Annotated in this window: 177 protein-coding genes and 1 pseudogene (2 of these 178 only partly in view); 78 read left to right on the top strand and 100 right to left on the bottom strand. The window is 42.6% G+C overall.

What is annotated here, in order from left to right; genetic code table 11:
* The 16 genes from NBH14_RS01580 to NBH14_RS01655 form a co-directional block, all read left to right on the top strand.
* On the top strand, positions 1–2,181 hold the 3' portion of the coding sequence (locus NBH14_RS01580) for a trypsin-like peptidase domain-containing protein (protein WP_186958127.1). 60 nt of this gene lie to the left of the window's left edge; only the last 2,181 of its 2,241 coding nucleotides appear in the window; its start codon lies off the left edge, out of view; its stop codon occupies positions 2,179–2,181.
* A 304-nt stretch (positions 2,182–2,485) separates the two neighbouring features.
* The gene (locus NBH14_RS01585; RefSeq protein WP_122326782.1) at positions 2,486–4,177 is read left to right on the top strand and encodes a tetratricopeptide repeat protein; all 1,692 of its coding nucleotides are present in this window, start codon (positions 2,486–2,488) and stop codon (positions 4,175–4,177) included.
* A gap of 186 nt (positions 4,178–4,363) precedes the next feature.
* Positions 4,364–4,765: a hypothetical protein gene (locus tag NBH14_RS01590; RefSeq protein WP_186958126.1), complete on the top strand. Its 402-nt coding sequence runs from the start codon at positions 4,364–4,366 to the stop codon at positions 4,763–4,765.
* A gap of 125 nt (positions 4,766–4,890) precedes the next feature.
* Complete coding sequence (locus NBH14_RS01595) at positions 4,891–5,241, top strand: NADH-quinone oxidoreductase subunit A (protein ID WP_186958125.1); 351 nt, start codon at positions 4,891–4,893, stop codon at positions 5,239–5,241.
* Positions 5,232–5,777, top strand: a complete 546-nt coding sequence (locus tag NBH14_RS01600; protein WP_186958124.1) for an NADH-quinone oxidoreductase subunit B — start codon at positions 5,232–5,234, stop codon at positions 5,775–5,777. Before NBH14_RS01595 ends, NBH14_RS01600 begins: the two co-directional genes overlap by 10 nt.
* Positions 5,774–6,223, top strand: coding sequence for an NADH-quinone oxidoreductase subunit C (locus NBH14_RS01605; protein WP_186958123.1), 450 nt, complete (start codon positions 5,774–5,776; stop codon positions 6,221–6,223). Before NBH14_RS01600 ends, NBH14_RS01605 begins: the two co-directional genes overlap by 4 nt.
* Positions 6,224–6,249: 26 nt before the next feature.
* Complete coding sequence (locus NBH14_RS01610) at positions 6,250–7,371, top strand: NADH-quinone oxidoreductase subunit D (protein ID WP_186958122.1); 1,122 nt, start codon at positions 6,250–6,252, stop codon at positions 7,369–7,371.
* Positions 7,372–7,384: 13 nt separating this feature from the next.
* Complete coding sequence (gene nuoH, locus NBH14_RS01615) at positions 7,385–8,473, top strand: NADH-quinone oxidoreductase subunit NuoH (RefSeq protein ID WP_186958121.1); 1,089 nt, start codon at positions 7,385–7,387, stop codon at positions 8,471–8,473.
* A 20-nt stretch (positions 8,474–8,493) separates the two neighbouring features.
* A complete protein-coding gene (locus NBH14_RS01620; protein ID WP_250817079.1) occupies positions 8,494–8,982 on the top strand; it encodes a 4Fe-4S dicluster domain-containing protein in 489 nt (162 codons plus the stop codon).
* Positions 8,979–9,494, top strand: a complete 516-nt coding sequence (locus NBH14_RS01625; RefSeq protein ID WP_186958120.1) for an NADH-quinone oxidoreductase subunit J family protein — start codon at positions 8,979–8,981, stop codon at positions 9,492–9,494. The genes NBH14_RS01620 and NBH14_RS01625 overlap by 4 nt, the downstream gene beginning before the upstream one ends.
* 15 nt (positions 9,495–9,509) lie before the next feature.
* Positions 9,510–9,824, top strand: a complete 315-nt coding sequence (nuoK, locus tag NBH14_RS01630; protein ID WP_186958119.1) for an NADH-quinone oxidoreductase subunit NuoK — start codon at positions 9,510–9,512, stop codon at positions 9,822–9,824.
* Between the two features lie 5 nt (positions 9,825–9,829).
* Positions 9,830–11,758 carry an NADH-quinone oxidoreductase subunit L gene (nuoL, locus tag NBH14_RS01635; RefSeq protein ID WP_186958118.1) on the top strand — a complete coding sequence of 643 codons (1,929 nt, stop codon included), beginning with the start codon at positions 9,830–9,832 and terminating at the stop codon, positions 11,756–11,758.
* Between the two features lie 4 nt (positions 11,759–11,762).
* Positions 11,763–13,274: a complex I subunit 4 family protein gene (locus NBH14_RS01640; RefSeq protein ID WP_186958117.1), complete on the top strand. Its 1,512-nt coding sequence runs from the start codon at positions 11,763–11,765 to the stop codon at positions 13,272–13,274.
* A gap of 18 nt (positions 13,275–13,292) precedes the next feature.
* Complete coding sequence (locus NBH14_RS01645) at positions 13,293–14,708, top strand: NADH-quinone oxidoreductase subunit N (RefSeq protein ID WP_186958116.1); 1,416 nt, start codon at positions 13,293–13,295, stop codon at positions 14,706–14,708.
* Between the two features lie 103 nt (positions 14,709–14,811).
* Positions 14,812–15,960, top strand: coding sequence for a DUF4934 domain-containing protein (locus NBH14_RS01650; protein WP_186958115.1), 1,149 nt, complete (start codon positions 14,812–14,814; stop codon positions 15,958–15,960).
* Positions 15,961–16,042: 82 nt separating this feature from the next.
* Positions 16,043–16,693, top strand: a complete 651-nt coding sequence (locus NBH14_RS01655; RefSeq protein WP_186958114.1) for a hypothetical protein — start codon at positions 16,043–16,045, stop codon at positions 16,691–16,693.
* A gap of 4 nt (positions 16,694–16,697) precedes the next feature.
* On the opposite strand, the gene NBH14_RS01660 is transcribed toward NBH14_RS01655, so the two are convergent.
* From NBH14_RS01660 to typA, 3 genes are all read right to left on the bottom strand, one after another.
* Positions 16,698–18,812 carry a tetratricopeptide repeat-containing sensor histidine kinase gene (locus NBH14_RS01660; protein ID WP_186958113.1) on the bottom strand — a complete coding sequence of 705 codons (2,115 nt, stop codon included), beginning with the start codon at positions 18,810–18,812 and terminating at the stop codon, positions 16,698–16,700.
* 11 nt (positions 18,813–18,823) lie between these two features.
* Entirely contained in the window at positions 18,824–20,698 is a 1,875-nt protein-coding gene (locus tag NBH14_RS01665; RefSeq protein WP_186958112.1) for an ATP-binding protein, read from the bottom strand.
* A 151-nt stretch (positions 20,699–20,849) separates the two neighbouring features.
* Positions 20,850–22,646: a translational GTPase TypA gene (typA, locus tag NBH14_RS01670; protein WP_186958111.1), complete on the bottom strand. Its 1,797-nt coding sequence runs from the start codon at positions 22,644–22,646 to the stop codon at positions 20,850–20,852.
* A gap of 171 nt (positions 22,647–22,817) precedes the next feature.
* Between typA and rpsO the strand changes: the two genes are divergently transcribed.
* The 8 genes from rpsO (at position 22,818) to NBH14_RS01710 (ending at position 30,213) form a co-directional block, all read left to right on the top strand.
* Entirely contained in the window at positions 22,818–23,087 is a 270-nt protein-coding gene (rpsO, locus tag NBH14_RS01675) for a 30S ribosomal protein S15 (protein WP_186958110.1), read from the top strand.
* Between the two features lie 151 nt (positions 23,088–23,238).
* Complete coding sequence (locus NBH14_RS01680; RefSeq protein WP_186958109.1) at positions 23,239–23,823, top strand: helix-turn-helix domain-containing protein; 585 nt, start codon at positions 23,239–23,241, stop codon at positions 23,821–23,823.
* Between the two features lie 15 nt (positions 23,824–23,838).
* Positions 23,839–25,494 carry an AMP-binding protein gene (locus tag NBH14_RS01685; protein ID WP_186958108.1) on the top strand — a complete coding sequence of 552 codons (1,656 nt, stop codon included), beginning with the start codon at positions 23,839–23,841 and terminating at the stop codon, positions 25,492–25,494.
* A gap of 318 nt (positions 25,495–25,812) precedes the next feature.
* Positions 25,813–27,231, top strand: coding sequence for an adenosylhomocysteinase (ahcY, locus tag NBH14_RS01690; RefSeq protein ID WP_122326780.1), 1,419 nt, complete (start codon positions 25,813–25,815; stop codon positions 27,229–27,231).
* A gap of 147 nt (positions 27,232–27,378) precedes the next feature.
* A complete protein-coding gene (locus NBH14_RS01695) occupies positions 27,379–28,413 on the top strand; it encodes a GHMP family kinase ATP-binding protein (protein WP_009860735.1) in 1,035 nt (344 codons plus the stop codon).
* Positions 28,395–28,982: a D-sedoheptulose-7-phosphate isomerase gene (locus NBH14_RS01700; protein ID WP_128132768.1), complete on the top strand. Its 588-nt coding sequence runs from the start codon at positions 28,395–28,397 to the stop codon at positions 28,980–28,982. The genes NBH14_RS01695 and NBH14_RS01700 overlap by 19 nt, the downstream gene beginning before the upstream one ends.
* Positions 28,983–28,985: 3 nt before the next feature.
* Positions 28,986–29,690 carry a nucleotidyltransferase family protein gene (locus NBH14_RS01705; protein WP_186958107.1) on the top strand — a complete coding sequence of 235 codons (705 nt, stop codon included), beginning with the start codon at positions 28,986–28,988 and terminating at the stop codon, positions 29,688–29,690.
* Positions 29,668–30,213: a D-glycero-alpha-D-manno-heptose-1,7-bisphosphate 7-phosphatase gene (locus NBH14_RS01710; protein WP_128132766.1), complete on the top strand. Its 546-nt coding sequence runs from the start codon at positions 29,668–29,670 to the stop codon at positions 30,211–30,213. Before NBH14_RS01705 ends, NBH14_RS01710 begins: the two co-directional genes overlap by 23 nt.
* On the opposite strand, the gene NBH14_RS01715 is transcribed toward NBH14_RS01710, so the two are convergent.
* The 25 genes from NBH14_RS01715 to NBH14_RS01835 all read right to left on the bottom strand — a co-directional run bounded on the left by NBH14_RS01715 (position 30,195) and on the right by NBH14_RS01835 (position 61,438).
* On the bottom strand, positions 30,195–31,196 hold the full coding sequence (locus tag NBH14_RS01715; RefSeq protein WP_128132765.1) for a glycosyltransferase: 1,002 nt from the start codon (positions 31,194–31,196) through the stop codon (positions 30,195–30,197). The genes NBH14_RS01710 and NBH14_RS01715 overlap by 19 nt on opposite strands.
* 5 nt (positions 31,197–31,201) lie before the next feature.
* Positions 31,202–32,548 carry a DUF8451 domain-containing protein gene (locus tag NBH14_RS01720; RefSeq protein WP_250817081.1) on the bottom strand — a complete coding sequence of 449 codons (1,347 nt, stop codon included), beginning with the start codon at positions 32,546–32,548 and terminating at the stop codon, positions 31,202–31,204.
* Positions 32,526–32,780 carry an AlbA family DNA-binding domain-containing protein gene (locus NBH14_RS01725; RefSeq protein ID WP_250817083.1) on the bottom strand — a complete coding sequence of 85 codons (255 nt, stop codon included), beginning with the start codon at positions 32,778–32,780 and terminating at the stop codon, positions 32,526–32,528. Before NBH14_RS01725 ends, NBH14_RS01720 begins: the two co-directional genes overlap by 23 nt.
* Complete coding sequence (locus tag NBH14_RS01730) at positions 32,777–35,293, bottom strand: YfhO family protein (protein ID WP_186958106.1); 2,517 nt, start codon at positions 35,291–35,293, stop codon at positions 32,777–32,779. The genes NBH14_RS01725 and NBH14_RS01730 overlap by 4 nt, the downstream gene beginning before the upstream one ends.
* Positions 35,294–35,319: 26 nt before the next feature.
* The gene (locus tag NBH14_RS01735; protein ID WP_128132762.1) at positions 35,320–36,078 is read right to left on the bottom strand and encodes a glycosyltransferase family 2 protein; all 759 of its coding nucleotides are present in this window, start codon (positions 36,076–36,078) and stop codon (positions 35,320–35,322) included.
* Between the two features lie 43 nt (positions 36,079–36,121).
* Positions 36,122–37,060: a hypothetical protein gene (locus tag NBH14_RS01740; RefSeq protein ID WP_186958105.1), complete on the bottom strand. Its 939-nt coding sequence runs from the start codon at positions 37,058–37,060 to the stop codon at positions 36,122–36,124.
* A gap of 27 nt (positions 37,061–37,087) precedes the next feature.
* On the bottom strand, positions 37,088–38,167 hold the full coding sequence (locus NBH14_RS01745; protein ID WP_186958104.1) for a glycosyltransferase family 4 protein: 1,080 nt from the start codon (positions 38,165–38,167) through the stop codon (positions 37,088–37,090).
* 20 nt (positions 38,168–38,187) lie between these two features.
* On the bottom strand, positions 38,188–38,943 hold the full coding sequence (locus NBH14_RS01750; protein ID WP_128132758.1) for a hypothetical protein: 756 nt from the start codon (positions 38,941–38,943) through the stop codon (positions 38,188–38,190).
* Positions 38,944–39,098: 155 nt separating this feature from the next.
* Positions 39,099–40,004, bottom strand: coding sequence for a hypothetical protein (locus NBH14_RS01755; protein WP_186958103.1), 906 nt, complete (start codon positions 40,002–40,004; stop codon positions 39,099–39,101).
* 2 nt (positions 40,005–40,006) lie between these two features.
* Positions 40,007–41,092 (bottom strand): glycosyltransferase WbsX family protein, encoded by a 1,086-nt coding sequence (locus NBH14_RS01760; protein WP_186958102.1) that lies wholly within the window; start codon positions 41,090–41,092, stop codon positions 40,007–40,009.
* Entirely contained in the window at positions 41,092–41,937 is an 846-nt protein-coding gene (locus tag NBH14_RS01765; protein ID WP_186958101.1) for a glycosyltransferase family protein, read from the bottom strand. The genes NBH14_RS01760 and NBH14_RS01765 overlap by 1 nt, the downstream gene beginning before the upstream one ends.
* A 1-nt stretch (position 41,938) precedes the next feature.
* Positions 41,939–42,766: a class I SAM-dependent methyltransferase gene (locus NBH14_RS01770; protein ID WP_186958100.1), complete on the bottom strand. Its 828-nt coding sequence runs from the start codon at positions 42,764–42,766 to the stop codon at positions 41,939–41,941.
* 18 nt (positions 42,767–42,784) lie between these two features.
* Positions 42,785–44,221 (bottom strand): lipopolysaccharide biosynthesis protein, encoded by a 1,437-nt coding sequence (locus NBH14_RS01775; protein WP_186958099.1) that lies wholly within the window; start codon positions 44,219–44,221, stop codon positions 42,785–42,787.
* 541 nt (positions 44,222–44,762) lie between these two features.
* A complete protein-coding gene (locus NBH14_RS01780; RefSeq protein ID WP_186958098.1) occupies positions 44,763–45,305 on the bottom strand; it encodes an ORF6N domain-containing protein in 543 nt (180 codons plus the stop codon).
* 31 nt (positions 45,306–45,336) lie between these two features.
* The gene (locus NBH14_RS01785; protein ID WP_186958097.1) at positions 45,337–46,650 is read right to left on the bottom strand and encodes a UDP-glucose dehydrogenase family protein; all 1,314 of its coding nucleotides are present in this window, start codon (positions 46,648–46,650) and stop codon (positions 45,337–45,339) included.
* Between the two features lie 22 nt (positions 46,651–46,672).
* Complete coding sequence (locus NBH14_RS01790) at positions 46,673–47,602, bottom strand: UDP-glucuronic acid decarboxylase family protein (RefSeq protein WP_186958096.1); 930 nt, start codon at positions 47,600–47,602, stop codon at positions 46,673–46,675.
* A gap of 196 nt (positions 47,603–47,798) precedes the next feature.
* Positions 47,799–48,818: a Gfo/Idh/MocA family protein gene (locus tag NBH14_RS01795; protein WP_186958095.1), complete on the bottom strand. Its 1,020-nt coding sequence runs from the start codon at positions 48,816–48,818 to the stop codon at positions 47,799–47,801.
* A complete protein-coding gene (locus tag NBH14_RS01800; RefSeq protein ID WP_186958094.1) occupies positions 48,805–49,998 on the bottom strand; it encodes a DegT/DnrJ/EryC1/StrS family aminotransferase in 1,194 nt (397 codons plus the stop codon). Before NBH14_RS01800 ends, NBH14_RS01795 begins: the two co-directional genes overlap by 14 nt.
* A gap of 214 nt (positions 49,999–50,212) precedes the next feature.
* Positions 50,213–52,252, bottom strand: coding sequence for a methionine--tRNA ligase (gene metG, locus NBH14_RS01805; protein ID WP_186958093.1), 2,040 nt, complete (start codon positions 52,250–52,252; stop codon positions 50,213–50,215).
* An 87-nt stretch (positions 52,253–52,339) separates the two neighbouring features.
* Complete coding sequence (locus NBH14_RS01810) at positions 52,340–54,001, bottom strand: PCMD domain-containing protein (protein WP_250817085.1); 1,662 nt, start codon at positions 53,999–54,001, stop codon at positions 52,340–52,342.
* Between the two features lie 5 nt (positions 54,002–54,006).
* Positions 54,007–54,750 (bottom strand): outer membrane beta-barrel protein, encoded by a 744-nt coding sequence (locus tag NBH14_RS01815; RefSeq protein WP_186958092.1) that lies wholly within the window; start codon positions 54,748–54,750, stop codon positions 54,007–54,009.
* 152 nt (positions 54,751–54,902) lie between these two features.
* Positions 54,903–57,155, bottom strand: a complete 2,253-nt coding sequence (locus tag NBH14_RS01820) for a PCMD domain-containing protein (protein ID WP_186958091.1) — start codon at positions 57,153–57,155, stop codon at positions 54,903–54,905.
* 12 nt (positions 57,156–57,167) lie between these two features.
* Positions 57,168–58,547: a DUF4493 domain-containing protein gene (locus tag NBH14_RS01825; protein WP_186958090.1), complete on the bottom strand. Its 1,380-nt coding sequence runs from the start codon at positions 58,545–58,547 to the stop codon at positions 57,168–57,170.
* Complete coding sequence (locus NBH14_RS01830) at positions 58,544–59,320, bottom strand: DUF4493 domain-containing protein (protein ID WP_186958089.1); 777 nt, start codon at positions 59,318–59,320, stop codon at positions 58,544–58,546. The genes NBH14_RS01825 and NBH14_RS01830 overlap by 4 nt, the downstream gene beginning before the upstream one ends.
* 3 nt (positions 59,321–59,323) lie before the next feature.
* Entirely contained in the window at positions 59,324–61,438 is a 2,115-nt protein-coding gene (locus NBH14_RS01835; protein ID WP_186958088.1) for a DUF4493 domain-containing protein, read from the bottom strand.
* Between the two features lie 218 nt (positions 61,439–61,656).
* Here NBH14_RS01835 and NBH14_RS01840 point away from each other — a divergent pair, with 218 nt between their 5' ends.
* Positions 61,657–62,511: a helix-turn-helix domain-containing protein gene (locus NBH14_RS01840; protein ID WP_186958087.1), complete on the top strand. Its 855-nt coding sequence runs from the start codon at positions 61,657–61,659 to the stop codon at positions 62,509–62,511.
* A 199-nt stretch (positions 62,512–62,710) separates the two neighbouring features.
* On the opposite strand, the gene NBH14_RS01845 is transcribed toward NBH14_RS01840, so the two are convergent.
* The 3 genes from NBH14_RS01845 to pckA form a co-directional block, all read right to left on the bottom strand.
* Positions 62,711–64,249 carry a YifB family Mg chelatase-like AAA ATPase gene (locus tag NBH14_RS01845; RefSeq protein ID WP_186958086.1) on the bottom strand — a complete coding sequence of 513 codons (1,539 nt, stop codon included), beginning with the start codon at positions 64,247–64,249 and terminating at the stop codon, positions 62,711–62,713.
* 38 nt (positions 64,250–64,287) lie between these two features.
* Positions 64,288–65,391: a redoxin domain-containing protein gene (locus NBH14_RS01850; RefSeq protein ID WP_250817087.1), complete on the bottom strand. Its 1,104-nt coding sequence runs from the start codon at positions 65,389–65,391 to the stop codon at positions 64,288–64,290.
* Between the two features lie 181 nt (positions 65,392–65,572).
* Complete coding sequence (pckA, locus tag NBH14_RS01855) at positions 65,573–67,180, bottom strand: phosphoenolpyruvate carboxykinase (ATP) (protein WP_186958084.1); 1,608 nt, start codon at positions 67,178–67,180, stop codon at positions 65,573–65,575.
* A gap of 421 nt (positions 67,181–67,601) precedes the next feature.
* Here pckA and NBH14_RS01860 point away from each other — a divergent pair, with 421 nt between their 5' ends.
* Entirely contained in the window at positions 67,602–68,165 is a 564-nt protein-coding gene (locus NBH14_RS01860) for an RNA polymerase sigma factor (RefSeq protein ID WP_250817089.1), read from the top strand.
* Positions 68,166–68,233: 68 nt separating this feature from the next.
* On the opposite strand, the gene NBH14_RS01865 is transcribed toward NBH14_RS01860, so the two are convergent.
* The 14 genes from NBH14_RS01865 to NBH14_RS01930 all read right to left on the bottom strand — a co-directional run bounded on the left by NBH14_RS01865 (position 68,234) and on the right by NBH14_RS01930 (position 91,982).
* Complete coding sequence (locus NBH14_RS01865) at positions 68,234–68,926, bottom strand: 3-keto-disaccharide hydrolase (RefSeq protein ID WP_250817091.1); 693 nt, start codon at positions 68,924–68,926, stop codon at positions 68,234–68,236.
* A 19-nt stretch (positions 68,927–68,945) separates the two neighbouring features.
* Positions 68,946–70,286, bottom strand: coding sequence for a Gfo/Idh/MocA family protein (locus tag NBH14_RS01870; protein ID WP_186958081.1), 1,341 nt, complete (start codon positions 70,284–70,286; stop codon positions 68,946–68,948).
* A gap of 11 nt (positions 70,287–70,297) precedes the next feature.
* Positions 70,298–71,707, bottom strand: a complete 1,410-nt coding sequence (locus tag NBH14_RS01875; RefSeq protein WP_186958080.1) for a BT_3987 domain-containing protein — start codon at positions 71,705–71,707, stop codon at positions 70,298–70,300.
* A gap of 13 nt (positions 71,708–71,720) precedes the next feature.
* Positions 71,721–73,577 carry a RagB/SusD family nutrient uptake outer membrane protein gene (locus NBH14_RS01880; RefSeq protein WP_186958079.1) on the bottom strand — a complete coding sequence of 619 codons (1,857 nt, stop codon included), beginning with the start codon at positions 73,575–73,577 and terminating at the stop codon, positions 71,721–71,723.
* Between the two features lie 11 nt (positions 73,578–73,588).
* Entirely contained in the window at positions 73,589–76,897 is a 3,309-nt protein-coding gene (locus tag NBH14_RS01885; protein ID WP_250817093.1) for a TonB-dependent receptor, read from the bottom strand.
* A 243-nt stretch (positions 76,898–77,140) separates the two neighbouring features.
* Positions 77,141–78,343, bottom strand: a complete 1,203-nt coding sequence (locus NBH14_RS01890) for a FecR family protein (RefSeq protein ID WP_186958077.1) — start codon at positions 78,341–78,343, stop codon at positions 77,141–77,143.
* Between the two features lie 197 nt (positions 78,344–78,540).
* The gene (locus NBH14_RS01895) at positions 78,541–80,208 is read right to left on the bottom strand and encodes an exo-alpha-sialidase (RefSeq protein WP_186958076.1); all 1,668 of its coding nucleotides are present in this window, start codon (positions 80,206–80,208) and stop codon (positions 78,541–78,543) included.
* A 5-nt stretch (positions 80,209–80,213) separates the two neighbouring features.
* Positions 80,214–81,476, bottom strand: a complete 1,263-nt coding sequence (locus tag NBH14_RS01900) for an alpha/beta hydrolase family protein (RefSeq protein WP_186958075.1) — start codon at positions 81,474–81,476, stop codon at positions 80,214–80,216.
* 90 nt (positions 81,477–81,566) lie between these two features.
* Positions 81,567–83,129, bottom strand: coding sequence for a RagB/SusD family nutrient uptake outer membrane protein (locus NBH14_RS01905; RefSeq protein WP_186958074.1), 1,563 nt, complete (start codon positions 83,127–83,129; stop codon positions 81,567–81,569).
* 20 nt (positions 83,130–83,149) lie between these two features.
* A complete protein-coding gene (locus NBH14_RS01910) occupies positions 83,150–86,521 on the bottom strand; it encodes a SusC/RagA family TonB-linked outer membrane protein (RefSeq protein ID WP_186958073.1) in 3,372 nt (1,123 codons plus the stop codon).
* Positions 86,522–87,247: 726 nt separating this feature from the next.
* The gene (locus NBH14_RS01915; RefSeq protein ID WP_186958072.1) at positions 87,248–88,258 is read right to left on the bottom strand and encodes a 2-oxoacid:ferredoxin oxidoreductase subunit beta; all 1,011 of its coding nucleotides are present in this window, start codon (positions 88,256–88,258) and stop codon (positions 87,248–87,250) included.
* Between the two features lie 3 nt (positions 88,259–88,261).
* Positions 88,262–90,115, bottom strand: coding sequence for a 2-oxoacid:acceptor oxidoreductase subunit alpha (locus NBH14_RS01920; RefSeq protein ID WP_122326754.1), 1,854 nt, complete (start codon positions 90,113–90,115; stop codon positions 88,262–88,264).
* Positions 90,116–90,202: 87 nt separating this feature from the next.
* Positions 90,203–91,414, bottom strand: a complete 1,212-nt coding sequence (locus NBH14_RS01925; protein WP_046145730.1) for an alanine dehydrogenase — start codon at positions 91,412–91,414, stop codon at positions 90,203–90,205.
* Positions 91,415–91,460: 46 nt separating this feature from the next.
* On the bottom strand, positions 91,461–91,982 hold the full coding sequence (locus NBH14_RS01930) for a shikimate kinase (protein ID WP_186958071.1): 522 nt from the start codon (positions 91,980–91,982) through the stop codon (positions 91,461–91,463).
* A 113-nt stretch (positions 91,983–92,095) separates the two neighbouring features.
* On the opposite strand from NBH14_RS01930, the gene NBH14_RS01935 reads away from it, so the two are divergent.
* Complete coding sequence (locus NBH14_RS01935; protein ID WP_186958070.1) at positions 92,096–92,731, top strand: ribonuclease H1 domain-containing protein; 636 nt, start codon at positions 92,096–92,098, stop codon at positions 92,729–92,731.
* Between the two features lie 27 nt (positions 92,732–92,758).
* On the opposite strand, the gene NBH14_RS01940 is transcribed toward NBH14_RS01935, so the two are convergent.
* Together NBH14_RS01940 and NBH14_RS01945 are read right to left on the bottom strand one after the other, a co-directional pair.
* Positions 92,759–93,619: a hypothetical protein gene (locus NBH14_RS01940; RefSeq protein ID WP_186958069.1), complete on the bottom strand. Its 861-nt coding sequence runs from the start codon at positions 93,617–93,619 to the stop codon at positions 92,759–92,761.
* 21 nt (positions 93,620–93,640) lie between these two features.
* Positions 93,641–94,933: a nucleotide sugar dehydrogenase gene (locus NBH14_RS01945; RefSeq protein ID WP_186958068.1), complete on the bottom strand. Its 1,293-nt coding sequence runs from the start codon at positions 94,931–94,933 to the stop codon at positions 93,641–93,643.
* Positions 94,934–95,142: 209 nt separating this feature from the next.
* Here NBH14_RS01945 and NBH14_RS01950 point away from each other — a divergent pair, with 209 nt between their 5' ends.
* Genes NBH14_RS01950 through NBH14_RS01965 form a run of 4 tightly spaced genes read left to right on the top strand, consistent with a single transcriptional unit; the run spans position 95,143 to position 98,661 of the window.
* A complete protein-coding gene (locus tag NBH14_RS01950; protein WP_186958067.1) occupies positions 95,143–95,868 on the top strand; it encodes a glycosyltransferase in 726 nt (241 codons plus the stop codon).
* The gene (locus NBH14_RS01955) at positions 95,849–96,634 is read left to right on the top strand and encodes a polysaccharide deacetylase family protein (protein WP_186958066.1); all 786 of its coding nucleotides are present in this window, start codon (positions 95,849–95,851) and stop codon (positions 96,632–96,634) included. Before NBH14_RS01950 ends, NBH14_RS01955 begins: the two co-directional genes overlap by 20 nt.
* Positions 96,618–97,835, top strand: coding sequence for a glycosyltransferase family 87 protein (locus tag NBH14_RS01960; protein WP_222622069.1), 1,218 nt, complete (start codon positions 96,618–96,620; stop codon positions 97,833–97,835). Before NBH14_RS01955 ends, NBH14_RS01960 begins: the two co-directional genes overlap by 17 nt.
* Before the next feature lie 58 nt (positions 97,836–97,893).
* On the top strand, positions 97,894–98,661 hold the full coding sequence (locus tag NBH14_RS01965) for a DUF5672 family protein (RefSeq protein ID WP_186958065.1): 768 nt from the start codon (positions 97,894–97,896) through the stop codon (positions 98,659–98,661).
* A gap of 51 nt (positions 98,662–98,712) precedes the next feature.
* Here NBH14_RS01965 and NBH14_RS01970 read toward each other — a convergent pair whose 3' ends face one another.
* Complete coding sequence (locus tag NBH14_RS01970; protein WP_186958064.1) at positions 98,713–99,411, bottom strand: glycosyltransferase family 32 protein; 699 nt, start codon at positions 99,409–99,411, stop codon at positions 98,713–98,715.
* Between the two features lie 222 nt (positions 99,412–99,633).
* Here NBH14_RS01970 and NBH14_RS01975 point away from each other — a divergent pair, with 222 nt between their 5' ends.
* Together NBH14_RS01975 and NBH14_RS01980 are read left to right on the top strand one after the other, a co-directional pair.
* A complete protein-coding gene (locus NBH14_RS01975) occupies positions 99,634–100,506 on the top strand; it encodes an FkbM family methyltransferase (RefSeq protein WP_186958063.1) in 873 nt (290 codons plus the stop codon).
* A gap of 13 nt (positions 100,507–100,519) precedes the next feature.
* Positions 100,520–101,281 (top strand): glycosyltransferase family protein, encoded by a 762-nt coding sequence (locus NBH14_RS01980; protein WP_186958062.1) that lies wholly within the window; start codon positions 100,520–100,522, stop codon positions 101,279–101,281.
* On the opposite strand, the gene NBH14_RS01985 is transcribed toward NBH14_RS01980, so the two are convergent.
* The 3 genes from NBH14_RS01985 to NBH14_RS01995 form a co-directional block, all read right to left on the bottom strand.
* Positions 101,269–102,186 (bottom strand): lipopolysaccharide kinase InaA family protein, encoded by a 918-nt coding sequence (locus NBH14_RS01985; RefSeq protein ID WP_186958061.1) that lies wholly within the window; start codon positions 102,184–102,186, stop codon positions 101,269–101,271. The two genes, NBH14_RS01980 and NBH14_RS01985, sit on opposite strands and share 13 nt — an antisense overlap.
* Entirely contained in the window at positions 102,183–103,214 is a 1,032-nt protein-coding gene (locus NBH14_RS01990; protein ID WP_046145738.1) for a glycosyltransferase family 9 protein, read from the bottom strand. Before NBH14_RS01990 ends, NBH14_RS01985 begins: the two co-directional genes overlap by 4 nt.
* Before the next feature lie 805 nt (positions 103,215–104,019).
* Positions 104,020–104,625, bottom strand: a complete 606-nt coding sequence (locus tag NBH14_RS01995; RefSeq protein WP_186958060.1) for a DUF4254 domain-containing protein — start codon at positions 104,623–104,625, stop codon at positions 104,020–104,022.
* Positions 104,626–104,926: 301 nt separating this feature from the next.
* Between NBH14_RS01995 and NBH14_RS02000 the strand changes: the two genes are divergently transcribed.
* The 8 genes from NBH14_RS02000 (at position 104,927) to NBH14_RS02035 (ending at position 117,285) form a co-directional block, all read left to right on the top strand.
* On the top strand, positions 104,927–105,499 hold the full coding sequence (locus NBH14_RS02000; RefSeq protein ID WP_250817095.1) for an RNA polymerase sigma factor: 573 nt from the start codon (positions 104,927–104,929) through the stop codon (positions 105,497–105,499).
* 100 nt (positions 105,500–105,599) lie between these two features.
* On the top strand, positions 105,600–106,805 hold the full coding sequence (locus NBH14_RS02005) for a FecR family protein (protein WP_186958058.1): 1,206 nt from the start codon (positions 105,600–105,602) through the stop codon (positions 106,803–106,805).
* 205 nt (positions 106,806–107,010) lie between these two features.
* On the top strand, positions 107,011–110,421 hold the full coding sequence (locus NBH14_RS02010) for a TonB-dependent receptor (protein ID WP_186958057.1): 3,411 nt from the start codon (positions 107,011–107,013) through the stop codon (positions 110,419–110,421).
* Positions 110,422–110,436: 15 nt separating this feature from the next.
* Complete coding sequence (locus NBH14_RS02015; protein ID WP_186958056.1) at positions 110,437–112,341, top strand: RagB/SusD family nutrient uptake outer membrane protein; 1,905 nt, start codon at positions 110,437–110,439, stop codon at positions 112,339–112,341.
* Between the two features lie 45 nt (positions 112,342–112,386).
* On the top strand, positions 112,387–113,583 hold the full coding sequence (locus NBH14_RS02020; protein ID WP_186958055.1) for a DUF5000 domain-containing lipoprotein: 1,197 nt from the start codon (positions 112,387–112,389) through the stop codon (positions 113,581–113,583).
* A 25-nt stretch (positions 113,584–113,608) separates the two neighbouring features.
* Positions 113,609–114,715: a DUF4998 domain-containing protein gene (locus NBH14_RS02025; RefSeq protein ID WP_186958054.1), complete on the top strand. Its 1,107-nt coding sequence runs from the start codon at positions 113,609–113,611 to the stop codon at positions 114,713–114,715.
* A 244-nt stretch (positions 114,716–114,959) separates the two neighbouring features.
* Entirely contained in the window at positions 114,960–116,063 is a 1,104-nt protein-coding gene (gene pdxB / locus NBH14_RS02030; protein WP_186958053.1) for a 4-phosphoerythronate dehydrogenase PdxB, read from the top strand.
* Positions 116,064–116,085: 22 nt separating this feature from the next.
* Complete coding sequence (locus tag NBH14_RS02035) at positions 116,086–117,285, top strand: MFS transporter (protein ID WP_186958052.1); 1,200 nt, start codon at positions 116,086–116,088, stop codon at positions 117,283–117,285.
* Positions 117,286–117,293: 8 nt separating this feature from the next.
* Here the strand turns inward: NBH14_RS02035 and NBH14_RS02040 are convergent, their stop codons facing one another.
* Positions 117,294–118,535, bottom strand: a complete 1,242-nt coding sequence (locus NBH14_RS02040) for a glycosyltransferase (protein WP_186958051.1) — start codon at positions 118,533–118,535, stop codon at positions 117,294–117,296.
* Between the two features lie 413 nt (positions 118,536–118,948).
* Here NBH14_RS02040 and NBH14_RS02045 point away from each other — a divergent pair, with 413 nt between their 5' ends.
* A complete protein-coding gene (locus NBH14_RS02045) occupies positions 118,949–120,127 on the top strand; it encodes a DUF4925 domain-containing protein (RefSeq protein ID WP_186958050.1) in 1,179 nt (392 codons plus the stop codon).
* 18 nt (positions 120,128–120,145) lie between these two features.
* The gene (locus NBH14_RS02050; protein WP_186958049.1) at positions 120,146–122,959 is read left to right on the top strand and encodes a TonB-dependent receptor; all 2,814 of its coding nucleotides are present in this window, start codon (positions 120,146–120,148) and stop codon (positions 122,957–122,959) included.
* A 78-nt stretch (positions 122,960–123,037) separates the two neighbouring features.
* Here NBH14_RS02050 and purN read toward each other — a convergent pair whose 3' ends face one another.
* On the bottom strand, positions 123,038–123,601 hold the full coding sequence (gene purN / locus NBH14_RS02055; RefSeq protein WP_009860669.1) for a phosphoribosylglycinamide formyltransferase: 564 nt from the start codon (positions 123,599–123,601) through the stop codon (positions 123,038–123,040).
* 154 nt (positions 123,602–123,755) lie between these two features.
* Between purN and NBH14_RS02060 the strand changes: the two genes are divergently transcribed.
* From NBH14_RS02060 to rnc, 3 genes are read left to right on the top strand one after another with little or no spacing between them, the layout of a single operon-like run.
* A complete protein-coding gene (locus NBH14_RS02060) occupies positions 123,756–123,992 on the top strand; it encodes an acyl carrier protein (protein WP_009860668.1) in 237 nt (78 codons plus the stop codon).
* Positions 123,993–124,013: 21 nt separating this feature from the next.
* Positions 124,014–125,279: a beta-ketoacyl-ACP synthase II gene (gene fabF, locus NBH14_RS02065; RefSeq protein WP_128132739.1), complete on the top strand. Its 1,266-nt coding sequence runs from the start codon at positions 124,014–124,016 to the stop codon at positions 125,277–125,279.
* Position 125,280: 1 nt separating this feature from the next.
* Positions 125,281–126,195 (top strand): ribonuclease III, encoded by a 915-nt coding sequence (gene rnc / locus NBH14_RS02070; protein WP_128132738.1) that lies wholly within the window; start codon positions 125,281–125,283, stop codon positions 126,193–126,195.
* 4 nt (positions 126,196–126,199) lie between these two features.
* Here the strand turns inward: rnc and NBH14_RS02075 are convergent, their stop codons facing one another.
* On the bottom strand, positions 126,200–127,213 hold the full coding sequence (locus NBH14_RS02075; RefSeq protein WP_009860665.1) for an ATP-dependent 6-phosphofructokinase: 1,014 nt from the start codon (positions 127,211–127,213) through the stop codon (positions 126,200–126,202).
* Between the two features lie 81 nt (positions 127,214–127,294).
* On the opposite strand from NBH14_RS02075, the gene NBH14_RS02080 reads away from it, so the two are divergent.
* Positions 127,295–128,815: a GH3 auxin-responsive promoter family protein gene (locus NBH14_RS02080; protein ID WP_128132736.1), complete on the top strand. Its 1,521-nt coding sequence runs from the start codon at positions 127,295–127,297 to the stop codon at positions 128,813–128,815.
* Between the two features lie 3 nt (positions 128,816–128,818).
* Here NBH14_RS02080 and NBH14_RS02085 read toward each other — a convergent pair whose 3' ends face one another.
* The gene (locus tag NBH14_RS02085) at positions 128,819–129,580 is read right to left on the bottom strand and encodes a phosphatase PAP2 family protein (RefSeq protein ID WP_186958048.1); all 762 of its coding nucleotides are present in this window, start codon (positions 129,578–129,580) and stop codon (positions 128,819–128,821) included.
* A gap of 112 nt (positions 129,581–129,692) precedes the next feature.
* Between NBH14_RS02085 and NBH14_RS02090 the strand changes: the two genes are divergently transcribed.
* On the top strand, positions 129,693–130,529 hold the full coding sequence (locus NBH14_RS02090) for a copper resistance protein NlpE N-terminal domain-containing protein (protein WP_186958047.1): 837 nt from the start codon (positions 129,693–129,695) through the stop codon (positions 130,527–130,529).
* 126 nt (positions 130,530–130,655) lie between these two features.
* Positions 130,656–132,842 carry a PAS domain-containing sensor histidine kinase gene (locus NBH14_RS02095; RefSeq protein WP_186958046.1) on the top strand — a complete coding sequence of 729 codons (2,187 nt, stop codon included), beginning with the start codon at positions 130,656–130,658 and terminating at the stop codon, positions 132,840–132,842.
* 38 nt (positions 132,843–132,880) lie between these two features.
* On the opposite strand, the gene NBH14_RS02100 is transcribed toward NBH14_RS02095, so the two are convergent.
* On the bottom strand, positions 132,881–134,662 hold the full coding sequence (locus tag NBH14_RS02100) for a right-handed parallel beta-helix repeat-containing protein (RefSeq protein WP_250817112.1): 1,782 nt from the start codon (positions 134,660–134,662) through the stop codon (positions 132,881–132,883).
* 156 nt (positions 134,663–134,818) lie between these two features.
* Between NBH14_RS02100 and NBH14_RS02105 the strand changes: the two genes are divergently transcribed.
* The 5 genes from NBH14_RS02105 (at position 134,819) to NBH14_RS02125 (ending at position 140,844) form a co-directional block, all read left to right on the top strand.
* Positions 134,819–136,789, top strand: a complete 1,971-nt coding sequence (locus NBH14_RS02105) for a heavy metal translocating P-type ATPase (RefSeq protein ID WP_128132791.1) — start codon at positions 134,819–134,821, stop codon at positions 136,787–136,789.
* Between the two features lies 1 nt (position 136,790).
* The gene (locus NBH14_RS02110; protein WP_128132735.1) at positions 136,791–137,201 is read left to right on the top strand and encodes a Fur family transcriptional regulator; all 411 of its coding nucleotides are present in this window, start codon (positions 136,791–136,793) and stop codon (positions 137,199–137,201) included.
* A gap of 86 nt (positions 137,202–137,287) precedes the next feature.
* Positions 137,288–138,763 carry a cysteine--tRNA ligase gene (gene cysS, locus NBH14_RS02115; RefSeq protein ID WP_128132734.1) on the top strand — a complete coding sequence of 492 codons (1,476 nt, stop codon included), beginning with the start codon at positions 137,288–137,290 and terminating at the stop codon, positions 138,761–138,763.
* An 83-nt stretch (positions 138,764–138,846) separates the two neighbouring features.
* A complete protein-coding gene (locus NBH14_RS02120; RefSeq protein ID WP_128132733.1) occupies positions 138,847–139,254 on the top strand; it encodes a PaaI family thioesterase in 408 nt (135 codons plus the stop codon).
* A gap of 159 nt (positions 139,255–139,413) precedes the next feature.
* On the top strand, positions 139,414–140,844 hold the full coding sequence (locus tag NBH14_RS02125) for a DUF4933 domain-containing protein (RefSeq protein ID WP_186958043.1): 1,431 nt from the start codon (positions 139,414–139,416) through the stop codon (positions 140,842–140,844).
* 47 nt (positions 140,845–140,891) lie between these two features.
* Here NBH14_RS02125 and NBH14_RS02130 read toward each other — a convergent pair whose 3' ends face one another.
* The 7 genes from NBH14_RS02130 to NBH14_RS02160 form a co-directional block, all read right to left on the bottom strand.
* Complete coding sequence (locus NBH14_RS02130; protein ID WP_128132730.1) at positions 140,892–141,206, bottom strand: type II toxin-antitoxin system RelE/ParE family toxin; 315 nt, start codon at positions 141,204–141,206, stop codon at positions 140,892–140,894.
* A complete protein-coding gene (locus tag NBH14_RS02135; RefSeq protein ID WP_128132729.1) occupies positions 141,191–141,457 on the bottom strand; it encodes a hypothetical protein in 267 nt (88 codons plus the stop codon). Before NBH14_RS02135 ends, NBH14_RS02130 begins: the two co-directional genes overlap by 16 nt.
* 78 nt (positions 141,458–141,535) lie before the next feature.
* Positions 141,536–143,959 (bottom strand): ABC transporter permease, encoded by a 2,424-nt coding sequence (locus tag NBH14_RS02140; protein WP_128132728.1) that lies wholly within the window; start codon positions 143,957–143,959, stop codon positions 141,536–141,538.
* Between the two features lie 58 nt (positions 143,960–144,017).
* Positions 144,018–144,695 carry an ABC transporter ATP-binding protein gene (locus tag NBH14_RS02145; protein ID WP_186958041.1) on the bottom strand — a complete coding sequence of 226 codons (678 nt, stop codon included), beginning with the start codon at positions 144,693–144,695 and terminating at the stop codon, positions 144,018–144,020.
* A 17-nt stretch (positions 144,696–144,712) separates the two neighbouring features.
* Entirely contained in the window at positions 144,713–147,118 is a 2,406-nt protein-coding gene (locus NBH14_RS02150) for an ABC transporter permease (protein WP_128132727.1), read from the bottom strand.
* A 14-nt stretch (positions 147,119–147,132) separates the two neighbouring features.
* Positions 147,133–148,380: an efflux RND transporter periplasmic adaptor subunit gene (locus NBH14_RS02155; protein ID WP_186958148.1), complete on the bottom strand. Its 1,248-nt coding sequence runs from the start codon at positions 148,378–148,380 to the stop codon at positions 147,133–147,135.
* Between the two features lie 27 nt (positions 148,381–148,407).
* Positions 148,408–149,763 carry a TolC family protein gene (locus tag NBH14_RS02160; RefSeq protein WP_233566572.1) on the bottom strand — a complete coding sequence of 452 codons (1,356 nt, stop codon included), beginning with the start codon at positions 149,761–149,763 and terminating at the stop codon, positions 148,408–148,410.
* A 352-nt stretch (positions 149,764–150,115) separates the two neighbouring features.
* Here NBH14_RS02160 and NBH14_RS02165 point away from each other — a divergent pair, with 352 nt between their 5' ends.
* Entirely contained in the window at positions 150,116–151,465 is a 1,350-nt protein-coding gene (locus tag NBH14_RS02165) for a sigma-54-dependent transcriptional regulator (protein WP_128132725.1), read from the top strand.
* Between the two features lie 5 nt (positions 151,466–151,470).
* On the top strand, positions 151,471–152,541 hold the full coding sequence (locus NBH14_RS02170) for a sensor histidine kinase (protein WP_186958146.1): 1,071 nt from the start codon (positions 151,471–151,473) through the stop codon (positions 152,539–152,541).
* On the opposite strand, the gene NBH14_RS02175 is transcribed toward NBH14_RS02170, so the two are convergent.
* The 3 genes from NBH14_RS02175 to NBH14_RS02185 all read right to left on the bottom strand — a co-directional run bounded on the left by NBH14_RS02175 (position 152,510) and on the right by NBH14_RS02185 (position 156,617).
* Positions 152,510–153,400 carry a DUF3108 domain-containing protein gene (locus tag NBH14_RS02175; RefSeq protein WP_128132723.1) on the bottom strand — a complete coding sequence of 297 codons (891 nt, stop codon included), beginning with the start codon at positions 153,398–153,400 and terminating at the stop codon, positions 152,510–152,512. The two genes, NBH14_RS02170 and NBH14_RS02175, sit on opposite strands and share 32 nt — an antisense overlap.
* Positions 153,333–155,252 carry an Ig-like domain-containing protein gene (locus NBH14_RS02180; RefSeq protein WP_128132722.1) on the bottom strand — a complete coding sequence of 640 codons (1,920 nt, stop codon included), beginning with the start codon at positions 155,250–155,252 and terminating at the stop codon, positions 153,333–153,335. Before NBH14_RS02180 ends, NBH14_RS02175 begins: the two co-directional genes overlap by 68 nt.
* 87 nt (positions 155,253–155,339) lie before the next feature.
* Positions 155,340–156,617 (bottom strand): DUF2851 family protein, encoded by a 1,278-nt coding sequence (locus tag NBH14_RS02185; protein ID WP_128132721.1) that lies wholly within the window; start codon positions 156,615–156,617, stop codon positions 155,340–155,342.
* Positions 156,618–156,727: 110 nt separating this feature from the next.
* Here NBH14_RS02185 and dapB point away from each other — a divergent pair, with 110 nt between their 5' ends.
* The 4 genes from dapB to NBH14_RS02205 are packed head-to-tail and all read left to right on the top strand — an operon-like array spanning position 156,728 to position 160,356.
* Positions 156,728–157,444, top strand: a complete 717-nt coding sequence (gene dapB / locus NBH14_RS02190; protein ID WP_128132720.1) for a 4-hydroxy-tetrahydrodipicolinate reductase — start codon at positions 156,728–156,730, stop codon at positions 157,442–157,444.
* An 18-nt stretch (positions 157,445–157,462) separates the two neighbouring features.
* Complete coding sequence (lepB, locus tag NBH14_RS02195) at positions 157,463–158,863, top strand: signal peptidase I (protein ID WP_128132719.1); 1,401 nt, start codon at positions 157,463–157,465, stop codon at positions 158,861–158,863.
* Positions 158,864–158,869: 6 nt separating this feature from the next.
* Positions 158,870–159,727, top strand: coding sequence for a signal peptidase I (lepB, locus tag NBH14_RS02200; RefSeq protein WP_128132718.1), 858 nt, complete (start codon positions 158,870–158,872; stop codon positions 159,725–159,727).
* 2 nt (positions 159,728–159,729) lie between these two features.
* On the top strand, positions 159,730–160,356 hold the full coding sequence (locus NBH14_RS02205; RefSeq protein ID WP_128132717.1) for a WbqC family protein: 627 nt from the start codon (positions 159,730–159,732) through the stop codon (positions 160,354–160,356).
* A gap of 3 nt (positions 160,357–160,359) precedes the next feature.
* Here the strand turns inward: NBH14_RS02205 and NBH14_RS02210 are convergent, their stop codons facing one another.
* The 4 genes from NBH14_RS02210 to NBH14_RS02225 form a co-directional block, all read right to left on the bottom strand.
* Positions 160,360–160,635: an HU family DNA-binding protein gene (locus tag NBH14_RS02210; protein ID WP_122361879.1), complete on the bottom strand. Its 276-nt coding sequence runs from the start codon at positions 160,633–160,635 to the stop codon at positions 160,360–160,362.
* Between the two features lie 249 nt (positions 160,636–160,884).
* On the bottom strand, positions 160,885–161,976 hold the full coding sequence (phnW, locus tag NBH14_RS02215; RefSeq protein ID WP_122326735.1) for a 2-aminoethylphosphonate--pyruvate transaminase: 1,092 nt from the start codon (positions 161,974–161,976) through the stop codon (positions 160,885–160,887).
* A gap of 28 nt (positions 161,977–162,004) precedes the next feature.
* Complete coding sequence (phnX, locus tag NBH14_RS02220; protein ID WP_128132716.1) at positions 162,005–162,787, bottom strand: phosphonoacetaldehyde hydrolase; 783 nt, start codon at positions 162,785–162,787, stop codon at positions 162,005–162,007.
* Positions 162,788–162,817: 30 nt separating this feature from the next.
* Positions 162,818–164,158, bottom strand: coding sequence for a DUF5690 family protein (locus NBH14_RS02225; RefSeq protein ID WP_129697915.1), 1,341 nt, complete (start codon positions 164,156–164,158; stop codon positions 162,818–162,820).
* A 195-nt stretch (positions 164,159–164,353) separates the two neighbouring features.
* On the opposite strand from NBH14_RS02225, the gene NBH14_RS02230 reads away from it, so the two are divergent.
* Positions 164,354–165,232 (top strand): hypothetical protein, encoded by an 879-nt coding sequence (locus NBH14_RS02230; RefSeq protein WP_186958040.1) that lies wholly within the window; start codon positions 164,354–164,356, stop codon positions 165,230–165,232.
* A 231-nt stretch (positions 165,233–165,463) separates the two neighbouring features.
* On the opposite strand, the gene NBH14_RS02235 is transcribed toward NBH14_RS02230, so the two are convergent.
* Positions 165,464–167,719, bottom strand: a complete 2,256-nt coding sequence (locus NBH14_RS02235; protein ID WP_128132714.1) for an inorganic phosphate transporter — start codon at positions 167,717–167,719, stop codon at positions 165,464–165,466.
* Positions 167,720–168,363: 644 nt separating this feature from the next.
* Here NBH14_RS02235 and NBH14_RS02240 point away from each other — a divergent pair.
* A complete protein-coding gene (locus tag NBH14_RS02240; protein ID WP_128132713.1) occupies positions 168,364–169,494 on the top strand; it encodes an OprO/OprP family phosphate-selective porin in 1,131 nt (376 codons plus the stop codon).
* Positions 169,495–169,570: 76 nt separating this feature from the next.
* Here NBH14_RS02240 and NBH14_RS02245 read toward each other — a convergent pair whose 3' ends face one another.
* The gene (locus tag NBH14_RS02245; RefSeq protein WP_128132712.1) at positions 169,571–171,535 is read right to left on the bottom strand and encodes a beta-N-acetylhexosaminidase; all 1,965 of its coding nucleotides are present in this window, start codon (positions 171,533–171,535) and stop codon (positions 169,571–169,573) included.
* Positions 171,536–171,673: 138 nt separating this feature from the next.
* Here NBH14_RS02245 and NBH14_RS02250 point away from each other — a divergent pair, with 138 nt between their 5' ends.
* The 7 genes from NBH14_RS02250 (at position 171,674) to NBH14_RS02280 (ending at position 176,543) form a co-directional block, all read left to right on the top strand.
* Positions 171,674–172,387, top strand: a complete 714-nt coding sequence (locus NBH14_RS02250) for a tRNA threonylcarbamoyladenosine dehydratase (protein ID WP_009860627.1) — start codon at positions 171,674–171,676, stop codon at positions 172,385–172,387.
* Positions 172,388–172,392: 5 nt separating this feature from the next.
* Positions 172,393–173,046, top strand: coding sequence for an ABC transporter ATP-binding protein (locus NBH14_RS02255; protein WP_128132711.1), 654 nt, complete (start codon positions 172,393–172,395; stop codon positions 173,044–173,046).
* A gap of 22 nt (positions 173,047–173,068) precedes the next feature.
* Positions 173,069–174,439, top strand: a complete 1,371-nt coding sequence (locus NBH14_RS02260) for a sodium-dependent transporter (RefSeq protein ID WP_128132710.1) — start codon at positions 173,069–173,071, stop codon at positions 174,437–174,439.
* An 84-nt stretch (positions 174,440–174,523) separates the two neighbouring features.
* Positions 174,524–174,691 carry a hypothetical protein gene (locus NBH14_RS02265; protein WP_158579621.1) on the top strand — a complete coding sequence of 56 codons (168 nt, stop codon included), beginning with the start codon at positions 174,524–174,526 and terminating at the stop codon, positions 174,689–174,691.
* On the top strand, positions 174,664–174,999 hold the full coding sequence (locus tag NBH14_RS02270; protein WP_128132709.1) for a type II toxin-antitoxin system RelE/ParE family toxin: 336 nt from the start codon (positions 174,664–174,666) through the stop codon (positions 174,997–174,999). The genes NBH14_RS02265 and NBH14_RS02270 overlap by 28 nt, the downstream gene beginning before the upstream one ends.
* 13 nt (positions 175,000–175,012) lie before the next feature.
* Positions 175,013–175,738, top strand: coding sequence for a ComEA family DNA-binding protein (locus NBH14_RS02275; RefSeq protein ID WP_128132708.1), 726 nt, complete (start codon positions 175,013–175,015; stop codon positions 175,736–175,738).
* A gap of 37 nt (positions 175,739–175,775) precedes the next feature.
* Positions 175,776–176,543: an AAA family ATPase gene (locus NBH14_RS02280; protein ID WP_010801307.1), complete on the top strand. Its 768-nt coding sequence runs from the start codon at positions 175,776–175,778 to the stop codon at positions 176,541–176,543.
* Between the two features lie 2 nt (positions 176,544–176,545).
* Here NBH14_RS02280 and NBH14_RS02285 read toward each other — a convergent pair whose 3' ends face one another.
* Both NBH14_RS02285 and NBH14_RS02290 read right to left on the bottom strand, forming a co-directional pair.
* On the bottom strand, positions 176,546–177,052 hold the full coding sequence (locus NBH14_RS02285; protein ID WP_128132707.1) for a flavin reductase family protein: 507 nt from the start codon (positions 177,050–177,052) through the stop codon (positions 176,546–176,548).
* A 40-nt stretch (positions 177,053–177,092) separates the two neighbouring features.
* Complete coding sequence (locus tag NBH14_RS02290) at positions 177,093–179,420, bottom strand: TonB-dependent receptor (protein WP_186958039.1); 2,328 nt, start codon at positions 179,418–179,420, stop codon at positions 177,093–177,095.
* Positions 179,421–179,613: 193 nt separating this feature from the next.
* Here NBH14_RS02290 and NBH14_RS02295 point away from each other — a divergent pair, with 193 nt between their 5' ends.
* Positions 179,614–181,014 (top strand): alanine/glycine:cation symporter family protein, encoded by a 1,401-nt coding sequence (locus NBH14_RS02295; RefSeq protein ID WP_186958038.1) that lies wholly within the window; start codon positions 179,614–179,616, stop codon positions 181,012–181,014.
* 89 nt (positions 181,015–181,103) lie between these two features.
* Here the strand turns inward: NBH14_RS02295 and NBH14_RS02300 are convergent, their stop codons facing one another.
* From NBH14_RS02300 to NBH14_RS02355, 11 genes are all read right to left on the bottom strand, one after another.
* Positions 181,104–182,324: a M16 family metallopeptidase gene (locus tag NBH14_RS02300; RefSeq protein ID WP_010801302.1), complete on the bottom strand. Its 1,221-nt coding sequence runs from the start codon at positions 182,322–182,324 to the stop codon at positions 181,104–181,106.
* Positions 182,325–182,428: 104 nt separating this feature from the next.
* A complete protein-coding gene (locus NBH14_RS02305) occupies positions 182,429–183,976 on the bottom strand; it encodes a PD-(D/E)XK nuclease domain-containing ATP-binding protein (RefSeq protein WP_186958037.1) in 1,548 nt (515 codons plus the stop codon).
* A gap of 137 nt (positions 183,977–184,113) precedes the next feature.
* Positions 184,114–186,933 (bottom strand): M16 family metallopeptidase, encoded by a 2,820-nt coding sequence (locus NBH14_RS02310; RefSeq protein WP_186958036.1) that lies wholly within the window; start codon positions 186,931–186,933, stop codon positions 184,114–184,116.
* A 249-nt stretch (positions 186,934–187,182) separates the two neighbouring features.
* A complete protein-coding gene (locus NBH14_RS02315; RefSeq protein ID WP_186958035.1) occupies positions 187,183–187,641 on the bottom strand; it encodes a hypothetical protein in 459 nt (152 codons plus the stop codon).
* Between the two features lie 29 nt (positions 187,642–187,670).
* The gene (locus tag NBH14_RS02320) at positions 187,671–188,150 is read right to left on the bottom strand and encodes a hypothetical protein (protein ID WP_186958034.1); all 480 of its coding nucleotides are present in this window, start codon (positions 188,148–188,150) and stop codon (positions 187,671–187,673) included.
* Positions 188,151–188,416: 266 nt separating this feature from the next.
* Positions 188,417–190,333, bottom strand: coding sequence for a hypothetical protein (locus tag NBH14_RS02325; RefSeq protein WP_186958033.1), 1,917 nt, complete (start codon positions 190,331–190,333; stop codon positions 188,417–188,419).
* A gap of 22 nt (positions 190,334–190,355) precedes the next feature.
* A complete protein-coding gene (locus tag NBH14_RS02330; protein ID WP_186958032.1) occupies positions 190,356–190,730 on the bottom strand; it encodes a DUF3244 domain-containing protein in 375 nt (124 codons plus the stop codon).
* Between the two features lie 201 nt (positions 190,731–190,931).
* Positions 190,932–192,650 carry a LuxR C-terminal-related transcriptional regulator gene (locus NBH14_RS02335; RefSeq protein WP_186958031.1) on the bottom strand — a complete coding sequence of 573 codons (1,719 nt, stop codon included), beginning with the start codon at positions 192,648–192,650 and terminating at the stop codon, positions 190,932–190,934.
* A 475-nt stretch (positions 192,651–193,125) separates the two neighbouring features.
* A complete protein-coding gene (locus NBH14_RS02345; RefSeq protein WP_186958030.1) occupies positions 193,126–193,983 on the bottom strand; it encodes a DUF1573 domain-containing protein in 858 nt (285 codons plus the stop codon).
* A 5-nt stretch (positions 193,984–193,988) separates the two neighbouring features.
* On the bottom strand, positions 193,989–195,020 hold the full coding sequence (locus tag NBH14_RS02350) for a DUF4221 family protein (RefSeq protein ID WP_250817098.1): 1,032 nt from the start codon (positions 195,018–195,020) through the stop codon (positions 193,989–193,991).
* A 189-nt stretch (positions 195,021–195,209) separates the two neighbouring features.
* Positions 195,210–195,488, bottom strand: coding sequence for a hypothetical protein (locus tag NBH14_RS02355; protein WP_186958028.1), 279 nt, complete (start codon positions 195,486–195,488; stop codon positions 195,210–195,212).
* A 608-nt stretch (positions 195,489–196,096) separates the two neighbouring features.
* Between NBH14_RS02355 and NBH14_RS02360 the strand changes: the two genes are divergently transcribed.
* The 5 genes from NBH14_RS02360 to NBH14_RS02380 all read left to right on the top strand — a co-directional run bounded on the left by NBH14_RS02360 (position 196,097) and on the right by NBH14_RS02380 (position 201,547).
* Positions 196,097–196,891, top strand: a complete 795-nt coding sequence (locus NBH14_RS02360) for a DnaJ domain-containing protein (protein WP_122326713.1) — start codon at positions 196,097–196,099, stop codon at positions 196,889–196,891.
* A 58-nt stretch (positions 196,892–196,949) separates the two neighbouring features.
* Positions 196,950–197,561 carry an SIS domain-containing protein gene (locus NBH14_RS02365; RefSeq protein WP_009860606.1) on the top strand — a complete coding sequence of 204 codons (612 nt, stop codon included), beginning with the start codon at positions 196,950–196,952 and terminating at the stop codon, positions 197,559–197,561.
* Positions 197,562–197,580: 19 nt separating this feature from the next.
* On the top strand, positions 197,581–198,504 hold the full coding sequence (locus NBH14_RS02370; protein ID WP_250817100.1) for a carbohydrate kinase family protein: 924 nt from the start codon (positions 197,581–197,583) through the stop codon (positions 198,502–198,504).
* Between the two features lie 76 nt (positions 198,505–198,580).
* Positions 198,581–199,639: a tyrosine-protein phosphatase gene (locus NBH14_RS02375; RefSeq protein WP_186958145.1), complete on the top strand. Its 1,059-nt coding sequence runs from the start codon at positions 198,581–198,583 to the stop codon at positions 199,637–199,639.
* A 123-nt stretch (positions 199,640–199,762) separates the two neighbouring features.
* Positions 199,763–201,547 carry a DEAD/DEAH box helicase gene (locus tag NBH14_RS02380; protein WP_186958144.1) on the top strand — a complete coding sequence of 595 codons (1,785 nt, stop codon included), beginning with the start codon at positions 199,763–199,765 and terminating at the stop codon, positions 201,545–201,547.
* A gap of 66 nt (positions 201,548–201,613) precedes the next feature.
* Here NBH14_RS02380 and NBH14_RS02385 read toward each other — a convergent pair whose 3' ends face one another.
* Positions 201,614–203,188 (bottom strand): beta-N-acetylhexosaminidase, encoded by a 1,575-nt coding sequence (locus NBH14_RS02385; RefSeq protein WP_186958026.1) that lies wholly within the window; start codon positions 203,186–203,188, stop codon positions 201,614–201,616.
* A 106-nt stretch (positions 203,189–203,294) separates the two neighbouring features.
* Here NBH14_RS02385 and NBH14_RS02390 point away from each other — a divergent pair, with 106 nt between their 5' ends.
* Together NBH14_RS02390 and NBH14_RS02395 are read left to right on the top strand one after the other, a co-directional pair.
* Complete coding sequence (locus NBH14_RS02390; RefSeq protein WP_186958025.1) at positions 203,295–204,905, top strand: dipeptidase; 1,611 nt, start codon at positions 203,295–203,297, stop codon at positions 204,903–204,905.
* A gap of 31 nt (positions 204,906–204,936) precedes the next feature.
* Positions 204,937–206,109, top strand: coding sequence for a C1 family peptidase (locus tag NBH14_RS02395; RefSeq protein ID WP_186958024.1), 1,173 nt, complete (start codon positions 204,937–204,939; stop codon positions 206,107–206,109).
* An 88-nt stretch (positions 206,110–206,197) separates the two neighbouring features.
* Here the strand turns inward: NBH14_RS02395 and NBH14_RS02400 are convergent, their stop codons facing one another.
* The 6 genes from NBH14_RS02400 to NBH14_RS02425 form a co-directional block, all read right to left on the bottom strand.
* Complete coding sequence (locus NBH14_RS02400; RefSeq protein WP_250817102.1) at positions 206,198–207,295, bottom strand: aldose epimerase family protein; 1,098 nt, start codon at positions 207,293–207,295, stop codon at positions 206,198–206,200.
* 15 nt (positions 207,296–207,310) lie between these two features.
* On the bottom strand, positions 207,311–209,455 hold the full coding sequence (locus tag NBH14_RS02405) for an alpha-galactosidase (protein ID WP_186958022.1): 2,145 nt from the start codon (positions 209,453–209,455) through the stop codon (positions 207,311–207,313).
* A 20-nt stretch (positions 209,456–209,475) separates the two neighbouring features.
* Positions 209,476–212,259 carry a glycoside hydrolase family 2 protein gene (locus tag NBH14_RS02410; RefSeq protein WP_186958021.1) on the bottom strand — a complete coding sequence of 928 codons (2,784 nt, stop codon included), beginning with the start codon at positions 212,257–212,259 and terminating at the stop codon, positions 209,476–209,478.
* A 168-nt stretch (positions 212,260–212,427) separates the two neighbouring features.
* A complete protein-coding gene (locus NBH14_RS02415; protein ID WP_186958020.1) occupies positions 212,428–215,715 on the bottom strand; it encodes a tetratricopeptide repeat protein in 3,288 nt (1,095 codons plus the stop codon).
* A 10-nt stretch (positions 215,716–215,725) separates the two neighbouring features.
* On the bottom strand, positions 215,726–217,099 hold the full coding sequence (locus tag NBH14_RS02420) for a sugar porter family MFS transporter (protein WP_048316868.1): 1,374 nt from the start codon (positions 217,097–217,099) through the stop codon (positions 215,726–215,728).
* 138 nt (positions 217,100–217,237) lie between these two features.
* Positions 217,238–217,597 (bottom strand): hypothetical protein, encoded by a 360-nt coding sequence (locus tag NBH14_RS02425; protein ID WP_186958019.1) that lies wholly within the window; start codon positions 217,595–217,597, stop codon positions 217,238–217,240.
* Between the two features lie 264 nt (positions 217,598–217,861).
* Between NBH14_RS02425 and NBH14_RS02430 the strand changes: the two genes are divergently transcribed.
* Positions 217,862–218,749, top strand: coding sequence for an AraC family transcriptional regulator (locus NBH14_RS02430; RefSeq protein ID WP_048316865.1), 888 nt, complete (start codon positions 217,862–217,864; stop codon positions 218,747–218,749).
* A gap of 123 nt (positions 218,750–218,872) precedes the next feature.
* Here the strand turns inward: NBH14_RS02430 and NBH14_RS02435 are convergent, their stop codons facing one another.
* The 8 genes and pseudogenes from NBH14_RS02435 to NBH14_RS02475 all read right to left on the bottom strand — a co-directional run.
* Positions 218,873–220,213 (bottom strand): BT_3987 domain-containing protein, encoded by a 1,341-nt coding sequence (locus NBH14_RS02435; RefSeq protein ID WP_186958018.1) that lies wholly within the window; start codon positions 220,211–220,213, stop codon positions 218,873–218,875.
* A gap of 27 nt (positions 220,214–220,240) precedes the next feature.
* Positions 220,241–222,127, bottom strand: coding sequence for a RagB/SusD family nutrient uptake outer membrane protein (locus tag NBH14_RS02440; RefSeq protein ID WP_186958017.1), 1,887 nt, complete (start codon positions 222,125–222,127; stop codon positions 220,241–220,243).
* A 20-nt stretch (positions 222,128–222,147) separates the two neighbouring features.
* Positions 222,148–225,540, bottom strand: coding sequence for a SusC/RagA family TonB-linked outer membrane protein (locus NBH14_RS02445; RefSeq protein WP_186958016.1), 3,393 nt, complete (start codon positions 225,538–225,540; stop codon positions 222,148–222,150).
* A gap of 143 nt (positions 225,541–225,683) precedes the next feature.
* Positions 225,684–226,877 carry a FecR family protein gene (locus NBH14_RS02450; protein WP_186958015.1) on the bottom strand — a complete coding sequence of 398 codons (1,194 nt, stop codon included), beginning with the start codon at positions 226,875–226,877 and terminating at the stop codon, positions 225,684–225,686.
* A gap of 59 nt (positions 226,878–226,936) precedes the next feature.
* Positions 226,937–227,491, bottom strand: coding sequence for an RNA polymerase sigma factor (locus NBH14_RS02455; RefSeq protein ID WP_186958014.1), 555 nt, complete (start codon positions 227,489–227,491; stop codon positions 226,937–226,939).
* 304 nt (positions 227,492–227,795) lie between these two features.
* Positions 227,796–228,470, bottom strand: a pseudogene (lepB, locus tag NBH14_RS28970) (signal peptidase I).
* Between the two features lie 26 nt (positions 228,471–228,496).
* On the bottom strand, positions 228,497–229,120 hold the full coding sequence (locus NBH14_RS02470; protein ID WP_009860586.1) for a hypothetical protein: 624 nt from the start codon (positions 229,118–229,120) through the stop codon (positions 228,497–228,499).
* Between the two features lie 21 nt (positions 229,121–229,141).
* Positions 229,142–230,686, bottom strand: partial view of a DUF4934 domain-containing protein gene (locus NBH14_RS02475; RefSeq protein WP_186958013.1) — the 3' portion only. The gene runs 12 nt beyond the window's last position; the window shows 1,545 of its 1,557 coding nt (coding positions 13–1,557); its start codon lies off the right edge, out of view; it ends in the stop codon at positions 229,142–229,144.

The following is a 230,686-nucleotide window of genomic DNA, read 5'->3' on the forward strand; positions in this document are numbered from 1 at the left end:
ACAGGACAGATCAGTCACGGAGGCAGACCACTTCCGATGACGATACTCAGCACCCGCTCAGGAAGCCTGTTTCAAGAAATGCCTGCTTTTGACATCGCTGAACAATTACGAATCGACTCACTCAACGAAAGCGATTTGCGCAGTAGTTTTCATTTTGCCTATAAATTCATGACCGATTTTACTCCGGATAACTCAGGCAGCTGGTTTACACAAGCCGACGGCACCCGCGTATGGCGACTGGGCATTCGATCGGCCGGAGCCTATTCGATCAATGTATTATTTTCTGAATTCGAAATTCCGGAAGGCGCCCAGCTCTTCCTGTACAATCCGGACCAGACACATATATTAGGAGCATTCAACCATTTGAACAACTCCGAACTGGGCATACTTCCCGTCTCTCCGGTACAAGGTGAGGAATTAATTATCGAATATCAGGAACCGGCTAATGTTCCGTTTCATGGCAGGCTAAAAGTGGGTGAGGTAAACCATGACTATCGTAATATCAGAGGATACGAGCCGCAAGAATATGGCAGGACGTATCTCGGATGCATAAAAACACTGGCCTGCCTGCAAGAAAGTACGGATAAATATAATGAGATAGGCCGAAGCGTCGTCCTGCTCATTATCAATGGGACTGATTTTTGTACCGGTACATTAATTAATAATACATCAAACGACGGTACACCTTACCTGTTAACAGCATCCCATTGTTTGAACAAGCAGTTCAACATCGAGAATCCGGATTATGAAATGATTGCAGGCAATATCGTCACCTATTTCAATTACGAAAGTCCTCTATGCGACCCGGTTATGAGAGGTACCGAAGAAATGTCGATGGCTTCCACCCGCTTCAAGGCGACCAACGAACAGACCGACATGGCTTTACTGCAACTGATGGAAACACCACCGGCTTACTATCAGCCTTATTATGCCGGCTGGAATGCCAAGGACCAGGGCACTGCCCCATACGTGGGAATCCACCATCCGGAGGGCACCGTAAAGCGACTTAGCACGACAGAAGAAGTCGAATTAACGACATTCAACTCTTCGATAGGAAACTTTATAAAAAACGGGCACTGGCACATAAAGGAATGGTCGGACGGAAGCACGGCAGGAGGCTCTTCCGGTTCCGGATTATTTGACAGCAACGGCTTAGTTATCGGAGGCCTGTCCGGAGGATATTCTGACTGCCCCCGCCCTTATGATGATTTCTATTTCGCCTTAAGCCAAAACTGGGAAATATCTCCGGATGCCGACAAACAATTAAAAATATGGCTCGACCCGGCAGGAACAAACTCCGGACGGACCTGCAAGGGACTTGATCCTTACAGTGCAACCCCATGCCTCCGCCTGAGCAATATAAAGGAAAGCGGAAAAGTCAACACGATAGAATCAACACCTCTCCCCTCACCCGGTACAGGCCCAGCTTTCGGCAACAACTCACTGGGGATGAACGAATTTGCCGAAGCCTATAAAATAACGGGCAACGCTAAAATATACGGCACATACATCGTAAATCCGGCTATAAGCAAGATGAGTGACCTTGAAGTAGAAATCACCGTCTACAATGGCTCGGATAAACCGGAAACACTATTACACAACGAATCATTCAGCCCTTCATTCGTAACGCTCAATGACAAAAGTGCTTTTATCGATTCTACCAAGCCGATGAACCGCGACCAGGAATCATTTATAACCTTCAAAGAGCCAATCGATGTGTCCGGCAATTTCTTCATCGGATACAAGATCAAATCGGCTGCCGGCAATACCTCTTTTTCGGCATTCAATCTCCCAAAAGGAGAAACAAGTAAAAATACCGTATGGATCAATTATAAAGGCCAATGGATAGAAGCTACCAGCCATCCGGCTTCCCCGATGAGTACTTCCTTATTCATCGACCCGGTCATCCAATACAATACGGCATCAGCTAACACTTCCATTAACGAAAGTAATCCAATCCGCATATTTGTGGAAACAGCTTCCAAAGCAATTCATGTCCTGCTACCGGAAACAATCCGTCAGGCACGGTATTCAGTGCTGTCGATGGAGGGAAAAACTTTACAGAACGGCACTGTTCATTCGGGACAAAACATCATCACCGCTACAACGGCCACGTCAGGTATCTATCTGATACAAATCAGCTACGGAAACGAATGTTTTACTCAAAAGATTTTATTTTAATCAAAAATACACAATAAGAAAACAGCCGGCAGAAGCCGGTAAGATAAAGAGATGAAAGCGAAACACTATAAATTAACTAAATTAGTACCGGATGGAAGCTATTAAAGCGTTCATAAATCCTGTCATTTATACTCTTTTTAGCAAAAAAAGGAGCCTGGATTCATTAATAAGTATTAATTAGAAAGATTTTATCGTATCTTTGCTATTCATAACAAAAAAATGCTTTAGTTTTGCACTTTGATGGCTAAGGGACAATTGAAAGTGAATATATAAACATAGTAACATTTTAAACTTACATCAAATTATGAACAAAAAGTTTTTATTGTCATTCTTTGTAATGGCAGCAATCTTAACCCTTTCTTCTTGTTCAAACAAGTTGAAACCGCTAGCTGAAGAGTACATCAAAGCTGAGCCGCAGCCGCTTGAGGCTATCGGAGGCAAAGTACCCGTGACTATCAACGCGACTTTCCCTGCAAAATGGTTCAACAAGAAAGCCGTTGTAACTGTAACTCCGGTTCTCCGCTATGCCGGTGGTGAAGCATGGGGAACATCTTACACTTATCAAGGTGAAAAAGTAAAAGGTAACAATCAGGTTATCGCTCAAAAAGAAGGTGGTAACGTAACAATGAAATCTTCTTTCACTTACAAACCTGAAATGAAGAAATCTGAACTGTACCTGACTTTCGATGCAAAGATCAAGAACAAGACAGTTAAATTACCGGATGTAAAGATCGGTGAAGGTGTAATCGCAACTTCTGAACTGGCTGACGCTGCTACTGCAACTGCTGCTATCGCTGCTGACAAATTCCAGCGCATCATCAAAGAAGCTCACGATGCTAACATCATGTTCCTTATCCAGCAGGCTGAACTTCGTGCTAAAGAGTTGAACTCTGATGCAATCAAAGAATGGAAAGACCTGGTTAAAAACGCTGACGAAGCTCCTAACCAGAATGTAGCAATCGAAATCTCTGCTTACGCTTCTCCTGATGGTGGTGTTAAACTGAACACTGGTCTGGCTGAAAGACGTGAAGGTAACACTTCTAAATATCTGGACAAAGAATTGAAGAAAATGAAAGTTGATGCTCCGGTTGACGCTCGTTACACTGCTCAGGACTGGGAAGGCTTCAAAGAATTGGTATCTGCTTCCAACTTACAGGATAAAGACCTTGTATTAAGAGTTATCTCTATGTATCAGGATCCTGAAACAAGAGAAAAAGAAATCAAAAACATCTCTGCTGTTTATTCTGATCTGGCTGAAACCATCCTTCCGCAATTGCGTCGTTCTCGTTTGACTGCTAACATCGAAATCATCGGTAAGTCTGACGACGAAATCAGCGCATTGGCTAAGAGCAATCCTTCTGAACTGAATATCGAAGAAATTCTTTACGCTGCTACATTAACTAACAACGACAGCGAAAAGATGGCTATCTATACAAAAGCATCTGAACTGTATCCTAACTGCTACCGCACTTGGAACAACATCGGTATGATGGCATTCAAGGCTGGTGACCTGGCTAAGGCTGAACAAATGTTCAACAAGTCTAACTCTGTTAAGGCTAACAACGAAGCTAACATGAACTTAGGTTTGATCGCTCTGACTAAGGGTGACCAGGCAAAAGCTCAGCAATTGTTCGGTAACGCTGCAGGTGTTGCTGAATTAGGCGAAGCTCTGGGTGTTCTTTATCTGGAACAAGGCGAATATGCTAAAGCTGTTAACTCTTTCGGTTCTGTTAAGACTAACAACGCTGCTTTGGCTCAGCTTTTAGTAAAAGACTACAGCAAAGCTTCTCAGACTTTGAACGCTGTTGCTAAACCTGATGCAACTACTTCTTACCTGAAAGCTGTTGTTGCAGCACGCACAAACGATGTAAACGCAGTTATCAGCAACCTGAAAGCTGCTATCGCTGCTGACAAAGCTATGGCTAAAGAAGCTGCTATCGACCTGGAATTTGCAAAATATGCAACTAACAGCGATTTCGCTAGCTTGGTTAAGTAATTAAAATTACAACCTACATATCAAAGGCTGCCTCCACAAAAGGCAGCCTTTATTTTTTTAGAACAAGCTAAAACAAAGAAGATACAAATATGGTTCTTATTATATAATTTAAGACAAAATGTTTTGTTATCTTGTTTAGCTTTTACACCTTTGCGTGCTCATTTTAATTAAATAGATTTTTACCCGATGAAAGGATTGTTGTCCATACTTGTTTTTCTATGCCTGATACTGATGAGTACTCAGGACGTTGCAAGCATAGACATCTGCCGCCGGGATACCAATGTAAAGCTAAGTTCTGTTGAAAAAACAATAAAAGACAGGGCATTACAACAACATCATGAGTCAGTATTCGACCTGGCAGAAAATTGTGATTATATACACATTCTCTCCAAGCTGTCACGCGAAAGAAACAACTCCAACAATTCACTGCGATCAGAAAATAAATATCATTCGGACCAGCTGCTGAAAGACTTCAACATACGGCAGCGTACCTGTGAATTAATTTCAACCTTACATATCATCGATACATCATCCCTTCATTACCGCTTCGCACATTTTATCTACGAATTGCGAAGAATCATCATTTAAACATACTTTACTGGAACTTTATAAGCTATTCCTGTTGACAGGAACGGCCCCAATCCCTATTGCCGGAAACGATCACCCTCGTCCGGTAAAAGGGTATCTACCTTTTTATTAATTTATCAACAGTTATGGGAGCTATAACAATTTTACTAATGCTATTTGCCGGCATTGGCTTTGCCGGTTTGGCTATTGGCGTAGGCAAACTGGTGTCTACAAAACGCATGAACCCGGTCAAAGGGGAAGCATACGAGTGCGGACTTCCAACGGAAGGAACATCATGGGGACAGTTTAACGTAGGTTATTACCTTTTCTCTTTATCATTCCTCATCTTCGATGTGGAAATGGTATTCCTCTACCCCTGGGCCGTCACACTGAAAGAAGTGGGTGCACCGGCATTGGTCGAGATCGTCTTTTTTATGCTGTTCCTCTTTATGGGATTGCTTTACGCATTTAAAAAGAAAGCATTACAATGGAAATGAAAAAAGATTTTTTACCAGAGATACCGGAGGAGTTCCGGGAGAACCTGGGGCGCAATGTCCTGGTAACGACCATTGACAAGATAGCCGGATGGGCACGTAGCAATTCACTTTGGCCGCTGACTTTCGGAACCAGTTGTTGTGCTATCGAAATGATGAGTGCCGCGTCTGCCAAATACGATTGGTCACGCTTTGGATTCGAAGTGGCACGCGCTACTCCTCGACAGGCCGACCTGATCATCGTAGCCGGAACAATCACCAGCAAAATGGCGCCTGTACTGCGCCGCCTGTACGATCAGATACCGGAACCTAAATACGTAATCGCCATGGGAGCTTGTACGATCACCGGCGGCCCGTTCGCTAAAGACAGCTACACGGTAATACGAGGTGTGGATAAGATTATCCCGGTAGACGTCTACATCCCGGGATGCCCGCCCAGGCCGGAAGCGTTATTACAGGGAATGATGGCTTTGCAACAAAAAATCAAGTTGCAGAAAGCCTATGTAATTGAAAAACCTAAAGAAGAACCGGAGTTATGAACAAAGAAGAATTGACAACATTACTCGCCAATCGTTTCCAGAGGAAAGAAACCGGGGAGAGTTTCGGATTACCGGCTCTCATGGTCAGAAAAGAAGAACTATTAGCTACTGCCCGCAAACTGAAGAAAGATCCTTCTTTCAACTTCAACCAACTGGTCTGCGAAACAGTGACAGACCGTACCGGATATTTCGAACTGGTTTGCCATCTGCGCTCCGTAGGTGAAGGGCACGAAATGATCCTCAAAACACAAGTGGAAAGAGAAGGTACTCCTCTCCTGCCCTCACTTTACGAATTATGGCAGGCGGCAGAACTGTTTGAAGACGAAATATATGATCTGTTCGGTATTCGTTTCGGGAACCATCCACACTTGCGCAGACTGTTCCTCGATGAGGAATTTGAAGGATATCCGCTACGGAAGGATTTTACGAATACGCTGGATTTATAGACTACACCACTTAATAGGTATTAATCATGGAAAAATATATGGAAATAACACCTGACGAATCGGATGGTTTCATCATAAACATTGGACCGCAACACCCGTCGACACACGGCGTACTCCGCTTGCGTACCCAGCTGGACGGTGAAACGATCCTGAATATGGACCCGTACCCGGGTTATATTCACCGGGGCATCGAAAAGATGTGCGAATCGTTGGGATACAAACAATTTATCTATCTGACGAGTCGGATGGACTATCTCTCAGCCCACATGAACAACCAGGCGTGCGCTCTCTGCATCGAAAAAGGAGCCGGCCTTGAAGTTCCGGAGCGTGCGCAGGTGATCAGGGTTATCATGGCGGAATTACAACGTCTCGCCTCGCACTTGCTCTGGTGGGGTTGTATGGGATTGGATATGGGAGCCGTTTCTCCTTTCTTCTACGCTTTCCGCGAACGGGAAATGATACTCGAAATCTTTGAAGAAACAGGTGGAAACCGGTTAACGATGAACTATATCACTCCGGGTGGAGTCATGCAGGACCTGCATCCTGATTTTGTACGCAAAGTAAAGGAGGTCATGGCCTCTTTGAAGAAGCATGAACATGAATACGGCGAACTGCTGACCGGCAATATCATCTTTCGCAAACGTCTGGAAGGTGTCGGTATACTGACTCCCGAACAGGCCATATCGCTGGGTTGCACAGGTCCTGTGGCAAGAGGTTCCGGCATTTCGTGCGATGTTCGTAAACATGCGCCCTATGATGTTTATGACCGGGTAGAGTTCAAAGAGATCCTTTTCACCGGAGGGGATTGCATGAACCGCTATATGGTGCGGATGGAGGAGATGAAAGAATCAATCTCCATCATCGAACAACTGATCGACCGCATACCGGAAGGTTCCTGCCGCAACAAACCCAAAGGGATGCTGAAACTTCCCGAAGGGGAATACTACCAACGGGTGGAAACGGCACGGGGCGAACTGGGAGTCTATATCGTTGCCGACGGTTCTGCAAAGCCTTGGCGTGTGAAATTCCGCACTCCGAACTTCAGCAACCTGACAGCGCTCAAACCATTATCGATCGGTTCGAAGGTTGGAGACCTGGTAGCCATCATGTCGACACTCGATCTGATAATCCCTGATATTGACAGATAAACACGAAAAAGAAATGACAAGTTTACAAATAGATTTTACAGGTCTCACCCAATGGATCGGACAGACATTGTCCGAATATCTGTCACCAGGCTGGGCGCTTGTTGCCGAATTGATTCTGGTAGCTCTTGCCCTTATCGTCATGATCGTCGTCCTGGTTATTCTAATGATCTACGCCGAACGAAAGATAGCCGGATTCATGCAACTTCGCCTCGGTCCGATGCGGGTGGGTTGGTGTGGTTCGATACAGGCCATTGCCGATGTATTAAAGCTGTTGCTGAAAGAATGTGTCACACCGTTTAAGGCGGACAAGTTCCTATTCGCACTCGCTCCATTTATTGTTTTGACCACCAGTTTTCTGGCATTAGTCCCATTTTCCTACGCACCGGGATTACAACTATGGGATATCAATATCGGTGTCCTTTACGTTACGGCTGTTTCTTCGATCAGCGTTATCGGAGTGATGATGGCAGGATGGGCGAGCAACAACAAATATTCTTTGCTGGGTGCTATGCGTAGCGGTGCACAAATCGTAAGTTACGAACTCTCGGTCGGCATGTCGCTGATAGCCGTGATTGCCATGAGCGGTTCACTTTCCATCCTGGAGATTATCAATTCGCAAGCCGACGGATGGTGGATCTACAAAGGACACATTCCCGCGATTATCTCCTTTATAATCTTCATCGTCGCCTCAACAGCCGAACTGAACCGCGCTCCTTTCGACCTGGCGGAAGCCGAACAGGAACTGACTGCCGGATTCCATACTGAATATTCAGGAATGCAATTCGCTATGTTCTTCCTTTCGGAATACACCAATATGCTGATTGCGTCCATGATGGCCGCAACCGTATTCTTCGGAGGCTGGCAACCACTTTACATTCCCGGACTCGACGGTTTTAATGCCGTAATGGACTATATCCCGGGATTTATCTGGTTTTTCGGTAAAGTATTCTTTGTTGTGTTCCTGATTATATGGTTCCGCTGGACATTCCCCCGTATCCGCATCGACCAGTTGCTTCGCCTGGAATGGAAATACCTGTTGCCGATCAGTATTGTCAATGTGCTTCTTGCAGCAACAGTTGCAGTATTTGAATGGTATATATAATAAAAGAAGGAGAATTGAATATGAATAAATGTATAAACTATCTATATTCCATCGGTGCTGCTATCGGTTCGCTCGGTAAGGGCATGTTCCGCACGTTCAGCAGCCTGGTACATCCCAACCGGATACTGACACAGCAATATCCGGAGAACAGGGAAACAACGCTCTATATTCCGGAACGTTTCCAGGGAGAACTTCATTTGATTGAGGACGAAAACGGCGAACTGAAATGTACCGCCTGCACCCTCTGCCAAACAGCCTGCCCCAATGGTACGATCCGGATCGAAGTTGAGAAGATTACGACTCCGGAAGGAAAAAGCAAACGCGTACTCAGCCGCTACATCTACGATCTGGGACGTTGCACATTCTGTGCCCAGTGCGTGGATTCCTGTAATTTCGGTGCACTGGAAATGATCAATCAGTTTGAAAACAGTGAATATGACAAACGGAAACTGGTGAAGCTCCTCAACGAACGTCACCTGCCCGACAACAGAAAGGAGGAACAAGCATGAATGCCGAATCGATTTTATTTTATGTGTTATCAGCCGGGATACTCACACTGGGCGCTCTTTGCGTGTTCAGCCGGAGTATCTTCCGGTCAGCCGTTTTCCTGCTTCTCTGCCTGATAGGGATTGCAGGATTATATATCATGATGGAGATGAACTTCGTTGCCGCCTTACAGATCATGATCTATGTAGGAGGAATCGTAGTACTGATCATCTTCTCGATCTTCCTGACACATAACACGGGCTCCAAACTGCCGTTGCCTATCCCACGACGGTTATTCTGGGCATTGTTCCTACCCTTTACCGGTTTTATGCTGGTATTGTGGGTACTGTTGCAGCATCCGTTCCGGTCGGAAGTAATTTCTTCCAAGGCATTGGACATTCATGAGATCGGACATCAATTGTTCAACCTGAATGAATATGGATATATCTATCCGTTCGAGATCGTCAGCGTATTGCTGCTGGCAGCCTTGATCGGCAGTATCGTAATTGCACAGAATGATAAAAAGAAAAAATAAAAACAGGAAAAGATTATGGAACAAATACCTCTTTCACATATACTGATACTGAGTTCGGCACTCTTCTTTTTGGGAACTTACGGCTTTTTTGCCCGCCGGAACCTGATCACAGTCCTGATGTCGACCGAATTGATCCTGAACAGCGTGAATATAAACTTCGTGGCATTCAACAAATACCTTTATCCCGAACAACTCGAAGGCGTCTTCTTCACGCTCTTTATCATTATTGTGGCAGCCGCAGAGGTTTCGCTTTCTATCGCGATCATTATCAACCTCTACCGGAAATTCAAGACAATAGATATTGATGACACAACGACAATGAAATACTGAGCAGCATGAATAATTACGAACTATATACAGGATTAATCCTTTTGCTACCACTGGCCGGGTTTATCACCCTGGCACTGACAGGGAAGCGGTTCGCCCCACACGGAGCCGGCATCCTGGCGACCGTGTTACTGGCATTGACCACCCTGCTGTCGTGGACAGTGGCTTACGGCTATTTCTTTGAATTTGGCAAACAAGGGGGAATTTATCGACCTTGCCGGCTAATGGACTTCGAATGGCTACCTTTCACCGACTCACTATCCATCCATATAGGAACGACTCTGACGCCGATCATCGCAATGATGCTGGTCGTTATCCCGACCGTATCGTTACTCGTCCATCTTTATAGCATCGCCTATATGAAAGGAGAAGAGAGGCTAGGCAGTTATTTTGCCTACCTGCAACTATTTACTTTCTCCATGTTGGGGTTGGTAATGGCTTTCAACATCTTCCAGGTTTATTTCTTCTGGGAGCTGGTGGGTGTATCTTCCTTCCTGCTGATTGGATTCTACTTCAAGCTGCCGGCTGCTATCGCAGCAGCAAAAAAGGCATTTATTGTCACTCGCTTTGCCGACCTGGGGTTCTTGATCGGTATCCTGATGCTGGGTGCGGGAGCCGGCTCTTTCGATATCGAACAAATCATCAGCAGGCTGACCGATCCCGGTTCGCTTTACCTGGCCTCTTTTACAAACGGTTCATTTCTGGGATTCTCCACACTGACATGGGCGTTACTGCTTGTCTTTGCCGGAGGAGCAGGTAAGTCAGCCATCTTCCCGCTACATGTTTGGTTACCGGATGCGATGGAGGGACCTACACCGGTCAGCGCCTTGATCCATGCGGCTACGATGGTTGTTGCCGGAGTCTTTCTGGTGGCACGCCTGTTTCCGGTTTATGCGATTTCTGCTCCGGCAGCCCTGGAAATGATTGCGATACTAAGTGCCTTCACCGCCCTGTTCGCAGCAGTGATAGCCTGTACACAAACAGACCTGAAGAAAGTGCTGGCCTATTCTACCATTTCACAAATCGCTTATATGTTGCTGGCACTGGGAGTAGCCGGATGGGGTAAAGAAACAGCCGAAGGCTATACGGCTTCTATGTTCCATCTCTTCACACATGCATTCTTCAAAGCGGCCCTTTTCCTTTGCGCCGGGGTTATCATCCATCTGGTTCATTCCGGGAGACTGGAGGATATGGGAGGTCTGCGAAAGAGTCTGCCTGTCACACACATTGCCTTTCTGCTGGCGGCTTTATCCATTTCCGGATTTCCGTTCCTGTCGGGGTTCTTTAGTAAAGAGGCTATTCTGGCTGCTGCCTGGGTGCACCATCCGGTGTTATATACCGTAGCGCTGGTGACGAGCGGGCTGACAGCATTCTATATGTTCCGCATCTATTTCCTGGTCTTCTTCAATAAGAAGGCGAAAGAAGTAAAAGCACACGAGCCGTGGCAAATGGCATTGCCGCTGATCGTATTGACCATCGGTTCCGTATTGGCCGGATATATCCCTTTCGGCGAACTGGTGAGTGCCGACGGTATTCCGTTCAAACTGCATGTTAGCATACTTTCCAGCATTCTGCCTGTATCGGCAGCACTAATCGGTATGCTGACTGCCGCTTTATTCTATGCTACGCATAACAACAGACCGGCAGTCGTTGCCAAAAGCCTGGGGAGTTTCTATCAATGGGCTTATCATAAGTTCTATATCGATACGGTCTATCTGTTCTTCGCCAAACAGGTGATGGACAAAGGATTCGGCGGAATGTTCTCATTTATCGATACACATATTATACAAGCCAGCCTCAACGGACTGTCGGACGGGACCTATTCTTTCAGCCTGCTGATTAAACGGATGCAGTCCGGACGTATCCAGACATACGGCTTCTTCTTCCTGGGAGGAATTTTATTAATGGCCATATTACTAATTATTCAATACATTTGATAAGATGGACTTACTAACGATACTTTTACTCATACCCGGCATTACGCTCCTCTTCCTGTTCCTGGCCAGAGGACAAGCGGCAATCCGGTGGGTGGCTGTAACAGGCGGAGCTATCCAGTTATTTTATACGGTCTTTCTCGCCTATTGCTTTATACAAGAGAAAATGATGGCTGGCAATACCGGTGCCTTGCTCTTTACAAACTCGTTCAACTGGTTTGAACCGTTGAATATAAACTTCAGCTACGGAATAGACGGCATCTCGCTTCTGATGATACTGCTTACGGCGCTGGTCGTATTCAGCGGCATATTGGTATCCGGCAATATCCGGGAGCAGTCCAAAGAATTTTACGTCTTACTCACATTGCTGGGATTCGGGGCTTATGGCTTCTTTATAGCCACAGACCTGTTCATGCTTTTCTTCTTCCTTGAAATAGCCGTCATCCCGAAATACCTGTTGATAGGCATCTGGGGATCGGGAGCACACGAGAAGAACGCCATGAAACTGGCACTGATGCTGATGGGAGGTTCGGCGCTGGTCTTTATCGGCATTGTCATGCTTTACTATTTCAACGGGGAAGCTACCGGACATTTTACCTGGAATTTACAGGAATTGGCACAAACCCATCTGTACATTGGGTATCAGCGGCCGTTATATCTGCTGACCTTCATCGGTTTCGGTGTTTTTACAGCTCTTTTCCCCTTTCATTCCTGGGCTCCCGACGGACACTCTTCGGCACCTACTGCCGCCTCCATGTTCCTGGCAGGGGTATCCATGAAATTGGGAGGATACGGTTGTCTGCGGGTGGCCACTTACCTGTTCCCTGAAGCAGCCGGTGAGTTGTCGTGGATATTTATCATTCTTGCCTCAACCGCCATTCTTTATGGGGCAATCGTTACCCTGAGACAAAAAGACCTGAAGTATATGAATGCCTTCTCGTCTGTCAGCCATTGCGGATTCGTGATACTGGGTATTGCCATGCTTACCCGCACGGCCATTACAGGAGCTGTGATGCAAATGGTTTCACACGGAGTTATGACCGCCCTTTTCTTCGGTGTAATCGGGATGATCTACCAGCGTACGCATACCCGGCAAATCAGCGAACTGGGAGGCGTGCTTTACCAGGCACCGTTTATCGGTTCCGCTTTTCTGATTGCCGGACTTTGTTCGCTGGGATTACCGGGCATGAGCGGCTTCGTTTCGGAGATGACGATCTTTGTCGGTTCCTGGGAACGTACCGGAACATTTTACCGGGTCGCGACTTTAATCGCTTGTTCATCTATTGTAATTACAGCTGTTTATATCCTTCGGGCAGTAGGTTCGGTAATATGGGGAGAAGTACGCAATAAGGCGGTCAAAACCATGACGGATGCGACACCGGCTGAAAAGCTGGCATCAGTCTTACTGGTGGCTGCCATCTTCCTGATCGGGACTTGTCCGTTTTGGGTGATTCGTTTAATCGACAGCGACAGCCTGGCCATTGCCCAACGACTGTTGACACAGGCCTTTCAATATTAACTTATAAAACAACTGATTATGAGTACCGAACTCTTCACCATATTACGATTTGAATTGATTGTATGTGTCCTGATTTTCCTTCTGTTGGTTATGAAGCTAATGGATGCGGACAAATCACGCAAGCCGTTGCTTTGGACGGTCAACATTCTTTTATTCATCAATTTTGCAGCCAGCTTTCTGCATATTCCGGATGCGACACTGTTCGATGGTTTCTTCCGCACCAACGATCTGATTGAGTTGGAAAAGACAATCCTGAATCTGGGTGTCCTGCTAATCCCGTTGTTGGCTTCACGCTGGCTTTATAAGCATGCGGATATCAGTATCGAGTTTTATATACTGATGCTTAGCAGTTTGCTGGGCGGTTTCATTACACTGTCGAGCGGGCATGTGTTGATGTTGTATCTGGGTATTGAAATATCGACTATTCCTATCGCAGCCCTAGCTAACTTCAATAAACACGAACGACGTTCATCTGAAGCGGGTATTAAGTTTATCTTGTCTTCTGCGTTCTCTACCGGAATGCTTTTATTCGGTATTTCCCTGTTGTACGGAGCTTATGGAAATCTGAGTTTCGATTACTTGCAGACAAATCTGACTCCAAACTTGCTGACATTACTGGCTTTTGCCTTTATGATGGGCGGCTTCTTCTTCAAAATGTCCGCCGTTCCTTTCCATCTATGGGCAGCAGATGTGTACGAAGGGGCTCCGATGGCTGTCACCAGTTATCTGTCTGTCGTCTCCAAATGCTCCATTGTTTTTGTATTCGTATCTATCCTGATGACGGTGTTCCAACATTTATCAGGCGAATGGCTCGAAATCATTACAGTTGTTGCCATCCTCAGTATGACGGTGGGCAACCTGTTTGCAATGCGTCAGCAAAATCTGAAACGTCTGTTGGGTTTCTCGTCTATCTCGCAGATTGGATTTGTGCTGGTCGGCATCACGGGGAACAGTATTCTGGGACTCGACTCAACTCTTTATTTCATGTTCATCTATGTTCTGAGTAATATTTGTTTCTTCGGTGTGCTTGGAGCCGTTGCAGATGCAACCGGCAAAGAAGATTTGAACTCATTCAAAGGGTTTTACCGGACGAATCCGTTCCTGGCGCTAATGATGGGCATTAGTTTACTTTCATTGGCAGGCGTCCCTCCCACTTCGGGATTCTTCGGGAAATTGTTCCTGCTGGCTTCCGCGATGGGCGACCGGATGTATATACTGATTGCCTTTGCCGGTATCAACCTTGTTCTTTCGCTCTACAATTATCTGCGTGTCATCAAATATCTCTTTATCGATACGCCCGAAGAACGGTTATGCGTCGGCAGAACAAAGATTATGACAGCGACACTAATGTTTTGCTGCATCGCCATCCTTTGCATAGGATTCATATCTTCGGTCTACCAGTATATCGACTGGGCGGGGCGACAGACGTTCTAAAAGTATAAAAAGGACTATCCCCAATGTATCGGATAGTCCTTTTTTGTTTTTATTAAAAAATCTACGTATCTTTCGTAACTATTTATTACTAAAGAGATACACCATGAAAAAGAGCACTCTATTCATTACCCTGGGCCTTCTCGCAGCCTGTTCCGGCAAACCTAAAGAAACAAAGGTTTCTCTTGAAAACAAGGAAATAGAAACTGAGATTCCGGTAGTAGACCTGGCAAGTGTAATTAACCAACAAGTCCCGGACACATTCACCTGGAACAGTATTGCCAAAAACATTCAACTGATCCCTATATCTACCAGCAACAAAACACTGATGGGAGTTTCCAGAGGAGTAATTTATATGGGTGAAGATTATTATATCATAGCAGAATACCAAACCCAAACTCTTTACCGTGTGGATATGAACGGCAAAATTCAAAAAGCATTCAGGCATGTAGGAAATGGTCCGGGCGAATACGTCTACCTTACCCGCATCAGCTTCAATCCGGAAGATTCAACGATTCAGGTATTCGATAACGGGAACCAAAAACGAATCTTTTATGATGTCAATGGAAATCTCCGAAAAGAAATATCGCTAAAAGATAAAGAGATAAATTCCCCTCTCCTTATCAAGGATAACTATATGGTCTGCCGAGGAAATCCGGAATCTCCCTATCAATTATATATCACGGATAATGACCTGAATATCCGGCAAAGCCTGTGCCCGTTCGACTCGACACTCACTATCTGGGAGAAAGCGGCAACCCATCTTCAAACAAATCGTTGCAACAATATGGATATGCTATTATTCAACCATGCCCCGTCGGATAGCGTATTCACCGTTACAGATAAAGGGCTTACCCCTCTTTTCATTCTAAAAAAAGGAAAATATGCCATTCCTTCGACAGAAGTAAAGAATTTCATAAATCTAGTAAAACAGGGCGATCCACATATCTTGTCACTGCAAATTCATTCTATACCCGGATATTACCTGATCTGTTATCTCCAAAATCAACAATACCGGGAAGAAATATGGAGAAAATCCGATAATCAGATTATTTCCAGATTTATCAGTACCAACAACGAATACGGCTATCCCGTTACATTACCTTCCGGTAAGACAATCCGGGTAAGCTCTAGTAATATGTATAACAACGGAAATAAAATAGCACTATTTATACCTGCGGAGGATGTGACCGGTGAAATTGAAGGAGTAAAAGAGGATGACAACCCCGTGTTATTGATTATGGATATTGAATAGTTTATTCATTTTTAGCTGTTTAGTATTGCATTTTCAGTATTATTTTCCTATTCTTGCATATGCTAAGCTTAATCATAATATTATGAGTAGATTCATTATTATACTATTATTGGCTATTATCTCCGGAAGTAATAAGTTGGCTGCACAAATCGACAGTGCACAATTCTTGTTGCGCAGCTTCGAAAACGGATATGTATATTACAAAGATGGCAGGACATTCAATGTGCCGCTAAACTATAGCCTGCTTATCAAAAAATTCCTTTTTCAGGACCAACACGACAATAACAATATCAAAGAGTTCTCTGAACCGGATATGGTGGCTACCATCAAGATAGGAGAAAGGATCTTTCTTCCAACGAAAGACGGGGCCACCGAAGTGCTGCAAAAAGATCCTCCTATTTTCGTCCAGTACAGAGGTGCATTAAAATGGGAAGGCAAACAGGTCGGTTACGGAGGGCGTTCGGAAACATCGGCGGTCGACTCCTATTCCTCTTTCCAGTCAGGAAACACGACCCATAAGCTGGAAACGGAAAAGCTGATTCTCAGTCGTATCGACAAAATATTCCGGATAGAACGTAACGGGAAACAATTCAGGTTCCTCAATGAGAAGCAATTCCTCAAAGCGTTCCCCGACCATAAAGAGGAACTAAAGAAATATGTCGATGACAATAAAACGGATTTCAACGAGATTGAAGACGTATTGCAGATTTATAATCATGCAGTAACCTTATAATGTATCACACCTTGTCCTCTCCGACCGGCAAAACAAAAACAAAACGGGCTCCCTGGGTATAAGACGAATCTACATATAGTTTTCCTCCCAGGTGTTCAGAGATAGCCATACAGATAGACAACCCTAACCCGGCCCCTTGTTTGAAATTATCTACTTTTTCAAAACGGTTAAAGATAACTTGTTGTTTATCCAGAGGAATACCACAACCCGTATCTGTAACCGAAATAATTACTTGCCCGGGGTTCGGAGCAACCTTATAGTCAAGATTGATCTCTCCTTCCTCCGTGAATTTAACCGCATTACTGAGGATATTCAATAATAGCTGTTGTAATCTAAGAGGGTCTGTCTGAACCATTAGCGGTTCCTCCGAATGAGTAAATGTCAGATTTACCTTTGCCGCAACTCTGTTTCGAACTGTGTCGAGTACCTGTTGACAACATTCCCTGATATTGGTCGTTTGAATATTTAAAGAGAGCTTATCCGTATCCAGACGGGACAAATCCAAAACATCACTGACCAGATTTAAAAGTAAGTCCGAGTTATTGCTAATCACTTTTATATATTCAGCACGTTCTTCTTCCTCTGAGCCTTTCAATAAACCGGAAAAACCGACTATTGCATTCAAAGGCGTTCGTATTTCATGACTGATATTAGCCACAAAATCAGTTTTCATTTGTTCCGCCCTCTCCGCATTTTCCTTTGCTAAACGAAGACCCTCATGTGTATCCTTCAATACTTGCTTTTCCTCAAACAATGTATTCTTTAATTTCCTGGTATGAAAAGAATAACGGATCAGCAGTATAAGCGCGACCAACAATATTACAGCAAACAAACTTAATAACCCTGTCTGTAGTTTTTGATTTTTCAATTGTTGCTGTTGGCGGTGCATGTCCTGATTCTTCTTTTCCTGTTCATTCAAAATCTGGATTGTCCGCAATTGGTCTATCTGGCGTATGTAAGCTGTTTTCTTTCTTTCCTTTGTGGCCTCCAATGCCTGTTGACGAACTTTCAATGCCTCTTTCTTCCTCCCCAACTTCTGCAAAATATCAACTTTGAATTCCTGTACAATATTTTCTGTTTCCGTTGACTGGTCGATATAATAAAATGCCTGTTCATAATCCTTCAACATATAATAATAGGAAGCCATCGAATAAAAATAAAGAGGAGAGACATAAGAATTAAGTATATAATTCATATAAGGCTTTAGACTTCCTACTATTTTTCTTGCATTCTCAGACTCATTCAATTTTGAATAATATTGTATACTATAAAGATAGAATAAAGCATATGCGTCATCAATAGGAAAAACTTTATGTCTGACTGTAGTACCCGTTTCCACTTCATTTATCCATTTCCTATAATCATCCAACAAGACCTTTGCTTTCTCATACTCTCCCAAAAACAGATAAGTACGCAATAAATTCTCCGCAACTTGCAACTCATAAAAAACAGGGGTTTCCGTTTTTTCCAATATAGCCATACAATTTTCTAATGCAGAAGCAGCCTCTTCATAACGTTCGGTAAGCATATATACCAAACCCAGATTCTCATCACTATAAACAAGCCCTAAATCATAATTGATTTTCTCTGCCATTATCTGCTGTTTTACAGCCTCATTCATTGCCAGTTCATATTCCCCATTCACCAAATAACTACGACACAGCGCATTATGAGCAGATAAAAGTTCACCCGGGATTTCATTACGGACATTTGTCAAAGAATCTATATAATTTACCCAGTACATCAAACTATCCAAATGGTTTTCATTTGAATAACAACGTGTCAAACCGTAAACAACCCAATAAGTACAAGCAATAGAATCTGCCTGGTCAGCCACCTCAAACAGTTGATTTAGATAAAGCTTTTCCTCCGGCTTATTCCTATTGACAGAAACCAAAGTTCGCAATATCGGGATTTTTTTATCCACCTCTTTCGTTTCAGATAAAACGTTTAATAAACTATCTGATTTATGAATCAGTACCGAATCTACCTCTGCCTTCAAAACAAAAGATCCACAGAATAGAAGCAACAATAAAGAAGTCCGGAAACCATCGTTTATTAAAAAACGCCCGGTAACCGATTTACAGATATTTAGTATGCCCATCATCAATTTTCCCATAAATATCCCTTTTATCCGGCCATAGAAAGTCTGAATATGAAACGTGTTCCTGAAGTATATGAAGAGTCTATAGAAATAGAAGCATCAAGACGTTTGGCTATTTCACGACAAATCGCCAGTCCCAGACCGACTCCCTGCTTAAACTCATCGACTTTCTCAAAACGATCAAATATCGTTTTATGCTTATCCAGAGGAATACCACAACCCGTATCGGTAACAGTAAACAAAATATATTGAGACGATGCATCCATTCTATAATCCAGATTTATTTCTCCCTTTTCTGTATACTTAGCAGCATTCAACAACAAGTTAACCAGCAATTGCCGAACTCGTGAACAATCGGTTTTCAAGATCAAAGGCATATCCGGATTAGTAAACGTCAATTTCACATTTTCATTTACTTTTGGCCTGATTCTGTCCAAGGCCCCCTGACAACATTTTGCTATATCAACTTCAGTTATATTCAAAATGAAATTGTCAGCCTCCAATTGGGATAAATCCAGGACATCATTGATCAATTTAAGAAGTAACTCTGTATTTTTATTGATGATATCGATAAATTCTTCCTGCTCATCTTCAGACACTTCATCCAATAAAGCAGAAAAACCTACGATTGCATTCAAAGGAGTTCGTATTTCATGACTGACATTTGCTACAAAATGGGTTTTCATTTGATTCGCCCTCTCAGCCCGTTCTGTGGCAAGGCAAAGTTCTTCCGTAGATCTTTTCAGTATGTTTTTCTCATTCTCCAAAGCATTTTTCAATTTGCGGATTCTGAGCGAATAACGAATCATACCGAATACAAACACAATCAGGATACACACGAATATCAAAAATGCAACCAAAAGTTTTTGTTTTTCGAGAATTTCCGACTTTTGATCCTGCAACAATTCATTTTGTCGTGCCTGATCATTCAACTCATGCAAGATATGAAGCCGGTCCATCTGACGGGAATAAGTTGCAGTACGCTGGCCAGTAATCAACTGAAGTGCCTGACCGGACGTATTGAAAGCATTGTCTATTTTCCCGGCATCTTCATAGATACTCATCTTCTCTTCAAGTACTTCAAGACAAGGATCCACTTTAAATGATTGATTTATGAAATATAAAGCTTTATCATTATTAGAAATAGAATGGTAATAACGGGCCATAGCCAAATAATAAACAGAAGTATAGCTCGGTCCATATTCTGCATTCATATAATGAGTTGCCAGCGTGACTGCCTCTTTTGCTTTATCAAACTTTTTCATTGCAACATAATAGTTAACGGAATAGGCGTATAATATGCAGAGATTCTCTTTTGGGGGAATAGCCTCCTTATCTAATATGGATTTATAAAGATCCAAAGTCTGCTTCATTTTACCCAGATCGCCCGCATTCAATGATACATACATTAAATATGACATAGCGGATAATTCAAAGGTGGTACTAACTTCCTCCGTTTCGGGAATTAATGACAAGCTTTTTTCAAAGAAAGGAATGGCCTCCTGATAACGACCGATAAAGAGGTAGATCAACCCGATATTCACATTAGCATAGACTATATTCTTTTTATTTCCGGATATCTCAGCTTTCATATTCAAACTGACAGCTTCATTCATCGCGATCTCATATTCACCATTAACTATATGATAATGACAAATTTGATTTTGTATATCAAACAATACCCCGGGATCTTTATCTTCAGCTTCAGCCACAGAGTCAGCCAATATATGGAGTCTGTCTATCTTTTCACTCAGTTCTTTTGTTTGCGAAAGGATATAATCTATACTCTCTATATTTTGTTGAGTTTTAGCATTTATCTCCATCGAGAGCATTTCAACCAAAATAAAGACAATATAAAACAAGCGCATTATACGAAACACAAGATCGTATTTTGTGTTCATCCGCACACTACTTTTTAGTTGTATATATTATATGCACATAAAAGTGCAATATTCGCAAAAAAGCCTGAGATTACAAACTTTTTTTGAATAAAAAACGGGCCATATTCATTGAAGAATAAAGCCCGTTCTTTTATCTTTATTAAAATAGAAATTATCTACCCTGACGTTTGCGTTCTGTTTCGTCCAGAATAATTTTACGCATACGCATATAATTCGGAGTGATTTCTACATATTCGTCTGCCTTGATGTATTCCAAAGCATCTTCCAGACTGAATACGATAGGGGGAGCCAATGAAACTTTATCGTCAGAACCCGAAGCACGCATGTTCGTCAATTTCTTTGATTTCGTTACGTTTACAACCAGGTCACCTTCTTTTGTGTGTTCACCAACTACCTGACCGGCATAAACATCTTCCTGTGGAGAGATGAAGAAACGACCGCGAGACTGAAGGTTATTCAATGCATAGGCAAATGCCGTACCTGCTTCCATGGCAATGATGGAACCGTTGTTACGACGTTCGATATCTCCCTTCCACGGCTGATATTCCAGGAAGCGGTGAGCCATAATCGCTTCACCGGCAGATGCTGTCAGAACTGCATTGTTCAGACCGATGATACCACGTGAAGGTATATTGAATTCAAGATGCATACGGTCGTTCTTGCTTTCCATCATTGTCATCTCACCTTTGCGCTTTGTCACCATATCGATGATACGGCTGGAAGATTCTTCCGGGAGATTGATAGTAAGCTGTTCAACCGGTTCGCATTTTACACCGTCAATTTCTTTAATGATTACCTGCGGCTGGCCGACCTGCAATTCGTATCCTTCACGACGCATCGTTTCAATCAACACAGACAAGTGGAGCACGCCACGGCCATATACCAACCATGAATCGGCTGAATCGGTAGGAACAACACGCAAAGCCAGGTTCTTGTCCAACTCTTTCTGAAGACGTTCAAAGATATGGCGTGATGTAACGAACTTACCATCTTTACCGAAGAACGGAGAGTTGTTGATGGTAAAGAGCATAGACATCGTCGGTTCATCGATTGCAATCGTAGGCAGCGGTTCCGGCTCATTGATATCAGCAATAGTCTCGCCAATCTCGAAACCATCGATACCAATCACGGCACAGATATCGCCGGACTTAACTGAGTCTACTTTCGTACGGCCCAAGCCTTCAAAGATATCCAATTCCTTGATTTTCGATTTCACCATCGAACCGTCTCGTTTGCACAACATGACATCCTGCCCTTCGCGCAACTCACCACGGTGAACGCGGCCTACAGCGATACGACCTACATATTTGGAGAAGTCCAGCGATGTAATCAACATCTGGGGAGTTCCTTCCAACACCTTCGGCTCCGGAATATATTTGATGATAGCATCCAGCAATGCATAGATATCTTCGGTCGGCTTCTGCCAGTCTTCAGACATCCATCCCTGTTTAGCGGAACCATAGATTGTCGGGAAATCCAACTGTTCTTCGGTTGCATCCAGGCTGAACATCAGGTCGAACACCATTTCCTGCACTTCCGACGGACGGCAGTTCGGCTTGTCTACCTTATTAATAACTACGATAGGTTTTAATCCTAATTGAATTGCTTTTTGCAGCACGAAACGTGTCTGAGGCATCGGGCCTTCAAAAGCATCTACCAACAGCAGGCAACCGTCGGCCATGTTCAATACACGTTCTACTTCACCACCGAAGTCGGCGTGACCCGGGGTATCAATAATATTGATTTTGCAATCCTTATAATTAATAGATACATTCTTAGCTAGAATAGTGATACCTCGTTCTCGTTCCAGGTCATTGTTATCCAGGAACTGGTCCGGCTCTGCCTGTCCTTCACGGAAAAGCTTACCGGCTAATAACATCTTATCCACGAGCGTCGTTTTGCCGTGGTCTACGTGCGCGATAATCGCGATGTTTCTGATTTTTTGCATCGAAGACTAATTTATTGGCTGCAAAAGTACGACATTTTTACGATATGTATGTGATATTCATGTTGCAAAATATAAAAAAGATACTGAAAAGAGTTGTCAGACCAAAAAGTTATGCATATCTTTGTCGCCGCTTAGATAATATAGTATCAATTTATTAAAGTAAAAAGAATCATGTATTTAGATTCAACAAAGAAAAAAGAATTATTCGAAAAGTATGGCAAATCAGCTGCCGACACAGGTTCTGCTGAAAGCCAAATTGCACTGTTCACAGTTCGCATTGCACATTTAACAGAACACTTGAAAGCTAATCACAAAGATTACAGCACTGAAAGAGCTCTGAAAATGTTGGTAGGTAAACGTCGTCGTTTACTGGATTATCTGATAAAAACGGATATTACAAGATACCGTGCTATCATCAAAGAACTTGGTATCAGAAAATAAGAAACTACTTCGCAGGAAGTTACAAAAGGGCAACTCTAACAAGGGTTGTCCTTTTTTTCTTTCAGTAAATTACATGGTAAAATAAAATATTAATGTAAATTTGCGGCGTTTAGTTACAAATTAAAAGATAATCTAAAAAATAAACATACTTATGGGAAACAACAAAATCATCGGAGCCAAAATTAAAAGTATCCGTGAATCAAAACAACTCACTGTTGAGGAAGTTGCCGAACGTTCCGGCCTGAGTACAGAACAAATCGAACGTATAGAAGGTAATGTAGATTTTCCTTCACTGGCACCTCTTATCAAAATAGCACGGGTACTCGGTGTCCGCCTGGGTACATTCCTTGACGACCAATCCGAACTCGGCCCGGTTATCTGCCGCAAAAAGGATAGTAATGACTCCAACAGCATCGGTTTTACCAACAATTCGATGGAAAACCGCAAACATATGGAATACCATTCACTGTCGCAGGATAAATCCGGCCGCCATATGGAACCGTTCCTGATCGATGTTTCCCCTTCGGAAGACGGCGTTGATTTTGTTCTTTCCACACATGAAGGCGAAGAGTTCATTTATGTACTGGAAGGCGTACTTGAAATAAACTACGGAAAGAATACCTATATATTGGAAGAAGGCGACAGCATCTATTATGATTCGATTGTTGCCCACCACGTTCATGCCGCTGCCGAAAGCACGGCTAAAATCCTTGGAGTTGTTTATACCCCCTATTAATGTTAAAGAAAGGATATGGAAATACAACTGCAAGATAAGACATTAGGCCAATGGCTGGAACATTGGGCCGAAACGACGCCGGACAAGGAATATCTGGTTTATTCCGACCGCGACCTGCGTTTTACATGGAAAGAATTCAACGAACGTGTCGACCGGATGGCAAAAGGCATGCTCTCTATCGGTATCGAACACGGCACCCATGTCGGTATCTGGGCAACGAATGTACCCGACTGGCTGACATTCCTTTATGCTGCCGCCAAAATCGGAGCCGTAGCCGTTACCGTCAACACGAACTATAAACAGAACGAGTTGGAGTTTCTGGTAGAGAATGCCGATATCCACACCATGTGTATCACCGAAGGCGTATTTGACGGCAGTTACATCGATATGATGTACACCATGCTTCCCGAACTAAAGGAATCGCAACGCGGCTATCTGAAAAGCAAACGCTTCCCGAGACTGAAAAATGTCGTTTATATCGGCCAGGAGAAATATCGCGGTATGTATAACACGCCGGAGCTGTTATTGCTGGGCGAAAATATAGAAGACGACAAACTGGAAGCTGCTAAAAAGCTGGTTGACTGCCACGATGTAGTCAATATGCAATATACCTCCGGCACGACAGGCTTCCCGAAAGGGGTTATGTTGACGCACCATAATATTGCGAACAACGGTTTGCTGACCGGCGAGCATATGAAATTCACCGCAGACGACAAACTCTGCTGTTGTGTTCCTCTTTTCCATTGCTTCGGTGTGGTGCTGGCTTCCATGAACGTGCTGACACACGGTTGTACACAGGTTATGGTCGAGAAGTTCGACCCGCTGGTGGTACTGGCCTCTATCCATAAGGAACGGTGTACGGCACTTTACGGTGTACCGACCATGTTCATTGCCGAACTGAACCATCCGATGTTCCCGATGTTCGACCTGACTTCGCTCCGTACCGGTATCATGGCAGGTTCGCTCTGCCCGGTGGAACTGATGCGCCAGGTGGAAGAGAAGATGTTTATGCGTGTAACCAGCGTTTACGGTCTGACGGAGACATCACCCGGTATGACCCATTCACGTATCGACGACCCGGCAGAAGAACGTTATAATACTGTCGGACGCGACTTTGAATTTACGGAGGTGCGTGTCATCGACCCCGAAACCGGCGAAGAATGTCCGGTTGGCGTACAGGGAGAAATGTGCAACCGCGGTTACAACAACATGAAAGGTTATTATAACAATCCTGCCGCCACAGCCGAAGTCATCGACAAAGACGGCTTCCTGCATAGCGGCGACCTCGGCATAAAAGACGAAAACGGCTTCTATCGCATTACCGGACGTATCAAGGATATGATTATCCGTGGCGGAGAAAACGTTTACCCGCGTGAAATAGAGGAATACCTTTATCACCTGGAAGGAGTGAAAGACGTTCAGGTGGCAGCCGTCCCGTCCAAGAAATACGGCGAAGAAGTCGGTGCTTTCATCATCCTGCACGAAGGTGTTACGATGACGGACGACGTAGTGAAAGACTTCTGCCGCGGCAAGATAGCCCGCCACAAGATTCCGAAATATATCTTCTTTGTCGATACCTTCCCGATGACCGGTAGCGGCAAGATTCAGAAGTTCAAGCTGAAAGACCTCAGCCTGAAACTGCTGGCCGAACAAGGGATTACTCCGGTATAAAACGAAAACATATTAAAAGCACAGGGCTTTTGCCCGGCAAAATAGCCGTTGATTAGTCTCAGCGGCTATTTTCATTATAATGCTACGGCTCAATTGATTACAGTTTCCTCGTAGTTTCCCGTTTAGGAAACTGTAATTCCCTGCGCAGGGAACTGGAGTTTCCTCCCATGGAAACGCGCGTTTCCTGCTGAAGAAACTAGCGTTTCCTTAGCAGGAAATTATGAAGAGATAAGCAGACGGATATGTTTGTCCTTGCAAATCATCCGTACAACTCAATAATTTGTTATCTTTGCCACACATTCAAAATAATTATTATTTATGTCACAATTATTTCCAACTAATCTGCCTTATAAAGTGGCAGATATGAGTTTGGCTGAATTCGGTCGCAAAGAGATTGAAATCGCCGAACACGAAATGCCGGGACTGATGGCTCTTCGCCAGAAATATGCCGCTCAGAAACCTCTGAAAGGTGCCCGTATCACCGGCTCACTGCACATGACAATCCAGACAGCAGTGTTAATCGAAACATTAGTTGCGTTGGGAGCAGATGTACGCTGGGCAAGCTGTAACATCTTCTCTACCCAGGACCATGCCGCTGCGGCTATTGCTGCAACAGGTGTTCCCGTTTTTGCCTGGAAAGGTGAAACTCTGGAAGAGTACTGGTGGTGTACCGACATGGCACTCCGCTTCCCTGACGGAAAAGGTCCGCAGATGATTGTAGACGACGGAGGTGACGCTTCTCTTCTTGTTCACATGGGGTATCGTGCTGAAAACGATGCAGAAACCATCAATCGCAAAGGTGGTAACCACGAAGAACAGGTTATTCTGGATACATTAAACAGTATCCTGAAAGAAGATAACCAGCGTTGGCATCGTACGATTGCAGAGATGAAAGGCGTTTCCGAAGAGACAACGACCGGCGTACACCGTCTGTACCAGATGATGGAAAAAGGCGAACTGCTGGTTCCGGCCATCAATGTGAACGATTCGGTAACGAAATCCAAATTCGACAACCTGTATGGCTGCCGCGAATCGCTGGCCGACGGTATCAAACGTGCTACCGACGTGATGATTGCCGGTAAAGTCGTGGTAGTTGCCGGATACGGTGACGTGGGTAAAGGTTGTGCACACTCCATGCGTTCTTACGGAGCACGTGTGCTGGTTACTGAAATCGACCCGATTTGTGCTTTGCAGGCTGCTATGGAAGGATTCGAAGTTACAACAATGGAAGAAGCGGTTAAAGAAGGTAATATTTTCGTTACTACCACCGGAAACTGCGATATCATCACCATCGGCCACATGAGCCAGATGAAAGACCAGGCAATCGTTTGCAACATCGGTCACTTCGATAATGAAATACAGGTAGACAACCTGGTGAACTATCCGAACATCAAACATACCAATATTAAACCGCAGGTTGACAAATATACGTTCCCGACAGGAAACTCTATCTTCCTGCTGGCAGAAGGACGTCTGGTGAACCTGGGTTGTGCAACCGGTCACCCTTCCTTTGTAATGAGCAACTCATTTACAAACCAGGTACTCGCACAGATGGATTTGTGGCAGATGGCTTACGAAGTGGGTGTTTACCGTCTTCCGAAACGTCTGGACGAAGAAGTTGCCCGCCTGCACCTTGAACGTATCGGCGTAAAACTGTCTACATTAAGCCCCAAACAGGCCGACTATATCGGAGTTCCGGTAGAAGGTCCGTATAAGGCTGACCATTACAGATATTAAAAATAATTAGCCAATAAAAGAATGTGCCAATATGCCAATTTAGGAAATAATTAAATGAATTACTATTTCCATTGGCTTTTTGGCACATTCTTACATTAGCTAATTATTAATTGGCATATTGGCACATTAACTAATTGGCAAATTATTATGTTATACCGAAGCAAAGCACCTTTCAGACTGGGAATTGCCGGAGGAGGAACAGATGTTTCCCCCTACTCCAACCTCTATGGCGGTGCAATCCTCAACGTTACCGTCAATTTATATGCCCACGCCACCATCCGCCCGCTCGACAACGGGAAAATCAGGTTTGTCCATATCAATGAAAACATTACAGAAGAATTCGACGCGGTAAGCGAACTGCCTCTCGACGGCCCGTTAGTACTGCAACATGGCATATATAATTCAATCGTTTCGCGTTATAACAACGGAGAACCTCTTTCCTTTGAACTGATCACCCAGATGGACGTCCCATCCGGTTCCGGCCTTGGCACCTCTTCCACTTTGGTTGTCGCCATCCTCGGAGCCTTCACCGAATGGCTGCGGTTACCACTGGGGAAATATGATATTGCCCATTACGCTTACGAAATCGAACGCATCGACCTGAATATGGCAGGAGGCAAACAGGACCAATATGCCGCTACCTTCGGAGGCGTTAACTTCATGGAGTTTCTGGAAGACGACAAAGTCATTGTCAATCCTCTCCGCATCGGCGATGATATCTTGCAGGAATGGGCCATGAACACCGTCCTTTTCTACACCGAACAACAGCGTTGCTCCGGAAAGATTATCGAAGAACAGGCCGAAAACGTCAAAAACAATAAAAACGACTCGCTGGAAGCCATGCACAATGTCAAGCATGAAGCATTCCGCATGAAGAATTGCCTGCTGCGGGAAGAATTGCAGGAACTGGGAAAAGCGCTCAACACCAGCTGGACCAGTAAGAAGAAAATGGCCCGCAACATCTCCAACGAATTTATCGACCATATATACGAAACTGCCATGGCCAACGGTGCCCTGGGCGGTAAAATCTCCGGTGCCGGAGGAGGAGGATTCATGTTCTTCTACTGTCCCGGCAATAGCTGCTACAAAGTGTCCGAAGCATTGGACAAGATGCATATCGGACATATACAACAATTTGAATTTTGTAAGAAAGGATTGATTACATGGACAGTAAAGGAATAATCAGAAAACGGCTAGCGCAACACCGCGACATTATCGAACAGATACTGGCGGACGAGAAGTTGCAGGACACAATTGCACAGATTACCGACACGATTGTCACCTGTTTTAAATACGGAGGAAGGGTTTACTTCTGCGGAAACGGTGGAAGCGCCGCCGATGCACAACACCTGGCAGCCGAGTTCTCCGGCAAGTTTTATCTGGAACGTGACATACTGCCGTCTGAAGCATTACACTGCAACTCTTCTTACATCACAGCCGTATCCAACGACCTGAGTTTCGAGATCATCTACTCCCGGCTGATTTCGGGTATCGGAAAGGCAGGCGATGTCCTGGTCGGCTTATCCACTTCGGGCAACTCCGCCAACATCGTAAAGGCGTTCGAGACATGCCATGAAAAAGCAATTACAACGGTAGCTTTTACCGGTGCCGACGGTGGCCGCATGCGTGAACTGACGAAGCTACTCATCAATGTGCCGTCTACCGATACTCCACGTATCCAGGAGGCACACATCACCATCGGGCATATCATCTGTGAATTGGTAGAAGCAGAAATATTCGGAAAGGAATAAGGGATGGAATGTATCATACTGGCGGGAGGAATGGGTACCCGGCTGCAAAGTGTAGTGTCTGATGTTCCCAAATGCATGGCTCCGGTAGCCGGGCATCCTTTCCTGCATTACCTGATTACAACGCTGATTGAAGCCGGATTCAAACATATCATCCTTTCCTTAGGGTACAAACATGAGATTATCGGGGAATGGCTCGGGGCAAACCGCTTCTCCGCTGACATATCGACCGTAGTCGAAGAAGTCCCGCTCGGAACAGGAGGAGCAGTAAAGCTGGCACTTTCGAAAGCCCGCACAGAGAATGTGTTCGTCCTGAACGGCGATACATTTTTCGGTGTGAATTATCCGGAGTTATTAAACCTCCACAGGCAAACCAGCGCATCAGCAACCCTCGCATTGAAAAGAATGGAGAAGTTCAGCAGATACGGGGTTGTCGACATCGAACAGGAATCCCGCCGTATCCTGCGTTTCAACGAAAAGCAATATTGCGAATCGGGCCTTATCAACGGAGGCATCTATCTGATTAACCGCAACGAACTGGACGGCTATCCGGCAAAGTTTTCACTCGAAAAGGATTTCTTTGAGGCAAAAGTCACCACCTCCATCCTTTCCGGATATATATCGGAAGGATATTTCATAGACATTGGTATCCCTGACGATTACGCACAAGCTCAAACAGACTTCAAAGATGGAAGATATAAAGCCTTATAACACATTATTCCTGGACCGCGACGGGGTTATCAACCAGCAACGTCCGCACGACTATGTCAAAACAACCGGGGAATTCATCTTTATCGACGGAGCATTGGAAGCCCTGAGGCTACTCTCCCCCCTGTTCAAACATATCATAATTGTCACTAACCAGCGCGGAGTCGGAAAAGGCATAATGACCCGGAAAGACCTGGAAGAGATACATGCTTATATGATGAATGAAGTCTCCGGACAGGGAGGAAGGATAGATAAGATATATGTTTGTACCGATACCAGCGATTACAGTAAGAACCGTAAACCCAACACAGGCATGGCACTTCAGGCCAAAGATGATTTCCCGGACATTGATTTCCTGAAAAGTATAATGGCAGGAGATAGCATCAGTGACATGCTGTTTGCCAAAAATGCCGGGATGAGAGGAGTATTTATAGGAAACAAATATGGCCCGGGAGAAGTATCAAAAACACTCTACCAGGCCCATTATGCGGATTTGCTGAGTTTTGCTCAGGCTTTCTTCTTATAATGCTTCTTCAGCTCTGCCTCAACGTCTACTTTCTGCTTTAAAATCACCTTGCGGACAAATGCACCGATAAATCCCATACCATAACCGCCTAATTGAATAAAGCTGGTCACGATGGAAAGTAAAGCGATCGGCAGGCTTTTATTGACAAACAGAGATTCCAAGAACAGCGCCAGTATATAAACACCCAACGGCAGTAAAGCCCAGGGACAGATTAACGACGATAACAATAAAAACAACACTCCCAGTACAAAACAGGCAGGCAACAGATGAACCAGCTTCAACGAATCCGGATGCATCTGATATAAATCCACACGCGCCATTCCAAAAACATACACTTGTCTGTAGAATGATTTCAGACTCACGCGGCGCTTATGATACACATAGGCTTCCGGAAACAACTCTACACTAAAACCGGCTTTACGGATACGGGTACTTAAATCAATATCCTCTCCGAACATATCCTTAAAGCCGCCTACCTTCTGATAAACTTCCCGCGAGAATCCCATATTGAATGTACGGGGCACGAACTTCTCCAGCCCTTTCTTACTTCCACGGATACCGCCAGTTGTCAAAAAAGAGGTCATCGAATAGCTAATAGCTTTCTGCATCAGGGAAAAAGAGGCATGTGCCCTGTCCGGTCCGCCGAAGCAATCCGCATTCGTCTCTTTCAGATAGTTCGTAACCTTCTCGAAATAGTCTTCCGGAATAATACAATCCGAGTCGAAAAAGACCTGATATTTACCTTCGGCACGTTCCATACCATAATTACGGGTCAGGCTTCTGCCCGAATTCGGTTTGAAAAAGTAACGTACATTCAGCTGGTCTTCATATTCTTTGACTACCTCGTCGCAACGAACCGCTGAACCATCTTCAATAATCAGCACTTCAAAATCCTTGCAAGTCTGATGCAATAAACTTTCAAGCAACTCCCGAACTTCAACCGGACGGTTATATACGGGGATTATGATTGAGTAAGATATCATAAATTTTACTTTTGTTTTTTTCTATAAGCTTGGTTTGGATGATTCGGGATGGTCGGATAAAGACGCTCTAAACGCTCCTGAGCCAAAAGGAGAGGCAATATCTTATTCTTCAAATAAGTTGGTGTACGAAGAATCACTGCTGCAATCTCATCAACGCTTTTAAATGTATCGCAACAAATCTCAACAACCAACGTCATTAGTTCTTCATTCCTCATCCATTTCTTTCCCCGAGGTGTCATCGTTTCTCCCGAGGTGTCATCATTTCTCCCCGGAGGTGTCATCATTTCTCCCGAGGTGTCATCATTTCTCCCCGGAGGTGTCATCGTTTCTTCAAAAAGATTCTTTTGAACAGATTTTTTCTCTTCGCGTAAATTCAAATGGTAGACAGTCCATCGTCCTTTATTTTCTGCGACCAAGTATCCCTCATTGCATAAATCTTTCAATAACTGAGATATTTCCGTTGAATGTTTATTTATCAGTTGCTGTAATCTGACATTAGACACACATCCTTCCATTTCGGCAGTCGTGAGTGCAATTAATCCGTCACCATATAAATGGGTAATTTCTTCCCCAAAAACAGAGATAAGTTTATTTATACTTTTTTGAGGCAATAACTGCTCCATACTCAGGCACAACTCAACTCTATCCGGACGAGGCAACACATTTATCAGAGGCTTTCTCCAATGTGCTCCTTCCCAGGCATTCATAATCCGAGTGCTTCCGGAACCAGCCTTTTCTCCATACCCTAAAAGCAGAAACATTGTTTGGATACTATTATTACGCGGAACGCTAATGCCTCCTTTATAATATTGAGCTTGACTTATCAGTAGACATCCCGGATTAGAGAATAAGAAACAATCCGTATACTTCTTTATTACAACTCCCCCTATCCCGAAATAATCCGCATGAATCAAAGTATTAGCCAATGCTTCCCGTAAGGCTTCATGAACAGCCCCTTCATCATGCCTTTGGCCATTCTTTAGCTTAAATGTTTTCGGAAGAGAACGACTCACCTTAGGCCACACCAAATGAAAAAATTGAAATAGATTAGCCTCCCAGGTCCCATCCGGATAAACTCTGTCTATCCAACGTTCTCCGCTTTCCGGTATCTCTTGATAATCTACATGATAATCAGGAAAAGCCTCTACTATACTTTCTGTTTTACCAAACATCAATAAACCAGCAACCGTTAAGCCTTCTTTTCCTGTATACCTATCCTTTTTCCAACCGCCTAATTTCAGTAATAACCCTTTATCATCCCATTTTAAAAAAGGATGGCCCGGTCTTACACTACCTAGCAACTGACGATATTGAGCGACAGATACTTCATCAAGATCTTCCAATGAAATCATCTTGAAACTTACGCATCACCATCTGTGGCAGACCATCATAGAAGCATTGGTCATCCTTTTCTGAAATGCCTAGGATGATGATGCCGCCTTCGGTATTTGCAAAAGAAGAATAAGATTCCCAAAAGCTCTTAGGAAATCCACCTTTCGCACTTTTAAACTCCAGATCAAAAGATTCCGTCAGCAATCCTTTATTCTCCAGAAATTCCACTATGGAACTATAATTGTCTTTCATTCACGACTCTTCTGCCAATATTTCCAGCCGGACCATCCAACCGCAGCAATCAGCAATAACAAGATTAGGAAAGAACTATAAGCTGAAACATTAGCGGCAAGCACATAAGTATCCGGATGGAAATCAAAAACGATTGTATGTTCTCCCGCGGGTACCAGCATTCCACGTAAAATCCAGTCGGTACGGAAATGAGTCGCATCTTTTCCGTCTATTGTAACTTTCCAACCCGGATAATAGATTTCGGAGAAAACGGCCAGTTGTTCCGAAGATGCTTTCGTTTTATATATCAACCGGTTAGGACGGTACTTTTCCAACACAATCGTTGCCGTGGAATCTACCTGCGGAGTAAAGCCTTCCAGGTCTTTCGCAAAGCGCTTATCCACCACTGCTGTCTCCAACGGATCAATCGTATTCAAGGCTTCAATCTCAGCATCCGCATTTTCTACAATATCCACCTTATCTACAAACCATGCATTTCCATAAGCATACGGATTTCGAATCGGCGCCTGGTCCGGATTATAAATAATATACCGTGTATTCAACATGTTTAAAGAAGGAGAGGCTGCCAGGACAGGCATTATATCCTGTATGCTCTGTGCCTTTTGCAAAGCACCGATAATATTACGGTATTCACCATCCAGACGATAATCAATCAATTCCTGGTAACGACGTAATTTAACGGCATGATATCCTCCAATCGAATGATGGAAATAAGAAACGTTTGTATCCTGCCACGGATTATTCAGTCCAAACACGCGGTAAGATTCATCCGTATCCTTAAATATCTCTTTATCGGCAACACTTTCCTTATAAGATTCTTCCGCTTTTTCCTTTACATAATTACTATCGTCCAGATAACGACGGTCGACAGACCATAAATCAACCAATATCAACACGGCCATACCTGCACTCACAATCATAGAAGCAGTCGTCTTATTTTTCGCCTTCCAGTACCAAAGCAATAAACCGGCTCCCAACAAAATAAAAATCAAAGAACGCAAAGCATCCGACGAAGCCAGCGAAGCACGGTCCATCAACAAAGCAGTGTAATACCATTCCGGAACCTGGTTCTGGAACTGTGCATCATAAGCAGAATGGAAATTCAATAATAATGAAGGTATCAGGAAAACAATCAGACAAATACCACCAGTTATGCCTAAAGACCATAAAAAGCCTTTTTTCATCGTTTTATCATCCACATTTCCCCTGAATATTTCCCGTAATCCCCAAATGGCAACAAGAGGAAATACCAATCCTGGAATCACCAGAGCCATTTCTACTGTTCTGAACTTATTATACAACGGCAAATAATGGAACATTATATCATTGAATGCATCAAAATTACGCCCCAAGGCCAGGAATGTAAGGAAAACAGCCCCGCCAAACAACCACCATTTCATCGGGTTACGCACCACGAACATTCCCAATACAAACAAGAAACATACCAATGCTCCAAAATAAACAGGTCCTGATGTAAATGGTTTATCTCCCCAATAAGTATAAGTCTGAACCTCTTTTCCCACCTGGGCACCGTTTTTCTTCAATTCCTTATACAACTCGGAAGAACTGCCTAATGTACCTCCCGAACTACCTCCATATACATCCGGGATCATGACAGTCAATAATTCCTTCCAGCCATAACTCCATTGGAAAGCATAATCTTTATCCAAACCGGAAGAAGCTTTCTCCACTTTTCCCGTTTCGTCTGGTTTAGGCGTCAGTTCAGAGGCTCCACGGATAGAATGTTGTCCCAAATCCCAGTTGGAATACATATGTTTTGCATTGGGAAGGACTGCTAAAACTACACATGCCAGCATAATCAAAGACGTTTTAAGCCAGTCGGCAGTCTGCTTTTCCTTAAGCATCTTGATAGAATATCCCAAATAGATGAAGAAGCATAACAAAACCAGATAATAAGTTATCTGAACATGCCCGTTTAACAAAGAGAAAGCTACTCCTAAAAGGAACAGGACTGCTCCCCAAAGCCATTTTCGTTTAAACAGCAAGAACATACCCGCCAACGTTACAGGCATATACCCTATCACATAAGCCTTTACAATATGTCCCGCTTCAATAATGATTATATTATAAGAAGCAAAAGCAAAGGCAATCGCTCCCGCTATCGCCAGCCACCAGTTCACTCCCATGATGCACATCAACAGATAAAAACAGACCAATCCGGTAAAAACCATGGCAGCATGAGTATATCCCGGAGCCTTCAACCATCCATCAACAATGCCATAAGAAGGCAATTCCGGAGCCGGACTTCCATATCCCGGCCCATAAGGCATCCCCGAAAACATAGCATCCGACCATACACTAAACTCACCCGGTTCAGCAGTCTTTGCATATTTATCGACCTGACTTCCTCCCATACCGGCAGCTTTCACATTATCACCTTGTCTGATAACCTTTCCATCAAACACTGCGGGAGAGAAATAAGCCATCACCAACCCTAAAAACAAGACAAGGGCAGCCACATGCTTACCCACATTTTTCATCATACTATGCATAATATGTATCTTCTATATATTTTCGTTTACACTCTACCTTTGAACCACTTAGCAAAATAAAAGCGAATAGCAAACCAGACATGGAGCAAAGATGTTGATATTACTCCATAATACCGGCACATAATATCATATCTTTCTTTCAAAGAGGCTTTGCGCTGGGTCGTGCTAACCCCACCATCCAGGAAGTTAGATAATGTCATTCGCGTATTATATATTTTACCTGCTTGTTTCATACATTTGATACACCAGTCGAAATCAGCAGAATAGCGATATGTTAAATCATATAACGGAGCAATACTACGTTTTGTTATAAATGACTGATGACAAACTAACATGCCCATCCGGAAGCTTTTCCATGTAAGTTTGTTTGGGGCCTTCAATCTCCGTTGTCCTAACGATTTACCTTCTTCATCAACAATAACTGTTTCTCCATAAATAATATCAGGCAGAACTTTCTTCTTCTGAACTAAAGAGGCAACCCTTTGTACGATATCGGAAGTAAATAAAGAATCCCCGGCATTAATAAACCACACATAGTCGCCCGTAGCCTTCTGAAGACCTTTATTCATTGCATCATAAATACCTTTATCCGGCTCACTTACCCAATAGGAAATACCGGAAGCATATTGCTTTATAATATCCACCGTCCCATCCGTCGAGCCTCCGTCAATAACGATATATTCAATGTTCGGATACGATTGGCTCAGCACCCCAAGAATAGTCTGCTCTAACCAACGGGAAGCATTATAGGTGATTGTTATGATTGAGAAAACTGGTTGTTGCATTAATTAGACTTTCCTATTTGTATTTACATTAAAAATTTACGGCTTACTTTAGTTTCGCCTTAACAAAATTAACCACCATCTTCGGATTATTGATTGCCTTTTTTATGCCTTTTAAACGGGCATTCAGAATATCCTTCGATAATAACCATTTTAAATCATACCAGAAACCTGAATGGTGAACTTTGTTCTTATCTAATATATATTTAAAGATAGAGTATTTTGAACGCCCTTGAAAATGAAGACAGTAAAAACGGATTAACGAGTTATCACTTTCCAGTTTTCCGTAAGGAAGATTTTCTTTCCAGTAGACTTTCTTTTTACCATTTTTCATTTCAAAACCAGCAGACCATGTAATACAACCATCAAAGCAAGAGCCTTCTATTGGAGTTGCAATATCTATAACATTACATTTAACATTCTCCTGGTACCAAACAAATGCGGTCATATCACAAATCCCACCTAATTTTTTTTCAGACTTCAAGTTTTCATAAATCCCATCCATTTTATTTATATAAGAAGGAGATGTGTACATCAACATCATATAATCGCAGAAACTTTTAATTGAATGAGCATTAAACAAAGAACAGCCTGGCCCCAATTTATTGCAAATAGTAAAATCACAGCCTAAATAATGATTAAAGACATCATCAACATTACAATAGAACAACACATCAGAATCCATACACAAAAAATCCTGCAAGCCATTTTCTTTAACAAAGTCGTTAATGACAAACCACCTTTGAAAACAAAAGAGCTCATAATCATATGGATTAGATGATCTATGCTTATAAATTTCTCCAAAATGTATAAGGCCCTCTGAATAGTTCTTTATATCATAATGCTCTACAAAATCATAGCACTTTGTACTTTCATCACTAATCAGACAAATCCGGCTATTAGGATTAAACAATCGTAACTGCCTCAGTACTATAGGTAAATAGAAAGTATTACCCTTGTGAACTATTAAAATCGGTATATTCATAAGTTACTATAACTCCCCCCAATAATATCAAAATGCATATTTATTATAAACTTCACAAGTATTTTTCACCATCAAATCTATTGAAAAGTCTTTCAGCCTTATCCTTCCTGCATCCCTTAAATCATCAGCAAGATACTTATTTTCAATAACTTTACGTACAGCCTCTGTTATCGAATCCAAATCAGATGGGTCAAAATAAACAGCCGCATTTTCGGCTATCTCAGGGAAACAACTTGCCTTGCTCAAACAAACCGGACAATCATTTTGAAATGCTTCCAATATAGGAATGCCAAATCCCTCATAAATAGATGGGTAAACAAAAGCTAACGCATATCTGTAGAGAGAAGCCAGCTCACTATCTGAAACTGATTTTTGAATAACCCGGTCTATTAATTTGATTTGATTTAATTGTTCCAATTCTTCTCGGCTAAAGGGATTCCCTGTACATACGATTTTTAAATCCTTATATTTGTTCAATAGAGGAACCATTGCCTTTATAAAGTTCCAGAAATTTTTATAGCCTTTACGTTCCCCCACAAACAAAAGATAATTCTCAAAAAGAGCCCCCGCTGATTTACAATGCTGCTTATAGCCATGATATACGACTGTAATTTTATCAGGGCTAATGCCAAACAGTTCAACCAAATCCTTTTTAGTATTCTGGCTAACAGCTATGATATGTGCAGCTTCTTTTGCCAATAAACGTTTATTTTCAGATGTATTATCATACGTCAAGAATAAATCAGGAAACTTCTCATGATTCATATCATGGACAGTAATGACAAAAGGCTTCTTGATTTTTTTTATAAAATATGGATCATAATAAGTAGGATGAAACAAATTAAATTCATTCTTCTTTATTGCCTGATTAGACAATGTTGTATTTCTATGATAGTAATATAATCTTTTTAATCTAAAAGGAAGTATATCTAAAAACTTCCTCGTTACGACATCCTCTTTTTCTCTTAAATAATGGTTTTCACTGTATAAGATAGGTAATTCGCCCTCATATCCAAGAGGCAAATCGAATATCAAGTCAGAAAAATATCGGGTAATTCCTCCATATTTTTGCATTGAAAACATTTGATGATCATACAAAACCTTCATAGAGTACCTATTATTTGTTCTTAATATTTATATTTCGCATATATTACACCTTTTCTAAAAATAGAGGAAATATCTATTGAATCATAATCTACATCCGAATAAACATCCAACATATATCCTTTAGAAATAGATAACAAGTAATTATCTCCCAACATTTCGGAAATCATTTTCTCATCATTTGGACGATGGTAGGAACATACTATTATTTTTTTCAGCACTCCATTTTGAATCATTTTCTCTGCTCCTTTTAACATAACTTCTTCTGCCCCCTCAATATCAGCTTTTATAGTAGAAAGGTTTATGCCCTTTTCATAAAAATAATCATCCAGCCGAATCATACACCCTTCCGAGTTATCCGATACATATTTATTTATAATACGAACCTTCTCTTTCCAAGGAGAAAAAGTTAAATTAAGAGCTTCTATCCATCCTTCATCGCATTCAAACAAATATAGGGTCTTTACACTTTCAATAAGACTTAATCCCCATATACCTTCAGCTGCACCTATATCCGCTACAATTTCATTTTGAAAAGACATCTCCCCAAATGAATAACTGTGAGGAGAATCTTTATCTTGTTCTATACATAAACACCGATACAAATCCTTTATTGCACTTTTTGATAATTCTCGCTTAAAATAAAGCCTTTTCCCTTTATGATTTACATAGAAGAGTCCATTACTTTTATCTTTTGTCAATTTGATTTTTTGTGTCAAATATTTGTTTCTAAAAGAATAGTTTATTTGTGAAATCAAAGAATATCTTAAATATTCCATAATCTCTTTTTTATCTTGTAAGGGCAATTTACAACTTGCCGACTCCAAATACAATTTAGTTTTTCTAGTTAATCGATACCTTTTGGTGTTGAGAAAAGATTCAATCACATATTTGAAGAACAGTAAAAATCGAATATACATAAAACTCATGATATTTAATACATGCCTAAAAAATAACGCACCAGCCTTTTATAAGAAAAAAATTGGTGGGCAACAGTAAAATCATCAATTTCCACATTTGCCTTTATATAAACCGGATGTTTTAAAGGGAATTTCATTTCCTCAGAAGGAACGAATAAATCATCATTCCGGGCAGTAGTATGTGTAGCCTCAATTGAATGCAGACCAATATTTGTAACTAAGTTAACCATAGGATAAATCGATAATCTATTCTGGAGTCTATGCATAAAAAAATATTGAGTATCCCAGGTATTAATACCCTTATTACCTCCTAACACATCTGAAAGAAAAGTTGAAAAATACATTTCTTCCTTCAAATTTCGGAATAAACCTTTCCGCTTGTACTTGTCGTCTCGAACCTCATTCCAATAAGGAAAATTCACATCATAATCTTTCCAGACCCTCCGCCAGGAAGCCCATCCCCAAATATGGGATACAGAGCAAAAATCATAACTATACTCACTCTTTACATCATTTCGCAAAAAGTTATTTCCCCCAATGTGTCCAATACGCTCATCATCCTTATATTTCAACAATAATTCTTCGCAGAAAGGAAAAAATGACAAATCCGGCAAACAATCATCTTCTAAGATTACACCATATTCTTCACATTCAAAAAACCATGAAATAGCAGTCGAAACAGCCATTTTACAACCTAAGTTAGTATCACGAAATAGAGTATGAACTTCACAAGGCCAATCAATTAAATCAATAATATGACGGGTTTCCTGACTTCGTTTGATTTCATCCGAGCGATTCTCACGTGGAGCATCTGCTGCTATATACAGCTTTGTTGGCTGAATTTGCTTAATGCGTTCAAATACTCTTCGTGTAGTATCCGGACGTGCAAATATTAAAAATAAAATAGGGGTCCGATACATATTTACTTTTTTAGTCCGTTAGCCAAAGCCTCTAAATAACCTCTACCGTTCTTCAAATCTGGTTCCATATAATTACCTTCGGCCCATTCATTCCATGATTTCAATATGACAATTTTGTGTTCATCCGATTTATCAGATATTGACTTAACCACAGTCTCCACATGCTTCTGAAACAAAGCTGGGGTTGAATTTTTCAGTATAGAACCATATTTACCAGTTCTTGGAGAATGATCCCAATTAGGAACTAAAGTAGGATACACATTCTCTCTTTTATCTTCCAGACCAGAGAAATATTTCATTGCATCTTTATATTCATACCAAAATCCATGTTTAAATATCTCTCTATTAATTTTATTAATTGCCATTCTTAACAAAGACAACCCTACTCTTTGATATTCAAACAATCGGACAACATTAACAGCATTATATCCTAGCGCCAACAAAGTATCTATATAATCAGGTCGGTAAGTATGAGCTACAAAATGGATTCCAAGAAGTCCATTTTGTTTGGCAAGTTCTTGCCAACAATCTATAAACTCTTTGGAATCAGGAATTTCCTGCGGTGAAAAAACTAAAAAGAACGGTTTACCATCAACCGTCACATAACGTTTATCCTTAAAAGCAGGCAACACATCATAAAAATGTTTTTTGTAATCTTCTATTCCATTATAAGTTTGTCTCATTACTGGCTCTTTAGTTTTCAAGCCACAATAAATACCATGCCAACTATGATTAGCCCATGCAAGACAAAAAGGGAAATCAGGCTTTCCCGAAGATAATACTTCATTAAATGGGCGTTCTAACAATCTGCGTCCATTACCAAACCAATAATGCCAATAGCAAAAACCTTCAACACCATATTCTCTAGCCATCTCTGCCTGAGCTTCTCTTGTTTCAGAAACTCTAAGATCATAATAACCTAAATCTGCAGGAATTTGCGGTTGATAATGTCCTCGAAATAGAGGTTTAGCTTTACCTACATTTGTCCATTCTGTAAAACCTTTACCATACCACTTGTCATTTTCCGGTATAGGATGATATTGAGGTAGATAGAAAGCTAATACTCTTGCTTTATTATTTTGTTTCATTAAAAAATCGTTTGTTCTCCTGTTTTTCCAATCATACCATGATAAAAACCATACAATAGGCCTTTTATCTTAGCGAACTTATTATCTTCGTAACATATAACAAAAAATAATCTTTTATAGAACCAATAGTACAGAAATCCTTTCCAATTAGCCCATGGATATAAGCGTTTTGTTATTATACCATTTCTTACAATATAATAAGATCTTACTGGCGAATATTCATTGGGAAAGAATGTTTTCCACAAAAATTTATGTTTTGTCTTTTGGTATCCGGCACCATGAACTAAGTATACTTGTGGCATCACACGGGTAGTGATGCCACTTTTCTTTGCACGCAAAGAAAACTCAGTGTCTATCGCATCAATGAAAAAGTCATCCCGAAACAAGCCGATTTTAGAAAAAACTTCTACAGGATATACACTTCCAGATGTCATCGTTGTTTCTACTTCAATAAAGCCGTCATCTATAGATGTATACAATGCTTTGTCATGAAGCAAATAGTTCGGGGAGAAAATAGACCTGATATTTGATTCCTTGATCGCTTTCAAATACAACTTAAAATCTTTTTTCACAAAATGACTATCCTGATCCATCGTCAATAAATAGTCATATTGATTTTCTTTCGCATACAAGATAGCTTTATTTAAAGCTTTTCCTATTCCTAGATTTTTACCTACTCCCATCAAAACGATTTTCTCTTCCCAAGTTGGAAAATGCAAATCCAATTGATTTCCAGGGGTATTATTCCAAATAATCAACTTATCAAGTAAATCTATATATGATGCGATATTTTTCCAAACTTCATCAGTTGGGTAATAAAATATCACGATTCCAAGCGTTTTCATATTATTTCAACTTACGCCCTAGTATATAAATATTATCCCAGCCTTCCTGAGAATATATAATCTCCAAATTAAAGTATGAGAAAATCTTTTCCAATAGCTTAACAGTAAAAATATGATGATGAAAACAACGATTTTCATCATTTTTCATAGAACGTCCTATGAAAACATCTTTGTTATTACCCACAACATCCTTATCCAGATCATGCAATTCTATTATTTCATCGAAATGCGTCATATCGTTTTCATTCACATCATTTGTATAGTCCTCCAACAAATGAGAAAAGGAAGTATCGGGTCTTCTATGATCAAAATTAGAAATTTTATTAGGTAAAATAAGAAGGATATATCCACCTGTATTCAATACGTTCAACCAACTTTTAACGGCTTTGAGTGGATTAGCGACATGCTCTAAGCAATTCGATGAAATGATAAAATCATACATTTTACCGACAATCATTTCTATTTCTGTTGCTTCTCCTATGAATTGAGTTCCTAAATTTACACCTTTGTATTTGTATGTACCTTGACTCAAATTACCCTCCCAAACCGTTTGATAAGAGTAGTTACATCCATCTACCCTATTAGCCACAGAATAGATCGGCAAATTACCTTCTTTACTAAAAATATAAGATCCCCCGCCTACTTCCAAGCCGTTCTTATTCTTAAACAACGGTAAAAATTCTATCAGCTTCCGTTTAATCTGAGGTTCCTTGAAACAATATTTAAGAGCCTGTGGATTACGGATATAATTTAATATGGTCCCTAAAAAACAATTATAAATTATCACCCTGAATCCTACAGGAAGTTTTCTATACAATTTTACAATCATACAATATGCTGTTTCTATTTATTTTTTAAAAATAAAAGAAATACTCTCTCTCAATACAACAGACCTCGTTAGCCACAATATCAAAATATACAGTACCGCTACAATAACAATTTTGGCAGTAAGCAAATAATACAAATTATTAATACCTATTGTTGCAAACCAAGATATAGAAAAACAGAAAAAAACGAGTAATAAATAAGGAGAAATATCCCGCAATAACTCAATTGTTTGAATACCAATATATTTTTTACCACAAAAATGCCATCCAAAATTTAATAAAAGAGTAAGAGCGGAACATCCTATTATCATTGGAAAAATCCCATAAGATGCTAAAAATAAAGCCAATAATAAATTAAGACCATAAAAAGTAGAACTTACATAAAGTATAATGTTCGACTTGCCATGAGAAAATAGTATTGCCCAATATAAATTAGTAATAAAACTAAATGAATACGCAATAGTCAGAATTTGAAGATAAGGAACACTATTGAGCCACTTTTCTCCAACTGTTAGTAATATAAACTCTTTGGCGACAAAAGCCAGTCCCAATAATACAGGAAAAGAAATAAAAGCACCAAATCGTAACATTTTTCTAAAAACTTTCTTCTGTCGTTCTTTATCATCCGCGACCTCAACCAAAACAGGTTGTGCCACCCCCTGTATCATATTGCTTATTGTCATATTCCCTAAGACCATCCATTTATTCCCTTGTGAATAGTAACCCGTATCTGTATCTGTATAAAATTTACCCAACAGTACAGAAAAAATATTCATATTCACTTGCCCTAAAATATTATTAAATAATATTTTAGAACTAAATCCAAACATTTCTTTGATTGGAGAAAGATCAAAGGAAAGGGTTGGTCTCCACCCAGAAAAACACCAACGCAATAAGGTTGCCACTAAACATTGAGAAACTAATTGTATAGCTAATCCCCAATAGGCAAAACCCAGCAATGCAAATATTAAGCCAACTCCTCCTGAAATAGATACAGCAGCGACATCAATAATTCCTCGTTGCTTCACCTTTAACTTCTTAAATAAAATAGCATTATGTGCTATCCCAAAACTTGAAATCAAGAAACTTAAGAATAATACACGGGAAAGATTAAGAAGAACCGGTTTATTATAAAATTGGGCAATCAGAGGAGCAGCAAGAAATAAAATCATATAAATAACTATTCCACAAAACGCACTAAACCAAAAGACAGCATTATAGTCCTCATGCCGAATAGTCTTTTTATTAATCAACGCCGTAGTAAAGCCACTATCCATAATCGTATTGGCAATAGCACTAAAAATAGCAAGCATAGCCACCAATCCATAGTCATCCGGACTAAGTATACGGGCTATCACAATCCCAAATACCATTCCTATTATTTGTTGGAAGAACGTACTAATCCCTCCCCAAAAAAGGCCTTTAGCCGTTTTATCTTTCAAAGTTTCCTCAGCCATAATCACTAACAGGAATAAGGTATTTCTAATTTTAGTTTTGACTTTTCTTTCAAAACAACTGTCATACTCTCATTTAAACACTTATACAGTTTCAATTTCATTACACACAGGCTATGACAGTATACATGATAGATACAAACTACCCTATCATACTATCATAAAAACAGCTATCTTTTTTCAAACAGTATATTGCTTATTTTCAAAGATATAACTATATAAATTCATTGAGACCCGGGTCTTAACCATCTCCACACCCGGGTGTTAGCATCGCTTAGACCGGGGTATAAAAACTGTCGAAATAGGGGTCCCGGGAAAATTTTCTCCCTGTTTTAGCTAAAAAAGATAACTACTTTGACAAATTAAATGCCATACTTAACACAAAACAGACGGAGAGTAGGACGGTAATGACAGTTTATGATAGTTCTATGATAGATAAATTCATCAACCATCATAGTTATATATCCTGTAAATCAAAGAGTACAAACAAAATATGATAGTATGATAGTTATTTTTCAAAAAACTTCTTTATGACCAACCACTCTTATCCTCTTTTCACCATATGCTTAAACTTTAAAACAGCCAGATTCAATTCTATTGTCGTTTCCGAATCTGTTACTTTCGGTTCATCATCTAATAAGTCAGCCATTAACTCACTCGTGCGCTGCATAAGTGTTTTCTGCTGTGCTTCATCGGCGGTAGGTAACTGTAAAACAGTTCTGGACAATTCCTTGATTCTTGCAAAAGCTTCAACGATTGCGATTGTTGTCTGCGTTGCCTTGTTACTTTTCAGGATTGTTGCCAACATGTAAAGTCCTTTTTCAGTAAAAGCTGTCGGAAGAGCTGTTGAATGTTTTAAAGGATTGAACCGGTCAAAATTTTTGACCAGTTCGGCTTTCTCAACTTTATTACATTCGATTAAATATCCGGCAGGAAATTTATCCGGATTATTTTTGACTGCCTGATTTATTTCTTTTGTTTCTACATCATAAAGCATAGCGACATCCCTGTCAAGCAGAACTCTTTGATCCCGTAATTCAATTATGCAACTTTCTACATCACTGAATCTAATCACATTTTCTTTCATAGTTAATTGATTTTAGTTTACAATATGTATTCTACCTCCCTATGCAATGATAAATAAACCCGTTCTCCTCCATCTCCTTGATATCATAAATATTACGGCCATCAAGAACCAGCGGGGTAGCCATCAGTTTCTTTATTGCAGACCAGGAAGGCATACGGAACTCTTTCCATTCCGTTACAAGCATCAGGGCATCGGCATCCACTACTGCATCATAAATATCTTTTGCATAATGGATAACATCTCCGATACGGCGTTTTGATTCTTCTACTGCTACAGGATCATAAGCATATACTTCACAACCGGCCGCCAACAGTTTTTCTATCAAAACCAAAGAAGGAGCTTCGCGCATATCGTCTGTTTCAGGCTTAAAAGCCAATCCCCAGATAGCGATACGTTTACCTTTCAGGTCTCCATTAAAATGCTTTTCGAGTTTATGGAACAAAAGAGATTTCTGTTCGTCATTTACTTCCTCGACTGCCTGAAGGATACGCATCGGATAATTATTTTGCTTGGCTGTATTGATCAATGCTTTCACGTCTTTAGGAAAACATGAACCGCCATAACCGATACCGGCATACAGGAAACGGTTACCGATACGATTGTCAGAACCGATACCTTTACGTACCATATTTACATCCGCACCGATAATCTCACACAAGTTGGCAATATCGTTCATAAAACTGATACGGGTAGCCAACATGGCGTTCGCTGCATATTTGGTCATCTCGGCAGATGGCACATCCATAAAAATCACACGGAAATTATTTAAAAGGAAAGGACGGTACAGACGAGTCATCAGCTCTTCTGCACGCTCAGATTCTACACCAACAACAACACGGTCCGGACTCATAAAGTCGCTGATCGCTGCTCCTTCCTTCAGAAATTCAGGATTAGAAGCGACATCGAACTCGATCTCTACTCCACGTTTATCCAGTTCTTCCTGGATAGCCCGGCGTACTTTCTTTGCCGTGCCGACGGGAACCGTACTCTTTGTTACGACCAGAATATGTTTCTTCATATTCCGACCGACAGTACGGGCTACCTCAAGCACGTATTTCAAATCGGCACTACCATCCTCATCGGGAGGCGTACCTACGGCACTGAACAAAACTTCCACTTCGTCCAGGCATTCAGTAAGATCGGTTGTAAATTGTAATCTTCCGGCCTGCTGGTTACGATGGACCATATCTTCCAGACCGGGTTCATAGATAGGGATTATCCCCTTTTTAAGGTTTTCAATTTTTTCGGTGTTAACATCTACACAAAAAACTTCGGTCCCCATTTCTGCAAAACAGGTTCCGGTAACCAGGCCGACATAGCCTGTTCCTACTATCGCTATTTTCATAATTTATAATCAAAATGCAAAATTAAAGGCTCTTGAAATATTTAATTGTATCTACCAAACCTTCTTCCAAACGGATTTTAGGTTCCCAGCCATTCAGTTTTTCTTTAGCTAAAGTAATATCCGGTTTACGCTGTTTGGGATCATCAGAAGGAAGAGGGGTAAATATTATTTTTGATTTCGAATTAGTCATCTTCAATATGATCTCTGCCAACTCCAGCATGGTGAACTCTCCCGGATTGCCTAAATTGACAGGTCCGGTAAAGTTTTCGGAAGCCATCATACGAACCATACCTTCCACCAGGTCGTCGACATACTGGAAACTACGGGTTTGCTTTCCATCACCGTAAATAGTAATATCTTCACCTTTCAACGCCTGCATGATGAAGTTGGAAACAACCCGGCCGTCATCCGGACGCATACGGGGACCATAGGTATTGAAAATACGGATAATCTTGACATCTACCTTATTCTGACGATGATAATCCATGAATAAAGTTTCCGCACAACGTTTGCCCTCATCATAACAGCTGCGCAAACCGATCGGATTCACATTTCCCCAATAACTTTCTTCCTGGGGATGGACGATCGGATCACCGTAAACTTCACTGGTAGAAGCCTGAAGAATACGTGCTTTGGTACGTTTAGCCAACCCAAGCATATTGATAGCACCAATAACAGATGTTTTAGTCGTACTCACCGGATCGAACTGGTAATGTATCGGAGATGCTGGACAAGCCAGATTGTAAATTTCATCAACCTCCACATAATACGGGAATGTCACATCATGACGAACCAGCTCAAAATAGGGATTGTCCAGTAAATGAACAATGTTTTGTTTCAGACCTGTAAAATAATTATCCATACAAATCACATTGTTCCCGTCTTTCAGCAGGCGTTCGCAAAGATGAGAGCCGATAAAACCGGCTCCTCCGGTAACTAAAATCTGTTTCATGCTATCTGTTCAATTTGAGTTTTTCTATATATCTCAGTCCTTTTCATAAGAATGAGAGCACAACAATGTTGGTCAGTCCCATGCCGGGAATGACAAAACTTCCACAAAGATAGGAATTTGAAGGGATTCTTTCCCTTCTAAAATCGTTATTTATACGAAAGGGGAATTACCGATCATCATTTCTTATTCAGAATCGTTACTTTTGAGCATAGATGCGCTGTATAATGTCCACTACTTTCATACCTTCCAGTACGTTGGTCGTGATACATTCAGATCCTGAACCGGAAAGGACACGGACCACATTGCGGATCACGAAATTATGATTCTGAGCCGATCCCTTGTAAGGGCCGTAATCATTACCCGGGTTGGTTGGAGCCAGTTCGGGCATTTCATACTCCTTCACATGGCAATATTCCACTTCGTTCATATATTGTCCGCCGATCTTTACGCTGCCATTCTCTGCCACGATCAGCATGCTGCTTTCCATATTCTTGTCCCAGACAGAAGTCGAATAACTCAGACTTCCCATTCCTCCGTTCACGAAATTGAAATTCACAAAGCCGGAGTCTTCAAAAGCGGTCAGTTTTTCATGATTGAAATCGGCAAAACGAGCCTGGATATTACAGATATCCCCGAACAACCAATACATGATATCGATAAAATGGGAGAACTGGGTGAAAAGTGTTCCGCCATCTAGTGCAGCATCCCCATGCCAGCCACCGGGTTTATAATAACGTTCGTCACGGTTCCAATAGCAGTTCAACTGAACCATGTATATTTTACCCAATTTCCCGGAGTCGATCATATCCTTAATCCACACGGAAGGAGGGGAATAGCGGTTCTGCATGACGCAAAATACCTGTTTACGGTATTTCAAAGAAGCATATACCACCTTCTCCGCATCAGCCAGTGTCAACGCCATCGGTTTTTCTATCACCACATTACAACCGGCTTCGATGGCTTGTACCGCCATAGGCGCATGCAAACCGTTCGGAGTACAGATATTAATGACATCCATCTGAATGCCACTCTGCAATAATTCCTGCAAACCGGCAAAAAAAGGGACTTCATACGCCTCTATTCCCAATTCTTCGCGAGGACGGATATCGCATAAAGCGACTAATTCGGCATCCTGATCACGGGTTACCATCTCGGCATGGCGCTTTCCGATATGACCACAACCGACTACAGCGAATTTTATCTTATTTTCTTTCATCTATATTGTTACTTTCCACTAAATTCGAATAGAAATCAAGTATAGCATCAATTATATACTCCTGCTCTTCTTTTGTCATCTCCGTATGGATAGGTAATGATAAAACACACTGGCTCAGACGGGCTGCCTCATTCATATTTCCCGGCGTACGTGCCATCCATTTATAGGCATCCTGGGCCTGTAAAGGCAACGGATAATACACCATGGAAGGAATACCTTTCTCTTTAAGAAAAGACTGTAAAGATTCCCGGAGTTTTGCCGTATCGGTATAATCACCGACGGGTTTCAACTGAACCGTATATTGATGATAGACATGTGTAGAGAAATCACTCTTCTTTGGAAGAATCAACTGCTCGCATGAAGCCAAACCTTCGTCATATCTTCGGGCAACGACCTGCCGGGCTTTTGTAAACTCGTCGATATACTTCAGCTTCACATCCAAAACAGCGGCATGCAGGGTATCCAGACGAGAGTTACATCCTATGAGCTTATGATGATATTTAACTTCCTGACCATGATTTGCGATCATACGGATACGCTTTGCCAGACTCTCATCAGAAGTCATTAAAGCGCCTCCGTCACCAAAACAGGCCAGCGGCTTGGAAGGGAAAAACGAAGTCGTACCGATAACGCCCATTGTCCCCGTTTTCTTCACCTGCCCATCCGGGAAAGTATATTCCGCACCAACGGACTGCGCATTATCTTCTATCACATGGAGATGATACATGCCGGCTATTCTCAGGATCGGAGCCATATCGCAGGACTGGCCGAACAGTTGAACTACAATGATTGCCTTGGTATTACGGGAAATAGATTCTTCTATTTTACGGGGATCGATATTATAGGTTCGCGGATCTACATCCACCAGCACAGGAGTCAATCCCAGCAAAGCGATCACTTCGGCAGCTGCCACATAGGTAAATGCCGGAACAATCACCTCATCCCCCGGCTGCAACTGCAACGCCATCAAAGCGATCTGAAGAGCATCCGTACCGTTCCCGCAAGGAATCACATAGGGAATATCGAGATATTCAGCCAAGTGATCGCCAAAAGCCTTCACCTGAGGACCATTGATAAAGGCACTGCTTTCAATAACAGTTTGCATGGCGGCATCTATCTCCTCTTTCAGGCGATGATACTGTCCTTGCAAGTCAACCATTTGTATATGTTTTTCAAGCATCTTTCCTATTGTATTCCACTGTTTATCTTATGAAGATTAAAACGTTTCAAATAACCTTTTATTGCATAAAAGACCTTTAACATTCTTTTCTATGATAAGTGAGAGCTTAGGGACTCTTACCTATGAGAGAGCCGGGACTCTTACAGATAAGAATACCGGCTCTATTATCATTCATACCTCCGGCATTACGTTCCATAGCACCGGAGATCTTATGTTATTTTACTTCGCTACCCGGTTTCACTTCTTTTTCCGGAGTGATGACAGACAGCTTGCCATCGAAGTTTTCAGCAGAGAGGATCATACCTTCCGATACGATGCCTTTCAACTTACGCGGAGCAAGGTTGGCAATAAAACAAACCTGTTTTCCGACCAACTCTTCGGGGGCATAATGCTGGGCGATACCGGAAACGATTGTACGTTTCTCCAAACCGTCATCGATACGGAACTGCAACAATTTGTCGGCCTTAGGCACCTTTGTACATTCCAGGATCGTTCCCACACGGATATCCAGTTTTGTGAAATCATCGAACGCGATGTTTTCGCGTATCGGTTTCGCTTTATAGTTGGCTTCTTCGTTCGCTTTCTTTGTATCCAGCAACTTCTGAACCTGCGCTTCGATCACACTGTCTTCGATCTTTTCAAACAACAGTTCGGATTTGCCTAGCTGATGTCCGGCTTCCAGCAAGTCGGTTGCGCCCAGACGGCTCCAGCCTAACGGTTCTACATTCAACATCTTGTTGAGTTTCTCCATGCTGAACGGCAGGAAGGGTTCGAAAGCAATAGCCAGGTTGGCTGTGATCTGCAAAGCGATGTTCATGATCGTTGCCACACGAGTCATATCTGTCTTTGCCAGCTTCCAGGGTTCCGTATCTGCCAGATATTTGTTACCGATACGGGCCAGGTTCATGGCTTCCTTTTGGGCATCACGGAAATGATAGGTGTCGAGCAGACGCTCCACATTTGCTTTTACATCTTCGAAGTCTTTCAAAGTCTGACGGTCATAGTCAGTCAGTTCGCTTACTGCCGGCACTTTTCCTTCGAAATATTTCTCAGTCAGCACCAGGGCACGGTTTACGAAGTTACCCAGGATGGCAACCAACTCGTTATTATTGCGTGCCTGGAAGTCTTTCCAGGTAAAGTCGTTATCTTTTGTTTCCGGCGCATTGGCAGTCAGGACATAACGTAATACATCCTGTTTTCCCGGCATATCCACCAGATATTCGTTCAACCATACCGCCCAGTTGCGGGAAGTAGAGATCTTGTCGCCTTCCAGGTTCAGAAATTCATTGGCTGGTACATTCTCCGGCAGGTTGAAAGTACCTTCGGCCTTCAACATGGCTGGGAATACGATACAATGGAACACGATATTATCCTTACCGATGAAATGTACCATCTTGGTTTCAGGATCTTTCCACCAGGTCTCCCAACTGTCGGGAAGTAATTCTTTTGTATTGGAAATATAACCGATCGGCGCATCGAACCATACGTAAAGCACTTTGCCTTCCGCTCCTTCCACCGGAACAGGGATACCCCAGTCCAGGTCGCGGCTTACGGCACGCGGTTGCAATCCCATGTCCAGCCAACTCTTGCACTGTCCGTACACGTTCGGTTTCCATTCTTTATGATCTTCCAGAATCCATTTGCGCAGGAACGGTTCATGCTTATCCAAGGGCAGATACCAGTGTTTGGTCTCCTTCATCACCGGTTCGCTACCACTAATGGCAGACTTCGGGTTGATCAGGTCTGTTGCATTCAACGATGTACCGCAGGCTTCGCACTGGTCACCATAAGCCTTTTCGTTGCCGCAATGCGGACATGTACCGGTTATATAACGGTCGGCAAGGAATTGTTTAGCTTCCTCGTCGTAATATTGTTCGCTGGTCTTTTCGACAAACTCTCCTTTTTCATACAGGGTACGGAAAAAGTCCGACGCCACCTGACGATGAGTAGGTGAAGTTGTGCGTGAATAGATATCGAACGAGATGCCGAACTCCTCGAAAGACTTCTTGATAATGCCATGAAAACGGTCCACCACATCCTGCGGTGTAACACCTTCTTTCTTAGCACGGAGGGTAATAGGCACACCATGTTCGTCCGATCCCCCGATCATCAATACCTCTTCCCCCTTCAGACGAAGGTAGCGGGCATAAATATCGGCCGGTACATACACCCCGGCCAGATGTCCGATATGTACCGGTCCGTTCGCATACGGCAACGCCGTAGTTATCAGCGTTCTCTTAAAATGTTTTTCCATACCTTGTGTTCTCTTTTTGAGGGGCAAAGGTACGGAATTATTCGTTTGGTTGAAACAGATTCTTTCCCTTTATACCGGATCACACCTTTATTCGTACACCAATTCGAAATCATCAATCCACAGCGTGCTCCCTTCTCCGCCGGTAAAATAATCACCATATTTGCTGGAGGTGGCAACCAATACCAGATATTTTGGCGTACGGTTGGCATACCGGTAAGTCAATGGAAGCTCGACTTCCTGATAGGAGGTTGACTCCGTTCCGCTTATCAGTTCCGTATAGGCAATCACATTCTTGTCGTTCTTATCGAACAACTGACGGTTGGCCGGACGCGTCCGTATTTCCAGCGGCGCATCCCAATCGGTCAGAGCCAGATAAATGAAACAAGAATCCGAACGTCCCAGCAGATAAGAGAAATCACCGTAAGAGGCATTCGTTTTATCGATCTTTTTCGGACTGTACTTATAATGTAGCTTCAACTTTGTAGGGAATGAAGTAAACGGCCGGCCAAAACTCAGCACACCGTCGGTCACATCCGTCCTCACATAACTCCCGCTGAAAATATTCCCGGCAGCAAATTTCACCAATACATATTTAGATTCCAACTTAGCGGCATATCCCTTTCCGTTGCTGGTTTCTTCAGAGGGTATCGAGTTGCTGTCGCCTCCTACCAGTGTCGCCCCTTTGTTTCCGGTATCCCAGAAAGAAGAACCGCCATTGGCCCACGGATACCATAATTTGGGTTTGGAAGCATCCTGGCTCCATTCATCAAAACTGCCGTTGGTCAACATCTCTGCCGATGCTGTTGTAAAGTCGAGCACAGACCCGGCTGATCCGTCGATATTCACACGGCACTCGTAAACGGTTGCCGGAGTCAGTCCGGGCAGTTCCGCCGTAAAGCTGGTTCCGTCAACTGTGATATTGGAGGAAGAAAGTTCATTCCACTGAGTCGCACTCTTCTCTTTATATTCTACGGCAACAGATGCCCCGCTCCGGATACCTCCACTTAGAACAGCCTGTTTGGTACGTGGGAATACAGTGATATCCGATGATGTATTATCCGTATAAAGCACGTTGACCGTCCATTGTTCGGTGCGGCCGAAAGCGGCAATATTGAAGGTGACCGGACGGGAAAAGTCCTTCACTGTTACCGGATCAGGCGTAGTCGTTGCAATAGAGCTTCCCAACTGCATTGACTTCACGGTAATATTCTTCAGTGACTGATCTTCGGTAACATAAACAACAGCCTGCTGGTTCTTCACATCAAAAATGGCATTTCCAACCTGACCGGAAAGTTCTATGCTACGGTTAAACACCTGCGTGACCGAGACTGTCCAGAGATAATCCTGATAAGTTGTCAGCATAAAATGTACCGGCCCGGCAAAATTGATCCGGGTATCGGCTGTAGAAGGCAGACTATCCAGAGAAGCAAAACCTTTCTCAGGAAAAGCCTGTGCTGTGATACATTTGGCACTATCCGGATAGACCGATGCTTCATTCGTCACCTGAAGCCGGGTAATACGCAAAGTCTGTATATCCACCTGGTCGTTTACTTCAATACTGACCGTCCGGTTATTATTTTGTATCTCCGGATTTCCGGTCATGCCTTCTACCGTAATACCGGATATTTGTCCGACCAGATAAGGGTAAGGGACATCATTTTCGATACAACTGTTCAACAAGTAACAAGCGGACATTATCAGAGCCATACGGCAATAACCTGTCATTCTCAAAAGTATATTTCTCTTCATAGCAGTTAAAAATAATAGGTCATACCCAGGTTTATAGAAAACAGATCGATTTTGAACTTAGCGGAAGTTTCCCGGCGCGAACCCTGGATCACCTTGTTATGATCCTGTTCGATCCATTTGGAGTCGAATCCCATCACACCCACAGACACTTCAACTGCGGCATTGTTCGTAATAAAAGCGGTCATACCTGGGGCAATACCTACCTGTAGATGTTTGATTTTTTCGTAAACGCCATCCAGTGTTTCTGCCTCGCCGGAATAGGTCTTGCCTTGTCCGGCGCCGAATGTTACACGGGCCTCGTTGAACAGACCGAAACGTTTGCTGTTTCCCAGATTAATATATGTACGCACGAAACCGGTTCCATAGATCATGTGTTGCAACAAAGATGCGTTATTGATCTTAAAAGAAAGATCTTCATTCAGGTCGATATCGAGATTTCCTATATCGATATAATCGCGGGTATAGGAAAAGCGACCGCCCACAGCCACATTGTCACGGATGAAATATCCGAAGTTAGGACTGACGCTGAACGAATACCTCTTTCCTTCCACATTCTTCAGGATTAAAAACTTATAATCATCCGAATTGCTCTCGGAATAGGAAAAACTACCTCCGACCATCCATTGTCCTTTCGGAATAAAGGTAGAGGAATGGATACCCCGGTCGATCTGTTCCCGGTCCTTCTTGGCTTGGAGGAAGGAGGGGAAGAGGAGGCTGAATACTAATAAGATTGTTATTTGATGTTTCATATTTGAGTTGATAATAGAGGTGTTGCAAAAGTCTATTTTGTCATGGCGGACTTGATCCGCCAACTCATACTTAAAGTATATATCTTCGTAGTATGCGAGTCCAGGACGAGCCCGGGATGACAAGATAGTGACTTTCGACACACCTCGTTTTTTTAGTTTATATAAGGAGATTTGGTGTAATCGTAGACTAATTCGAAATCGTCTACATATAAAATGCTATTCAATGCTCCGATAAAATCTCCTCCATATATACTGGATGTTGCAACTATTGCTATCCTAGTCGGGATATTCTCAGAATCATGATATGTTAAATCAAGTTCAAAAGGTGTCCATTCTGTAACATCTTCATCTGAGCTATATTCACCTTCGGCAATATAAGTAGTAGAATTAATCGTGGAAGCATCATATTGATCTCCTGTAAACAACTTCACATATATCTGACATTTGTCTTTCATTCCATATCGAGAATCTGACTTATCAAGACCTTGATCAATATTGGTAGAGGTATATTTATACCAACCATTCAATCCTGTTGGTCTTGTAGAAAAACTTTGACCGAATTTAGGGAATTTTTTAGCTTTATCTGCATTCATTGCATCAGATAAACTCGTAAAATTAAAGCTTCCTGTATACAAATTTCCTGCAGCAAAGAAGCCAAACATTAGAATCTTGGCATTTATTGATGTTAATTTAGCAGCATGCTCTTTCACACCATCTCTGCCCTCAATTGGTTCTGTATTTGAGTCCTTACTAGCTTTTCTCACTCCTTCATTTCCTGTAGCCCAAAAATCATAAGAATCTTTTTCATTTGCATACCAAGCTTTATTACTACCCTTAAACCATGTATCAAAGCTTGCATTCTTTAATGTTGTAAATGTTTTATTTTCATCATCAATACAATAAGTTCCATTCTGTTCCAGTCCTGTTATAATATTCTTATTTCCATTCTCTTGCATTTCAATAACCAAACTCTGAACCTCCCCCCAGGAATCTCCTTGTTTTTTATACTTATAACTAACTATGACCTCATCTGTATCTAATAAATTTTTAGAAGATTGGATATTCCATTTCACTTTGGCATAATCAGCACCAGCTGTTACAGATTGGATAGAAATAGAAGAACAAGTTGTTAAAGTTTGAATTACTTTAGATTCCATAAAACGATATTGATAAGACTGATTTGCTGACAAACCTGTTAATTCAGCTTTATAGTTACCCTCTGTATCCAAAACAGCCAATACTTTTGTTGCATGACTCCAGTCAGTCTCTGAAGCTAGTATATATTCAAAATATGCATCTACAGCATTGGTATTCAACTCTCCATAGACATAAGCGACAGTAACACCAATCGCTTTTTTCTCTAAGGTTTTATCCCCTACCTTTGTTTTAAAATCAACAGAGTTTCCTTTCTCCATGAATTTATATTCATATTCTGTATCATCATCTAATCCTATAAGAGATGCCAAATATTGAGTATTCACATCAGAAGAACTTGCAGATATACTATTCTGCCATTCAGTAACTCCCTTTTTCCGATAAAAAAATTTAGGATTCGAAGGCGTTACTTTTCCAGAAGGAGAAACATATTTGCCTTTTAATGTTGCTGAGTTAGTAAGCACATTCTCCGCATCAAGAGTCGTAACCACAACTTTCGGTAATACAATCCCAACCTCTATATCCCGCGGATTCTCCTCACCCACCTGAATGGAAATATTGGCAGCACCCTCGGAAGAACCATCTCCTTCCCCTTCCGTCGACTTCATGGATATTTTTATCTTATAATACTCCTGAGCCTTTGCTTCTGCTATTTTATCCAACGAAATAGTTTGCCAGCTTCCGGCATTATCTTTGAACATAAAATCTACAGAAAGATTGCCCGGAGCAATATATCCGGCACGCTTTTCCTCACCAGAGAAAGCAACTCCTCCTACGACAGTCTTATATTCAGTTTGATAAGTACCTACCACACTGCTTGCATATTCAACTAATACCTTTACAGTAGTCAGTTTACACTCTATCCAAGCCGTACTTGTATTACCGGCAGTTACTTCAACCATAGCTTCTCCCATATAAGCAGGCGTAAAACCATCTGCGACTTCGCTTCCATTGCTGGCTATCGCCACCAGTTTATAATTGCCGGGAGCTAACTCTATATCTTCTGAAGGTGCATCCGGAGCAAAATTATACTCTTTCGACCAATCCTTATCTGAAGAATTTTCCGTTACATTGGAGATAACCAAACGAATATTCTTAATCTCCACATCACCTTCAGCCTTCGTTATAACAGAAGTGTTGGTGATAATACCTATGCGTACAAAGCCATTTCCATTTACTTTTTCATCTGAATTACAGGACAATAGAATAGACAACAGCGTTATTAGTAAATATATATTGTTTCTTTTCATCACTTGCTATAATTATATAGTAAACTGAATAGACAGAGTTTTCGACTCCTGCCTGTTTTTCTTATCGACAACCTTCAAATGAAATTTGTGTGGACCCGGATCTCCTAATTGCGAAAGAATACTCATAAATCCACTCACATCAAACACCTGAGAGGTTCTCCCTGAAACAGGATCATTACCTAACAAGCCTAACTCCTTCAAGGCTGTCTCATTTTTACCCGGATTAGCCAGATCAAACGATTTATCTAATCCCACAGCACCTAACAATTCATCTGAAAGAATCGGAGAGTCAATCGTCACAACCAAACTCTGAATCCCTGCCTCCGCTGTTATATTCACCCGGACCGTTGTCGGGTCGGTCAATATCTGGCTGAGGCTGAATCCATCTCCAACGATAGTCGGAGCCGCATAAGAAGGATCCGGCTCAGGTGTCGGGTCGGGATCGGGCGTTGGGTCAGGATCGGGCGTCGGTTGATCCGGAGCAGGGATCGTGATATCCACATCCTTGCCATTCAACGTCACGTCGATCGTTATATCGAAATGGCCATTACCTCCTAAACCTGGGTTATCAGGATCATCGGGACTTCCCGGGTTATTGGGGGTATCAGGACCGTTTGGATCATCCGGATTGTCCGGATCATTGGGATTGTTAGGATTATCCGGAATCCCGGGGTTGGCAGGGATTGTGTCCTTGATCCCCAGGTTGATCTCAAATTTATCCTCCGGCTTCAACGAAGTTCCGTCCTTGCTTGACATGATCTGCGCTTTATAAACTTCCGTTCCGTTCTTTGTCGTAGCTCGGACAGCAATCAGCATTGTAGGTGATGTACGGAAATAAGCGATTCCATTCACATCCCTGTTCATTGTCAATACCCCTGTACCATTTGTAAAGGTAACGGCATAATCATCCTCCACCTCATCCAGGAAACTGTCATCGTAATTCACATTGACAACAACACTATTCAACTTACAAGTGTCTTTCAGGCTTGTCACCTCTCCGGCATTTACCGAAAATTCCTTTTCACTGAAATAATAAGGTTTATTTATCGAAGCCTCCTCTTCGCCTCCGGCATAAGAAGCGGAACGGACTTTATAAGTTCCCACCGGTAGCTCTATAACATTTTCCCCTCCCTGCAACTCGGCATAAGAATCATATTCGCGAACAACCTCGTCATTCGCATTCACGATCTGGATAACATAGCTGTCGACTACATTTCCGGCACGGGAGCCGATCTCTTTCGATAACAAATCAAGAGAAAAGCCGCCTATCGCTTCTTTATCCGTATTGCCTGGCATGCGATGTCGTAATTCATCCCGCATTTCACAGGAGGCCGTACCCAAAAGACAAATACTTAAAAACAATTTACTTATAAATAATATATTCTTTCTCATCGAACAGTCACTTTAAGATTTAACGGTCTATTTGCAGAACGGTCTGTTAATGTTTTTGTCTCCCCCGTTGCCAATCCGATAGTTACAGTCAGATAATCATTGGCAACCGGAGATTTTTCATCCTTATATTTCAGCAGTTCATTATAAATGACAGGTTCCTGATATTCCTTCTCCGTCGCAGAAAAAGATAACCGAAGGTTTTCAGTCGGTCTGATATAGATCTCTTCACTCTCACCGGTTTCCTCATCAATTTTAAATTTGTGAAGCCCTTTTGTATTCCCATTGGAAATAGAAAGATCATCAGGAACTGAAGTCAAAGCCTCTATCAACGCTTTGTCCAGTTCCACCTTCACGCGAACTTGCTGCATTTTGCAGGTAATCGTTGGCTTTGCAAAAGCATTCGCTTCGATCTCCACATCTCCCTGCCCGCTATAAAAGGGTTGACCGGATACTTCCGCCATTTCTCCCTGTTGAGAGGCAACAATTGTATATATTCCTTTTTCCAGGCGTAACGTGCCGCTTTCCTTCAGTTTTTGAAAAGTGCCAAACGACTTCACAGGCTTATCCTCCTGTTTTATAACTACAGAAAATGTATTTACATCTATAGTTGCTGCCTTTGTGATAACCAAACGGTTCGGCTGGACAGTTTCCAAATCCAGGGACAGAGAGCCATATTCATTTTCCGGTTGCATCGTATCTCCCACTTCCGAACAGGCAGAGAACAGATAAGCCATTCCTGCCAATGCTATAATAATATATAATGTACGTCCCATAATTTATTCTGTTATTTGGATTTTCAATTGAGTTGCTGAAGAATAAGAGACTCCATTCTCTTCAACACCTGTTACAGTTATTTTATATTCATGATAACCGACTGACAGTTTCTTCACGAAATTCTCCAGGTAAATAGTTGCCAAAGATTTACCCTCTAAGTCATCATCCCAAACCAATCCTTCAAACTTCTGCGTATCTGCTCGCTTTGTCTGAACAAGATCAATTGTCTCTTCTGAAAAACCGGACACTGCCGCCCATTCGCATTTCTGTATCTTTGCCCCATTCTGACCTAAAATATTCAGATAGAAGTTTTCCGGGGCCGTGCCCGTCTTCATCTCCTGAAATATTCCGCTCTTCGTCGAAAAAGACAGATCAAACATCTTATCGGTTGAGTATTTATTCTCTATCACATATTCTATCGGCTTTTCAGTCAATTCACGATTGATAGTTATTACCACTTTCAACGGCGGCACATCCAACGGCTTCGCATCCTGTGTTACGGTAATCTTTACCGCCATATTACGAACACCCTGGCTGGCCGTTAAAATCAGTTCTGCGCTACGAACTTCGTTCTTCTCATTCGGATCTAATGTCAACAACATCTGCCCTTCACCTTTTTCCACTTTCAGCCAGTCTGCCGAAGAAGAGACGCTCCAGTCTTTCTGGTTCGTTTCTACTTTATAGGCCTGACCGGAAACACCTGTATAAGGTAACTTCAAATTCGAAAAATCCAGATGAATATAGGGATCATCTTCTTTCGCTTTCTGTTCTATCTGAATCGTTACAGTCGATTTCTTTCCTTCTTCATCCCCCGCAGTTAATGTAACCGTTGCTTTACGGGATACATTCGTTGTATTAGCATCCGCCGATAAAGTCAAAGTGGCTTGGGTATCTTCGGTCGCTTCCGTACGGGAAACTTTCAGCCAATCTTCCGCATCAGTGGTATAGTTCCAGTCTTTTGTACTTCTAACAGCGATCATTTGCCGGAAAGCGTCACTTGAAACAACCAGGTCAACAATATCTACGGCAAGATCCGGTGTATTATTTTCTGTTGCTTTAGCCTGTTGGAAGACTTCTATATTGGCAGACAATGACTTATTTCCATTGGTAGCTACGAGCGTAACAGTCGCCTTACGAACTTCTTCCGTAGTATTTTCTTTAGCCGTAAAAACAGCTTTTCCAGTCTGTTTCTCTACAGTGAGCCAGTCTGCTGAGTTAACGATCGTCCATGTCGAGTTGGAAGTAACGGTAACAGATTGTGTCAGGTTAGCACCCGCCTCAAAGAAAAGACCGGCGACATTAACTGTTAATGTCGGATCAGGAGCAGCGGGCACATCCGGAGTGTCGGGTGTATCAGGCGTATTTGGAGTGTCGGGAGTATCTGGTGTATCCGGTGTATTCCCCCCATTATTACTTCCACCCAGCTTGAAATGGAGACGAACCAGGTCACGGGGCATAAGACTTACAGCATTTGTAAATGTATAATCTTTTCCTGAAGCGGAAAGCATCATCTTCAGATTCAGCTTTTCACCTTCCGTATCTACCTGGAAATATCCGGCACGGGCTTCATCCTTCACATATACTAAAGGAGCATTTCCGGTGTGACTGGTACTCATCGACACGCTGTAATCGCTATACGCTTTTTTGAGATCATCCGCATAATCGACAATTACTTTAGCATTTGCCGGACGGCATTCCAATTTAACCGAAGTAACCTCACCCTCCTTCACTGAAAAGTTCGTTACACCTTCCACATATAAAGAATCGAAAGCAGCCGGAGACAAAGTTCCCCAGGAAGCCTTCGCCACATAATCGCCCACTTCCAGAGGCTGCAATTCGGGCCTGTCCCCAAAGCGAAAAGAAGTCACTTCTTCTTCACCGTTATAAATACGGATTTTATAATCATCCGCATTCTCCGGACCGGAAGATGCTTTAGTTACAACATAAGCGGTGTCCGCTTTCAAATTCAACGAGACAAAACCTTGTCCCCCTTTCCCCTCTTTCTTCCCATCCAAATCGTCAGCACTACATGCTATCAGATTGAACAAAATTAAAAGACACGATAATACAACAATTCCCCTCAACGGGTCGATTCGATAGACTAATCTGTTTAGCATCATTTTTTATAGGTCATGAAAATAAATTCCTCTATATGCATATATACTTCCCAAAAATGCTGCAAAATAACTCTGATTCAGAAAACCTCACAAGGTCTATTTATTTGATTATGTGTCCTCTTTGTTAGACATCGACTTTTTCGGTGTTCTATTTATAAGAAAACCTGATATCCTTTGAAAAATAATCTATACATTTGCTCCCCATTAACAGCAGGCAAATGAAAGCAGACAAACCCAAAGAACTCCCCAAACTCGACATCCCCGAGGATTGGATCATAGGAACGGACATCAGCCGGGAAATACTCAATATGTACACCAATTTCCCCTGCCGCCTGAAAGCCGGGATCTTTGTGCTTTGTTTACAGGGAGAAATCGAAGCATCGATCGATGCGACAAATTATACGGTGAAGGCAAACGACTTTGTGACGATCGTGCCGGGAAGCATCCTTCAGATCCATAAAGTGGAAGGCGATTTACATATCTATTTCCTGGGGTATTCTTCACAATTCATCACGGAAACCAACATCATCAAATCCACTCTTGATATATTTTACACCATCAAGGCAACCCCCGTCATTTCGCTGAAAGAAGAAGTCACCCAGCTCTTTCACGGACACCTGGCATTGCTTGCCCGTACCTATCTGACATTTTACGGAAAAATCAACAGGGAGATTACCAAACATATGCTTTTTACCTTAGTCTATGGATTGGGAGAATTGTACAAAGACCTCCGGACACAAAAAACAAATCCGGGGAAAAGCGAAAAGATTGCGAACAACTTCACCCGACTGGTCATGCAACATTACAGCCAGGAACGGAACGTTGCCTTCTATGCTGGAAAACTCGGTATTACACAGGCTCATCTGAGCACGACTATCCGGCAAGTCACAGGAAAAACCTGTTTAGAAATTATTGCATCCATGGTCATAATGGATGCAAAGGCTCAGTTGAAGTCAACTGACGTTTCTGTACAAAACATTGCCTATTCACTGAACTTCAGCAACATGTCTTTCTTTGGAAAATATTTTAAACGCCATGTCGGCATCGGGCCGTTGGAATACAGAAATGGCTAAATCTTTCAGAGAGTAATGATAGTTCGCCCTATGTGAAACACCCAAGATTCGTATTGCAGTTTCTATTAAATCTACTTATCGAGTAAGCCGACATCTACTCGATAAGTAACTCGTGACTTACTTAGTAAGTAGCCTGACACCTACTTAGTAAGTAATTTTTGTCTGCTTAATAACGAGATTTAAGACACAGCATACTTTTTTACAATCCCCAGCTCTCCCTGTCCAGATTCCGGTAATTAATGGCTTCGGCAAGATGGCGTGTTTCTATCTTTTCAGAGGCATCAAGGTCGGCAATGGTACGGGCTACTTTCAGGATACGGTCGTAAGCACGGGCGGAAAGGCTTAGACGTTGCATAGCCGTTTTAAGAAGAGACAGGCAAGCGACGTCGGGTACGGCATATTTATGCAGAAGTTGCGTGGTCATCTGTGCATTGCAATATACACCTTCGCAGTCGGCAAAACGTTTTTCCTGAATTGTACGGGCATTAACAACCCGCTCACGGACAGCAACACTCGGCTCGGACGGACGTTGTTCGGATATCTTTTCAAAAGGGACTGGTACAATCTCCACCTGTATGTCGATACGGTCGAGCAACGGGCCGGATACACGGTTCATATATTTCTGCACTGCCCCCGGAGGGCAAAGGCAAGCCCTGTCCGGATGGTTATAATAACCGCAGGGACAAGGATTCATCGAGGCAACCAGCATAAAACTAGCCGGATAATCGACCGAGAAACGTGCACGCGAAACTGTAATCTTCCGGTCTTCCAACGGCTGTCGCATCACCTCCAAAACACTCCGGTTGAATTCCGGTAATTCATCGAGGAACAGCACGCCGTTATGAGCCAGACTCACTTCACCCGGCTGAGGATAAGCACCGCCTCCCACCATTGCCACATTTGAAATGGTATGATGCGGCGAACGGAACGGGCGTTGCACCATCAGGGAAGTTTCCACCCCTATCTTTCCGGCCACAGAATGTATCTTAGTTGTCTCCAACGATTCGTGTAAGGTGAATGGCGGAAGGATCGTGGACAGTCGTTTTGCCAACATTGATTTCCCGCTTCCCGGCGGCCCGATCATAATCAGATTATGGCCTCCTGCCGCAGCGACTTCCAAAGCTCGTTTTACATTTTCCTGGCCGCGTACATCTGAAAAATCAAACTCGAACTGCTCCTGACGGGCATAAAACTCTTTCCTTGTATCAACAACAGTCTGTTCCAGTTCGCGTTTTCTGCCCATAAATTCGATCACCTCTTTGATATTATCGGCTCCATAGACCTCCAGATTATTGACAACAGCGGCCTCACGGGCATTCTGCCTAGGCAGTATGAAGCCCTTAAAGCCTTCCTCCCTCGCTTTAATAGCAATAGGGAGCACGCCTTTTACCGGTTGCAGGCTTCCGTCCAGTGATAGTTCGCCCATCAGGATAAACTTATCCAGCCGCGAAGCGTCCAACTCCTCGGCGGCTGCCAGTATCCCGACTGCCAGTGGCAGATCATAAGCAGAACCTTCCTTCCGAATATCGGCTGGTGCCATATTAATCACAATTCGATTACGGGGAAATTTATATCCACTCACCTGAAGCGCAGAAATGATACGTTCGTGGCTTTCACGTACAGCTACATCAGGAAGACCTACCAGAAAGAATTGGATTCCCTTTGTACAATTTACTTCAATGGTGACAATGGTTGCAGAGATGCCCTGCACCGCGGCTGCATAAGATTTTACTAACATAATTAATGATTTTGGTTGGAAGTTTATAATTCGTTATCTCATTTTTCTACCAGTTTTTCAAGTGTTTGTTCTATTTCTACACCGTTGTCCGTTTTCATGATGATCTTGCCTTCCTCATCAATCAAAAAACAGCGAGGAAGTGCATTTACATTATACAGATCAACCAGCATTGTTGCTTGTCCGGCAGAATCGGTTACCAAATTCCAGTTGATACTATCCTTTGCCAACAACTTGCGTACTTCCTGCGGGTCGTCATCAAGACTAATCAGCAACATATCGACTTTCTCTTTCGGATACTTCATCGCTACCTTATCCAAAAACAGATCTTCTGTCTGGCACATATCGCACCAAGGAGCCGTAAAGGCAAGTAACAAATATCGCTGCGGGAACGAATCCAGACTCACAGTATGTCCATATACATTCTTTACATTAAAACCCGGAGCTTCCGCGCCCAAAGAAGTTCGCTGTGCTTTCATGCTGTAATCCTGCAATTTACGAACCAGATAAAAGTCTTTCAATTTCGGACTTAACACGGCCAGCAATTCGTCCATTTTACGGGTATCATCCGGATTCATAAAATAATATTGCAGTAAAACACCCGAAGCTTCTTCATCCGGATGTTCTTGTATATATTCCATCGCCCGTTCACTCAGGGTATGGTTTACATTCGTCAGACGGGAAGGGATATCAGTTTCTTCCGTTGTATTTGTATGACTGCTTTTATTCGTTAATATCTTGATCAGGTCTGCCTGTTCCTTCAGCAGGGGAGCAACACTTTTACGGAAAGAATTCAACTGGTCGTTGACACGTCCGCCTTTCACCTGAAGCAAAGCCGGGTAAAGAGCATCGCCGGTTATGGTGACTTTCTCTCCTTTCATCAGGTAAGCCGTGGTCCAGCATTTTTTATTATCGAAGAAAATTGTTACGGTATTGAAGTCTCCTTCGTTCCGTTTCAGGGAGAATTGTCCGGGTTTCTCGCAGGTTATGGTATCAACAACTTTGTAATTGTCATTCTCAAAAACAGCATATAGCGTCTCATCTTCCAAATTAGACAACTTGCCTTCTATTCGGTAAGAGACGTCCTTGCCGCACGACGACAAAAACAATGCGACTCCTAAAATCAGTAATAAACGTTTTATCATTATACCTTAAACCCACACATTAACGGATAATACGCGGTAAAGATAACAATAGATTTTAAAACAAACTAACATTTATGATAAAATTAATGTAGATATACAAAAAAAAGCGCAGAACGGTATGTCCCACGCTTTTTGATATATTATTCTTAACCTTTGGTAAGATTTACCTCCAGCGTTTGAATTACAATTTCGGACCAGCAGCAACCAAAGCTTTACCAGCTTCGTTACCTGTGAACTTAGCGAAGTTCTTCTGGAAGCGAGCAGCCAAATCTTTAGCTTTTTCATCCCACTGAGCAGCATCAGCGTAAGTGTCGCGAGGATCAAGGATCTTCGGATCAACACCCGGAAGAGCTGTAGGAACAGTGAAATCGAAATAAGGAATAACCTTAGTCGGAGCTTTGTCGATAGAACCGTCCAGGATAGCGTCGATGATACCTCTTGTATCTTTGATAGAGATACGTTTGCCGCTACCGTTCCAACCTGTGTTAACCAGATAAGCCTTAGCACCAGTCATTTCCATTTTCTTAACCAGTTCCTGACCGTATTTAGTCGGGTGCAATGACAAGAATGCTGCACCAAAACAAGCTGAGAATGTAGGAGTCGGTTCAGTGATACCGCGTTCTGTACCAGCCAATTTAGCTGTGAAACCAGAAAGGAAGTAGTACTGAGTCTGTTCCGGAGTCAGGATAGATACCGGAGGCAATACACCGAATGCGTCAGCAGACAGGAAGATAACCTGTTTTGCGTGCGGGCCTTTAGAAACCGGCTTAACGATGTTTTCGATATGATAGATAGGATAAGAAACGCGAGTGTTTTCTGTAACTGACTTGTCAGAGAAGTCGATAGCACCGTTAGCGTCTACTGTACAGTTTTCCAACAGAGCGTCACGTTTGATAGCGTTCCAGATATCCGGTTCGTTTTCTTTGCTCAAGTTGATAGTCTTAGCGTAGCAACCACCTTCGAAGTTGAATACACCGTCGTTATCCCATCCGTGTTCGTCATCACCGATCAACAGACGTTTCGGGTCTGTAGACAATGTAGTCTTACCTGTACCTGACAAACCGAAGAAGATAGCTGAGCTCTTGCCTTCTTTGTCTGTATTAGCAGAACAGTGCATAGAAGCCATACCCTGCAGCGGCAACAGATAGTTCATGTAAGAGAACATACCTTTCTTCATTTCGCCACCGTACCAAGTGTTCAGGATAACCTGGATCTTTTCAGTCAGGTTGAATACTACAGCAGTTTCTGAGTTCAAGCCCAGTTCTTTGTAGTTTTCAACTTTAGCCTTAGAAGCATTCATGATAACGAAATCAGGTTCACCGAAGTTAGCCAGTTCTTCAGCTGAAGGACGAATGAACATGTTTGTTACGAAATGAGCCTGCCATGCTACTTCCATGATGAAACGCAGTTTCAGACGGCTGTTTTCGTTAGCACCACAAAATGCGTCAACAACGAACAATCTTTTGTTAGAAAGTTCTTTTGTTGCTAATTCTTTACAAGCCTTCCAGCATTTTTCGTCTACTGGTTTGTTATCATTTTTATATTCTTCAGATGTCCACCATACAGTATTTTCGCTGGTAGCATCTTTTACAAAGAATTTATCTTTAGGAGAACGTCCTGTATAAACGCCAGTCATAACGTTTACAGCACCCATATCAGTTACCTGACCTTTTTCGAAACCTTCCAAACCTGGTTTTGTTTCTTCTGCGAACAGAACTTCATAAGACGGATTGTGTACAATTTCTGTTACACCGGTAATTCCGTACTTGCTTAAATCTAAATTAGCCATTCTTGATAATAATTTAAATGATTGACTTTATATAACTTTTCTCTCTCTCGAAATTAAAATAACAGGGCTCTAATACCTACTTCTAACTTGCTATTACCCCGCCTTGTTAAGACCGGTACAAAAGTAATATTTTTTTTTATAGCCGGTACACTATTAAGGAAATTTTTCAGTAATAATTGCTCTTTTCCATGCAATTAACAATCAGGGTAGTCTATTTGTCAACTGCACTTTGCAATCTGCAACAGAAGTGTCAACTAAAGTAGTCATTCAGAAAAAAGTGAGCAGATTTGCAAAAAATAATGAGTAGTTTTTTTCAATATTTGTGTTCTGATACTAAATGAAGGTCTAACCATGCAGCATTCTTATGAGAAAAAACACTGAGTCACCCCTCATGACTGCAAAAGAAAAAAACTCAGATCAAATGATCTGGGAAAGCTTTCTTTGTGGAGATGATGAAGCTTATACATATATTTACAGACAGTATTCACAGGCACTCTATGCATATGGGATGCATTTCACGTCAGATAAAGGACTGGTGGAAGACTGCATACAGGATGTATTTATAAAAATATTTCAGAATCGTAAACACCTTCAGTCTACGGACAATATTAAGTTATATCTTTTTATAGCGCTGAAAAACAAGCTATTCAATGTATTCAGAAAAGACATAAAATACTATCAGATCGATTCGCTGGAACCTGTTTTTACAGCAGAGTATACCATTGAAGACGAAATCATCGAAAATGAAAAAGAACAATTCCTGAATGATAAAATGATCCGGATGCTTGATGTGTTATCACCCCGCCAGAAAGAAATCATTTTTTATCGCTTTGTTGAGGGTTTATCTTATGAAGAGATTTGCCAGATAATGGATATGAATTACCAGTCTACCCAAAATCTGATACAAAGGTCTTTAAAAAAGTTACGAACTACTTTTTCACGGGCAGAAATACAATTTGTCCTGTTCCTTTTCACCTGCATCTAACTTACAATTGCTTATAAAACAAACGCTACATTATTGTCTCATCTATTTTATAAGCAATCGTTCTTTGTTCAATCAAGTACTTTTATACGGATATACCTGAACCGCACCACCGAATCGTGTCCCAAGAAAGCGATATGTCCGCATGAGTTCCGTAATCCGGACTGTACCTTATCATACGGAATATCTTTGATCACTTTCTTAATATTCGTATCAAGAATAACCTCCCCATTCAAAATAATCTTAATATTAGCACCTTGAGCTATCACTTCCTGCTGATTCCATTCTCCTACCGGCTTCAAATACCCGCGTTTCGCCGGAGCATAATTATACAACCCTCCATGATACTGATAAGGTTTCAGGTCTTTATATTGAGGATCATCATTATCCAAAATCTGAAGTTCCATACCCAAATAACCCTCCGGAACGATGATGTGCCGAAGCCCTAATCCGTTATTTGCCCCAGGTGTTAACTGAAACTCAAACTTCAATATAAAGTTACAGAAACGATCTTCCGAATAAAGATTTCCAAATCCGGATGCTTTCTTAGCAATACAACCATCTTCCAATATATACTCATCGGAGTTGTTGATCCAACCATCCAGGGAAGTTCCGTCGAACAGCAACCGATAACCATCTTTCTTTTCTAACTCCGATAACCGGTATGGGACTATAGTCTCCGTTGCCGACGGAAAAACCGGATTCGATGCAAACAAAGCACCTTTCATTAACAATAACAAGATTACATATCCTAAAATTTTCATAACCAATATCCTTTACTATTTACTTTTTTCTTTCTTTCAGATTTTCTGCATCCCAGTAAACCGCTTCTCCCCGTTCAAAACTTTCATAACTCAATAAGGCCGGAGCAGCAGACCTAACGGAAAACATAACATCACAAACAAGAGGGGTTTTATTACGGATACCCGTAAAAAAGTTTTCAAAATGATCATAATGTCCTCCTTTATAATCTGATGATGCAACGAATTCTATTTCCTGTTCCGATTTAACAACCGGCGTATCTATTCCCTGCCCTATCGGTTCCAATGCCTGCAAAAAGGCTATATCTGCTTTGCGCATTGTTTTTAAAGTTACTTTGTCCCATGCCACATCGAGAGTTCCTTCCGAGCCGACAATACGAAAGTCCATGCTTCCCCATTTACGGGAAACACCGTCCACATAGTTTGCTCCCAACTGTACAGTAAATGCACCCAGATCCTCCCGGTCCGGATAATCCAGATAGGCCAGCATTATATCGGGGGTATCACGGTATCCGTCAGTATAATGTCGGATACCACCTGTCGTATAAACTTTCTCCGGTCCGATAGCATCAGTTATATAATGAAGGCTGGCCAACACATGCACGAACAAATCTCCGGCAATACCTGTTCCATAATCCTTCCAGTTTCGCCAATAAAAGAAACGCTGAGGATCAAATTTATGTTTAGGGGCATTACCTAAAAACCGTTTCCACCAGATAGTTTTCTCAGAAGCATCATCAGCTACCGGATAATGTCCTAGTGCTCCCGGAGCTCCCGTAAACTGCCCGTCTATAAAATTGACTTTGCCAATAATACCGGACTGCAACAACTGTCGGGCTTTCCTGTTCCCTAAAGAAGCCATTCCCTGACTTCCGGCCTGGAAATACATGCCACTGACCCGTTGTGCATTGATCAGGTTTTCAGCTTCGCTTATTTTATGAATAACCGGTTTTTCACAATATACATGCTTGCCGGCTTTCATAGCTGCGATGGCGATAGGCTGGTGCCAATGATCGGGAGTCCCGATCAATACAGCATCGACATCACTGCGCTTCAGAATATCATTATAATCTTTTGTCGTGAAAAGATGATCGCCCCATTGTTTCTTTGCTACCTCCAAACGGGTTTCATAGACATCACAAACAGCCGTAATCTTTACACCAGGTACCCGTAAAGCGCAATTTGCATCAGCAGTCCCCATTCCTCCTTTACCTATTAGAGCAATGCGTATCTCATCAGAACCGGCAGGTTCCCCATTTACAACCATTTCTGAAGAGTTTTTCCCCGACAAAAGCCGGGGAGCTGAAGGTAATAATATACCTCCAGCCATCATTTGTTTAATAAACATCCTTCTATTTGACATAACATCTGTTATTAAATACCCCAACCATTAATTTCTGCAATCTGGCAAACCGCACCGCTAGCTTTACCTAAAGCCGGATCCGCATATTCGAATGCATCTGTAATGACAAAACGAATATAGTTGGCATGATGCATTGAAAAATCGAGTTCCATCGAACGATCATCCAAATTACTTCGGCGGCTCCAGTCTACGACCTTCGTCCAATTCTCCCCATCTTCGCTAACCTCAAAATATCCGGATTTGATATTTCCCAACTCCTCATTTTCCGGCAACTGGAATCCCAAACGATACAGACTACAATTTTCCTGCAAATTTATAGTTACGAAATAAGGGAATTCTATGGGCTCTATAGCTCTTGTACACCAATAAGTGTTACTATTATTATCGAGCAGATTGTCCGGTATATCCATCGACGAAGCATTCTCAACTTCATCGGTAATAATGGAATTACATTCCTCTATCGTCCACTCTGTTTTATCCATAACCGGAGGTTGGATGGATACCGGATAAATCGTTACATCGGCATCCGGATCGACCCCATATTTTGAAACAGAAGTAATTTTAAGAGGGAGAGCGTAATATCCGAATGCATAATTATTTTCATCTATTTTAAAGGCTTTTTCCTCCAATGTGATCTTCAGATATTCATAATCCCGATTCTGTTTCAGGATACATGTCGAACGGTCTATCGTATATGCTCCTTCCGGAAGTAATCGATAGTTTCTGGCACCTGCGCTCAAAGATTGGTTATATTCATCCAATACGGCAGAGTTAACCTCGACATCATAAGAGATCTCCCAGTCATTATAGAAATTAACCTGTACTTTAGGATAAATAACCAAAACATCGTCATCATCTGTTTTTATACTGAATTCGGAGCCGGTTCGGTATATATCCGGAGTCTCAAAGCCAATATAAGGCTGATAAACAGACGGCTTAATCAAAATCTTCGCTTTATCTTCTCCTGTTATCCGAATATCCGTGTTATCGGTCACCAGCGAAAAGGGCAGTACATATTCCAAGCCATCAGTGCCAAGAGCAGTCAGGGATTCGGGATCAAAGTCGATCAGAAAAGACTTCCTGTAATCTTCTTCCGCAAAAGACAACAGCCCTTCTTTCAGTGAATAACAATTTTCAGGCATCAATTTATAATCACTACCGTTTGCTTCATTATAAGCAGCCAATACAGATTCATCTACCGAGAGACGAACAGTCGCAGAATGATTTCCTTTGCCACTCTTTATCACAGGTAATTCATAAGTAAAAGTACCCCAATTAAATACCTTTGCTTCCATCAAACCCGATTTTTGCAGGTAAAGCTGATCATCCAGTTCATCGGCATCCCTGTATTCGTCACATGAAACAAACCACACCGAAAATACCGACAGTGCTATTAGATATATATTATATTTAAATTTCATACTCTTCATTTTATTACCAACCATAATTTTGTGTCAAATTTTGCATTTCATTCAATTGTTCCTGAGGAATAGGAAACAGATAATTTTTGTCTGCAAAAACTCTGTCCCCTGAAGCCCAGATAGAGGTTGTCCTGTGCCATGAGTCTTCGTAATTCTTTGCAGCAACATTTCTCGTCCATACTTTCCCATTCAGAACATCTTTAGCGGTCATCCACCGGCAAAGATCCGGTAACCGAAGTGTCTCGAATGCCAATTCAACCATACGCTCTTTCTGTATTAATTCACGAAGCAAGTTTTTATTTCCCTTGACTTCCGGATAAGCCTCTTCCAGTTTGTTCAAACCAGAACGTTCACGGACCAGATTAATATATTTCAATGCTTCAGCCTCATCCCGATTCGGCTTTTCATTGCAGGCCTCCGCATAGTTCAGGTAAATCTCACCCAAACGGAAGATCGGAGCAACCAATTGCCCCCAGTTTCCCTGGTCTGTATTCAAAGTCGGGTCAGTCATTCTACGCCAAGAATATCCAACTTTTACACAATCGCCACTTCCGGAATAGGAAGAAGTACCTCCATCAAAGAATGTAACGGCATCTTTTCTCATTGCCGGATTCAACCAGGGGAATCCATTCGCTAAAACGGATGCATAAAAACGAGCATCACGCCCGACGCAACTATTATGTGCCTTTACAAGCAGGAAAGTATCCAACGGATGCTTATAACTATCCCTGAAACCATCTTCCACATAACCGGATTTCGGATCTATGACCGGAGAACCATCCGCATTGTATCCCGTGACAGGAAAGCGTCCGGATGCTGCCATTGGATAGGTATCGACCAAACGGATAGAAGGACAATACCCGCCATATCCGGTCTTACAGAATTTAGGAGGATTACAACGGACTACAACGAACATTCCGTCCGTCTGCCATTGCCCCCAGATAACCTCTTTATTCCATTTTTCCAGTGTTACCCCCATATATGATCGGATTGCCCGCTTGAATGGATCAGTCTCCGTTGTATTCCGTACCAGATCATAAATACCTAAATCAATTACTGCTTTGGCTGCATCGGCCGCCTTTTGCCATTTTTCAGGGTCCGGCGACTGCGGGAATAATAATTCTCCATCTTTATTCTGCATCCCCTGATATAAAGAGCAGCCATTAAACAGTGGACTCGCCATATACAACAGGAAACGGGTTTTAGCAGCTAACACTGCTCCTTTCGTTACACGTCCGTACCAACTGACATCTGTAATCTGTAAAGGTAAAACTTCTGCAGCCTTATCATATTCCTCTATCACGAACTGTACATTTGTTTCTAGCGGATGGCGATCAACATCTTCCGCATGAATACTAGAATCAGAATCCTGATCTCCCCAAACATAAACCGGCCCGTACCGGTTTATTAAAAGCGTATAGAAATAAGCTCTCAAAAAACGGGCCTCCGCCTTCATTATATCTTTTTCTTTTTGGGTCAACTCCACACACTCATCTACATGGTTCATAAATACAGTAGCCTGATTGATGGCCTGATACATATTTTTCCAGATCGCATAAGAGGTAGTTGTTACGCTCCATGTTCCGTTCAGAAAACTATGATACCCCAATCCGGACATCCAGGAAAACAAAGCTTCATCACTCATGGGGATATTGGCACCAACAGCATTTTCGTGCCAATTATATGTCTGGGGTACAAAACCATACACTTGTGCCAGATATTGTTCGGTTGTAGAACGTTTATTGAATACTTCTTCCAGTTTAATCTGATTATCCAACTCTACATCCAGAAAACCGTCACAACCGGTAACCAACATACCGATCAAGAATAACAGACTGATTGCTGTATATCTATGCTTACATTTTTTCATATGCTTAATAATTAAAAGTTAACATTCATTCCTATAGCAGCCGTACGCATTTGAGGATACAATCCTCCGGTTCCGGTATTCAGTTCAGGATCCCATAATTTGAATCCGCTAAATGTCAGAAGATTGACTCCTTGTATATAAAAGCGTATCGTTGAAAGACCTATCCTATGCATCAGTTCTTTAGGCAGTGAATATCCTATCTCTGCATTTTTCAAACGAATATAGCTCATATCACGCCACCAATAAGAAGACTGCTGTTTATTATTGTCGAACGCCGACATCCACATACGGGGATATTTCGCATTCGGATCCGGATTCCATTCAGTCCAACGGTTCTCAGCAACTTCTTCATAGAAGTTTCCAAGAGACAAAATACTACCGTCACTACCATACACCTGGCTTCCTCCGATCATACGTCCCACATGAGTAGCACCCTGAAAGAATACAGATAAATCAAAGCTTCTCCATCTCAGGCTCACACCAAAACCATAATTAATTTCGGGGATCGTCGTGTATCCCATTGGTACACGGTCGTTTGAATCGATAATCCCATTACCATCGATGTCCCGGTATTTAATATCTCCCGGTCGTACCGGACCAAAGGTTTGCGTTGGACTGTTCGCTATATCTTTCTCCGATTCAAACAATCCAATAGCAACCAGTCCTCTATGCTGATCCATCGGAAAACCGACATCATTCAAATAAGGCCATTGCTGGTTTGGTTTATCATCATACAATACTTTATTACGGTTAAAGGTAAAATTTCCACGTCCGGATATATATAACTCATCGTTTACCTGCTGTTCATATTCCAACGTCATGTCGATTCCCTGATTCTGCATCTTACCTAAATTTACATACTGTGTTACGTTTATACCGACTATCGAAGGAATACTCTGTTGCTGGATATAAATACCTTCGCGTTTCTCTTTAAAATAGTCAGCACTCAGTTTAACACGATCAAACAGGCCCAATTCAAAACCGACATCCGTCTTCTTGGCAGTTTCCCAGGAAACATTCGGGTTACCAGGATGCCCGGTCGCAATACCTCCGATCCACTTCGCCTGGTCACGCCCGAAATTCCAACCTCCCGTATACTGCATCTCTGTATTATAAGCAAAACGACGATCACCACCAATCTTATCATTTCCGATCTCTCCGTAAGAACCCTTAATCTTCAACAAGGAGATCACAGATGACAAAGGTTTCCAAAAATCCTCATTACTGATCATGTAGCCCAAAGCACCGGAAGGGAAAAAACCGAAACGTTTTCCCGGAGCAAAGTTTTCTGAGCCATTATAACCAAAATTGAATTCAGCAAAATACTTATCCCTGAAGGAATAAGCTGTACGACCTGCAATACCAATATTTCTATTGGCAAAAGCCGCGATATAATCGGTCGGAAAATTATTTGTATATTCCCGGATATTAAATAAAAACAGGCCATTCACCCGATGGTCATCGTTAAATAACTGATCATATGTAAGCGATGTTTCAAAATTCCAGGTTTGCGCACCTCTGTTAGAGCGGGCCAGAGAAAGAAAATCATTCCCATCGCGGTTCTGATGCAATATCAGGTTACCTTCCTTATCCCTTCCCAAGGCATCGTATGTAACCGGAGATTTACGTTTATCCAAAGTCGATTCATTACGGGCATCCCATGAAAATTTTGCATTTCCTTTCAAGCCGGGAGTAATGAATGAAAAATCCTGTGTCAAGCTGATCAAAGATTGAGCATTGTTCCAGAAGTCAGCGGAATAACCCGTATAGTTCAAGTCCAGATAAGGATTAGTACCTACAATAGGACGGGATAAACTACCATCTGAAAATACGGGCACAACAGCAACAGAAGGGACAGCCAGCGTGTTATTATAGACACTTTCCATTGCAACTCCCAAACGGTTCTTTATCTCATATTGGTTCGACAACGAAAGGCTCAGTTCAGTCAGCCGTGTCACATTGATATCAACATTGGCCCGAAAATTGATTTTCTTATATCCGACCTGAGGATCATACTGAGGATTCTTTACCGGTTTAAAAATGCCATTCTCACTATAAAACGAGCCGGCAACATAATAGCGGACACTTTTACCACCTCCTGAAACATTTACATTTGCACGGATATTGTTTGATATATTACGGAAAGTAGTATCCCACCAGTCTACATTCGGATATAAATCCGGATCCGTATGATTGACGTGTTTATTATATTCAACCGGCTGATAAGCCAGCTGTCCGTTCCCCTGCAATGTTATGTCATTATAATAATCCATCCATTGGGAAGCATTCGCCATTTTAGGAGTTACGGTCGGATTGGAAATTCCGTATTCCACCCGGGCATTGATAGCAGGTTTAGCTTCCCTTCCTCGCTTTGTTGTAATCAGAACAATCCCGTTTGCACCACGAACTCCGTACAAAGCCGTAGCTGTCGCATCCTTCAATATTGAAAAAGTAGCAATATCTTCCGGATCAACCAAATCCATCGAACGTTCTATTCCATCCACCAGTATAAGCGGTGTATTGTTTGCCCCGAAAGAACTAATACCCCGTATCCAGAAATCTGCTCCGGCACCAGGCTCACCGGTACGTTGTATGGCAACGATACCGGCCATCTGTCCGGCCAGACTTGTACTCAGTTTCGCAACCGGTACCTGAAGTTGTTCGGAAGTGATAGTTGATATAGCACCTATCACACTGGCTTTCTTTTGCTTACCATAAGCTACAACGGTCACTTCTTCCAGTTCATCGGCCTTTGGCTTCATTCTGATCACAACATCGTTTTGATTACCGATAACGATTTCCTGATCTTCCATCCCCAGATAAGAAATGACCAGTTTATCCGATTTATTTACTTCCAGTTCAAAAGAACCGTCCAGGTCAGTCGTCACCCCGCGGGTACTTCCTGCAACCAGGATAGCCGCCCCCGGCAAAGGTTCGCCCAAATCATCCAGTACCTTTCCCCGAAAAGAACTTCTGTCCTGGGCTTTCAACGGCAATGGGCCGATCAAACCGGTATTCTTTTTCTTTGATATAAATATCTGACGGTCTTTAATTACATAGGTATTATCCGTTCCTGTAAACAATTGATTTAATATAACATCCACAGTCTGATCAGTGATATCTAATTTCACTTTCCGGTTTACATCCAATATACCGTCATAATAGAAAAAAACATATTCGCTTTGTTTTTCTATTTCAGAGAAGATCTCCTGCACTGTCTTATTATTCGCTTTCAAAGACAATGTTGCCGATTGCGAATAAGTACTGCTGGCCAAACTTGCATTTATTCCTAAGATCAGGAATAGGGCAGCGATTTTCATAATTCGATATTTAACACTCCAGGAATTGGAGAATCGTTTATTTACCATATCTTTGTATTGATTTTTAAATGGTTATTTTCAACTAGTTAATTTAGAGATCCAACCGGATAACATGGCAGTGTTATCCGGTTTTGTTAGTATTTACAGATCTGTCATTTTTCCATCCGAGCTTTTTCCATAGGCTTTCCAATTTAAGTTGTTAACATATATGATTCAAAAATTAATAATCTAATATACAATCTTTTATTTACCTTCTTTGACTACTATATACTCTTCATCTATTTTCTTATAGAGAATCGGGGCTGTTTGGCTCAGCCCATCCAGGACAACCTCCAGATCCTCCTGCATATCAAGTTTTCCCGAGCATTTTAAATCTGCCACATCAGATTTATAGCTGATCTTTTTTCCATAGTAACGGGATAAACGATCCAGGATTACTGACAAATGTTCACTTCTGTATGTATATAACCCATCTTTCCATAAAATATAATCATTCACATTAACCTCTTTTATGTCACATTCTCCCTGGTTATAAGAGAACATCCTGTTAGGCTCCAGACGGAAATCTTCATCATCCTTGGTATCCACCTGTACAGCCCCTGTAACCAGGACAACTGAAGCAGATTCGTCCGTTTCGTATGCCATTACATTAAAAGAAGTACCCAAAACCTGTACATCCATCTCTTTCGTTTTTACGATAAAAGGCCTTTTTTTATCCGGTGTCACTTCCAGAAAAACTTCGCCGTTTACATAGATCTCCCTTTTTTTATCAGCGAATGTAACCGGGTACACAATCCGACTGCCGGCATTCACCCAGAGTTTAGTCCCATCTTCTAAAATCAAGGTAGAACGTTTTCCATTCGGGACAATCAACTGATTAAACTCTGGCAACCGTTTAGAAGAATTGGCAGAATTCAGAGATACATCAGCAATCTTTTCCGAATTAACGGCCACTGTCCCTTTCGCATCATATTCGATTTGAGATTCCTGTCCGCTAATCGGAATCTGCTTGTCGGATAAAACCAATTGTATCTCTCCCTCATCCGGAGTAACAGCCATTTCCCGGGCAACAGCTTCTACATCCGGAGTCTTGTTTACATTGGTATATATATATGAAATAGAGAATAAAATCAAAACAGCGACACTAGCGGCAGCCATCCACATAAAAGAACGAAAGCGACGGCTACGCTGCAGTTGCAGGATCTTATTCGAATCCTTGATCTTTGTCCATAATAAATCCTGCCGTTCATTAGTCATTTGTTCTTTTTTCACCTTTATGGAACGCAAAAAGAATATAGCCAACTGATATTCCTGTTCATCCAACCCGTCTACAACCTGTCTTTTCCAGAAATTGATTGTATCCAACGTCGGAGTAGTATTGGACTCGATAAAAAAATCATCTTCCAACAATTTTTCCGCAGTATATTCTGTATAATCTTTATTCATTGTTCCAATAACGTTTTTCTTTCAGAACACAGGTTTCTATCATTTATACTCACTTTTTCTTATAAAAATCAACTTTTTCATTTCTCAATGAATAAAAGTATAATAAATCCAAAAAGGTCCACTTCTAAACGAAATGAACCTTTTTATAATTGTCTATCTGATTTCTCGCTCATTATGAGCAGACTATCAATAGCAAGTTATTTATCAATCAATTCTTCCAACCGTATCCTTTGAAATACCATTTGGGCTGTACTCCCTTCATATAAAATACCTATTGTCCTGTCATCAATCTGAGTCAAACAAGAATATCCCCAACCTTGTTCTTCATCAAGATTGATTCGATACTTGTCCGGCCAATTCAGACCTTCATCCAGACTAACCTTGATTGTCAAGTTTCTCCGGGATGACATCGAAGGTCGTTCAGTTTCAAAATCAGGATTTGAGAAGAGCAGAAGTTCCTTTTCCAATATATTCAGCATCTTCCCTATATGTAACATGCTCCCCATACAACCCGGCTCAACCAAGACTTTTCCTGATGACTCATGCGTTTTCCAGTTTACACCCAAATCGCATGTGATAGCAACAAAGCGATAGGGAGCAGAAGTACGTGTATTAATCATCAAAACACCAGGAGTAATTTCTGCGATCTGAGGTTCAGATACCTCCTCGTCTGTCGGTACGGAATTTGCCCGACACCAAGTAGTACCATGATCTTTACTATATATAATGGATATCTCCCCCTTTTGTTTATTCTTTACACTTTTGTATTGAACCGGAAAAACTAATGTACCATCTTCCATCGTTATACCTCTACCTGGCCCTTGAAGTAACATTGTCATATCTTCACTTTTCACCATTGGAGTTATATTGATTGGTTCAGACCATGTCAAACCGTTATCTGTACTGTTAACCAACATTATTTGTCCGGTACCATCTTCAGGATTTACGCCTGGCCGGACACTTCTCCATGCACGGTCGTTAGCCAAACCATGTACCCAAACAGCAGAAACCCAAACTGTATTAGTTTGTTTATCAACCAAAATAGCCGGGTCACCTATACCGTTCTGACTTTGAGGCAATCCGTTATATTCCCCCATATCCATAATAATCTTCATCGGTTCCCAACTCTTCCCTCCATCGAGACTACGGCTCATTCCTATATCGATATCTTCCTGTAAATCAATATTGGTTTGATGACGAACATCATATACGGCTAATAATACGCCTTGGTTTGTTGTAACCAAACCAGGAATACGATAAGAATACACTCCATTATCACCTGATTGCCGTAAACCATAGCCGGTACGATGAACAACCTCTTTCTCCTTCACCTTTTGTATCGGAAATTCTCTTCCATCTATTATTACCCCCTTCAAACCCAATGTAAAACGAGTATCCAAAGAAACAGAGACTCTCAGCTCAAAACTGACCCAAAAATAATTTTTACCTTTCACTAACTGAGCTTGCATAGGAAAAACCATTTTAGAATTGATAGCCGCTATTTCACTTTTCTTTATGGAATAAGAGGGATGACAATAGAAGGATTGACTACCTCCAACATTCCGAACCCCTTCATGTATTGCCTGAGAGGGTGTATGGGAAGAAAGAACAGAAGAGGTTCCGCTATAAAATATACGACTACCTGTTCCTTCCCCAGGAAGAATGCCATCTTGGGTCAAAATGATTTCATTCACTATTTCGCCACCGGATTTGCTATCTATAACTATTTCACAGACAATATTCTCCGGTTTGTTCACTAACAATGGTAATTCCGCATCATAAAATCGAACAGTTATATCTGTTGCATATCCTTCTCCTATAACAACAAATAACAAAGCAAGTACACCTAGTAGAACTCTCTTCATAAACTTTATTTAGAATCACGTTGTAAAAGAGTCTTTAGCCAGGGAATTACTGTAATAGCTTTAAAATAATGGCTGGTACGGTCTACATTCACTAAATCATAATATTGGTCCCGATTAATTCCTTCAGGAAGTGTTTCCAGGTCAATACGCGATTTAGGATCAGAGAATTTAGGATAATGATGTATTTCCAGATTCTCCGGATGCCCTGTTATCTCATAAGCCTTAAGAACTAAATTCAAATCACGGTCAAGACCACCTTCGGTTAAGATCAAAGGACGAGGTGCTATAGCAGCAACAATATCAGGAAAATTAAAATTATTCCAGAAGTTAGGAATCAGATGACGGATCGTATTCGGAAAAGGACGGATACCATTTTTATCCGGTTCAGTCATCACGATTGCACGTTCTAAGGTATTACACAAAAAATCATTATACACAAAAGCAAAAATGGATGGATCTATGGTCGCCAGAACCATTAAAGGTTCGGTTCCCAAAGAAAATCCACTAACCACCAGACGGTCTTTATCAATACGTTTATCCTGCTTCATCCAATTTATAACTTGCATATCCAGAAAAGAGGTATATCCCAGATAACTCCATCCAAGCTCAAGTAAATAACGGGCGGCTCCATCATAATGGAAACTCGTTCCAATCGTATATTTCTCCAAATCAGAAGCCTCACCAGCAGCCGCATTATCTACAACAACGGCAATAATGCCCATCTCCACATAGCGAAGGGCCATAGCAGCTTTATCATTGTGATAGTTTTCGTCGAATTTAGGTTCTAAAGGCAGTTCTCCGGCTAAACGTTCTTTGGTTCCACCCGATCCCGGAATACACATTACCGCCGGTGTAATCTTTTTGAGATTATCAGGAATCAAGACAAGAAAGGTTGAAACGCATTCCGGAAGAGGATAAAATTCCCATTTCTCAATTGTATATCCATCTCTAGGTTCACTTTTCAATAACTTAGGAGTTGGCTGTCCTTTTACATCCGGATGACACATAATCTCTTTCATTGCCTGTCTCAAACCTGCCTGCCACTTTTTAAACTCGGACAGATTCACATCCGGATTAAACGCGTACTTAGGATGAGTATTTTTAAGCATGGCATGAACAATCTTTCTTGAACTGATAAAGCGCCCGTCCTCCCTTTCCGATTTAATAAGACCATGTTCAGAAGGTACAAAGGTTGTTTCTTGCGCTACAATACAACACGAAGAAAAAACAAAAAGGGTAAAAAGCAATACATTTTTAAGAATTTTCATGATATAGTTATTTAATGGTTCTACAAATTTATAAAGAAAGAGGTTACCTTCATTTCATAAATAACCTCTTCTTTGGAAAATCAAGCTATGCTATTTCGTATAACCTGGATTATTCTTCAACTTCGGATCTTTGTTCAATGTTTCTACATCTATCGGCCATAAAAGTTTATAAGATTCACTTTCTTTTATAACCGGTTCCGACGTATCATAGTTAGCTTCAGAAGAAAATACCAGAGGTTTATAACCAGCATCCCACATACGGCGAATATCATACCAACGCTTACCTTCCCAAACAAATTCCTTATCCCGCTCATGCAAAATAGCCAATTCATTTTTTTCAAAGGTTCCATTTGTATATCCGTGTACACTTTCATCATAATTATCACCATAAGCACGTTTACGTACCTGATTCAGAAAAGAAGCGACATCACCACCTTCCATATTGGCTATTTCGGCCATCATCAATAAAACATCCGCATACCGGTATACAACATAATCATCACTAAAAACACGTTTGCTTGTAGCCGCATTAATTGTGCCAAGACATTTGCGTAGAACGGTCCCAGAATAGTTCCCGTTTTCATCATAATAATCAAGGAATATTTCTCGTTTTCTCATATCCATATCATCATATGATCTGAAGAATCCTTCTTTCCATTCATGACGTTGTTTCCCTTGATTGTTCAATTTTAAAGTATCCGCAGTTATCAACTGTCCATTTACACCATAAAATTTATTCAGAAAATCAGCATCAGTATAAGTAAAATTGTAAATCCAGTTTGACGCTTCTCCATCCATAAATCTCAAAGCCATAATCACTTCATCATTCCCTTTATTTTCATAAGCGAACACATCCTTATAATCATCCAATAATCTGTATTTACCAACCAAACGGGAAAGAGCATTCCTTGCAGTTGTAATATCACCGCTTGCAGGAGACTGGTCATCTGTTGTAACCTTTGCAGACCATAAATATACTTCCCCTTTCAATACGATGGTTGCAGCTTTGGACCACATGCCTTTATTCAAATTTACAGTTTCATTATCCCCGAAAGCTGTTTCTGACTTGGAGATATCCTCTTTAATGAAATCAAGTGTTTGTTTAGCTGTTGCCTGACCTTCATACAAATCTTCCGCATTAGTAACACCGTTCATGACTTTCGGCGCCTTTATCAGCGGAACACCACCAAATGTACGATATAAATGGAAATAAAGATAAGCACGGACACCATAAGCTTGTCCCAGATAATAATTTCTTGTTCCGGTATCCAAAAATTCACAGTTATTTTCCACCTCATATATAAACTCATTTACATTTAGAATTTTGGGATAGAACTTCGCCCAGTTACTTACTCCTGTATTATAGTATGTGAAGTTATTGTCTTTTATCGGAGAACTATAATCATAACTTACTCCTTGTGTACCGGAACCGGTCCTCAAAGTTCCTCCACGTGCTTCACCTAATAAATATATATACTCGTTAATATCACGCAAATTCTTATGAATTCCAATCATGAATCCATCTACCTGTGCTTCATTATCCCAGAAATTTGAACTTCCGAAATAATCTTCCGGTTCATAATCCAACACATCACAGGATAGTAACAAACCCGTCATCAGGTATGAGACAAAAATATATTTCAAGTATTTCATAATGTTATAAATTTAAATGTTTAGAATGTAAGATTGATACCGAATATCACTGAACGCGGCAACGGATAACCACCCAAATGCAAATCATCCTCATTCAGGATCTCGGTCGGTTCCGGAGAAAACAAATCTTTTGCAGCAGTCAGATATCCCAAATTCTGCCCGGTTACAGTAAATGCAAGTCTTTCAATGTTCCATTTGGAGATCAACTTCTTAGGCATTGTATATGTAAAAGCAACTTCACGGAATGCCAGATAACTACCTTCATGCGTAAACATGGTAGAACGACGCTGATAATTACCTTTTCCCAATTGGTCTGCCCAAACATAGATCGGATATTTTGCATTCGGATTCTCCGGAGTCCAAGAATCTTTTGTCTTTTCCAACGTATTAAATGTGCCCTGCAAGTTACCCATTATCCAGGAAGATGAGAAGTCATGTAATTTATAATCCAATGCATAGTCCATACGAACATACAAAGAAAAATCTTTCCAAGTAAAGTCTGTATTAATACCTCCGGTCCAATGTGGAATGGTGTTTCCGACTTTCACCATATCATAGTCATCAATCACACCATCACCATTAACATCTTTAAACTTAGCATCTCCCGGTTGAATTGGTAATGCCAATGGTTTTCCGTTACTTCCAACTTTTTGCGATTCAGGAAGTGCTGCCCATGCATCAGGACCATACAATGTCAAACCACTGCTCTTGTAAGCGATATCTTTCAGATTTCCAGGTATTTCATCATAGCTTTTATATACACCTTCATATTGGAAAGCATACAAAGCACCGGGTTCCTGTCCTTCCTGATAGCCACCTACCCATATAAGTTCTTTTGTTTTAGGATCATACACCTGGAAAGCATTCTGCCTATTACGTTCAAGTCCGTTATCCGGTAATTTAAGAATTTTATTTTTGTTATAGGCAGCATTGACACCAATGTTCCATTTTATATCATTATTATTTATCACTTTGAATGATAATTCTATTTCAAGCCCACGGTTTTGTATTTCACCATTATTAGTTTTGAATGAATCAAAACCAGAAGAACCTGGAAGAGGAATATTTGCATATTTATCCTGTGTACGACGGTTATAGAATGTAAAGTTTGCATTGATTTTATTTTCTAGGAATCCAAAATCAAGACCAGCTTCCAATGTATGCGATTTTTCCCACCTCAAAGAAGGATTAGGCAAATTCCCGATCTGGAAACCAGATAAACCTCCGTATGACACGGTTGAATAATCACCTTGTAACTCATAAGCTCCAATCTTCGAAACATTACCGTTCAAACCATAACTGGCACGTAATTTGGCAAAAGATATTATAGTCTGAAGGTTTTCCATAAATTTCTCCCTACCAAAAATCCAACCGACAGACACTCCCGGGAAAGTTCCCCAGCGGTTATCCCCTAATAATACGGAATACCCATCATGCCGTAACGTTGCAGATAAAAGATATTTACCTAAATAGTCATAGTTCACACGCCCAAAATAAGAAAGTATGGCTTTCTTTTCATGCCAGGAATCAATACTTCGTTGATTAGCCCCGGAAGCAGTCAGACCCAGATCCTTCAAACCATCTGTCGGGGCCCCCGAGCCTTCCGCACTAAATCCTTTCTTGGCTTCATTATAATATTCGAAACCTACCAAAGCATTCAGACTATGTGTCTGTCCAATATTCAGATTATAATTAGCCACCGCATTGTAAGTTTGTTTAAACACGCGGTTAAAATATCCTGACGCCTTTCTCGTTTTATTGATATTCCCCGGAGATTGCAAAAAGTCTTGATCATACTTTTCTTTTAGTTTCTCATCATACATCCACATTGCTCCAACTTTTAGAGAAAGGTCTTTCAATATCTGGAAATTTAAAGTCTCACCGAAATTAAACTTATTTGCCGTATAATCCCGGCCAAACTTACTGGAATTTATGCCCTGATTACCATCTTTATAATCGCGTCCAAGAAGTAAATCTCCATTCGCATTGTATCCTCGTAATGTTGGAGGAGCACTCAACATACGAACAAAAAAGTTATGTTCAGTTTCATCATATTCCGTTAAGTCCTCTTTTCGTTCAAGGCCATTTGGTAAGCCATTCCATTTAGAGTCCGAAAATGAAACGCTGGTAGAAGATGTAAGCCAATCACGAATTTTATAATCAGCATTTAACGTTGCATTCACACGCTGATAAAAATTATCCAGTGGAATACCTTCCGTGCGATTATAACCGACACTTGCATAATAATTCCCTTTATCATTTCCTCCTGAAATATTTACATTATAATCTTGAGAAATAGCCGGATGATTCAAATTGTTTGCAGCCATATCCCAGTCTCTATAAATAAGTTCATCGCCATATACTGGATCAGTCATTGTTTTCCAGCCTTGTTTTAACAGAAAAGCAAGATCATCCGAATATTTCATTGTACTCCATACTGCGCTTGAGTTAGAATTTCCATCTGCCGGAATTGTCTTGGCAGCATCAGCCCAATAGACATTACCGGTTCCGTAAGGTTGATTACCGGTCAGGGTACTCATATCATTCCAACCGACCCATTTACCAGACACAGATTTAAACACCTGACCTGCATTCTGGTATGATTTTCTCATCCAATAAAGATAATCTCCTCCGTCCATGAAGTCATAAGGGTTTCTCATATAGTTCAAACCAACCTGAGCTTTTACATTAATAGATGTATGTCCGACTTTTCCTCGTTTTGTCGTTACAAGAATAACCCCATTATTAGCACGGGCCCCGTACAATGCTGTTGCTCCAGCGTCTTTTAAAACTTCCATTGATTCAATGTCAGCTGGATTGATATCGCTAAGATCATCACGCTGCTGTCCGTCAACAAGAATCAGAGGAGAACCCGTTCCATCAAGATTTGTTCCTCCGCGAAGTACAATCACAGGAGAAGCTGCCGGATTTCCGGTTGATTGTGTAACTTTCAACCCAGCTACAGATCCGGAAAGAGCTTGTGCTGGATTTGAAAAAAGACCAACAGCCAAATGATCTTCTTTTACTTTTGAAATTGAGTTTGTTAATTTTGAGCGGAGCTGAGTTCCTCCATAACCTGTAATCACAACTTCACTCAACATTTCTGAATCTTCTTCCAGTTTAATCTGTAAAACAGTCTGATTTTTAATTGTCAGTGTTTCCGACTTATACCCGACATAAGTAATTTGGATTTTTCCATTGGAAGCTACAGAAAGAGAGAACTTTCCATCAATGTCGGTAACAGTACCATTCGTTGTGCCCATTTCTACTATACTGGCACCAATAATCGGTTCGCCCGTCATATCAACAACTATACCTGTGATTGACCTTTTCTGGGCCATTGCTCCCACTGTACACAGTAAAAGCAAAAACAATAAACAGATTCTTTTCATAAAGTGCTACTTTTAAAAGGTAAAAAGTGTTTTTTAGGTTTGAACAAAGTTCTATGAGAACTCTGCTAATACCTAAATTCATACTTTAACGGCATATACAAGGCTAAATTTGTCTGAAATGAAGAAAATCAAACATCTACTTTCTACCAGTGACCCATAAAGGAAAGAAAGACTAACAAGATACAATTTTCATTTATTAAAACACAATACAAAACTAATATTTTACAATTAAAAGAATCATTACATCAATTATTGACACAAAACCATCTTTGTAATGAAAATATTTTAATAATTATGGTTGTATTATGAAAAATAATAATATATTTGCAGGGAGAATCTTATTAAATAGTAACAGAGTTCTCATAGGACTATGGTTATATTCTAGGCAAATTACACAGGTATTAATATTCAATGCTTTAATGACAAAAATAAAAATAATAAAACCCGATAAAAATTTAAGTATCTCCAAAAGTATTCTATTCAATTCATTCTCACATCTAATGAAAACACAGAGTAGTTAAGTAAAAAAGAGATGATTATTAATGGCTTATCTCAAAAAATCATATTAGATTCTTCTTTCTATAAATTAAAACATAAAGACAGTTTCGACCATAACTATAAAAAAAGGCTGCTATAAAAGCCCTTTCATAGCATATCAAATTTTCTATATGCTACTCAGACTTTTATAACAGCCGTAATCAAAAAGAGTCTACCTCCTTATTTTGTTTATTTCACCTCCCAAACTTCACCCTTCATTAAGAAGTCTTTCAGTTTACGGGTAGGATTCTTTGCCTGTACCTCTTCAATCTGTTGATGAACGGCTTCATCGTATACCGGAGCATCCACATCGCGGATAACACCCAGGGCAATAGGCATATCATCTTTCATCATAGCCAGCATCATGTGAAGTGTCGTATCTTTTTCATGGGCATCATGAACCAGCACATCATCCATTGTGTAGCCATCTTCACCGATCGTAACGGCTTTCAGTTTAAGGCCATCCAACACAAGACCTTTGTTACCTTCTTTTCCGAAGATCATCTTTTCGCCGTGGCGAAGGAAGATGGTACGGTCTGCACGATATTCCTTATCAACGATACTCTTATGAATGCCGTCATTGAAAATTACACAGTTTACCAGCACTTCCGTGACAGAAGCACCTTTATGACGTGCAGAAGCAGTTAATACTTCAGTTGTATTCTTCAGGTCCACATCGATCACCCGGGCAAAGAAGTTTCCACGTGCCCCCAAAGCCAGTTCAGCCGGGATAAACGGATCTTCCACTGTTCCGTAAGGAGAACTCTTGGAAACGAAGCCACGTTCGGAAGTCGGGGAGTATTGTCCTTTGGTCAGACCATAAATTTTATTGTTGAAAAGAACTATGTTCAGGTCGACATTACGACGTACGGCGTGGATAAAATGGTTACCACCGATAGCCAGACAGTCGCCGTCACCAGTGATCAGCCAGACACTCAGGTCGGGACGGGCAGTCTTCACACCTGTTGCTATTGCAGCACCACGTCCGTGGATGGTATGGAAACCGTATGTATTCATATAATAAGGTAAGCGGGAAGAACACCCGATACCCGAGATAACGGCCATATTATGAGGAGCCACTCCTACTTCCGCCATCGCTTTATGTAAGCAGTTCAATACGGCATGGTCTCCACAACCCGGACACCAACGTACATACTGGTCGCTTTTATAATCTTTCGGTTCGAATTTTATATCTGTCATTTTTTAAGCCTCCAATATTTTAGTGAATTCCTCAACTAATCTCGCAACAACGAAAGGCTGTCCTTTCACCCGGTTGAATCTGTACGGATTGAATCCGGGAACTTTACCACGCAGGTAGTTGGCAAACTGTCCGTTATTCTGTTCGGCAACAACCACTTTCTTATATTTGGAAAGTACCTCTGCCGTATTTTTCGGAAGCGGACTGATAAATTTGAAGTGGGCCAAAGCTACTTTCTTGCCTTGTTCATGCATTGTTTCCATTGCTTCATACAGATGACCGTATGTACCGCCCCAGCCTACCAGCAGCAGGTCGGCATCGGGATCTCCGAGCACTTCCAGTTCCGGGATAAAATCTGCAATTTTGTCGATTTTTGCCTGACGGGTGGTTACCATCTTCTGATGGTTGATAGGATCGGTCGAGATAGCACTTGTATCGTAATCTTTCTCCAGACCTCCCAAACGGTGTGCAAATCCTTCCATACCCGGGATAGCCCAGTAACGAACCTGTGTATCTTTATCACGACGATATGCCTTCCAGGGCTTTTCTCCCTGATAGTTGGACACGTAGTTCGGTTTGATTTCCGGATAGTTGTCCAGGTCAGGTAATTTCCAAGCAGACGAACCGTTTGCAATGAAAGCATCCGTCATCAGGATAACCGGAGTCATATGTTCTACAGCCAGCTTACCAGCCCAGTAAGCAGCATCGAAACAGTCTGTCGGAGTAGAAGCGGCAATCACTACTAACGGACTTTCACCGTTACGTCCGTAAAGCGCCTGCATCAAGTCGGTCTGCTCACTCTTTGTCGGCATACCTGTTGATGGACCTCCACGCTGTACGTCGATGATAACCAGCGGCAATTCTGCTATTACAGCCAGACCGATCGCTTCACTCTTCAACGCCAAACCCGGACCGGAAGTCGATGTAGCAGCCAGACAACCGGCAAAACTACCACCGATAGCCGTACAAATACCGGCAATTTCATCTTCGGCCTGAACGGTAATTACGCCCAAATCTTTCCGTTTAGATAATTCATGCAAAATATCAGTCGCCGGAGTAATAGGATAACTACCCAAGAAAAGTTGCAGGCCGGCTTTTTCGGCAGCAGCAATCAGACCGTAGGAAGTAGCCTTATTCCCATTCACATCCGTATAGAATCCCGGTTCAGCTTTCTTACTTTCAATACGATAAGTAGAAACTGACGCATGGATATTGTGACCATAGTTATAACCGTCTGTCAACGCCTTGATATTAGCCTGTGCGATCACCGGCTTCTTGGCGAATTTATTCTGGAGCATGTTCATGGCTTCTTCCAGAGGACGGTCAAACAACCAGCAAACAAGGCCCAGGGCAAACATATTCTTTGAACGGAGCGCAGACTTGTTATCCAGGCCAAACTCTGCCAAACCGTCTTTCACCATCGTAGAGATCGGGGCAGCGACAACCTGCACACTGTTCAGCCCCAGTTCTTTGAACGGATCGTCCGTTGTGTACAAAGCCTTATCCAGATCACTCTTCTTGAATGAATCGGTATCGATAATAACAATTGCATTTGGCTTGATATTCTTCACATTCACTTTCAGAGCGGCGGGATTCATAGCGACTAAAACGTCCGCCTTATCACCAGGAGTAAAAATTTTACGTGACCCCAGATGCACCTGGAATCCTGATACACCACTCAGTGTTCCCTGAGGAGCACGTACTTCCGCCGGATAGTCGGGAAATGTAGAAATCTCATTTCCAAAAATAGCCGACAGATTAGAAAAGATCGTTCCGGTTAACTGCATACCGTCTCCGGAGTCACCCGAAAAACGGATCACAACCTTCTCCAACGTTGTTACTTTTGTTTGTTCTGCCATAATTATTTATATTAGCTTAATCGCTTGTTTGTAGTTAGATTTCCGCAAAGTAAAGAATAAACTTGGCTAGTTCAAAACTTTTGAGGCTTAAAAAGCAGAAAGATATAGATCCAGGTTATTTGATGATAAATTAAAATGATTAGACACGTAATTGTTTACAGGTTTCCCACAATACATGTAAACACCTGAACGAAAGCCATCATCCGACTTTATCATATTCTGGACTGTCCCGGCATCTCCCAAAGCAAGAAAGATGGGTACAAATATATTACTGAAAGCCATCGAAGTGGTACGTGCCACCCGATTACTTATATTAGGTATACAATAATGTAATACACCGTATTGCTCAAAAACGGTCGGATCGGATTTAGCCAGGCAGCAGGTTGTCTCGAAACAACCACCCTGACTGATACGCAAATCAATCACCAGAGAACCCCGTTTCATAGTCCTGACCAGTTCTTCCGCAATCACATAACGGTAACGTGTATTGATATACCGCATAGCTCCAATCACTACATCCGCCGTACGGAAAGCATTATGCAACACATTCGGATGAAAAGTCGAAGTAAACAAACCTTGCCCCAATACTTGCTGAATCGTGCGCAGCTTGTTGATATCATCATCGAAAACCTTAACGGATGCACCTAGCGCCAAAGCAGCACGGGCAGCCACGGTTCCTGCATTTCCGGCACCGACGATCACAATCTCAGTCGGCGACACTCCAGGGATTCCTCCCAGCAAAATACCTTTTCCTCCCTGGGTATTACTCAGCAATTCGGAAGCAATGGTAATAGAAGCTGTCCCTTCTATCTCTGAAATAACATTCAGGATAGGACACCTTTTCTGATCGTCCGACATCAGTTCATAAGCGATTGCCGTAATGCGTTTGGCCATCATCAGTTCAAAAGCGTCCTGAGCAAACAGATTGAGTTGCACCATGGAAAAGACAGTAGAACGAGGTTTCATCAACAGGATTTCCTGGGGTAAAGGAGGAAGTATCTTCAGAATGATATCAGCCTGGAAAACTTCGGCCGGAGTAGCAACAATCTCGGCACCAGCCTCGGAATAGTGATTATCGGAGTAATTGATCCCCAACCCGGCACCCGACTCTACCAATACGCGATGTCCGCGATCGGTCAGCATGTCAACAGCTTCAGGAGTAAGCGCAAGCCGCTTTTCCCCCTCTTTCCGTTCACAAGGGATACCAATCAGTAAACGATTACCTACCTTATTCAATTCCTTCAACAGTTCCTGGGTAATATATGAACCTTGAAGCTGTTTGTCTCCTGTTGCTTCCATAATACGATTCCACGGCCGGCAATTCCTAACTGCCTTACATTATATATTATACTATTTTTTCCAATGCTTCCGAAATCTCATGCACATCCGTTTCCGTCAACATCACTTCGGCATCAAACACGATTGAAGCTTTCATATAATGGGGAGTTCTTTTCTCCAGGCTTTCGGCAATAAATGCAACCAACTCATCACCGGAGCGTCCTTTCAGTACGGGGCGAGTCGATTTACAGATTTCAAGACGTTTAGCCAACTCTTCCACCGACACCTTCAGATAAACGGTTAAGCCTGTTTCGTTCATAAACTCCATATTGTCAAAAAAGCAGGGAGCACCGCCACCAGTGGAGATCAGTACATCTTCAAACATGGCCACTTCGTGAAGCATCCGCCGTTCAATATCGCGAAAAGCCTCCTCCCCTTTTTCAGCAAATATCTGCCCGACCGTTCTATGGTAGCGGGCTTCTATGTAACAGTCCAGGTCAATAAAAGAAAGCCCCATTCGTTTGGCCAGGTCTTTGCCGACCGTCGTCTTTCCGGCTCCCATATAACCTATCAAAAAAATACGCTTCATCTCGTATATGATTGTTTACCGCAAATGTAAAGTTTTTTTTCTTCATTACTTTTCTTTCAATAGAAAAGTAACAAAATATTACCTTTGCAAATCATATCCGAAGAATACAGAAGATGGCGAAGAACAAATATTATGTCGTGTGGAAAGGACTTAACCCAGGTGTTTACGACAACTGGGCAGAGTGTAAAATGCAGGTGGAAGGACAAGAAGGAGCGAAATACAAATCGTTCGAAACCCGCGAAGAGGCCGTTGAAGCCTTTGAGAAAGGATATACGCATTACCTGAAAACTGCTTCGTCAGCCAAAGCTGCCGCCAATCTGGCACCGAAAGTACCTGTCGGAAAACCGATCAACGAAAGCCTGGCAGTAGACGCCGCCTGTAGCGGTAATCCGGGGGATATGGAATACCGGGGTGTTTACACAGCCACCGGACAAGAGATTTTCCATATCGGGCCTTTGAAAAAAGGGACAAACAACGTCGGCGAGTTTCTGGCACTCGTTCATGGCCTGGCACTGTTAAAGCAGAAAGGAAGCAACCTGCCTATTTATTCGGATAGCCGTAACGCTATCAGCTGGGTCAAAAAGAAGAAATGCAAGACTCTGCTGGAACGTGAACCTGTCAATGAACAGATCTTCGATCTGATCGAACGTGCCGAGAAATGGCTGAACACAAACACCTATTCTACAACGATCCTGAAATGGGAGACTTCGGTATGGGGGGAAATTCCGGCTGATTTCGGACGGAAATAACAGAAAAATCCTCCTTCAAGATCGTTTTCAGAAACAGCGGATATAGGCCAACGAAAAACTATCGTAAAGATAATCTTGTATACCGTGTTTATAACCGAAAGAGATAATGTTCTTTTTTATCTCATAATTGAGTTTTGAGCGGACAATCATCGGTTTGTCCCCGTCTCCTCTGTACCCCTTTATGCCTGTATAGTCACAATTCAATGTAAAACCACGATAAGTAGCCTGTGCCCCTATCGCATATGTCAAAGCATCATTCTGCCGATGTATCAGATCGTTCGTCATCCAACAGTAAAAACCGGCCATTCCCTGTAAACGGACAGACGCATTTTTTTCCGGATTCTGCCACAACGTCCGTCCGATATTACAATCGAACCAATAAGCTGCCGCATCTGTATAACGGGCATCACACAAACGTCCCCCACTGGCTGTTCTCAGAGTTGCATTTACCACGATATCCACCCATTTCTCACTTTTCAGCACCTGATAATGGCAACTCAATATAAAATCCCCATGACAAGGGATCGGAGATTTCACTTCAACAGCATTACGCTCGTCACGCACTTCCGGTGATGTTTCGTACCATTCCTGAATCACCCCGTAAAGTGATACACCGGCACGTCCCTTAGCTATAGGGATATACAAACGGGCAAAAACATCTTTCGTCTTATCCCCCGTCATTTTATGATATTCACCTCTTAATTCGACCTCCCAGCGCGGAGATAACTTCCCGCCCATCAATTCCGGAAAAGGGAAGGCATTCGCTCCAAAATAACGGGGAGAATACTTTAACAAGGGTATTTTATCCCTCCAATCTGCATTGGCAGGAAAGATTGTAAAAAAGCTACAGCAAAAAACAAGGAAGGAAAAAAGTATGTTTGTTTTCATTCTATATGTTGTGGATTTAATTTACAGCCGATCGTCCACCCATTCCGGATTCAGACAACCTTTTACATCATATACTACGTGATTTTCACTGACAAGCGACGGGATGTCTAGTTCCAGAAATTCTTTATGAGCCACAGCCAGTACAATCACATCATACTTCCTGCCTTTGGATAAAGAGCCGGTCAACTCTATTCCGTATTCATCCCGGACTTCTTCCGCACGAGCCCAAGGATCATACACGGAGACATTGATGCCGTAATCTTTCAATACACGGACAACATCCCCTACTTTTGTATTCCTCACATCCGGACAATTTTCCTTGAATGTAAAACCCAACACCAGCACTTCCGCATTCTTAACCGGTACATCCTTTTTAATCATACATTTTACCACACGGTTAGCTATGTATTCGCCCATCGTATCATTGATACGACGCCCATACAGGATCAGACCGGGATGATATCCGTAATCCTGCGCTTTCCGGATCAGGTAATAAGGGTCGACACCAATGCAGTGACCTCCAACCAGCCCCGGTCTGAACGGCAGAAAGTTCCATTTCGTTCCGGCAGCAGCCAACACTTCGTTTGTATCTATATCCAACAGATGAAAAATTTTAGATAACTCGTTTACAAAAGCAATATTAATATCCCGCTGCGTATTTTCAATCACTTTAGATGCTTCCGCCACGCGGATACTGGATACCGGAAATGTTCCGGCAGTAATTACAGAACGGTATAGTGCATCTACCTTCTCCGCCGCATCCGGTGTGGAGCCGGAGGTTACTTTCATAATTTTCTCTACCGTATGTTCCTTATCCCCCGGATTGATACGCTCAGGAGAATAGCCGGCAAAAAAGTCTTCATTATATACCAATCCTGAAGTCTTTGCAAGAATCGGAACACATTCCTCTTCTGTAATACCCGGACAAACAGTTGATTCATAGATAACAATATCACCTTTTGATAATACACGCCCAACTGTTTCACTGGCCTTATATAAAGGTGTCAAATCCGGACTATGATGACTATCTACAGGAGTAGGCACAGCTACTATAAAATAATTACATGACTGAAGATCAGAAGGAGCAGATGTAAAATAGAGTCCTGTTTCATCAAATTCCGGCAAGTGAGACAATAAAACAGATTTCAGTTTTCTGTCAGAGACTTCCATCGTTATATCCTGCCCTTTCTTTAAGGCCTCAACCCGGTCCTGCTTAATGTCGAAACCAACAACCGGATATCTGGTTGCGAACAAATGCGCTAACGGTAACCCGACATATCCCAGGCCAATAATTGCAACCTTTATATTTTCCATTTATTTTATTCTTCTTTTCCGTTCTGAAATGATAGGCAAAGATACAACTTATTTCTGTATATTTATTTATACACCAACACTGTAAACGTCTGTCAATATCCGTACAAATTAGTTTAAACATCAATACAAGTAATTTAATATCATATCTTTGCATCAGATATTTACGTAGAGCATCTGTTTACCTATAGAGTTGATTAAAGAAATAGAAGATGAATTGCAGAGCAGATATTGATCTTATTTTACCTTGCTATAACCCACCTTCCGGCTGGGAGCAAAAGGTTATCAGGAAATTCAAAGAGATACAATCCTTGTTTAATCCTGTAAATTTTCACTTGCTTATTGTCAGTGACGGTTCTAAACGCGGATACGAACCGGAAGTAGTTGCCGCATTAAAAAACGGAATCCCCGGAGTCCAAGTAATTGACTATCGTCCCAACAGAGGAAAAGGATATGCTCTGCGTGAAGCCGTGCGGCAATGTCAATCGGAATATATCATATATACCGACTATGACTTCCCCTACACAGATAGTTCTTTCAGACAGGTAATCAACACATTACTCAACGGAGCAGATATCGTTGTTGCCATAAGGGACAGGAATTACCAAAAAAATTTACCGCCTTTCCGGAGATTTCTTTCCGAATCGTCCCATTTATGCAACGCTGTTTTCCTTCGTTTAAAAATACGTGATACTCAAGGCGGACTCAAAGGATTCAACCGCTCAGGCAAAACGATTTTTTTATCAACAAAAGTTAATAGCTTCTTGTTTGATACTGAGTTCATATACAAGGCTCAACGGAAAAAAATGAACATACAAGCCGTACAGTCACGTATCAGGGATGGCCTGACAGTCTCCGACATGGGATTCAAAGTGCTAAAACGTGAAATGGTAAACTTTTTTTCAATTTTACTCAGCAATGATCTTACTCAGTTTTGATATTGAAGAATTCGATGTTCCCCTGGAACATGGGATAGAAGTGCCATTTGAACAACAAATGGCTGTGTCCATCGAAGGGACCAAAAAGATATTGGCTTGCCTTAAAAGACACCAGGTACATGCCACTTTCTTCTGCACGGCCAATTTCGCTGCTCACGCTCCCGAAATCATCGAGAACATCCTACAAGACGGTCATGAGATCGCCTCACACGGATACTATCATTCTTCATTTGAGATGGAAGATTTGAAACGCTCCCGCGAATTTCTCGAGCAACAAACCGGGCAATCCGTAAAAGGATTCCGTATGGCACGTATGATGCCGATCGATGAAAAAGAAATAAAAAAAGCAGGATATACATATAATTCTTCATTAAACCCGACATGTATTCCGGGAAGATACAACCACCTGGATAAACCCCGCACGTGGTTTTACAAAGATGATGTCCTACAACTTCCTGCATCTGTTTCTCCTGTTTTCCGTTTTCCTCTATTCTGGCTGGCCTACCATAACCTCCCGGCTAAAGTCTATCGGTGGTTATTTCAGAGAACGTTGAAACACGATGGCTACATTGTTACTTATTTTCACCCCTGGGAATTTACCAATCTGAAAAAATGGAATTTACCATTTATCATAACCAATCATTCGGGAGAAGGTATGATAAAACGATTGGACGATTTGATATCCTTCTCTATAAAAAAGGACTATACTTTTATGACCTTTTCTTCATTTCAACAAAACATAATACAAAATGGGAATAGTAAGTAGCAGACCTCAAATAAACAGTAAACTCAAATTTGTAACCTCCTTTCTACATAATCCTAAATTTAAAGAAAACAAAACTATTCTTGCAATATGGCTGGTTACAGCAGCAATTACAGTCATAGCCAAGTTGATTATCGGAAAGTTCAACAATTACAAGATATTTGAAGGTGTTTACAATCACGCGATACACGGACTCACATTATACGGTCCTTATCCTGAAGAATATGGCGACGTCAATCTTTACGGAATCATATTCAGTTTTATCATTTCACCTTTTGCCATTCTCCCCCAGTGGTTGGGAATGGTATTATGGGTAATGGCCAATACAGCCCTGCTATTTTACGCCATACAGCAACTACCCCTGTCAAAAAATCAAAAAGCGATAATATGCTGGACTGCTTATATCGAATTGATAACAGCCCAGTTAGTCCAGCAATTCAATATATCTGTCGCTGCCTTTATCCTGTTGGCCTTTGCTTTTATCGAAAAGAAAAAAGACTTTTGGGCAGCATTTGTCATATTGCTCGGTACATTTGTAAAAATATATTCAATTGTCGGACTGGCTTTCTTCTTTTTCTCAAAACACAAGATAAAATTCTTACTATCTTGTTTATTCTGGACGATCCTTTTATTCATATTCCCGATTCCTTTCTTTGGATTGGAATATACGATGAGCCAGTATCAGGATTGGTTTATAGCCATCACTGAGAAAAACTCACATAATATGTTCGCCATTTCACAGAATGTATCTTTACTGGGATTAGTCAGAAGAGTATCCGGAAATCCTGATTACAGCGACTTATGGCTGATAGTTCCCGGACTCATTCTATTTTTTATTCCATATCTGCGTATCAGGCAATACAAAAGTCTCTCTTTCCGCTTCCTGCTACTAGCCAATGTACTGCTTTTCACAGTCTTGTTCAGCTCCGGAAGCGAGGCTAGTTCTTATGTAACGGCCATGCTCGGAGTAGGTATCTGGTATGTCAACTCACCTGCTTCAAATAAAAAACTGAACTATTGGTTGCTTATACTAACCATTATCGTCGTCGCTATTTCTACAACGGAATTAACACCTCCCTTTTTCCGAAGGGCTATAGTTCATCCATATGTAGTAAAGTCATGGTTCTGTATTCTAGTCTGGTTAAAGATTTGTTATGAAATGATTTTTCTTACATTCGATCAGAAATCACTCAACCATGATTAGATCAAATTATTTAGTTTTAGTTATCTTTGGACGCAATAACAAGTTATAGTAGTAAATTGTGGAGTTAGTAAAAGTAATCATACCCATCTATAAAAATACGTTCACTGCGACGGAAAAACGTTCGTTGATGCAGGCATACGATATTTTAAAGGCTTATCCGCTGGTTGTAATAAAGCCCGAGTCTTTGGACCTTTCAGAACTACAGGCTGAATTTCCCAGATTGACATTTACGTCATTCGATGATGCTTATTTTAAAGGGATCGGTGGTTACAACCGGTTAATGCTTGCTTCCGTTTTTTACGAACGGTTCCTTGACAGCACTTATATACTGATCTACCAACTGGATGCCTTTGTTTTCCGGGATGAGTTAAAGGAATGGTGCAGCAAAGGCTATGATTACATCGGCGCTCCCTGGCTGCAAAAACCGGTATATCGCTTTCCCATTATCTCCACCATTATGCATCTGGCACATATGTATCACCGGCAAAAAGGAGAGCCATCCAAACAAGACCTCTACAACAAAATCGGGAACGGAGGATTATCATTACGCAAAACCGACAGCCACTACCGGGTAACCCGCGAACAGGCAGACCATATCAATTTCTACCTGGCGCAAGACCGGCATCACCTCTATAATGAAGACGTGTTCTGGGCAACAGAAGCAACGGGGTTCATTTATCCGGAAGCTATGGAAGCAATCCGATTCGCCTTCGATAAATATCCGGCTTACTGTTATAAGCTGACCGGCGGACAGTTACCTTTCGGATGCCATTCATGGTATAAACGGAAAATGAAAAAGTTCTGGCAACCGATTATTCATTTTTAGATATCCCAAGCCGATAAGAGTCTTTTCAAACTCTCCGTATCCAATTTTTTTCTACCGTTTGAATAATGCAAAACGAACCACAAGGCATATATGCTTTAAAAATCGCTCAATTTTTCTACCGAAGCGACGTTTTCGCCAACTGCCATACACCTGATGGCAGGCAAAAGCCTCAGGATATCTGATTGTCTTGCAGGGAGAAACGTAGCAACTTGGATAGATAATTATATCATCTCCCAAACGCTGCTCGACATCTTCCCGCTTATATCCTTTTTTCTCAGCAATCATCGTCATAATCTTGGGTGAGATCAACATATCGAAAGATCCGTCAGGCAATAGAAAATGACGTTGGTTGTAATATTCAAAAACCTCCTTACAATAAGCATTTCCCTGTTCTCCAATCAGGAAAGCAGCCTGTAAAAAAAGCGTTCCCCACAGCTCATTAAACGTTGCAAAACCATGCTGAGGTATAAAAGAGTCGAAGCGTTTCTCTACAAGCATATCGCTATCCATGTATATTCCTCCCTCTTTATAAATCGCATAAAAACGTACAGCATCTGCCGCAAAAGCCCATTTCTTAGCATGCAATGCCTCCGCTATAAAATCGCAGCCAATAGCCATCGCATCAGCATACGTCCAGCGCCTTACCGTATAATCCGGCAATATTCGTTTCCAACTTGCTAAACAGATTTTTATTTCAACAGGAAAAGGATCATCACTAAACCAGCACAAATGAATTACTTTCGGAATCATACATATATAGTTTATAATATGAAAAGAATGCCTATCTCTTCTCTCTTTTACCCCACAAAGGTAGAGAATGGATTCTTAGTTGCAAAATATTCAGTAAGAATATGCACGCCTTCCAACCTACCATACAAAAGAAAATCATTATCTTTGTCCGGATATTATGTGCAGACAGAATTCATCTCATTCCAATAATAAATATAATAAACCTATCAAAACAGATCAATCATGTTCGCTTTATCTTCTTTTTACAAATATCGGATTTTACCTCATGGCCTCCGCAGAAAATTATTCAGAAAAGTCATCCTGTCTTATTTCGATTCTCTTCCGCAAAATTCATTATCCAATGAGCAGAAAGAAGCAATCGGATACTTAAGATCACATCCTATAACAACATTTCTTTCATCATTTACGGAACAGTACAAAGCGAAAGACATTCAGGTTTTCACAGATGACGACTCTCAGCTAAAATACGTCCTGCATGAAGAGAAAAGACTTTATTTCAAACGTAAATGGTCCGTAAAGCGGATACAGCGTGCCTACAACGCCCTGCAAGCAGAACAAGACATAGCTTCTCCTCACCGTTATACCGATGGAAATTTCAATGTTAAAGACAATGATATTCTATCAGATATCGGAGCTGCGGAAGGGAACTTTTCGCTCAGTGTAATAGATAAAGTACAACATGTTTATCTTTTTGAAACAGATAACGACTGGATAGAGGCTCTGGAAAAAACATTTGAACCCTGGAAAGAGAAAGTATCCATTATTCACAAATTTGTCGGAAATAAAGATACCGATACCTGCATAACTCTCGATTCGTTTTTCTCTGACGACTCCTCTGTGAATTTTATAAAAGCCGATGTTGAAGGAGCAGAACGAGATCTATTGTACGGAGCAAAACGTCTGATAAATGAAAATAAATCCATGCAAATTGCGTTATGTACTTATCACCGGCATGATGATGAAGTTGTATTAACGGACATATTGCAGGGTAACGGATTCAAAACAAGTTTTTCAAAAGGCTACATGATCTACACACATAATCATGACATGCAGCCCCCTTATTTACGCAGAGGATTAATCAGAGCATCTAAATAAATTATTACTCTATATGCTAAAGAAACTGACTACAGCCATCGCGAATTATTATTATTTCCTTAAAGGAAAGATAATACCATCCCACATATCAAGTGGAAAGGACATCCCTATTATCATCAATAACTTCAACCGGTTGACAACACTCATCCAATTGACGGACAGTCTGACTTCAAGAGGATATACGCGTATTTATATATTGGATAACGCTTCAACCTACCCGCCTCTGCTGGAATATTACCAGACATGCCCCTTTACCGTATTCCGGCTAAAAGAGAACCTCGGATTCAAGGCTTTGTGGAAATCAGAGTTGAAGAAAAAATTTTGTAATGATTTTTATATCTATACGGATTCGGATGTCATCCCCATAGCTGATTGCCCGGACGATTTCATCGATTATTTCCTGAAAGAACTGAAAGCGCATCCTTTTGCCCGCAAAATCGGTTTTTCATTACGGATCGATAATCTGCCGGATCAGTACGAGCATAAGCAAAAAGTAATTGACTGGGAAAAACAATACTATGCCCGTCCGGCCCAAAACGGTTTATTCCGGGCTCCCATCGATACGACTTTCGCCCTTTACCGACCGCATGTCGGACTGAGCAGAAGCCGGTCGGTTGAGGCATACCGCACGGCATACCCCTATCAGGCTGAACATAAGCCATGGTATAACGATTCTAAAAATCTGTCGGAAGAAGAATCATATTATATCAGCCACTGCTCACAGATAACAGGCTGGACCTCCCAATCACAAAAAAAAGAGGATCAATCCTCCTGAGAGCTTTCAGGAAAAACTTTACGGAAATCAAACGGCAATATGCAAGAGGTATAAATCCGGATACGTTTTTTATGGAAACGATCTCGCACAGCCTTCGTGAAAAGAGGACAATGACTGAACAGATTCGCCATTACATACTGGAAATAAGGTTGGGTAAACCAATTTCCACCCTCTTTCCTCCAGGCCTTACATGCCAGATGGGAAGCGTACTTTTTATAAACACGATCACTGTATTGATTGGTCTGCCGTACAAAAGACTCCTCATCCAACCCGCGAATCCGTGCATATTCACGGGTGACACATGACAATGCCTCACGGGAAATGGCTAACCGTGAAAAGTTCCTGATCGCATCCTGTACTGTTATTTTCTTAAATTGCATCCGGTTGATATCCACCAGAGTGAAACGAAAAGTTTCCTGTTCCTTATAATACAGGATATTTCCCGGTGATAAATCTATATGAAAAATTCCAGCCTGATGCAGGCTGGCTATAAAAACACCTAATGCAGTCAACAAGGTTTTATCCTTCAGCTGTCCGTTCATGTATTCCCGGATATCGGAAGCTCCGCTATACGCAGAAACACTATAGCTATGGCTCAACAGGCCATGTTTATATTCTTCTATGTATCCAAGAGGTTCCGGCGTGTTGCTCCCTCGCTTCAATATCTCGAAAGCATATTCATACGAACGCCTGGCCTTTGATTTCCGGAATAACGTATAAATAACCCGATTGACAAAAAACGGGACCTTGAAACTCTTCACCACCAGTTCACATCCTTCGATATTAAACCGCTTCAACACGTTTCGTCCCTCATATATCGTGGTCCCTTCCGTTTCAAAACAGTCGGATAAATGACAAAAAAAATCTGCCAGGAAAGGATATGCCGGATTCGTTACTACTTTCATTTCTGCAAGGTGGAATTTATCTTATCCACAATCATCTCCGGCGTAATCTGTGTCATACAGGCCCAATCCCCCCGGAAACAAGGCTTCTGGCCGAAGACTGAACAGGGACGACAAGGAAGATCGAGTTGAACGGCATTTTTCGGGTCCTGATGATAACCGTAAAATCCGGCATAGGGATGCGTTGCTCCCCAGACCGAAATCACTTTTGTATCGACCAGAGAAGCGAAATGCATATTGGCTGAGTCCATGCAAAGCAATACGTCCAACCGGCTGATCAAGGCAAGTTCGTTATCCAGCGAATAACGGCCGACAACACTTTTTACACGCGGATACTGGAATGCCCATTGCTCCAAAACAGCTTCTTCATAACCACGACCTCCCAACAGAAAGATCGTATAATCTTCATTTTCCGACAAGCGGGCGACAACCTGTTCCATATCGTCCACCGGATAGATTTTTCCGCGATGCTTGGCAAACGGGGCAATTCCGATCCATTTACCGGTCTTTGTTCCGGCCACGGCTTCCATAGCCGACAGATCGGCCGGCTTCGATTCATAAAGGGATGTGAAAGTTTCCGTATAGTTCAGACCAGCAGCACGGAATACATCGGCATAGCGTTCTATCACCGGACGCAAGGGTTTCAGTTCCTTATGATTACGCTCGGTCAGCCGTTTCCGTTCCTTCCTTGCTTTATCAACAACATAAACCTTTTTCCCTTTTATCCGGAACATACCTCGGATAATCATGGTACGGATCACATTATGCAAATCCAATACGACATCATACTCATACTTGACCAACGCAGAAGCAAACCGGAGCAATCCGCCCAATGTCTTTTCTGCCGCCTTCGTATTGATACCGATCACGTCCACATTTGCCGGACGGTTCATAAAAACAGGTATCAGGAAAGCCTGCGTAAGTACAGTAAACGTATGTTGGGGGTTTGCTTTGGCGGCAGAGTAGATCACTGGAACCGTCATAGCAACATCGCCAATAGCAGAAAGTCTTATAACAAGTATTTTTGCCATGTAATGAATTAATACATTTTCATGATTCGTAACTTCTATCAATACTGTTCACAAAGATATAAATTATTTCCGGAATAAGTTATCTGAATTCATTACATGCCGTTGTCATATTGTCACGGCAATCATTGTTACGACAGGATATTATCGTATTTATCAAAATGTCAAATTATCCCTATCACCAATAAGCTGTATGTAGTCCTGACCAGACACAGCACCTTTTATCTCACCCAGGAGAAGATAGCAAATATCCTTATTCAGACTTTCACTGCACAAATACAACTTTTTGATCTATCAATAGTCAATATTCATAAATGATGATATAAAAGACTAAATGAATATATGAATTAGATATTTAAACCCAATACAACTTTTCGCTTCATCTGGAATCTAAATCTGCTGTACAGCATAGTTTTTAAAGGGGAAAAGGCTCATCAAAAAAGTTTCACCGACTGAATTTAACAAATATTTCGTCTTAAATAAACCCTCATCTCATTTAAAATGAAAAAAAATTCGTTTTAAACGAGATGACAATTTATTTAAAACGGTGATTGGAAATTCATATAAACAGGCGCGATGTTAAATATTGTATACTAGACTCTCCTATTTCAATTATCCTGACAAACATCACAGTCACAGCAACTGCCTAAAATAAGACAATAAGATATATTATTCCTAAAAACAACATCAATTTGCCATCAAGACCATTCAGTATAATTCGCTTTAGCGACAGAGAAAATCATCGAAACCAGGCAAAATACCCCATGCAGAGAGTCGCATAATAAGTATTTTGCCATTTCATTCCGTTTTATTTTTTCCCGTACAACACAGGGTTTAATGCCGGGTCATTGTACATTTTCATTTGTTTATACACTTTCATATACTTACGTCCGGCTTTAATATCAGAAAGTAGCTGGTCCAAAGCCGTTGACAAGTCGACCTTCTGTTCCAGCAACACGTTCAGCTTTTCTTCACATTTCGCTTTATGCTCGGGAGTGGCATCGGGACGATTGGCCTCCTCAGTCATGTGATAGATTTTGAGTGTCAGAATAGATAACCGGTCGACCGCCCATGCCGGACTTTCCGTATTGATCGTCGCATCCGGCAAGACTTTCACATCTTTGTATTTATCCAGAAAGAAACTGTCGATCAATTCCACCAAGTCGGTACGGTCCTGATTAGACTTGTCTATACGGCGTTTGATAGCCACTGCCTCCACCGGATCGATTGCCGGATTACGGATGATATCTTCCAGATGCCACTGTACCGCATCAATCCAGTTTTTCAAATAAAGATAAAACTCTATACTTTTTACCTCATACGGATTATGCATGGTTGCATCCACATCATCAGAAACATGATACGCTTTCGTAGCCTGTTCAAATATCCGGTAACACTGTTCGCTGAAATTCATAAATAATCGTTTTGCTTTCTGTAAATACTGTTGACAAAGATAATAAGTTTTTTCAACCTTTCAGCGTTTTTGTCCCTATCAACATAAAGAGTACCTTCCCCCCAAAATAAAAAGATGGTACAATAATGGAAAATGATTCACTTTGAGCATGATTTGTCCAAATCTTTGAAAAAAATTTCTTTAAATGAGTAAAAAGCGATTTCTCATGTGTTTATAGTAAAGAAATTAAAAATACTATATTTAGAGACAGTTTTGGAGAAAGTTGTTTCTTTCTGAAACACATTTATATATTGGGATTTGTATGGATAATATGAAAAAAAGCACTGATGAAATTATTTGGAATCGTTTTCTGGAAGGGGATGAAAAAGCATATGCATTGATATATACAATGTATGCATCTCAGGTATACTCTTATGGTATGCGCTTTACTGATGATACGGAATTAGTTAAGGACTGCATGCATGATGTTTTCGTTAAGATATACCAAAACCGGGAGACTCTTGCCTTCGTCGATAATATAAAACTATATCTCTTTATTGCCATGAAAAGCAGCCTTTTCAATGTATTTCGAAAAGATAAGGATTTATTTAATAACGACACGATAGAACCCGTTTTTTCTCCCAGCTACACGATAGAACAGGAAATGATCCTCATTGAAGAACAAAAATATTGCCGGGAAAAGATAGAACAGATGTTGGATTCATTAACACCCAGACAGAAGGAGGTGATCTATTATCGTTACATTGAGAATTTATCTTATCAGGAAATTGAAGAAATCATGAAAATGAACTATCAATCGATTCATAACCTCATTCAACGTTCTATAAAAAAGTTGCGGACTAATTTCGCTCATTCTTTTACCTATTTATGTTGACTGTTGTTGTTATCCTTGCTTTGATAAAAAAGGATTCAAGTAAATGGACAAAAAAAGTTTGATGTATTAATAAGAAAAAAGCAAAAGCAATAGATAATATATGAAGAAGGATTATACCAATTTAAAAATGGAGGATTTACTTCACGATGCCTTTTTTACAGAGACTATTCAGCATCCTACTGAAGAGACAGACCTGTTCTGGAAAATGCAGGTGGAAGACGGAGTGATCGATAAAAGAGAATATCATTTAGCTGTGTTATACTTAAAATCTATTCAGGTAGAGCATGCACGCATTTCAAAGAAAGATTTAAACTCTTTGTGGAAAAGCATTGAGCAAACAAATAAGAAAGTACTAAAGATAAAAATTAAGAGGTTGTACAGGGTTCTCTATGCAGCCTGCCTCGTTTTGCTTATTGGGACCACCGGAATGTTTTATTATATGGCACAAATTACTTCGGACAGCCATATAATGGAAATTGCCGAATTAATAAAACCCAAAACTCCAACCGAAGAAGTCCAATTGCTTATTACGGATAAAAAGCCTATCCTTATTACCGAAACAGAATCTGATATTCGGTATGAACAGACCGGAAAGTTGACCGTAAATGAAAAAATAATCAAAGAGGAAGCAACTGTTTCACAAACCGATGCACCCTTCTCAGAAAAGCCTCTCTATAGTCAATTAATTGTTCCGAAAGGGAAAAGGTCGACACTGACCTTTTCTGACGGCACATCTCTCTGGGTAAATGCCGGAAGCAGAGTCATTTATCCCGAAAAATTTGATGCAAAGAAACGAGAGATTTATGTAGATGGAGAAGTATTCCTACAGGTTAGTCCAAATAAGGATTGCCCCTTCATTGTTAAAACAAAGAAAATGGACATTCAGGTATTGGGAACATCTTTCAATGTCATGGCTTATGAAGAAGATAAACAACAATCGGTTGTCCTGGTAGAAGGGGAAGTCAAAATTAAAAGTGACAATAAAGAACAAACATATCTGACTCCCAACGATCAGTTCCTTTATAAAGAAGGCAAAACAGAAATAAAGAAAGTAGATGCAACAGACTATACATCATGGAAAGACGGCTATTACAAAAGTAGAAGCGAGACTCTTCCATGCATACTGGACCGGCTGAGTCGGTACTATGGAAAAGAAATATATTACGAACCGAATATTGAAAACGTACTATGTACCGGAAAATTAGATTTAAAAGATGACCTGGATCTTGTTTTAAGCTGGCTGACCAGCACAGCCCCGGTAAATTATGAATTGAAAAACGGATGTTATTTTGTTTATGCGCGATAAAATAAAGGATGTATCATTTTAAAAATACGATGCCTATGAAGTAAACCTATTTTTTTAAAGAAAGCCGGACAATATTGGCCTATTGCCCGGCATGATTTCAAATTTATTATGTTCAGTAAGTTAAACTTAAAATCAATACAAAAGTATGATAAAAACAATTAGGAATTATTCTCCGCGGGGGAAAAATGCTAAAATTCTACGAATTATGAAATTGACCACCGTATTCATTGCCATAGGAATATATGTCTGTAGTGCAGTAAACAGTTACTCGCAAACAACATTATTCTCTATAGACTTAAAAAATAAGACCGTTCAGGAAGTCTTAGAAGAAATCGAGAAGAATAGTGAATATATATTCTTTTACTATAATGGAGCTTTAGATACTAAAAAGAAAATTAGCATAAAAGTAAAAGATGAGAATATAGAAACTATTCTTCAAACCCTGCTAAAAAACACACAGAACAAATATCTTATCAACGATCGGCAAATAATTATAACCAAAGAGGAGGAAACTAAAGAATCTCCTGTTTCTCTTTTGTCCTCTTCCCCTACACAACAACAGAGGAAAACGATCCGCGGAAAAGTAATGGACTCTTTAGGTGAAACTCTGCCGGGGGCAGCGATCACTGTAGAAGGCAGTACACGGGGGGTTACCACAGATATTGACGGTACATTCTCCATAGATGCTGAAAGTCGCGAAAAACTCATTATTTCCTATTTAGGGATGGAAAGCCAGACTATAGAAGTCGGAAACAAAACAGAAATCATAATAACGCTTCAGGAAAAAACGGATATGTTGGAAGAAGTAACGGTTGTTGCTTTTGCTAAACAGAAAAAAGAAAGCGTATTAGCTTCCATTGTTACCGTAAAACCCAGTGAATTGAAGGTACCCAGTAGCAATCTGACCACGGCGCTTGCCGGTAGAATGGCTGGTATTATTTCTTATCAACGCAGCGGTGAGCCAGGAGAAGATAATGCTTCTTTCTTCGTAAGAGGTGTGACTACATTTAACGAGCATTCCAGAGGACCACTAATTCTTATTGATGGCGTAGAGTTCTCTTCCGACGATTTAGCCAGGTTAAATACAGATGATATCTCCAGTTTCTCCATCATGAAAGATGCAAATGCAACAGCACTGTATGGAGCACGAGGAGCAAACGGAGTTATTTTGATCACTACAAAAGAAGGACAGGAAGGAAAAGCAAAGTTCTCATTCCGGTACGAGTCTTCTTTTTCACAACCTGTCAGTGAAGTCGAATTAGCAGATCCGATTACCTATATGAAAATGCACAATGAAGCTGTCAGAACACGCGATCCATTAGGCATACTTCCTTATTCCAATGATAAAATCAATAACACGGGGAAAGGTTTAAATCCTTATATCTATCCGGCTACTGACTGGAAAAAAATGATGTTCAGGAATCTTGCGACTAATCATCGTTTAAACCTGAATATCAGTGGCGGTGGAAAAATTGCCCGATACTATGTGGCCGCTTCGGTTAATCAGGATAATGGTATTTTAAAAGTAGATAAAAGAAACAACTTTAACAACAATATTAATTTAAAGAAGTATCTGCTTCGTTCAAATGTAAACATTAATGTTACACCTACAACAGAAATGGTTGTACGTTTACATGGTACGTTCGACGATTATTCCGGCCCTGTAGACGGAGGAACAGGATTATATAATAAGGTGATGCGTTCAAATCCGGTTCTTTTCCCTGCCTACTTTGAACCGGACGCTTCCAACTCTCACGTACATCACATTTTGTTCGGTAACTTCGATGGAGCTAATTACATTAATCCCTATGCCGATATGGTTAAAGGGTATAAAGATTATAGCAAGACGCTGGTATTAGCACAGGTAGAGTTGCATCAGGATTTGGATTTTCTGGTTAAAGGGCTTTCTTTGCGTGGAATGTTTAATACTTCCCGTTATTCCTTTTTTGATGTATCACGTAGTTATAACCCTTTCTATTATAAAGCCGGTTCATACGATAAAAGAGCCGACACATACAAATTACAGCCTTTGAATCCTTTGGGAGGCACGGAGTATCTGGGGTATAGTGAAGGAACAAAACAAGTGACCAGTACCACCTATTTTGAAGCAGCGGCTCAATACAATAGAACTTTTGCAGATGAGCATAACATTAGTGGGTTAATGGTATTAACGACAAGGGAAGAATTGAGGGGAAATGCCGGAGATTTGCAAGCTTCTTTACCTTACAGGAATACCGGATTGGCTGGCCGTGCTACTTATTCGTATGACAGCCGCTACTTTATAGAGGTCAATTTTGGTTATAATGGTTCGGAACGTTTTGAAAAGAAAGAACGTTGGGGATTCTTCCCTTCTATAGGTGTAGGTTATTTAATATCTAACGAAAAATTCTGGGAACCATATAAGCACGTTATCTCTAAATTAAAACTCAAAGGGACCTATGGCCTGGTAGGTAATGATGCTATCGGAAGTGATAACGATCGTTTCTTTTATCTTTCCAATGTGAATTTAAATAACGGCGATAGAGGGTACACTTTTGGAACAGACTTTAATTATAGCTTAAACGGGGTGTCCATATCCCGTTATGAAGATCCTTATATTACTTGGGAAACAGCCTATAAACAAAATTATGGCATCGAACTGGGGTTATTTGACAAATTGGAAATACAAGCTGATTATTTTAGGGAAACACGTAAAAACATTTTACAACCCCGAAGCGACATCCCTACAACCATGGGATTGCAGGCCACACCCCAATCCAATATAGGGGAAGCAACCGGATCCGGACTTGATATATCTGTCGATTATTCCCAGGTATTTAATAAAGACCTGTGGTTATCCGTACGTGGTAATTTTACATATGCCCAAGCTAAATATAAGGTTTACGAAGAACCTAATTATACCGAAACCCCTTGGCGTTCCAGGGTTGGGCAAAAATTGGGTCAGACATGGGGATTAATTGCAGAACGATTATTCTGGGATGAAGAAGATGTCAAGAACTCTCCAACACAGATGTTTGGTGAATACATGGCAGGAGACATAAAATATAAGGATATAAATAAAGACGGGGTGATTGATGCTGAAGATATGGTCCCTATCGGCTATCCGACATCACCCGAAATTATTTACGGTTTAGGTTTTTCTTTGGGATACAAAAACATTGATCTTTCCGCGTTCTTTCAAGGTTCTGCCCGATCAACATTCTGGATTGAACCGAATAATGTAGCTCCATTCATCGATACGGACGGAGATGCCAATATTGTTTCTCAGAATGCATTAATGCAGATTATTGCAGATAGTTATTGGTCGGAAGATAATCGGAATAGTCATGCATTCTGGCCTCGTTTAGCCGATCGGAGTATTGAAAATAATACGCAACGAAGCACCTGGTTTATGCGTGACGGCTCATTTCTACGTTTAAAAACACTCGAGATAGGATATACGCTACCCAAAGAGTTAACTCAGAAAATCAATATAGGCATGGTTCGTCTGTATATGAGCGGCACCAATTTACTTACGTTCAGTAAATTTAAACTTTGGGATCCGGAAATGGCAGGGAACGGTTTAGGCTATCCTGTACAACGTGTGTTTAATGTGGGTATCAATATTAACCTCTAATTTATTTTGAATATTATGAAACATATAAATAAACTGATTTTATGTATTAGTCTGATCGGACTATGTGCCTGCAATGACTTTTTAGATGTAGTACCAGACAATATTCCAACAATCGATCATGCATTCAATAATCGGGCAAGTGCAGAAAAGTATCTTTACACCTGTTACTCTTATCTGCCTGATCCATGCAGTCCTAATTATACGCCTCAGTTGATGTCGGGTAATGAATGCTGGATCAACCCTTTGGATAATAATCGTTATTGGTATGACCTGCATACATTTGATATTGCCCGTGGCTATCAAAATACAAACGAACCTATTTTAAATTTCTGGGACGGAAGGAATGCAGGAACTAATTTGTTCATAGCATTGCGTGATTGTAATATTTTCCTTGAGAATATAGATAAACCGGCAGATCTGGAGTTATATGATAAAGCAAGATGGATAGCAGAAGTAAAGGCGTTAAAAGCATACTATCATTTTTATCTCTTACGAATGTACGGCCCGATTCCTATTGTAAAAGAAAATATTCCAGTATCTTCCGATATCGACGAAGTAAAGGTTTACAGAGATCCGGTAGAAGATGTATTTGCTTATATAGTAGCTCTTTTAGATGAAGCGGCCGCTGATTTACCCGAGTACATCCAAAACAGGACCCAAGAGATAGGACGCCTGACAAAACCTATCGCTTTAGCATTAAAAGCAAAAGCATTAACACTTGCGGCCAGTCCCTTGTTTAATGGTAATCCCTATTATGCTAATATGAAAGACAACAGGGGGATCTCTCTTTTTCCACAAACATATGATCCTGAAAAGTGGACATTGGCTGCGGCTGCAACCTTGGAAGCAATTGAAGCTGCTCATGCAGGGAAACATGAATTATATTATTACAAAGGTTTTAATCCAGTTTCTGAAGATACCCGAAGGAAACTACATATCAGAAATGCGGTGACTGAAAGGTGGAACGATGAAATTGTCTGGGGTTCAACGAAAGATCAAACACATCTACAAAAAGTAACATGTACCCGAACCCGGTCAAATCAAGCCAGTAATGATGAAGCACGTTCTATGATGTCTCCCACATTAGATGTTGTCGAAACATTTTATACCAAAAACGGTGTTCCCATCAATGAAGATAAAACGTGGGATTATGAAAATCGTTATCAGGTGCGTGAAGCTGAAGAGGACCATAAATATTTTATCAAGACAGGTCATATTACAGCAAATCTGAATTTTGACAGAGAAATTCGTTATTATGCATCCCTTTCTTTTGACGGAGGTATTATCTATGGAAATGGCATTCTGAATGACGAAGATGCCAACATAGGTTACGGTCAGATGAAAAAAGGGCAAATAGGTGGTGTGTTGGGAGTTTCCCGTTATACAGTAACAGGGTATCTACCGAAGAAATTAGTGAGTTACGAAACGGTGATAGAAGGAAATACTTTTAGTGCCAAACGTTATTCATTCCCGGTTATTCGTTTAGCAGATCTTTACCTGATGATGGCGGAAGCATTAAATGAGAGTAAAGCGGCTCCTGATACTGAAGTATATAAATGGATTGATCTAGTAAGAGAACGGGCCTCTTTGGAAGGGGTGGTAGAAAGTTGGAATAAGTATTCTATTAATCCAGAAAAAGTAACTACTCAAGCGGGAATGCGTGATATCATCCATCAGGAACGCATGAATGAGTTAGCATTTGAAGGTGAACGTTACTGGGATCTTTTACGTTGGAAAAAAGCGGAAGATTATATGAACAAGCCGATTAAGGGATGGAATGTGATGGGCGAAACCACGGAAGAGTATTACGAAATAAAAGTAGTAGCTCAACCCGAATTTCTGACTAAAAACTATTTCTTTCCTTTACGAAAAGCCTCTTTGGATGTTAATTCAAATCTGATTCAAAATCCAGGTTGGTAAAGACACCATAACTTATATAACAGTAAATAAATACACAATTAAAGTATGAAAAAGATTATATATATAATAGCTCCATTTCTTCTACTTGTTTGTTTGACAAACTGTAAAGAAGAACCAGTAGGTCTGCCATCTACGGATAGCAATCCTCCGGGGACAATCAAAAATCCTGTAGTGGAAAATCTTCCGGGAGCGGCTATCATCAGCTATGATTTACCTGATGATAATGATTTATTAGGTGTAAAAGCCGTCTACATGATAAATGGAAAAGAGAAGTTCACAAATGCCACGATGTACGGCAATAGTCTAAAGGTGGAAGGATTCGGCTCGACCGAAGAACAAACCGTACTTCTTTATTCTGTGGATCGTAGTTTTAATGAATCGGAACCGGTGCCTGTTAAAGTTCAGCCCAAAACCCCTCCGGTACATTCTGTTTTTGAAACAATTTCCATACAAATTGATTTTGGAGGAATACAAATTCAATGGGAAAATGAAAACAAAGCAGATGTGAGTATTCATATTTTAGCCGCAGATTCGATCGGCGAGCTGTCAGAGGCTGATGTTGTCTATAGTAATTTCAAGGAAGGAGCATTTTCTACACGCGGATTTGATGACACAGAACGTATGTTTGCCGTTTTTGTCCGCGACCGCTGGGATAATTACTCTGATACGCTTCAGGGAATGTTTACTCCTATGTTTGAAATGGAACTGGATAAATCAAAATGGAAACGGCAAATATTTCTGGGAGATAATACTACCGCCCTGGGAGGGTGGGCTTTCGAAAATATTTTTGATGGCATTATGGGTGACCAGGGTTGGCATACTACCGGAGGGAATGGGGAATACCCAATCCGCTTTACTTTGGATTTAGGGATAGTTGCTAAACTTAGTCGCTATAAGATATGGGAACGTCGGGATTATGAATATTTCCACCATAACCCACGGAAGTGGAAAGTATATGGAACCGATAATCCACGTATGGATATACCACAGGATCAGGATTACTGGAAAGAGGGGTATAAAGAAGATTGGGCATTCTTAGGAATAGCAGAATCGATCAAACCGTCGGGTGACGGGCCTATCACAAATGAAGATAGAGAATATTCCCGGGCAGGTTTAGAATTTATTGTTCCGTTAGATGCTCCGCCAGTTCGTTATTTGCGTTTCGAAGTGGATCAGACCTGGGCTGGCTCCGGCGAACTCCATTTCTCAGAAATAAGTTTTTGGGGACAACTTGCAGAATAAGTTAAACTTTTAATAAATGAGAAATATGAATAAACATAGTATATTTTATTTTTTGATCTCCTTTGTACTGTTTTCCTGCGATGGGATGAACGATAATATAAGAGAGTACTTGGATGAAGGAGAGATCAATTATATAGGAAGAGCGGATTCTGCTCTGGCAGCAGGAGGTATCGGGCGGCTTCAGTTAAGCTGGAAAATCAATTCTGATCCCCGGATAGAGGCATGCAAAATATTTTGGAACAACATGACCGACTCAGTCACAGTACCGATTGACAAAGATCAAATTACAGACGGACGTTTTTCTACGATCCTGAATAACATGAAAGAGGGTGTGTATATCTTCAATCTACAGCACATAGGAACCGGTGGTTATCCTTCCATTATGCGGGAAGTAGTTGGGAATGTCTATGGAGAATTATACGAATCCTCGCTTTCTCCCCGTCGCATAAAAGAGGTTATCTCTTTGGAAAATCAGGCAGAAATAGAATGGAGGCCGGCAGAAGAACAAATACAATGGGTGAATTTTTATTATACAAATAATAAAGGAGAAAAAATAACCCGGGAAATACTCAATTCGGAAACAAAAACAATTATAACCGATTATCAACCAGGGGGCGAGTACTCGTATGATACGTATTACTTGCCGGATGAGAATGCGATTGATTCATATACAATAGAATCAGGAAGCAAGAAGTTTCCTCCTTTCTATTATGAGTTCGATCGGAAAGACTGGAAAGTGATCTATTGTTCAAGTGAAGTACCAGGTACATTCCCTGTTTCAAATATTTTAGATGGTACTACATCTACATTCTGGCATAGCGACTGGGATCCGGCAGATCCGCTTCCACATATTATTACAATTGATATGCAAACGGAGAAGAATATCGGAAAAGTGAATGTTATCCGGGATCCTACACGTAAATATACTCGATTGGTTCTTCTGGATGTAAGTCTTGACAATAATAATTGGATTCCTATAGGAAACATAAGATATCCGGACCAGAACGAAGCAGGAGCGATTCTTGAATTGACCGAATCGGTAAAGGGCAGATATGTCAGACTTACGATTACCGAAAGCTTTAAAACACCTGAATGCGAGGTATCGGAAGTCTATGTATATGGAAATGAATAATCCATGTTGATTTATTAATAAATTCCAGTTGGCTAAATATATGTTTATGTATTTAGCCAACGTAAAATATAGTTACATTCTGATAGCCGCTGGACGGGAAATCTAAATTATGGAATCTTTTTTCATTAATACAAATGAACAAAGATTAGCATCACAGGATTAAGGTAACCATACCAAGTTTTATCGTGTTCCGGATCATTCTCGATTTTTTAATCGTACCTTTGTAGCACATAAACTGGCAACGATGAAAATAGTAGCAGATAACACGGTTCCCTACCTGAAAGGTATTGCTGAACCAGTAGCAGAAGTAAAATACCTCAACTCAAACGAGTTTACTCCTTCAACCATCCACGACGCAGATGCTCTCATTGTACGAAGCATCGACAAATGTACACGCGAATTGCTCCAAGGTAGTCGTGTCACACTGATCACCACAGCGACCATCGGCTTCGATCATATCGACATAAAATATTGTGATGAAGCAGGTATCACCTGGAAAAATGCTCCTGGCTGCAATGCTGTCTCGGTTGCACAATACGTATTGGCTTCACTTATCACGATAGCCCTTCGCAGAGGAGAAACGCTTCAAGGAAAAACGATCGGGATAGTCGGTGTAGGGCATGTCGGGAAAGAACTGGAAAAACTGTGTACGGCTTACGGTTTACATATCTTGCGTAATGACCCGCCACGAGCAGAAGAAGAGGGAGCAGCAGGATTCGTTTCGCTGGATACGATCGCAGAAGAAGCTGATATCATCACCTTCCATACACCGTTGACAAAAGAAGGACCTTTTGCAACCCGTCACCTTGCCAACGAAGTTTTTTTCAACAAAACACGGAAAAAGCCTTGGTTTGTAAATGCTTCAAGAGGAGCTGTACACGATACGACGGCATTGATAAAAGCACTGAAATCAGGAAAAATCAGCGAAGCAGTGATAGATTGCTGGGAAAACGAACCGGCGATCGACCGGGAACTGTTAAGTCTTACAGCCGTTGCCACCCCCCATATTGCCGGATTCTCCGCTGATGGCAAAGCCAACGGGACTCGTACCTGCCTGGAAAATATCGAACGTTTCTTCGGTGTGAAAATAGAGAAATTAAGAGAAGTTATGCCGCCAGAGCCTGCCGACCCTGTTATCGATCTGACCGGAGTGACGGAACATCGTATCGAACACGCAATACTTAAAAGTTTTAGTCCGCTTGCTGTAGACAGAGCACTGAGGGAAACGCCGGAAAAGTTCGAATGGTTCCGGGCAAATTATCATCACCCCCGGGAGTTTGCCGCTTATACGGTAAAGAATGCGACAACAGAAGAGCGGGCACTTTTTGATAAGTTAGGTTTCAAATAATACCATTCTACTATTCACTGCAATGGCTAAAGACAAGTTATTATCACCCGGTTTTTGCTACATATTAATGGCTAATTTTCTGCTGTTTTTTGCATTTTACCTGATACTGCCAATCCTGCCCTTCTATTTACAGGAACGGTTTATGACGGATAAGTCGATGATCGGGTTTATCTTGTCCTGTTATACGATAGCCTGTCTTTGTATCCGTCCGTTTTCCGGATATCTGCTGGATACCTTTGCCCGTCGCCCGTTATATCTGTTGGCATATGCCATATTCATGGTTATCTTCGCCGGATATATGATTGCCAGCGTGTTGAGTATTTTCATTGTGCTGCGTATTCTTCACGGATTCGCATTCGGGATGGTCACGGTATCGGGTAATACGATCGTGATTGACATTCTTCCTTCTTCACGCCGTGGTGAAGGGATCGGATATTATGGGATGGCGAATAATCTGGCGATGAGTTTCGGCCCGATGATCGGATTGTTCATGCATAATAGTTTCAGTTATGAAGTGATTTTCAGTTGCTCGCTGGTTTCCTGCTTCTTGGGATTTATCATGGCCTATCTGGTTAAAACGCCTTACAAGCAACCGATAAAGAAAGAACCGATTTCGTTCGACCGCTTTTTCCTGGTAAAAGGTCTTTGGGCAGGAATATCACTACTGATGCTTTCCATTCCCTACGGGATGACAACCACCTATGTGGCAATGTATGCCGAGGAAATCGGTATATCTGTCAATTCGGGACTTTATTTCACCTTTATGGCGATCGGACTCGCAACTTCCAGGCTGTTTTCCGGCCGGCAGGTAGATAAAGGGCGTATCACACTGGTTATTACATTGGGGATGTATCTGGCATGCGCCAGTTTCTTTGCGCTCGCTTCCCTCGATGCATTGATGAAATGGAATCCGGCATTCACATCCTATTTATATATAGGTATCGCTTTGTCACAAGGTGTTGCTTTCGGAACCATGTTTCCGGCATTCAACACCCTGTTTGTCAATCTGGCACCCAACAGCCAACGCGGAACGGCAACTTCCACTTACCTCACTAGCTGGGATGTCGGTATCGGAATCGGATTAATGATCGGCGGAAGCATCGCACAGAAATTCGGCGGATTCAACCACGCATATCTGTTTGGGGCCTGCCTGACGGTTTTATCCACTTTCTTTTTTATCTTCAAGGCTGGACCGCATTTCAACAGGAACAAACTGCGGTAAAAAACGGGTTATCGTGCCAAAGATTCTATATAATTACAGATGTTTTCGATTCCTTTTTCACTTTCAATTTGCTCACTGAGCATTGCCGCATTCTTTTTATATTCGGGATTGCTGATCAAATCACCCATTTTTTGCTCCAGTTCACTTTCCGATACCTTTGCGATCTTCACTCTTTCCGGACCGACTCCGAGTACCTGGACCCGATACCCCCAATAAGGCTGATCCAGAAGTAAAGGAGTGATCAGCTGAGGTTTCCCGGCACGTGCCACACTATGCGTCGTTCCGCTTCCTCCATGATGAATCACAGCGTCACAATGAGGGAAAATCAGATGATGCGGAATCGGCTTTTGCATCAGGAACAGTTGTTCATTCCCCTGCAACGTCTCTCCGGTCTTTGCCCAACCTGAACCAACCACCAGCCGGTATTGCTTCCGTTTGCAGATACGGGCCAGCATACCGCAAAAGCGCTCCCGGTCGTTCGATGTACAACTACCTAACGTAAAAAAGAGAACCGGTGTCTGTTCCTTTTTGATAAATGCCATCAATTCCTGATAAGCCTCTTCATCATATTCAAAGGTATCATTGAAACAATACCCGCCTATATTCCAGCGAAAACGTTTGTCCCAGACGGGATCGGTATGTCCCAGGTAACGGCTGTATAATAAGAAGTTATCGCTGTTCTTTCCGGCATCCTCCCCAAAGTTACTGATTGGAGCCAACCCGTATTTCCGACGGTTCTTATTTATCGTATCCTTCACCATATAGTTGGATACCCGGTTCATCATCAGCCAAAGCAATTTAGGTGTAATGATCGGATTGGGTTTCGGATAAGGAAAAGCAGGAGGAGGCATTTTCTCGCCCGGAAGAAAAGGCGCAAAAGAAGTGCGGACGAACGGCTTTTTACAATACGCGGCAATCCCCGTAGCGGCAAATTCAGTATTAGCAGCTACAAGAACATCGTTCTGTTCCAAAAGCGGAATTACCTGCACAAACTGTTTGTCTATCGCATCGCGCGTCCACTCGACAATCCTTTTGAAACTCTGTTTATTCTCGGCTGCGTCGGCCATCATCCCGCCAATATTATCAAAATCCTGCAAAACGACTTTTACTGGATATTTCTTTGCCATTTCCTCAAAAACATGGGGAATATTTACCGTCACCTCATGACCCCGTTTAACCAACTCGCGGGCTACAGCCAGATAAGGCAGTACATCGCCTTGCGATCCTCTTGTTACAAGCAGTATTTTCATTCTTCAATATTTTACACGTAGTTTTTTCATCACAAATCAGACTTCTTTGCCTTCTTTGCCATCCGGGAGACATTGTTCTTTTACCTCACAAGCCTCACTTACCTTTTTATCTGCTATCTTCCTTTTAAAAAGCATCCGGACCAAAAAGGCTAAAAATCCTAACAATATACTCATTAACATAATGAGAACAAAGAAAGGAGATATAAACATATCCGTCAATGTCTATTTTTCACATTCGATATTCTATTATTAATAATGTCATTTTACCATACACTAATATACAGATAGTTATTATACCATCAAAAGGTCAATTCTTAATAATGGAATATTGATTCTGAAATATAGCTATTGTTTGGTACAAAGTTATATCAGTACTTTGTATCATCAAAATTAAACAATAAAAAGAAAAGTAAATGAACAAGTATTTATTGCGCAACTTTCTTTATGTTATCTGCATGGTCCCTTTCCTGTTTGCCTGCGATGACAATGATGATGATGGCGGTTCCGAATTAAACGGAATCTATTCCAATAAGTTGAGCACACCGGAAGGTGGCAATACACTGAACCTGACTTACAGTGGACGTGAGTTCATCGGTAAGGATGTATCTTTCAAACTAACCGATAACAATGCGGCAACCATTACACTGCATTACGTCCTCCCCGGGGAAGCCACAACATTGCTGGAGAACGTAGCAGTTACTTCCGGAAGCAACAGTTACTCTTTTTCAGGAAACGGAACCGGAAACAACGGCACTACTTTTGCTTATAAAGGAAATGTTGAAAAAGGCAAGATGACACTCGATCTGACCGATGTAAAAATAGCATCGAACCAACTGACTTCAAATGGAACATGGTATCCGGTGCAAGGTGGGGAATCTACTGAAACAGACCCTGTTTTGGGAGAATATACTTTGATGCGCCATGCCTTTCATATGGTAACTGATAATGCTCTTCTGGGACAGGTAGTTCCCATACTGGAGCCTATTGCAGGAAACCTGATCTGCTGGTTTATCAATGAAGTCTCTTTCAATCCGGATGGCAATATCACAGCCCGCTACGCCACCATGCCGGAAGGCAAAGCTATCGGAGACTTGATAAATACTCCCCCGAACAGAAAAGAGAGCGAATGGCTCACTTCGCCGATCAATCTGGCTTCTTATTATGTAAAAGACGACTCGGAACTTTATATAGTCCCCAACATCGATATGATTCTTTACCAGATTCAACAGAATAAGACTAAGGCAGACGGCGGCCTCGATGCTTCCGTTATCGCGGCCATTTACCAGCAGCTTAATAAATGGAGTACTACCGGTATCCGGATGAATATCCGCAAAAATTCGGAAGCCCCTTACAGCAGCATGGGCGGACAAATCGCTTATAAGGGAGATATATTCCTGTATCTGGATAAAGATGAAATTGCAGCTTTCCTTCCGCTGTTACCCTTAATAAAAGATCTTCTTCCGGAAGAAATACTTGGCGGACCGATGGGACCGATGATAACATCTTTGCTTGAAATGCTTTCCGGCATCCTGCAACAAACAGAAACACTGGAACTAGGCATGATGTTGAGCAAACAAAAGGAGATACAATAATAAATAAAGAGTACAGACATGAAAAAATATACAATACTATTTTTACTAGCCTTCCTGACGGCTCCCGCTTTCGGACAGATCATGAAAGGGTTCGTATATGACAAAGAGACCAATGAACCATTGGCCGGAGTCAACATTACTTATAAAAGGATCACGGGAGAAACAAACGGTACAATTTCCGAGGCAGACGGTTCTTATCAGATCAACCTTCCGGAAGGGGGTGTCGACCTGCTGTTCAGTTACATCGGTTATGAGAACGAACAGGTGCCGGTAGTAATCAACCGGAATGAAACGAAGACAAGAAATATATTCATGCAGGTAAAAGCCAACCTGTTGGGAGATGTGGTAGTCAGTGCCGGACGTTTTGAACAAAAACTAAGTAATGTCACCGTCTCCATGGATTTGCTGAAGGCCGAAGACATTACCAAGCAAGCACCAACCGACCTGAGTGCCACACTAAATACAATGCCGGGAGTCGATATCAACGACAAACAGCCTTCTATCCGTGGCGGTAACGGCTGGACCTACGGCGTCGGTTCACGAAGTCTTGTGCTGATCGACGGAATGAGTGCGCTTACTTCGGGTACAGGAATCATTAACTGGAATATCGTTCCGCTAGAAAATATCGAACAAGTGGAAGTTATGAAAGGGGCCTCTTCCGTGCTGTACGGTTCGTCTGCCCTGAATGGTGTAATCAACATCCGGACCAAACGGCCAAGCCTGACACCGGTAACGACCTTGCGTGCTTATTTAGGTATTTACGGCGATCCCGACAACGAGGAATACCGGTGGAGCGACAAATCTTTCTGGAAAGAAGGTAAATATGAGGTAGAGCCATTCTTGCGTAAAAACGTATTCTCGGGTATCCGCAACCCGATTTATGAAGGGATAGACTTCTCACATGCCCGCCGCATCGGAAACTTCGACGTATCGGCCGGACTGAATATGTTTACCGACGAAGGATATAAAAAACAAGGTTACAACAAACGGTTTCGTGCCGGCGGTAACCTGACTTACCATCAACCGATGAAAGACGGTAATTTGCTGAACTATGGTTTCAACGTAAACTTCATGAGCGACAAATATGCCGATTTCTTCCTCTGGCGTTCGCCGAAAGATGTTTATGAACCGTCTCCCATTGCCAATATGGGACGCGAAGCAAATACCTTCTACATCGACCCGTTCTTTAATTTCACAAACCCGAATAATAATACCTCCCACAAGGTAAAGGCCCGCTTCTATTACCGCGGTGACAATATAGCAGACGGCTCGAACAGCGGGAAGTCGATCACGGACATTTTGGGAAATATGGGTACTGATGTCAATGTCATTACCGGTATTGTGCAAAACGTACAAAACGGCGATTACAGCATGCTCTATCCAATCATCCAGCCGGCTTTGCAAGGCGACCTGAACGGACTGGTAAACGGAACAACCAATCTGTTGGGAAGCATTTTCCCGACAGCGACTACAGCCGATTACTGCGACTTGCTTTCATGGGTGATGAAACGCGGTATTCCTAGCAACACCTCCGACCTAATCCCTTGGTTGTCCAATGCGATCAACCCGAAAGCTGACCCGGTAACCATCGACAAGAATTATACGTATTATCTGGATTACCAGTTCAACAAAAAATGGGACAACGGTACACAGATCACAGCTGGAGCCACTTATGAGCACATGCGAAGTACCTCTGTAACGACAGGCAATCACGATAGCGACAATGCAGCCCTGTTCTTCCAGTATGACCAACGCTTTTTCGACCGTCTGAGCGTGTCTGCCGGTATGCGTGCCGAATATTATCGTGTGGACGATTTCCTTCGTGAAGCCGACACAAAGATATTCGGAGCTAAAGTACCTGTCAAACCGATCTTCCGTGCAGGCTTAAACTACCAACTGGCTGATTACAGCTTCATCCGGGCCAGCTTCGGACAAGGCTATCGTTATCCTTCTCTGACCGAGAAATATGCCCGCAAGGATATCGGTGGAGTCGGTGTATTCCCGAACAATGAAGTAAAGGCAGAAAAAGGGGTAAATGCAGAACTGGGTTTCAAACAAGGATATAAATTCGGTAATCTGATGGGATTCTTCGATGTGGCCGGTTTCTATACGCAATATACGGACATGATCGAATTCCGTTTCGGCTTCTTCGACCCCAACTCTTATGCCTATGCCAACAGCACACAGGAAATCCTGGGTATCATTGCCAAAGGTCAGATGCCGGGTATCGGTGCACAATTCTACAATGTATCCAAAGCACGCATCTATGGGGCAGAGATAAGTACAAACGGTTTCTACAACTTCAATCCCGACACCAAGTTATCTTATAACCTGGGATATGTTTTCATCGAACCCGAGGATATCGATTACAAGGAAAAGAATGAAATCGAAGCACAATACAATGACCCTCTCCGTGCCAAGGAAAAATCCAACGATTCCAAATATCTGAAATATCGTCAGAAACACACGGTGAAAGGTGTGCTTGATCTCCAGTGGAAACGCCTGAATCTGGGTATGAATATGACTTGGAAGAGTAAGATGCTGGCAGTCGATTATCTGATGGTAGACGAGCGCGAAAAAGAACAGCCGGATGCCATGGAGTATATCCGTCAGCTGCTGTATGGAAATATCGGCGGAGAAACGCTTAATACATACTGGAAAGAAAAGAATACGGACTATTGTGTAGTCGACCTACGTGCCGGCGTAAAGATAACGAAAGACGTGTCATTCCAGTTTATGATCAACAATCTCTTTAATAAAGAATATTGCACACGCCCGATGCTGGTATCGGCACCACGCACTTATGTGATGCAATTGAACATGACATTCTGATTAAACCACTAATAGATGAAAAGCCCTGCCGGTAATTTCTTGATCCGGCAGGGCTTAATTTTTTATACCTTTTTCTTACTATTTCAATAAGTCATCAATCACATGCGGATAATGAGCATATTCCAATGCATGCACTTTAGTAGCCACTTCTTCAGGGGTATCGGCAGGCAATACCTCACATTTAGCCTGGAAAATGATATCACCTTCATCGTAATTCTCATTTATATAATGTATGGTTATGCCTGACTCTTTCTCGCCGGCAGCAACGACAGCCTCATGCACATGCATCCCATACATACCCTTTCCGCCATGTTTCGGTAACAGAGCCGGATGGATATTGATGATTTTACCCGGATAAGCAGTCAGCAATGCATCTGAAATCTTATTCATAAAACCAGCCAGAACAATCAAATCGATCTGATATTCCGCCAGTTTCGCCAAGATAGGGGTTCCTTCCACAAATTCGTCGCGGGAAAACACAAAAGACGGAATTCCCAGATTATTGACGCGTGCATGAACGCCCACATTCTTATTATTGGACAAAACAACCGCGACTTTAACGGTTTCACTTTTAGAGAAGTACCGGGCGATATTTTCCGCGTTTGTACCCGAACCGGAGGCAAAAATTGCTACGTTTTTCATATTTTCCTATGTTTTAGTGCACACGAAAAGAAAAAATGTGCAGTTTTCCGCATTTTTAGTGCATTAAATTTGTTTTGTAACATAAAAAATTCTTTTCTTTGCACTGCAAATTTAAAAAGTATATTCGTATTTATTAATCTAAATTGAAAAAGTTATGTCTGAAGTTGCATCTAGAGTAAAGGCTATCATCGTTGACAAATTAAGTGTTGAAGAAACAGAAGTTACAAACGAAGCGAGCTTTACTAATGATTTAGGAGCAGACTCTCTTGACACTGTAGAGTTGATTATGGAATTCGAAAAAGAATTCGGTATTTCAATTCCTGATGATCAGGCAGAAAAGATTACAACAGTAGGCGATGCAGTCGCTTATATCGAAGCTAACGCGAAGTAATCAATCCTTTTAATTAAAGGTATGGAATTAAAAAGAGTTGTAGTAACAGGTCTTGGAGCCATTACTCCTCTTGGTAATACCCTCGCAGAAACCTGGGAGGGCCTTATCAACGGGAAGAGTGGAGCGGGACCTATTACTCATTTTGATGCATCAAAATTTAAAACGCACTTTGCCTGCGAAGTTAAAGGTTTTGATCCGTTAGAGGTGATGGACCGTAAGGAAGCTCGCAAATGCGACCGCTATAGTTTATTGGCTATCAGCGCAGCCAAACAGGCTGTTGCAGATGCAGCTATGGACTTGGAGAATGAGAATAAAGATCGTATCGGTGTTATTTTCGCTGCCGGAATCGGTGGTATCAGGACTTTTGAAGAAGAAGTTGCCAGTTATGAAAAAACAAAAGACACGATCGGTCCGAAATTCAACCCGTTCTTCATTCCTAAAATGATTGCAGATATTGCAGCAGGACATATTTCAATGATGTACGGTTTCCGTGGTCCGAACTTTGCGACTGTTTCAGCATGTGCATCTTCAACCAATGCTATTGCCGATGCTTTCAACTACATTCGCTTAGGAAAAGCAAATGCAATTGTTACAGGTGGTGCAGAAGCTGCTATTGCGGCTCCCGGTCTTGGCGGTTTTAATGCGATGAACGCTCTTTCAACCCGAAACGAATCACCGGAAACAGCTTCGCGCCCATTCAGCGCAAGTCGCGACGGATTTGTAATGGGTGAAGGTGCAGCCTGTCTGATTCTTGAAGAGATGGAACATGCATTGGCCAGAGGCGCTAAGATCTATGGTGAAATTGTCGGTGCAGGTATGTCGGCAGACGCTTACCACCTGACAGCTTCTCATCCGGAAGGTCTGGGTGCAAAACTGGTGATGAAGAATGCTCTTGAAGACGCAGAGATGAAACCGGAAGAGATAGACTATATCAATGTTCACGGTACTTCTACTCCGGTAGGAGACATCTCGGAAGCGAAAGCTATTCTGGATGTATTCGGCGAACATGCCTATAAGCTGAACATCAGCTCAACGAAGTCTATGACTGGACACTTACTGGGTGCAGCCGGAGCATTGGAAGCAATTGCTTGTATTATGGCTGTTAATGAAGATATTGTTCCTCCGACTATCAATCATGAAGAAGGAGACAATGATCCTGAAATCGATTACAATCTGAACTTCACGTTCAATAAAGCACAAAAAAGAACGGTTAACGCAGCACTGTCCAATACCTTCGGGTTCGGTGGTCACAATGCCAGCATGATTGTAAAAAAATTTGTGAAGTAAAGTGTTTACACAATTATACAAAAAGATAAGGCTCCTCAAACATAAGAATAAGGAGCCTTATTCTTCTTTATATAAAATACTGGGATTTTACCCCGATAACATCCACGTTTACGAACAGGCCTTCCTGCACAAATCTTCCTCTGTGGAAGCCAGCGATGGAAAATGGCTGAACAACGAACGACTGGAGTTCTTGGGTGATGCCGTATTGGATGCCGTCGTGGCAGACATTGTATACAAACATTTTCAAAATAAACGGGAAGGTTTCCTGACCAACACCCGTTCCAAAATCGTTCAACGCGAAACACTCAATCGCGTAGCCGTTGAACTGGGACTCGACAAGATGGTTGTCTACTCAGCCAAACTGAGTTCTCACAATAATCATATGTATGGCAATGCACTGGAAGCACTGATCGGAGCAATCTATCTGGATCAGGGATACCGCATGTGTTATCATTTTGTAGAAGATGTAATCATCAATAAATACATCGACCTGGATAATATCGCCCGTAAAGAAGTAAACTTCAAATCCAGTCTGATAGAATGGAGCCAGAAAAATAAACTGGAAATTACATTCGAATTGATAGAATCGTTCACCGACAATGACGGCAATCCGGTCTTCCAAACGGGCGTCACACTGGCCGACACACAAATAGGCGTCGGTATCGGTTATTCCAAAAAGGAGTCACAGCAGAACGCTGCTAAGATGGCAATCAAGAAATTGCGTACGGATAAAGTATTCCAGCAATTCATTTCCGAACTGAAAAAGAAACAGACCGGCGAAACAACTGCCGAGCATGAGTTTGAAGATCTTCCGGAGGAAGATTCGACAACGGAGCAGGAACAGGCTCCGGTCAAGCAAACAATAAGTAATAGTACGCAGTGTATCGATGCCACAATCAATGAAGAAGTTCGGTAATTAATTATTTACCGAACGAAATCCCCATTCTTTCTCCCTGAACGATCAGATCATGTTCCGGAGTGACCAGTTTTAATTTGCCGGCCACTTCCGACAAGGCTATCGATTCCACATTATTTCCTTTCATGCAGACCATACGCCCGAACTGACGGTTGGCAATCAACTCCGTCGCATGTCCTCCCAGGCGGGTAGCCAGATTACGGTCAAAAGGTGAAGGATTACCGCCACGCTGGATATATCCCAGCACCGTATCACGGGATTCTATTCCGGTTGCCGCCTCAATCGTACGGGTGATATAATCGGAAGGACGCTTCTTATCGGGCGTTTCCACTCCTTCGGCAACGACTACAATCGAATAGGGTTTGCCACGATGGGCACGGTCGAGAATCGTCTGGTTTACTTTGTCCATATCATATCCCAGTTCGGGAAGCAGTATCACATCCGCACCTCCCGCCATTCCGGCATAAAGAGCGATCCAGCCGGCATGATGTCCCATTACCTCCACTACCATGACCCGTTTATGCGAACTGGCAGTAGAATGCAAACGGTCGATCGCATCCGTCGCAATATTGACAGCCGTATCGAAACCGAACGTTATATCCGTTCCCCACACATCATTATCGATTGTTTTAGGAACACCAATAATATTCAAACCAAGGGCAGAAAGCATTCCGGCTGTCTTCTGTGTACCGTTTCCACCAATACAGACCAGACAGTCTAATCCTAATTCTTCATAATTCTGTATAATAACCTGAGGTTTTTCACTTTCACCGGAGGCGAGTAGTTTACGGAACGGTTTTTCGCGGGAAGTACCCAGGATCGTTCCGCCCAGGTTCAGTATACCGGAAAGACTACGCTCGTCGAACGATTGAATATCTTTGTTCAACAAGCCAACAAAACCACTATGAATTCCGACCACTTCCATACCATAATGCATTATGGCAGTTTTACCGACACCACGAATCGTTGCGTTTATACCGGGACAATCACCTCCCGAAGAAAGGATACCTATTTTCATTGTTTTGTTAATTATGTATACGACAAAGATATAAATAAAAAGAGAATGCCTACATTTGCAACCTATACAAATAAAAAGAGCATGGATATTTTAACAAATACAATATCACTACTCTTCCGCCCCCGTCAAAAGGAGATAGAAAAATATGGGCAGGAGACCGACCGGCTGCAACGCAAGCAGCTACGGTCGTTATTATCGGCAGCCCGCAACACGGAATGGGGGTTGAAATATGATTATAAAAGTATCAAAAGATATGAAGATTTCTGCCAGCGTGTCCCGTTGCAGATATATGACGACATAAAGCCTTACGTTACACGGATGATTAACGGAGAAAGGAACATACTCTGGCCTTCGGTAGTAAAGTGGTACGCCAAAAGCAGCGGCACCACGAACGACAAAAGTAAATTCCTTCCCGTCACTCCGGAAATATTGCAGGGCTGTCACTACAAAGGTGGTTTCGACACGGTTGCCCTCTATCTGAGAAATAATCCGGAAAGTCATTTTTTCTCCAAAAAAGGATTGATTCTGGGCGGTAGCCACAGTCCTTCTCCTTTAAATCAAAAATCCCATTGCGGCGATCTGTCCGCAGTTCTGCTACAGAACCTTAATCCGCTGGTCAACCTGATGCGTGTTCCGGCTAAACGGATTATTCTGATGGATGAATGGGAAAGCAAAATAAAAGCGATCGTAGACAGTACATGGAATAAGGACGTAAACAGTCTTTCCGGTGTTCCTTCATGGATGCTGGTATTAATCAAGTCTGTTCTGAAAAAGACCGGACGGGACTATCTGACCGAAGTCTGGCCCAATTTGGAAGTATTCTTCCACGGAGGTATCAGCTTCGAACCTTATCGGGAACAATATAAAGCCCTCATTCCTTCGGACAAGATGCATTATATGGAAACGTACAATGCTTCGGAAGGATTTTTCGGCATACAGGATGATCCGGCGGATCAGAGTTTGCTGTTGATGCAAGATTACGGTGTATTCTACGAGTTTATCCCTATGTCGGAAGTCGGTATGCCCAATCCAACCATTCTGCCGTTGGAAGCAGTGGAGACAGGAAAAAACTACGCGATGGTCATCACGACCTCCGGCGGACTATGGCGTTACCAGATTGGAGATACGGTACGTTTTACCTCTCTTTTCCCGCATAAATTCGTTATTTCGGGAAGAACCAAGCATTATATCAATGCTTTCGGAGAGGAATTGATGGTCGATAATGCCGACAAAGCAATCAGTAAGGTCAGCCGGCAGACCGGAGCTATCGTCAAAGAATATACAGCAGCCCCTCTTTTTATGCTCGACAAGGCGAAAGGCCGTCATCAATGGTTTATCGAATTTGAAAAGATGCCTCCTTCCATGGAAGAGTTCGCTTCATTACTGGATAAAACATTACAGGAATTAAACTCGGACTATGAGGCCAAACGTTACAAGGAAATATCTCTTCAACCGCTGGAAATCACAATCGCCCATGAAGGAGCTTTCTACGAATGGCTCAAAGAAAAAGGTAAATTAGGTGGCCAGCACAAAATTCCACGTCTCAGCAACGACCGGACACATATCGAACAATTACTGGCTATCAATAAGCAGTTATCCTGATTATCAAAACGAATAAGAGAAATAAACTCCTCCTCCCTGTTCATTAAAGGTCGGAGCAATAACCATATTTTGAGCCGCTTTACGGTTTATCTTACGGGCAATAGCGTTACGAATAGGGAAATAGGTGAGATAAGCCAGTTCGACGGACAAAATACCGAATCCGGCTCCGGCGACGACATCGGCTACCCAATGCCGGTTATTATATAATCTGGAACCCGCAACAAAAAGGGCCAGGGCATATCCTGAATAAGCCAATATAGGGCTGCTGTCCTTAAACTCTTTATAGGCCATATGTGCCCCTAAAAAAGCATTCGCCGTATGTCCGGAAGGAAAAGAATACGGGCCTCCGTCCGGACGTATTTTTTTAACCGTATATTTCAGGGTACGTGTCATAACGGCATTCATCCCTTCCGCCAGAGTGACAAGGAAAAGCTGGTCCACCCAGTTATGCTTCTCCTTCCCCATCAGGTCGCAGACAAATACCCAGCCCAGCATCCCCCACTCCATATAATCATCGAGATGAATTTTCTTAACATCGCTTTTCCGCGAGAAAAGATGAAAATCATTCATACCGTCAATAGCTGTACCGACTGCCCCGACTGTAATCAGCGAAGCCGGAAGTATCAGATGTTTCGCATTGAATTTATACTCGATAACAGGCATCTTCTGTTTTAAACTGTCAGGCAACACAGTCTCATTTTGTGCACAGAGAGGCGACAGACATGCTATTATCAGAAAAATTACAGTAAAAAGAGCTGTTCTCATTCCTTGCAGGCTTTATTTTATTCAAGCCACAAAGGAACAAAAAATAACTTATCTTTGTTTCTATATAGTATAATGATATCCGTTTATAAACAAATTAAAAACATTCATTCTGATGAAAAGAACAAACAACGGGCCTATCCTATCTGCCCTTATCCTTTGCACAGGCCTTCTTTTTTCCTGTGGACAACAGAAAGCGAAACAAGAATCCCAGGCTGAAAACGAATCTGCCGAAATGGTTGGAAATGATAAAGACGAACATGGCTGTATTGCTTCTGCCGGTTATACCTGGTCGGAAGTGCAACAAAATTGTATCCGCCTTTTTGAATCGGGAATACGACTGGAAGCCACCGATGGTAAATCATCCGCTTATATCGTTTTCAGCCCGGACTCATTAAAGGCTGAGTTATTTTTCTCAAACGGTACACCGAATGAAATACTCGACCGCCGCTCGCTTCCCGCCGGAGGTTATGCCTGGAATATAGAAGACGATGACACTAAGAATATACGTCTCGAAGATGGTATATGGACAATTAGCCAGCGCCAAAAAGAAATATACCGGCAAGACAAGGCGGAAAGCGATGACTCCCTGGGTAAAATGCAAACGCTCACTTATGAAGGTGAGTTGCCTTGCGCCGATTGCCCGGGCATCCGTTACGACCTGACAATCCGTAGCCGTGAACATAGCGGTGATGGTACGTTCTCTCTTTCACAGACTTACCTGGAAGCCGAAGACGGTAAAGATGTTACTTTCGTCACTACCGGCAAACGAATGACATTGCGTGGAATACCCGGAGATGAGAATGCCACCGTCTGGCAGTTGATTTCCGATAATGGCGATGAAACAACGAATTTCCTTTGCGAGAATGATTCTACAATCACTTTGATTGGAGATGATTTCAAAAAAGCAGAATCCGGACTGAACTATAGTTTAAAACGAATAAAGCAGTAATCCTCCTGCGCTCACTAAAAGTTGTGAATTTCATCGGGTTTTAATATATTCTATTCTGTTTTTTTAATCAGAGAGAAATATATTCAGTAACTTTGTCGACTAGTCAACCTCCGAAATTTATAGGCTATGGCGAATGATGAAAGTTCACTGACAGGCATGAAGCAGTTCCTGGAACTCCTTCCTGATACCGTTTTAATAGTTAATAAAGAAGGTTTTATTGAAGACCTACTTAATTATCAGCCCGAAATATCTTTGTTCCTTACGCCTCAACAGCAAAAAGGGCAAACTATCCGGGAGCTGTTTAGCTATAAGAATTTAAGAGGTAATTCCGGAAATGAACTCCTGAATGCATTTCTGGATACGATGAAAACCCGTAAATCGAATATAATTCATTACGAAGTAGAGAATGAAAGCCATATTGGTTATGCCGAAGGATATATAATTCCTTTCCAAGATTATACTTTCGGCATATTCCGAAATATGACCAAACGGGTAGAAGCCCAGTTAGAGACTATCAATGAAAAGAACAAACTGGCAATGGCTTTAAAAGCCGGAAACTTGTCGGTGTGGTCTTATCTTCCCGAAAGCGACTCTTTCGATTTATCTGATGAAAATACCGTGCCACAGCCGGGAATGAAACTATGGGATGTCACCAAACAACTGGTTCCCGAGGACAGAGAACGTCATGTCAAACTGGTCACCGACATTGTTGAAGAGAAACACGAACAAAGCATCGAACAATTCCGCCTGTTAACACCGGAAGGAGAAATACGCTGGTATGAGATTTATTCAATGGGCATACGTGGAGAGGACGGGAAGATAGACCGTCTAATCGGTACCCAAAAAGATATCACAGACCAGAAAAATAAGGTGCAGGAACTGATAGAGAATCGTCAGCAACGTGATTTACTCCTACAAATCACAAATATGATTATCTGGGAATATGACAATCAGACCGGCATATTTTCTTCTGCCGGAGAATCCGTATTTTTCAATCAGGATACGACAATAAAGGATATTTATAAAGCAATTGCCCCCGAACATCAGGAAACCTATTTAAAGGCATTCGACGATATTCTGAATAAACGTTCCGAACTTTTGAATATTCAATTCTGCATAAAAGGTCTTGACTGTTCATACCGATGGGTCAGACTAATTGCCAAAGTTTCTAAATATGATAAAAACGGAAATGTCCTCAAACTAATCGGGACACGCGAAGAGATTACAGAAGAGATAGAACGCGAACAAAGATTCCGCAATTACATACAACGCAGCGACCTGGCTATTCAGGCTGCCAATATTATCCAATGGGATTTGGATATCAAGACACAAGAATATACGCGAATATATCCCGATCCGGTCGATCCCGGTAATTTCATCCGCGGATCGTTCAGCTTCACTGTTCACCCGGATGATCGTCTTATTTTGCAAAAGGAACAAGAAAGACGTGCCCGTGAATGCAAAGGATACAGTAACCTGCATTTACGCGTCATGCTGGACGGAGATACGGATTATCGTTGGATGAATACTTTCTCCGTTCCGTTGGAATATACTCCCGACGGAAATCTTAAAAGCGTAACAGGCCTTCTGATCGATATCACACATATTGAAAAAGTAGAAGAAGGCAACCGGATGAAAATGGCTTTCCTTGCTAATATGAGCCATGAAATACGGACACCGCTGAATGCCATTGTCGGCTTCTCCCAGCTTCTCGCCCAGACAGATGATCATGAGGATAAAGATGAATTTATCCGGATTATCGAAGAAAACAACGATTTGCTACTACAGATTATCAACGACATACTCGACATATCCAAAATCGATGCGGGAAAAATGACCTTCAACTACAGTGATTTTGATATTACAGAAGTCATTGCTGATTTGAAGCAGGTCTATGATTCGCACTTACCATCGCAGGTAAAACTTATCTGTAACCTGCCTTATAAAAAGTACATTATCCATTCCGAAAAGAACAGGCTGATACAGGTAATCACCAACTTACTGAACAATGCAGCCAAATTCACCTCGGAAGGCTCTATTACAATCGGCTATGAAGTCATTCCAAACGGATTATCTTTCTATGTTTCCGATACAGGAAAAGGGATAGATAAGGAGAATTTAAACCATGTATTTGAACGATTCACCAAATTCGACAAGTTCGTTCCCGGAACCGGACTCGGCTTATCTATCTGCCAAATGATTGTCAACAAGCTGGGTGGCGAGATGTCCGTTGAATCGGAATTTGGGAAAGGGAGTACTTTCCGGTTTACAATAGCATGTGATATAAAATCATCAGACCTTCTCAAAAAATAGATTTTGAAAAGGTCTGACAATGCTATTCAAAAGGCAGATTAATTCTCTACCTTCACATCGCGCTTCTCGTCGAAGCCGCCGTCAAACTGATTATCCTTGATCTCTGAATGAATCACACGCTGGAAGAAAAAACGGTGCTTGTTCCAGTGGAAAGCCGGATATTGATTATTCTGTTTGATTGTGTTGTTGCGGAAAATCAGGCCATCTACCGATTTAGCATACAGGATCGGGGCATCGAATGTTTCAAACTCGTTATTTTCAATGACGATATTACTATGGAAATATTTTTTCTGGTCTTTCAGGTCGGGTATTTCCGGATAGATTGAAATAACGGCATTTGTGAACTGGAACATATTCGTCAATGAATTGATGAATTTATTGTTACGAATCTCCACATCATGGCAGGCACCGGTCTCAAACCAACCATTACAGTCACCACAGAGCAGAATGGCCGTACCGGATGTATGGTCGAATACATTCTTTTCAACAATCGTTTTCTTCGGTGTGCTGAACAGGGAACCACGGGCACGGTTATTACGGATTACGTTGTCTGCAAAATAAACTTCAGGAGTCCACTCCAAATTCTCGACACCGAATGTTCCTTTCTCACTGATAGCCGGATCAATCGGTTTCTCAAAAACAATCTCAAACACTTTAGCTCCGTGAGCACTTGGCTTATCCAACGCTTTGATGGCTGTAACCTTATTCGGGTCGCCGATTATCTCCATTGTTTTCGAGTCGATAAACTGTACGGCATTACCAGGAAATCCCCATTCAAAACCATAGCTTTGCGGATGCATGTATTCACCTACCAGCGTTTTATCATCTACACGTTTCTGGATTTTCAGATAAGTTCCGTGTACATTGATGGCATCGTCCATCATACCTTCGTACAAGCCGCCTACAGAAACGATTTTTCCTTTACAACCGGAGAAATGAGTAGCATCTGCCTGCGTCGTGAAGTAACGGGGATCGTTATCACCACGAAGACATACGGAGAATTTATCCAGTGTGATATTCTCACTCATCTGCGCCAGTAATCCCATACCTTCCGCATAATGAACCTGGATGTTTTCAAGTGTTGTATTCGTATCATAAGAAACAAAGATACCCGGTGTCGGACGTCCCCAGCCGCGCATGGCAACAACTGTCCCCGGAATCAGTTTCTTATTATTCCATTTGGTTGATTTAAGCACGCGGGGAGAAACTTCCGATACGCCTTTAGAACCGACAGCAATATCGCTGGTTGTATAAACAAGGCGTTTGGTATCTCCTTCAAAGGCGATACCCCAAGCCGGAGCATGCTCCCAACCTTCACCTTTGGCATAAAATACACTGTCACGGATTTCATATTCCACCCAGGGAGCCACCTCATAAGTAATGGCACCGGCAACCGTATCGTTCTCCAATATCTTCACCTGGCTGATATGCGGATTATCAAAGTCGATACTAAAATTCTTCAAGGTGCAGTTTTCCGAATTAATCAGTGAAACAGGTAACATACGGCCATGAAAAATCAATTCCGAACCTTGTGCATCGAAAATGACATTCTTCATGTTCTCAAAAGGCAGTCCCACCAGCTTCGGATTATCCTGGTCGTGGTTAGAGATAAAATATTCCTTTTGCGCTGCACCTTCGGGATAGAAATCATAGCGGCCTTTAGGGAGTACGATTGTTATCGTATCATCGCCTGTATGGGAGGCGGCTATCTGTTCCAAAGCCTTCGCCATCAAAGGGGAAGCATTATCTTTCTTGTCGGGAGTCAGACCAAAGTTCGACAAGTCATACTGATTCTTTGTCTGGGAACAGGAACAGAGCATGGCCAGACAGCATAAAATACCAATAAGAGTACGAGAGTTTTTCATATTATTCATTTTCTAAACATTAACCCGACAAATATACGGATTCTTTGCAACTTTGTTGCACCTCATAACCCCTACCTTTGTATCAGGAAAAACAAATAAAACATGACAGATATGGGACATTGCAGTTGTAATCATTGCCATACGGAACGTAAAAGAAAAGTTTCGCCTTATCTTCTTCCGGCAATTTCTTTCGGGATGCTACTGGGAGGAATTGCGATGCAGGTAGCGGAGGCCGGATTCTTCGACCCAATCGTCAGATTTATATGGTATGCACTCGCTTATCTGCCGGTCGGGCTTCCAGTGATGAAAGAGGCGGTTGAAAGTATTCGCGAAAAAGAAATATTCAGTGAATTCACGCTTATGTGTATCGCTACACTCGGCGCATTCTATATCGGGGAATATCCGGAAGGCGTGGCTGTTATGTTATTCTATTCCGTCGGCGAACTGTTTCAGGAAAATGCATTGTCGAAGGCCCGTAAAAATATCAGTGCACTGCTCGACGTCCGGCCCGAAACAGCAGTTGTTATTCGTGATAACGAACGTGTTCCGTTAGCTCCGGCCGATGTAATTCCGGGAGAAATCATAGAGGTGAAAGCCGGAGAAAGAGTTCCTCTCGATGGTAAATTACTCAGCGGGACCGCTTCCTTCAACACCGCAGCACTTACGGGAGAAAGCGTTCCACGAACGATTAGTCCGAATGAAAATGTCTTGGCCGGAATGATTGTGACCGATAAGGTAATCCGGCTGGAAGTAACCAAACCATATAACCAAAGTGCCTTGGCACGTATTCTCGAACTGGTGCAGAATGCATCCGAACGGAAAGCGCCGGCCGAACTGTTTATCCGTAAATTTGCCCGCATTTATACACCAATCGTAACCGGACTGGCTTTTCTGATTGTCCTTATACCTTATCTTTATTCACTGGTACAGCCGGACTTCCTGTTCATCTTTAACGACTGGTTATACCGTGCGCTGGTATTTCTTGTTATCTCTTGTCCCTGTGCATTGGTTATCAGCATTCCACTGGGATATTTCGGAGGGATCGGGGCGGCTTCGCGGCAAGGCATCCTTTTTAAAGGAGGGAATTACCTGGATGCCATCACCAAAATAAACACCGTAGTATTCGATAAAACAGGTACGCTCACCAAAGGAGTCTTTGAAGTACGAAGCCTGTCTACTGAAAATAACGTTCCTGAAAAAGAACTGCTCCGTATCATTGCTTCTGTCGAAAGCCGGAGCAACCACCCTATTGCCAAAGCGATCCTGGCATACGCCCAAGAGCAGCAGGTAACAATCGACACAACCATCGATACGACCGAACTGGCTGGTTACGGATTAAAAGCAATAGTCGACGGGAAAGAAGTATTAGTAGGTAACCCCCGTCTGTTAGACTCGGAAGGAATTTTGTTTCCTCCTAATGAAACAAGTGTTTCACCATATAGAAACAACTGTTTCATTAGTATGAAACAGAATCCGGATACCGTGGTTGTCTGTGCAATCGACCGGCAATACGCTGGTTATATCCAGCTTGCCGATACGCCCAAAGAAGATGCTGCGGAAGCTATCAAACAATTAAAAGACTTAAATATTAATAACCTGGAAATATTATCAGGCGATAAACAAATTATTGTTTCTAAATTAGCTACACAATTGGGGATTCCCCGGGCCTACGGTGACCTGCTGCCGGAAGGAAAGGTCGCCCACCTGGAAGTATTGAAGCAGGACAAAGCAAACAAAATCGCTTTCGTCGGCGACGGGATAAACGATGCGCCAGTCCTTGCATTAAGCGATATAGGCATTGCCATGGGAGGCCTCGGTAGTGATGCCGCCATCGAAACGGCCGACGTCGTAATACAGACCGACCAACCCAGCAAAGTGGCAACGGCAATTCGCATCGGAAAGTTTACACGTACTATCGTGTGGCAAAACATAACATTGGCCTTCGGTGTCAAACTGATTGTTCTGATGCTGGGAGCCGGAGGGATTGCTACCATGTGGGAAGCGGTTTTTGCCGATGTCGGTGTTGCTTTGCTGGCAATCCTCAATGCCGTACGAATATTAAAGACGACTAAAACAGATTGATATGGATGCTTATTTAGATATATTGAAACAAAGAGAAATCAGACCGACAGCCATCCGCCTGCTTATCCTGAAAGCGATGATGCAGTTTGAAAGGGCTTTCAGCCTGCTCGATCTGGAGAATGAGTTGGACACGGTAGACAAATCGACCGTATCAAGGACTATCAACCTTTTCCTGGACCATCACCTTATCCATTGTATCGACGACGGTTCGGGTTCTTTGAAATATTCGGTTTGCGGTAACGATTGCAATTGTTCCGTCAGTGAACTTCATGCGCATTTTTATTGTTTGAAATGCCACAGGACATTCTGCCTGCGGAATATTCCGGTACCGATGGTCGAATTACCCCGTAATTTTACGCTGGAAAGTATCAACTATGTATTAAAAGGTTGCTGCGAAGATTGCTCAAAATAGACAAAGGCATTATCTTTGCATTCTGTCTTCCTCAGTATTACGATGATACAGGTAAAGACAAAGCAACTTTTAAAGTATGAACAGATATGGAACATCCATTAAGTATTTACAACACGCTCACAAGAAAGAAGGAACAATTTATCCCGTTGCATGAACCCCACGTAGGCATGTATGTCTGTGGTCCGACGGTCTATGGCGATGCGCATCTGGGACACGCCCGCCCGGCTATCACATTCGACCTGTTGTTCCGTTATCTTACACATATAGGATACAAAGTACGTTATGTACGCAACATTACCGACGTAGGTCATCTGGAACATGATGCCGATGAAGGTGAAGACAAAATTGCCAAGAAAGCCCGTCTGGAACAGTTGGAGCCGATGGAAGTGGTGCAGTTCTACCTGAACCGTTACCACAAGGCGATGGAGGCCCTCAACGTGCTTCCTCCCAGCATCGAACCGCATGCTTCGGGCCATATCATCGAGCAAATCGAACTGGTAAAGAAGATTCTTGACAACGGATATGCTTACGAAAGCGAAGGCTCCGTTTATTTTGACGTAGAGAAATACAACAAAGACCATAATTACGGTATCCTTTCGGGCCGTAATATCGAAGATATGCTGAACACGACCCGTGCGCTGGACGGCCAGGACGAGAAGCATAACCCCATCGACTTCGCCCTCTGGAAATGTGCACAGCCGGAACATATCATGCGCTGGCCTTCTCCGTGGAGCGACGGTTTCCCCGGATGGCATTGCGAATGTACGGCGATGGGTAAGAAATACCTGGGACAGCATTTCGATATTCATGGGGGTGGCATGGACCTGATCTTCCCGCACCATGAATGCGAGATTGCACAGGCTGTCGCTTCACAAGGAGATGATATGGTTCACTACTGGATGCATAACAATATGATTACCATCAACGGACAGAAGATGGGTAAATCGCTCGGTAACTTTATCACGCTGGATGAGTTCTTCACCGGCGACCACAAAGTGTTGAGCCAGGCTTATTCGGCCATGACAATCCGCTTCTTCATCCTCCAGGCACATTACCGCAGTACGGTAGATTTCAGCAACGAAGCCCTGCAAGCCGCAGAAAAAGGATTGAGCCGTCTGATGGATGCTTACAACCATCTGCAAAAGCTAACAGCTTCGGATGCCTCGACAGTAGATGTGAAAGACCTTCGCAAGAAATGTTATGACGCTTTAAATGATGACCTGAACTCTCCGATTGTCATCTCTCATCTGTTCGATGCCGCCCGCGCCATCAATTCCGTAAAGGATGGCAAAGCGACTATCTCGGCTGAAGACCTGAAAGAGTTGAAAGAAGTATTCCACACTTTCGTATTCGACATCCTGGGAATGAAAGACGAAGCATCTGCCGGAGGCGACAATTATGAGACATTCGGTAAAGCTGTAGACCTCTTGCTGACTATCCGCCAACAGGCAAAAGCCAATAAGGATTGGGCTACTTCCGACAAGATACGTAACGAACTGACTACCATGGGATTCGAGATTAAGGATACCAAAGACGGAGCAGAATGGAAGCTAAGTAAATAATCAATCAGTCAATGTGCCAATATGCCAATCGGAGTATCTTTCATTGGTACATTGGCATATTTTCAAATTAGCATATTATCGTAATGACAATAAACGAATTTCTTCAAGGCGACAAATTTGCCTTATTTGCCGGGGTAGAATTATTGGAAACGGGCAATGGTTATGCCAAAGCCCGTATGGAGATAAAACCTATGCACCTGAACGGTGGCGGTGTCTGCCAGGGAGGTGCCATCTTTACGCTGGCCGACCTGGCGTTTGCGGCAGCTACCAACAGCCATGCCCGGCTGACATTGTCCATCACTTCCAATATCAACTTCTTCAAGGCCGAAAGCAAAGGATTCCTTTATGCCGAAGCACGGGAAGTATTCAGCCATAAACGGCTTGCCAACTGCGAAGTGAATATCACGAATGAAGCCGGAGAACTGATTGCTACGTTCAGCGGCTCCGGATACAGGAAAGACACGGAACTTCCGTTTACACCGATAGAATAAAATGAAATGTCAATCGACAAACAGATATAAAATACATTATCTGTCTGAATAATAAACGTATAACAGAATAAGAAGAGATGAATATGTCAACTCCTTATTTTGTTATACGTTTTTGTTTTCCCTACATTTGCTCTTCCTGAAACAATAAATACACGAATTATGAAACACATGAAAGTCGGAACAAGTACTGCTATTTTATGTATCGGAATCGCCTTATGTGCCTGCGGCGGAAAACAGGGAAACACACAAACGGAAGAAACAGCCGAGACAACTCCGGCAAAGCCCGTCATCATCGAAACGAGCCAGTTGAATCCGGGCATACAAAACACAGAAATACGTACAGCCGATCCCGCCAATCCTCCTGTCGTACTGGACTTCACAACCAAGCTGCCTGTCCGGCCTTTCTCACTGAAAGAGCATTTCAACAAGGCAACCTGCGTCACTCTAAAAAATCCACTTTCCCCCGACCAAGGAAGTTTCCTGTATGATGCCAGTATCATCGTCTCTTACGACCGCGGTATGAGCAGTGCCGGAGGAGTAAATACAAACGTACAACTTCTGGAAAACCGGATTCTGACAAGTGACCTTTTCGGTACTTTCTGTTTCGATTTAAACGGACAGCTCACAGATACGCTGCTTATCTCCCGCATTGACGAACTGAAATACGATCCTACCACCCAGAAACTGGAATTTCATGCCAACAATAGGAAAAGCACAATCAACGGAATTACACTGGAACCCGGAAACCAATACCGTTATATGGAAAGGGACACCGTCAACAAATACAATAAAATGGTCTGGAAGTCAATTGAAGACGGCCGCCTGATCGAAGAAATCCGCTTCATTGACCCCAAGCAGACAGCCTTCCTGACCAGCCTGGACGATTCAACCTTATTTAATATCTCCGGCGATTTCATGTCACCGGTCATGTTTACGACATTCAACAAGAACTCATACGACACGTTATGCGTATTCGGTAATTATAATCTCCCGACCGTCAAGTTAAGTGGTCCGTATGCTTTTCCCGAAAGCTCCTGGAGTTACCGGAACAAAGACAAAGCCTATTTCAGACAAGCATTCAACGATACAATCTTCAGCGTCTCCTCACCCAACCGTTTATACCCGGAATATATCTTGCAATTCGGAGATAAGAAATTAAATATCGACAACGGACTATACGGGGATAAGTCTCAGAAATACGTAGCCAAAAGCTGGGTCGATACGGATCATTTCATACTCTTCACGTATTCGAAAAACTACGATTGTCCGAATACACGCAATGAGAAAAGCGTCTTCTATTCGTATGCATTATATAATAAAGATAATAAACAGCTATCGCTTATTCAGGATGAAAACAATTACCCGGAAGAATTTCTTTTGCCGGCAGAAATGCCGAACGGTATCCCTGTTATCTTAGGCGAAATCAGTTGGCAGGATAATAAACTGTTTACCAGCTATACCAAGAGGAAACTGGAAGCCCTGCAAAAGATGAAAAACTTCTCCAAATTACCGGCGGAACAACAGGAACGCGTCCGCCAGCTGGCCGATTCATTGGCTGATAATGAAATGATAGTGATGATACTTGAATAAAAATCAGAAAAAGGCTTGTACTCTGCAAATAAAAGTACAAGCCTTTTTTATTTCAGTTTATCCAATAAACGCAAGGGATTTTGACGACAGTCCCAAATAAGAGCTATATTAACAATGTTATTCTCCTCATAATAGATTATTTTATAATTACCTTCTATTAATGATCTGTAACATTTCATGCGCCCAGACAATAAATCTACCACTTCTCCCATTTGAGGGAACAATGCTAAACGATCTGCTGCATCCACTATCGCATTAAACACATTAACAGCCACAGATTCGCTTTTTTGCTCACTATAATAAGTATAAATTTCGTTCAACTCATCAAGAGCCGGTTCAGTCCAGACTACTTCTGTTGCCATAACTTCAATCGTTCACGAACCTGTTCAGTTGTAAAAACACGACCTTCCCTTACAGCCTTTTCTGCCTGGTCCAAACGCTTATTTACTTCTTCAAGCGTATAGGCACAAGGTCTTTGGTCTTCTGTCGAAGCCAGTTTCTTGACCTTTTTGTAGGCGGCTTCCAGGCGGCTCATCAATTCTTCATTGTCGATCGTATTGATTATATCCTGTATCAGGTTCAACTTACGTGCCTGTAATTCCAAGTGTGTCATATTCATACCCTTTCTTTAAATGATCGACAACAAATGTACGCTATTGCCGTCAGATTAGCAAATAGCGTACATTTTATTTCACTCGTACCGCAACGACCGGGCAGGTTTGCTAAGGATTGTTTTAGCAGTCTGCCAGCCTATGGTCAACAGGGAAATCACACACAACAAAATCACCGGAACCAGGAAGAACCAGGCTTTCCAGTCGGTGCGGAACGAATAATTGCTCAGCCAGCCGTCCATGACCCACCAGGAGAGAGGAAGAGCTATCACTATCGCAATGCCGATCAGGATAAAGAACTCACGTCCCAGTTCATAGAACAACTGTATTTTGGAGGCACCTAAGACTTTACGTATACCCATTTCACGAACACGGGTCGAACAGGAGAACATCACCAGCACCCAAAGTCCCATGCAGGAGATGAAAATCGCCAGTATCGCAAAGAGAGCTACAATCAACCCGAACACCTCATCCTGCCGGTATTGCTGGTCGAAGAACTGGTCGAGGAAGAAGTAATCGTAGCTGGAATCCGGGAAATAACGGTTCCAGACCGTCTCCGCCTGCTTCACCAACTCACGGGGATTGGCATTCTCCATCACCACGGAGATATAACGCTGCTTCATCCAGCTCAGTTTGTCGTGAAGGGCAAACAGGATAGGCGTATAGCCTTTATTCAAAGACTGTTGATGATAATCTTTCACCACACCGATAATCTTCATCGGCTGGTCCACCGTCTCCACGGAAAGGCGTTCGCCAATCGCGGCATCAGCCGAGGCAAAGCCCAATGTACGGACGGCCGCCTCATTCAGGACGATATTATATACATCTCCCCCAAAGTCTTCGCCGAAACCACGGCCAGCAACAAACTTCAAGTCATAGGCATCCAGATAATAGTAATCGCAATTGAGCATTTCCAACAGGCGGGTTTGCTTTGTGGCGTCGCTCAGGCGGACGATAGACAAGAAATCCGTCACCTCCGTACCCGGAACAGCACCGGAAACCGTCACATTCTTTACGGAAGGCAACGCCTTCAACTCCCTTTTCATCGCCGTCAGCTTCGTGGACAGGTCCTCGCAATGCGCCGGAAATTTCAACACCAACGTCTGGTCCACACGGACACCCAGCGATGCCTGACGCATAAACTGCAACTGTGCATACACGATCAGCGTTCCGCAGAGCAAAGCCATCGACGCCGTATATTGCAAAACGACCAGCACCTTACGGGTCGTTGCCGCATTCTTCGTATGCGTGAATTTCCCTTTCAGCATCCGGATTGGCTTAATGCCGGACAAAATCGTCGCCGGATAGAAACCGGACAGGAACACGCCCAGAGCGAAAATCAACAACAGCATCCACCCCAACGAGGTCGTCACCCACACGGAGAATCCCAGGTCACGCCCGGTCAGGTTGTTAAAAGCAGGCATCAACGCCTCCATCAACCCGATAGCCAGGATAAAGGCAACCCCGTTCGTTATCAGCGATTCGAACAGGAACTGTGCCACGATTTGCCGGCGGCTCGCCCCAGAAGCCCGGCGTATGCCGATTTCTTTAGCCCGTTCCATCGAGCGGGCAACCGTCATATTGATATAGTTAATCCAGGCAATACACAGAATAGCCAACGCCGTACATATCAGTACCAGCATGGAAGAACTGTTACCCTTCGTCTCCGGTTCATACGCCTTCTGCGGATTCAGATGGATATCGCGCAGGTTGGTCAATTCGATTGCCCAGGTCTTATTTTTCAGTGCCTCATCCGTCTTGTATTTCTCCGCCATTGCGGGGAAGGCCTCTTCCACCTGTTTCTTCAGGGCGGGCGACTTCAGGAGGACGTATGAGTACACTTCATGGCGGTACCAGTATTCGTCCATCCATTTCGGAAGAGTTTCGTAGGAGATCATCATGCTGTAACGCACGTGCGAGTTGACAGGCATATCTTTCATGATACCGGTTACTTCGCACGCCTCTTCGCCGATATTGCTGCGGAAAATCAGTATCTTCCCAATCGGGTCGGCCCCTTTGAAATATTTATTGGCGATGCGCTCGGTTATCACCACCTTGTTCGGCCCGTCGAGGCAGGTATTCTTATCGCCTTTCAGTAATTCATAATCGAAGAAGTTGAAATAATTCTTCTCGGCATACCCGATGCCAGTCTCACGGTAGAGCAGTTCGTTGTATTTCACGACCTGCTCCGGATAGTACTGGCTGCCGACGCGGGTATAATCCTCCACGCCTGCCAGGTTACGCTTCATAGCGGTGGCGTAGCCGGCCGAACTGCTTGCCCAGTTATCCGTCAGTTCGCCGTTTTCGTAGAAACGTGCTTCCACGCGGAAGATGCGGTCGGCACGGCTGTGCATATTGTCGTAGCTGTACTCGAAAGCCACGTAGGTCAGAATCAGCAGGGCGGCCGCCATACCGATTGCCAGGCCGATTATATTGATTGCACTGAAGCCTTTCTTTTTCGTCAGGCTGCGCAGGGCACTGTTCCAATAGTTTGATAGAATCATGTTTATATTGTTTGAGTGTTCAGGGTAATAGAACCTTATTTTATACGGGTGTCGTATATTACCGTATCCGGTCCTCCGATACAATCCGCCCGTCCAGCAAATGAATAACCCGGTGGGCATACTTCGCATCCCGCTGGGAATGGGTGACGATAACGACCGTCGTCCCCTGCCGATTCAGTTCGCTGAGCAATTCCATTACTTCGAGGCCGTTTGTCGAATCCAGATTACCCGTCGGCTCATCCGCCAGAATCAGGGGGCAGTCCGTTACCACTGCACGGGCAATAGCCACACGTTGCTGCTGGCCGCCGGATAACTGCTGCGGGAAATGGCCGGCACGATGGGCGATATTCATACGTTCAAGCACCTCCATCACCTTCTTTTTACGTTCGGACTTCTTGCCGTTCAGATAGACAAGGGGCAGTTCTACGTTTTCATAGACCGTCAGTTCGTCAATCAGGTTGAAGTTCTGGAATACAAAGCCGATATTCCCCTTACGGAAAGAAGTCAGCTGGCTCTCGCTCATCTTATCAATCTCCTTTCCGTCGAAGAAGTATTTGCCCGAAGTCGACGAATCAAGCGTTCCCAGGATATTCAGCAAGGTGGACTTGCCGCAACCCGAAGGGCCCATGATAGCCACAAACTCGCCTTTCTTTATCTCCAGGCTTACTTCATTCAATGCTTTGGTCTGTACGTCTTCTGTGGTGAAGAGCATAGACAGGTTCTCTGTTTTAATCATATGTTCCTATTTATAAATTATTCACTCCTTAAAATATACATCGGTTTCAGGCGGATGATGCGCCATACCTGCCGGGCAATCGTCCCGAAAGCGATGCACATCAGCAGCACGAACGCCACCACATAACTCCACCAGGGCAACGGGATATGAAACGCATAACTTTCAAGCCAGTTATTCATCAGGAAAGCGGACACGGGAACGCCTATCACGGACGCTAGTACCGTAAGGAGCAATAATTCACGCGTCAAAACTACAAAAAGATTCCTTTTCCCTGCTCCCAGCACCTTACGTATTCCCACTTCCTTTACCCGTGAGAAGGTCGAGAAAAGCGTGATTACCCACAATCCCAGACAGGCGACAAAGACGGCCAACAAAGACGATGCGGCAAATATCCATCCGAAATTCCGGTCTTCCTTATACTGGTTCCTATTGAAATCGTCGAGGAAGAAATAGGAGAACAACGAAGTCGGGAAGAAATCGCGATAGATTTGTTCTATCTCCGCCAGACGGGCCGGACCGGCCACACCGTCCATGCGGATGGAAATATAGGGTGTCCCGATAATCGGAACGCGGTCTTTCAGGAAGAAGATGATTGGCTTATAAGGGACAGCCAGCGACTGTTGGTGATAGTTCCTCGCCACCCCTATCACCTGGAGAGGGTCTTGCAGCACTTCCATCGTCAGTTGTTTGCCTAAAGCCGCTTCCGCAGAAGGGAAACCCAGGAGGCGGACGGCCTCTTCGTTCAGCACGACCTTATTCAGTTCATCTCCATACTCTTCCGAGAATCCCCTGCCGCAGACCATCTCCGGCGAATAGGTAGCCAGGTAATCGTAATCGACAGCGAACATCTGAACCAGCTTCACCTCGGACGGGTCGCTGCCGAACGGACGGTTGGCAAAATAATTGGCAACCTCCACCCCCGGCACAGCACCGGAAACAGTCACCTGGCGGACATACGTCTTCCGCTTCAGTTCTTTCTTGAAACTTTCCATCCTGACGGACAGTTCATCTGTAAAGGAGGGATATTTCAATACGACTATCCGGTCCGTCCCGGAAGAAGCGGCCTCATTCTGCATGTAGCGAACCTGTGAGATAACGACAAACGTGCCCGTTATCAGGATAAAGGAGGCGACAAACTGCACGACAATCAATGTTTTCCGCATCTTATTGCCTTTCCGGCTATGCAATAACTTCCCGCGTATAATATCCGACGGACGGATGCGTGTCAGCAGATAGGAAGGATATAAGCCGGTGAAGAGCGTCCCGAGCCCGGCAATAACCGCTACGGCCAGCCAGAACTGCGGTTGTACTAATATATCGGCACCAAAATCATGTTCCGCCCAGGTATAGACAAGCGGCAGCAATACCTCCAGCCAACCGAGCGCAATCAAGGTTGCCAGCAGATTGACGATGCCGGCTTCCGTCAGTCCCTGCAACAGCATCTGCCGGCGGGAGGCACCGAAGGCTTTACGGACCCCGAACTCTTTTCCTCGTTCCAGGAAACGCGCCACCATCAGGTTCAGCGCATTGACCCAGCCTGTCAGCAACAGGGCAATCGCCATCACCGAAAGGATATACACAGCGGTACGGCTGCCTTTCGTCTCCTTCTCATACGACTTCTGCGGAGTCAGATGAATATCTTTCAACGGGATTAATTCCACCTTCCAATTCTTATGCTTCAAGGCTGCGGTTTTGTATTTATCTGAAATAGCAGCAAAGGCATTTTCTATATCTTCCGGTTTTTTCCCCGGTTCCAGGCGGACATACGTATAGACGCCGTGAATATACCAAATATCCTGCCGCTCCTTCGGTATCGTGGAATAAGACAGCAGGAAATCATAATGCAAATGCGAATTGGCCGGCATGTCGGCAATAATGCCTGTCACTTCAAAATGTTGTTCGGCTGTCGACGTGCGGAAGGTCAGGATTTTGCCCAACGGCTCCGCCTCGCCGAAATAACGGTGGGCGGCACTTTCCGTCAGCACGGCGGTATTGGGGCGGGTCAGCTGGCCGTCTCTCTCCCCTTTCAGAATGGGGAAACGGAAGAGGTCGAAAAAGGTAGGTTCGGCAAAACAATAGCGGCTTTCGGCGAACTGCTTATCCTGGTAGGTAACCACCTGCTCCCGGTCCTGGGCGGTCAGCCGGACGAACTTTTCGATGCCCGGTATCTCCCGGCTCATCACCGGACCGTGGCCGAATGCAGTCGTCGCCCAGTTATCCGTCAGCGTTGCTCCCTCATACAAACGGCTTTCGACACGGTACACGCGGTCGCCGTCATGGAAAGAGTCGTAGCTCAGTTCGAAACGGACATAGAGCAGAATCAGCAGGGCGGCCGAGATACACACGGACAGGCCAAAGATATTAATCACCGAAAGTGACTTGCGGGCCCGCTGGCTTTTTATGACTTGGGAAAGATAATCCATATTTATCCTTTCTGTTATCTGATAATCAATCGTTCGTTTTCCCCGAAGAGTTCATAGCCGGAGATAATCACTTTCTCTCCCGGTTTCACTCCTTCGGTCACTTCATAATACTGCGGATTCTGGCGGCCTATCTTCACCGGACGGCGGCGGGCGACGGTCTCGTCCTCATCCACGACATATACATACAGGCCGCCGCTTGCCTGGTAGAAGCTGCCGCGGGGAATCAGGATGGCCTGTACGGGGTCACCCAGTTGCAGGTTCAGGTGATAGGTCTGCCCGGCACGGATATTCTCCGGGCGTCCTCCGGTAAAATGAAGGTCGGTACGGAACTGCCCGTCGCGCACTTCGGGGTAGACTTTCGTCACTTCCATGTCGTAGGTCTTCCCTTCACGCTCGAAGCTGGCGGGGAGGCCGGGCATCACCCGTTCCACATAATGTTCGTCAATCTTGGCCTCCACCTTCAGTTCGGGGGTGATGACCTGCCCGATACGTTCCCCCTGGGCGATGGACTGCCCTATCTGTGCTTCGAGATTGCCCAGCTGGCCGCTGACGGGCGCTTTCACCTTCAGGTTCTCCAACCGTTCGCGGACAAGGGAGAGGCTCCGTTTCATGTTCCGGATATTCTCATCCAGGCTCTCCAGTTGGCTGCTGCGGAAAAGGTCGTCCTGGCGGATACGTTGGTCCAGCACGACAAGCTGATCGCGGGCGCTTTCGTAGTCTTCCTTTGCCAGCAGGAAATCTTCGCGGGCCAGGAGTTGTTTGTTATACAGGCGTTCGTATTGCCGGTAACGGCGGTCCTTCTGTACCAGTTCTTTGTTGAGGCTGATACGGTCCTGTTGCAGGCGCAGATGTTCCTGTTCCATGCTGATGCGGGTGTTACGGAGTTCGTTCTCCTGATAGGCAAGGTCTGCCTCGCTTTGCAGGATACCGATATTCAGCAGCGGGTTACTCAGGCGGAGGATAACATCGCCGGCCTTGATCTGTGCCCCTTCTTCTATCAGGCGTTCTTCCACCCGGCCGCCCTCGATGGCATCAAGGTAGATGATACGGTCCGGGAGCACCTGCCCTATCACACGGATATAATCATTAAACTCACCCTGGACGATGGTGGAGATGGTCAGCCGTTCCTTGTCCACTTTCATGGAGGAAGAGGTATCGCGGAAAATAAAGTAAAGCAGGCAGACCAGGAAGAAAGCGCCTCCTGTCATCGCATACAGATGTTTCTTCTTCAAACGGGATTTCCGTTCGATAGGGGTGTCCATGTTGTTATTCATATCTGTTCTTTGTTGTTATTTTACTAAAAATGAACCGGTACGGTAAAACTCGACCATCCGGTGTTTCAGGTCATATTGCAGCCGGGTACGGGCCAGTTCTGCTTTGGCCTGGATATACAGGTTCCGTTTCTCCATCAGTTCGAAGACGGAAACCATCCCTTCCTCCCACTTCTCCTCGTTTTCTTTGAGGGTGGTTGCAGCTGCCTGCAATTGCAGTTTCGCCTGGTGATGTTCCTCTGCCGAAGCCTGTAAGGAAAGGCAGGCATCTTCTATCTCCTTATATAAGGATATTCGTTGCTGGTCGTTGTTATTCCTTACCTGTTGCAGGCGGAAACGCTCTTTCCTGACTGCCGTAAAGCGGGACAAACCGCTGAATATAGGGAAAGATACCCGCAGACCGATATATTTGTTCCAATTGTTTTTCATCTGCTGCCCGAACGAGGAGATATGTCCGTCCGCATCGCGTTCCGTATCATAGTAACTCGAATAAAGACTGAAATCTGCCCGGATGGAAGGCGAGAAAGCTCCCGACGCGATGGCGAGCGACTTTCGCGACGCCTGTTCCCGCAAATCCATCATCCGGAACTCGGGAAGCGCAGTCTCCGACTCTGCATACACTTCCGGAGCCGAATAGCCGGCAAGAAGCGGCAACTCGCTGTCATCCCCCTCTCTGTCACTAACGGATAAAGAGTCCGAATCGCGCATCTGCAACAACTCTTTTAGTGCAAGAAAAGAAAGACGCTCCGTCTTCTTCTTCACCGTCTCCTGATAAATATCGCTCTGCAAACGGGCTTTCACCTCCTGAAGGTCAGAAGGAGAACGAAGGCCGAGGTCCACATATTCAAGCATCTGCTCATGGTAACGCTCGCTTAGCTTACGTTGTTCGGCAGCCAGGGCACTCATCTTCCTGTCAAAGATATATACATAATAAGCGTCCATCACCTCGAAAGCCACCCGATTCTCCTCCGCTTTCCCGGCAACGCAGCTCAGTTGCCTGTTCAGCCGGGTGAACTGCGCCCGGTTGATACGTTTGAATCCGTCGAAGACAGGCAATGATATATCGACCCCCAGCGTACTTTCCACGAAGGAAGAGGTGGTATACAAATTCGTTTTCGGGTCGACCGAACGTCCCATCCGTTTCCCGAAAGCCCCGCTGGTACTAACCGAAGGCAGGAAATCACCTATCGCCGCCGTAAAGTCTTCGTGAGCGATACGGGTATCCAGCCGGCTGTTTTTCAATGCCAGGTTCCTCTCCAGCGCATAGCGCATGCAAGAATCGACACTCCAGGATTCCTGTGCACCTGCTCCCACTGCCGAACCAAACAGCAACAGGCAGGCTAACCTCCATCCATATTTAATTGTTATTTGCATTTTCATCATGCACATATAAAGGCAAAAGGCGTGCCACATTTTACGCTGATTGATTATCAAAACGCACAAAAGAAACAGCCTCGCAAGGTGTAAAATATATGGACGCCCGATTGTCAAAAATATGGACGCTGATGTGTCAATCATAAAAGAACAAGCCCTCCCCCTGTGCCTGATACGGGGCCAGCACAGTAGTGTTACCCTCACCAGCACTACTGTGCTGACTGCCTTAGCATACGAGTGCTAATCGGATTAGGACTATAGTGTTATATTATCCTGTTATTAGTGTCAAATATTTTGACGCTCATTTGCATAGTACCCCGGAAGCCAATACCTTTACGGAAAAATTAATCGTATGCAAACCGGAACAGTTCTCATTGTAGATGATAATAAAAGTGTATTGACTTCGCTCGAATTATTATTGGAAGATGAATTCGAACGGGTAGAGACCGCCTCCAACCCGAACAGCATCTTATCCGTGCTGGATACGATGCCGGTCGACCTTGTCATTCTAGATATGAATTTCTCCGCAGGCGTAAACACCGGAAACGAGGGCCTGTTCTGGCTACGCCGTATCCAGGAAATAGCCCCCGAACTGCCGGTCATCATGCTTACCGCCTACGGAGATGTGGAACTGGCTGTCAAAGCCTTGAAAAGCGGAGCCGTTGATTTTATACTCAAACCCTGGGACAACGAAGTCCTGCTCGAAAAGATACACGCCGCCTTACAAGCCGTAGAACGGGAAAAGGTCAAACAGAAGACCGACCGTAACCGTCCCGACCGCCCTGCGGAACCAGCCATGATCATCGGCCACTCCGCCGTTATGATGAAGCTGATCAAGGTCGTGACCAAGGTTGCCAAAACAGATGCGAATATCCTTATCACCGGCGAGAACGGTACGGGTAAAGAAATGCTCGCCCGCGAAATACACCGCCTGTCGCTCCGCAGCCGCCGGGAAATGATCAACGTCGACATGGGAGCCGTCAGCGAATCCCTTTTCGAAAGCGAACTGTTCGGACATGAGAAAGGTGCCTTTACCGATGCCCGCGAAAGCCGTCCGGGTAAATTCGAGGCTGCCAGCGGAAGCACCCTGTTTCTGGATGAGATAGGCAACCTCCCGGTCGGCCTGCAAGCCAAACTGCTCGCCGCCCTGCAGAACCGCGAAGTCACCCGACTGGGAAGCAACCGTAAAATCCCGATCGACATACGTCTGATCGCCGCCACCAACCGCGACCTGCCGGAACTGGTGAAGCAGTCTCTTTTCCGGGAGGACCTCTACTATCGCATCAACACCATACAAATAGAAATACCACCTCTCAGGAACCGCCGGGAAGACATTCCCCTTTTCATCGACTACTTCCTGAAAAAGTATACGGCCCTGTACAATCAGCCGGGCCTGACCATCCACCCACAGGCAGCGGCCAAACTGGAACGTTACAATTGGCCGGGCAACATACGCGAGTTGCAACATACCATCGAGAAAGCAGTGATCCTGGCCGAGAAGAATGTAATCCGTGCCGCTGACCTCTTTATCCGTCCCGGAAAATCCGTCTCGTTCTCCGATACCCCCAACCTGGGAGAAGTGGAGCGCAAGACGATCGAGGCGGCTATTACCCAGAACGACGGCAACCTGACCGCAGCAGCCGAACAACTGGGGGTAAGCCGGCAGACCTTATATAACAAACTAAAACGGTTCAACCTGTGAAACGAATGTTCAGCACACGCATCTATCTGAAGATAGTCTTCCAGGTCGCAGTCATCCTCCTTGTTGCCGGCGTAGGATTAACGGGTATTATCACCGGTAAAGCCATCATACTGGGATGCGTCACCCTACTGATCGCCTTATGGCTGGTCGGGGTCCTCGTCTATTTCCTCAATACATCGAACCGCCGTATCCAACTGTTCCTCGACGCCATCGAAGACAATGAGTCGATGCTTTACTTCCCCGAAAACAGCGGACCGGAAGAACAACGCCGCCTACATACGGCATTCAACCGCATCCACCGCCTGATGACGGAGAGCAAGCAGAAAGAGTTCGAACGCGAACTGTTACGGAAAGAATACGAGGCATACGACAAGTTGATGCACGTCCTGACCCACGAGATCATGAACTCGATCGCTCCGATCGTCTCCCTCTCAGGCACGCTCCTCTCCTATTACCGGAGCAACGACACGACGAAAAGTTGCGACGAGATCAACGACGCCACCATCCGGAAGACGGTCCGCGGACTGGATACGATCAAGAGCCAGGGACAGAGCCTTATGAACTTCACCAATTCATACCGCCAACTGGCACGGTTGCAGGCTCCCAATCCCAATCCGTTCTCCCTCTCCCGCCAGGTACGCAACATCGAACTACTGTTCCAGTCGGACCTGCAACGTTTACAGATAGGTCTGACTGTTTACCTCTGCCAGGACGAAATAACAGTCAATGCCGATGAAGAACTACTCTCACAGGTCTTGATCAACTTGTTGAAAAATGCGATGGAAGCATTGGAAGGACAGGATAACGGTGAAATCTCACTCACAGTAAAACAAACCGGCACCACGACCCTGATAGAAATAACGGATAACGGGCCGGGCATCCCCCACGATATGCTGGAAGATATTTTTATTCCTTTCTTCACAACCAAGAACAAGGGTACGGGTATCGGCCTGAGCCTTTCACGCCAGATCGTACGGATGCATGGCGGCGAACTCCAGGTCAGTTCACAACCTTACTCCGAAACACGTTTCACTCTCTCACTGCCTAACGCCGGGGAATTTCCACCCGCGAAGTAAGCGGGTAACGCAATCCTTTGGATGATTTGTAATAGACCTCGGCCGCTCCTATCTTCAGCTTGGCACGAATCTTGACCGGGATATGATTTTCATCGTCTCCGATCCATATTTCGGCGGCCGCCTTGCTTTGGGTGAAAGCATCGTCAAAAATATCGATATAGAAATGTCGGGTACGGTATTTCAGCGTCTCGTTACGTTCCACGATCTGCTGCCCGGTATAGCGAAAACTGATGTTGATCCGGTCTCGTCCGATCACCACATGAAACGGAAATTCATCACCCTGTTTCATCTTATCCCAGTCCAGCGAACGGAGGTACATGGTTGCACCCAGCATATCGAACATATATTGTTCGGAAACGATCATCGTGTCGATCTTCGTCCGTGAAGGCGTATAGCGATGGGAATGGGCCGAAGTCTTCCCTTTAGTATAAGAGAACTTCAAGTCGTCGATCAGATAGTAGTCATTCTCATTCACCCGTTTCTCGCTACGAAGCAACTGCATCTCGGGTGTAAAATAACAGTCGATCGTATCACGCATGGAGAATATCTTCTCAAACATGCCGGAAGTACGGAACAACAGGTTATAATGATAAGCCGGATTATCCTCATAGCGGGTATCTTTAATGGATAAGGTTGCCTGTCCGGCGCGCGGCATCAGAATACCCCACTTGAAGTACAATTCATATTGCACCTCCTCACCGGCATTGAACCGCTCTTTCACCGGAATAGTTTGCGCACCGGCCACTCCGGAAAGGAGCAACAACAGGATCAGCAGACATAAACCGGTTCCTTTAGAACGGCATGCCCATGCTGCCGCCCATACCGCTATTGCGCGAAGAAGACTTCTGTTGTCCTTCATCTTTGTAATTTCTTTTCTTCTTGGTTGCCTCTTTCGGCTTATTCTTTGTAATCTCGATAGGTTTCTGTTTTGCCCATGGGGTTGCCTTGACATTCCAGGTCTCTTCTACCTGCCAGTTCTGTAATACGTTATACTGCACGGGCGAATAGTAAACCTCTTCCGGCTGGCGTTTATCGGCATAATTACCGGTATCCCATTTGCCGTTGTCATTCAGGTCGACCACCAGGCGTGCATAATACTTGTCCGGTTTCAGATCCATGAAAAGGACACCGCCATTCTTTACCTTTGCCTTCCGCACCGGAGCATCACTACCGTTCAGCAATTCCACATAAGCGGTCGTATCAATTCCTTCTACATTAATATATAAGTGTCCGTATTCATCCTCTTTCTTAATCTTGAACTCAGCCGAATACGGTTCGTTCCACTTGCCATAAAGACTGAAGATCGTTGCCGAATCCACCGACAGGCGATACTCCTCGGCATATTTCCACGGACGGCGAATGAAGTAATTCAGGCTGTTGGCAGAGTCCGGGAAAAGCTCGAAATCAACCGGAGTCCACACCGTATCGACCTTCTGGTCCAGATAGAAGACTTCCTTCGGCAGTTCGAGGATCGGTTCATTGAACGTAACGGATACGGTATCGAACAAGTCCATCGAACCAGGCGCGTCGATCTGCATACCCAGGAAGACGATCGGTTCCGGCTCGTCATCTTTCTTCTTTTTCTTCTTTTCGGGACGACGGCGCATCACGAACTGAAGCGTATCGGTCTGCGGCCGGAGAATGTTCAGCGAGTCGCTCTTCGGATACGACAGCTCCACCTGCAACGTATCCTGTTTCCAGACCAGCGAATCGGTCAGCCAGAAATTAACGCCTTTTCCCGCCTCCGTTTCCTGTGTAAAGAACCAGTCAGGATTCTCCGGGGTAAAGTTGAGCGGCTTCGGAAGCGGTACGGTGTCCAGCGGAGCATTAAACCGTATGGTCAGCAAGTTTTCCTGCTGGCGCTCCGGTTTCAGCAGATACTGGCGCACGAAGTCTTCCTTGAACAGACGCAATTCGATATCATCCGGGAAATAACGCGTATAGGCAACCGTACGGATCGTATCGATGGTCAGGCTGTCTTTCCAAAGCGTATCCTGCCGGGTGGTCAACTCCAGCGAGGGGATGATAATGGAGTCGTTAAACGCAATCTCCTCGCCCGGCTGGTCGAATTTATAATCGCGGTTGACATCATTCAGACCGAAAATACGATAACTGCCCGGCGAGATGTTGCGGATGGTGAACTGTCCTTTATCGTTCGTACGCGAAGTACGGTCGAAAGGTAGTTTCACAAAAGCCGAATCCTCCAGGTTCTTATGCAGACCGATCGTGATACCGGGCATAGGTTCCAGGTTTTCGGCATTCAGCAAAATACCCGATACCTCCAGCGTATCGATCACATCACCGGTAGAGAAGGCAAAGGAGAAATTCTCGAATACGTTCTTCTCGTTATTATCGGAGATCGAGTTGGTGAAGTCGATCGTATAAGTCGTATTTTCTTTCAGTGTATCTTTCAGTTCGACCACGACTTTCTTTCCCGCGGCACGAATCACAGGTAATTGCATCTGCGGCGGCGTGATGATTACATTCTCCGACGGCTTGTCCAGCTGAACCAGTTCATCAAACAGAATCTCCACCTTCTTCCCCTTATAATTCGTCTGATTGGGGGCAGGCAGACTGCTTATGAATTTTGGGGGGGTCTCATCGTAAGGTCCCCCGTTCGGAGAAGCCATATTGGCACACGAATACATGGTTACCAACAGAAACACTCCGCACAGTACCAGCAATAAATCTTTTATATATCTGTTACCCATTCAATCGCTTTTTAATCAGATGGCAAAAATAGGGAAAAATCCGGTGACTAATAGTGATATATACGCTAAATAAGAAATCTTTGCATTCTATAAAGAGGGAATACCCCGTTTCAGATACCTGAACCCGATCCGGCAATACAAACATTTCTTCTTCTCGCAATACTCCCGTTTCAACTGAATCAGCGCCTGACTGTCACCTGCATGGCAGACTTTTATCCCTGCCCGGCTGAAAACCGAAACAATAGTATTCTTCTCCGGAGGGAGATTTTCAAGGATACGGATTGCACGCTCGCAGTATTCGGGTTGCTTATTCCTGACCCCGTAAGCGAAAAGAATAGGAACTACCGTATTTATCAATAATATACACAAAGAATTCTCCCCGACTGTTTTCTCTTTTATAACGGAAGCGCATCGGAAATGATAATGCGTCTCCCAATAAGCGGAAGGTGTGACACGCAGGTATTGCTTAATCTCACCGATACTGCCTGCCGTCAGGATAACAGAAAACAAGGTATCGTATTGCATCCAGACAGCCGCCAGTTGCGCCAGTTTCAGACAGGGGAAATTGACGGGCCGGGTACGAAGGTCCCTGAATTGGGAACAGTCCAGCGGAGTCAGTCCGAATTTATAACGGAGAAACTGATACTCGCGTTGCAACAAACGGTAATAAGGACAATCGATTGCTTCATTCAGCATCCCCGCCTGTCCGAAGAGCATCGCTTCGACCTGCGAACTGCTGCCGCGTTGCTTCTGAATATACCTGAGCGGTAAGCTCTTGGCAAGACGCTCGAAGATGTCGTTATTCACTCCGAAACCGAAATTGCGGGTTAAAGTAATATAAAAGACTTCGTTCCAGTCGCCGGCATACTGGTCCAGCAAACGGAATATATCGGTCGTTTTCCGTTCCAGCCGTTCGCCGAGCAGAGCCCCCAGCCACGATGTAATGTGAACGGGCTCCATTTGAGGAATATATCCGGCACAGGGAAGGGAGCTGTCATGATGGAGCAACCAGTCGATATTCCGCACAACCGACTCCGGCACTGCCAGTTCCATTTGCGGAATAACTTCCCCGTTCATCCGGTAAACGATACAGTCCGACACCTCCACAATATGGAGAACAACGGCATCATAAGCCTTGTCTTTATCATGGCGATGAAGCAGCCAGTCGGAGGCTTTGTCATGGATTTCAACACACCCGGCCCACAAAGTACCATCTATTTTCATCTTTGCATTGAAGAAGTCCGGGCCCGCATCGGTGTTGGGTGTTCCGGGGTCAATGACCGATACTGTACGTCCGTCAGTAGTAAGAAGCGAAGTCGTTGGATACAGTCTGTATTTCCAAACATAATGTAATAAACGTTCCATATTCTTTTCAGAGTTAAGATTTATGCCACAAATCTAATTCATTTTCTTTATATTTGCACCCCTGAAGGCTAAGTTATTAGCTTATTTATTCATTTTATTCTGAAAAGATTATGAAGATTGCACTTATCGGTTACGGAAAGATGGGTAAAACCATCGAGCAGATTGCATTGAACAGAGGACACCAAATCGTCTCTATCGTAGATATAAACAACCCGGAAGAATTTCAGTCAGCTAATTTCAAGAGTGCAGATGTAGCCATCGAGTTCACGACTCCGGCCACGGCATTCGACAATTATATGAAGAGTTTCGCTGCCGGCGTTCCCGTTGTTTCCGGCACGACCGGCTGGCTGGACCGTATCAGCGAAATAAAAGAGAAATGTGAAAAGGAAGGCAAGACTTTCTTCTACGCTTCCAATTTCAGCATCGGAGTAAATATCTTTTTCGCCCTCAACAAATACCTGGCGAAAATCATGAATAATTTCCCTTCCTACAATATCAGCATGACGGAAACGCACCATATCCACAAACTGGATGCTCCGAGCGGTACCGCTATCACACTGGCAGAAGGAATCATTGAAAACGTAGACCGGAAAGACCGCTGGACACTGGAAACAGCCGAACAGCCGACCGACCTGCCAATCCACGCCATCCGCGAAGGCGAAGTGCCGGGCATCCACGAGGTGACCTATGAGTCGGATGTCGACTATATCAGTATCAAACATGACGCCAAGAGCCGCGCAGGTTTCGCACTCGGCGCTGTCGTTGCCGCTGAATTTACCGCCGGGAAGAAAGGCTTCCTGGGTATGGACGATATGCTTAAATTTTAATTCCACATTAGTCAGCAAATGAAACAAATTTCCAAGAAACAATGGATTAAGTTCGGTATCTCTGCCGTACTGTATATACTCTTTTCAATCTGGATGCAGAACCTCTGGTTGTTGTTCGGGTTGATTGTACTCGTAGATATTTTCCTGACAAAATATATTCCCTGGGGAGCCTGGAAACGGTCAAAGAACCCGGCGGTACGAAATGCGTTGGAATGGGTGGACGATATCCTATTTGCGCTAATTGCCGTCTATTTCATTAATCTGTTCATCTTCCAGAACTACCAAATTCCGAGTTCTTCGTTGGAGAAATCTTTGTTGGTAGGCGATTACCTGTTTGTAAGCAAGCTGAGTTACGGTCCGCGTGTCCCGAACACGCCGCTGTCGTTCCCGCTGGTACAGAACACGTTGCCGTTCTTCAACTGTAAATCGTATCTGGACTGGCCGGAATGGGGTTACAAACGGGTAAAAGGTTTCGGTCATGTAAAACGCAATGATATCGTAGTGTTCAACTTTCCTGCCGGCGACACGGTTGCCCTGAAACAGCAAAATCCGAGCTACGACGAACTGATTGTACAAAACGGAGGACGCGAACGCATCTGGATGGATAAAAACACCTTCGGGGATGTAGTCTACCGTCCTGTAGACAAACGTGAAAACTATGTGAAACGTTGTATCGGTATGCCGGGCGACACTATAGAAATACGCGACAACCAGGTATATATCGATGGTAAAGCGGCTGAGAATCCAGAGAATATGCAATTCTGTTACTATGTCGAAACGGATGGTTCCCCTATCACGGAAGAACAGTTCCGCCTGATGAACGTAAGCAAAGAAGACCGGATACTTGTCTCCAACAACGGATATTATCAGGATTTAATGTCTTTCCTCGGTTTCGAATCGATTGCCCCCGGACAATACAATCCGGTCTACCGCATGCCGCTGACCAAGAAAGCATTGGCGATAGCCGAGAAACTGCCTATTGTAAAAAAGATTGTAATCGAACCGGATGCATTTTCGGGGTTGACTTATCCGGCATGGTATGAAACAGGTTGGACACGCGACAACTACGGTCCTCTGTGGATTCCGAAGAAAGGGGCGACAATACCGCTGAACAAACGCAACATCGCTCTATACGGCCGTTGCATCAAAAACTACGAAAACAATACACTGGAAGAAAAAGACGGTACATATTATATCAACGGAAAGCCGGAAACAGACTATACATTCAAATATGATTATTACTGGATGATGGGCGACAACCGTCACAACAGTGCCGACAGCCGTTCCTGGGGATTTGTTCCGGAAGACCATATCGTAGGAAAGCCTATCCTTATCTGGTTGTCACTGGATAAAGACCGCAGCCTGTTCGACGGTGGTATCCGCTGGAACCGTCTGTTCCGCATGGTGCATCCGGATTAATTATTTATGGCTGAACGTTCCTCCATATCTGTTATAAAATGGCTGGTGACAATCGTGTTGCTGGTGGGGGGCGTTATGGTAATCCGTTATTTCTGTATGGAGTCGTATCACGTGTCGACCGACTCCATGGAAGTTGCCCTGCATAAAGGCGATTATATTCTGGTGAACAAGCTCCCGCAGAAAGACAACCCGGGGCGCAACCGGGTGGTTTTATTTACCAGTCCGCTGCTGAAAGATACGACATCGAGCCCGTTATTTCTGAGCCGTTGCATCGGTATGCCAGGCGACACAATCCGGATTAGTAATGACGGATACCGGGTAAACGGAAGGCTCATTCCTCATTCTCCCCGGTCACTCAATACTTATATCGTGACACAGGCGGCACAGGAGGAAGTACTGGCGGCACAGAAGAAACTGAATATCCCGCTCAGGGAGATAAAAGAAGAACCGTTCGGCATTTCCTTCAACCTGACTTCCTTTGAGGAATATCAGATACGAGAAGAATTATCGGAAGATGCCAACATCCGTTTCCTTAAAAACCCGATGGATACGTACGAACTGGTCGTTCCCCAAAAAGGCAGAACCTACCGCCTCAATGCAGCAGCACTCACCGCCTGCCGTGAAGCCATCCGAGCCGAAGCCGGCGACAAGGCCGTATTCCGTGACGGGAAGTTATTCCTGGACGGTCGGGAAACAGATTTCTTCTTCTTCAACCAGGATTATTACTGGATGCTTTCCGATAATGCCAACGAAGCGGTGGACTCACGTCACCTCGGATTCATCCCACGCAACCATATCATTGGAAACGCCTGGCTCTGTTGGTACAGCAAAGACCGGCAACGAATTTTTAAACCCGTAAACTAATCATGCAACCTGTATATATTTCTTCGGCCTATCTGGGCCCGGTACAACAATACTGCAAACTCTACCAATTTGAAGAGGTACGGATAGAAACAGCTGAAAACTATCTGAAGCAAACCTACCGCAACCGCTGTACAATCGCGGCTGCCAACGGTCCGCTGTCACTCTCCGTCCCCATCGTCAAGCCCGACACGCTGAAATGCCCGACGAAGGATATCCGCATATCCGACCACGGGAACTGGCGCCACCTGCATTGGAATGCACTGGTATCGGCCTATAATATGAGTCCGTTCTTTGAATATTACGAGGAAGATTTCGCACCGTTCTACGAAAAGAAATATGAGTTCCTGTTTGATTTCAACGAGGAGCTGCGCATGCTGGTCTGCCGGTTGCTGGACCTGCAACCGAACGTTGTCTATACGGAGACTTACATTCCGGAAGTACCGAACGATTTCCGGGAAATCATCCGCCCGAAACACGAAGGGGAAGATTCCGCCTTTCTCCCGCAACCCTATTACCAGGTATTCCGGGATAAATTCGGATTCCTCCCCAACTTAAGTATCGTAGACTTACTATTCAATATGGGACCGGAAGGAATACTCGTCCTGCGGGATTCCATCGCCCACCAATAGCAGTTACTTGTTCAGGTCTTCAAAAAGGAACTTACCAACGCTGAACTTCACACTCAGACGTTTCGGGATAATAACAACCTCACCTGTCTTGGGATTGCGGGCCGGACGGCTGTTCTGCTCTCTTGGAGAAAGAGTACCAAAGCCTTTCAGCACTATTGGGTCCCTCTGGCGAAGTGCATCAGTCGCAACAGAACAAAATGCTTCAAGCATTGCATCTACATCTTTCTTACTACAACCACTTTCAGCAGCTATAGCTGCAATTAAATCTGACCGTTTCATTTGCTTTTATTATTAAATTACTACCATCCATCAACTAAATAGGCACTGATGAATCAATTTCGAACAATCTCCTGAATAACTTGATTTTTAATGGGAGCAAACGTACTCAAAATTATTATCATATACAATATAAAAGCAATTATCGATTCATTATTCTTGCATTTTTTTCAGATTGGGCTAATTATAACCGGAAGTGAGCGGCAACATCCGGTTATAATATAGTATATCAACTGTTTTCAGAGTTATATTCTATTTGTAGTCTGTATCCCGGATTGCCTCCAGCAACTTCTCCATATCTTCCGGGAATACATCGCCGATATTACCGATACGGAAAGTATCCGCATCGGATATTTTACCCGGATAAATCACAAATCCTTTCTGCTTCAGAGCAGCATAGAATGCGTTAAAATCAAACCCGGCATGCGGATAAAGGAAAGAAGTGATAATCGGACCCTGTGAAGCATCGGGAAGCAAGGTCTTGAAACCCTGTGCACGCATTCCGTCAACCAATGTACGGTGGTTCTTTTTATAACGTTCGTAACGGGCGGCAATGCCTCCTTCTTCGTTCAGCTCTTTCATTGCCTGGTAAAAGGCACGGACTACATGTGTCGGAGACGTGAAACGCCATTTACCTCCACCCTTCTCCATCGTTTCCCACTGGTCATAGATATCCAGTGACAATGAACGGGCCACACCTTTGCAAGCCATCAGCTTTTCCCTCTTTGCAATGATAAAACCGAATCCGGGAACTCCCTGGATACATTTATTGGCACTGCTCACCAGGAAGTCGATATCCAGCTTCTTCATGTCGATAGGTACACCGCCAAAGCTGCTCATGGCATCGACAATAAAAGTGATGCCCTTGCCGCGAATGACTTCCGCCACCTCTTCAATCGGGTTCAGCAGGCCGGTCGTCGTTTCGCTGTGTACCATCGAAAGATGGGTAATGCCCGGATTCTCTTCAAGGGCACGGCGGGCAACTTCACCTGTTATCAGTTCTGTTTCGTGCAAAGAGACCAGGACATGGTCGATATGGTAATATCCGGCAATCTGCGCCATACGTTTCCCGTAAGCGCCGTTGGCAAGGATAAGCAGTTTGTCGGTCGGTTTCACGGCGGCTCCGATGGTTGCTTCCACACAGTAGGTTCCGCTGCCTTGCAGGAGCACATCGGTATATTCGTTTTCATCCAGCCCGGCGATAGCCAGCAGACCTTTACGGATTGGGGTTACGATTCCTCCATTATAATCTTTATCCCAGGTACACCAATCCTGGAGCATGGCTTCGCGCACTGTCTGTGACGTACTTAATGGGCCGGGTGTCAGCAAAAGATAATTTCTCATATTCAATGATAGCTATTATATCCTTATTTTATCTGTTAATTTTCTCAATGCAAGCAGGAAGTTCTGTGATGTTGTCCAATACGAAATGGGCACCGGCAGCCAACATGCGTTCACGCACTTCGTGTTTCAGTCCGGCCAGTTCGTCGGCAGAGCGACGGTTGTATTCTTCTTCCGAAATACCCATCTCGTTACTTCCCGTTATAAGACCGACAGTCCATACTTTCGCATTCACTCCCTCTTTGATATCGGCAATCGTATCGCCCACCTTCACCACATTATCCACCGACGGGATAGCCAGGTCAATCATATTCTTATAAATCATATAGGGAGCCGGACGGCCTGCGGGGACATCATCGGGAGTCACCAGGTTATCCACCACATAACCTTTTGCGGCGGCACCCGGACGGACCACGTCCATCATAGCTTGCGTATAGCCGGTTGTCGAACCAATCTTCAGTCCGTCTTCACGCAACAGTCGGATAGTATCCAGTACACCGGGTATCGGAGTCGTAAAGTTTTTCAGGGAAGCGAACAGATGCTTTTCGAAACTCTGATACATCTCGTTCACGTCGTCCATATTCCAGTCGCGGCCATAACGTGCACGGAATTTATCATTCACCTCCGGCATATTCAGAATAGCCTTGATATGGTCTATCTTGAGAAGTCCCATCGGCTCACGTGCCTGACGGTAAGTAATGTCTATTCCTTTTTCTTCCGAAAAGACTTTCAGGAAGGCGTTCAAAGGAGCGAAACAACCAAAATCGACGGCCGTTCCGGCCCAGTCCATAATTACACACGAAATCTTCTTCATAACTTTATATACTAGTTTTTATTATTTCTCTCAGGCTACGGTGATGGCATTCTGCGGAGTGGCTTCAAGTGTCTCTTCCCTGGCGGCTGTCATACCCGTTTCTTTACGGAAACGTTGATGCAAATATACGAAAGAACAGATGAAAGTGATACAACAAAAGATGCCAACATAACCGGCTAATTGATTATAAAATACCGCCCAATTGATATTAGGGTTACAAAACTCTTTCAGGATAAGAACCAATACGGTTCCGGTGTATCCCAGAAAGTCTGTCGTCACGATAAAGAACCCTACATTTCCACGTATCTTGAAACAGGCGATGAACCGGTCGAAAAAGATAGTCTGGAAAGTCAGATAGGCAATATACAGGCACAGGCTCTGGATAAACAGCCATGTCACAGGTGACAGGTGGAACCGGTCCTGCCCGAAAGAAACGACCGACATTGCAATCATTCCCATGATGATAAGACCGAACAGGACGGATAATGCTTTCAGATTGTCTTTCACAAAGACCATCAAACCGAATATCCCCAGGATAATCAACGTCACCACACTGTCAATCTGGGCAAAAAGCCAGGGGGAATAAGCAGTGACATCTATGATATTCACCAGGAAATCTTCTTTTATATCCCGCAGGACTACAATAGCTATGTTTGCTACGAAAAGCATACTGAGGAAAGGCATAAAGCTCTTAAACAACTCCCAGCGCTGCTGTCCGTTCAACGTTTCGCGTTCAGACTTCATGGCGATGTCTTCTTTGTTAGGCTCTGGAAGTTTGTTCAGCGCACAACCGAGCAACAACAAGAGGGGAAGCGCAACGCCGCCAATCAGGGCCGGCATCCAGAACTCGCTTACATGGAGATGGTTCATGACATACAACCCGACAGACTTGGCCGTACCCGAACTAATCACCATACTGACTCCCAGCAGGCTTGCCAGAATATCCGTCACCCGGCGTCCTTCGATAAAACTGAAAATGACTCCCCACATACATCCCAGCGACAACCCGTTCAGGAACATGGCTGCCACATTGAACGGCGTGGAAAGCAATCCGAATAAAATAAGCGAAGACTCCGCCAGCAGCACAGAAGTGAGGATAAACTTAAACCGTTCTTCCGGCTTCAACTCGGAAATCAGCTTAATCCCTATGAATTTGGAAATGACATATCCCAGTATCTGTGAGATTGTCACCACCACTTTATAATCCAAATCGAAGAATTCCGCATTTTCAAAGGAGGCAGCCGTAAAAGGTTTGCGTAGTGCATATACTAATGAATAGGATAACAAGGCGGCACCTCCGGCCCAAAGGATAAAAAGAAAATCGGAAAGACGTTTCCGGGTTGTTTCGTTGATATGTAACAAATTATTCATCATGCTGTCGTTTTGTTTTCGACGGCAAAAGTATCCCGGAGATGTTACAGGAATATTACTGAACACATGAATATGTATTATTAATATATAACTAAATATCAATAAATTATAAAGAAATATTTATGTAACATTCATGTAACGGAAATGCAACAAACGGGGCGTTATTTTGTATTGTATTAAAGAAAATGTTACATGATGAATGACTTCTTAGAACTCTACAAAAGGATTGAATATTTAAGGAACAACGGTACGAAGATGAAAGAAATAGCCGATTGGGTGGGAATGGCTCCGAGCGTATTGTCATCGCTCTATACAACTGTCTTGCCCGCCTATTTTGAATCGGCCAAAACAATGCTGCAGGAAGAGGCGCTCGACCAGGCGCTATCGCTGGTTAATAACGTATCCAAAAGAAAACTGCTTTCGGGACTGGAAGACACGCTGAACCGTCTCGACGAACTGGAACCAGCGGCATTGCACACACAGAAAGGGATTCCTTTCATCGAGTCGCTCAACGAGGAATTATCTCTTTCCGCCCGGAAGACAGCCAACATCTGCGGGTTATATACCAGCTATAGCCTCTCCTCCTCCAGCGATTGCCTGAAATGCGAACCTTATATAATCACATTGTCCGACAATAAGGACCATATCCGTATCGGCCGGCTCAATGCATACGATGAAGCACAATGGGGCATCGGGGTAAACGGGGACCCTCAAAACTTCTATTGCATGTTCAGTGAAAATCCGGTTCCCCCGTTAACGCTGGTTACTGTCTATCTGCAAATTCCCATGTTCAAGAATCCCCGCCAGCTGCGCGGTTTATATCTGGGACTGGATTACAACCGCAATCCGGTCGCCCGCCGTATCGTCCTCATAAAGGAATCAGAAAGTACGGACATCGCAGAGTTTCTGGCAATGAAAAACGGCCTGATAGCCAAAGAAGACTTCACGCCCGAACAACAATCCTATTACGACTACACCTGCCAGACCGGCGATTACATCAAAATGTGCACCGTCCCTTCTCTCCGCATGGATGAAAGCGACCTGATAAAAGAAAAGAAGATGCTGGCATTATAAAGCCGGCATCTTCTTCCCTGATAGTTCCTTTATAAACTCCTTATAGTTTCCTTACAATTTCCTTATTAGGAAACTGCGGTTTCCTGCCTTGGAAACTCGCGTTCCCTGCCCAGGAAATTACAGTTCCCCGGGCAGGGAACTACAGTTTCCTGAAACAGGAACTACGAGGAAACTGTAATCGACTAGCGAATAACATTATAAGTCATTTTGCCCCGGTGCCGTTTTTCATCCTTATTCCTTTTGGAATTTACGGCTTACTTTCACCAGGTTTGCAGTAAACGATACAACGTTCTGCGCTTCCTGTACCATATTCAGATAGACCATGCTTACCTTCGTACTTCCGCTCTGTCCCTGGATACGTTTCAATTCACCTTTTTTCAGGGCGGTGAGCTGGTTGGTCAAGGAGACGGATTCGACTATGACATCGTCCAGGCGATGATAATCGTTCGTTTCAATCATGGCAGCGCAACGTTTCAGATAAGTAATGATGCTCTCCGTCATTTTGCTGAAATCTTCTTTCTGAATATCGTTGAGCGGACTGAAGTTATTATCCACATGCTCCTTGCTGGGTTCTGTCAGACGGCGAACACTGAAGATAATCTCGCTGGCGAAATCATTCCCCTGATAATAATACAATCCCTTTTCGACGGCAATATCGTGTTCCAGATGCGTTACGCCCAGCGTACCGACACGTTTTACTTGCTTCAAATGTATCTTTTTCTCTTCTATTTCGTTCAGGACTTTACGCAGCTCCCGGAGATTTTCATTCATGAAACCATGAACGGAGCGGTCGAGTGCATCCGCGGTAAACAGCAATACCGACTGTAATTCTTCGCGGCTATGTTCACGGAACAAAGAAAGGGCTTCGCGGCTGTCTGTCGTATCACGCAGTTTGGCCACTGTCGTGTTCACTTCTTCCTTCAAGGCTTCTTTCTTCATCTTTTTCTTATAAGCAATCTGACTGCGTATCAACATATAAACTGCCAGGCCGACCATCGCAGCCATCGCCGCGATACCTCCGAAATAAATAACAATAGCAACCAGGAAACAAATCGTAAAAGCAGCTCCCGCCGTAATAAACCATCCGCCGATAACCGACAACACACCGGTAATACGGTAAACTGCACTTTCACGTCCCCAGGCACGGTCGGCCAACGAACTACCCATTGCCACCATAAATGCCACGTAAGTCGTTGAAAGCGGTAACTTCAAAGAAGTACCCAACGCAATCAGCAATCCCGAAAGTACCACATTAACCGAAGCACGGACCAGGTCAAAGCTGGCTTTGTCTTCCAGAATAATTTCATCATTATTAAACCGGCTGTCAACCCAGTCCTTTACCTTTGGAGGAACCACACTCAGAATCGTGCTGGAAGCATTATTGCAAGTACGGACCAGCATACGTGCCACCGGCGATGTTCCGAAGCTCTCGTTTCCTTCCGACTGGCGGGATAAATCCAGCGAAGTCTTCACCACATTATGCGCCTTCTTGGAAGTAGCCAGTGCAATCACCATCACCAGACCCGAACCGACCAGGAAATACCAGGGTGTCTGAGCCGGGGCAAGCAGCGAACCCATCAGGAATGTATCCGTCGTCGTCGTTCCCCCCTGTGCCATCAAATCCATATAAGAAGAATAGCCGACCAGAGGAACACCGATAAAGTTCACCAGATCATTTCCGGCAAAAGCCAGCGCCAGGGCAAAAGTACCCAGCATCACAATAATCTTGAATACATTCACTTTCAGCCAGTGAAGGATTTGCATTAGGATAGTGAAGAAAATAAAAGCTCCCCACACAACCATGCTGGTATTGCCGTAAATAAGCTCTTTCAGATTACCGGTCATAAACGAACTTTCCTTCAACCCTTTTATCAGCATAAAATAAAGGATGGAAGTAGCCGCCAGACCGCCAAACAGCGCTATAAAGTATTTTGTATGTTTCTTATAATTAAATGTAAAGATGAGACGCGAAATATACTGCACCACGCTTCCGAAGAAGAAAGCAATCGCCACAGAAAGGAAGATGGCCAGAATCACGGTAAAGGCCTTATCGGTATTCAGCAAATCCCCCAACTGCAAAGCACCGTTGGAATTGGCTATCTTGACCAGCGACAGGGCCACCGTACCTCCCAGCAATTCAAACACAAGCGAAACGGTCGTCGATGTCGGCATCCCCAATGAATTAAAGATATCGAGCAGTACGACATCGGTCAACATGACAGCCAGCAGGATACACATAATCTCGGAGAAAAAGAAGTGTTGCGGCTGATAAATCCCATGCCGGGCAATATCCATCATACCGTTAGACAAAGAAGCGCCGACAAAAATACCGATTGCGGCGATGACCATAATAGTTTTAAACGATGCGGCCCTCGAACCGATTGCAGAATTCAAAAAGTTTACTGCGTCATTACTAACTCCGACCGACAGGTCAAATACCGCCAGCACGAAAAGAAAAATTACGAGGAACAGATAGAATGTTTCCATAAATGAGTGTTACATATTCGACAACAAAGGTCTGAAACAAATATTTCACATGTGTTACACAGATATTACAAACATGTTACAATTGTTAAAACGCCCTTATTATTAAAACAAGGGAGAAAAAAGAAAGTTAGCGCGCAGGAGGCTTTTCTTTTATAAATATGGAATACCGAACCCGGCAGACCGTATCGGACACAATACACTGATATCGAAACAGCCCCATCTTCCTTGACATTCTTTCCAAAACTATTTCCCCAAAAACGAGTCTTCATCCTTATTAAAGAACCTCAGATGAATACATTAGCTGATATTTGCCTGCCATTCTTCCTAATTTGGTTGATTAATGAAACAAATCATAATCACAAATCACATACATTTGTAATATAAAACTTATTGGGAAATAAGGGGGTCGGTTAAGTAAGAGAGGGAAAGACCTGGAGTTAAATCCAGACTTTCCCTTTCATTTTTTTGTATCTTCCAAACTACAACAATATTTCTTTCCATACCAGTAGGGGTATTTTCAAAATTCCTGTCTTAGTAATAAACGATATAACTCGGTCTATAACCAATATCTTTACAATATCACTTCGATTTTTTCCATTTTTTTCGTTCCTTTACAGTTTCAATACTGTAAAGGAACATTTTTCATGAGACGGATAACAACCTTATTTCTACTTATTCTTTTTGCTTTTTCAGTTTTTGCAACGCCGGATTCTTCACCTATCGACTGGAAATTATCAGGCCGTTTATTCCTGGATGGCGGTGTTTATATTCATTCTCCCAAAGAGTTACATGCCGGAGCGCATATAGCAGATGTCCGGCTGGCAGCCAAAGTCCGTATCTATTCGAACTGGTATACCAAAATAGATGTAGGCTTTGCAAATAATAAGATAACACTGAAAGATGCATTTACCGAATATGGCAAAGACGGGAATTATTTCCGTGCCGGTTATATGCTCGGCTATTACAGTATAGACCAGTCCACCAGCACAAATGATTTAATTTTCAACACAGCCTCCAATGTGGCAGAAACTTTCTATCCGGACCGCAGAATAGGCATATCCTACACACGTTCCCTTCCTTCCTATTATTTATCAGCCGGTGCTTTTTGCGGTGACGGACTCAGTTTCTCCGAGACAACCAAACCCGGTTATAACTTTTCCGGACGTGTCGTCTGGCGTCCGGTGAACTCTCCGGGACAATTATTCCATATAGGCACGGGAGTTTTATTCAAGGTCCCTGATGAAAATACGGAAACCGGCGAACAACAAATCCGGTTAAAGACAAAAGGCGTCACTTACATACCTTCCCCACGGACACTGGATTTGACATTCGAACATGCCAAAAATCAGGTTCAGTCGAACGTAGAATGCCTGTTGTTTCAAAAAAAATGGCTGTTACAAACAGAGTTTCTTTACACGAAAATCAAACAAAATTCTTCCCTACCCTCCTATTCTGCCCACGGAGGATATATATTGGGCGGATTCCTCTTAAAAGGGAGCAAATATGCTTACGATGCACTCGATGCAATACCGGTGATGCCTGAAGACCCACATTCCATTCTTCTTGCCTGCCGTTACAATTATACGAACCTGAATGATTTCAGCAGCCATATCACAGGAGGAAGCCAGCATGACGTATCCATCGGCATCAACTATTATTTCAACAAATACATTTCCTCCCGCCTGAACTACGCACATCTTTGGATGGACAAGTATTCTGCATTGGGTAAATGCGAAATCAATATGATGCAGGTTCGATTGCAAGTACGGTTTTAACAATTACCAGTCAATAAAAAACTCTTGCCAGCTGTCAATGATACGGCCGGCAAGAGCTTTTTTATTTGCTTTCCTATTACTTACAATAATTCAGCACTTCCAAATTAGTAATCGTACTCTTGAAATTTCCGGCCTTTTCCAGCGGGAAAACCAATGTACGAACATAGCTCATGGAATCTTTTCCTCCGTTGAAGAAACGTTTTTGGATATTCAAATCTTCCTTCAACTGTCCGTTTACATATAAACGAGTCGATTTCTCATCTCCGCTGATAGCAATTGAAGCCATTTCATCGGGGTAGAACTGATAGTTGAACGTATTCAGATAACCGTCACGGGCAAATCCCAGTTTGCCTGAAACAGGATCGGACAGATAGAAGACGGCATCCGGCGAACGGAATAACTCTGTTCCGCGTTCTTCGGGAACTGATGTGATATTAAAAGAAACAGTATACTGATAACCTATTTCCTTCAGCCCGGTCTCGGTTCCCGGCTTCAATGTTTCCTGATTATATACGGCACGCGGTGTTTTACCGATACGACCGGCTACATTGACTCCCGGACCTTCACTCAAGGAAAGGCGAGCCGCATTGAATGTTTCATAAGGAACTTTACAGTCTTTGCCAGTCCACATCTTTACAGCCAGTGTCTGCAAAGCCGGGAATACGCGGTAATGAATATCCTTCGTACTGATTCCGTTACCGGCATGGTCATTCCAAACGGCAAACATTCCTCCTTTAATCTGTTTATGCTTTTCAGGGAAAACCTCTTTCCCGATGTGCGCCGGAGTCCATTCTTTATACAACATTTCCGTATTCAGATAATCATAATAATAACCCGCAGCCGGAACGATATACAAATAACCGTCCGGTACGCTGAGCAGGTCGTATCCCTGCTTGATCATATCCTTCGGTTCGGCATAACCATTATACCATGCATTCATCAATACATTCTTTGATTTTACGGGAGTATCGCCTTTAGCATGGGTCAGGGCACCCCACACACATGCCTGTTTACCGAAACCTTCCACGAAACGAATGTAATGATCAGTGAATTCGCGGAATTTTTCCACTACATCTTTCTTTTTATTTGAATATTCGTCTGTTCCGATATGTACTCGTTTACCGACAAATACAGGATTCCTGCCTTCCAGATATTCCCGGAACAAGCTGTCTACAAACTGATAAGTCTCCGGCTTGAACAAATCCAGATGGTCCATGCCATATTCCTCACTACCGATTTCCGGACGATAATGCGTCAATGCCAGAGAATGAGCGGGGACATCTATTTCCGGAATGATTTCTACGCCCAGACTATCAGCCATCAACTGGAAATCAATAAATTCTTTCTTTGTATAATAGCCGTCACGTGACGTCAGCCCCGGAAAGAACTCGCTTTCCAGGCGGAATGCTGCATATGTTTTGTTCCAGTCATGTTCAAAATACTGTTTGAAAGCGTTATCATTCAGGTGAACCTGTAACGTATTCATCTTATAATAGGCCATCATCTTAACGTAATCGCGCAGAAAGTTCATCGGGATAAATTTACGGCCGCAATCCATCATAAAACCGCGGATCGCATAATCCGGATAATCGCGCATTGAACCTTTTGACAAAGCCAGGTCGCTGTTTTGCTCCGTCATCTGAAGAAGCGTACGGGTTGCCCAGTATAAACCTTTAGCTTTAGGAGCCGATACGGTTACACGGTCAGCAATTTTCACTGCATATCCTTCTTCACCCAGTTGTTTGTCTCCGGATATGGAGAAAACAAAGTCACCGGCAGAGGCTCTTCCCTGCACGACAGCCAACTTACGCCCGAACATTGTTTCATAATCTTCGGCAAACTGATTGGCTACACGGGCAACGGCAGGATCTTTACCCGCATAAACAATACGGGAAGTAGCAGAAGGAGTAAACATTCCCTGAGCACCTCTCCATTCCTGTAATTCAGGTATCACGAACGGTTTCTCGTTATTGGCAGCAAAACTTTTCCCTAAAAAGAGAGTACACGCTGCAACCAGCATTAAATAGCGTTTTATCTTCATTGTATTTTAAATTTAAGCGTACAATATTACTGCTTTTTACTCATCTGCACAAACCGGAAATGAAGGAATAGTTAAAAGATGACTAATAAAAAGGCGGTTTCTGATTGATTTATTACTTTTGTGCTCAAAAACATATAAATGAGTTACAAATGGAACACACGGACGGAACTTTTACTGGGGGCCGAACGGATGGAGTACTTGTCACATTGCCATGTGTTGGTCGTAGGACTCGGAGGCGTCGGGGCTTATGCAGCCGAGCAGATATGCCGTGCCGGGATAGGACATATGACCATTGTTGATGCGGATACGGTGAACGACAGCAATATTAACCGCCAACTGCCGGCTCTACATTCTACCTTGGGGATGCAGAAAGCGGAAGTTGTGGGACAACGTTTACTGGATATCAACCCGCGATTGAAGCTGACAATACTCAATGAATTCCTGCGTGACGAACGGACAGAAGAGGTTCTTTCTGCCCAAAAGTACGATTTCATCGTGGATGCCATCGATTCACTCAGTCCGAAAGCATATCTGCTATATCATGCTTACCGACGTGAAATCCCCATTGTTTCATCCATGGGTGCCGGAGCAAAGATCGATCCGTCGCAGGTGAAAATCGCTGACATTTCCAAGACATGCAACTGTGCACTGGCAAAAGCGGTGCGCAAACGGCTTCGGGGAATGGGACTAAACAAAGGTATTCCGGTCGTTTTCTCTACAGAAATCGCCAATCCGGAAGCCGTAGTGGAAGTGGAGAACGAACAATGCAAGCGGACGACTACCGGGACAGTTTCGTATATGCCGGCTATTTTCGGCTGTTATCTGGCTTCCTATGTAATAAGAAATATTTAATCAACATGATACAAACGCAGGGTATTACTAAAAGTTTCGGGAATTTACAGGTTTTGAAGGGCATCGACCTGACGATCAATAAAGGTGAAGTTGTAGCTATCGTCGGCCCCAGCGGTGCTGGAAAAACAACGTTGCTCCAGATTATCGGGACATTGGATACGCCCGACAACGGTAAATTATTTATTAACGAAACAGAAACGGGCAAACTTTCCGAAAAAGAACTGGCTGCCTTCCGTAATAAGAATATCGGCTTTGTATTTCAGTTCCACCAGCTACTACCGGAATTTACAGCGTTGGAAAACGTAATGATCCCGGCACTGATTGCCAGGGAAAAGGCGTCCGACGCAGAAAGAAGAGCGAAGGAAATACTTGATTTCATGAAACTATCGGATCGTATGACTCATAAACCGGCTGAATTATCCGGTGGCGAGAAACAACGCGTTGCCGTAGCCCGTGCATTAATCAATAACCCCGCCGTCATCCTGGCTGACGAACCTTCGGGCAGCCTGGATACAAAAAACAAAGAAGAATTACACAGCCTTTTCTTCGAATTGCGCGACCAGATGCACCAGACATTTGTGATAGTAACGCACGATGAACAACTGGCTGCCAACACCGACCGCGTAATTCATATCAAGGACGGGGTTGTTTTATTATAAATAGAAAGAGGACAAATAATCTATGGCAAATAAAGATAGAGTAACTTTTGGAAGTAAAATCGGAGTAATATTAGCAACTGTAGGGTGTGCTGTAGGCTTGGGTAGTATCTGGCGTTTTCCTTATATGGTAGGATCGAACGGTGGAGGAGCTTTCCTGCTGGTCTTTATGATATGCACTGTTTTACTGGGCCTTCCTATCATGATCACCGAATTTTTTATCGGCCGCCACTCACGCAGAAACGCTGCCGGAGCTTTTAAGGAGTTGGCGCCGGGAACACAATGGTCGCTGATCGGCTATAACGGAGTCTTGGCTGCATTTCTTATATTGGGTTTCTATTCCGTCGTTTCCGGATGGACACTGGAATATATCTGGCAGGCAATGACCGGCTCTTTGTCGGGAAAGACTACTGCCGAGTTTACCACCGAGTTCGAAGCCTTTTCCTCCAGCGCACTCAGACCGATCGGTTGGACAATCGTATTCATCGCAATAACACATTTCATCATCGTCTCAGGGGTTGAGAAGGGAATCGAAAGGGCATCCAAGATCATGATGCCGGCCTTATTCCTTATACTGCTGGTATTATGTATACGTTCCATAACCCTGCCGGGGGTAAACGAAGGATTGTCTTTCCTGTTCAAACCGGACTTCGAGAAGATCACCTCCTCCGTTATTTTAAGTGCTATGGGACAAACATTCTTTTCTCTGAGTATCGGGATGGGGTGTCTGATCACCTATTCTTCTTATTTCGGGAAAGATACGAATCTGCAATTAACAGCGATACAGGTGACTGTTCTGAACACTTTTGTCGCATTACTGGCCGGTATCATGGTATTCCCTGCCGTATTCAGCTTTGGTATTGAACCGACAGCTGGCCCGGAACTGGTGTTCATCACCCTTCCGAATATCTTCGAACAGTTACCTTTCGGAAATATATGGTCTTTCATATTCTTCATTCTACTAGCTTTGGCAGCTTTGACCTCTACCATTTCCCTGCATGAAGTGGCAACGGCCTATGTACATGAAGAATATCATATGACCAGAAAGAAAGCGGCCTGGATCGTTTCTGCCGGTGTTGCCGTCATCGGAGCCCTTGCTTCTCTCTCTTTCGGTCTATTGAAAGAATATACCATCGGCGGAATGATCATTTTTGATGCACTGGACTATCTCACAGCAAAAATTATGATGCCTATCGGCGGAATGATGATCTGCGTATTTGTCGGTTTACGCATCGAAAGAAAAGTATTGAAAGAAGAATTGACGAATAAAGGAACAATTACCTTTTACTTCTTCAATACGTATGCGTTCTTTATAAAATACATCGCTCCCGTAGCAATCGGCCTGATCTTCCTGAACGAATTGGGACTGATCAAAAAGATAACCTCCTTGTTTTGAAAATAAAAAGGTATAAATTATTTGCTTATCAACAGGTAACTTATAACTTTGCAAAAGAATATTCATCATTTAATAATTATCAGTATGGAAATCAAAACCGTCTCAAAGAAAAGAAAGTTACTTCCCGGATTAGACATGACTCGGGAAGAATTTATTGCCCGCGTTCGTAAAGCCGAAGAAGGACCATTTTATACATTGGAAGAAGGATTCGAAATGATGCGGCAATGGAGGGAACAAAGGAAAAAGCATTGATTGTCTCTTCCGAATTTTTCATCTCTGCAGACAATATATACTCTTACGGAACAGAATTATTCGGGGAATATCAAGCAATTAAATATGAAAACCTTATCTATGAAGAAGTCAGACAACTACCTTCAAGATATTTAATCCATCCGGAATGCAGATATATGCCAACCCAAAATAAGATGTACAGAACCATTATGCTCCCTGCCCATTTTATTTTATACCGCATTACTAACAAACGGATTGAAGTGCTAGACATCATTTCCTATAAGGAAAGCATCTCACATATCAAAAACCGACGAAATATCAAACCATAATATCTTATAAACTATGAATTGGCGTGATTTACTCTATTTTTCCCAAGGAGAACGCAGAGCCTTAACTCTCTTGCTCTGCCTTATCTCTATTTCCTGGATCATTTTATTATTAACTGATGATAAACCGAAACAAATTCCTAAAGAGAATGTTCAGATCATTGAACCGGCTAAAACAGCTCAAAAAATCGTTTCAAAGAAACCGAATCCGGAAAAGGTAAAAACTCCTGCATCCGGGAGAAAAAACAATTCCTCCCGAGAGAAAAATAAATTTCATTCGGGAGAAACCCCAAATACATCCGAAAGAAGGACTTTTCCTAAAACAGAAAAATACCCTGTCGGAACTGTTGTCGAACTAAATACTGCCGACACCACAATCCTGAAAAAAGTTCCCGGGATCGGAAGCACTTTTGCCCGCCGGATCATAAAATACAGAGAACTGCTGGGAGGTTTCTATACTGTAGAACAACTTCGTGAAGTGTACGGTCTTGATGAAGAACGATATAATGCGATGAAATCGTGGTTTTCGGCAGATATCTCCCTGATCTGTCCGTTAGAGGTCCATAAAATGTCCTTTAAAGAACTATGCAAACATCCTTATATAAATTATCAGCAAGCCCACATCATCGAACAGCTACGGAAACAGAAAGGGAAGTTATCCGGCTGGGAAAATCTTCAATTACTGGAAGAATTTACTGAAACAGATAAAGAAAGACTGACTCCTTATTTATCATTTGAATAAAACAGGAAGTTTATATATATTTGTAAAAAAGAAAGCTATGATTTATCTCAAACAAGCACAATTACTTAACCCTGCCGAAGTGGAAGGCCCGGTAGAAGAGCTCAAATATCCGTTCAGAGCCGCAGCAGTACGGTACATCGAATCGATTGTTTTCCGAAAACCGGTTACTTTCCTGGTCGGAGAAAACGGAGCTGGCAAGTCAACCTTGCTCGAAGGCATCATGTTCAAATACGAAGAACGGGATGAAGACAGCCAGGGCATGCTATATGACGGAAAAGAAGCCTGGAAATCCTATTCAAACGTATTGCCCCAATGCATCCGCCTCATCGAAGAGCGGAAACCGTTCGACCATTTCTTCTTCCGGGCAGAATCTTTCTTCGAACATGCTGCCGAAATAGATGCCAAATCGATGAAAGACATACTAAACTATGGCCGCGATTATTCTATGGCAGCTTACGGAGGACGCCGCCTCCTCGAACAGTCGCATGGTGAAAGTTTTCTTAGCACTTTTCTGAATTATGCAGGAAGAAATACCCTTTTCATCCTTGATGAGCCGGAAGCAGCCCTATCGCCTCAACGCCAGCTGGCTTTACTGGTCCGGATACAAGAACTGGTGGCACAAGGCTGCCAACTGATTATTTCCACGCATTCTCCCATCATCATGGCTTACCCGGGAGCAGATATCTATTCCATAGATGAGGATGGAGCACATATTACTCCGTATGAGGAAACACAACATTATCAATTAACGAAGTATTTTCTGACTCATACGGAGCAAATGCTCAGGGAATTGGGAATAAAGTAAAATTACTTTTCCCAGGCATTCACGATTTCTGCCACATATACATTATGCAGATTACCCGCCAATGCGCTGTACCATTTTTCATACAAAGCCGGATCGATAAAACTATTTTTATCCATCTTTGTCACATAAAGCGTTTTGCACTCCAACGTCAGGCGTGACTCTTCAAAACAGGGATTTCCGAGCTCCGTGAAATAAGGAGTCAGGCCTGTAGCCGCCACTTTATCCATATCACGGCCTGATTTGGATCCACAGACCTTATGAGCCGCTTTGTGTTCTTCCCCCAGGAAAGAGAGCGTAAAACACCCTTTTTCATCGACAAATTCACGGGTATAACGCTCCGGACGGATGAAAACAAACACCACCGGTTTGTTCCAAAGGAAACCTACGCCGCCCCAACTGGCTGTCATCATATTAAACTTATCCTTATCACCGGCACTTACCAGCATCCACTCCTTCCCGATAATTTCAATAAAGTTATCCTTTATCAGATTGGGTTCAATTGCTTTCATACTTTATACTCTTTAATTTCCTTCAAAGATACAAAGAATATTATTTACCCGTACTCATTACGCCCGAATCACTGTCACTATTGTTCAAACGTTTCTGTCCGGCCTTATATGTACGTCCGAAAGAGAAATTATACGATACCGAAACAACAAAAAGACGGGAACTTTCCTTGATATAAGAAGTTTTTTTGCTGGAAGCATATTGATTCCAATTCTCGGACTGCACTTTCCAGTTATCGGAGAAAGGATTAAATGCCCCAATGCCTAAAGAAAGGTTCTTGAAATTATATTTCGCCATAAGAATCTGAATATTCTCTCCTCCGTCCAACGTTTCACCCCAGAACCAGTTCCAGTTCGTATCCAACTGATACATCAACATAAACTTTTTCCAGGTAAGCGATGCCTGTAAGTTACAATACCAATTTGTATAAGTATGAGAGTAAATATTACCGTTGCTGATATAATGGTTTACTCCGCCTGTAAACGAAAATTGCAGAATATCTTTAATCGGTCCGACACGGAACATGGCAGAACCGGTCACACGCTGCCAGTTTTTCTGATTATTCCAGGTCTGAATGATCTTATTCCCTTCCTGGAATTTCTCATCCATAATAGGATTCGGCAAATATTCATAAGCTCCGTCCAGGTTGGTATAAAAAATACCTTTCTGAAATTCGTAAGTAAGAGCCAGACGATAACGCATATAAGCCTCGAGTTGAGGATTACCCCGTTGCAGTTGCAAAGAGTCGATCACCTGTTCGATAGCACTCAGGTTTCCTAAAGAAGGGGATGAATTTCCGACATAACCTCTTAAACGGACAAATGACTGACCAGGCAAAGCATATTGCAACGTGAACCGCGGATTGAACGTATAATACTGATAAGAATCGTCCGTTCCATCCTGTTTATAATAGGATCGCGAAACACCAACACCTAATGTATAATCGAGTTTCCGAACCTTTCCTTTAAATTCTCCGTAAAGAGAACTTTCAGCCTGGTTCATATGGGTATCATAATTATGCCCGTTGCGATATTCATTATTGGAAAATGATTGTGTATGGCGCAGACCGGTACTCAAACGATTCCCGTTCGCCAGTTTCTTTTCATAAATACCTTCGCCGATTACAGAATATTTATTACCGGAAACGCGATTATTAATATCAGTCAGTGGTTCCTGATCACGGCTTTCCTGATAAAAACGATGGGAAGAGGTACGATTGTAAGTTCCTACCACGTTGAATACCAATGTCTGATCATTTTTCAGATTACGTTGGTAATATAAGTCCAGTGCCGGAACCTGATTGTCCTCGCTATTTAAGTCTACCATGTCTACATAATCATCCGGATTTTCCAGGTTGGAAAGAATTCCCCGGTAATCCCAGTTTGGCTGGTGGTTGTTCCAATAACGAAATGTAGCATTAAACAAATATTTTTCAGGATCCTGAATACTGTAATTCAGGTTCACATTATGCATAAACATACGGGCATGACTCGGATCGCCAGTCTCTTTTCGATGCAGCTCTGTCCCATCCGCCAAATGAAAAATTTCTTCATTATCTCTCGACATGCCATAGAAATCGCGCGGACCGATACGATAAGAAGCGCCAAACTCTGATTTTTTGTGGTTGATCTTTCCTGAAAAACGATGTTCCCCCCATAAAGCATTCACCCCCTGGCTCATATCCAGACTCAATGTTCCTCCCGTTTCCGGACGGCGAACAATATAATCAAGCACAACTTCCGCATTACCATAGCGCAATCCGGGATTATCATGATATTCTATACGGATAATATCGGAAGGCAATAATGACTTTATTTCCTGCAATTCTACTTTCACACCGTTAATGCGAAGTTGCACTTCTCCGTTTCCCGGCACTTTAATTTCGCTTGACATCGGATTTACTTGTATTTTAGGCAACATCAGCTGTTGAAGTAAATCCATCCCGTTCGTAGAAGCCTTTACCTGCCGGTCAGAAGGGAACACCAGCTTCCGGTCGGAGCGGCTGCTTGTATTGGAGGCACTGACAGTAACGCCGTCCAAAGAAACCGAGGCATCCTCCATCGGAATATCCCCCAAAGTCACGCTCTTATTAAACCCATTCAGGGAGACATACTGTGTTTCATATCCCAGACTGGAAATAACCAGCAGATAATCTCCGCTTTTCACCTTATCTAATACAAAACTGCCCTTTCCATCGGTAGTTGTTCCAAGGACAAACACGGAATCCATCGTTTGCAGAACAACATTTGCAAATTCAAGCGGCTCCTTATTCCGTCCATCCTTCACCAGACCTTTTATCCCTAAATTTTGAGCAAAAGCTCCCTGCATCATGCAGCCAAGCAGCATGATACCGAATATAATTCGTCTCATAAGTTTATTGTTTTTTATCTGTCGCAGGGTGGCCTCTCCTGCTTTCGTTTGTTTCTATTCATAAGACGGAACAACCCGGGAAAAGGTTACATCCATTTTGAAAAAAAGTAGATTTCTTTTTTTATTCCTGTTTAACATCTTATGTTTCAGTATTAAAGAAAAACAGTATCTTTGAATAAAACAAACAACACACATGGATATATTAAACACCTGGATCAGCGCCATTAACGATGTTTTATGGTCATATATATTAATTATCATGCTATTGGGTTGTGCCGTCTGGTTTACCCTGAAAACTCGTTTCGTACAATTCCGCATGATAAAAGAAATGATAAAATTGCTTGGAGATTCTACCGGAAAATCTAAAAACGGTGAAAAACATATCTCTTCTTTTCAGGCATTTGCCGTATCGCTGGCAAGCCGTGTCGGAACAGGCAATCTGGCGGGAGTAGCTACGGCAATTGCGGTTGGCGGTCCGGGAGCCGTATTCTGGATGTGGATCATTGCTTTATTAGGAGCCTCCAGCGCCTTCGTCGAATCGACATTAGCACAATTATATAAAAGAAGAGGAAAAGACTCCTTTATCGGAGGGCCGGCCTATTACATGGAACGCGGCCTCGGGTTACGATGGATGGGCGTGTTTTTTGCTGTATTGATTTCTATCACTTTCGGCTTCGCCTTCAATTCGGTACAAAGTAACACGATCTGCGCGGCTTGGGAAGGGGCCTTCGGATTCGACCACAGGATTATTGGCGGCATACTAACCATCCTGACCATCCTCATTATCTTTGGTGGCATTCAACGGATCGCGAAAGTGAGCAGTATTATTGTTCCTGTAATGGCTCTCGGATATGTTGCGCTGGCATTAGGCATCGTTCTTTTCAATATAGGAAAACTTCCGGCCGTACTGGAACTCATCATCGGTAATGCTTTCGGATGGGAACAGGCTATCGGCGGAACGGTCGGAGCCGCTTTGATGCAAGGAATCAAACGGGGCCTGTTCAGTAATGAGGCAGGTATGGGTTCGGCTCCGAACGTAGCGGCAACAGCCGATGTATCGCACCCCGTAAAGCAAGGTCTTATCCAGACATTAGGTGTTTTCACTGACACACTGATCATCTGCACCTGTACGGCCTTCATCATCCTTTTCAGCGGTGCCCCGCTCGACGGAAGCGTGAACGGCGTACAACTGACGCAACATGCACTGACCAATGAGGTTGGAAGTATCGGCAGTATCTTCGTCGCTGTAGCCATTTTGCTGTTCGCATTCAGCAGTATAATCGGTAACTATTATTACGGAGAAGCCAATATACGATTTGTCACTCAAAAGAAAAGCGTGTTGTTCACCTACCGCCTGTTAGTCGGTGGAATGGTGATGTTCGGTGCTTTGGCAAGCCTCGACCTGGCCTGGAGCCTGGCCGATATAACAATGGGACTGATGACGATCTGCAACCTGATTGCCATCTCCCTGCTCGGTCGTCAGGCATTCCTCTTACTCAATGATTACATCACCCAGAAACGAAAAGGAATAGCAAGCCCCGTATTCACCAAAAACAGCATCCCTGAGCTGAAGGACAAGGCAGAATGTTGGTAAAAAGCATCATACATTTTGTATGATACAAAATGTATGATAAAATAAACTGAAAAGTTGTTCCATAGGCTGGAACTGACTTTCTGAACTTCTTACTGATAGATCAGGCTAAACAACCGCTCCGGCGCGAATACCTCATTCGCCACTTCCTGTATTTCTTCGGCTGTCAGGCTTTCGACCTTGCTGAAAACTTCCGGAAGGGTATCATACCGGTTATAGTGGAGGAAACTCTTTCCCAGACCGAGAAAAAGTCCTTCTTTATTATCTCCCGAAACACCTAACTGGCCGATAACCTGCTTTTTGGCAGCTGCCAGTTGCGTAGCGGACAACTTGATGTCACGTATCTTACCTAACTCTTTATGGACCAGTTTCAGGGCTTTCTCCATATTCTTCGGATCCGTACCAAAGTAGATGCTTGCCAGGCCGGTATCGGTATAAGAAGTAACATTCGATTCCACATTATAAACCAATCCATGCTTCTCACGGAGTGAAACATTCAGACGGTTGTTCATGCCCGGGCCACCTAGCATATTATTAAGCAGGAACAACGGTATCCGTTTTTCATCATGCATACTATAAGCACGACTACCGATCAGTACGTGTGCCTGGTGTGTATCCTTATGTACTTTCTTCACACACGGAAGGATTCCGGCAGGTGCCACCCGGTTGCGGGAAGCAATCGGGAAAGCGATATCCGACAGCAGACTTTCCGCCAGTTTAACGATCTTCTTGAAATCCACGCGCCCCATCGAAAAGAATACCATATTCTCCGGCGCATAGAAACGACGCATAAACGAACGGCCCGATTCAGAATTAAAGGTCAGAAGAGAAGCCTCATCTCCCAATATATTATGTCCCAGCGCATGTCCGTCATAAAGCAAATTCTCGAATTCATCGAAGATCAGTTCCGAAGGGCTGTCCTCATACGAATTGATCTCATCCAGGATCACATCCACTTCTTTTTCTATTTCCTGTTGCGGAAACTGTGAATGGAAGATCAAATCCGTCAGCAATTCGAAAGCACGCTGATAATGTTCTTCCATAAAGATAGAATACACAAATGTCTCTTCCTTGGTCGTATAAGCATTCAGTTCTCCGCCTACATTCTCCATCCGGTTCAGGATATGCCAGGCTTTTCGCTTTTCGGTACCCTTAAACATCATATGCTCCACAAAATGAGCCAGACCAAATTCGTTCGATTCTTCATCCCGGGTTCCGGCATTTACAGCAAATCCACAGTACGAAACCGGCGATTCCATCGGCAAATGTACCATACGAAGACCATTAGGTAAAATATGTGAGAAGTAATGCATTGTTATCTTTTTGCTTATTTAGAACTTGCAAAAGTACAATAAATAAAAGGAGAAAGGAAGAATGCTGGATAAATTTCCGTGGTAGACAATCTTTAAAGTTATACTCAGACCACCTTCCATCCTTCGATATTCCTTGTTTTAGAACTGAAATTTATAGCTAGCTTGACCAATTTGCGGGGATCGTGAGCAAACGGCTCGGCATAACCTTTCTCTTCGATCTGGCGAATCGCTTCTTCTAATGTTCCGTTCAATTTGAACTCCATTATATAAATGTAAGCCGGAGTTTTCAGGATTAGATCCGCCCTTCCACGATTGGTGTGATATTCAGCATCAACATAAAATCCCATCAAGCAACTTATAATATAAAGTACATTTTGGTAATGTTTCTCCAAATCGCCGACCAAGTCGTAAGGAATGTTACAGAAAAAGGTTTGAAGCCTGGAAAAGAAAGAGTCGTAATCGCCAGTTTCCACTTCACCTACAAATTTACGGATATTGAAAGTCGTATCCGTTTCCTTTACATCGGCATAATAAGGCAACAGGTATTTAAAAAAGCCTTCTTTGACCTCCAAATTCGGGAAACCCAACGTATATAATTTGAAGCGCTTATCATATCCTTTGATGGTCAGATATCCACTTTGATAAATTACCGGTATCGGATTTTTCGAAAAGGAATCAATACTATCCAACACATCGGAATCTGTTTCCACCTCTTCCAATTCCCATAAATCATAACGGGATCTTTGCAAAAGGTACACCAGAAAACTTGGTGTTCCCGTTGCAAACCAATAACTATCGGGGCGCATGGCATAAAACGTATTCAGTAAGCTGAAAGGATTATAGATACCCTCCGAATTTTCGGTAAAATGATAACCGTCATAATTTTCCCTTAACAATTCAACAGTTTCATCATAAGTCAGATCCTCTTTGGTTGCCAATGTATGGATATCCAAATCAAAATAATGATGTATCTCCTTTTCAGTCAGACCACAAATAGCGGCGAAATCAGGGTTCATTGAAATGTCGTTCAAGTTATTCAAATCACTGAAAACACTTATTTTCCCAAATTTGGTCACCCCTGTCAAGAAAGCGAATTTGATATAACTATCCATGCTCTTCATCACCCCGTAGAAAGGCTTCAATTGGTTTCGGTACACCTGTTGTAACCTGTCATCTTCGATAGCCTGCAACATCGGTTTATCGTATTCGTCCACCAAAATAACTACCCGTTGCCCCGTTTTCTCATATGCTAAACGAATGACATGAAAAAAACGCTCTTCCGGAGCACGATCGCCATAATGGCTTCCATATTCACGCTCCCATATTTCCAAATGTTTGTTCAATTCTTCCAGCAGGGAATTTTCATCTTCGTAATTTCGTGCATTCAGATCGAGATGAAGCACAGGATAAGTCGTCCAGTCTTTCTCCAATTGTTCGATATCTAACCCCTCAAAAAGTTCTTTTTTCCCGGCGAAATAGGCCTGAAACGTAGAAATCAATAGACTTTTTCCAAAACGTCGCGGACGGCTCAGAAAATAATATGAACCGGTTTTCGCCAACCTGTAAACATACCGGGTTTTATCTATATATACATAATTGTCCTTCCGTATCTTCTCAAAACTCTGTACTCCTATCGGATAATTTCTTTCCATAACTCAACCGGATTAAACATTCAGACAAAGATAAGGATTTAGACTAGAATTCGTTTAATAATGCCTATTTTCATTTAAAGAACCGGGAAGTATTTTAAACACTTCCCAGATCCTCTATATCAGTTTTTTATATAATCCTATTTAGCCGGTTCCATAAATACTTCCAGCATATTCCCTTGCGAAAGTATCTTTTGAGCAATCTCCTGTATCTGCTTTGAAGTCATACCGTCAAGTACTGCTTTATTTGGTGTATGACGATCCAGATTATGGAAATAGTAATCATCGACCACACGCAACCAATAACTGTTTTCTTTCAGATTTTCCGCATATTTCTTCTGCATATTTTCTTTCGTCTTATTAAAATCTTCAATACGCGGACCATCTTTCGCAATACTCTGAAGTTCGTCACGTACAATTTTATTCATTAAATCAGCCTTCTCTGGGTCCGTATCGAAATATGTTTGCAAAGCGACCTCTCCTTTCGGGAAATAACCCAACTGTGAAGAAACGCTGACACCATACGTTCCACCGGCTTCTTCCCTGACCTTCTCCACATAAACAATATCAAGTATTTGTTTCAAGGCGGTGAGCAATGTCATATTTTCGGGTGTAAAATCCAGTTGTCCGGAATAAATGCCGACAATAGAAGCTTTAGGAGTCTCCATCGAACGAGCAAAACGCTTTTCCGTAATTCCCTTTTGCATATGAGCATATACATCTTCCCTACCTTTCGGTTCTTTGCGACCAAGAGAAGGTAAAGTTGCCAAATATTGTTCTATCAGCGGTTTGATAGCATCCGTATCTACATTTCCGACAAATGTGAAAATAAAATCGGATGCATCCGCATAACGTTCTTTATAAAGATCCATCATCCGGGCATAGCTTATATGATCAAAATCAGACAACTGTACACGCATTACACGGGGATTTCCATTATATAGATAAGTGCTCAGTGTATCACTGAACGAAACCATCGGATTGAGATCCAGGTTTGTCAACTGTGATTTCATTCTTTCTTCAAATGAAGCATACGCATCATTATCCATACGAGGCTTATTAAAATAGAGATAGATCAACTGGAACATTGTTTCAATATCCTGCGGAGAGGAAGACCCATCCACTTTCTCACAATCCGGACCAAGAGAAACATAAACATTAACTTTCTTTCCCGCAAGTTTTTTAGCTAAATCCGTTTTGCTGAAATTTCCAACACCACCCAGATTGATTGCACTATTTATCAACTTCTGATTCGCAATATCTTCATCGCCGAACATAGTCGTACCTCCCGGACTGGTGGCTGTCATTAATACCTGGTCATCTTTAAAATCTGTCTTTTTCAGTAAAACCTTAATGCCATTGGACAAAGTCAGTTCCGTTACACCCAGCAACTCATTTTCTTTAGATGATACGATCTTGCCAGGTGCAGGCAATTTCTCTATCAAAGGTTCATCAGACACCGTTTCAACATAAGGCGTCAATTCCTCCTGACGTGCTTTATTAAATACATCCAGCAATTCTTCTTTCGTGGGATATACTAGTCCTTCTTTTTCCGGGCCGGATACAGATATAACAACATTTTTCTCTCCGATTATATCCTGAATATATTGATTGACCTGTTCAAGAGTAACCGACGGTGCTATTTGGTTGATCATAGCATATTCATTTTCTATCCCTGAGATGGACCCCCCGTCTGTAAAATGGCCCACATATCTGTTTGAGTAAGTTCCGTTTTTCTGTTTATCCCGTTCTTTATAATTCGATTCATAATTCTTCAACACATTCACCCGGGCACGTTCATATTCGGAAGCAGTAAACCCATATTTGTTCACCCGCTCTGTTTCGCGCGTAATGGCAGCAAGCGCATCAGTAACCTTTCCTTCTTTTGCAGCACAAAATACATTCCAGGCATCTTTTGTTTTAGCAACAAAGTAATTACCATCATATCCCGAAGCTCCCAGGAACGGAGCATCCGGTTTTTGCAGGATTTCACGGAAACGTTCGTTCATCATGACACTAGAGACATTTTTTATGTAGTTCATCACTATTCCCGCTGCCGATGCTTTTACCTCATCTGGCATTTGATCATGTTTAAAGAATAGGTACACATAAGGAATTGTGGCCTCTTTGTCCTGTGCAACCGAAACCAGAGGTTCCTCATTATCCGGGACCGGATACAGAATACGTTCTGCCGGATTTACAGGTTTAGGCACATCGGCAAACAGCGTCTTTAATTGAGCCTCAATCTTATCCGGATCAATATCACCCACCACAATAACAGCCTGCAAATCGGGACGATACCATTTTTTATAATAAGTACGTATCTCATCATGTTTAAAGTTATTGATCACATCAATACTTCCTATCGGCAAACGATTAGCATACTGGCTACCCGGATACATAGCCGGAAGCTGCTGTTTCATCAAGCGCATGCCTGCATTTCCACTGGTACGCCATTCTTCACGTATGACGCCACGCTCCTTATCGATCTCCTCACCATCCAACGAAATACCGTTAGACCAATCATGAAGCACCAACAGACAGGAGTCGATAATACCCTGACGCGTAACAGGCGCATTCATAATCATATACACAGTTTTATCAAAGCTAGTATAGGCATTCAGATTCTCGCCAAAACGGACACCGACTGTTTCCAGATAGTTAGTCATCATTTTTCCGGGAAAATTTTTTGTTCCGTTAAAAGCCATATGCTCCAGAAAATGAGCTAATCCGGCTTGCGAATCTTCTTCCAGTATGGAACCTACCTGTTGTGCAATATAAAAATCAGCACGGTTTTCCGGCAATTTATTCTGCCGGATATAATAAGTAAGTCCGTTATCCAACTTCCCATATTTTACCTTCGGATCAACAGGAAGAGGTTGCAACTGTTGTGCACAAAGCTGTTGTAAAGCGAATACTGCCACAAACAGCCAACATAATGTTAGATTGAGTTTTTTCATGCGATTATATTTAATATTAATATTGGTTCGAAAAGTACGAATAAAAATCCGGATATTATTCATAAGAGATTGGTTTTATTCGTTTTCAAAAAATAATATTAGACCTCCAGATTCGAGAAACCCAACGTATATAATTTGAAGCATTTATTATATCCTTCGATGGTCGGATTTAGACCAGAATTCACATTGACAAACGTAATTTCTTCCAGATTCAAACCGGAACACAGAAAATATGAGACTTTTGCTTTGTCAATGGTCAAAAAAATGATATTTCCGATAATTCATGAAAGCAGAAAGTATCATGAAAACCACAGAAATCGATATTATCCCTAAATAGCCTTTAGCCTGAAAATAAGACATTTCGATCCAGCCTGAACAATATCCTATAAATAAAAGTAGTGCCGTAAACAGCAAACCATCAACCAAACCTGTATATAGCAGAAACAAACGTTTATTTTTGCCATACAACTTATATTTCCATCCATCCAGATTGATCGCCTCCCTTTTCTCCCATCCTAACAAAAGCCCTAATAAACTCATGACAAATAGCAATACAAAAATAGCTAGCCCAATAAATATCGACTTATCATGGATTATTTCCGGATTTTTAAAATAACCATATAGAAAATAACCACAGTATCCCAAACTAATGAGAAGAGCTATTTCCCATTCAAGACTATAACTCCTTTTTATCATTTTCAATTTCATGACCTTCCGTTTTAGTTTTCCACTCTTTTCTATTTTCCCAAAAATATGAAAAGCCTGTTGATATCTTCCTGACCTATTCCATATCCTAATCGATAAGACTTATTCTCATAATTAAATTGGACAGGTCCTTCAGCACCTCTTGTCCAAAAGACTTTCATTTTAATCCATATCGTTTCTTTATAATCGGATATTAATGAAAGATTATCCATAAACTCCTTCCTAAAAACCTGCTGTTTTAACTTAACACCTACCCGATTTTCAATAATTAAATATTTCTCATCAACAGTAATTGTTATTCTCCTAAATTCTTTATGCAAAATTATCTTCGATATAAAAAAGCCGTAAGCTCCACCTAACACAGCTGGTAAAACCCTCGAAGTATGGTGCATTCCCCATATATAGCTGCCCCCCAAAACAATAACCAAAGTAACCAAGACATTAAGAGAAGCGATCAACAAGTCTCTACGCGCTGGAACTTTTATGCTTAATTCTTTATTATTTGTATCCATATCTTATCTGATTATTTCATTCATAAAGAGGTTGCAACTGTTGTGCACAAAGCTGTTGTAAAGCGAATACTGCCACAAACAGCCAACAGAATGTTAGATTGAGTTTCCATGCGGTTATATTTTATATTCATCAATGGCTTTAAACATACGAATAAAAAATCAAATATCATTCATATTATAAAATATTAAACATGGAGATGCAATAATAAAATAACATCTCCATGTCAAGAAAGATTTTCTAGAATATGAATAGAAAAATAACTCTATTACTTTTTTATATCAAACTCATCCCATGTATAATATCCTGATGCAGGTGGATATGCTGAATTTTTAATCGCATTAATATAATTTTCACAATCACTCTCACCCTTCACCTTTATTTTCTTATAATTGACAGTCTGACTACCTAATTTCACATTAAACCATTTTGAGAATGAATAAACCTTTCCTGTCGCGTTATCCTTCATATCAAAAGAAACAACAGCTTTAAAATTTCCATGATAGAACTCTGTAGGTGACACATGTCTTATATCTTCATATACCGGATAATTTTCAACAAAAACAGAACCATATAGAGCACTAATTGTAGAATTACTTCCTGACGGCCTTCCAATAAGTATTTTAGAATAATATTTTTTATTTCCAATCCATCCAAACGGTTCTGGCTCATATCCACCGTATTCACCAACAGAAGAAGAACCGAATATATATGGATTATTATCTTCTGCTGCGATTTGCACATTAAAACTACTTATCGTTACTTTATTCCTGATAGCACTATTTATGATTAAATCGTTTTGGGTACAATCCAAATAATAGCGAAAATTATATACTCCCTTGTAAAAGGTTTGCGTATTAATATAAAAATCGTGAGAAATTCCTTCTATATTCAGAATTGGCATCTTACTCAGGTTCCATACGCCAAGCGATTCATTATATAGCGGCATATCATTAGGATTTGTTGAACAACCAGGAATGGGTAATTGTGAAACTGTTCCCCAACCAGGAAGCACCTGCTCCGCTTCGAAGGTAAACTTAGTATTAGAAGATAGGCGTAAATCAACTTTACCGACAGAAGGTTTACTTCCTCCTATTCCCAATATGGAACTGACAGCACCGGTCAACGCTTTAGCAGCAACCGAACCACCAGAGGTAAATATAGCCTGTAGGCCATTTTTCACACCGTCACCAATACCGGACATTGCTTTTCTTTTTATATTATTCCATAATCCTTTAAAAAAAGAATCATTTTTACTGATTCCTTCCTCTATCTTATCACCCAGACCTCGAACAACACCACCATTGTCGGCCACAATATTTGTTTTGGAATTGCTCTGCTTAAACATTTCACTGAGACTAATATTAAAATTAGAGGTAGGTGCCATAAATTCAACAGTTCCTGTTATTGAACCATCGGTCTTCCCGTCACCAGTTATAGTTGTTTTATTAACTGCCCATCCCATCATCTCAAAATTATATAGAGTTCCAACTGCAATAGATGGGTCATATGCACATTCAACTTCCAGACCATACCAATTATTGACCTGATACCCTTTCCCTATAAATTGTGTACCCATAACTGTTCCAGGAGGCGAAGTTATATAAGAAGGACTTGCAATCTTTTTTGTCATATCATCCGCAAACTCTGTTGTAAAATTTAACAGAGATGTTGATTTATCAACACGAATCCCCCAATACGAACTGCTAACTCCACCACCAGAAGCATTAGATAAAGCATAAACAAAAAAACGTAACAACCCTGTATGAGTATTATACAAAGCAAAATATTTATTTACCGTATTTTTTGTCAAATTACTGTAGACTAACACCCAATTATTCTCCCTCGAATAATATCGTTCGCTAAATATCGGACTATATGCATTAGGATCCAGCCATTCGTTCGGAATACCCAATGAGACTGTAGAACCTTTGGCCCAAGGTAATTCAATATTATCAGAACGACCTATATTAGGATTGTAAATTGGAAATTTATCCAACCTGTCCCACTCAAAATAGTCATCAAAGGCAGCTTTAGTTATAAGAGGTATTTCTCCTTCAGGTTCAGGGTTATCAGGTTCTGGTAAATCGTTATCCGTCTTACACTGACAAAAAACAACACCCAGAAAACTAATCATGGTAATTTTTAACAACCATGATCGATAGGCAAACAATTTCTTATTCATAGTATCTAATTTTATATGTTATCTACGATAATACAAATTCACCATACAAACAAACACCAGTCGCATCAGTAAAATAAACCGTGTATACTCCCGCCTCTTCTCCGCTTAAGTCAATATCCACTGAAGTCGTCTGCGGAGAAACGACTTGTTGATAAACCTGTCGGCCGTCTGAACTGACTACAGATATATTGACATCTCTCAATAATATGAGAAAATCAACATGGATTACACTATTATCCTGATTAACCATGAGATGAGAGGGATCTAAAAGGATAGAACGAACCCCACCAGTAGTATTTTTTGCTTTTCTTATTTTTACCTGATCTGCTTTCACGAAAAAAGTCGTGCTACAAATCATTGCAAGGGTTAACATTATACTAATCATTCTTGTTTTCATAACAATTATCGTTTAAAGTGACACCGCAAAACTAATAAGATACACATGAATATCATCCCTCTATTAACATATATTTAATCGATATGTTAATTTTGCAATAAGCTAATAATCAAGACAATACAAGACAACCTTTTAAGAAAAATCAATATTTCTTCTCCGATGATTAATATTTGGCAAATGCAGACCGATATGTTAACGGATTTAACCCTTGTTATTCAGCTTTTCCTCGATAAAAGTTATAATATCAGCGGCATCAGGAGCCTTCAATTTTTTTCGTATACTGGTCTTTCGGGTACGGACCGTATTAATTTGTTGTTTCATTATGCAGGCTATTTCAGTGGTATCCATATCAACTTTCAACAAGCAACAAAGTTGCATTTCCCGTTCATTCAAAACACCAGAATAAGCGACCTGCAATTTTTCGGCAAAACCATCATACAATATATTGATTGACACATAAAAATCTTCCCAATTCACCTCATTTGTACGTTGTTCTCCATAAAATAAACTATTAAATTTTTCAAGAAAGGTTTGATCTTTGTCTGATTTCTCATTGAGGTGGGACAAAACCTTTGTTATATTCAACTGCATGAGCAATGCTTTTCTTACCATTTTATTCTTTTCTTCTTCAGAAGAACCGGATAATACGACTTGCTTATCGGCATTACCGTTATTTTGATTTTCTTTTTCCATTTTTCGTAAAGCATCTACGGTCTCTTCCGCATTCGATAGATCCTGTTTCTTTTTCCATTTTTTGCAGACAATTACAATACCCAAAATGAACAACCCTAACGAAGCAATTCCGATAATCGTCGTAACTGCATAATATTGTATCAGATGTAATTTTTCATTCTCTTCCCGATACCTTATATAATTATAGATTCGCTCCGTTTCAGCCAACGAACTTTTACGTTGAAGTTGATAAATAGAATCAACACAAGTAACATATCGTTTCTGATTAAGAAATGCAGCCTCATAATTTCTATTTACTGCTTCCGTTTCCGCTAAGGCAGAATAATGAATAGCTTCCAATTCTATATCATTCGATGCTTCTACCATGGTTTTCACTTCATTCAACAACAGAAATGCAGAATCCGGCTCATTCAAATTTGCATAGATTTCAGATAAAACAATTTTTCGAGTTATCATTTCACTACTATCATTCTCCAATGACAAAGATCGCTGCAAATAACATTTTGCTTTTGGATATTGGCTATCTTCTCTCAAATAAACCCCTATATCATTATATATAGCAGCCATTTCTATCGTATCTTTCTGTTCGCGGGCAATATCTAATGCCTTCTCTAAATAAAAATAAGCACTGTCCCGATTGCCGTTTATCCCATATTCAGAGCCTATCGAATGTAGTAATGTACCTGTATACTTCTCTCCGGAAGTTTGACCGTAAATAGCATACGATGCTTTATAAGCCTCCAATGATTTATCAAAAGCATACTGCTTATCGTGTAACTCTCCTAAATAATAATTAGCCATCATCCCCAAAAGAGGGTCAGGTATCTCTCCTGCATATTCCGCCGCTTTCAGAAAATACAATCCGGATTCAAATAGCTTTCCGGCCTCTTCATAGACACGGCCTGCATAATAATTCGACCAGCCTTTTTGAGAAGCATTGCCTTGTTCTTTATAATATACCAATGATTTTAAAATAAGGGTGGTATCACGGGATAAATCCATATAACATTTATCCTTCGCCTTCGTATACATCAGCTGATAAGCGGCAAAGTCCGCCTGGTTCAATGTTTCCGGATGAGGGAAAGACGATAAAAGTGCCAATGCCCGATCCGGTTCATTCTCCATCAGAGAATCTGCCTGTTGTAATACTTTATCGAGTTGTCCTGAATGACAAGACAAAAGACCAATCACAATAATAATAAGGTAAACTTGCTTAAACGGTTTCATATTCAGAGCATTTAGATCAATGATTCTCGTTAATGCGGCAAATATAAGATTTTATAACCTGTTGGTAGAATTAAATCAGCGCATATTTAACTCTTCCGATCGGTTTTTCCTTTTTGAAATTAATATATTGCAGAAATAATTCTCGCCACCGTCAATCTCTTCAGCAATTCTTTCACGGATAGTATTGCAAAGGAATGCAGTGAACTTACGCCTGTCATTGTATTGCCTACGTGATATCAAATGGGGAAGTTCATTTCTGTATTCCTACAATAGGGCAAAGAAGTATGACTCGCTATCAATGCCAATCGCTTCTGATGTCATATGGGACAAACGCACCAATAGTTTTCTGGGCAGGAGTATTATTACTCCTGCTTTTGAATAATTGGATTTCAAGTTGGCTAAAAAATGGAAACTCTTAAAAATAAATCCTAAGAGACAGTTAGTATAAAGTAATTATGTCAACAAATTTTTTCAGTCAAATTACACAACCTTTAACTAGTATTTTTATGGGTTTAGGTATATTTCCTCTAATTAGAATTGTCTCTTGAAATTCTCCGATTTGTTTGGGACTGTAGGTTATGGTTATGTTATTCTGATCGCCTTTATTTATAGCTGTTTTATCATATTCGGTAGTTAAACATCCACATGAAGTATCAACGCCAATAATAACAAGGGGCTTATCTCCTATATTTTGAATTTCGAAAGAATATTTTGCTGTTTCTGATAAATTAATATTGCCAAAATCAATCAAATTTGTAGAGGCTAGAGCTGTCGTAGATATTTTGTGATAAATATCTTTTTTTTGCATCATATTTAAATATAGTTCTTTAATTTCAGAGTTATGTATAGGGTTTCCTATAGCTAAAACTTTATCTTGTTTGTCTAATAAAAAAGTTTGATAATCAAAGTTTTGTGGAAAGGAATTAAGTCTATTGATTGAATCGTTCATATCTATACAAACAGGATATTTGAAATCTGAAGCATATAATTCAGCCCTAATGTTTTTTATGTTTTGAGGGTGAAAGAAGAAGAGAAAACTAACATTACCAGGCATTACAGTATCTAAATAAGATATAAGTTCTTTCCATTGGCCAATTTTTAGTTTACAACTTATGCATCCTATAGAATCTATGTAAGTCAGAATTTTATATTGTGCATGGGAGGTGTCAAAAGTAACAGTATCCATCCCTAAAACTGTGTATATAGTATTAGTGGGATATTTAATCACTTTTCCTCTCCAGTCATTGATGACTTTTCTTGCAGAATCAGTATCTTTTTGCTGAAAACATGATGATAAAGTTAATATAAAAAAAATCAAAACGACATGCTTCATATATCTTATTTTTTAGAAATAATTTCAAATCTGCGTAAAGGTATTATATCCTCATTAAAATTTGGATTTAAAAAATGACTTTGGCTAATATATAACCCGTCTTTATCTACAAACATAATGAAAGGGTTATAGGTGTCTTTTGGCATCATTATTTCGTCTAACACTTGGAAGTCCTCATTCAATATCATGATGGTAAAAGTGTGACTTCCATATCTCATAAGTTCGCTGGGACTTATGTCTTCTTTGGATTCTATAGGGGGAAATGCAACACGGTAATACAGGTGTCTGTACGGGTCATACAAAAAAGGACCGTAACTTCCTTTTTGTAGCTTTTTCCAATAGGTGCCTATTGAAATAGATGATTTTTTAGGCATTTTGAAGTCTAATGTTGGTAAATATTTACTTTTTATTTTCAATTTGCGAACATGTTGGTGTGACATATCTGCGACATAAATATCATCCATGTTAAAAAATGAATAGACAAATCCGTTTCCATTGAAACATAGTTTAAAAGAAATGGATAAGAACTCTTTATTTTCTTCTTTTAACAGATTGTAGTATGTAAAAGGAAGTGTCTGAAATGCATGTGTTTGTATATTAAAAATGGCACACATCGGACTTTGCTGTAGTCGGATGTGGGGAGGATTCTCATGATCGACATATAACCCCAGGTAGATAGAATCTCCTACAATTTGGAAAGCATCGAATACGAAATGAATAGTTTTGCCATTTTCTGTTTTTCCTATAAAACGTTTTATTAGTTTGCCGTCCGAATTGATAAGAGTTATCCCCTCGGCATTTGTCTCGGTCAGATAAATCTCATTCAGTTTTTTAATTCGGAAACCAATAAATCTGCGTATGGATTCCGGTCCTTCCAATGGCATCGTCACTCTTTTGGCTAGTTTGCCTGTAGCCTTGTTATAGAATAACAGTTGAGGAAATGAACTGTGTTGAAACACAATAAATTCCGTTCCGGTACTGTCGGCAATAAGCTGTGGTGAATCGAGATTTTGAGTGGTCCAGGTATCTAATTTCAAGTTGATATAATTATCTGTGGGTTGTAATGTGTACAACTCTAATTGCTTCTTCTCATTAGCACACGATTGAAACAAAATAAAGAAAAAACAAATAATGGGTATAATACTATTAATCATATAATCATAAATGTAATGTTATTATCAAGAAGCAATGAGTGATAGCTATCACTCATTGCTTCTGATGGTTATTTACCAAGCAGGTACTTCTGGTTCTTTGTCTGGTTCTGGAGGAGTAATAATAACTTCATCATCACAAAGTGCACATGACTCAGATGATGTTGTTGGAGTACAAGTATACTCTTTTCCATTATCATGTCCATAACAGTTAGAACTTTTGAGAGAAATACTTAGAGCTGATACATTAGGATCAACATCAGAGTGTGCGCTTTGAGCCCTTGAGTAGTTGGCAACAAAAACTGTTGTACTTAATAAAAGAACAGCAGTGGATAATAAAATTTTCTTTTGCATACTATTCTATTTTTAAATGTTTACAAAAATATGAATGCATTATCAAATAATGGCATCAATTATATTAATTATAAATAAATGTATGGATATTTGCCATTTTTTACCTATAATATGAATTTCTTCAGCCTTCATTCGTAGCGCATAAATCAATACAAATTAGAATGAGATTCTTTCGCGGAATTTCAAGGTTTCCCTTTCATCGGTTAAAATAAACCCGTAATGGTTTTGAAGAAAGCAAAATTTTCTTGCAACACAGCAGTTTTATCCTTATCTTCGCTTGTCAAAGTTATTACTTCATTACCAACCATTTACCCCATTCTCTTCTTTGAAACAACCGTTACATTTCAGCGGCCGATAATTATCAGCCGTATGGTTGATAATTATGAACCAAACGGTTGATGATTGTCCGCCAATCGGTTGATGGTTATCAACCATTGATTAGCTGCCGTAGTAATTCTGTTTAGTACGTATAGTAAATCCAAAAACATCGGGATCTATTTTATATTTGTTCAGGAACAAAGAAACGGTTTCTCATCCTCCTTATACATATCATATATCATCCCAATAAAATAATTCATATCTTTGCCGGAAAAGTATACAAAAATCGTATGGGAATAGGAAAATGGATCGGCGGCATTATCGGATTTATGGCTTTAGGGCCTTTGGGCGCTCTGGCCGGAATCGTATTCGGCTCTTTGTTTGATGAAGGGATCAATCAGGCGGGACAGGCATACGGCGGAAGGAGTTATGAAAGTGAACCCTCCCCGGAAGACAGATACACGGGCCAGCGGAACAGCTTCCTTTTCTCCATGCTCGTGATGGCATCGTACATCATCAAAGCCGACGGGCGGATCATGCACAGTGAAATGGAGTTTGTGCGCCAGTTCCTCAGAAGAAATTTCGGAGAAATGGCCGTATCCCAGGGGGAACAGATTTTACTGAACCTTTTCGAACAACAGAAACGCATGGACCGTGAAAATCCGATGGCTTTCAAAAATACCATTCGGGAATGCGGAACACAGATCGCATACAACCTGAGTTACGAAGAACGCCTACAACTCCTGGCTTTTCTGGCTCAGATCGCCAAAAGCGACGGACATGTATGCGCGGAAGAGATAGAAGCTCTCAAAGAAGTAGCCTTATCCATGGGATTATCGGACAGAGAGGTCGAGTCGATGCTTAATCTGGAAACAAATACGCTGGAAGAGGCTTACAAGGTTCTTGAAATAACACCGGAAGCAACCAACGAAGAAGTACGTGCCGCCTATCGCCGGCTTGCCCTGAAACACCATCCGGACAAAGTGGCCGCCTTAGGAGAAGATATCCACAAAGCAGCCAACGAAAAATTCCAGCGCATCAATGATGCTAAGGCAAAAATTTATAAAGCACGGGGGATGAATTGATTTTTTTAATCGTATTTTTGCACACTGTTAGGATAATTGTATAATTAATAAAGTATCTATGTCACACGAAGCAATCGCCTGCATCCTGCAACAGGAGGCTGAAGCAGTACTGAATATCCCGGTAACCTCCGGCTATGAAGAAGCAGTAACTCTTATTGTCAAATATGTTCACGAACTGGGAGGAAAACTGATTACCAGCGGAATGGGAAAAGCCGGCCAGATTGCCATGAACATTGCTACCACCTTCAGTTCGACCGGTACGCCGGCCTTTTTCCTGCATCCCAGCGAAGCACAACATGGCGACTTGGGCATCGTACGTGACAATGATATCATGTTGCTGATCTCCAATTCCGGAAAGACACGCGAATTGCTGGAACTGGTAGAACTGACACGCGGCCTGGTGCCCGACATGAAATTTATCGTTATCACCAGCAATTCGGAAAGTTCGCTGGCAAAAGATGCCGACGTATGCCTGCTTACAGGAGCTCCGAAAGAAGTTTGTCCGCTGGGACTCACTCCGACCACTTCAACGACGGTGATGACCGTTATCGGGGATATTTTGGTGGTAGGGACGATGAAAAGGATCAATTTCAACAATAAAGACTATGCCAAACGGCATCACGGCGGTTACCTCGGATCGAAAAGCCGCGAACAGAGCAAGAACGAATAGACTATAAACAGCCCATTATATGAGAAAAGTTATTGGCATCGGAGAGACGATTCTCGACATTATCTTTAAGAACGACCAGCCGCACACAGCCGTGCCGGGCGGATCAGTCTTCAACGGATTGGTGTCGCTGGGGCGTCTGGGAGTCCCGGTTTCTTTCATCAGCGAAGTCGGCAACGACCATGTAGGTGAGATCATCCGTAGATTCATGGAAGAGAATCATATCTCGACAGAATTTGTAGACCGTTTCCCGGACGGGAAGAGTCCGATATCGCTGGCTTTCCTCGACAATGAAAACAATGCCAATTATACTTTTTATAAGGATTACCCCAAACAACGGCTGGAAGTACCGCTACCGGTCATCAATGAGGACGATATCTTTATTTTCGGTTCCTATTATTCCCTGAATCCGGCTCTGAGAGAACGGATGGTTGAATTTCTGGAATATGCGAAAGAACGGAAAGCGATCATTTATTATGATCCGAACTTCCGGAAAGCGCATGCACATGAAGCGATATACCTCACTCCCACCATCCTCGAAAATCTGGAATATGCAGATATCGTACGTGGTTCGGACGAAGACTTCTTCAATATTTTCGGAAAGACAGAGGTAGAACGGGTCTATACCGACCATATCAAATTTTACTGTGAACGGTTCATCTCCACACACGGAGCAAACGGGGTGAATCTGTACACAGGCAAATTGTCCGAACATTTCGATACGGACATGATCAATCCGGTCAGTACCATCGGTGCCGGAGATAATTTCAATGCCGGCATCATTTACGGATTATTGAAATATAATATCGGATATCATGATCTTCCGACCATGAGCAAAGAAACCAGGGAAAAGATTATCCGCTGCGGCATGGACCTTGCGTCTGAAGTATGCCAAAGCTATGATAATTACATTTCTAAAGAATTTGCAACCACATACCGCCAGTAGTCTTAAATATCATTAACTCCGGTACGAAAAAGGGCAGGAATTATTATCTTTGTAATGTATGTATGCTAGAAAGACGATGTTAGTAAAGATTTTTTCTCTGTTTGCTTGTGTTACGTTGATAACGGGTTGTTCCTCCAACAGTCCGGAAATACGGACGCTCTGCCTGCGCGATGATATAGGGAATTATATTCTGAAATGGGAAACCGAACCGCAAATGGAAGGTATACTCAAGATGTATGTTTCCGACGATCCCGAATCGTTCAACAGATCTCTTCCCGCAGGATATGCCAACATAAAAGACGGTGTCACGACTTATATCACCAACGATAATATGTCGCGTAAATATTTCCTGTTGTCTTTCAACGATAAATATTTCAAGACGATCGGTGCCCGCTCCGTATCGATGGACAGCCTCCAGAATCTACGGGAAATCGGTGGCTACGGGACTGCCCACAACCATAAAACGACCCGCTGGGGACAGGTATTCCGCTCCGGACAACTCAGCTCCCTGAGCGAATGGGATTCGATCCGTCTGAACAATCTGCATATCAAAACGGTTATAGACCTGCGCGGGAATGATGAAGTAGCAGCCAGTCCGCTACGTTATTCCAATGCAAACATCGTACACATCCCTATTCCCATAAAGAATATGGACCACGTAGTTGCCCGCATACAGGAAGACCGGATGCGTAAAGGAGACGGAATCCTGTTCATGCAGGATAATTATTTACAGTACGTTACTGATTACAGCGAACAATACGCCAAGGCGCTCGATGTTTTTCTGGATAAGGATAATTATCCGATCCTGATTAACTGCTCGATGGGAAAAGACCGTACGGGTTACCTGACCGCCATGCTGCTGTTTGCTCTCGGAATACCGGAAGAGACGATCATAAAAGATTACATGGCTTCCAACGAGAACATCAATATCGGACATCTGGCCTATATGGCACGTGATCTGAGCACAAATGCACAGGAAACGATCACCACATTGGTCACTGTCAACGAAGGGTTGATCGACCTGGTCCTGAAACGGATCCGGAAAGATTACGGTTCGGTAGACAAATATCTGTCAAAAGGATTACATCTGACAGATAAGAAGCGGGATACATTAAAAGATATTTTACTATATTAATGTGAATCCGAATTATTTATCTACCTTTGTACCCTCTGAATTTATTATATACACATATATCACATTTTGAAAACATTTGAAGAATTAGGAGTTGCCGCCCCCATATTGAAGGCAATCCAGGAAATGGGTTACGAATCGCCCATGCCGGTACAGGAAGAAGTGATTCCTTTCTTGCTGGGAGAAGACAACGACGTAATTGCATTGGCACAAACAGGAACAGGAAAAACAGCCGCTTTCGGCCTGCCTATCCTGCAGAAGATCGATGTGACAAGATATCAGCCTCAAGCACTCATACTTTGTCCCACCAGGGAACTTTGTCTGCAAATTGCCGACGACCTGAATGATTACTCCAAATATATCGACAACCTGAAGGTGCTGCCGGTATACGGAGGTTCCAGCATTGAAAGTCAGATCAAGACGTTGAAACGTGGCGTACATGTAGTTGTAGCGACACCGGGACGTCTGCTCGACCTGATGAACCGTAAGACAGTCGATCTGAGCACTGTAAAGAACGTGATCCTGGATGAAGCGGACGAAATGCTGAACATGGGATTCACCGACAGCATCAATGCGATTCTGGCTGAGGTTCCGCCCGCACGTAACATGTTACTTTTCTCCGCTACAATGCCGCAGGGTATTGCCAGCATCATGAAGAAGTACATGAAGAACCCGAAAGAAATCGTTATCGGGAACAAAAACGAAGGAAACAAGAACATCAAGGATATCTACTATATGGTTCGTGCACAGGATAAATACCTGGCATTGAAGCGTATTGCTGACTTCTATCCGAACATCTACGGTATCGTTTTTTGCCGTACCCGTAAGGAAACACAGGAAATTGCCGACAAACTGATACAGGATGGTTACAACGCTGATTCGCTGCATGGCGAACTGAGCCAGGCACAGCGCGACTATGTGATGCAGAAGTTCCGTGTTAAAAACATCCAGTTGTTGGTCGCTACCGATGTTGCTGCCCGCGGACTGGACGTGGATGACCTGACTCACGTAATTAACTACGGTTTACCCGATGAAGTAGAATCTTATACTCACCGCCGTGGCCGTACAGGTCGTGCCGGCAAGACTGGTATTTCTATTTCCATCTGCCACGTAAAGGAAAAAGGCAAGATACGTCTGATCGAGAATATCATCAAGAAGAAATTCGAAAAAGGTGAAATGCCGACCGGACACGACATTTGTGAAAAACAGCTTTTCAACCTCGTCGACCAGATCGAAAAAGTGAAGGTGGACGAAGAAGAGATCGCAACACTGATGCCGCAGATCTATCGCAAACTGGAATGGCTGGACAAGGAAGACATCATCAAACGTGTTGTTTCGCTGGAATTCAACCGTATGATCAACTATTATAAAGATGCTGACGAGATACAGGCAGTGGACGAACGTTCGGCCCGTCTCGATCGTGCAGAGCGTGGCGAAAGCCGTTCGCGCAATGCAGAAGAAGGTTTCTCACGCTTCTTCCTGAACTTCGGTAAGGCTGACGGTTTATTCCCGAACCAACTGATCGAACTGGTCAACAAATGCGTACCGGGCAAGGTTCGTATCGGTAAGATCGACCTGCGCGACAACTTCTCATTCTTCGAAGTAGAGGAAGGCGAAGCACAACGCGTAATGGACAGCATGAACGGTTTCGAGATCGAAGGACGCCGTATCTCCGTTGAGCCTGCACAAGGCAAGGGCGAAGGCAGAAGCAGCCGGGGCGGAGGATTCAGTCGTGGAGGAAATAACTCACGCGGTGGCGGTAGTGGTTCCAGAGGCGGTTATAAAGGTGGCGGTGGCTATAAAGGCAAACGCGACGGCGGATTCAGCGGCAGCACAACCGACAGACGTAACGGCGAAAAACCGTGGAGACGTGAAACGTCAGACCGCAATGCCCGTAAGAAAAGATACTAATCTATATTATAGATAGCAAAAAGAGGGGGCGGAATCGTAATAGATTCCGCCCCTTTCTATTTCAGATCAACCATTCTGCAACACATCTTCTTTTTCCGGAGCATTCGGCTCAGGAGTCGAAGCCGGATCAAACGGATTGAAGTAATAGATGCCTAATGAATCCAGATATTGCAGGAAAACAGGCAGCTTCTTCATAAAGAGACTGCATTCTTTTGCCTTGGCAGGTGTCCAACCATCTTCGGCAACAGCGACAAGGCGGGGGAAAGTCATAAAATCCAGACGTTTCTCGTCCGCCACACGTTCTGTCCACAATGAGAACTGTAAGCCCATCACCTGGTCTTCATAATCTTTCGTCAGGTGAATAATAGGTTCCGGGAAACGGTACACATCTTCAATCGCATTATAGCCGTTCCACAGACGGCCCACCTTATGTTCACCATACTGGACAAAGTCTGCATAAAACGGACGGCGCGGTGTCATTATCACATTGTAACCATTCTCGAGAGCTTTTACCAACTGATGTTTACGGTCATGACGCCACCACATTACAATTGCTTTATCGGGAGAAACGCCGGCATCGATGATTTCGTCCCAACCGATCATGGTTTTACCTTTAGAGGCAACGATATCGGCTGCGCGTTTCACGAAATAGTGTTCCAGTCCGGTTTCATTCTGCAATCCTTTATCTTTGATGAACTGCTGGATTTCAGGATCGGTAAACCAGCTCTGGTTACCATAATGAACCTCATCCCCACCGATATGAATATAAGGGGAAGGGAATAAAGAGACAATTTCATCGAGAACATCGCTGATAAACTGGTAAGTCGTCTCCTTGCAGGGGTGGAAAGTAAAACCGTCCCATTTGCCTTCGCCGCCACCGGATAGTTCCGGATAAGAACGGCAGACAGCGGTAGCATGTCCGGGCATATCAAATTCCGGCACTACCGTAATATGACGTTCTGCAGCATAAGCTACAATTTCCTTTATCTCTTCCTGGGTATAAAATTTAGCCGGGGCTTCCGGATCATGCCAGTTGCCGATAGCACCGACAGAGGTCAGCTTCGGATATTTCTTGATCTCGATACGCCAACCCGGTTCGTCGGTCAAATGCCAGTGGAAGATATTCATACGGAGGGAAGCCATAATATCCAGATATTGTTTCACCTTCTCCTTACCGAAGAAATGACGGCTTTCATCCAACATAAAACCTCTCCACCCATAACGGGGTTGGTCAGTGATCTTACAAGCTCTCACTGTTCCTTTTCCAAAACGGGCCAGTTGTTTCAGGGCCTCTTTCGCATAGAACAGGCCGGATTCCGAGGAGGCTTCCAGTAAAACGGATTCCTGACTGACTGTTAATGAATAAGCCTCATCCGGCATTTTCAGTTTTTCATCCAATACCAGGCGAATCGTGCCTTTGGAAGGTGTTCCTGATAAACCCAGTCCTTTCAGTTCGGACTGTAGTTTTTTAGCCAATTCATCGGCATATCCGCCATTCCCGCTGATCGGGGAAGCCGTGCCGATTGTAAACGATCCTTTGCCTCCCGAAACTTTCGCCGGTGTGGGGAACAAAGCAAGTTGTGCAAATGCCGGCAAAGCAAGAAAAGCCAGCAATACTACAATAGATAATAGTTTTCTCATGGGATTATAATTGTTATGTTATCGTACACACCTTAGATTTGGGCAAATATATGCAATTATTCCGATACAGTTTGTATCTTTAGCCATTAAATCAAATGACAAACACATGAACAGATTGTTTATCTTTACTCTTACACTTATCTGCCACTGTCTTATTACATCAGCGCAGGAGATAGAATATGCCCAGCCGGTCAATACCCCGGAAAGTTGCACCAGTATTATGGTCGGCAAGAAAGCCTCTGCCGACGGCTCGGTAATGACCAGCCACACTTGCGACGGAAATTACCGTACCTGGATGGATATTGTCCCGGCCGCCACCTATGACCGCGACACGACCGTCGCCATCCGGAACGGACTGATGCATACGGAATATCCGGGTGACCAGACCAACGTCGAGTTAAAAGGAATCATCCCGCAGGCCCGTTCCACCTATCAGTTCCTGAATACCTCCTACCCTTGCCTCAACGAAAAACAACTGGGCATCGGTGAAACGACTATTTCCGGACGGAAAGAACTGGTTAACAAGAAAGGTATGTTCATGATCGAAGAGTTGGAAAAGATCGCTCTTCAACGTTGCACGACTGCCCGCGAAGCCATTCGCCTGATCGGTGAACTGGTCAAAGAACACGGCTATGGCGATTCCGGCGAATGCCTGACAATTGCCGACCCGGATGAAGTCTGGATATTTGAAGTCTTCGGTGAAGGACCGGATAAGATCGGCGGTGTCTGGGCGGCTGTCCGCATTCCGGACGACCATGTCAGTGTATCAGCCAATATCTCCCGCATATCTACTTTGGATTTAAAGGATAAAGACAATTATATGGCTTCCGCTAATGTTTTTGATGTTGCCAAAAAGATGGGATTCTGGGACGGGAAAGAGACGTTCCGTTTCTGGAAGGCTTACAGCGGAGGGAACTATTTCGGCGAACTGAAATCGTTTAGCCTGCGTGAGTTCTTTATCCTGAACAGCCTTGCTCCTTCTCTGAAGCTATCGTATGATTCGGAAGAACTGCCATTGAGCGTAAAACCGGATAAGCAGGTAGCCGTAACCGATGTAATGGCGCTTTTGCGTGCAACCTACGAAGGCACAGACTGGGATACGACCAAAAATCTGAAAGTCCCATCCAAAAAGAAAGACAGTTCGGATAAAGATTCTATCACCAGTCCGGCCGCCAATCCCTGGATGACGACCGATATGATCAATATGTTGAATGAAGTAAAACCCAGGACGGTCGACCGCAACCGTTTGGTAGCCGTTCCCCAATGTTCTTACTCCCATGTTATCCAGTTACGAAACTGGCTGCCTGATGCAGTCGGAGGGGTTGCCTGGTTGTCATTCGACAATCCGGGACAGAGCCCGCGTATTCCTATTTTCTCCGGTTCCACCGCACTTCCTCCCAGTTTCGGTATCTGCGGACAGCATCGCCATCGTACCGATGCCGCCATCTGGTCGTTCCGCGAAGCCAATAAACTGGCAACCGTACGCTGGGGACTGACAAAAGAGAAAATGCAAACGGCCATCGCCCATTTCGAAGAAAAAGGACAGATGGAATTACCTTTTGTTGAGGCTCAATACAAACAAATTCAACAAACGAAAGGCGATGAAGCTGCAAATGCCTATCTGACCGGCTATACTTCCGACTTTGCCGGGGCTACCATGCAACGCTGGCGCGAAATGGCTGACGAGTTCTGGAAGATGTTTGCACGAGGTTTCTAAATAACGGTTACAAACTATAAAATCATATTTTATGAAAGCATTATTCATATCCTGCGCCTTGCTGCTTTCCGCACTCAGCGCATTCGCACAAGGCTATCAGTTTACCGAAGTCGTGACAGTTCCGGCTACCCCGGTAAAGAATCAGGCAGCCACCGGTACTTGCTGGTGTTTCGCCACCACCTCATTTATGGAATCGGAGTTGTTACGCATGGGAAAGGGAGAATACGATCTCTCCGAAATGTTCATCGTACGCCAGAAATATATGAACCAGTTACAGGACAATTACCTGCGACGTGGCGAAGGAAATATCGGACAAGGCAGTCTGGCACATACTTTTAAAAATGCATACCGTCAGGTAGGAATCGTTCCCGAAGAGGTTTACAAAGGGATCAACTACAATTCCGAACGCCACAATCACAGCGAAATGGCTCAATATATGAAAGCTATCGCTGATGTTGCGGTAAAAAATAAGAAACGCAGCCCTGAATACGACAAGCTGATACAAAACCTGTTCGATACCTACCTGGGACAGCTTCCGGCAACATTCACTTACAAAGGGAAAGAATATACTCCCAAGACATTTGCCGAATCTCTGGGTCTGAGTATGGACGATTACATCGAACTGACGAGCTTCACCCATCATCCGTATTATGTAAAATTCGACGTCGAAGTACCGGACAACTGGGAACATCAGCTCATGTATAACCTGCCGCTCGACGAAATGATCGAGACAGTCGATTATGCCCTGAACAACGGTTTCACCGTATGCTGGGACGGTGATGTCAGCGAAAAAGGCTTCTCCTTCAAGAACGGTGTAGCCATCAATCCGGAAGTAAAGAAGGTGGAAGACCTTTCGAATACCGACCGCGCCCGTTTCGAAAAGATGGACGAGAAAGAGCGCCTGGAAGAAGTATACAAATTCGAACAACCGTATCCGGAAGTAAAAGTAACCCCCGAAGTCCGTCAGGAAGGTTTCGAAGCATTCATGACTACCGATGACCATCTGATGCATCTGACCGGTATCGCCAAGGACCAGAACGGCACCAAGTACTACATCACCAAAAATTCATGGGGCACAGATCGTAATAAGTTCGGTGGCTACCTGAATATGTCGGAAAGCTTCGTCCGCGCTAAAACCATTTATGTAATGGTTCATAAAGACGCGATCCCGAAAGCGATCAAAACAAAATTAGGCTTAAAGTAAATCTGATTACAAATAAAAGAGGGTACGTCCCTGGCTGATAAACATCCGGGCGGCGTACCCTCAATATTTTTTGTTCCTTCTTTCAAACTCAATCAACTCCAAACTGGTATTCAGCGACATGCCTATACTTTTCTGTTTTATCTATTAAAATGGAGGGGAAAGACGGTTGGTTCGGAGCATCCGGATATCCCTGGGTTTCGATGGCGATGCCGGCACTGGCATAATAAGGAGTATCCCTCTTTCCAATATCCGTTCCATCCATGAAATAACCGTTATATACCTGCACAGATTGTTGATTTGTATAAATATCCATCTTTCTTCCGCTGATTTCATCTGACAAACAAGCGGCAAAACTTAGTTCGCTCGCTTCTTTTTTATCCAGGGCATACGCCAGGGAAAAACCTTTGCCTTTTTGTATTTGTGAATGTTCTTCTGTCAAAGACGAAGCAATAGTGTGGGGCAAACGGAAATCCAGCAAAGTATCGTTTACAGATAATAACCGACCCGTAGGGATTAATTCATTATCACATTCAATGATAGCGGAAGCATTCAGGGTAAGATTGTGAGATAAAACATTCTTTTTATCTGTAATACCAAAGGATGATTGCAGGTTAAAGAAAGCATGATTCGTGAGATTGACAGGTGTTAGGCGGTCGGTTGTTGCTTCGCACTCCATCCTCAGGGTATTATTATCTTTCAGCAGGTAAGTCACCTTTACTTCGAGGTTTCCCGGATAGCCTTCTTCCCCGTTCGGGGAACAGGTTGTAAATTCAACAGCTTCCTCTCCGGGAGAAGTGACAAACAGGCGGGATTTCCAGAAACGATTGTGAAAAGCGGCCATTCCACCGTGCAAATGATTGCGAACAGGTTTTCCATAAGCATCATTGGAAGCCAGTAAAAACTCTTGTCCCTCCAATGTAAAACGGGCATTATTAATTCTGCCACAGACACGGCCCACTATTGCACCATGATATTGTTCCCCTGCCGTCAAATAACCGTCGAGCGTATCAAAACCGAGGACAATATCTCCCATACGACCATTACGGTCGGGTGTCCACATACTCACCCAGCGGGCACCATAATTGGTGAATTGGGCGACAAGGCCGTTACGGTTCTTTAATGTAACCAGTTCAGCGGAAGAGGTTGAACCCTCTCCGCTGAATACTGATGCAGACAATAAATTCATCTGACAAACCATGTATTATTGTTTTACAATCTTAAATATACGGCTTTTGAATGCTCCGTACAAGGGAAATTCCACTCCGATATTCATCAACTGACGACCGGCATAAAGGCCATCCATACCTTCAATCCGGTAAGAGGCATCAGGTTCCAGACCACGCAGTTTTACCTTTTTAGAACGTTTGGTTTCCGGTATGGCATTATCCGGATATTCTGCCAGATTATACACAAACACAACTGATTCGGATTTCGGTTTATTGACGAACTGAAGCACGCTCCGGTTATTCTCGTAAGGCGACACCAAACGGTAATGATCACCTTTGTGAACTGTTTCACGAATTTCTTTATAAAGAGCAATCTTCTCACGGGCAACCTCTTTTTCCTTGTCAGACCATTTCGTAATATCATAACCAACACCCAGGACACCGCACAGGGATACATCGAACTTAAATTCAAGCGGATGCCTCTGGTTATGCCAATCTTCCTGCGTCACCCAGCTAATCATAGAATTAGACGGGAAGGCATTCAGGAAAGAATACTGGATGAACGTGCGTTCCACCGGGTCGGTATTATCGCTTGCCCAGCAGAAATCGGTACGGGCCATCATACCCAGGTCAACCCTACTGCCACCTCCGGCACAGTTTTCGAACCATACTTCGGGAAATTCCGCACGCAATGTTTCAAACAAACGGTACAGATTCTCGATGTATTTAATACGAACGGCCCGCTGTTCATCGGTCGGAGCTGACAGGAAACCAGGTTCTGTCACACCCCGATTCATATCCCATTTGATAAACTTTATATTGTTTTCACGTAACAACGTAGAGAAGCAACTATATAAATACTGATAGACATCTTCACGTGCCAGGTTCAGCATCAACTGATTACGGGTTTCATGCCGGGTACGGTTCGGATAATGGAACACCCAGTCGGGATGCTGGCGGTACAGGTCACTGTTCGGATTTACCATTTCCGGCTCTATCCAGATACCGAAATCCAGTCCCAGAGCATTGATTTTCTCGATCATCGGTTGCAAGCCGTTAGGGAATTTATTCTTATCGACCGTCCAGTCACCCAGACCGCCTTTATCGTTGATACGGCCTTTAAACCAACCGTCGTCAATAACAAAAACTTCAACGCCCAAATCTTTTGCGATCTTTGCCAAAGCCAGCTGATGTTCTTCATTCACATCAAAAGTGGTGGCATACCAGCTGTTATATAAAACCGGACGAACCTGATCGCGATGAGAAGGATACAGGACTTTTTCACGGGTAAACGAAGCCAGGTTCTGTGAAACGCCTTCCATCCCCCGGTTGGTATATCCGATCATCATCTTAGGAGTGGTAAAACTCTTTCCCGGCTGTAGAACCAACAACTGGTCCCAGAAGTTTATTCCTCCGGTAACTTGAACTTCTCCGGGAGCATACTTCTCAAAGTCCATCCGCCAGTTACCACTATATTGTAACGAGCCGAACCATACTTCGCCGCAAGTCTCTTCCTGCTCGCCTTCGGGTCTGATTGCAAAGAAAGAGGAACCGTACGAACGCAGGTCTTTTGTCTGAATCGTCTTCAATCCCTGTGTCAGTTTGGTTACATTCATTTGATACTCATAGCCCCATCTGCCGGACAGATGCGTCAGCTCATAGGCGTTCTTCGGAAGAAAGAACGTTCCGGACTGGGCATTTTCTATTTCAATATTCCCTTTCTTTCCGGTATTCTTTATTTCTATCCATTTCTCAAGCAAATCGTATTCCGGCAGAACACGGATATATTCGGTAACAGCCAACGGATAATAGTTATCCTTCTGACGGATAACCAATATGGCATACCCATCCTGCGTCAGCATTTCCGACCCTTCGTAAGTGAGTTCGATATCCCTTACCCGGTCTTTAAAAACGGCTTCCAGCATCGGTGTCGTAGCAGAATAACCGCCACGGACAGTCACTTCTTCCCCCAGCGGATTCCGCAGCATGTCCGGATTCTGACTTTTATCGCCAAAATAGAACATATTCACCTTTCCCTGATCCGAAACACGGATCTGATAGATAAAAGAACGTGTTGCCAATGTCCACGACTTTCCGTCGCTGCCGGCAGTAACAGGAGATTGCTGTGCCCAAGTCATCCCTGTCATTAAAGCAAATAATACGATAAACAGCTTCTTCATAAGTTACATCTTTACATTAATCAATAAATATCTTCCGGATTACTTGCTCCCGAAGAGAGACCGGATTTAAACAATTGAGCCAAAACATCCGATTCCATCGCACTTGACGGATCAAACGAATCACTTTTCATATATTCAAGCAAACTAAAATACAACTGCCGGGCTTCCGGACGCTGTTCCCAGTCCGACAATATATCCATTGAGCAGAAAAGTAATTTTCCTTCACCTACTTTTGCCTCAAACAGGTTTGACAAACGACGGTTATTGGCAAAGTTATCGACAACTTCCACCAAAGGGGTCACGGCCGGCAGGTTATCCATAACAATCGTTTTTGATTGCTTCAGCAGCGACCACCATTGCCAATCGGTATAATTGCCTGTCGGGAAATGGGCGAATGCCGGATGAGACGCCTCACAAAGGATTCCCATCGAACCTGCCTGCTTCGGAAAATGAACCGGACTCCAAAATACAGGGACAAATTTACCTTCCAACCCTTCTATCTTTTTATAGTCCGGATTATATAAAACCTTCTTTCCATCGGCAAGCGCCTTCTGAGTTTCCCGTAAATCACGGGTAACAACGACATCATCCTTCACCGGATTCAATTGGGACGGATATACCCAAATACTCCATTCATTCTTATATGGAGTATTATCCAAAGCAACGGACAAGAGTAACCGAGCCGCTTCCTGCTGCGCCAACGGACAGGTAATCGCTTCCGGCAATCTATTCAACCCGATTGGCAACGAAGGGCAGGACATCATGCCTTTTCCTATTTCTTTTCCCTTTTCATCTTTCAGTATCCAGGAAACAGACTGATCTTTCAGTTCTTTATCTGTGAAATTAGCAACTTCGACAGACGCTGTAAAAGATTCCCCACTCGTATAAACTGCTTTCGGGAAACGAACCAGAGGTGTTACCGGCGAGCAGGCCTGGCGGAATGTTTCTGCATCAGTTACACCTTTGCTATCCCAAAAGGCATCCAGCAATCCGACTAAAGCAGTTCCCTGCCCCGGGAAGTCATGCAGGTCCAATAACTGGAAACCGCTGCAACCTGCCGTTTTCATCGCACGTTCAATCTCTTCTTTATATAAGATAGCCGCCAGATAACCGGATGCTTTCAGGTAATCGTCAGCCTTATCCAATAAGCCTTTTTTCTCCAGTTCCTGCTTTACGCCTTTAAAGTTTAAAGGATCCAGGACTCCGGTATATTTATCTATCTCTTTCAGGTTAGGGAAAACAGAATATTGCCCGATCTCATGAGTAACAAGCGGAACATCCATTCCTTCGACAGAAGCGATATAGTCCTTGTCGAACGAAGGAGATTGGGAATCAAATACACCCTGGCCTCTCACCCAGCCTTTCTTAGTCCATTGCGTGATAAAGAAATCGTCATCCGGTTCAGGCCAATCACCATGTCCTCTTTCAAATGTAAAAGAAGTGGTTGTATATAAATGTCTCGAGTCCTGTTCTTTGGTATGCTTCAACAACCGCGACAAGAATTCAAAATCCGGTTGCAGTTCATTCCCCAGGCTGAAGAAACAGAAAGAGGGATGATTGCCATACTCTGCAAGTATACGGTCAGCTTCAGCATACAGGAAGTCATTTGTATGAGAATCTTCTCCCACTTTTACCGACCATAGCGGAAGCTCTACCTGTAAATAGAATCCCAATGAATCTGCCACCTGGAAAGCGGCTTCGGGTGGACACCAGGAATGGAAACGCAGATGGTTCAATCCCCATTCGCGAGCCGTAAGGAACACTTTCTTCCATCCTTCCGGTTCCATCGGAGGACGTCCGGTCAGCGGGAAGATACAACATTCGAGTGTACCTCGCAGAAAGACCTTATTTCCGTTCAATAGCAGATCCGATTGATTCCGGCTGAATTCGCGCATGCCAAACTTTGTACTCCTTTCCGTTTTAACCGAACCTGCATTCACCTCTAAATCCACTTTATATAAAACGGGGTTAAACTCATTCCACATTTCTATCGAATCCCCCATTGAACATGTTAGATTTACAAGGTTTTCGCCTGATTGAAAATCCACTTTTTGTTTAAGGGCAGATACGACCAATCCACTTTTTTGATTTTCTACCTTTACCGAGAGCGAACCTTCTGTAGCTTCACCCGTATTGGAAACTTTTCCCTTTATACGGATTTGTTTACCTGATACGTCCGGATAAACCTGCAAATCTTCGATGGAAAGGGCTTCTTTTGCTATCAGAGAGATATCACCGATTATACCGTTCCACATAATCTGTGTTTCATTGGTATAGGCATGCGCCATATCGTTTACAGTAATATCATGTTGTTTCCTGTTGTCCACACGAATCGTCAGTTTGTGCTTACCGGGTGTCAGATAACCAGTCAGATCGAATCGATGCGGACTTATCAGGCTTTCACAACTTCCCTGCACAGGGTTATCATCTACCCAAACAGAAGTTTGCCAGATAACACGTTCGAGTTTTAGTTCTATAGACTTCCCCTCCCAATTCGATGGAATGGATATTCCCCGCGAATACCAGGCCGGACCGACATAACTATTTTTACGGGTCAGGTGAAGAATCTGCGGTTTCTCCACTGAAGGAAGAAGTGTATTCGGAATGCCATATCCCGCTTCATCGGTCGTTCCGGGCAGCTGTATTTTATCAGCAAACGAACGTTCAAACCATTTCTCCGTTATCCCGATATCGGTACTGTCCATAGCAAACTGCCACTTGCCCGCCAAAGAGATCTCTGACGATGGCTTTTGGCAAGAAGTCAGCATCAGTGTTATACATATAGATAAAAAACCCTTCAACATATTTATTATTTCTTCCTTAAATGAGTATCTCCAAAAATGCTATAAAAAACCAGTTTTTTCAAGAGGCATGAACAATGCTGTTCTGATAGCACGAACAACGTTGTTCATATACCGTGAACAGTACTGTTCATACACTATGAAAAGCACTGTTCATGCCATCGGAAAAGATCAGATCATCTTCTGATGTATCTGAACTCCCTGATGGTTATTATCCATTTCGGCAGCGATATTGAAATATTTCATTGCTTTTTCGTTATTACCTAATCCCAGGTGGCCTAATGCCATCAGGTAATTGCAATGGATACGATTCTTTTTATTCATATCATCTTCCCATATCTGTAAATCAGGTAAGGATACAGCGAAATAATCCATCTTAAAGACATCATACAGATGCTTTTCGCCATAAGAAATCAGGTTATTAAAGCGTCCGCAAGCCTCTTCTTCACGTCCCAGCTTACGCAAAGCCAGTCCCTGATAGAATATCTTATCCGGTTTCTGATCGTTATAATACATAGCGGCAGCCGGTTGGCTGTTTCCGATGCTGGCAGCCAGGAATAATTCCGTCGCTTCTTCTTTACGTCCCAAGCCGGACAAAGCACAGGCTTTATAATAATTGAAGTCGTTTTCCTGTGCGCCATATAGTTTGCCTTCGCCCAGATTATGCGGATAGATGAAACATTCCTCAATCAAAGCCAGAGCTTCTTCATATTTCTTTTCAGCTAATAACTGCTTTACTAATTCTACACGAGCCAGCTGGTATTGTGCCGGAACCTTGCCTTCTCCCCCTTCCCACGGATGGAACTTACGGGCATCGATCATACGGATTGCTTCTTCATATTGTCCGAGTTGATTCAGTAAGGTGACATATTCCAGATACAGGTCATCACGCTGGAAAGCTATGTCTTTATGCTTTTCAAGGAAAGCCAGACGATCTTCATGCGAACGATTCAGGCGTTTATACAACTGATCGAGCTCCATCAGGATACGGGCATCCGTCATATCGAGCGCAAAAGCCTTTTCAAGTAGAGTAACCGCCTCGTCCTGCCTATTCAGCTTATTGAAATAGGCCAGGGAAAGATTACGCAAGACGGTCGGGAAGGTATCATCCTGCTGCATGGAAGTCTCCCAGCAGGTGATTGCTTCCGGATACTGACGCTTGTCGTACCACAAATTACCCAGATAATACAAGGCTTTTGGTGTTTCTTTCGCAAACCCGATAACAGATTGTAGAGCAAGAATTGCCTCCAATACATTCGGGAAACAACAATCAGGCAATTGCTGTTCCGCTTCACGGATAGCTGCCAGGGCTTCTTCTTTACGGTCCAGTTGAATCAGGAACCAGCTTTTATAATAATGAAGCATAGTCTGCCCCGAAACATTTTGACTGATAGCCGTTTCGGCCACCATTAATGCTTCCTCCCAACAACCGGCAGATGCATAATCCAAAGCCAGTTCTTCATAATTATGGGCCTCCGGACGCATCAGAGCGAGCAATTTTTTCAGGTCAGCCTCAACTCCGGTAATCAGGTACTTCTCAAAACCACAACCGAAATTGAAACGGTCGATACGCAGGGAATCCTCAATCAAAGCCAGTGCCTCATCCTTCCGTCCCAGATGACGAAGGATAGCCGCTTTCAAATGGCGTCCCCGCAGATTATGCCAGTTGCGAAGTAAAGATTTATCTATTTCATAGAGAGCCTCTTCCCAATCTCCGCGTGCCGCCGATAACTGAGCCAGGGAATAGTAGCCGGCATCCTGCCAGGCTGCATTCCAACAGGCTTTATAGAAAGAGTCATATGCTTCTTCTGTTTTCCCCTGATATTTCAAAGAAAGGCCCAGATTATATAATGGCTCGCCATCATAAGGATTCGGATTACGTTCCGTCAGTGTTTTCACCGCCTGTCGCAGATAAGGTTCTGCCTTGGCAAACTGACCTTTACGAATCAACCACAATCCCATCGCATTATTATTACGTACATCGGTCGCATCACGGCGAAGTGCTTCTTCATAATAATCGGTTGCCGAATAAGTGGCATGGCGATATTGTTCCAGATGTAAGCCTGTCAGATACAGCTGTTCGGTGGTACGCACTTCTTTCGGGTCAAGAGCTGCTTTAGCGGGCTCGGGTACTTCCTTAATAACATCGGGTTCCGGTTCCCAGGATAACATCTGCTTCCCTTTAACGTTACGGATACAGACTTTCACATCGCACAAATCTGCAACCGGAACAAATTCTTCCAGTATATTTTCGGGAGTAATATCACGGGTAATATCCAGACAAACTTCTCCGGATTTCTCCACGACAATATGCAAATCATTCTGCACGGACGTAGCGAAAACTTTTAATAAAGCGCCCTTTCCATCGGGCTCCAGGTTCATCAGAAGGTCGGAAGAGGCATTCTTCACCACACCCAGTTCGCGATAAGGCATGAAGTATTGGGTAAACGTTTTTTCTTCATAAGGCTGAAGCCAGGTGAAGTCAGGCTGATTGTCGGTATAGACACCGGTCATCAGTTCGATATAAGGGCCGTCGGAATCTGTTAGGTTACGATCCCAGGCCTGTCCGAAATCGCCATTACCCCAGGTCCATTGCTTCTTACCCGGCGAGATATGATGGTTTGCCACGTGAAGCACACCGGCACGGGTATCATTCTCATATCCTCCCACAAAGTTATAATTGGAACGGATTGCCATATAAGAGGTAGGAACAGGTATATTCTTATAGCGGGAAATATCCACTCCTGCCGAATAATCCATCTTATAGTAAGTACCGGTAGCAATCGGATAGCGTGACACATCACGTTTACCATGATCGAACACGGCATTTACATCGGCAGGGAACACCGATTGATAGGCATCATTTACAGCCACAGCCGGATTCGCCCACCAAAGGAAAGTCTGCGGTATCGGTGTCGGGTTATACAGTTTACCCTGAATCTCCAAAACAGCCCGTCCCGGACGGAGGGTAAAACCGGCCATCCCTTTCTGATGGAACATACGTTCGCGCTCGCTCACCCAAACGATGGCACTGCCGTCGGCACAACGTTCGATCGTATAATCGATCGGCAGGAACGTACTCGGACGATGATGTTGCGGCCAGTTAAACTCGATTCCACCGGAAATCCACGGACCGGTCAAACCGACCAAAGCCGGTTTAATCACATGGTTATAATAGATGAAATGGCGGTTTTTGATCTTATCGTATGCCATCTGTACACGTCCCCCCAGTTCCGGGAGGATCATAACTTTGATATATTCGTTTTCAAGATAAACGGCATGGTAACTCTTTTCCTCACAGGTATCTTCTATCTTTTCCACTACCGGATAAGGATATACCACTCCGCTGCTTCCCTGGTAAACACGCTTCTCCAGGAACATCGGATTCTTTTCGGCTTTGCCAATACCATAGGTAGGAAGAAGGATATCTTCTTCCCAAACTTTCACATTCTCAGTCATTTCAGTATATTTATTTTGTTAATTCTTTTTCCAGTTCTTCCAATGTTTTTCCTTTTGTTTCGGGAAGTTTTGCACGTATAAAGAAGAACCCGCTCAAACAAATGGCACCATACAACCAGAAGGTTCCGGAAGCACCCACCGCTTCATTCAATATCGGGAAAGTATATGTCAACAGGAAGCAGGCTGCCCACAGGAAGAATGTGGAGATAGCCATTGCCATCCCGCGTATCCTTACGGGGAATATCTCGGAAAGAACCACCCAAACCACCGGTGCAAGAGACATAGCATAGCAGGCAATCGCCATCACTACCAGCAGAAGCATCGGCCAGCCGCTTACTTCAAAGAAATAGCAGGTTCCCAATATTCCATAGATAACAGCTAGTCCTGCCGAACCGACGAACATCAGACTTCGTCTACCCCATTTGTCAACCGTATAGATGGCAACAAAAGTAAAGATCACATTAGTCACCCCTGTCACTACAATATTCATCAAGACATCCGACACCGCATAACCGGCTTCCGAAAATATCTCATGAGCATAATTAAAGATCACATTGATACCGCACCATTGCTGGAAGATCGCTAATACGATTCCGATAATGAGCACGTTCCGGACACCCGGCTTTAACAGAGCTCCCCAGTTTACTTTTTCTTCTTTCTTATCGGTCAGTTGCGCCAGTTCATCCAACGTCTGATCGGCATATTGTTCTCCGCCGATACGTAACAGGATAGCCCGTGCCTGAGTCGTCTTTTGCACGGTTGCCAACCAACGCGGACTTTCAGGAATAATAAAAGAAAGGATAAAGAACAATCCGGCCGGAATCAGTTCCGCCCAGAACATCCATCGCCAGGCCCACTCGATACTGTTGGCACTCAGCGTTTCACCTCCCTGTGTAAAGTACTCTCCGATTTGCCAGTTAGCCAGCTGCGCCATCAGGATACCCAAAACAATCGTCAGCTGATTCAGGGAAACAAACTTTCCCCGGACAGAGGCCGGAGCGACCTCAGCAATATATACCGGTGAAATGTTCGAAGCGATACCGATACCGAACCCACCGACTATACGATAAATGATAAACCAGTTAAAACTATTGACCGCCCCCGTCCCGTAGGCAGACAGTACAAAAAGGAAAGAAGCGATAATCAACATCTTTTTTCGCCCGTACTTATCACTCCATTCACCGGAAAGCAACGCACCGGCCAGACAACCGATCAGGGCGCTACTCATCGCCCACCCACGAAGGGCAGCAGAGCCTTCAAGTCCGAAAAAGGGTTCATAAAATATCTTGGCACCTCCGATCACTACCCAGTCGTAACCGAATAATAATCCGCCCATAGCTGAGACCAGGCAAATAAGTAATAAGTAAGCTGTTGTTCGCTTCATGACATTAGTATTAAAGTTATGGTGCAAAGAAACAGGTTTCCGGTTAATAGTGAAATAGATAAAACTGGCTTAGGGATGGACAATCTTTCGATTCTTCTCTCTAAACCGGTTTTAATTATAGTTATATGTCTTCCGCAATCAATCCTGCTTTTCGAAAGTTATTCCTATCGGTGACCCGTCCACTTTCACATCTGCTTCCAATTTACCGTTTTTTAGTTTGAATGCGATATCCACATCTCCGCCACTGATTATCAGGTTACATTTATAAGTATCGCCGTCCCGGCTGATCTGGTCGACGACAATCTTATCATAACCAACGCCAAGCGTAACGTTCAACTTTCCATCTTCAGTCTTAAACTCAACCTCCCCATTCTCATATCCATAAGGGACATCGGTGGCACTATACTTCCATTTACCTGATAAACCGTCCGTTTTATCCTGTGCAGATACGGCCAGTGAAAATAGCATACAAAATAAAAGGCATACAATCTGTTTCATACTGATTTACTTTTTAATTGATTATTCATTTAGTTAAGCTCAACAACAGTAAAGATACAGAGCTTTTCTCAAATAATGCGGTTTCCAGGGGTAAATACCCCTATCTTGGGATGAATGAACAAGGATGAAAAAAAGACATTCCGACTACCAAAAACATCCGTACCCGCAAAGAGTCCGGATACAGAGATAAAGATAAATAATAAATGGATTATATACCTATCAAATAAATAATATATCTTTGTGCACATCTATAAATCCAGTACCATGATCAAACTCAAAGACGGTTTTAGCGGAGAACGGGCCCTTGTATTACCTCAGTCTATCGTACAAGAGATGGAGAAAGACGCGCTTTCATCGATCCTGCACATTACGGACATCGGTTATTACCCGAAGGCCCTGCATCATTTCCGTGAACGGAAAGAGCCGATCTGCCAGTTCGTCTTCATTTATTGTATAGAGGGAGCCGGATGGTTCCGTTGCGGCGACCAGGAATATACGGTCACAGCCAACCAGTATTTTATCCTGCCAGCCGGAGTTACGCATGCCTACGGTTCGGATGATACGAATCCCTGGACCATTTACTGGATACATTTCAAGGGGAAGCTGGCCTCTTACTTTGCCGGTCAGGCCAGCCGTCCGATCGAAATAAAACCGAGCGTCCAGTCCCGGATCAGTAACCGAAACGATCTTTTCGAAGAGATATTCCGCACATTGGAGATGGGATACAGCCATGAAAACTTATTGTATGCCTGTTCTGCTTTCCATTATTACTTAGGTTCTTTACGTTATCTCCAACAATATCGTGAGGCTGCCCGTAACGAATCGGATCAGAACGATATCGTTACCGCTGCCATCCACTATATGAAAGAAAACCTGGAAAAGAAAATAACATTAGCAGACCTGGCTACCCATATAGGCTATTCCCCTTCCCATTTTTCCGTCCTGTTCAGCAAGCGTACCGGTTATGCCCCCCTGACTTATTTCAACCAACTGAAGATACAACAGGCTTGCCAGTTACTGGACTTTACGGATATGAAGGTAAACCAGATCTGTTATAAGATAGGAATAGAAGATACCTATTACTTCTCCCGGCTATTCAGCAAGGTGATGGGGATGTCGCCAAGGGAGTATAAGAAGCAGAAGAAGGGGTAAGTATTTTTCAAGTTACAGCATTCGATTATTTCATAGAGTAATTACAAGAAAGCGGAAATATGGAATCTAATGAACCATACTTCCGCCTTTGATAACAAAAGACTTATGTATGGGAAATAAAGTCTAGAAAACCTTCATTCCAAATTCACTCCATACGAAAAAATTACCTCCTGTCGCATTTTCCGGAACAGAGAAACGAATAATCTTAAACGGCTTTCCTACCATAATCTTCGAATTATAAGTTTCTTTACCACCAGTCGGCAGTCCGTCGGTCAGCGTGCTTATCTTATTAAAAGATACACCATCCAAACTTCCTTCAATAATGATCTTTGCCGGTGCGGCACTGCCATTTGCCGAACGTGTCGTATAATAGAAATTAAATACAGTAGTCTCTGCCGGCAATGCTACCTGAAGGTAATGAGAACCTTCCACTGCAACACTCCAAGCAGAATGGAAGTAAGTTTCCACATCTCCATCCAACAGATTTGCCAATGAACCTTCCGACGGCTCAACGGCATTTGAAGAAAGCATATCAGCTGTCAATTCCACTTTTTTCAATTTGCTTTCGTCCGGTACATATGAAATACCATAAAGACATGCGTTTTTACCCGAATCAATAACAAAATATTCCTGTGTACAATTAGCCAGTCGCAATGGCAGAACATAATTACCGTACTCCAGTGTTGTACGGTCTACCGTAATTTCCAGATTTACCAGACTTGAATCAGGTGTAAATCCGACAACACCATCCCCGCTCAACATATAAGCATCTTTCGGTAGCAATGAATAATTCGTATCATTTTTCTTATTATACTCATCCAATAATGCCTGGTCAACTTCAACCTTACAATCGAATGTCCATTTATTTGTTAATGGCATTGTAACCGGTAAAGTGAATTTAGCCTGTTGAGCACCTTCATCCGTAAAAGAATTAGATACATATCCCGTTTGGCTGAAATACACAGAAGGGATCGATACAGTTGGAACCAGAATCATCTGACTTTTTTCTGCATTAATTGAATCTTTGGAGTTTTTCAAAGAAACAGGCAATGCATATTTTACTTCTGCCGGTAAACTGAAAATAATATCAGTTTTGAACGCTACATTTACATGCTTATACAAATTGTCCGCTCCAAACTCAACTCTATCCTCTGCAATCTGATAACAATTATCAGGCAGTTTTACATATCCAGTACCATTTTGAGCATTATAATTTGCCAACACATCATCCGATACTTCGATCTCGACTTCAGTAATACTTCCTAAATCAGAACCTGATTTATTAATTACCAATTGATAATCACCATCCTCACCTGTTTTATAAAGTGAAACCGGTATTTCACCATTATTCCTGAAATAAAGTATCGTACTATAATCACTCAGAAACTCTCCTTTATTATCTTCACAGGCTGTAAATGCCACACCTAAAGAAAACAGGAATGATATTATTAATATATTCTTCATAAACAATGTCTTTTAAGATTATCAGAATTACCAACCATAATTCTGAGTTAACAATTTATTTCTATCCAACTCTCTTTGTGAAAAAGGATACAGATAATGGTTATCTTCAAACACACGTGTTTCAAAAGCAACCCTTTCCCAAAAACCATCGGGAGTCTCATCTCCACTTCCGGGGAATTGCGTATTCATACCATATATCGGTCCTCCATCAACCTCCTTGGAAATCATCCATGTACGAGTATCGAAATAACGATGATTCTCAAAAGCGAGTTCAATACGACGCTCACGACGGCAAAGTTCGATCAACTCTTCTGTAGTTGCATTAGGATAAACATCAGTAATCGAAGCCAAACCGGCACGATCACGTAGATCAGCCCAAAGCTCCATCGCTTGTGTTTCATATCCCGAAGGCAAAGCGGCATTTCGTTTTTTACACTCAAGCACCGATTCTATAAAGTTGAGATACATCTCGGCTAGACGGAATGTCGGAAAGACTATATTTCCCCATTGACCACTGGCAGAGTTAAGCGTATGATCATAAAAACGATTGATCAGATATCCGGATTTCGGATAATCATGCGATTTATTTCCATTCCCCCCTTTAGCAAAAGAAATCAAAGTCATACCACTACCATGGTGCCACTTATTTCCACCGAAAAATACAGAAACATAGAAACGTGGTTCACGATCTTTATACATGTTCGGAGCATTCAAATCATACGCTGCGGCACCTCCCCAAGCCGGATATTCCCATGTTGTCTTTTCAAATTCATCTTCACTATATCCGGATTGTGTATCAATAACTGGATTTGTTCCGCTATATCCGGAAATCGGATAACGCCCGTTAGACATAGCATATGCATCCACCTGTTGCTGAGTCGGGCCAACGCCACCATAAGCAGTTCCGGAAATTCCGGTCGGAACTGTATGTACGCCCATTGTATAACGGCCTTTATAACCGGTCGACCAGATCAATTCAGAATTCCAATGTTCCTGAGTTATCCCATAATAATTTGCATACGGGTCAGAACCGTCGCCGGCACGGTATAATTTATACAGTGGATTATCAATCAAAGCTTTAGCAGCCTTAGCTGCTTCCAGCCATTTATTTGCATCGTATTCCTGAGGAAATAAATGTACTCCTGATAATTCTGGGAATTTATCAGTCACCGGATTTATCACTGAACTATATAATTTATTTCCATTAAACAGATCACGCGCCGAATAAAGTTTTAAACGAGCGATAAGAGCCTGACAAGCACCTTTGGTTGCCAATCCTTTTTCTGCATCCGAATAATTTTCAGCCATTGCCGGGTCATTGATACAGGCTTCCATTTCACTCACTACATAATTCACACATTCATCCCATGTATTACGCGGCCGGTAAAGATCTTCAGTTGAAGCTGTAAAGTCCAGTAATTCATCCCCCAGTAAGAAGACCGGCCCATAAATACGCATCATCATAAAATAATAATAAGCGCGTGCGAATCGACTTTGTACTTTCCATTGCGCCAGTTCTTCCTTTGTCACAATAGGATCGGAACAACGGTCGACATTCTGCATAAAAATATTACATTCACGAATGCCTTTATAATAGAAATCCATTTTATAATAAGGAACGCTACTGGCATTCCAAGAGCCGAAATTGATCCAGCGTGTGTCCCGGTCATAAGTAACCGATCCTTCATCAGATGCACCTAACCAAGGGGAATAATTAAAGTCATCAGCATCATTCGGCAAAAAACTCATCGAATTAAGCCAGTAACTTCTGGTATTATTACGGGTTTCCCAGATTTTATCAAATGTTAGTTTTTCATCTTCCTGTCTGTCCAGAAAATCATCACAAGATACGAAAAAAGAGGTTCCGACCAGAAGACAAATGATTTGAAAAGATTGTATGATTGATATTTTCATATTCATAATTATTTAGAGGATTAAAAATTAGCATTAAAACCAACTGTTACTACTCTGTTCGGAGGATAGCCGGAACCGTCTCCATTCCCCTTTTCAGGGTCCCATAACTTAAATTTACTGAATGTAAGCAAGTTATTTCCTGATAAATAGAAGCGAACCGATTTAATAAAAGTTTTACTCATCAGGCTCTTCGGCATCGTATATCCTACTTCGAAGTTTTTCAAACGAAGAAAACTGCCATCCCGCATCCACCAGTCAGAAGTCTGGGCATTATTGGATGAACCTGACGATCCACTCCAACTCAGGCGGGGATAAATCGCTCCAGCATTTTGTTCCGGGGTATTACCTGGTCTCCATACATTATTATAAACATCCTCATTAATTGCGGCACGTTCCATATTTCCGGAACCGAAAGGAGTCTTTATGGTTGATCCGCTTAAAAAGAAGTTTACATGATTAACACCCTGGAAAAACACATTCACATCCCAATTCTTCCATTGAGCAGTTGCACCAAAACCATAAATCATCTCAGGTAAATTGGTATATCCCATCGCTATCTGATCCTGTGAGTTAATTACACCATCACCATTTACATCCTGATATTTAATATCACCGACCCGATATTCACCAAATGTTTGTTTTGGACTATTATCAATATCTTCCTGGCTTTCAAAAAGTCCAAGTGCAACAAGTCCGAATGGTTGCATAGCACCACCCGATCCAAAAGGTTTTCCTATTCTGTTTTGGTATTTATACTCCCAGTCAGGCTCATCATTATTAAGCAATTCATTTCTATTATATGTAAAATTAGCCCGTCCGGTCAGAAATACTTGTCCGATTTTCTGTGAGTATTCCATTGTTCCGTCAAAACCTTGATTTTTTGTTTCACCAATATTCGTATAAGGAATTACGGATAAACCTGCAATAGCAGGCAAACCAGCACGCTGCAGAAAAATGCCAGTACGCTTTTCTGAAAAATAATCTGCTTGAATACGCAGTTTATTAAATAAAGAAAACTCAGCTCCGACATTAAGTTTATGAGCCTCTTCCCATGATGCTGTCAAATTCTCAACATCACCAACTCGGATACCTCCGCCTCCATTTCCTCCGGCAGAACCATAGTTCCAATTTCCAGCACCAGCATCATTGCCTACAAGAATTGTCGATTCATAGACCCAGCGACGTTGTCCTCCGATATCATCATTTCCGACAATACCATATGATCCTTTCAATTTAAGCATATCGACCACTTTTGTCAGCGGTTGAAACCACTTTTCATTAGAAATCATCCATCCGATCGCACCAGCAGGAAAGAATCCGAACCTATGCCCACGCGCAAAGTTCTCGGAACCGTTATAACCGACATTCACTTCTGCAAAATAAGTATCATTGAATGCATACGTCATACGTCCCGCAATACCTTGGTTCTTATAAGGCAATGATTTAAATTTATCACCTTCCTGTGTGCGGGTGTGTATTTTATGATTGTATAAAAACAGTGCTCCCAGACGGTGTTTTTCATTAAATAAGCGTTCATAATTAAGAGAGGCCTCCATATAAGTGGTCATTGTTCCGTCACGACCGATTGCGTACGATAACTCTCCGCTACCCGTACGGATTGGAGTACCGAAAATCAGATTACCCTCTTCATCCCTTCCTGTGGCATGATATTGGGTCGGTTCTTTACTACGGCGCTGAATAGTTGTATTCCATGCATCCCATGAAAATTTGAAATTTCCGGTCAATCCCTTCAAAGGTTCCCAAAGTGCCCCAAAATCCTGAGTCAATCCGACAAGCGACTGGGAAGAGTTCCAGAATTGTTGACGATAGCCCGAGTGTACAAGCATATTCCAAGGATTATAACCAGAATCACTGGAAGGCGCAGCAATTGTACCATCTGAATACTGAACAGGAAAAGCATTAGGAGAAACTAAATAGGTATATTGCCAAATAGTATCATCATTATCGCCAAAACCCGGACCAAAAGACTTCTCATAAATATTCGCAAGGTTTAAATTCAAAGTTGTACTCTTTGTCAAAGCCAAATCAACATTCGCCCTGAAATTAAACTTATTATAATTAATCGATGAATTATAATCGTATATATCGCCTGCACTCTTAAAAATTGAACTTTCATTATAAAATGATCCTGAAATATAGTATTTAACTATTTCCGTACCACCTGTAATACTTAGGTTTACTCGCTGGTTCGATGCCAGATCGTTATACAATGCATCAATCCAGTTCACATTTGGATAAAGATCCAGATCAGATCCGTTGCGGTACATTTCTATCGTTTCCGGCGTATAATAACCTGGTTGAATATCATTATACAAGTCAGCCCATTGAGCAGAATTAACCATTTTAGGCATTTTGGTCGGACTGGTAATGCCAGCTTCAGTACGTACGTTGATAACAGGCTTTCCTACGTTTCCTTTTTTAGTCGTGATCAGGATGACTCCATTTGCCCCACGTACCCCATATACTGCTGAAGCAGAAGCATCTTTCAAGATAGAAAAAGATGCAATATCGTCTGTATCAACCAAATCCAGTTCACGTTCAATACCGTCAACCAACACTAAAGGAGTCGAATTTCCTTTAAAAGAAGATACGCCACGAATATAAAAATCAGCTGCACTGTTTTTGCCGGGTTCACCCGAACGGCTCATTGCCACGACACCTGCTAACTGTCCGGCCAAAACATTGGATATTGAAGCGCCTGGTACTTTCAGGTTCGCAACATCAACGGTAGATATAGCCCCGACAACACTTTCTTTCTTTTGACGCCCATAGCCTACTACCACAACTTCGTCAAGCACTTCATCATCCGACTCCAATGTCACATTAATAGTCGATTGATTATTTACAGCGATATCGACACTCTTCATCCCCATATAAGAGAAGGTCAACACTCCGCCAACTCCGTCAACTTTAATCGTGTATTTACCATCAATATCAGTAACAGCCCCAACAGAACTGTTCTTCAACCAGATATTCGCACCAATCAAGGGTTCACCGGTCGCATCGCTGACAACTCCGGTTACCGTTATACTTTTCTTTTGCGAAACCGAAGGCAAAGAAACAGGACCGGAAATCGCTTTCCTTTTTACCACCACCTGGTTACCATTTATCTGATAAGTTAGTTCTGTCTTCTCAAACAGCGGATTAAGAATTTCTTGTATAGAACCTTTCACTACTCCAGTTTGCGCTTTTCTATTCAACTCGCTTTTGATCTCATCGGAATAGAAAAACACATAACCGGTCTCGGTTTCTATGAATTTAAGAACGTCCAGCATAGTGGACTGTTTTTGTTCCAGTATTTGTTCTATCGAAATAAACGACTCATTATTTGCATAAGCACAGGTTATACCCATACTCAGCAGTAATACAATAATATGTCTGATTTTTTTCATACATTTGTATGTCTTTAGGTTTTTCATTTTTAATTGGAAAATTTAAATCTCTGACAAGTCCGGACGATCTTGCCCATCGTTCGGACTTTTAATTTCAAGCGTTTTTCATATTCTATATTCCATAGGCAATTCTTTTTAAGTTATTATTCTATTAGTAATGTATTTGATTCAAAGCGATAATGAACATTATAAAGCATTGAAAAAGTTTCCATGACCTGCTCTATGTTATCAAACAAGACGAGTTTACCGGAACTCGTCCGCCGGGCAATACCAGGAGCACATTCAATTTGCACATTATAGTAACGGCTTAAACGCATCAGGATATTTTCCATTGTTTCTCCTTTAAAAATAAGCACGCCATCTTTCCAGGAGATATAGTCTAAAACATCTACCTCATTAATTTCGTGTTTATCAGGTTGAAGGGTCAACTTATGATTTGGAGTTAATTGTATATTTTCTTCTTCCTTTGTGTCAACCATCACGCTACCTTCTACTAAAACTACTGATTGTGCCTGCTCGTCACCATAAGCAGAAAGATTGAATTTAGTCCCCAACACATTGACTGTAAAATTAGCCGTTTTCACATGAAAAGGTTTGCCACTTTTTACGACCTCGATATAAATCTCCCCCTCCGCTTCGATAGTACGATCGTCACCATCAAACCGGGAAGGGAAACGCAACACACTCCCTGAGTTTATCCAAATTTTAGAACCATCAGCCAATAATAATGAAGAACGGCGCCCTTTGGGTACGACCAACGTATTCATCACTGTCTCATCAATATTCTTTTCAATCCCTTCAGTCTCAATTTTTTTTACAATAAATTCTTCATCCTGAGAGTTTTTCATCGTTACATCAGAGTTGAAAGAGATCAAGGCATTGTCCTCCACATTTATAATTTTCTGATCCTTTGTTATCAATGTAACCTCTGTATGAACCGTGTCAATAGCCATACCGATACCTGTCATCAGATTATTTCCTGAAAACAGACCTCTATCCATTAACCAGTATCCTGCCAGACTAACTGTTACAAAAACAGCACAAGCCGCTGCATATCTCATAAATAGATTACGCTTTTTAAAACGCTTTTGCTGCATTTCGTTTTGCAACCTCAGCCAAATTTGTTCTGATTTTTCATCCGGAATAGAATACTCGTTCAACTGTACAGATCTTAATATTAAACGTGCTTCGTCAATAGCCCGTTGGTTTTCCGAATGTTCTTTTATCCAAGCATGCCATTTAATATCCAACTCTTGGGTCGGTACCATACACCACATGACAAAACTGTGGTCATGTAACAATCGATGTACTATTTCTGGTATTTGTTTATCGCTCATTCCTTACTTTTATGAGTATTCATTTAAATAAATACGCACAAAGAAGAAATATGACCCCATTAAAATGGAAAAAAATGATTGGAAAGAAAAAAATAAAATAAAACAGGACCATATTGCTCACGCATACGTTCGATTGCGCGATATATTAATTTACGTGTTCCCTTAGTCGTAAGATTCAGTAATACAGCAATTTCATCATACTCTAATTCTTGCATATAGCGTAAATAAATGGCTTCTCTTTGTCGTCCCGTAAGACTGCATAACATATTTTCAATTTGTTCCGCAATTTCCTTTCGCTCCTCCTCTTCTTCTATATAATCCAGTCCGGACACAGCTATAGAAAACAGATAATCATCTGATTCATCGATATCTTCCATAGTAACTTCCTTTCGCTTTTCAGAAATCATTCGATTTTTTAAACACCGGAAAAGATAATATTTTACATTATCATTATCGACAATCTCATTCTGATGTTCAAAAAAATGTAGGAATACATCATGAATCAGATCATACAATGCATCATCATCAACACCGAGTGCCTTACCATATGAATACATCTGACCTACATATTTTTCATATAGTCTTTTATAGTCACATTGTTTTGTTCTCAACATTTTTCCTAATTTATTATGCAATGGACCATTATTCCATGGTTCTCGTAGAACAAATGCATTTTTATTAGAAATTGACCAAATATACATGAGATATTATTGATTCAGACCAAAAAATCAGGCCTAAGAGACTGCATTTTTGTAACAAATCTCTTTTTTTCATAGAATATCATCCCTTTATAAAGGGATATAATACTTTTTTACCCTATTTTTGTATTTATTATTCCATAGTTCTACGAGAACTACGTTGTTTATTATAAACAAACTCTTTGACTGCAATAATGTAAGGTAAAATAATCAATACCTATCAGGTTATTTTATGAAAAAAACGTCTAAACCTAATCTTTTTACCTTTAGTACCCAGATTGTTAACAGAAAACAGTACGCAATTAAATTTACCCACAATTAAGGTTTCCGGAATATATCCGAAATATCGGCTATCCCTTGAATCGGCAGAATTATCTCCCTCAACATAATAATAAGTACGTTTAAGCCTATAAATAGAATCACAAATGCCATTTATATAAACAGCACGGTTTCTCATTCTCACATCGTTTCCTTCCTCTGCAATTAGTTTTCTCAGGAACAGATAATTGTCCCGTCTGATATGTAAAGTATCATTTTCTTTCTTTATCCGAGTAATTCGCTTTACTAATAATTGGTCCATATTTTCCGGACTGTTAAAAACCACTATATCACCGACTCCCGGATAACCCATTCCAGGAAGTCACCTATATTTCCAATGAGTATTCCTGTCCATTTCCCGCAACGGGCGTATCCATGTGAAAACATTGATAACCGGAATATCCGCCCATTTAGCAGGAAAACGTGCTCCATACGTAATCTTATCTATCCAAACCCTGTCACCGCAAAGGAGTGTCGGTTCCATACTACCGGAAGGTACTATACATAACTCTCCTACTGCAATCCGGATAAAAAGACAAAAAAGTATGAATAAAATAACAGCAATGACCTTTTTCATCAAAATATGACTTTACCACTTATTTTTCAGTATATTACCTTATACTTAAAGAATCGTACGATCGCATCATAAAATTCCGAATTAAAATGTTTGGTATGGCTATCAGTCACACAAGAGCTGACTATAAACAAATCATCTGTAATCATCCATGTTATCGCCGCCGGATGATTTTTGCTGAACTCCTCCAACACAGATACATACTTGTCATCCATATAAAATACCGGTATTTCCGATTTCAATCGTAGCAGTTCATTTTGCACATCTTTTCGTGGCAAATGCGATATGATCAGCATCCTCCCTCCGATTATTTTTTTCAGTTTTTCCAATGAATTCAGCTGTTCCATAATACAAGAGGAGCATGATAAGTCCGAAAAATAGAAAACGACATTATAGCCTCTTATCAATGTTTCCAGTCCCATGCGTCCTATCATTTTATCCTGATACCCCAATGTCCCTGTTACATTCTCAAACTTTTTCCCGTTCAGTTTTAAATAAGAATAGGCCTTCCCCAACTCTTCATTCAAATACTCGTCGGAAACTATTTCATTCTGTGAAACGACTTTATTGTCATTCTTTTTCATGGCAAAATTTAAAAATATATTCGCTACCACGGAAATCAGAATAGCAATATACAAATAGATTCTTTTCATATAGATTCAATTTTATAGTTGTTACTTCTTTACTTTCAATAAAAAGAGCATCGGATTAGTTTCCCCGATATTATTCCGATCCGGAAAACGTTCCTCAATCATCGCTGTTAATTCTTTTGCTCTTTTAGCAGTCAGAAGCCCTTCTTCCTGCCAAGCCTTAAAACCTATATTAATAGCTGCCTGCAACCTTTCTTGCGGACCTACCGATATCAAATAATCTTTATATTGGCCAATTGGATGAGAAAGACCTATAAACAAAAAATCATTCAATATATGGCTAAAGGTTTTGACTTTTTGTGTCTTTTTGTCGTAAACCGTAAACTTGGGAATAACTATATGCTTATTTTTAATAAAGACCTTGTCATTTATTAAAAATATATCCTTAATCCCTGCCATTTTCTTACACTCTAATAGAACTGTCAGAGGAAGACGAGTTCTTTTAAGAATACTCTCACGGTCGACCTTACTCATTGATTTATCTTTATAATCAATAAAATATTTTGGAGTTAACTCATCTCCTCTTATAGTAAAAATAGAATCACGCAAATCTTCTGCAAAAAGAATTTCGTTATCCAGTTTTCGGAAAACACAATAATTAGTTTTTGATAGTTTTTCAATAACCGGATAATACTTATTCACCGTTTTCCCTTTATCATCCTTGATAACTAAAGAATATAAAGGATCACCATGAACCACATTTTCCCGATACAAATAGAACAATCCATTTTGATACTCAAAATTATCAGCATAATAATTCATCGGTATATCTTTTATAAAATCTCCTTCATAAGAAAAAGCAAGAACTTTCGTTCGCATTAAATCATACAAATAGACCACTCGTTCCTCTTCGTTCAATGAAAAATCGGATAAATCAACAAATTCTTCAGGTTCCTGCCCACGGTTCCCGATCTTATACAAATATTTCCCCATATGATCAAACACATAAACGCCTTTTGGATTATTTCTTTCCATGATAAAAATATAACTGTCAGACATCACAACCTTTCTGATTTCTCCTAAAATACATTCATCTTTAAATTCTAAAGGAATCATTTTTATATCCTCTGCAAAGTCAGACAATTTACCATAATCGGTTTCCATATCTGTTATCGGTATAGAAACCATATCACCAATTTCTGTTCTCTTTTGCTCTTCTTTTATTGATGCAGCTGCACCATCGGCTTTTGCATATTCTATCCAGAATTCGCCACAAGGTGATGAAGAACATTGCTTATCTCCTCCTGGTTTACATCTTGTTGAAGCATTACTGACAGATAAGATTCCATACCCATCAGCTTCAACTTTGAATTGTAATCCAAAAGCAGTAACAGTGTCAGCTGCACCTGTGACAATTACGAAACAATCTTCTGATATTTCAGTCCAAAGAACGCCAGTGTCAGTACCAGCTCCCTTACCTGCGTCTCCACCAGTACTAATAGAATCATTACTCTGTGCCAACACTTCTAAATGAAGCGGATGATCCTTAACGCCATCGCCACCCCAGGCGTACTGGATGTTTAACACAAGTGCCAAAAGGAGCATTGCTCCACCGATTTTCAGAAAGCT

Origin of the sequence: Parabacteroides caecihominis, from assembly GCF_023656785.1 — a bacterium.
Classification (GTDB): domain Bacteria; phylum Bacteroidota; class Bacteroidia; order Bacteroidales; family Tannerellaceae; genus Parabacteroides; species Parabacteroides segnis.

Bases quoted from the DNA above. Each gene is read 5' to 3' on its own strand.
- NBH14_RS02425 (WP_186958019.1), bottom strand. From the start codon at position 217,597: ATGAAACAGATTGTATGCCTTTTATTTTGTATGCTATTTTCACTGGCC.
- NBH14_RS01725 (WP_250817083.1), bottom strand. From the start codon at position 32,780: ATGAAAGACAATTATAGTTCCATAGTGGAATTTCTGGAGAATAAAGGA.
- NBH14_RS01735 (WP_128132762.1), bottom strand. From the start codon at position 36,078: ATGCAACAACCAGTTTTCTCAATCATAACAATCACCTATAATGCTTCC.
- NBH14_RS02365 (WP_009860606.1), top strand. From the start codon at position 196,950: ATGTCACACGAAGCAATCGCCTGCATCCTGCAACAGGAGGCTGAAGCA.
- NBH14_RS01950 (WP_186958067.1), top strand. From the start codon at position 95,143: ATGAATTGCAGAGCAGATATTGATCTTATTTTACCTTGCTATAACCCA.
- NBH14_RS02205 (WP_128132717.1), top strand. From the start codon at position 159,730: ATGCAACCTGTATATATTTCTTCGGCCTATCTGGGCCCGGTACAACAA.
- NBH14_RS01625 (WP_186958120.1), top strand. From the start codon at position 8,979: ATGAATGCCGAATCGATTTTATTTTATGTGTTATCAGCCGGGATACTC.
- NBH14_RS02415 (WP_186958020.1), bottom strand. From the start codon at position 215,715: ATGACTGAGAATGTGAAAGTTTGGGAAGAAGATATCCTTCTTCCTACC.
- NBH14_RS02140 (WP_128132728.1), bottom strand. From the start codon at position 143,959: ATGATTCTATCAAACTATTGGAACAGTGCCCTGCGCAGCCTGACGAAA.
- NBH14_RS02025 (WP_186958054.1), top strand. From the start codon at position 113,609: ATGAATAAACATAGTATATTTTATTTTTTGATCTCCTTTGTACTGTTT.
- NBH14_RS02240 (WP_128132713.1), top strand. From the start codon at position 168,364: ATGAGACGGATAACAACCTTATTTCTACTTATTCTTTTTGCTTTTTCA.
- NBH14_RS01655 (WP_186958114.1), top strand. From the start codon at position 16,043: ATGAGTAGATTCATTATTATACTATTATTGGCTATTATCTCCGGAAGT.
- NBH14_RS01640 (WP_186958117.1), top strand. From the start codon at position 11,763: ATGGACTTACTAACGATACTTTTACTCATACCCGGCATTACGCTCCTC.
- NBH14_RS01940 (WP_186958069.1), bottom strand. From the start codon at position 93,619: ATGAAAACAAACATACTTTTTTCCTTCCTTGTTTTTTGCTGTAGCTTT.
- NBH14_RS02300 (WP_010801302.1), bottom strand. From the start codon at position 182,324: ATGCATTACTTCTCACATATTTTACCTAATGGTCTTCGTATGGTACAT.
- NBH14_RS02060 (WP_009860668.1), top strand. From the start codon at position 123,756: ATGTCTGAAGTTGCATCTAGAGTAAAGGCTATCATCGTTGACAAATTA.
- NBH14_RS01590 (WP_186958126.1), top strand. From the start codon at position 4,364: ATGAAAGGATTGTTGTCCATACTTGTTTTTCTATGCCTGATACTGATG.
- NBH14_RS02275 (WP_128132708.1), top strand. From the start codon at position 175,013: ATGAATTGGCGTGATTTACTCTATTTTTCCCAAGGAGAACGCAGAGCC.
- NBH14_RS01605 (WP_186958123.1), top strand. From the start codon at position 5,774: ATGAACAAAGAAGAATTGACAACATTACTCGCCAATCGTTTCCAGAGG.
- NBH14_RS02245 (WP_128132712.1), bottom strand. From the start codon at position 171,535: ATGAAGATAAAACGCTATTTAATGCTGGTTGCAGCGTGTACTCTCTTT.
- NBH14_RS02355 (WP_186958028.1), bottom strand. From the start codon at position 195,488: ATGCAAAAGAAAATTTTATTATCCACTGCTGTTCTTTTATTAAGTACA.
- NBH14_RS01840 (WP_186958087.1), top strand. From the start codon at position 61,657: ATGAAAGCAGACAAACCCAAAGAACTCCCCAAACTCGACATCCCCGAG.
- NBH14_RS01830 (WP_186958089.1), bottom strand. From the start codon at position 59,320: ATGGGACGTACATTATATATTATTATAGCATTGGCAGGAATGGCTTAT.
- NBH14_RS02295 (WP_186958038.1), top strand. From the start codon at position 179,614: ATGGATATATTAAACACCTGGATCAGCGCCATTAACGATGTTTTATGG.
- phnW (WP_122326735.1), bottom strand. From the start codon at position 161,976: ATGAGAAATTATCTTTTGCTGACACCCGGCCCATTAAGTACGTCACAG.
- NBH14_RS01880 (WP_186958079.1), bottom strand. From the start codon at position 73,577: ATGAAAAAATGTAAGCATAGATATACAGCAATCAGTCTGTTATTCTTG.
- NBH14_RS02145 (WP_186958041.1), bottom strand. From the start codon at position 144,695: ATGATTAAAACAGAGAACCTGTCTATGCTCTTCACCACAGAAGACGTA.
- NBH14_RS01895 (WP_186958076.1), bottom strand. From the start codon at position 80,208: ATGAAGAGAGTTCTACTAGGTGTACTTGCTTTGTTATTTGTTGTTATA.
- NBH14_RS02305 (WP_186958037.1), bottom strand. From the start codon at position 183,976: ATGGAAAGAAATTATCCGATAGGAGTACAGAGTTTTGAGAAGATACGG.
- fabF (WP_128132739.1), top strand. From the start codon at position 124,014: ATGGAATTAAAAAGAGTTGTAGTAACAGGTCTTGGAGCCATTACTCCT.
- NBH14_RS02085 (WP_186958048.1), bottom strand. From the start codon at position 129,580: ATGAGAACAGCTCTTTTTACTGTAATTTTTCTGATAATAGCATGTCTG.
- NBH14_RS02095 (WP_186958046.1), top strand. From the start codon at position 130,656: ATGGCGAATGATGAAAGTTCACTGACAGGCATGAAGCAGTTCCTGGAA.
- NBH14_RS01935 (WP_186958070.1), top strand. From the start codon at position 92,096: ATGGCGAAGAACAAATATTATGTCGTGTGGAAAGGACTTAACCCAGGT.
- NBH14_RS01745 (WP_186958104.1), bottom strand. From the start codon at position 38,167: ATGAAGGTTTTGTATGATCATCAAATGTTTTCAATGCAAAAATATGGA.
- NBH14_RS01815 (WP_186958092.1), bottom strand. From the start codon at position 54,750: ATGAAACATCAAATAACAATCTTATTAGTATTCAGCCTCCTCTTCCCC.
- NBH14_RS02310 (WP_186958036.1), bottom strand. From the start codon at position 186,933: ATGAAAAAACTCAATCTAACATTATGTTGGCTGTTTGTGGCAGTATTC.
- NBH14_RS02250 (WP_009860627.1), top strand. From the start codon at position 171,674: ATGAGTTACAAATGGAACACACGGACGGAACTTTTACTGGGGGCCGAA.
- NBH14_RS01870 (WP_186958081.1), bottom strand. From the start codon at position 70,286: ATGTCAAATAGAAGGATGTTTATTAAACAAATGATGGCTGGAGGTATA.
- NBH14_RS02040 (WP_186958051.1), bottom strand. From the start codon at position 118,535: ATGAAAATACTGCTTGTAACAAGAGGATCGCAAGGCGATGTACTGCCT.
- NBH14_RS02080 (WP_128132736.1), top strand. From the start codon at position 127,295: ATGGATATTTTAACAAATACAATATCACTACTCTTCCGCCCCCGTCAA.
- NBH14_RS01710 (WP_128132766.1), top strand. From the start codon at position 29,668: ATGGAAGATATAAAGCCTTATAACACATTATTCCTGGACCGCGACGGG.
- NBH14_RS02280 (WP_010801307.1), top strand. From the start codon at position 175,776: ATGATTTATCTCAAACAAGCACAATTACTTAACCCTGCCGAAGTGGAA.
- NBH14_RS01685 (WP_186958108.1), top strand. From the start codon at position 23,839: ATGGAAATACAACTGCAAGATAAGACATTAGGCCAATGGCTGGAACAT.
- NBH14_RS01695 (WP_009860735.1), top strand. From the start codon at position 27,379: ATGTTATACCGAAGCAAAGCACCTTTCAGACTGGGAATTGCCGGAGGA.
- NBH14_RS01875 (WP_186958080.1), bottom strand. From the start codon at position 71,707: ATGAAATTTAAATATAATATATATCTAATAGCACTGTCGGTATTTTCG.
- NBH14_RS01660 (WP_186958113.1), bottom strand. From the start codon at position 18,812: ATGGGAAAATTGATGATGGGCATACTAAATATCTGTAAATCGGTTACC.
- NBH14_RS01665 (WP_186958112.1), bottom strand. From the start codon at position 20,698: ATGAACACAAAATACGATCTTGTGTTTCGTATAATGCGCTTGTTTTAT.
- NBH14_RS01645 (WP_186958116.1), top strand. From the start codon at position 13,293: ATGAGTACCGAACTCTTCACCATATTACGATTTGAATTGATTGTATGT.
- NBH14_RS02435 (WP_186958018.1), bottom strand. From the start codon at position 220,213: ATGAAGAATATATTAATAATATCATTCCTGTTTTCTTTAGGTGTGGCA.
- NBH14_RS01905 (WP_186958074.1), bottom strand. From the start codon at position 83,129: ATGAAATACTTGAAATATATTTTTGTCTCATACCTGATGACGGGTTTG.
- NBH14_RS01585 (WP_122326782.1), top strand. From the start codon at position 2,486: ATGAACAAAAAGTTTTTATTGTCATTCTTTGTAATGGCAGCAATCTTA.
- ahcY (WP_122326780.1), top strand. From the start codon at position 25,813: ATGTCACAATTATTTCCAACTAATCTGCCTTATAAAGTGGCAGATATG.
- NBH14_RS02450 (WP_186958015.1), bottom strand. From the start codon at position 226,877: ATGAGCGATAAACAAATACCAGAAATAGTACATCGATTGTTACATGAC.
- NBH14_RS02000 (WP_250817095.1), top strand. From the start codon at position 104,927: ATGGATAATATGAAAAAAAGCACTGATGAAATTATTTGGAATCGTTTT.
- NBH14_RS01810 (WP_250817085.1), bottom strand. From the start codon at position 54,001: ATGAAGAGAAATATACTTTTGAGAATGACAGGTTATTGCCGTATGGCT.
- NBH14_RS01790 (WP_186958096.1), bottom strand. From the start codon at position 47,602: ATGAAACAGATTTTAGTTACCGGAGGAGCCGGTTTTATCGGCTCTCAT.
- NBH14_RS01700 (WP_128132768.1), top strand. From the start codon at position 28,395: ATGGACAGTAAAGGAATAATCAGAAAACGGCTAGCGCAACACCGCGAC.
- NBH14_RS02175 (WP_128132723.1), bottom strand. From the start codon at position 153,400: ATGAAGGACAACAGAAGTCTTCTTCGCGCAATAGCGGTATGGGCGGCA.
- NBH14_RS02290 (WP_186958039.1), bottom strand. From the start codon at position 179,420: ATGAGACGAATTATATTCGGTATCATGCTGCTTGGCTGCATGATGCAG.
- NBH14_RS02035 (WP_186958052.1), top strand. From the start codon at position 116,086: ATGGCTAAAGACAAGTTATTATCACCCGGTTTTTGCTACATATTAATG.
- metG (WP_186958093.1), bottom strand. From the start codon at position 52,252: ATGGAAAAACATTTTAAGAGAACGCTGATAACTACGGCGTTGCCGTAT.
- NBH14_RS02370 (WP_250817100.1), top strand. From the start codon at position 197,581: ATGAGAAAAGTTATTGGCATCGGAGAGACGATTCTCGACATTATCTTT.
- NBH14_RS02375 (WP_186958145.1), top strand. From the start codon at position 198,581: ATGTTAGTAAAGATTTTTTCTCTGTTTGCTTGTGTTACGTTGATAACG.
- NBH14_RS02125 (WP_186958043.1), top strand. From the start codon at position 139,414: ATGAAACACATGAAAGTCGGAACAAGTACTGCTATTTTATGTATCGGA.
- NBH14_RS01995 (WP_186958060.1), bottom strand. From the start codon at position 104,625: ATGAATTTCAGCGAACAGTGTTACCGGATATTTGAACAGGCTACGAAA.
- NBH14_RS01730 (WP_186958106.1), bottom strand. From the start codon at position 35,293: ATGCATAGTATGATGAAAAATGTGGGTAAGCATGTGGCTGCCCTTGTC.
- NBH14_RS01835 (WP_186958088.1), bottom strand. From the start codon at position 61,438: ATGCTAAACAGATTAGTCTATCGAATCGACCCGTTGAGGGGAATTGTT.
- NBH14_RS02010 (WP_186958057.1), top strand. From the start codon at position 107,011: ATGAAATTGACCACCGTATTCATTGCCATAGGAATATATGTCTGTAGT.
- NBH14_RS01595 (WP_186958125.1), top strand. From the start codon at position 4,891: ATGGGAGCTATAACAATTTTACTAATGCTATTTGCCGGCATTGGCTTT.
- NBH14_RS01910 (WP_186958073.1), bottom strand. From the start codon at position 86,521: ATGAAAAGAATCTGTTTATTGTTTTTGCTTTTACTGTGTACAGTGGGA.
- NBH14_RS02360 (WP_122326713.1), top strand. From the start codon at position 196,097: ATGGGAATAGGAAAATGGATCGGCGGCATTATCGGATTTATGGCTTTA.
- NBH14_RS02105 (WP_128132791.1), top strand. From the start codon at position 134,819: ATGGGACATTGCAGTTGTAATCATTGCCATACGGAACGTAAAAGAAAA.
- nuoH (WP_186958121.1), top strand. From the start codon at position 7,385: ATGACAAGTTTACAAATAGATTTTACAGGTCTCACCCAATGGATCGGA.
- NBH14_RS01845 (WP_186958086.1), bottom strand. From the start codon at position 64,249: ATGTTAGTAAAATCTTATGCAGCCGCGGTGCAGGGCATCTCTGCAACC.
- NBH14_RS01930 (WP_186958071.1), bottom strand. From the start codon at position 91,982: ATGAAGCGTATTTTTTTGATAGGTTATATGGGAGCCGGAAAGACGACG.
- NBH14_RS02165 (WP_128132725.1), top strand. From the start codon at position 150,116: ATGCAAACCGGAACAGTTCTCATTGTAGATGATAATAAAAGTGTATTG.
- NBH14_RS02285 (WP_128132707.1), bottom strand. From the start codon at position 177,052: ATGAAAGCAATTGAACCCAATCTGATAAAGGATAACTTTATTGAAATT.
- NBH14_RS02120 (WP_128132733.1), top strand. From the start codon at position 138,847: ATGACAATAAACGAATTTCTTCAAGGCGACAAATTTGCCTTATTTGCC.
- NBH14_RS01955 (WP_186958066.1), top strand. From the start codon at position 95,849: ATGATCTTACTCAGTTTTGATATTGAAGAATTCGATGTTCCCCTGGAA.
- NBH14_RS02015 (WP_186958056.1), top strand. From the start codon at position 110,437: ATGAAACATATAAATAAACTGATTTTATGTATTAGTCTGATCGGACTA.
- NBH14_RS02345 (WP_186958030.1), bottom strand. From the start codon at position 193,983: ATGAAGCATGTCGTTTTGATTTTTTTTATATTAACTTTATCATCATGT.
- NBH14_RS02150 (WP_128132727.1), bottom strand. From the start codon at position 147,118: ATGGATTATCTTTCCCAAGTCATAAAAAGCCAGCGGGCCCGCAAGTCA.
- NBH14_RS02160 (WP_233566572.1), bottom strand. From the start codon at position 149,763: ATGCAAATAACAATTAAATATGGATGGAGGTTAGCCTGCCTGTTGCTG.
- NBH14_RS02440 (WP_186958017.1), bottom strand. From the start codon at position 222,127: ATGAAAATATCAATCATACAATCTTTTCAAATCATTTGTCTTCTGGTC.
- NBH14_RS01975 (WP_186958063.1), top strand. From the start codon at position 99,634: ATGTTCGCTTTATCTTCTTTTTACAAATATCGGATTTTACCTCATGGC.
- NBH14_RS02180 (WP_128132722.1), bottom strand. From the start codon at position 155,252: ATGGGTAACAGATATATAAAAGATTTATTGCTGGTACTGTGCGGAGTG.
- NBH14_RS01600 (WP_186958124.1), top strand. From the start codon at position 5,232: ATGGAAATGAAAAAAGATTTTTTACCAGAGATACCGGAGGAGTTCCGG.
- NBH14_RS02255 (WP_128132711.1), top strand. From the start codon at position 172,393: ATGATACAAACGCAGGGTATTACTAAAAGTTTCGGGAATTTACAGGTT.
- NBH14_RS01780 (WP_186958098.1), bottom strand. From the start codon at position 45,305: ATGAAAGAAAATGTGATTAGATTCAGTGATGTAGAAAGTTGCATAATT.
- NBH14_RS02420 (WP_048316868.1), bottom strand. From the start codon at position 217,099: ATGAAGCGAACAACAGCTTACTTATTACTTATTTGCCTGGTCTCAGCT.
- NBH14_RS01755 (WP_186958103.1), bottom strand. From the start codon at position 40,004: ATGTATCGGACCCCTATTTTATTTTTAATATTTGCACGTCCGGATACT.
- NBH14_RS02050 (WP_186958049.1), top strand. From the start codon at position 120,146: ATGAAAAAATATACAATACTATTTTTACTAGCCTTCCTGACGGCTCCC.
- NBH14_RS02380 (WP_186958144.1), top strand. From the start codon at position 199,763: ATGGGTTACGAATCGCCCATGCCGGTACAGGAAGAAGTGATTCCTTTC.
- NBH14_RS01970 (WP_186958064.1), bottom strand. From the start codon at position 99,411: ATGATTCCGAAAGTAATTCATTTGTGCTGGTTTAGTGATGATCCTTTT.
- NBH14_RS02260 (WP_128132710.1), top strand. From the start codon at position 173,069: ATGGCAAATAAAGATAGAGTAACTTTTGGAAGTAAAATCGGAGTAATA.
- lepB (WP_128132718.1), top strand. From the start codon at position 158,870: ATGGCTGAACGTTCCTCCATATCTGTTATAAAATGGCTGGTGACAATC.
- nuoK (WP_186958119.1), top strand. From the start codon at position 9,510: ATGGAACAAATACCTCTTTCACATATACTGATACTGAGTTCGGCACTC.
- NBH14_RS01860 (WP_250817089.1), top strand. From the start codon at position 67,602: ATGATCTGGGAAAGCTTTCTTTGTGGAGATGATGAAGCTTATACATAT.
- NBH14_RS02270 (WP_128132709.1), top strand. From the start codon at position 174,664: ATGGAGGGAACAAAGGAAAAAGCATTGATTGTCTCTTCCGAATTTTTC.
- rpsO (WP_186958110.1), top strand. From the start codon at position 22,818: ATGTATTTAGATTCAACAAAGAAAAAAGAATTATTCGAAAAGTATGGC.
- pckA (WP_186958084.1), bottom strand. From the start codon at position 67,180: ATGGCTAATTTAGATTTAAGCAAGTACGGAATTACCGGTGTAACAGAA.
- NBH14_RS01765 (WP_186958101.1), bottom strand. From the start codon at position 41,937: ATGAAAACGCTTGGAATCGTGATATTTTATTACCCAACTGATGAAGTT.
- NBH14_RS02335 (WP_186958031.1), bottom strand. From the start codon at position 192,650: ATGAAACCGTTTAAGCAAGTTTACCTTATTATTATTGTGATTGGTCTT.
- NBH14_RS01720 (WP_250817081.1), bottom strand. From the start codon at position 32,548: ATGATTTCATTGGAAGATCTTGATGAAGTATCTGTCGCTCAATATCGT.
- NBH14_RS02185 (WP_128132721.1), bottom strand. From the start codon at position 156,617: ATGGAACGTTTATTACATTATGTTTGGAAATACAGACTGTATCCAACG.
- NBH14_RS01785 (WP_186958097.1), bottom strand. From the start codon at position 46,650: ATGAAAATAGCGATAGTAGGAACAGGCTATGTCGGCCTGGTTACCGGA.
- NBH14_RS02385 (WP_186958026.1), bottom strand. From the start codon at position 203,188: ATGAGAAAACTATTATCTATTGTAGTATTGCTGGCTTTTCTTGCTTTG.
- NBH14_RS02400 (WP_250817102.1), bottom strand. From the start codon at position 207,295: ATGAATTTATTGTCTGCATCAGTATTCAGCGGAGAGGGTTCAACCTCT.
- NBH14_RS01705 (WP_186958107.1), top strand. From the start codon at position 28,986: ATGGAATGTATCATACTGGCGGGAGGAATGGGTACCCGGCTGCAAAGT.
- NBH14_RS02470 (WP_009860586.1), bottom strand. From the start codon at position 229,120: ATGAAAAGAATCTATTTGTATATTGCTATTCTGATTTCCGTGGTAGCG.
- NBH14_RS02265 (WP_158579621.1), top strand. From the start codon at position 174,524: ATGGAAATCAAAACCGTCTCAAAGAAAAGAAAGTTACTTCCCGGATTA.
- NBH14_RS01740 (WP_186958105.1), bottom strand. From the start codon at position 37,060: ATGAATATACCGATTTTAATAGTTCACAAGGGTAATACTTTCTATTTA.
- NBH14_RS01945 (WP_186958068.1), bottom strand. From the start codon at position 94,933: ATGGAAAATATAAAGGTTGCAATTATTGGCCTGGGATATGTCGGGTTA.
- NBH14_RS01680 (WP_186958109.1), top strand. From the start codon at position 23,239: ATGGGAAACAACAAAATCATCGGAGCCAAAATTAAAAGTATCCGTGAA.
- cysS (WP_128132734.1), top strand. From the start codon at position 137,288: ATGGAACATCCATTAAGTATTTACAACACGCTCACAAGAAAGAAGGAA.
- NBH14_RS01825 (WP_186958090.1), bottom strand. From the start codon at position 58,547: ATGAGAAAGAATATATTATTTATAAGTAAATTGTTTTTAAGTATTTGT.
- NBH14_RS02455 (WP_186958014.1), bottom strand. From the start codon at position 227,491: ATGTTGAGAACAAAACAATGTGACTATAAAAGACTATATGAAAAATAT.
- NBH14_RS01775 (WP_186958099.1), bottom strand. From the start codon at position 44,221: ATGGCTGAGGAAACTTTGAAAGATAAAACGGCTAAAGGCCTTTTTTGG.
- NBH14_RS02210 (WP_122361879.1), bottom strand. From the start codon at position 160,635: ATGAAACGGTCAGATTTAATTGCAGCTATAGCTGCTGAAAGTGGTTGT.
- NBH14_RS01925 (WP_046145730.1), bottom strand. From the start codon at position 91,414: ATGGAAGCAACAGGAGACAAACAGCTTCAAGGTTCATATATTACCCAG.
- NBH14_RS02315 (WP_186958035.1), bottom strand. From the start codon at position 187,641: ATGAAATTGAAAATGATAAAAAGGAGTTATAGTCTTGAATGGGAAATA.
- NBH14_RS01960 (WP_222622069.1), top strand. From the start codon at position 96,618: ATGGGAATAGTAAGTAGCAGACCTCAAATAAACAGTAAACTCAAATTT.
- NBH14_RS01795 (WP_186958095.1), bottom strand. From the start codon at position 48,818: ATGAAAGAAAATAAGATAAAATTCGCTGTAGTCGGTTGTGGTCATATC.
- NBH14_RS01770 (WP_186958100.1), bottom strand. From the start codon at position 42,766: ATGATTGTAAAATTGTATAGAAAACTTCCTGTAGGATTCAGGGTGATA.
- NBH14_RS02130 (WP_128132730.1), bottom strand. From the start codon at position 141,206: ATGGCAACAGAAGTAGTCTGGACTGAACCGGCTCTTGATGAGTTGAAC.
- NBH14_RS01990 (WP_046145738.1), bottom strand. From the start codon at position 103,214: ATGGCAAAAATACTTGTTATAAGACTTTCTGCTATTGGCGATGTTGCT.
- NBH14_RS01890 (WP_186958077.1), bottom strand. From the start codon at position 78,343: ATGAATAAAGATTATACAGAATATACTGCGGAAAAATTGTTGGAAGAT.
- NBH14_RS02155 (WP_186958148.1), bottom strand. From the start codon at position 148,380: ATGGACACCCCTATCGAACGGAAATCCCGTTTGAAGAAGAAACATCTG.
- NBH14_RS02075 (WP_009860665.1), bottom strand. From the start codon at position 127,213: ATGAAAATAGGTATCCTTTCTTCGGGAGGTGATTGTCCCGGTATAAAC.
- NBH14_RS01620 (WP_250817079.1), top strand. From the start codon at position 8,494: ATGAATAAATGTATAAACTATCTATATTCCATCGGTGCTGCTATCGGT.
- NBH14_RS02320 (WP_186958034.1), bottom strand. From the start codon at position 188,150: ATGGATACAAATAATAAAGAATTAAGCATAAAAGTTCCAGCGCGTAGA.
- NBH14_RS02230 (WP_186958040.1), top strand. From the start codon at position 164,354: ATGAATGACTTCTTAGAACTCTACAAAAGGATTGAATATTTAAGGAAC.
- NBH14_RS02325 (WP_186958033.1), bottom strand. From the start codon at position 190,333: ATGAATAAGAAATTGTTTGCCTATCGATCATGGTTGTTAAAAATTACC.
- NBH14_RS02430 (WP_048316865.1), top strand. From the start codon at position 217,862: ATGATCAAACTCAAAGACGGTTTTAGCGGAGAACGGGCCCTTGTATTA.
- NBH14_RS01850 (WP_250817087.1), bottom strand. From the start codon at position 65,391: ATGATAAAACGTTTATTACTGATTTTAGGAGTCGCATTGTTTTTGTCG.
- NBH14_RS02170 (WP_186958146.1), top strand. From the start codon at position 151,471: ATGTTCAGCACACGCATCTATCTGAAGATAGTCTTCCAGGTCGCAGTC.
- NBH14_RS02110 (WP_128132735.1), top strand. From the start codon at position 136,791: ATGGATGCTTATTTAGATATATTGAAACAAAGAGAAATCAGACCGACA.
- NBH14_RS02330 (WP_186958032.1), bottom strand. From the start codon at position 190,730: ATGAAAACAAGAATGATTAGTATAATGTTAACCCTTGCAATGATTTGT.
- NBH14_RS01650 (WP_186958115.1), top strand. From the start codon at position 14,812: ATGAAAAAGAGCACTCTATTCATTACCCTGGGCCTTCTCGCAGCCTGT.
- NBH14_RS01985 (WP_186958061.1), bottom strand. From the start codon at position 102,186: ATGAAAGTAGTAACGAATCCGGCATATCCTTTCCTGGCAGATTTTTTT.
- NBH14_RS02045 (WP_186958050.1), top strand. From the start codon at position 118,949: ATGAACAAGTATTTATTGCGCAACTTTCTTTATGTTATCTGCATGGTC.
- NBH14_RS02410 (WP_186958021.1), bottom strand. From the start codon at position 212,259: ATGTTGAAGGGTTTTTTATCTATATGTATAACACTGATGCTGACTTCT.
- NBH14_RS02405 (WP_186958022.1), bottom strand. From the start codon at position 209,455: ATGAAGAAGCTGTTTATCGTATTATTTGCTTTAATGACAGGGATGACT.
- NBH14_RS02390 (WP_186958025.1), top strand. From the start codon at position 203,295: ATGAACAGATTGTTTATCTTTACTCTTACACTTATCTGCCACTGTCTT.
- NBH14_RS01800 (WP_186958094.1), bottom strand. From the start codon at position 49,998: ATGCTTGAAAAACATATACAAATGGTTGACTTGCAAGGACAGTATCAT.
- pdxB (WP_186958053.1), top strand. From the start codon at position 114,960: ATGAAAATAGTAGCAGATAACACGGTTCCCTACCTGAAAGGTATTGCT.
- NBH14_RS02090 (WP_186958047.1), top strand. From the start codon at position 129,693: ATGAAAAGAACAAACAACGGGCCTATCCTATCTGCCCTTATCCTTTGC.
- NBH14_RS01610 (WP_186958122.1), top strand. From the start codon at position 6,250: ATGGAAAAATATATGGAAATAACACCTGACGAATCGGATGGTTTCATC.
- dapB (WP_128132720.1), top strand. From the start codon at position 156,728: ATGAAGATTGCACTTATCGGTTACGGAAAGATGGGTAAAACCATCGAG.
- NBH14_RS01915 (WP_186958072.1), bottom strand. From the start codon at position 88,258: ATGACAGATATAAAATTCGAACCGAAAGATTATAAAAGCGACCAGTAT.
- NBH14_RS02445 (WP_186958016.1), bottom strand. From the start codon at position 225,540: ATGAAAAAAATCAGACATATTATTGTATTACTGCTGAGTATGGGTATA.
- NBH14_RS01820 (WP_186958091.1), bottom strand. From the start codon at position 57,155: ATGAAAAGAAACAATATATATTTACTAATAACGCTGTTGTCTATTCTA.
- NBH14_RS02020 (WP_186958055.1), top strand. From the start codon at position 112,387: ATGAAAAAGATTATATATATAATAGCTCCATTTCTTCTACTTGTTTGT.
- NBH14_RS02235 (WP_128132714.1), bottom strand. From the start codon at position 167,719: ATGGAAACATTCTATCTGTTCCTCGTAATTTTTCTTTTCGTGCTGGCG.
- NBH14_RS01715 (WP_128132765.1), bottom strand. From the start codon at position 31,196: ATGATATCTTACTCAATCATAATCCCCGTATATAACCGTCCGGTTGAA.
- NBH14_RS01920 (WP_122326754.1), bottom strand. From the start codon at position 90,115: ATGGCAGAACAAACAAAAGTAACAACGTTGGAGAAGGTTGTGATCCGT.
- lepB (WP_128132719.1), top strand. From the start codon at position 157,463: ATGAAACAAATTTCCAAGAAACAATGGATTAAGTTCGGTATCTCTGCC.
- nuoL (WP_186958118.1), top strand. From the start codon at position 9,830: ATGAATAATTACGAACTATATACAGGATTAATCCTTTTGCTACCACTG.
- typA (WP_186958111.1), bottom strand. From the start codon at position 22,646: ATGCAAAAAATCAGAAACATCGCGATTATCGCGCACGTAGACCACGGC.
- NBH14_RS01760 (WP_186958102.1), bottom strand. From the start codon at position 41,092: ATGAAACAAAATAATAAAGCAAGAGTATTAGCTTTCTATCTACCTCAA.
- NBH14_RS02005 (WP_186958058.1), top strand. From the start codon at position 105,600: ATGAAGAAGGATTATACCAATTTAAAAATGGAGGATTTACTTCACGAT.
- NBH14_RS01900 (WP_186958075.1), bottom strand. From the start codon at position 81,476: ATGAAAATTCTTAAAAATGTATTGCTTTTTACCCTTTTTGTTTTTTCT.
- NBH14_RS01750 (WP_128132758.1), bottom strand. From the start codon at position 38,943: ATGGAATATTTAAGATATTCTTTGATTTCACAAATAAACTATTCTTTT.
- NBH14_RS01980 (WP_186958062.1), top strand. From the start codon at position 100,520: ATGCTAAAGAAACTGACTACAGCCATCGCGAATTATTATTATTTCCTT.
- NBH14_RS02395 (WP_186958024.1), top strand. From the start codon at position 204,937: ATGAAAGCATTATTCATATCCTGCGCCTTGCTGCTTTCCGCACTCAGC.
- NBH14_RS02100 (WP_250817112.1), bottom strand. From the start codon at position 134,662: ATGCTCTGTTCCTGTTCCCAGACAAAGAATCAGTATGACTTGTCGAAC.
- NBH14_RS02225 (WP_129697915.1), bottom strand. From the start codon at position 164,158: ATGAATAATTTGTTACATATCAACGAAACAACCCGGAAACGTCTTTCC.
- NBH14_RS01865 (WP_250817091.1), bottom strand. From the start codon at position 68,926: ATGAAAATTTTAGGATATGTAATCTTGTTATTGTTAATGAAAGGTGCT.
- NBH14_RS02135 (WP_128132729.1), bottom strand. From the start codon at position 141,457: ATGACACACTTGGAATTACAGGCACGTAAGTTGAACCTGATACAGGAT.
- purN (WP_009860669.1), bottom strand. From the start codon at position 123,601: ATGAAAAACGTAGCAATTTTTGCCTCCGGTTCGGGTACAAACGCGGAA.
- NBH14_RS01885 (WP_250817093.1), bottom strand. From the start codon at position 76,897: ATGAAAATCGCTGCCCTATTCCTGATCTTAGGAATAAATGCAAGTTTG.
- phnX (WP_128132716.1), bottom strand. From the start codon at position 162,787: ATGAAGAAGATTTCGTGTGTAATTATGGACTGGGCCGGAACGGCCGTC.